This window comes from Maridesulfovibrio salinus (assembly GCF_055394525.1).
Genome location: NZ_AP042461.1, coordinates 2,980,495 through 3,211,180, shown reverse-complemented (window position 1 = coordinate 3,211,180; position 230,686 = coordinate 2,980,495). Strand labels below are relative to the sequence as shown.

209 protein-coding genes and 4 tRNA genes (2 of these 213 running past the window's edge) are annotated in these 230,686 nt (G+C 49.0%); 145 read left to right on the top strand and 68 right to left on the bottom strand.

Features of this window, described 5'->3' with window-relative positions; all coding sequences use genetic code 11:
* From ACZ5PW_RS14610 to ACZ5PW_RS14590, 5 genes are all read left to right on the top strand, one after another.
* A protein-coding gene (locus ACZ5PW_RS14610; protein ID WP_464554985.1) for an EAL domain-containing protein crosses the window boundary here: on the top strand, nucleotides 1–2,667 show its 3' portion. Its footprint begins 153 nt before the window's first position; 2,667 of the gene's 2,820 nt are visible here — the last part of the coding sequence; its start codon lies beyond the left edge, outside the window; the stop codon is at nucleotides 2,665–2,667.
* A gap of 414 nt (nucleotides 2,668–3,081) precedes the next feature.
* A complete protein-coding gene (locus ACZ5PW_RS14605) occupies nucleotides 3,082–3,408 on the top strand; it encodes a 4Fe-4S dicluster domain-containing protein (RefSeq protein WP_464560421.1) in 327 nt (108 codons plus the stop codon).
* 10 nt (nucleotides 3,409–3,418) lie between these two features.
* The gene (locus tag ACZ5PW_RS14600) at nucleotides 3,419–4,570 is read left to right on the top strand and encodes a 2-oxoacid:acceptor oxidoreductase subunit alpha (protein ID WP_464554983.1); all 1,152 of its coding nucleotides are present in this window, start codon (nucleotides 3,419–3,421) and stop codon (nucleotides 4,568–4,570) included.
* Between the two features lie 2 nt (nucleotides 4,571–4,572).
* Nucleotides 4,573–5,409, top strand: coding sequence for a 2-oxoacid:ferredoxin oxidoreductase subunit beta (locus ACZ5PW_RS14595; protein ID WP_464554980.1), 837 nt, complete (start codon nucleotides 4,573–4,575; stop codon nucleotides 5,407–5,409).
* The gene (locus ACZ5PW_RS14590) at nucleotides 5,409–6,032 is read left to right on the top strand and encodes a 2-oxoacid:acceptor oxidoreductase family protein (RefSeq protein WP_464554976.1); all 624 of its coding nucleotides are present in this window, start codon (nucleotides 5,409–5,411) and stop codon (nucleotides 6,030–6,032) included. The genes ACZ5PW_RS14595 and ACZ5PW_RS14590 overlap by 1 nt, the downstream gene beginning before the upstream one ends.
* A 254-nt stretch (nucleotides 6,033–6,286) precedes the next feature.
* Here ACZ5PW_RS14590 and ACZ5PW_RS14585 read toward each other — a convergent pair whose 3' ends face one another.
* From ACZ5PW_RS14585 to ACZ5PW_RS14565, 5 genes are all read right to left on the bottom strand, one after another.
* The gene (locus ACZ5PW_RS14585; protein ID WP_464554971.1) at nucleotides 6,287–6,931 is read right to left on the bottom strand and encodes a hypothetical protein; all 645 of its coding nucleotides are present in this window, start codon (nucleotides 6,929–6,931) and stop codon (nucleotides 6,287–6,289) included.
* A 1-nt stretch (nucleotide 6,932) separates the two neighbouring features.
* Nucleotides 6,933–8,501 carry a sigma-54-dependent Fis family transcriptional regulator gene (locus ACZ5PW_RS14580; RefSeq protein ID WP_464554968.1) on the bottom strand — a complete coding sequence of 523 codons (1,569 nt, stop codon included), beginning with the start codon at nucleotides 8,499–8,501 and terminating at the stop codon, nucleotides 6,933–6,935.
* A 191-nt stretch (nucleotides 8,502–8,692) separates the two neighbouring features.
* Nucleotides 8,693–9,280: an indolepyruvate oxidoreductase subunit beta gene (locus ACZ5PW_RS14575; RefSeq protein WP_464554967.1), complete on the bottom strand. Its 588-nt coding sequence runs from the start codon at nucleotides 9,278–9,280 to the stop codon at nucleotides 8,693–8,695.
* Nucleotides 9,280–11,124, bottom strand: a complete 1,845-nt coding sequence (iorA, locus tag ACZ5PW_RS14570; RefSeq protein WP_464554965.1) for an indolepyruvate ferredoxin oxidoreductase subunit alpha — start codon at nucleotides 11,122–11,124, stop codon at nucleotides 9,280–9,282. Before iorA ends, ACZ5PW_RS14575 begins: the two co-directional genes overlap by 1 nt.
* A 150-nt stretch (nucleotides 11,125–11,274) precedes the next feature.
* Nucleotides 11,275–11,928: a tetratricopeptide repeat protein gene (locus ACZ5PW_RS14565; RefSeq protein WP_464554964.1), complete on the bottom strand. Its 654-nt coding sequence runs from the start codon at nucleotides 11,926–11,928 to the stop codon at nucleotides 11,275–11,277.
* A 314-nt stretch (nucleotides 11,929–12,242) separates the two neighbouring features.
* Between ACZ5PW_RS14565 and ACZ5PW_RS14560 the strand changes: the two genes are divergently transcribed.
* Together ACZ5PW_RS14560 and nadD are read left to right on the top strand one after the other, a co-directional pair.
* Nucleotides 12,243–13,502 carry a glutamate-5-semialdehyde dehydrogenase gene (locus ACZ5PW_RS14560; RefSeq protein WP_464554962.1) on the top strand — a complete coding sequence of 420 codons (1,260 nt, stop codon included), beginning with the start codon at nucleotides 12,243–12,245 and terminating at the stop codon, nucleotides 13,500–13,502.
* 143 nt (nucleotides 13,503–13,645) lie between these two features.
* The gene (nadD, locus tag ACZ5PW_RS14555) at nucleotides 13,646–14,305 is read left to right on the top strand and encodes a nicotinate-nucleotide adenylyltransferase (protein ID WP_464554960.1); all 660 of its coding nucleotides are present in this window, start codon (nucleotides 13,646–13,648) and stop codon (nucleotides 14,303–14,305) included.
* Between the two features lie 163 nt (nucleotides 14,306–14,468).
* Here nadD and ACZ5PW_RS14550 read toward each other — a convergent pair whose 3' ends face one another.
* Nucleotides 14,469–15,461, bottom strand: a complete 993-nt coding sequence (locus tag ACZ5PW_RS14550; protein ID WP_464554959.1) for a glycosyltransferase family 9 protein — start codon at nucleotides 15,459–15,461, stop codon at nucleotides 14,469–14,471.
* 229 nt (nucleotides 15,462–15,690) lie between these two features.
* Here ACZ5PW_RS14550 and ACZ5PW_RS14545 point away from each other — a divergent pair, with 229 nt between their 5' ends.
* The 25 genes from ACZ5PW_RS14545 to ACZ5PW_RS14425 all read left to right on the top strand — a co-directional run bounded on the left by ACZ5PW_RS14545 (nucleotide 15,691) and on the right by ACZ5PW_RS14425 (nucleotide 40,502).
* Nucleotides 15,691–16,752: a hemolysin family protein gene (locus tag ACZ5PW_RS14545; RefSeq protein ID WP_464554958.1), complete on the top strand. Its 1,062-nt coding sequence runs from the start codon at nucleotides 15,691–15,693 to the stop codon at nucleotides 16,750–16,752.
* Nucleotides 16,753–16,765: 13 nt separating this feature from the next.
* Nucleotides 16,766–17,182, top strand: a complete 417-nt coding sequence (locus ACZ5PW_RS14540; protein ID WP_464554957.1) for a cytochrome c maturation protein CcmE — start codon at nucleotides 16,766–16,768, stop codon at nucleotides 17,180–17,182.
* A gap of 90 nt (nucleotides 17,183–17,272) precedes the next feature.
* On the top strand, nucleotides 17,273–19,150 hold the full coding sequence (locus ACZ5PW_RS14535) for a heme lyase CcmF/NrfE family subunit (RefSeq protein ID WP_464554956.1): 1,878 nt from the start codon (nucleotides 17,273–17,275) through the stop codon (nucleotides 19,148–19,150).
* A gap of 10 nt (nucleotides 19,151–19,160) precedes the next feature.
* A complete protein-coding gene (locus ACZ5PW_RS14530; RefSeq protein ID WP_464554954.1) occupies nucleotides 19,161–19,841 on the top strand; it encodes an ABC transporter ATP-binding protein in 681 nt (226 codons plus the stop codon).
* Complete coding sequence (locus tag ACZ5PW_RS14525) at nucleotides 19,834–20,511, top strand: heme exporter protein CcmB (RefSeq protein ID WP_464554952.1); 678 nt, start codon at nucleotides 19,834–19,836, stop codon at nucleotides 20,509–20,511. The genes ACZ5PW_RS14530 and ACZ5PW_RS14525 overlap by 8 nt, the downstream gene beginning before the upstream one ends.
* A 36-nt stretch (nucleotides 20,512–20,547) precedes the next feature.
* The gene (gene ccsA / locus ACZ5PW_RS14520) at nucleotides 20,548–21,213 is read left to right on the top strand and encodes a cytochrome c biogenesis protein CcsA (protein WP_464554949.1); all 666 of its coding nucleotides are present in this window, start codon (nucleotides 20,548–20,550) and stop codon (nucleotides 21,211–21,213) included.
* A gap of 63 nt (nucleotides 21,214–21,276) precedes the next feature.
* Entirely contained in the window at nucleotides 21,277–21,414 is a 138-nt protein-coding gene (locus tag ACZ5PW_RS14515) for a CcmD family protein (RefSeq protein ID WP_464554946.1), read from the top strand.
* On the top strand, nucleotides 21,404–22,027 hold the full coding sequence (locus tag ACZ5PW_RS14510; RefSeq protein ID WP_464554942.1) for a tetratricopeptide repeat protein: 624 nt from the start codon (nucleotides 21,404–21,406) through the stop codon (nucleotides 22,025–22,027). Before ACZ5PW_RS14515 ends, ACZ5PW_RS14510 begins: the two co-directional genes overlap by 11 nt.
* A gap of 460 nt (nucleotides 22,028–22,487) precedes the next feature.
* Complete coding sequence (locus tag ACZ5PW_RS14505) at nucleotides 22,488–23,654, top strand: branched-chain amino acid ABC transporter substrate-binding protein (RefSeq protein ID WP_464554939.1); 1,167 nt, start codon at nucleotides 22,488–22,490, stop codon at nucleotides 23,652–23,654.
* A gap of 88 nt (nucleotides 23,655–23,742) precedes the next feature.
* Complete coding sequence (locus ACZ5PW_RS14500) at nucleotides 23,743–24,645, top strand: branched-chain amino acid ABC transporter permease (protein WP_464554937.1); 903 nt, start codon at nucleotides 23,743–23,745, stop codon at nucleotides 24,643–24,645.
* A gap of 75 nt (nucleotides 24,646–24,720) precedes the next feature.
* Nucleotides 24,721–25,944, top strand: coding sequence for an ABC transporter permease subunit (locus ACZ5PW_RS14495; RefSeq protein ID WP_464554935.1), 1,224 nt, complete (start codon nucleotides 24,721–24,723; stop codon nucleotides 25,942–25,944).
* Nucleotides 25,937–26,737 carry an ABC transporter ATP-binding protein gene (locus ACZ5PW_RS14490; protein WP_464554933.1) on the top strand — a complete coding sequence of 267 codons (801 nt, stop codon included), beginning with the start codon at nucleotides 25,937–25,939 and terminating at the stop codon, nucleotides 26,735–26,737. Before ACZ5PW_RS14495 ends, ACZ5PW_RS14490 begins: the two co-directional genes overlap by 8 nt.
* A complete protein-coding gene (locus ACZ5PW_RS14485; protein ID WP_464554932.1) occupies nucleotides 26,730–27,437 on the top strand; it encodes an ABC transporter ATP-binding protein in 708 nt (235 codons plus the stop codon). The genes ACZ5PW_RS14490 and ACZ5PW_RS14485 overlap by 8 nt, the downstream gene beginning before the upstream one ends.
* A 437-nt stretch (nucleotides 27,438–27,874) precedes the next feature.
* Complete coding sequence (guaB, locus tag ACZ5PW_RS14480) at nucleotides 27,875–29,332, top strand: IMP dehydrogenase (protein WP_464554931.1); 1,458 nt, start codon at nucleotides 27,875–27,877, stop codon at nucleotides 29,330–29,332.
* A gap of 15 nt (nucleotides 29,333–29,347) precedes the next feature.
* Nucleotides 29,348–30,895: a glutamine-hydrolyzing GMP synthase gene (gene guaA / locus ACZ5PW_RS14475; protein ID WP_464554928.1), complete on the top strand. Its 1,548-nt coding sequence runs from the start codon at nucleotides 29,348–29,350 to the stop codon at nucleotides 30,893–30,895.
* 278 nt (nucleotides 30,896–31,173) lie between these two features.
* Nucleotides 31,174–31,563 carry a Sec-independent protein translocase protein TatB gene (tatB, locus tag ACZ5PW_RS14470; RefSeq protein WP_464554926.1) on the top strand — a complete coding sequence of 130 codons (390 nt, stop codon included), beginning with the start codon at nucleotides 31,174–31,176 and terminating at the stop codon, nucleotides 31,561–31,563.
* On the top strand, nucleotides 31,560–32,750 hold the full coding sequence (gene tatC / locus ACZ5PW_RS14465) for a twin-arginine translocase subunit TatC (RefSeq protein ID WP_464554924.1): 1,191 nt from the start codon (nucleotides 31,560–31,562) through the stop codon (nucleotides 32,748–32,750). The genes tatB and tatC overlap by 4 nt, the downstream gene beginning before the upstream one ends.
* Nucleotides 32,751–32,789: 39 nt before the next feature.
* Nucleotides 32,790–33,377, top strand: coding sequence for an imidazoleglycerol-phosphate dehydratase HisB (gene hisB, locus ACZ5PW_RS14460; protein WP_464554921.1), 588 nt, complete (start codon nucleotides 32,790–32,792; stop codon nucleotides 33,375–33,377).
* On the top strand, nucleotides 33,377–34,033 hold the full coding sequence (locus tag ACZ5PW_RS14455) for a hypothetical protein (RefSeq protein WP_464554918.1): 657 nt from the start codon (nucleotides 33,377–33,379) through the stop codon (nucleotides 34,031–34,033). The genes hisB and ACZ5PW_RS14455 overlap by 1 nt, the downstream gene beginning before the upstream one ends.
* On the top strand, nucleotides 34,030–34,758 hold the full coding sequence (gene hisA, locus ACZ5PW_RS14450; protein WP_464554917.1) for a 1-(5-phosphoribosyl)-5-[(5-phosphoribosylamino)methylideneamino]imidazole-4-carboxamide isomerase: 729 nt from the start codon (nucleotides 34,030–34,032) through the stop codon (nucleotides 34,756–34,758). The genes ACZ5PW_RS14455 and hisA overlap by 4 nt, the downstream gene beginning before the upstream one ends.
* Nucleotides 34,759–34,766: 8 nt before the next feature.
* Nucleotides 34,767–34,973: a heavy-metal-associated domain-containing protein gene (locus tag ACZ5PW_RS14445; protein WP_464554915.1), complete on the top strand. Its 207-nt coding sequence runs from the start codon at nucleotides 34,767–34,769 to the stop codon at nucleotides 34,971–34,973.
* A gap of 198 nt (nucleotides 34,974–35,171) precedes the next feature.
* Complete coding sequence (locus tag ACZ5PW_RS14440) at nucleotides 35,172–36,878, top strand: FAD-dependent oxidoreductase (RefSeq protein ID WP_464554913.1); 1,707 nt, start codon at nucleotides 35,172–35,174, stop codon at nucleotides 36,876–36,878.
* 612 nt (nucleotides 36,879–37,490) lie between these two features.
* Complete coding sequence (locus ACZ5PW_RS14435; RefSeq protein WP_464554911.1) at nucleotides 37,491–37,886, top strand: response regulator; 396 nt, start codon at nucleotides 37,491–37,493, stop codon at nucleotides 37,884–37,886.
* A 163-nt stretch (nucleotides 37,887–38,049) separates the two neighbouring features.
* Nucleotides 38,050–38,439 (top strand): DUF3568 domain-containing protein, encoded by a 390-nt coding sequence (locus tag ACZ5PW_RS14430; RefSeq protein ID WP_464554909.1) that lies wholly within the window; start codon nucleotides 38,050–38,052, stop codon nucleotides 38,437–38,439.
* 86 nt (nucleotides 38,440–38,525) lie between these two features.
* Nucleotides 38,526–40,502, top strand: a complete 1,977-nt coding sequence (locus ACZ5PW_RS14425) for a PAS domain S-box protein (RefSeq protein ID WP_464554906.1) — start codon at nucleotides 38,526–38,528, stop codon at nucleotides 40,500–40,502.
* 91 nt (nucleotides 40,503–40,593) lie between these two features.
* On the opposite strand, the gene ACZ5PW_RS14420 is transcribed toward ACZ5PW_RS14425, so the two are convergent.
* Together ACZ5PW_RS14420 and ACZ5PW_RS14415 are read right to left on the bottom strand one after the other, a co-directional pair.
* On the bottom strand, nucleotides 40,594–40,773 hold the full coding sequence (locus ACZ5PW_RS14420; protein ID WP_464554902.1) for a hypothetical protein: 180 nt from the start codon (nucleotides 40,771–40,773) through the stop codon (nucleotides 40,594–40,596).
* Nucleotides 40,774–40,971: 198 nt separating this feature from the next.
* Complete coding sequence (locus tag ACZ5PW_RS14415) at nucleotides 40,972–42,006, bottom strand: esterase-like activity of phytase family protein (RefSeq protein ID WP_464554900.1); 1,035 nt, start codon at nucleotides 42,004–42,006, stop codon at nucleotides 40,972–40,974.
* Nucleotides 42,007–42,181: 175 nt separating this feature from the next.
* On the opposite strand from ACZ5PW_RS14415, the gene ACZ5PW_RS14410 reads away from it, so the two are divergent.
* The 14 genes from ACZ5PW_RS14410 (at nucleotide 42,182) to ACZ5PW_RS14345 (ending at nucleotide 66,720) form a co-directional block, all read left to right on the top strand.
* Nucleotides 42,182–44,842 carry a hybrid sensor histidine kinase/response regulator gene (locus ACZ5PW_RS14410; RefSeq protein ID WP_464554897.1) on the top strand — a complete coding sequence of 887 codons (2,661 nt, stop codon included), beginning with the start codon at nucleotides 42,182–42,184 and terminating at the stop codon, nucleotides 44,840–44,842.
* Nucleotides 44,835–46,304, top strand: coding sequence for a sigma-54-dependent transcriptional regulator (locus ACZ5PW_RS14405; RefSeq protein ID WP_464554894.1), 1,470 nt, complete (start codon nucleotides 44,835–44,837; stop codon nucleotides 46,302–46,304). The genes ACZ5PW_RS14410 and ACZ5PW_RS14405 overlap by 8 nt, the downstream gene beginning before the upstream one ends.
* Before the next feature lie 430 nt (nucleotides 46,305–46,734).
* Nucleotides 46,735–50,259, top strand: coding sequence for a pyruvate:ferredoxin (flavodoxin) oxidoreductase (gene nifJ, locus ACZ5PW_RS14400; protein ID WP_464554893.1), 3,525 nt, complete (start codon nucleotides 46,735–46,737; stop codon nucleotides 50,257–50,259).
* 224 nt (nucleotides 50,260–50,483) lie between these two features.
* Nucleotides 50,484–52,196: an L-lactate permease gene (locus ACZ5PW_RS14395; protein ID WP_464554889.1), complete on the top strand. Its 1,713-nt coding sequence runs from the start codon at nucleotides 50,484–50,486 to the stop codon at nucleotides 52,194–52,196.
* A 119-nt stretch (nucleotides 52,197–52,315) separates the two neighbouring features.
* Nucleotides 52,316–53,701 (top strand): FAD-binding oxidoreductase, encoded by a 1,386-nt coding sequence (locus ACZ5PW_RS14390; protein WP_464554887.1) that lies wholly within the window; start codon nucleotides 52,316–52,318, stop codon nucleotides 53,699–53,701.
* Between the two features lies 1 nt (nucleotide 53,702).
* Complete coding sequence (locus ACZ5PW_RS14385) at nucleotides 53,703–54,998, top strand: (Fe-S)-binding protein (protein WP_464554884.1); 1,296 nt, start codon at nucleotides 53,703–53,705, stop codon at nucleotides 54,996–54,998.
* Between the two features lie 217 nt (nucleotides 54,999–55,215).
* Nucleotides 55,216–57,333 (top strand): phosphate acetyltransferase, encoded by a 2,118-nt coding sequence (pta, locus tag ACZ5PW_RS14380; RefSeq protein ID WP_464554882.1) that lies wholly within the window; start codon nucleotides 55,216–55,218, stop codon nucleotides 57,331–57,333.
* Nucleotides 57,333–58,523 carry an acetate kinase gene (locus ACZ5PW_RS14375; RefSeq protein ID WP_464554879.1) on the top strand — a complete coding sequence of 397 codons (1,191 nt, stop codon included), beginning with the start codon at nucleotides 57,333–57,335 and terminating at the stop codon, nucleotides 58,521–58,523. The genes pta and ACZ5PW_RS14375 overlap by 1 nt, the downstream gene beginning before the upstream one ends.
* A gap of 223 nt (nucleotides 58,524–58,746) precedes the next feature.
* Nucleotides 58,747–59,370, top strand: coding sequence for a lactate utilization protein (locus ACZ5PW_RS14370; RefSeq protein ID WP_464554877.1), 624 nt, complete (start codon nucleotides 58,747–58,749; stop codon nucleotides 59,368–59,370).
* 2 nt (nucleotides 59,371–59,372) lie between these two features.
* A complete protein-coding gene (ldhH, locus tag ACZ5PW_RS14365; protein WP_464554875.1) occupies nucleotides 59,373–61,532 on the top strand; it encodes an L-lactate dehydrogenase (quinone) large subunit LdhH in 2,160 nt (719 codons plus the stop codon).
* A gap of 384 nt (nucleotides 61,533–61,916) precedes the next feature.
* Nucleotides 61,917–63,728: a methyl-accepting chemotaxis protein gene (locus tag ACZ5PW_RS14360; protein WP_464554873.1), complete on the top strand. Its 1,812-nt coding sequence runs from the start codon at nucleotides 61,917–61,919 to the stop codon at nucleotides 63,726–63,728.
* Nucleotides 63,729–63,825: 97 nt separating this feature from the next.
* A complete protein-coding gene (locus ACZ5PW_RS14355; RefSeq protein WP_464554870.1) occupies nucleotides 63,826–64,128 on the top strand; it encodes a Dabb family protein in 303 nt (100 codons plus the stop codon).
* 378 nt (nucleotides 64,129–64,506) lie between these two features.
* On the top strand, nucleotides 64,507–66,318 hold the full coding sequence (locus tag ACZ5PW_RS14350) for a methyl-accepting chemotaxis protein (protein ID WP_464554867.1): 1,812 nt from the start codon (nucleotides 64,507–64,509) through the stop codon (nucleotides 66,316–66,318).
* A 72-nt stretch (nucleotides 66,319–66,390) separates the two neighbouring features.
* Nucleotides 66,391–66,720: an Hpt domain-containing protein gene (locus ACZ5PW_RS14345; protein ID WP_464554864.1), complete on the top strand. Its 330-nt coding sequence runs from the start codon at nucleotides 66,391–66,393 to the stop codon at nucleotides 66,718–66,720.
* A gap of 65 nt (nucleotides 66,721–66,785) precedes the next feature.
* Here ACZ5PW_RS14345 and ACZ5PW_RS14340 read toward each other — a convergent pair whose 3' ends face one another.
* The 7 genes from ACZ5PW_RS14340 to ACZ5PW_RS14310 form a co-directional block, all read right to left on the bottom strand.
* Nucleotides 66,786–67,748 (bottom strand): YheT family hydrolase, encoded by a 963-nt coding sequence (locus ACZ5PW_RS14340; protein WP_464554863.1) that lies wholly within the window; start codon nucleotides 67,746–67,748, stop codon nucleotides 66,786–66,788.
* A gap of 152 nt (nucleotides 67,749–67,900) precedes the next feature.
* Nucleotides 67,901–68,458 (bottom strand): manganese efflux pump MntP, encoded by a 558-nt coding sequence (locus ACZ5PW_RS14335; protein ID WP_464554862.1) that lies wholly within the window; start codon nucleotides 68,456–68,458, stop codon nucleotides 67,901–67,903.
* A gap of 163 nt (nucleotides 68,459–68,621) precedes the next feature.
* A complete protein-coding gene (locus ACZ5PW_RS14330; RefSeq protein ID WP_464554860.1) occupies nucleotides 68,622–69,080 on the bottom strand; it encodes a hypothetical protein in 459 nt (152 codons plus the stop codon).
* Between the two features lie 24 nt (nucleotides 69,081–69,104).
* Nucleotides 69,105–70,427, bottom strand: coding sequence for a vWA domain-containing protein (locus tag ACZ5PW_RS14325; RefSeq protein WP_464554858.1), 1,323 nt, complete (start codon nucleotides 70,425–70,427; stop codon nucleotides 69,105–69,107).
* A gap of 8 nt (nucleotides 70,428–70,435) precedes the next feature.
* Nucleotides 70,436–71,419, bottom strand: coding sequence for an ATP-binding protein (locus ACZ5PW_RS14320; RefSeq protein ID WP_464554855.1), 984 nt, complete (start codon nucleotides 71,417–71,419; stop codon nucleotides 70,436–70,438).
* A gap of 134 nt (nucleotides 71,420–71,553) precedes the next feature.
* Nucleotides 71,554–72,243, bottom strand: a complete 690-nt coding sequence (locus tag ACZ5PW_RS14315) for a TVP38/TMEM64 family protein (protein WP_464554851.1) — start codon at nucleotides 72,241–72,243, stop codon at nucleotides 71,554–71,556.
* Entirely contained in the window at nucleotides 72,240–72,974 is a 735-nt protein-coding gene (locus ACZ5PW_RS14310; RefSeq protein WP_464554849.1) for a glycosyltransferase family 2 protein, read from the bottom strand. The genes ACZ5PW_RS14315 and ACZ5PW_RS14310 overlap by 4 nt, the downstream gene beginning before the upstream one ends.
* Nucleotides 72,975–73,062: 88 nt before the next feature.
* Here ACZ5PW_RS14310 and ACZ5PW_RS14305 point away from each other — a divergent pair.
* The 8 genes from ACZ5PW_RS14305 to ACZ5PW_RS14270 all read left to right on the top strand — a co-directional run bounded on the left by ACZ5PW_RS14305 (nucleotide 73,063) and on the right by ACZ5PW_RS14270 (nucleotide 83,818).
* Nucleotides 73,063–73,139, top strand: a tRNA-Met gene (locus tag ACZ5PW_RS14305).
* Nucleotides 73,140–73,728: 589 nt separating this feature from the next.
* On the top strand, nucleotides 73,729–74,787 hold the full coding sequence (gene dhaK, locus ACZ5PW_RS14300) for a dihydroxyacetone kinase subunit DhaK (RefSeq protein ID WP_464554848.1): 1,059 nt from the start codon (nucleotides 73,729–73,731) through the stop codon (nucleotides 74,785–74,787).
* Between the two features lie 171 nt (nucleotides 74,788–74,958).
* Nucleotides 74,959–75,582: a dihydroxyacetone kinase subunit DhaL gene (gene dhaL / locus ACZ5PW_RS14295; protein WP_464554844.1), complete on the top strand. Its 624-nt coding sequence runs from the start codon at nucleotides 74,959–74,961 to the stop codon at nucleotides 75,580–75,582.
* Nucleotides 75,583–75,945: 363 nt separating this feature from the next.
* A complete protein-coding gene (gene ptsP, locus ACZ5PW_RS14290; protein WP_464554843.1) occupies nucleotides 75,946–78,435 on the top strand; it encodes a phosphoenolpyruvate--protein phosphotransferase in 2,490 nt (829 codons plus the stop codon).
* 329 nt (nucleotides 78,436–78,764) lie between these two features.
* The gene (locus ACZ5PW_RS14285; protein WP_464554841.1) at nucleotides 78,765–80,756 is read left to right on the top strand and encodes an ABC-F family ATP-binding cassette domain-containing protein; all 1,992 of its coding nucleotides are present in this window, start codon (nucleotides 78,765–78,767) and stop codon (nucleotides 80,754–80,756) included.
* A gap of 343 nt (nucleotides 80,757–81,099) precedes the next feature.
* A complete protein-coding gene (locus ACZ5PW_RS14280) occupies nucleotides 81,100–81,519 on the top strand; it encodes a (deoxy)nucleoside triphosphate pyrophosphohydrolase (protein ID WP_464554839.1) in 420 nt (139 codons plus the stop codon).
* A gap of 303 nt (nucleotides 81,520–81,822) precedes the next feature.
* Nucleotides 81,823–82,695 (top strand): methylenetetrahydrofolate reductase, encoded by an 873-nt coding sequence (locus ACZ5PW_RS14275; protein ID WP_464560419.1) that lies wholly within the window; start codon nucleotides 81,823–81,825, stop codon nucleotides 82,693–82,695.
* Nucleotides 82,696–82,789: 94 nt separating this feature from the next.
* Complete coding sequence (locus tag ACZ5PW_RS14270; RefSeq protein WP_464554838.1) at nucleotides 82,790–83,818, top strand: aspartate-semialdehyde dehydrogenase; 1,029 nt, start codon at nucleotides 82,790–82,792, stop codon at nucleotides 83,816–83,818.
* 124 nt (nucleotides 83,819–83,942) lie between these two features.
* On the opposite strand, the gene ACZ5PW_RS14265 is transcribed toward ACZ5PW_RS14270, so the two are convergent.
* The 3 genes from ACZ5PW_RS14265 to ACZ5PW_RS14255 form a co-directional block, all read right to left on the bottom strand.
* Nucleotides 83,943–86,147 (bottom strand): ATP-binding protein, encoded by a 2,205-nt coding sequence (locus ACZ5PW_RS14265; protein WP_464554836.1) that lies wholly within the window; start codon nucleotides 86,145–86,147, stop codon nucleotides 83,943–83,945.
* A gap of 128 nt (nucleotides 86,148–86,275) precedes the next feature.
* Complete coding sequence (locus ACZ5PW_RS14260) at nucleotides 86,276–88,348, bottom strand: beta-1,3-glucanase family protein (RefSeq protein WP_464554834.1); 2,073 nt, start codon at nucleotides 88,346–88,348, stop codon at nucleotides 86,276–86,278.
* Nucleotides 88,349–88,528: 180 nt separating this feature from the next.
* On the bottom strand, nucleotides 88,529–89,230 hold the full coding sequence (locus ACZ5PW_RS14255; protein ID WP_464554832.1) for a CatA-like O-acetyltransferase: 702 nt from the start codon (nucleotides 89,228–89,230) through the stop codon (nucleotides 88,529–88,531).
* Nucleotides 89,231–89,497: 267 nt separating this feature from the next.
* Here ACZ5PW_RS14255 and ACZ5PW_RS14250 point away from each other — a divergent pair, with 267 nt between their 5' ends.
* The 3 genes from ACZ5PW_RS14250 to ACZ5PW_RS14240 are packed head-to-tail and all read left to right on the top strand — an operon-like array spanning nucleotide 89,498 to nucleotide 93,135.
* Nucleotides 89,498–91,189 carry a CgeB family protein gene (locus ACZ5PW_RS14250; RefSeq protein ID WP_464554830.1) on the top strand — a complete coding sequence of 564 codons (1,692 nt, stop codon included), beginning with the start codon at nucleotides 89,498–89,500 and terminating at the stop codon, nucleotides 91,187–91,189.
* 9 nt (nucleotides 91,190–91,198) lie between these two features.
* Entirely contained in the window at nucleotides 91,199–92,851 is a 1,653-nt protein-coding gene (locus ACZ5PW_RS14245; RefSeq protein ID WP_464554829.1) for a glycosyltransferase, read from the top strand.
* A gap of 56 nt (nucleotides 92,852–92,907) precedes the next feature.
* Nucleotides 92,908–93,135, top strand: a complete 228-nt coding sequence (locus ACZ5PW_RS14240; RefSeq protein ID WP_464554827.1) for a YgdI/YgdR family lipoprotein — start codon at nucleotides 92,908–92,910, stop codon at nucleotides 93,133–93,135.
* A gap of 257 nt (nucleotides 93,136–93,392) precedes the next feature.
* Here ACZ5PW_RS14240 and ACZ5PW_RS14235 read toward each other — a convergent pair whose 3' ends face one another.
* The 3 genes from ACZ5PW_RS14235 to ACZ5PW_RS14225 form a co-directional block, all read right to left on the bottom strand.
* Nucleotides 93,393–94,931, bottom strand: a complete 1,539-nt coding sequence (locus ACZ5PW_RS14235; protein WP_464554824.1) for a methyl-accepting chemotaxis protein — start codon at nucleotides 94,929–94,931, stop codon at nucleotides 93,393–93,395.
* 446 nt (nucleotides 94,932–95,377) lie between these two features.
* A complete protein-coding gene (locus tag ACZ5PW_RS14230) occupies nucleotides 95,378–95,917 on the bottom strand; it encodes a hypothetical protein (protein WP_464554822.1) in 540 nt (179 codons plus the stop codon).
* Nucleotides 95,918–96,111: 194 nt separating this feature from the next.
* Entirely contained in the window at nucleotides 96,112–98,298 is a 2,187-nt protein-coding gene (locus ACZ5PW_RS14225) for a glutamine synthetase III family protein (RefSeq protein WP_464554817.1), read from the bottom strand.
* Nucleotides 98,299–99,101: 803 nt separating this feature from the next.
* Here ACZ5PW_RS14225 and glnH point away from each other — a divergent pair.
* The 3 genes from glnH to ACZ5PW_RS14210 all read left to right on the top strand — a co-directional run bounded on the left by glnH (nucleotide 99,102) and on the right by ACZ5PW_RS14210 (nucleotide 101,332).
* On the top strand, nucleotides 99,102–99,845 hold the full coding sequence (gene glnH, locus ACZ5PW_RS14220) for a glutamine ABC transporter substrate-binding protein GlnH (protein WP_464554815.1): 744 nt from the start codon (nucleotides 99,102–99,104) through the stop codon (nucleotides 99,843–99,845).
* Between the two features lie 82 nt (nucleotides 99,846–99,927).
* Entirely contained in the window at nucleotides 99,928–100,596 is a 669-nt protein-coding gene (locus ACZ5PW_RS14215) for an amino acid ABC transporter permease (RefSeq protein WP_464560417.1), read from the top strand.
* A 4-nt stretch (nucleotides 100,597–100,600) separates the two neighbouring features.
* Nucleotides 100,601–101,332, top strand: coding sequence for an amino acid ABC transporter ATP-binding protein (locus ACZ5PW_RS14210; protein ID WP_464554812.1), 732 nt, complete (start codon nucleotides 100,601–100,603; stop codon nucleotides 101,330–101,332).
* A 259-nt stretch (nucleotides 101,333–101,591) separates the two neighbouring features.
* Here ACZ5PW_RS14210 and ACZ5PW_RS14205 read toward each other — a convergent pair whose 3' ends face one another.
* Entirely contained in the window at nucleotides 101,592–102,167 is a 576-nt protein-coding gene (locus ACZ5PW_RS14205) for an EF-hand domain-containing protein (RefSeq protein WP_464554809.1), read from the bottom strand.
* A 224-nt stretch (nucleotides 102,168–102,391) separates the two neighbouring features.
* Between ACZ5PW_RS14205 and ACZ5PW_RS14200 the strand changes: the two genes are divergently transcribed.
* Nucleotides 102,392–102,601, top strand: coding sequence for a rubredoxin (locus ACZ5PW_RS14200; protein WP_464554805.1), 210 nt, complete (start codon nucleotides 102,392–102,394; stop codon nucleotides 102,599–102,601).
* A gap of 196 nt (nucleotides 102,602–102,797) precedes the next feature.
* Here the strand turns inward: ACZ5PW_RS14200 and ACZ5PW_RS14195 are convergent, their stop codons facing one another.
* Together ACZ5PW_RS14195 and ACZ5PW_RS14190 are read right to left on the bottom strand one after the other, a co-directional pair.
* On the bottom strand, nucleotides 102,798–103,529 hold the full coding sequence (locus tag ACZ5PW_RS14195; protein WP_464554802.1) for a DUF6125 family protein: 732 nt from the start codon (nucleotides 103,527–103,529) through the stop codon (nucleotides 102,798–102,800).
* A 98-nt stretch (nucleotides 103,530–103,627) separates the two neighbouring features.
* Nucleotides 103,628–104,431: a hypothetical protein gene (locus ACZ5PW_RS14190; RefSeq protein WP_464554799.1), complete on the bottom strand. Its 804-nt coding sequence runs from the start codon at nucleotides 104,429–104,431 to the stop codon at nucleotides 103,628–103,630.
* A 280-nt stretch (nucleotides 104,432–104,711) separates the two neighbouring features.
* Between ACZ5PW_RS14190 and ACZ5PW_RS14185 the strand changes: the two genes are divergently transcribed.
* Nucleotides 104,712–107,147 (top strand): methyl-accepting chemotaxis protein, encoded by a 2,436-nt coding sequence (locus ACZ5PW_RS14185; RefSeq protein WP_464554797.1) that lies wholly within the window; start codon nucleotides 104,712–104,714, stop codon nucleotides 107,145–107,147.
* Between the two features lie 132 nt (nucleotides 107,148–107,279).
* On the opposite strand, the gene ACZ5PW_RS14180 is transcribed toward ACZ5PW_RS14185, so the two are convergent.
* The 3 genes from ACZ5PW_RS14180 to ACZ5PW_RS14170 form a co-directional block, all read right to left on the bottom strand.
* On the bottom strand, nucleotides 107,280–109,121 hold the full coding sequence (locus tag ACZ5PW_RS14180; protein WP_464554795.1) for a UbiD family decarboxylase: 1,842 nt from the start codon (nucleotides 109,119–109,121) through the stop codon (nucleotides 107,280–107,282).
* A 312-nt stretch (nucleotides 109,122–109,433) separates the two neighbouring features.
* On the bottom strand, nucleotides 109,434–109,811 hold the full coding sequence (locus tag ACZ5PW_RS14175; RefSeq protein ID WP_464554793.1) for a PH domain-containing protein: 378 nt from the start codon (nucleotides 109,809–109,811) through the stop codon (nucleotides 109,434–109,436).
* 99 nt (nucleotides 109,812–109,910) lie between these two features.
* Nucleotides 109,911–110,837, bottom strand: coding sequence for a TIGR02285 family protein (locus tag ACZ5PW_RS14170; RefSeq protein WP_464554791.1), 927 nt, complete (start codon nucleotides 110,835–110,837; stop codon nucleotides 109,911–109,913).
* A gap of 401 nt (nucleotides 110,838–111,238) precedes the next feature.
* Between ACZ5PW_RS14170 and ACZ5PW_RS14165 the strand changes: the two genes are divergently transcribed.
* The 4 genes from ACZ5PW_RS14165 to ACZ5PW_RS14150 all read left to right on the top strand — a co-directional run bounded on the left by ACZ5PW_RS14165 (nucleotide 111,239) and on the right by ACZ5PW_RS14150 (nucleotide 115,356).
* Complete coding sequence (locus ACZ5PW_RS14165; RefSeq protein WP_464554788.1) at nucleotides 111,239–111,628, top strand: ferredoxin-thioredoxin reductase catalytic domain-containing protein; 390 nt, start codon at nucleotides 111,239–111,241, stop codon at nucleotides 111,626–111,628.
* 231 nt (nucleotides 111,629–111,859) lie between these two features.
* Complete coding sequence (locus tag ACZ5PW_RS14160) at nucleotides 111,860–112,753, top strand: phosphatidylserine decarboxylase (RefSeq protein WP_464554786.1); 894 nt, start codon at nucleotides 111,860–111,862, stop codon at nucleotides 112,751–112,753.
* A gap of 193 nt (nucleotides 112,754–112,946) precedes the next feature.
* Nucleotides 112,947–113,510 carry an Hsp20/alpha crystallin family protein gene (locus ACZ5PW_RS14155; RefSeq protein ID WP_464554784.1) on the top strand — a complete coding sequence of 188 codons (564 nt, stop codon included), beginning with the start codon at nucleotides 112,947–112,949 and terminating at the stop codon, nucleotides 113,508–113,510.
* Between the two features lie 490 nt (nucleotides 113,511–114,000).
* Nucleotides 114,001–115,356, top strand: coding sequence for a dihydrolipoyl dehydrogenase family protein (locus ACZ5PW_RS14150; protein ID WP_464554782.1), 1,356 nt, complete (start codon nucleotides 114,001–114,003; stop codon nucleotides 115,354–115,356).
* Nucleotides 115,357–115,599: 243 nt separating this feature from the next.
* Here the strand turns inward: ACZ5PW_RS14150 and ACZ5PW_RS14145 are convergent, their stop codons facing one another.
* Nucleotides 115,600–116,208, bottom strand: coding sequence for an RHS repeat-associated core domain-containing protein (locus tag ACZ5PW_RS14145; protein ID WP_464554779.1), 609 nt, complete (start codon nucleotides 116,206–116,208; stop codon nucleotides 115,600–115,602).
* Nucleotides 116,209–117,049: 841 nt separating this feature from the next.
* Between ACZ5PW_RS14145 and ACZ5PW_RS14140 the strand changes: the two genes are divergently transcribed.
* From ACZ5PW_RS14140 to ACZ5PW_RS13980, 33 genes are all read left to right on the top strand, one after another.
* Nucleotides 117,050–117,544, top strand: coding sequence for a hypothetical protein (locus ACZ5PW_RS14140; protein ID WP_464554776.1), 495 nt, complete (start codon nucleotides 117,050–117,052; stop codon nucleotides 117,542–117,544).
* Nucleotides 117,537–119,324: a DNA primase family protein gene (locus ACZ5PW_RS14135; RefSeq protein ID WP_464554774.1), complete on the top strand. Its 1,788-nt coding sequence runs from the start codon at nucleotides 117,537–117,539 to the stop codon at nucleotides 119,322–119,324. Before ACZ5PW_RS14140 ends, ACZ5PW_RS14135 begins: the two co-directional genes overlap by 8 nt.
* Nucleotides 119,311–119,727, top strand: a complete 417-nt coding sequence (locus ACZ5PW_RS14130; RefSeq protein WP_464554772.1) for a hypothetical protein — start codon at nucleotides 119,311–119,313, stop codon at nucleotides 119,725–119,727. The genes ACZ5PW_RS14135 and ACZ5PW_RS14130 overlap by 14 nt, the downstream gene beginning before the upstream one ends.
* Nucleotides 119,720–121,243 carry a CHC2 zinc finger domain-containing protein gene (locus tag ACZ5PW_RS14125; protein ID WP_464554770.1) on the top strand — a complete coding sequence of 508 codons (1,524 nt, stop codon included), beginning with the start codon at nucleotides 119,720–119,722 and terminating at the stop codon, nucleotides 121,241–121,243. The genes ACZ5PW_RS14130 and ACZ5PW_RS14125 overlap by 8 nt, the downstream gene beginning before the upstream one ends.
* Entirely contained in the window at nucleotides 121,240–122,022 is a 783-nt protein-coding gene (locus tag ACZ5PW_RS14120) for a hypothetical protein (RefSeq protein ID WP_464554769.1), read from the top strand. Before ACZ5PW_RS14125 ends, ACZ5PW_RS14120 begins: the two co-directional genes overlap by 4 nt.
* Nucleotides 122,019–123,932, top strand: coding sequence for a terminase gpA endonuclease subunit (locus tag ACZ5PW_RS14115; RefSeq protein WP_464554767.1), 1,914 nt, complete (start codon nucleotides 122,019–122,021; stop codon nucleotides 123,930–123,932). The genes ACZ5PW_RS14120 and ACZ5PW_RS14115 overlap by 4 nt, the downstream gene beginning before the upstream one ends.
* A complete protein-coding gene (locus tag ACZ5PW_RS14110; protein WP_464554766.1) occupies nucleotides 123,926–124,135 on the top strand; it encodes a hypothetical protein in 210 nt (69 codons plus the stop codon). Before ACZ5PW_RS14115 ends, ACZ5PW_RS14110 begins: the two co-directional genes overlap by 7 nt.
* A gap of 53 nt (nucleotides 124,136–124,188) precedes the next feature.
* On the top strand, nucleotides 124,189–124,383 hold the full coding sequence (locus tag ACZ5PW_RS14105) for a hypothetical protein (protein WP_464554763.1): 195 nt from the start codon (nucleotides 124,189–124,191) through the stop codon (nucleotides 124,381–124,383).
* A 144-nt stretch (nucleotides 124,384–124,527) separates the two neighbouring features.
* Nucleotides 124,528–124,974: a hypothetical protein gene (locus ACZ5PW_RS14100; RefSeq protein ID WP_464554758.1), complete on the top strand. Its 447-nt coding sequence runs from the start codon at nucleotides 124,528–124,530 to the stop codon at nucleotides 124,972–124,974.
* Nucleotides 124,974–125,771, top strand: coding sequence for a hypothetical protein (locus ACZ5PW_RS14095; RefSeq protein ID WP_464554756.1), 798 nt, complete (start codon nucleotides 124,974–124,976; stop codon nucleotides 125,769–125,771). The genes ACZ5PW_RS14100 and ACZ5PW_RS14095 overlap by 1 nt, the downstream gene beginning before the upstream one ends.
* A gap of 298 nt (nucleotides 125,772–126,069) precedes the next feature.
* Nucleotides 126,070–126,297, top strand: coding sequence for a hypothetical protein (locus ACZ5PW_RS14090; protein WP_464554754.1), 228 nt, complete (start codon nucleotides 126,070–126,072; stop codon nucleotides 126,295–126,297).
* Nucleotides 126,290–127,168: a BRO-N domain-containing protein gene (locus ACZ5PW_RS14085; RefSeq protein ID WP_464554752.1), complete on the top strand. Its 879-nt coding sequence runs from the start codon at nucleotides 126,290–126,292 to the stop codon at nucleotides 127,166–127,168. The genes ACZ5PW_RS14090 and ACZ5PW_RS14085 overlap by 8 nt, the downstream gene beginning before the upstream one ends.
* Nucleotides 127,169–127,401: 233 nt before the next feature.
* Entirely contained in the window at nucleotides 127,402–127,602 is a 201-nt protein-coding gene (locus tag ACZ5PW_RS14080) for a hypothetical protein (RefSeq protein WP_464554750.1), read from the top strand.
* Nucleotides 127,599–129,086 carry a phage portal protein gene (locus ACZ5PW_RS14075; RefSeq protein ID WP_464554748.1) on the top strand — a complete coding sequence of 496 codons (1,488 nt, stop codon included), beginning with the start codon at nucleotides 127,599–127,601 and terminating at the stop codon, nucleotides 129,084–129,086. The genes ACZ5PW_RS14080 and ACZ5PW_RS14075 overlap by 4 nt, the downstream gene beginning before the upstream one ends.
* A gap of 1 nt (nucleotide 129,087) precedes the next feature.
* Nucleotides 129,088–131,154, top strand: coding sequence for a phage major capsid protein (locus tag ACZ5PW_RS14070; protein WP_464554746.1), 2,067 nt, complete (start codon nucleotides 129,088–129,090; stop codon nucleotides 131,152–131,154).
* 32 nt (nucleotides 131,155–131,186) lie between these two features.
* The gene (locus ACZ5PW_RS14065; RefSeq protein WP_464554743.1) at nucleotides 131,187–131,540 is read left to right on the top strand and encodes a DUF2190 family protein; all 354 of its coding nucleotides are present in this window, start codon (nucleotides 131,187–131,189) and stop codon (nucleotides 131,538–131,540) included.
* 97 nt (nucleotides 131,541–131,637) lie between these two features.
* On the top strand, nucleotides 131,638–132,108 hold the full coding sequence (locus ACZ5PW_RS14060; RefSeq protein ID WP_464554740.1) for a phage holin family protein: 471 nt from the start codon (nucleotides 131,638–131,640) through the stop codon (nucleotides 132,106–132,108).
* Nucleotides 132,105–132,506, top strand: coding sequence for a DUF5675 family protein (locus tag ACZ5PW_RS14055; RefSeq protein WP_464554736.1), 402 nt, complete (start codon nucleotides 132,105–132,107; stop codon nucleotides 132,504–132,506). Before ACZ5PW_RS14060 ends, ACZ5PW_RS14055 begins: the two co-directional genes overlap by 4 nt.
* Nucleotides 132,503–132,994: a hypothetical protein gene (locus ACZ5PW_RS14050; RefSeq protein ID WP_464554733.1), complete on the top strand. Its 492-nt coding sequence runs from the start codon at nucleotides 132,503–132,505 to the stop codon at nucleotides 132,992–132,994. The genes ACZ5PW_RS14055 and ACZ5PW_RS14050 overlap by 4 nt, the downstream gene beginning before the upstream one ends.
* A 13-nt stretch (nucleotides 132,995–133,007) precedes the next feature.
* Entirely contained in the window at nucleotides 133,008–133,181 is a 174-nt protein-coding gene (locus ACZ5PW_RS14045) for a hypothetical protein (protein ID WP_464554729.1), read from the top strand.
* A gap of 1 nt (nucleotide 133,182) precedes the next feature.
* On the top strand, nucleotides 133,183–133,524 hold the full coding sequence (locus ACZ5PW_RS14040; protein WP_464554726.1) for a hypothetical protein: 342 nt from the start codon (nucleotides 133,183–133,185) through the stop codon (nucleotides 133,522–133,524).
* A gap of 2 nt (nucleotides 133,525–133,526) precedes the next feature.
* On the top strand, nucleotides 133,527–134,300 hold the full coding sequence (locus tag ACZ5PW_RS14035; RefSeq protein ID WP_464554724.1) for a hypothetical protein: 774 nt from the start codon (nucleotides 133,527–133,529) through the stop codon (nucleotides 134,298–134,300).
* Complete coding sequence (locus ACZ5PW_RS14030; RefSeq protein WP_464554722.1) at nucleotides 134,297–134,731, top strand: hypothetical protein; 435 nt, start codon at nucleotides 134,297–134,299, stop codon at nucleotides 134,729–134,731. Before ACZ5PW_RS14035 ends, ACZ5PW_RS14030 begins: the two co-directional genes overlap by 4 nt.
* Nucleotides 134,732–134,742: 11 nt before the next feature.
* Nucleotides 134,743–136,179 carry a phage tail tube protein gene (locus tag ACZ5PW_RS14025; protein ID WP_464554720.1) on the top strand — a complete coding sequence of 479 codons (1,437 nt, stop codon included), beginning with the start codon at nucleotides 134,743–134,745 and terminating at the stop codon, nucleotides 136,177–136,179.
* A 34-nt stretch (nucleotides 136,180–136,213) separates the two neighbouring features.
* On the top strand, nucleotides 136,214–136,561 hold the full coding sequence (locus tag ACZ5PW_RS14020) for a hypothetical protein (protein WP_464554718.1): 348 nt from the start codon (nucleotides 136,214–136,216) through the stop codon (nucleotides 136,559–136,561).
* A gap of 77 nt (nucleotides 136,562–136,638) precedes the next feature.
* Nucleotides 136,639–136,854: a DUF1799 domain-containing protein gene (locus ACZ5PW_RS14015; protein ID WP_464554716.1), complete on the top strand. Its 216-nt coding sequence runs from the start codon at nucleotides 136,639–136,641 to the stop codon at nucleotides 136,852–136,854.
* Complete coding sequence (locus tag ACZ5PW_RS14010; protein ID WP_464554714.1) at nucleotides 136,851–141,131, top strand: phage tail tape measure protein; 4,281 nt, start codon at nucleotides 136,851–136,853, stop codon at nucleotides 141,129–141,131. Before ACZ5PW_RS14015 ends, ACZ5PW_RS14010 begins: the two co-directional genes overlap by 4 nt.
* A 1-nt stretch (nucleotide 141,132) precedes the next feature.
* Entirely contained in the window at nucleotides 141,133–142,278 is a 1,146-nt protein-coding gene (locus tag ACZ5PW_RS14005) for a hypothetical protein (RefSeq protein WP_464554712.1), read from the top strand.
* Nucleotides 142,275–143,108 carry a hypothetical protein gene (locus ACZ5PW_RS14000; RefSeq protein ID WP_464554708.1) on the top strand — a complete coding sequence of 278 codons (834 nt, stop codon included), beginning with the start codon at nucleotides 142,275–142,277 and terminating at the stop codon, nucleotides 143,106–143,108. The genes ACZ5PW_RS14005 and ACZ5PW_RS14000 overlap by 4 nt, the downstream gene beginning before the upstream one ends.
* Nucleotides 143,105–146,062 carry a hypothetical protein gene (locus ACZ5PW_RS13995; RefSeq protein ID WP_464554705.1) on the top strand — a complete coding sequence of 986 codons (2,958 nt, stop codon included), beginning with the start codon at nucleotides 143,105–143,107 and terminating at the stop codon, nucleotides 146,060–146,062. Before ACZ5PW_RS14000 ends, ACZ5PW_RS13995 begins: the two co-directional genes overlap by 4 nt.
* Complete coding sequence (locus ACZ5PW_RS13990; RefSeq protein ID WP_464554703.1) at nucleotides 146,059–146,283, top strand: hypothetical protein; 225 nt, start codon at nucleotides 146,059–146,061, stop codon at nucleotides 146,281–146,283. Before ACZ5PW_RS13995 ends, ACZ5PW_RS13990 begins: the two co-directional genes overlap by 4 nt.
* Complete coding sequence (locus ACZ5PW_RS13985) at nucleotides 146,280–146,663, top strand: hypothetical protein (RefSeq protein ID WP_464554700.1); 384 nt, start codon at nucleotides 146,280–146,282, stop codon at nucleotides 146,661–146,663. Before ACZ5PW_RS13990 ends, ACZ5PW_RS13985 begins: the two co-directional genes overlap by 4 nt.
* On the top strand, nucleotides 146,660–147,043 hold the full coding sequence (locus tag ACZ5PW_RS13980) for a hypothetical protein (RefSeq protein ID WP_464554697.1): 384 nt from the start codon (nucleotides 146,660–146,662) through the stop codon (nucleotides 147,041–147,043). The genes ACZ5PW_RS13985 and ACZ5PW_RS13980 overlap by 4 nt, the downstream gene beginning before the upstream one ends.
* Before the next feature lie 78 nt (nucleotides 147,044–147,121).
* Here ACZ5PW_RS13980 and ACZ5PW_RS13975 read toward each other — a convergent pair whose 3' ends face one another.
* Both ACZ5PW_RS13975 and ACZ5PW_RS13970 read right to left on the bottom strand, forming a co-directional pair.
* A complete protein-coding gene (locus ACZ5PW_RS13975; protein ID WP_464554695.1) occupies nucleotides 147,122–147,619 on the bottom strand; it encodes a DUF4875 domain-containing protein in 498 nt (165 codons plus the stop codon).
* A 113-nt stretch (nucleotides 147,620–147,732) separates the two neighbouring features.
* Nucleotides 147,733–148,197, bottom strand: a complete 465-nt coding sequence (locus ACZ5PW_RS13970) for a hypothetical protein (RefSeq protein WP_464554692.1) — start codon at nucleotides 148,195–148,197, stop codon at nucleotides 147,733–147,735.
* A 153-nt stretch (nucleotides 148,198–148,350) separates the two neighbouring features.
* On the opposite strand from ACZ5PW_RS13970, the gene ACZ5PW_RS13965 reads away from it, so the two are divergent.
* From ACZ5PW_RS13965 to ACZ5PW_RS13875, 19 genes are all read left to right on the top strand, one after another.
* Complete coding sequence (locus ACZ5PW_RS13965) at nucleotides 148,351–148,599, top strand: hypothetical protein (protein ID WP_464554691.1); 249 nt, start codon at nucleotides 148,351–148,353, stop codon at nucleotides 148,597–148,599.
* Nucleotides 148,600–148,691: 92 nt separating this feature from the next.
* Entirely contained in the window at nucleotides 148,692–149,141 is a 450-nt protein-coding gene (locus ACZ5PW_RS13960; RefSeq protein ID WP_464554687.1) for a phage regulatory CII family protein, read from the top strand.
* A 125-nt stretch (nucleotides 149,142–149,266) separates the two neighbouring features.
* Nucleotides 149,267–149,464, top strand: a complete 198-nt coding sequence (locus ACZ5PW_RS13955) for a hypothetical protein (protein WP_464554683.1) — start codon at nucleotides 149,267–149,269, stop codon at nucleotides 149,462–149,464.
* Nucleotides 149,443–149,646 (top strand): hypothetical protein, encoded by a 204-nt coding sequence (locus tag ACZ5PW_RS13950; protein ID WP_464554681.1) that lies wholly within the window; start codon nucleotides 149,443–149,445, stop codon nucleotides 149,644–149,646. The genes ACZ5PW_RS13955 and ACZ5PW_RS13950 overlap by 22 nt, the downstream gene beginning before the upstream one ends.
* Nucleotides 149,636–150,133, top strand: coding sequence for a hypothetical protein (locus ACZ5PW_RS13945; RefSeq protein WP_464554679.1), 498 nt, complete (start codon nucleotides 149,636–149,638; stop codon nucleotides 150,131–150,133). Before ACZ5PW_RS13950 ends, ACZ5PW_RS13945 begins: the two co-directional genes overlap by 11 nt.
* A gap of 73 nt (nucleotides 150,134–150,206) precedes the next feature.
* Complete coding sequence (locus tag ACZ5PW_RS13940; protein ID WP_464554677.1) at nucleotides 150,207–150,620, top strand: hypothetical protein; 414 nt, start codon at nucleotides 150,207–150,209, stop codon at nucleotides 150,618–150,620.
* Between the two features lie 85 nt (nucleotides 150,621–150,705).
* A complete protein-coding gene (locus ACZ5PW_RS13935) occupies nucleotides 150,706–151,074 on the top strand; it encodes a hypothetical protein (RefSeq protein WP_464554674.1) in 369 nt (122 codons plus the stop codon).
* Nucleotides 151,067–151,690, top strand: a complete 624-nt coding sequence (locus ACZ5PW_RS13930) for a hypothetical protein (protein WP_464554672.1) — start codon at nucleotides 151,067–151,069, stop codon at nucleotides 151,688–151,690. The genes ACZ5PW_RS13935 and ACZ5PW_RS13930 overlap by 8 nt, the downstream gene beginning before the upstream one ends.
* Complete coding sequence (locus ACZ5PW_RS13925; protein ID WP_464554669.1) at nucleotides 151,632–152,312, top strand: hypothetical protein; 681 nt, start codon at nucleotides 151,632–151,634, stop codon at nucleotides 152,310–152,312. Before ACZ5PW_RS13930 ends, ACZ5PW_RS13925 begins: the two co-directional genes overlap by 59 nt.
* A gap of 28 nt (nucleotides 152,313–152,340) precedes the next feature.
* Complete coding sequence (locus tag ACZ5PW_RS13920; protein ID WP_464554667.1) at nucleotides 152,341–152,580, top strand: hypothetical protein; 240 nt, start codon at nucleotides 152,341–152,343, stop codon at nucleotides 152,578–152,580.
* 3 nt (nucleotides 152,581–152,583) lie between these two features.
* Nucleotides 152,584–153,642 carry an HNH endonuclease gene (locus tag ACZ5PW_RS13915; RefSeq protein ID WP_464554664.1) on the top strand — a complete coding sequence of 353 codons (1,059 nt, stop codon included), beginning with the start codon at nucleotides 152,584–152,586 and terminating at the stop codon, nucleotides 153,640–153,642.
* 1 nt (nucleotide 153,643) lies between these two features.
* On the top strand, nucleotides 153,644–153,982 hold the full coding sequence (locus tag ACZ5PW_RS13910) for a hypothetical protein (RefSeq protein ID WP_464554661.1): 339 nt from the start codon (nucleotides 153,644–153,646) through the stop codon (nucleotides 153,980–153,982).
* 20 nt (nucleotides 153,983–154,002) lie between these two features.
* Nucleotides 154,003–154,710 carry a hypothetical protein gene (locus tag ACZ5PW_RS13905; RefSeq protein ID WP_464554658.1) on the top strand — a complete coding sequence of 236 codons (708 nt, stop codon included), beginning with the start codon at nucleotides 154,003–154,005 and terminating at the stop codon, nucleotides 154,708–154,710.
* 5 nt (nucleotides 154,711–154,715) lie between these two features.
* On the top strand, nucleotides 154,716–155,006 hold the full coding sequence (locus ACZ5PW_RS13900) for a hypothetical protein (protein ID WP_464554657.1): 291 nt from the start codon (nucleotides 154,716–154,718) through the stop codon (nucleotides 155,004–155,006).
* Nucleotides 155,006–155,242, top strand: a complete 237-nt coding sequence (locus ACZ5PW_RS13895) for a hypothetical protein (RefSeq protein ID WP_464554654.1) — start codon at nucleotides 155,006–155,008, stop codon at nucleotides 155,240–155,242. Before ACZ5PW_RS13900 ends, ACZ5PW_RS13895 begins: the two co-directional genes overlap by 1 nt.
* On the top strand, nucleotides 155,239–155,472 hold the full coding sequence (locus tag ACZ5PW_RS13890; RefSeq protein ID WP_464554652.1) for a hypothetical protein: 234 nt from the start codon (nucleotides 155,239–155,241) through the stop codon (nucleotides 155,470–155,472). Before ACZ5PW_RS13895 ends, ACZ5PW_RS13890 begins: the two co-directional genes overlap by 4 nt.
* Before the next feature lie 35 nt (nucleotides 155,473–155,507).
* Nucleotides 155,508–155,744, top strand: coding sequence for a hypothetical protein (locus ACZ5PW_RS13885; protein ID WP_464554650.1), 237 nt, complete (start codon nucleotides 155,508–155,510; stop codon nucleotides 155,742–155,744).
* Nucleotides 155,741–156,067, top strand: coding sequence for a hypothetical protein (locus tag ACZ5PW_RS13880; RefSeq protein ID WP_464554647.1), 327 nt, complete (start codon nucleotides 155,741–155,743; stop codon nucleotides 156,065–156,067). Before ACZ5PW_RS13885 ends, ACZ5PW_RS13880 begins: the two co-directional genes overlap by 4 nt.
* Nucleotides 156,064–156,456, top strand: a complete 393-nt coding sequence (locus tag ACZ5PW_RS13875) for a helix-turn-helix domain-containing protein (protein ID WP_464554644.1) — start codon at nucleotides 156,064–156,066, stop codon at nucleotides 156,454–156,456. Before ACZ5PW_RS13880 ends, ACZ5PW_RS13875 begins: the two co-directional genes overlap by 4 nt.
* Here the strand turns inward: ACZ5PW_RS13875 and ACZ5PW_RS13870 are convergent.
* Nucleotides 156,453–157,592 carry a tyrosine-type recombinase/integrase gene (locus ACZ5PW_RS13870; RefSeq protein ID WP_464554642.1) on the bottom strand — a complete coding sequence of 380 codons (1,140 nt, stop codon included), beginning with the start codon at nucleotides 157,590–157,592 and terminating at the stop codon, nucleotides 156,453–156,455. The two genes, ACZ5PW_RS13875 and ACZ5PW_RS13870, sit on opposite strands and share 4 nt — an antisense overlap.
* A 106-nt stretch (nucleotides 157,593–157,698) precedes the next feature.
* Nucleotides 157,699–157,775 (bottom strand) — tRNA-Arg (locus tag ACZ5PW_RS13865).
* 62 nt (nucleotides 157,776–157,837) lie between these two features.
* On the opposite strand from ACZ5PW_RS13865, the gene ACZ5PW_RS13860 reads away from it, so the two are divergent.
* The 4 genes from ACZ5PW_RS13860 (at nucleotide 157,838) to selB (ending at nucleotide 164,085) form a co-directional block, all read left to right on the top strand.
* Nucleotides 157,838–159,052: a bifunctional folylpolyglutamate synthase/dihydrofolate synthase gene (locus ACZ5PW_RS13860; protein WP_464554640.1), complete on the top strand. Its 1,215-nt coding sequence runs from the start codon at nucleotides 157,838–157,840 to the stop codon at nucleotides 159,050–159,052.
* 34 nt (nucleotides 159,053–159,086) lie between these two features.
* A complete protein-coding gene (gene selA / locus ACZ5PW_RS13855; RefSeq protein ID WP_464554638.1) occupies nucleotides 159,087–160,484 on the top strand; it encodes an L-seryl-tRNA(Sec) selenium transferase in 1,398 nt (465 codons plus the stop codon).
* Nucleotides 160,485–160,631: 147 nt separating this feature from the next.
* The gene (locus ACZ5PW_RS13850; RefSeq protein ID WP_464554636.1) at nucleotides 160,632–162,017 is read left to right on the top strand and encodes an aminopeptidase; all 1,386 of its coding nucleotides are present in this window, start codon (nucleotides 160,632–160,634) and stop codon (nucleotides 162,015–162,017) included.
* A 160-nt stretch (nucleotides 162,018–162,177) separates the two neighbouring features.
* Entirely contained in the window at nucleotides 162,178–164,085 is a 1,908-nt protein-coding gene (selB, locus tag ACZ5PW_RS13845) for a selenocysteine-specific translation elongation factor (protein ID WP_464560415.1), read from the top strand.
* A 274-nt stretch (nucleotides 164,086–164,359) separates the two neighbouring features.
* Here the strand turns inward: selB and ACZ5PW_RS13840 are convergent.
* Together ACZ5PW_RS13840 and ACZ5PW_RS13835 are read right to left on the bottom strand one after the other, a co-directional pair.
* Nucleotides 164,360–164,435 (bottom strand) — tRNA-His (locus ACZ5PW_RS13840).
* 42 nt (nucleotides 164,436–164,477) lie between these two features.
* Nucleotides 164,478–164,553: transfer RNA gene (locus tag ACZ5PW_RS13835), tRNA-His, on the bottom strand.
* Between the two features lie 337 nt (nucleotides 164,554–164,890).
* Between ACZ5PW_RS13835 and murA the strand changes: the two genes are divergently transcribed.
* The 5 genes from murA to metG all read left to right on the top strand — a co-directional run bounded on the left by murA (nucleotide 164,891) and on the right by metG (nucleotide 172,776).
* Nucleotides 164,891–166,144: a UDP-N-acetylglucosamine 1-carboxyvinyltransferase gene (murA, locus tag ACZ5PW_RS13830; protein WP_464554633.1), complete on the top strand. Its 1,254-nt coding sequence runs from the start codon at nucleotides 164,891–164,893 to the stop codon at nucleotides 166,142–166,144.
* Between the two features lie 15 nt (nucleotides 166,145–166,159).
* Nucleotides 166,160–168,562: a DNA internalization-related competence protein ComEC/Rec2 gene (locus ACZ5PW_RS13825; protein ID WP_464554631.1), complete on the top strand. Its 2,403-nt coding sequence runs from the start codon at nucleotides 166,160–166,162 to the stop codon at nucleotides 168,560–168,562.
* Nucleotides 168,563–168,689: 127 nt separating this feature from the next.
* Nucleotides 168,690–169,088, top strand: a complete 399-nt coding sequence (locus ACZ5PW_RS13820) for a response regulator (protein WP_464554628.1) — start codon at nucleotides 168,690–168,692, stop codon at nucleotides 169,086–169,088.
* A gap of 235 nt (nucleotides 169,089–169,323) precedes the next feature.
* Complete coding sequence (locus ACZ5PW_RS13815; RefSeq protein WP_464554625.1) at nucleotides 169,324–170,628, top strand: PSP1 domain-containing protein; 1,305 nt, start codon at nucleotides 169,324–169,326, stop codon at nucleotides 170,626–170,628.
* Nucleotides 170,629–170,835: 207 nt separating this feature from the next.
* The gene (metG, locus tag ACZ5PW_RS13810) at nucleotides 170,836–172,776 is read left to right on the top strand and encodes a methionine--tRNA ligase (protein WP_464554621.1); all 1,941 of its coding nucleotides are present in this window, start codon (nucleotides 170,836–170,838) and stop codon (nucleotides 172,774–172,776) included.
* 61 nt (nucleotides 172,777–172,837) lie between these two features.
* On the opposite strand, the gene ACZ5PW_RS13805 is transcribed toward metG, so the two are convergent.
* The 4 genes from ACZ5PW_RS13805 to ACZ5PW_RS13790 all read right to left on the bottom strand — a co-directional run bounded on the left by ACZ5PW_RS13805 (nucleotide 172,838) and on the right by ACZ5PW_RS13790 (nucleotide 174,728).
* A complete protein-coding gene (locus tag ACZ5PW_RS13805; protein ID WP_464554620.1) occupies nucleotides 172,838–173,785 on the bottom strand; it encodes a hypothetical protein in 948 nt (315 codons plus the stop codon).
* Nucleotide 173,786: 1 nt separating this feature from the next.
* A complete protein-coding gene (locus ACZ5PW_RS13800; protein WP_464554619.1) occupies nucleotides 173,787–174,020 on the bottom strand; it encodes a SlyX family protein in 234 nt (77 codons plus the stop codon).
* Nucleotides 174,021–174,118: 98 nt separating this feature from the next.
* Nucleotides 174,119–174,388, bottom strand: coding sequence for a hypothetical protein (locus ACZ5PW_RS13795; RefSeq protein WP_464554616.1), 270 nt, complete (start codon nucleotides 174,386–174,388; stop codon nucleotides 174,119–174,121).
* 43 nt (nucleotides 174,389–174,431) lie between these two features.
* Nucleotides 174,432–174,728 (bottom strand): FeoA family protein, encoded by a 297-nt coding sequence (locus ACZ5PW_RS13790; RefSeq protein ID WP_464554613.1) that lies wholly within the window; start codon nucleotides 174,726–174,728, stop codon nucleotides 174,432–174,434.
* Between the two features lie 213 nt (nucleotides 174,729–174,941).
* Between ACZ5PW_RS13790 and carB the strand changes: the two genes are divergently transcribed.
* From carB to ACZ5PW_RS13770, 4 genes are all read left to right on the top strand, one after another.
* Nucleotides 174,942–178,175: a carbamoyl-phosphate synthase large subunit gene (gene carB, locus ACZ5PW_RS13785; RefSeq protein ID WP_464554611.1), complete on the top strand. Its 3,234-nt coding sequence runs from the start codon at nucleotides 174,942–174,944 to the stop codon at nucleotides 178,173–178,175.
* A gap of 234 nt (nucleotides 178,176–178,409) precedes the next feature.
* Complete coding sequence (purF, locus tag ACZ5PW_RS13780) at nucleotides 178,410–179,798, top strand: amidophosphoribosyltransferase (protein ID WP_464554609.1); 1,389 nt, start codon at nucleotides 178,410–178,412, stop codon at nucleotides 179,796–179,798.
* Nucleotides 179,799–179,831: 33 nt separating this feature from the next.
* Nucleotides 179,832–180,359, top strand: a complete 528-nt coding sequence (locus ACZ5PW_RS13775; RefSeq protein ID WP_464554606.1) for a YkgJ family cysteine cluster protein — start codon at nucleotides 179,832–179,834, stop codon at nucleotides 180,357–180,359.
* Nucleotides 180,360–180,414: 55 nt separating this feature from the next.
* Entirely contained in the window at nucleotides 180,415–182,817 is a 2,403-nt protein-coding gene (locus ACZ5PW_RS13770; RefSeq protein ID WP_464554604.1) for a penicillin-binding protein 1A, read from the top strand.
* Nucleotides 182,818–183,130: 313 nt separating this feature from the next.
* Here the strand turns inward: ACZ5PW_RS13770 and trmFO are convergent, their stop codons facing one another.
* Nucleotides 183,131–184,447, bottom strand: a complete 1,317-nt coding sequence (gene trmFO, locus ACZ5PW_RS13765) for a methylenetetrahydrofolate--tRNA-(uracil(54)-C(5))-methyltransferase (FADH(2)-oxidizing) TrmFO (protein WP_464554600.1) — start codon at nucleotides 184,445–184,447, stop codon at nucleotides 183,131–183,133.
* A gap of 215 nt (nucleotides 184,448–184,662) precedes the next feature.
* Between trmFO and ACZ5PW_RS13760 the strand changes: the two genes are divergently transcribed.
* Both ACZ5PW_RS13760 and ACZ5PW_RS13755 read left to right on the top strand, forming a co-directional pair.
* Complete coding sequence (locus ACZ5PW_RS13760) at nucleotides 184,663–185,625, top strand: ABC transporter ATP-binding protein (RefSeq protein ID WP_464554597.1); 963 nt, start codon at nucleotides 184,663–184,665, stop codon at nucleotides 185,623–185,625.
* Between the two features lie 17 nt (nucleotides 185,626–185,642).
* Nucleotides 185,643–186,599 carry an ABC transporter ATP-binding protein gene (locus tag ACZ5PW_RS13755; protein ID WP_464554593.1) on the top strand — a complete coding sequence of 319 codons (957 nt, stop codon included), beginning with the start codon at nucleotides 185,643–185,645 and terminating at the stop codon, nucleotides 186,597–186,599.
* Nucleotides 186,600–186,883: 284 nt separating this feature from the next.
* On the opposite strand, the gene dapA is transcribed toward ACZ5PW_RS13755, so the two are convergent.
* From dapA to ACZ5PW_RS13675, 16 genes are all read right to left on the bottom strand, one after another.
* Nucleotides 186,884–187,762, bottom strand: coding sequence for a 4-hydroxy-tetrahydrodipicolinate synthase (gene dapA / locus ACZ5PW_RS13750; RefSeq protein WP_464554589.1), 879 nt, complete (start codon nucleotides 187,760–187,762; stop codon nucleotides 186,884–186,886).
* Between the two features lie 22 nt (nucleotides 187,763–187,784).
* Nucleotides 187,785–188,675 (bottom strand): UshA-like (seleno)protein family 2, encoded by an 891-nt coding sequence (locus ACZ5PW_RS13745; protein WP_464554586.1) that lies wholly within the window; start codon nucleotides 188,673–188,675, stop codon nucleotides 187,785–187,787.
* Entirely contained in the window at nucleotides 188,676–188,951 is a 276-nt protein-coding gene (locus ACZ5PW_RS13740) for an HU family DNA-binding protein (protein ID WP_464554584.1), read from the bottom strand.
* Between the two features lie 93 nt (nucleotides 188,952–189,044).
* Nucleotides 189,045–189,869 (bottom strand): MinD/ParA family protein, encoded by an 825-nt coding sequence (locus ACZ5PW_RS13735; RefSeq protein ID WP_464554582.1) that lies wholly within the window; start codon nucleotides 189,867–189,869, stop codon nucleotides 189,045–189,047.
* 15 nt (nucleotides 189,870–189,884) lie between these two features.
* Nucleotides 189,885–190,736 carry a GGDEF domain-containing protein gene (locus ACZ5PW_RS13730; protein WP_464554579.1) on the bottom strand — a complete coding sequence of 284 codons (852 nt, stop codon included), beginning with the start codon at nucleotides 190,734–190,736 and terminating at the stop codon, nucleotides 189,885–189,887.
* Nucleotides 190,726–191,845 (bottom strand): peptide chain release factor 2 gene (gene prfB / locus ACZ5PW_RS13725; RefSeq protein ID WP_464554577.1). Its coding sequence is split into 2 segments (ribosomal slippage): nucleotides 190,726–191,769 and nucleotides 191,771–191,845, totalling 1,119 coding nucleotides; the frame shifts between segments, so codons are not numbered across the junction. The genes ACZ5PW_RS13730 and prfB overlap by 11 nt, the downstream gene beginning before the upstream one ends.
* A 6-nt stretch (nucleotides 191,846–191,851) precedes the next feature.
* The gene (gene lnt / locus ACZ5PW_RS13720; RefSeq protein ID WP_464554573.1) at nucleotides 191,852–193,384 is read right to left on the bottom strand and encodes an apolipoprotein N-acyltransferase; all 1,533 of its coding nucleotides are present in this window, start codon (nucleotides 193,382–193,384) and stop codon (nucleotides 191,852–191,854) included.
* Between the two features lies 1 nt (nucleotide 193,385).
* Nucleotides 193,386–194,204: a hemolysin family protein gene (locus tag ACZ5PW_RS13715; RefSeq protein ID WP_464554572.1), complete on the bottom strand. Its 819-nt coding sequence runs from the start codon at nucleotides 194,202–194,204 to the stop codon at nucleotides 193,386–193,388.
* Between the two features lie 251 nt (nucleotides 194,205–194,455).
* Entirely contained in the window at nucleotides 194,456–195,493 is a 1,038-nt protein-coding gene (locus tag ACZ5PW_RS13710; RefSeq protein WP_464554570.1) for a PilZ domain-containing protein, read from the bottom strand.
* Between the two features lie 142 nt (nucleotides 195,494–195,635).
* Complete coding sequence (mnmG, locus tag ACZ5PW_RS13705; protein ID WP_464554567.1) at nucleotides 195,636–197,519, bottom strand: tRNA uridine-5-carboxymethylaminomethyl(34) synthesis enzyme MnmG; 1,884 nt, start codon at nucleotides 197,517–197,519, stop codon at nucleotides 195,636–195,638.
* Nucleotides 197,520–197,812: 293 nt separating this feature from the next.
* Nucleotides 197,813–199,033: a M20 family metallo-hydrolase gene (locus tag ACZ5PW_RS13700; RefSeq protein ID WP_464554565.1), complete on the bottom strand. Its 1,221-nt coding sequence runs from the start codon at nucleotides 199,031–199,033 to the stop codon at nucleotides 197,813–197,815.
* A gap of 179 nt (nucleotides 199,034–199,212) precedes the next feature.
* Entirely contained in the window at nucleotides 199,213–199,503 is a 291-nt protein-coding gene (locus tag ACZ5PW_RS13695) for a PxxKW family cysteine-rich protein (RefSeq protein ID WP_464554563.1), read from the bottom strand.
* A 142-nt stretch (nucleotides 199,504–199,645) separates the two neighbouring features.
* Entirely contained in the window at nucleotides 199,646–200,974 is a 1,329-nt protein-coding gene (locus tag ACZ5PW_RS13690; protein WP_464554562.1) for an amidohydrolase, read from the bottom strand.
* 103 nt (nucleotides 200,975–201,077) lie between these two features.
* The gene (gene mtnP / locus ACZ5PW_RS13685) at nucleotides 201,078–201,827 is read right to left on the bottom strand and encodes an S-methyl-5'-thioadenosine phosphorylase (protein ID WP_464554560.1); all 750 of its coding nucleotides are present in this window, start codon (nucleotides 201,825–201,827) and stop codon (nucleotides 201,078–201,080) included.
* Nucleotides 201,828–201,915: 88 nt separating this feature from the next.
* Entirely contained in the window at nucleotides 201,916–202,428 is a 513-nt protein-coding gene (locus ACZ5PW_RS13680; protein ID WP_464554559.1) for an adenine phosphoribosyltransferase, read from the bottom strand.
* A 96-nt stretch (nucleotides 202,429–202,524) separates the two neighbouring features.
* The gene (locus ACZ5PW_RS13675; RefSeq protein WP_464554557.1) at nucleotides 202,525–203,007 is read right to left on the bottom strand and encodes a hypothetical protein; all 483 of its coding nucleotides are present in this window, start codon (nucleotides 203,005–203,007) and stop codon (nucleotides 202,525–202,527) included.
* Nucleotides 203,008–203,261: 254 nt separating this feature from the next.
* Between ACZ5PW_RS13675 and rsmA the strand changes: the two genes are divergently transcribed.
* From rsmA to ACZ5PW_RS13625, 10 genes are all read left to right on the top strand, one after another.
* Complete coding sequence (gene rsmA / locus ACZ5PW_RS13670) at nucleotides 203,262–204,050, top strand: 16S rRNA (adenine(1518)-N(6)/adenine(1519)-N(6))-dimethyltransferase RsmA (protein ID WP_464554555.1); 789 nt, start codon at nucleotides 203,262–203,264, stop codon at nucleotides 204,048–204,050.
* A 246-nt stretch (nucleotides 204,051–204,296) separates the two neighbouring features.
* Nucleotides 204,297–204,569, top strand: a complete 273-nt coding sequence (locus ACZ5PW_RS13665) for an HU family DNA-binding protein (protein WP_464554553.1) — start codon at nucleotides 204,297–204,299, stop codon at nucleotides 204,567–204,569.
* Nucleotides 204,570–204,584: 15 nt separating this feature from the next.
* On the top strand, nucleotides 204,585–204,761 hold the full coding sequence (locus ACZ5PW_RS13660; protein ID WP_464554551.1) for a hypothetical protein: 177 nt from the start codon (nucleotides 204,585–204,587) through the stop codon (nucleotides 204,759–204,761).
* A 155-nt stretch (nucleotides 204,762–204,916) separates the two neighbouring features.
* Nucleotides 204,917–205,117, top strand: coding sequence for a 30S ribosomal protein S21 (gene rpsU, locus ACZ5PW_RS13655; protein WP_464560413.1), 201 nt, complete (start codon nucleotides 204,917–204,919; stop codon nucleotides 205,115–205,117).
* Nucleotides 205,118–205,120: 3 nt separating this feature from the next.
* Entirely contained in the window at nucleotides 205,121–205,567 is a 447-nt protein-coding gene (locus ACZ5PW_RS13650) for a GatB/YqeY domain-containing protein (protein WP_464554548.1), read from the top strand.
* Between the two features lie 130 nt (nucleotides 205,568–205,697).
* Nucleotides 205,698–208,007, top strand: a complete 2,310-nt coding sequence (locus tag ACZ5PW_RS13645) for an endonuclease MutS2 (RefSeq protein WP_464554546.1) — start codon at nucleotides 205,698–205,700, stop codon at nucleotides 208,005–208,007.
* A gap of 98 nt (nucleotides 208,008–208,105) precedes the next feature.
* Nucleotides 208,106–209,842 (top strand): DNA primase, encoded by a 1,737-nt coding sequence (gene dnaG / locus ACZ5PW_RS13640; RefSeq protein ID WP_464554545.1) that lies wholly within the window; start codon nucleotides 208,106–208,108, stop codon nucleotides 209,840–209,842.
* The gene (gene rpoD / locus ACZ5PW_RS13635) at nucleotides 209,829–211,586 is read left to right on the top strand and encodes an RNA polymerase sigma factor RpoD (RefSeq protein WP_464554543.1); all 1,758 of its coding nucleotides are present in this window, start codon (nucleotides 209,829–209,831) and stop codon (nucleotides 211,584–211,586) included. Before dnaG ends, rpoD begins: the two co-directional genes overlap by 14 nt.
* 213 nt (nucleotides 211,587–211,799) lie before the next feature.
* Nucleotides 211,800–212,759, top strand: coding sequence for an adenosylcobinamide-phosphate synthase CbiB (cbiB, locus tag ACZ5PW_RS13630; RefSeq protein ID WP_464554540.1), 960 nt, complete (start codon nucleotides 211,800–211,802; stop codon nucleotides 212,757–212,759).
* Between the two features lie 237 nt (nucleotides 212,760–212,996).
* The gene (locus ACZ5PW_RS13625) at nucleotides 212,997–214,982 is read left to right on the top strand and encodes an ArnT family glycosyltransferase (protein WP_464554539.1); all 1,986 of its coding nucleotides are present in this window, start codon (nucleotides 212,997–212,999) and stop codon (nucleotides 214,980–214,982) included.
* A 100-nt stretch (nucleotides 214,983–215,082) separates the two neighbouring features.
* Here ACZ5PW_RS13625 and proC read toward each other — a convergent pair whose 3' ends face one another.
* The 13 genes from proC to dut form a co-directional block, all read right to left on the bottom strand.
* Entirely contained in the window at nucleotides 215,083–215,886 is an 804-nt protein-coding gene (gene proC, locus ACZ5PW_RS13620; RefSeq protein WP_464554538.1) for a pyrroline-5-carboxylate reductase, read from the bottom strand.
* A 1-nt stretch (nucleotide 215,887) separates the two neighbouring features.
* Entirely contained in the window at nucleotides 215,888–216,307 is a 420-nt protein-coding gene (ndk, locus tag ACZ5PW_RS13615) for a nucleoside-diphosphate kinase (protein ID WP_464554537.1), read from the bottom strand.
* A gap of 84 nt (nucleotides 216,308–216,391) precedes the next feature.
* Nucleotides 216,392–217,186, bottom strand: coding sequence for an ABC transporter ATP-binding protein (locus tag ACZ5PW_RS13610; protein WP_464554536.1), 795 nt, complete (start codon nucleotides 217,184–217,186; stop codon nucleotides 216,392–216,394).
* Nucleotides 217,186–218,088, bottom strand: a complete 903-nt coding sequence (locus ACZ5PW_RS13605; protein ID WP_464554535.1) for an ABC transporter permease — start codon at nucleotides 218,086–218,088, stop codon at nucleotides 217,186–217,188. Before ACZ5PW_RS13605 ends, ACZ5PW_RS13610 begins: the two co-directional genes overlap by 1 nt.
* 280 nt (nucleotides 218,089–218,368) lie before the next feature.
* Nucleotides 218,369–219,319, bottom strand: coding sequence for an ABC transporter substrate-binding protein (locus tag ACZ5PW_RS13600; RefSeq protein WP_464554534.1), 951 nt, complete (start codon nucleotides 219,317–219,319; stop codon nucleotides 218,369–218,371).
* A 462-nt stretch (nucleotides 219,320–219,781) separates the two neighbouring features.
* A complete protein-coding gene (locus ACZ5PW_RS13595; RefSeq protein WP_464554533.1) occupies nucleotides 219,782–220,969 on the bottom strand; it encodes a divergent polysaccharide deacetylase family protein in 1,188 nt (395 codons plus the stop codon).
* A 108-nt stretch (nucleotides 220,970–221,077) separates the two neighbouring features.
* Nucleotides 221,078–222,355: a S41 family peptidase gene (locus ACZ5PW_RS13590; protein ID WP_464554532.1), complete on the bottom strand. Its 1,278-nt coding sequence runs from the start codon at nucleotides 222,353–222,355 to the stop codon at nucleotides 221,078–221,080.
* Between the two features lie 49 nt (nucleotides 222,356–222,404).
* Nucleotides 222,405–223,523, bottom strand: a complete 1,119-nt coding sequence (locus tag ACZ5PW_RS13585) for a murein hydrolase activator EnvC family protein (protein WP_464554531.1) — start codon at nucleotides 223,521–223,523, stop codon at nucleotides 222,405–222,407.
* 7 nt (nucleotides 223,524–223,530) lie between these two features.
* Nucleotides 223,531–224,184 (bottom strand): endonuclease III domain-containing protein, encoded by a 654-nt coding sequence (locus tag ACZ5PW_RS13580; RefSeq protein ID WP_464554530.1) that lies wholly within the window; start codon nucleotides 224,182–224,184, stop codon nucleotides 223,531–223,533.
* Entirely contained in the window at nucleotides 224,177–225,043 is an 867-nt protein-coding gene (locus tag ACZ5PW_RS13575; RefSeq protein WP_464554529.1) for a 50S ribosomal protein L11 methyltransferase, read from the bottom strand. Before ACZ5PW_RS13575 ends, ACZ5PW_RS13580 begins: the two co-directional genes overlap by 8 nt.
* Nucleotides 225,044–225,189: 146 nt before the next feature.
* Nucleotides 225,190–225,399, bottom strand: a complete 210-nt coding sequence (locus ACZ5PW_RS13570) for a hypothetical protein (protein WP_464554528.1) — start codon at nucleotides 225,397–225,399, stop codon at nucleotides 225,190–225,192.
* Nucleotides 225,400–225,640: 241 nt separating this feature from the next.
* Complete coding sequence (locus ACZ5PW_RS13565) at nucleotides 225,641–226,843, bottom strand: acetylornithine/succinylornithine family transaminase (protein WP_464554527.1); 1,203 nt, start codon at nucleotides 226,841–226,843, stop codon at nucleotides 225,641–225,643.
* 21 nt (nucleotides 226,844–226,864) lie between these two features.
* Entirely contained in the window at nucleotides 226,865–227,338 is a 474-nt protein-coding gene (dut, locus tag ACZ5PW_RS13560; protein WP_464554526.1) for a dUTP diphosphatase, read from the bottom strand.
* A 211-nt stretch (nucleotides 227,339–227,549) separates the two neighbouring features.
* Here dut and glgP point away from each other — a divergent pair, with 211 nt between their 5' ends.
* Both glgP and ACZ5PW_RS13550 read left to right on the top strand, forming a co-directional pair.
* Nucleotides 227,550–230,117: an alpha-glucan family phosphorylase gene (gene glgP / locus ACZ5PW_RS13555; RefSeq protein ID WP_464554525.1), complete on the top strand. Its 2,568-nt coding sequence runs from the start codon at nucleotides 227,550–227,552 to the stop codon at nucleotides 230,115–230,117.
* A 16-nt stretch (nucleotides 230,118–230,133) separates the two neighbouring features.
* Nucleotides 230,134–230,686 carry the 5' portion of a thermonuclease family protein gene (locus tag ACZ5PW_RS13550; RefSeq protein WP_464554524.1) on the top strand. Its footprint extends 125 nt past the window's final position, so the window shows 553 of its 678 coding nt (coding positions 1–553); it begins with the start codon at nucleotides 230,134–230,136; its stop codon lies off the right edge, out of view.

The window sequence follows — 230,686 nt, the reverse complement described above, 5'->3', positions numbered from 1 at the left end:
ATGCTCCGTCAGGAGTTCGAGGAAAAAGCCGACACCTACATTGAACAGCTTGCCAAGTCTGTCACCTTTCCGATCTGGAATTTTGATATGGCTTCGATCAAACATGTGTGCAGCGCGTACACCCAGAATGATCAGTTCGCCAAACTTCAGATTACGGACTTCAATGGCGAAATACTTTTCAATTTTGTGCGTCCCGGTGAGGAGGACGACAATCCAATCATCCGCACCAGAGATCTTTTCATCGACAAAGAGAAAATCGGGACGATTAAGCTGGAGCTCTCAAGCAAATCCTACAGCCGCAACCTCGACTGGATTCTCTTTGTCTCAAGCCTTACTTTTATCACTTCCGTTGCGGTTATCTATGTGATCACCGGTTTTCTTCTGGATTACTTTATTCGCAACCCTCTGGCCCGACTCCGGAAGGGCATGGATAAGGTAGCCATGGGTGACTTCTCGTACCGTTTCGAGGAAGTTCAATATATTGAGCTTCTTGAGATTGGGGCCCGCTTTAACAGCATGACCGAGGAGATCGCCAGCCGTGAGCGGCGTCTGGAAGAAGTGAACAAGGAACTGCAGGGTGAGATTCATAAGCGGGAAAAGGCGGCGCGTTCACTCATTAAGAGTGAGAAACGCTACCGGGCATTGGTGGAAACCACAGCTGAAGGCTTCTTCATGATTGATGACTCGCTGGTGATTCTTGATGTAAACCCCGCCTTCTGCCGTCTTGTAGGGGCAGGGCGGGAAGAACTGCTCGGAGGTTCAGTCCGGGACGTTCTGGGAGAATATGCAGCGGATCGTTTTACTGAAAGGCAGTCCTCTGATTACCGTTTTGAACTGAGTTTCACCAACAGGGATGGACGTGAGGTGGATCTGTTCATCAATGCGACCCATCTTTATGAGAGTGATCTCGACAAGCTGACCTTTGCCTTCACTACGGATATTTCAAATTACAAACTGATGGAAAAAGCCCTGAGGGCTTCCGAAGAAGAATACCGCACCATAGCGGAATATACTTTTGACTGGGAAATGTGGATCGGCCCGACAGGATCGGTCAAGTACGTCAGTCCCTCATGTGAGCGTATTTCCGGATATCCCAAGGCTTACTTCATGGAAGGCCCCATGCGGGTGGAGAACATCCTGCACAAGAGTGACCGTGAATACTGGCAGGCTGCCATGAACGGTAAATTCCTTTCCGCTGACGGGACCGATATGCGCTTGTTCCGCCGTGACGGACTCCTGCGCTGGGTTTCCCTCACAGGCCATCAGGTAACCGCTGATGACGGTTCATCTCTCGGACTTCGAGTTTCCCTGCGTGATATTACCAAGCGCAAGTTCATGGAAAAACAGCTGCAGTATGAAGCTCTCCATGATCCTCTTACCGGGCTGGCTAACAGAACGCTCTGCTGTGACCGTATTCTTCAGGCTGTGGAACGCGCCAAAAGACGCAGTAATTATTTTTACGCGGTCGTCTTCATGGATCTGGACCGTTTCAAGATTGTCAACGACAGTCTGGGCCACAATATCGGCGACAAGCTGCTTGTTGAGGTTTCAAAGCGGCTCCTGCAGGCGATCAGGGAGCTTGATACCGTTTCCAGGTTCGGTGGTGACGAGTTTATCGTAGTTCTTGAAGAGCTTTCATCCCCCCGTGAGGGAATAAGGATTGTCCGCAGGCTGAGAGACAACCTGAGCGTGCCGCTGGTAATTGACGGGCACAAGATCAACGTGGCGGCAAGCTACGGTGTTCTTCTCAGTCCTACTGATTACGAGAAACCCGAAGAGATAATCCAGAATGCCAACGTTGCCATGCATCAGGCAAAAGAGGCCGGGCGTGACCGGATCAAGGTTTTCAACAAGCGCATGCTGGATCAGGCAGTGCTGGCCATGCAGCTGGAGAGTGATCTTCGGTCGGCTATCGCCAACGGTGAATTCTTTCTGGACTATCAGCCCATTTATTCCTTTGAGAACGGCAGGGTTGTCGGTTTCGAGGCATTGATCCGCTGGAACCATCCCGAGCGCGGGCTGGTGATGCCCAACGATTTCATTCCCATGGCTGAGGAGTCCGGTCTTATTTTCGAACTCGGAAGCTGGGTCATTACCGAATCATGCAGGCAGATGAAGAGCTGGGTGAGCACATACGGGTCCGCCGCAGACATGATGATGTCCATCAATATTTCAGGACGCCAGTTCTCGCAGCCAACACTTGTGGATAATATTCTGTCCAATCTCAGCGAGTTTGACCTTCCTGCCCATAATCTTAAAGTTGAGATAACTGAAACCGCGATCATGGAGCGGGCCAAACAGGCTGTGGAAATGCTTAACAGGCTCAAAAAGGCCGGAGTTCGTGTTTCCATTGATGATTTCGGAACAGGATACTCTTCCATGAGCAACCTACAGGAATTCCCGCTCGACCAGCTTAAGATTGATATCAGCTTTGTCAGCAAAATGTGTGAATCGGCTGAGAATGCTGAAATAGTCAAAGCTATTGTCAATCTTGCCCACAACCTCGGACTTAATGTAGTTGCCGAGGGTGTAGAAGAGCTCAGCCAGCAGGAGATGCTCAGAGAGATGGGTTGTGAATTCGGGCAGGGATACCTTTTTTCAAGGCCTGTGAGTGTTGCCTCTGTTGAAGCCTATTTTCAGGGTGAACATGAACTTGGCATAAAGTAGAGGTGTTGTTCTCCCGGTTGTGCTTTTTTGAAAATATAATTCGTTCACTTTCTAATGAATTGTGAATTATATGCTTTTCATTTTGTAGAAAAATTAAAGAGCCAATGCAATACTGGCTCTTTTTTTTGTTATTGTATCTTGATTGTGCGATCAATCAGATTTTTATGTAGTTATTTTCGCCCTATTAAATCAAGTTATTTGTAAAGTGTATTTCTGTCAATTGAGTTTGGTTTATTTTATAATATTACAATAAATATTTCGATTCCTGTTGCATGTACCGTTGTACCGTGCTAGGGCCGAATTTACACCTTGTTTATTTTTTTATAGAATTCTCGGGGTGTGTTGTCGAGGAGCGCCCGTTTTCACAGGAGAGGAAAACGGGTGGGATTAGTTACCCTCAACCTGGATCAGGTTATGAGTGTCAAACGCAAGGGAAATAGCACGGTTACGATTTTTCCGGATTGGTGTAAGGGCTGCGGAATATGCGTTGCCTTCTGTCCGGGCAAGGTCATGGAGTTGAACGATCAGGGAAAGGCGGTCGTTGTCAGGGAAGAGGAATGTATCAGCTGCGGTTTTTGTGAACTGCACTGTCCTGACTTTGCGATAATGGTCCGCCCCAAGGCAGATGAAGAAATCCCCGCGGTATGTAGGGCTGTCCTTGAAAAGGCCGCCCGCAAGGCAGATTCGGCCCCTGACGGCAGTGCTGCGGACAAAAAGAGTTCCGATACGGAAAAGGGATAGGTGAACTTCCATGGCCAGACCAAAGAAAAAGAGAAATAAAGAAATTTTCGCTTTAGGTAACGAGGCTGTTGTAGAAGGTGCTCTTTTGGCCGGGTGTACTTTTTATGCGGGGTATCCCATTACCCCTTCCTCGGAGATCATGGAAATAATGGCCCAGAGACTGCCTCTAATCCCCAATGGATCATTCATTCAGATGGAAGACGAGATTGCGGGGCTGGGTGCGGTTATCGGCGGCTCCCTTGCCGGGCGTAAAGCAATGACCGCCACATCCGGGCCGGGTTTTTCCCTCATGCAGGAACATCTTGGTTACGGTTGTATAACCGAAACCCCGCTGGTCATCGTAAACGTGATGCGTGGCGGACCGAGTACCGGACTTCCCACTTCTCCCGCGCAGGGGGACGTGCAGCAGGCCCGCTGGGGAACCCACGGTGACCATTCGATAATAGTTCTTTCAGCCTCGAATGTTCAGGAATGTCTGGACATGACCATTGAGGCTTTCAATCTGGCGGAAAAATACCGTACTCCGGTGATTCTGCTTATTGATGAGATTACCGCTCACACCCGTGAGAAAATCATCATCCCCAACGATGATGAATATGAAGTTTTCAATCGCATCGTGCCGACCATGCCTCCTGAGTGGTATAAACCGTATGAGGAGACCGTGCGCGGTGTTCCGCCTATGCCTTCCATCGGTTCCGGATACCGTTTTCATGTTACCGGTCTGACCCATGATGTGAACGGTTTTCCCACTTCAAGGCCGGATGAGGTCAAGGAACTCAATGAGCGTCTTTTCCGCAAAATAGACCAGTTTCTGCATGATGTTCAGATTGTGGATGAAGTTGATACCGAAGACTGTGATGTCTGCGTAATCGCTTATGGAACGGTTGCACGTTCCGCTGAGCTGGCTGTAAAGCAGGCCCGTGATGTTGGTGTAAAAGCCGGACTGCTTAAACTTTCGACCCTCTTTCCCTATCCCAGAAAGGCAACTGAAAAGGTCATGTCCAAGGCCAGGACCCTGATTGTGCCGGAAATGAATATGGGACAGATTTCAAGAGAGGTAAAAAGAGTCAACAGTGGTCAGGTCAGTGTCCGGACCATCAATAAGGTCGATGGACAGATCATCACTCCCGCTGAAATCCTTAAAGTTATAACACGGGTGTAGTCATGGTTGATATGAAAGGAACACAACTCATTCATGAATATCTGAGGCATAACAAGAAGTTTCCCCATGTATTCTGTGCCGGATGCGGACACGGTATTGTGCTTGGCTCCCTGATCCGTTCCATTCACGGACTTGGGCTTTCCAAGGACGAGGTCTGCGTTGTTGCAGGCATCGGCTGTTCGGGCAGACTGGCAGCATACGTTGATTTCAATACAGTTCATACCACCCACGGGCGCGCCCTTACCTTTGCCACCGGAATCAAGATGGCAAAGCCCGGAATGCATGTAATCGTGGTGATGGGTGACGGTGACTCAATGGCAATCGGAGGCAACCACCTGATTCATGCCGCGCGCAGAAATATCGGTGTTACTGCTCTTATTCTCAACAACAATATTTACGGCATGACCGGCGGACAGTGTTCGCCGACAACTCCTGGCGGAGCTTTCTCCATGACCACCCCCATGGGGCAGATGGAGCAGAGTTTTGACTGTGTGGATTTGATGAAGGCTGCCAAAGCCAACTACGTGGCCCGTGGAACTGTTTTCCACGTGAAGAAGCTGGATAAGATGATCATGGATGGAATCAGCAGCCCCGGTTTCGGAGTCGTGGAGATTCTTACTCCTTGTCACACCCAGTTCGGCCGAAAGAACAAGTACAAGAACCCGGTGGAAATGTTTCAGACGCTCAAAAAGGATGTTATCGACATCGAGCGTTATGAAAAGCTCAGCGAGGCTGAAAAGGCTAAAAAAATTCCTTCCGGTGTTTTTGTGAACAAGGAAGATCCCGGCCTTGAAGAAAAATTCTACCAGATGGCGGCAACCTGCCAGGGAGGTGCGTAATGGCCGATATGCATCTGGACAGATTTGAAATCAGGCTTTCCGGTCTCGGCGGGCAGGGTATTCTTACTCTCGGTAAAGTCATGGGTTCCGGGCTTTCTCTCGGGCACAGCTACTTTGTAACCCAGACACAGAGCTATGGACCGGAGGCAAGGGGGGGCGCAAGCCGTTCCGATCTCGTGGTCAGCTCCAGCGTCATCAGCTATCCCAAGGCCGAATCCCTTGACCTGCTTATCGCGCTCAGTCAGGAAGCCTGCAACATGTATTACCGCAATCTCAAGCCCGGCGGGCTGCTTATGATTGAAACCGAACTGGTTAAACAGCCGCCTGTGAACCAGTACATCGGTCTGCCGTTCACCCGCCTTGCCAAGGAAAAGATAGGGCTGGTTCAGGCCATGAACACTATTGTTCTCGGCGCGGCAACCTACCTGCTTCCTTTCACGGTTCAAAGGGTGATGCGCAAGAACCTTGAGGAAGTGCTTCCGGCTAAAATTCGGGACATCAACGTAAAGGCTTTCAATCTCGGTTTCCGTGAAGCCAAGAAGAACTTCGGTGATCCTGAAGTGCTTTGGAAGTCATATGCCGTTCCTGATACTCAGGAGGGAGACAGCCCCGACTCGATCTAAGGAGAGGGTTTCTTTATTCCAAGTCCGTAATTCGTGGCTGTTGTTTTGAAAATTAATCCCGCAATATCTTGAAGATATTGCGGGATTTTTGTGTTGCCTGAAAGAGCTTGATAATTAGCACGCTCAGAGCGTGACTGTCGGTAAATATATTGTGTAGACGATTTTCGCAGATTGTTTCACCGGCTGAAGAGTTGGCAGCCTCGGCATTTTTTTCGATATTTCCAGATAAGAAAATTAGTCCCGTCCATTATACTTTATTGTGTGGGGCTGTGGGCAGTTGCTTTCTGTTTGTTCTTTTTCTCTGCAGCGGCAGGCACTGGAATCGCGAACTTGAAATACGAATCAGAAATTTTATTGAAATCATTTACCATTTCCCGCTGATCGGGAGAAAGATTCGTGTTGTCCCATTGCTCACAGAGTTCCTGAGGCTCACGGGCTCTGTTGCGAACTTTGATGACCGCCAGACTGCGTTCTCCGGTTTCTATATATGTAGTGCGAATCAAATGGCAGTCTATGTGTGCAGTAAAGCACTCCACCCCGGTAGCGTTACTCAGGCAGGAGCCTTTTGATACCGTCGACCATTCACCTATTTCGGGAATTTCAGGTTTGGCTTTGCGGTTGAGAAATATCTGAACCTTTGCCGTGGCATTGCCGTTTTCAAAAAGGTAGTTCTCCTGCGTTATGGAGATAAAATCACGGCTGGAACTTCCGTCCGTCTCCAGTGCCGGAGCCACGGAAAGTATTTTGTCTGTGGTGATGTACTTTGAGTCAAAGGGAATGACAAAGGGTTGTTCCGGCTTTTTGGAGCCGGAACAACCCGTAATGATCATGACAAGCACACAGATAAGGGCGGGGATGATCGGCCTTGCAGCCATTATGCTGAAAGGGGAACTGCCCATTTTATTTCTTCTTTTTGGAACCCGCGTACTTTTTGACGTCTATATTGTACTTTTTGACCTTGTAGTTCACGATCCTGTAGCTGACACGAAGATCCCTTGCCGCCTGAAGCATGTTGCCCCGGGCTTTCTTGAGTGAATCAACGAGAAGCTCCTGCTCGAATTTGGCTACCGCTTCACCGAAGGACAGTGAAGTATCGGTGGCGGTGGATTCGGCGGTCTGCAGGGTGGGAGGCAGGTGGTAAGTCCTGATTACCTCTTCCTCGCAGATCAGTACCGCGCGCTCAAGGCAGTTCTTGAGTTCACGGACGTTCCCCGGCCAGTGATACTGGGTGAACAGGTCAATGGCTGGGCTGGATATTCTTTTGATTTCCTTGTCGTATTCCTTGGAAAAGATATCGAGAAACTTTTCAGCCAGTGGGAGGATATCTTCCCGGCGCTCACGCAGAGGCGGAATGAAGATAGGAAAAACATTAATACGGTAGAAAAGGTCTTCCCTGAATTTACCTTCGCGCAGCAGGGTCTCAAGCGGCTGGTGAGTCGCGCTGATGAGGCGCACATCAACGGCTATGGGCTGTTCAGAACCTACACGCTGGATTTCCTTTTCCTGAATCGCGCGCAGAACCTTTGCCTGTGCATCAAGGGAAAGTTCACCGATTTCATCAAGAAACAAAGTGCCGTTGTTGGCTACTTCAAAAAGTCCGCGTTTGTTCTGGTAAGCTCCGGTAAAAGCACCTTTCTGGTGACCGAACAGTTCACTTTCCACCAGTTCGGCGGGAAGTGCGGCGCAGTTCAGTTTAACCAGAGGTTTGTCGCGGCGCGGGCTGCATGCGTGAATCGCTTCCGCAAGCAGTTCCTTACCGGTTCCGGATTCACCGCGCAGCAGTGCGGTAGCCCTGCTTGGGCCAACCTGACGGGCCTGCCTGAGGACCTGCCGCATACTTTTGGAAGTAGCAACAAAGTCGGAAGGCGGGGGAACGTCAGCATGCCCCGGGACCATACCTTGAGAAAGCATCTGGGTCTGCACGGCCATCTCTTCCTGCAGGCGTGAAACCTGATTGGAAATGATGGAAGCGACAACTTCGAGGAACTGCTTGTGTTCCATAAGGTCGCTCATGGGCAGTACGTGGGAATCCACGCTAAGTGTTCCCAGCACTTCCTGATTTCCATCCGAGTCGGTGCTTTTGATAGGCACGCAGATGTAGGAGGAGGTTCGAAGCTCCTCTTCAGACCTGCTGAAAGCTTTGTTGATAAGCTCGTTGTCATCGGCCATGCGGGGAATAATTACCGATTCTCCGGATTCATATACCCGGCCGATAACCCCTTTGCCCGGCTGGTAGGTGACTGAGTAGTCCTTGGCCGGGCTGTGGGTGATGGAAAGTTTCAGTCTATCCGACTCATTGTCCATAATGGCAAGAAAAACACGCGGAAAGTGGAGGTCTTTTGATAAAACTTCAAGAATTGCATTGAGGCTTGGCTCCAGATCATGATGGGGAGCTATAGAATCCAGAATCTCACTCAAAGTAGAAAGGTAGATATTATCCACTCGTTCCGGCAGTCCGTTAATAGTCATTTTTTTTCTCGTGCCGTCCAGGCTGTTTTCTGTTTCAGCTTTCTGGAACTGTACTTTAAATCGTTACAGTCCGTGGTTCCGGCCTAAAATTATTATTGTAATAGTTTTTGGGTCAGTATCGGCTACTATAGCTGATTTGGCCGAAATGTCGACAGCCGCACAGAGAGTGCGGCTGTCGTTTCTTTCATCTTTTAAGACACTGCCTTTACACCCAGTTCAAGAGCTTTAAGGTTGATTTCCGCAATTTTAGGTTTCATGGCTGTTTTAATGGTGGCAGCCAGTTCTTCCGGTTTAAGAGGAACACAACCAGTGGCGCAAAGCGCTCCGAGCAGGGCAATGTTTCCGCTCTGCACAGCTCCGGCTTCAAGGCCCAGAGACTGGCAGGGGAGGTAGTATGCTTTTCCGGCACATGCCGCAACCTTTTCCTTGATGACATCAAGGGGGGTGTTTTCGGCTTTACCTGTGCATACGGAAAGGGGCGGAATGTATTCGGTGCTGGAAAGCACGATTCCGCCGGGCTTCAAATAGGGCAGGGCACGCAGTGTTTCCAGAGGTTCAAACCCGAGGATTACATCAGCTTCGCCATGTCCGATTTTAGGGGAGGCCAGCCCGATCAGCAGTGCGGATTCAACAACACCGCCACGCTGGGCCATGCCGTGAATTTCTCCGGCAGTGACATCTACACCGGCGTCAAGAACAGCCTGCGCAAGCAGATTGGTGGCGGTGAGGGTTCCCTGTCCACCGACCCCGGTCATGAATATACGCAACCTTGTACTCATTAGCTGCTCCTTTTCCGGGCTTTGATGTCTTTGGTCAACTGCAGGCAGAGCATGCAGCCAGAGCAAAGAATTTCGTTGATTTCCACGCCTTCCGCAGTCTTTTCGAATGCGGGGCAGGCCAGTTCTTCCATAACCTTGAGCACTTCATCACTCTGGTTTTCCACGTAAGCGGCGCGTACAGGCTTTTTGCCGAGAGTACGGCGCGCGAAGAGCGGGCAGGGATCTTTAGCAATAAGAACTCTTACGCCTTTGATTTCCTTCAGTTCTTCAAGAGCGGTGGTGATGGCTTTCTGGTTCAGCGGGCTGACGGTACGGACTTCGGTAACTCCGCAGCCTCTGACGATGGGCTCGATATCAACCTGAGCCGGGTTGGCACCTAGTGCGGTGGTCTCAACGCCGGGGTGTGGCTGATGGCCGGTCATGGCTGTGGTGGAGTTGTCGAGGATGACCAGCAGGATATCGTGCTGGTTGAAAACCGCGTTCACCAGACCGGTGATACCGGAATGGAAGAAGGTGGAGTCCCCGATGAATCCGACGACAGTCTGCCCTGCAGCTCTGGAAGCTCCGCATCCGGCGGATACGGAAGATCCCATGCAGAACAGGAAGTCTGCGGCGTTAAGCGGGGGCAGGATACCGAGGGTGTAACATCCTATGTCGGATGAACATACGGCATCGGGACCGAAAACTTTTTTTACAGCGTAAAAAGCTGCGCGGTGGGTACAGCCGGCACAGAGGTTCGGCGGTCTCATGGGCAGACCTTCCTCTGCATCGCAACATTCAACTGCCTCCGCTTCCATGCCGAGAACTTCACGGATGGCGGCAGTGACGTTGAGGGTGGAGTATTCACCGTTGAGAGGCAGGTTCGGGGAATCTTTGCCTACAATTTCTATGTCGATTTTGTTCTTCTGGGCCAGTACACGGATTTCATTTTCAATGAACGGCTCAAGTTCTTCGATGATAAGGACTTTTTCAACGGACTTGATGAAGTCGGTAACCATCTTTGTGGGCATGGGGTAGGTGAAACCGAGTTCAAGAACCTTGAAATTGTCACCAAGACCGGTGTCAGCCAGAGCGTCAGCAAGGTAGGCGCGACAGATACCGGAAGCAACGATACCGATTTTGCCATTGCCGGAAACCTTGTTGTACTCGGATTTCTCAGCCATTTCACGCAGAGTTTCAAGCTTTTCTAGCAGATCCACGTGCATGCGGCGGGCGAAAGCCGGGATAGGTACGAACTGAGCGGGGTTCTTCTTGAATCCTTCAGCGGGTGCAAGCTTTGCAATCTCGCCGTATTCAACAGGTCCGCGCAGGTGGTTGACCCGGGTGGTGGTGCGCAGCAGGACAGGTGCGGAAGTTTCGCGGGACATGTTCAGCGCATCGCGGGTCATGTCTTTTGCTTCCTGAGCTGTGCTGGGCTCCATGCAGGGCATTCCGGCAAGACGTGCGTAGTAGCGGTTGTCCTGCTCGTTCTGGCTGGAGTGGCATCCGGGGTCGTCTGCGGAAAGCAGAACCAGACCGCCGGGTGTTCCGGTGTAGGCCAGAGTCATGAGCGGGTCGGCGGCTACGTTGACACCTACATGCTTCATTGTGGTCAGGGTCATGGCACCGGAAACTGCTGCTCCGCCGCCTACTTCCAGTGCAACTTTTTCGTTGACGGAATATTCAAATGTGAAATCGCCCTCTGGGGAGAGACGGAAGAAGGTGTCCGGTACTTCGGAAGAAGGTGTGCCGGGATAGCAGGTTACAACCTGAATTCCGGCCTCAATCGCTCCTCTGACAATGGCTTCATTGCCGAGAAGCAGTTTCTTCATCCCCGGACTGTCCGCGAGAAGTGGATGAGCCATGAATGTGCTCCTTAGTCATGGGTTAACAGGATGTTCACAAGCGCACGATTAACAGGGGGAAGAGGTTAATTCGCTCCCTCTTCCCTTTTTTACAAAACTTAATCGCACACTTATGAGCAGTCTGTATCTATTATACAGCCCAGCTCTTTTCTAAAGTCTGGCTTTGAGTTCCTTGATTTTGCCTTCAAGGTACATTCTTTCGTTGGGGTTGCTGGTCATCAGTCCCTGATAGGCCTGAACTGCCAGCTGAATGTTACCGGATTTTTCAGCGGCTTCACCGAGCATTCTGTTAATAGAGGATGCGTAGGTCTCAGCGCCGCCGTTTTTAAGAGTCTGAAGGATTTTCACGGCTTCACCGGGGTTTCCGGAAAGAAGAGCGCATTTAGCTTTGCCGAGTTCAGCTACCGGAGCCATCTCTTTGGAAATGTTGGCGATGTCAGCCCATACAGTTGCTGCTTTCGCGTAATCTTCGGCATCCATCCAGGCCTTGGCAAGTGCGAGTTTTACCGCGGCTTTCATGTCGGAAGGAGCTTCTTTTTCGAAAGCTGCAAGTTCTTCGGCCTGTTTGGCTCCGGAATACTTGATGAGAATTGCACCGAGTTCACTCTGTGCCTTGAGCTGCTTCTGCTCATTCATGTAACTGACACCGGATATTCCGGCTGCGACAAGGATGATTACGGCTATGCCCGCCACAATCATTTTTCCGTTCTTAAGGAGATAGTCCAGAAGAGGGTGCAGAGTATCGGGTGTGGATTCGTGAACCTGATTGAGAATGTCCTGAGTATTGTTCTTGTTTTCTTCCATTAAAGGAATGCCTCCATAGAAATTGATGGAATTTTATACAATGTTGAAGTGAGCTTTATAATTCAGTCTGACAAAAAGGTCAAAACTGAAAGTGTAAAATAACTAGCTGTAAATTCAGCTTAAAAGCGAAAGTTGTTGAAAAAGGTTACAAAAATAGAAAAAATAAATCCGCATGTTTTCCAACAAACACAACCGCTGTTCGGGGACATTGGTAAATGTTAGTTGACTTTTTTGCAATATCCTTAGTAGCCATTTTGTATTCAACCAAGGAAAAATTGATATTTCAGTTAATATAATCCGACTTGAGGTGGAAAATGAGTTTTTATGAAGCAATGAAAGAAGTGGCTTACAAAGCCAAGGAGGCCTCGCGCAAAATCTCCTGCGCTGACGGCTCCGCCCGCAATGCCGCTATTATCGAACTGGCCGCACTGCTGGAAAAGGAAAAGGAATTTATTTTTGCCGAGAACCGCAAGGATCTCGAAGCCGCAGAGAAAAACGGTCTTGATCAGGCCCGGCTGCAGCGTCTTGAAATCTCTGATTCCGTGCTGGAATATATGATTCAGGGCTGCAATGAGGTCGCAGGGCAGACCGATCCCGTTGGCGGCATTGAGAACATGGAGCGCAGGCCCAACGGCATGATGGTCGGCAAGATGCGTATTCCTCTCGGTGTGGTCATGATGATCTTTGAATCCCGCCCAAATGTAACCGTGGACGCCGCTGTTTTGTGTCTTAAGGCCGGTAACTCGGTTGTTCTGCGCGGCGGTTCGGAGGCTATCCACTCCAATCTGGCGCTGGCTTCACTGCTGCAGAAGGCTCTCGACAGGGCCGGACTTCCCTCAGATGCGGTTCAGGTTGTCAATGTGACTGACCGTGAGGCTGTTTCCGAACTTCTCAAAATGGATGAATATATTGACGTTGTCATTCCCCGTGGCGGAGAAGGGCTTATACGCGCGGTGGTGAGTCAGGCAACCATGCCTGTTCTGAAGCACTACAAAGGGGTGTGCCATATTTACGTGGACAGCGACTGCAACATCCCCGAAGCCATGAACATTGTCAGAAATGCCAAAGTCCAGAAGCCCGCGGCCTGCAACTCGCTTGAATGTCTGCTGGTTCACGAGGATATTGCCGAAGATTTTCTGCCTTCCCTCGGAACTCTGCTTAGTGCCAGCGGTGTGACCATGAAGGGATGTCCCCGCTCCATGCCGCTCCTCGGGCATCGCGCTCTCGCCGCGGATTTTGACGACTGGGGTCAGGAATATCTTGATCTCACTCTGGCGGTTAAAGTTGTCTGCGGGCAGAATGAAGCTCAGGACCACATTGCCCGCTACGGTTCAAACCACAGTGAAGTAATCCTGACCACAAACCATGACCGCGCCATGCGCTTTGTCCGTGAAGTTGATGCTTCAATGGTTGGAGTTAACGCTTCCACCCGTTTCAACGACGGCGGACAGCTCGGACTCGGCGCGGAGATCGGGATTTCCACTTCCAAGCTGCATTCCTACGGTCCCATGGGAGCAACCGAGCTTACCTCGACCAAGTTTGTGCTGCTCGGAGACTGGCAGATCCGCAATTAGTTCTTGCTTTGGCGGTCCTGACAGTAGAGAGTTTTGTTCTGCTTTTTGATATAAATTATTCAATGACTCGGGGGTTCTCCGGAAATCGTGTGTATATGTTTTCCGGAGAGCTTGCCTGAGTATTTTTTTATCTGGTTGTACCTATGAAAATCGGTTTGTTCGGCGGCAGTTTCAACCCTGTCCATACTACACATATTGATGTTGCCAAAGCAGTGATGAAGCGTATGCCGCTTGATAAAGTCCTGCTGGTCCCAGCTGGTAATCCCTACCATAAAGAAGACGGGGATATGCTGCCTGAAGAGTTGCGTTTTGAAATGGTGCGCATTGCGGTGGAAGGTGAGTACGGTCTTGAAGTCAGCGACATCGACCTTGGAGCGGACGGACCTACTTATACTGTCGATACATTGAATGAAGCGGCAAAGCGTTATCCCGATGATGAGCTTTATTTCATCATGGGGCAGGATTCCTTTGAAACCTTCACTCTCTGGAAAGACTGGCAGCTGATACCGCAGCTGGCCAATATCATAGCTGTTAGCAGGGAAGAGGCTGACCACGGGGAAATGGCGTCGGAACTGAAAAGGGTCTTCAGCGACATAGAACAGACCGGCAGAAATGTATGGAAGATAGGTGCAGGCAAGTCTGTTTACATAATCGGTGATTTTGATTTTGTGATCAGTTCAACTCTTGTGCGTGATGTCTGGAAAGAGGGTGGACACGTATCAGATTATGTGCCGCAGCCTGTTGCTGATTTCATGTCCAGACATAGAACGGATCTGCTGAAATACTGGGGCTGCCCTACATGACGGGGCAGTCTTTTGTTTATGTATGACTTTTGTTAATGAGCAGCCTGCCGGATTCTGAGTTCCGGCATTTTCCTTATGCTCGATTCCATGTCGGCATGGAGCCGAATACTGGTTACAGGAAAGTTGCGTCCTGCCAGCCTGTGGTAGAGTTTACGCCGGGCAGTCAGCTTATACTGTTAAGGACCTGTTCCGGGGTGATGTCACGCAGGCACTGGCGGTTTTTGGTGCAGTTGCTTTTGCCGTGCAGAGAGCAGGGGCGGCAGTCCATTTCCGATTCAAGGACAACGTCTTCCGGTCCGGCCGGATAGAATCCCCAGGCTCTGGAAGTCGGGCCGAAAAGTCCTGCCACCGGGGTTCCAACAGCCGCAGCCAGATGCATTGGGCCTGAATCTCCGGTAACAAGGCGGCGTGCTTTTTGTAGCAGGGCGCAGGTCTCCCGCAGGCTTAGCTGGCTGGTGAAGTTGCACTCCTCTTCAGATGCTTCAAATACATTTTCATCCCGGCCGATGATGGCCCATCTGATCCCTTTTTCATCAAGAAGATTTATAAGTGACAACCAGTTCTCGCGGGGCCACGCCTTGTCCGGATGGGTAGCGTAGGGGTGCAGGGCTATGAACCCGACATCAAGGTTGTGTTCTTCCACCAGTGATTCTGCCAGTTCGGTTTCGCTTTCAGTAAGGTGGATTTTCGGAAGCAGATCTTCTGCGGGGACGGCCTCCTGTTCAAGAGCGGCGGCGTAACGCTGGGTCACTCTGAGGGCTTCCAATTGATCCTTGAGTTTTTCCGACCCGGTCATTTTATAAAGTCTGCGTTCAAGAGAAAATTTTTTATAGCGGGTGACCTTTCCTTTCCAGCGGGCGGAAAGAATTTTTGAACGCAGGGTGGAGTGCAGGTCTATGAGTTCACAGCCTTTGTACTGTCTTGCAATTTCTCCGGCTTTTTTTAGCCATGCCAGATCGCCCAGATCTTTTTTGTCCAGTCCGATGACATTTTCTATGTGAGGATTATTTTCTAGAACAGGCACATTTGACGATCTGGTGATGAAAGTGAAGGTGCATCCGTGCTTCAGGGCCCAGTATTCTATAACCCCGGTGGTGAGCACCACATCTCCCAGCGCGCTAAGCCTGAAAATAACTTTATGTGAGTTTGTATTCATGACGGGCACATTCTAATGGCCCGCCAATTTGAGTCAACGTATATTTTTACGGGTGGTAACTGTTTGATGTCTTGCATTATCCGTATATAAATTTTAATCTGAACCCTACTTGTCTGGAATCGGGGGTTATCCCCCTATTTCTATTGCACCGCTATCTGCCTTCTGATATTGATGCCAATATCAAATTCGTTGTCGATCGGTGCTTTCTGCAACCTTAACAAATAATTTAATGCTGGAATTAATACTCGCCGTAAGTGTAGCCACACTCATATCCGCCTACTGCTCAGTAAGTGAAGCCGTGTTTTACTCCTTTCCCTGGAGCAAGATTGAAACCTTGCGCCGTTGCGGTCACAAGTCCGGGGATATACTGCATAAAATGCGTTCCAACGTGGACCGTCCAATCACGGCCATTCTGACTTTGAATACTGTTGCCCATACAGCGGGCGCGGCATTCGCAGGAGCCGCATGGGCTTCTGTCTACGGTGCTGCCACACTTCCGTGGTTCACACTTGGATTCACCGTTATTATTCTTGTTTTATCCGAGATTCTACCAAAGACCATCGGCGTTGTTTATTGTGAACCTCTGGGGCGCATGCTTGCAAGGCCCCTTGAGATACTGACATGGATATTTCTTCCCGTTATCTGGGTATGCGGCTTTCTTTCCCGCCTTGTAAGCAGGGATGGAGAAGGTCCACAGGCAACGGAAGAGGATATACGTGCAATGGTCAGCCTGACCAGGAGAACCGGGGCGATCAAACCGTATGAAGCCCTCTCAATTGCCAACATCCTGTCGTTGGACGACAAGATTGTTGAGCAGATTATGACACCCCGGACTGTTGTTTTCTCCCTGCCGGCAGACATGACCGTTGCCGAGGCTCATGCCAAATACAGCGCGTGGCCTCACAGCCGTATTCCGGTTTATGAAGGTGATGACCCTGAGGATGTTGTCGGTGTCGTCTACAGGCGTTCGGTTTTCGAATCGCTTGCCGATGACATGAACGAAGTCAAGTTCTCGGAGTTGATGAAACCGGTGCGCTTTGTACTGGAGAATATCACTCTCGACAAACTTCTGGTTAAATTCCTTGAAAGCCGCATGCACCTTTTTGTTGTGCTTGACGAATACGGAGGAATGTCCGGGGTTGTAACCCTGGAAGACGTAATGGAAGAAATTCTGGGCAGCGAGATCGTCGACGAAACCGATCAGGTCGTGGACATGCGTGAACTCGCCCGCCGCAGACGAAAAGAACTGCTTGTCAGCACGGATGAAATCCCTGCTGAATTTTGTAAATAGAACGGAGTTTACTATGGCCAAAAAAGGTGGAAAAGGCGTCTATTTTGCCGCCCTTATCCTTTTTCTTGGTGGACTGGGGTATCTGATTTATTCAGGTATTTCTCAGGACAGCGTGTATTTTCTCAATGTATCCGAAGCTCTTGCCATGGATGAAAGCGAGCTTGGACAAGCCAGACTTTTCGGCAAGGTGGCTCCTGCCAATATTGAGTCCAAGGAAGGCGGACTGGGAGTCGAATTTGATCTTATCGATCAGAAAGAGACTGCCGGGACTATTCGTGTGGACTACAGCGGAGCTGTCCCCGACACTTTCAAGGAAGGTGTCGAGGTTATTGTGGAAGGTAATTTTGTGAACGGTCACAAAGAATTCCTGGCCACATCACTCATCACGAAGTGTCCGTCCAAGTACGAAAAGAAAAACCGTGAAAGCTAGGCTTTAGCGGAAATACGGAAACTGTTTTCGCTCCGGCGGATCAATTTCCGTTTTTTAATAGTTTTTATCCATTAATGGAGTAAATATAATATGCAGCTTTTTGCCAACCTTATGCTCCTGATTGCCCTTCTTGCGGCTCTCGGGGCGGGGGCTTATGCGTGCCTGTCTTTGGTAACAGGCAAGCGGAATGTGCTGGTACTCATTGACCGGGCCAACATGGCCATCGCGGGATTTGTGGGACTGGCCAGTGTCGTTCTTACCATAGCCCTCATCAATCGCGACTATTCTTTTAAATATGTTTATGAATATGTGGATAACACTCTGCCCATATTCTATACAGTTACAGCATTCTGGGCCGGAGCTGACGGCTCGCTGCTGTTCTGGATGCTTTCCATTGCCGTGATGGGTGTAATTTTTTCAAGACTCCAGCTTTTCAAGGAGTTTTCGGAAACAACACGCCTCTATTACTGGCTTTTTTATATGGTTATTCAGGCCTTTTTTCTGCTCCTGCTCACCAGCTGGTCCAACCCTTTCATGGAACTTGTTCCCTCTCCGGCTGACGGACGCGGCCTTAACCCGCTTCTCAGAAACCCGGGCATGATATTCCATCCGCCACTTCTTTTTCTCGGTTATGCGGGATTTACAAGTCCGGCGGCTCTTGCTCTGGCGTCCTACATCTCAGGTGAACTCAAATCATGGGTGTCATTCTGCCGTAACTGGAATATTCTTTCATGGATTTTCCTTACCGCCGGTATTGTTCTCGGCTGCTGGTGGTCCTACATGGAACTCGGATGGGGCGGTTACTGGGCATGGGACCCGGTGGAAAATGCTTCTCTTATTCCGTGGTTGAGCGCTTCCGCTCTGATGCATACAGCCGCAATTCAGATCAAAAGCAAATCCCTGCAGCGTGCGAATGTCTTTCTAATGAGTCTGACCCTGCTGCTGTGTATCTTTGCTACCTATCTGGTTCGTTCCGGTGTTGTGCAGTCCCTGCATGCCTATGGCGAAAACGGTGTGGGACTTCCTCTGCTGGTCTTTATGCTTGCTAATCTGGCCATCATTGCATTTGTACTCGTGGCCGGCCCCAGACCGGATTCCAGAACCCTCGCGAGCCTTAACAGCCGTCAGGGTCTTCTGGTTATAGCCGCATGGGCTTTTCTCGGACTCGGCCTTGTTGTCGGTCTGGGAACAATGTGGCCTGTTATCAGCAAAATGTGGAGCGCAAACCCCGTAGGACTTGACGCCAAGTTCTATAACAGGGTCTGTCTGCCGCTGTTCAGTCTGCTTATTCTTATCTTCACCGTCTGCCCGTGGTTCAACTGGAAAGAAGGCATCGCCGACAGGCGCGGGCTTTTTATCGTGGGTGGAGCCTTTGTGGGCGGAGGAGTCATAAGCTACCTTTGTGGTCTGCATAATCCACTTGGACTGATTACCAGTGCGGCTTCCATCGCTTCAATTGTGGGTATTTTTACCGTTTTCCTGCTTATTCCGCAGATGCGTAAAATCACATCCATGATCGGCGTTTACGGACTGCATCTCGGTGTTGCGCTGATGTTTCTCGGTGTGGCCTGGTCCGGTCCCAACAAGGTGGAGCATGAATACGTGATCAAGCAGGGCGAGAGCGTGCAGCTTGGTTCCTATACCATGACTTTCAAAAAAATGGTTGAAGGCCAGAATGAGGAAAAAGCGTGGATCTCGGCAATCGTCGACGTTACCGAAGACGGAAAGACCGTAGGACTGCTCAGTCCCGAGCGCAGAATCTACCGCAACTTCCAGCAGCCTTTTGCCGAAGTATCTGTAATTCCCAGTCTGGGCAGCGAAATTTACGCTACTCTGCTGAGTGTGGATGAAAAGGGTAACGCTACCTTCAAGATGAGCATCAACCCCCTGATCAACTGGATGTGGATCGGTGGAACACTGATGTGTCTTTTCGGTTTTGTTGCTTTCAGAAAACCACGTATAAGCTAGGCGGAAGATCGTGGGAAACAGTGAAAGCATAGCCCTTAAGGTACGGGATGCAGCCAAGTTTTTCGGAACTAGGCTGATATTCAAGAATGTGAGTTGTGATGTGCGGCGCGGAGAGATTCTCCTCGTGGTCGGGCGCAACGGGGCCGGTAAGACGACTCTGCTCAAGATCATGTCCGGCCTTTCGAGGCCTTCTGCGGGATCTGCGGAGATTCTGACCGAGCCTGAGAAAACCGCGTATCTTGGACATTCCACCTTTATTTATCCCCGCCTGAGCGGGCTGGGCAACCTTTCATTCTGGGCCTCAATGTACGGCCTATCCCCGTCCCGCGAGGACCTGATGGGCCTGCTCAAAAGGGTGGGTCTTGAAAGGGCGGCGGAAGAACAGGCCGGTGCGTACTCCAGAGGTATGTCCCAGAGGCTGAATCTTGCGCGGGTCTTTCTCGTGAATCCGGATCTGCTCTTTCTTGATGAGCCGGGTACCGGACTCGATCAGGCTTCGCTAACACTTCTGCGTGACGAGGTTGTCGCCATGCGTGACCGCGGAACCGCCATCGTGTGGATCAGCCATGACGTGAACCATGATGCAGCCCTTGCGGACCGGGTCCTCGGACTTTCCGGACGCAGTATGGCCTATCTTGGTTCGGCTGAAGAGTTTGTGCCGCATACAGTGCTGGGAGGTGAGAATGCTTAAACGCGGACTTACCATCGCGGCCAAGGATATGCGCCTTTCCGTAGCGGGAGGGCAGGGACTTACTCAGGCTGTCCTTCTGGGGCTGCTGCTGATCTTCGTGTTCAGCCTTTCCCGTCCGGCGGGTCAGATCGTTGAACCGCAGGCGGCTTCAGCCATTTTCTGGCTGGCCTCGTCCTTCGGGCTGGTACTGGTTTTCAATACCTTGTTTTCAATGGAAGAAGCAAATGAGGTCCGTCTAGGACTACTTTCCTCACCTGTTCCGCTTCATGCGGTCTGGTTTGGTAAAGGGCTTGCCGGATTCGGACTGCTGCTTTGTTCGCAGCTGGTTTTCCTCCCGGCTACCATTGTCTTTCTGGGACAGGACCTTAAAGGTTCGCTGGCTGTTTTTGCCGTAACGCTTCTGGCGGCGGACTGGGGGCTTGTGGCTCTCGGCGCGCTTCTGGGGGCAATCTCACAGGGGCAGGCTGCCCGGGAGTCACTCTTGTCAGTGATCCTTTTCCCGCTGCTGCTGCCTATCCTTCTGGGGGCGATTCAGCTGATGACTTCGGTCTTTTCCGGGGTTAAAATCATGGACGAGAGTTCTTGGATGGGCATCATAATTGCCGCCTCGGCTCTGTTCAGCGGTGCGGGCCTGATACTTTTTCCTTTTGTATACAGCGGTGAACAATAGTTCGCCGAAAACATATTGTTAATACGGAGCATTTTAATGAATCTCGCAGTTGCAGCACTGATAACCGGCATTGCTTTATGTGTCGGTCAGTATTTCATCTGGATGTACGCTCCCGTCGAGATGACCATGGGGCTGGTGCAGAAAATATTCTATACCCATATGCCCATGGCGGCCTGGGCCATGTTCAGTTTTTTCGTGGTCTTTGTCTTCAGTGCGGCGTACCTGGTCAAAAGAGATATCAAGTTTGATTACATTGCCGGAGCCGCCGCTGAAATCGGAGTCGTTTTCAGCGGGTTGGCCCTTGTCACCGGTTCCCTCTGGGGCAGGGCGGCATGGAACGTCTGGTGGACATGGGATCCGCGCCTTACAACCACTCTTATAATGTGGTTTGTATATGCCGCGTATCTGGTGCTGCGCACCTCACCCATGTCCGCGGAACGCCGCTCCCTTGTCTGTGCGGTTCTCGGAGTTGTTGCTTTTGTCGATGTCCCTCTCGTTTTTTATTCGGCAAGACTCTGGAGAAGTGTGCATCCCAACGTCCTTGGCGCCAAGGGCGGGGGCATGGAGCCGGAAATGCTGACTACCCTGCTGATTAATCTGGCGGCTTTCGGTATGCTCTGGCTGGTTACACTGATTGTGCGTTACCGCCAGATCAGGCTCACGGGTGAGCTTGACGCCAAAATGATATGGGATCAGGATTAGTTCCGATTACCCCCCGGGTCAGTCGAAGACATAAGTAAAAGAATAAGTCAGGAGTAAATATATATGAGTGAAAAATATCTGCTCATTGCCAATATTGCGGTTTGGGTTGCCATTGCCGGTTATCTCGCATTCATCGCGGCTAAAGGGTCTTCCATGGAGCGCCGCATCAGACAGATGGAGCTGCTTGATAATGACAAATAATAATTCCGAACTGAAAGGGTTCTCCCTGTCAGGCGGCCAGAAGGCTTTAGTCTGGCTGCTGGGTGTTTCCCTTGTGGTTATTTTTGTGTCCTCCCTCATTTATCGCATGGATCATCCCGGTAACAAGGTTGAATTCCAGCAGCAGAGTCAGGGCGGAATGCCCGGCGGGATGGATGCCATGAATGACGCGGGCATGAAGCGTGTCCGGGAACTCATGGAAAAAATGGGCAAGGACCCAGAAAATATGGAAATCCAGCTTGAGCTGGCCAATTCTTTCATGATGATCAGGGCTTACGACCGCGCCCGGACATTCTTTGAAAAGGTTGTTGAAGCTGAACCTGAGAATATTCAGGCTCTAATGGGGCTTGGCATGTGTTACTATCAGGCGGAGCAGTTCAAGGAAGCATCAGCTGCTTTTGACAGCATACTCGCCATCAATCCTGATGATTCCATGGCGCGCTTCAACACCGGCATAATCAAGAAGTATTATCTGCACGAGCACGAAGCCGCAGATGCTGAATTCCAGAAAATCATCGACAACCCCAAGTCTCCGGAAGAGATGAAGAAAAGGGCAGAGGAAGAGCTCAAAAAAGATCCTCACCCCGAGCAGTAGTTGTAACTGGTTTTTATAATTAAGATAAAGCCCGCAAATTTGCGGGCTTTTTTTTGAACTTTGTAATGTTTTGCGGGCATACGCTCACGAGTAAAATACGTTTTATGTTGCAAAAATGTAAGTCTGAACGATTAATTTTTAACGTATTGGTAAAAAATCCTTACTTTATTCGCAAATTGACGCGAATCATTGACAAGTTTGCCGAGATGCGGCTAATCAATATTTACATAGTCTGAAATCGGTATTTTACCTGAACTTTGTCCGTCTTGCCGGATCTGGATAAAATTCATGGGCCGATTATCGGAATGGATGCTGCTGGTGGTTCCCAACAGTAGTGTTAACATGATAGGGTGATTCACGTTTCTTCTTGTGTCTTCTGTTCAGGCCACGAGTTGTTACGCTGGTGAATACGGTAACCGGGGTAAAAGCCCCAAAATCAACGCAGTCAAGGAGTGTTATGATGAAACGTTCATTGCTTGTTCTGGTTGCTGTGCTGATGCTGACCGCAGGTCTCATCGGTTGCAGCTCCGAGAAGAAGGAAGAGGCTCCGGCCAAAAAAGAAACCGCCGAAAAAGCCCCCGCTGAAACAATTATTCTCGGTGTACCCGGGGCTCACAGCGGTGACCTCGCTTCCTATGGTCTTCCTACAGTCGAAGCTGCCAAACTGGTAGTCAAGGCTATCAATGATGCCGGCGGCGTTAACGGCGCCCAGGTTGTGCTTTCCATGCAGGATGACCAGTGCAAGCCCGAATTTGCCACCAACGCGGCTTTCAAGCTCGTTTCCGACAAAGCGACTGTAGTTCTGGGACATATCTGCTCCGGAGCCACCAAGGCCGCTCTGCCCATTTACAAAGAAGCCGGACTGGTCTGCATGTCTCCGTCCGCAACCAACCCCGCACTTACCCAGAGCGGTGACTATCCCAACTTTTTCAGAACCATTGCTTCCGATGACGCTCAGGCTGCACTGGCAAGCAAGTTCTCCATGGAAAAACTCGGCCTCAAAAATATCGCAGTTATCCACGACAAGGGTGACTACGGTAAAGGTTTCGCAGAGTTTGCCAAGAAGTATGTTGAAGAGTCCGGTTCCTCCAAGGTTGCGCTTTTCGAAGGTGTAACCCCCGGTGCTGTTGACTACTCCGCTGTAGTTCAGAAAATCAAGGCATCCGGCGCTGACGGCGTTATCTTCGGCGGTTATCATCCCGAAGCTTCCAAGATTGTTTCCCAGATGCGCAAAAAGAAAATGACCATTCCCTTTATCTCTGATGACGGCGTTAAAGCCAAGACCTTCATTGATGTTGCAGGTGAATCTGCTGAAGGCGTTTACGCCACCGGTCCCCGCGACATCACCGCCAACCCCATGTATAAGGTTGCTCTTGACCAGTACAAGGCTTCCAACGAAGGCGAGCCCGGCGCATTCTTCTTCGAAGCTTACTCCGCAGCTCTTGCTCTGCTGAAAGCTATCGATGCCGCCGGTTCCACAGACTACGACAAGATTGTCGAAGCTCTGCGCACCAACGAAGTTGAAACTCCGGTCGGTAAGATCAAGTTTGACTCCAAGGGTGACGCCATCGGTGTCGGTTTCTCCGTGTATCAGGTTCAGAACGGCGAGTACGTTGAAGTAAAATAAACTTCTGCTCCCGTAATTAACGTAATTCCGGTTCAGGGGGCGGGCTGTGAGAGCCTGTCCCCTGAATCTTGATTCAGCAGGGTCCTAAATGGAATATTTTCTGGAATTATTTTTCTCCGGTCTGACCAGAGGCAGCATCTACGCGCTTATCGCACTTGGTTACACCATGGTTTACGGTATCATCGAGCTGATCAACTTCGCCCACGGTGAGATCTACATGATCGGGGCTTTTGTAGGCTTGACGGTTGCCGGAGTACTTACTCATTTCGGTTTCCCCGGTGCTTCCATCATCGTGCTCGCCTCCATGGCGGCGGTGATTTATGCCGCGGCATACGGATACACCCTTGAAAAAATAGCCTACCGTCCTCTGCGTGGTGCGCCGAGACTTTCTCCGCTCATCTCTGCCATCGGTATGTCAATTTTCCTTCAGAACTATGTAATGCTTTCCCAGACTTCCGATTTCCTCTCTTTTCCCAGCCTCACACCCGAGTTCGGTTTTCTTGAGAAGCATTCATCAATGATCGGTTCTTCTGATTTTCTCATCATCGCGGTGGCTGCCGTGGTGATGGTCGCGTTGAACCTTTTTATTAAATTCACCCGTATGGGCAAGGCCATGCGCGCCACGGCCCAGAACCGCAAAATGGCCATGCTGGTCGGTATCAATGTCGACCAGGTCATTTCCGCAACCTTCATCATCGGCTCATCATTGGCAGCTGTTGGAGGGGTTCTGATCGCTTCCCATATCGGACAGATCAACTTTTTTATCGGATTCATCGCGGGCATCAAGGCCTTCACCGCAGCAGTACTCGGCGGCATCGGTTCCGTTCCCGGAGCCATGCTCGGCGGGCTCATTCTCGGCTGGACCGAGAGTTTCTGTACCGGATATGTCTCCAGTGACTATGAAGACGTTTTCGCCTTCGCTCTGCTGGTACTTATCCTGATCTTCAGACCTTCCGGAATTCTCGGTAAGGCCCCGATCCAGAAAGTTTAATCTGCGGATTCAATCAACCCGGCAGGCTCGCAGGAGTCCGGGGCCGGGGCAAAAGACAAAACGGATAATTTTCATATGGAAGGCTTGAAAAAATCTATAATCGCATCTTTATGGTTCATGTTCCTGACCCTGCCTATAATGGGGGTCTTTGTGAACACGATCGAAGGGACTGTGACCTGGCATTTTGACCGGATTCTGTATGTGGGGGCGGGAGCTTTCGTACTTTCTTTTCTCTGGCGTTTTCTGATGGACAGAAAAGAGAAAGGCAAGGAAGCGGAAGAAGCGTCCACTGAAGAAAAGGTTACTATATATTCTAAACTGATGACCAACCCCAGATTCTACTACCCGCTTTTCGCGGTTATTCTGGGGCTTGCTCTATTCTTTCCCAAAATATTCTCCATGTATCAGGTCAACATCATGATCTCGGCTCTTATTTATATTGTGCTGGGACTTGGCCTGAACATTGTTGTAGGTCTCGCCGGACTGCTCGACCTCGGTTATGTGGCCTTCTACGCTGTCGGGGCATATGCCTATGCGTTGATGAACCTCTATTGGGGTGTAAGTTTCTGGGTGGCTCTGCCCGCCGGAGCCGTGCTCGGAGCAATCTGCGGCATCATTCTAGGTTTTCCGGTTCTCAGACTCCGGGGCGACTATCTTGCGATCGTTACACTCGGTTTCGGGGAAATCATCCGCCTTGTGCTGGAAAACTGGGGTGAATTCACTCACGGTCCTTCCGGAATCGCCAATATCCCCCGGCCCGACTTTTTCGGTCTTGCAGAAGGGCTCTCCGGCTCCATCTACTTCATGTATTACATGATGCTGGTTATGGTTGTTTTCACCATTTTCATCGTCAACAGGCTGAAGCACTCACGTATCGGACGCGCATGGCAGGCCTTGCGCGAAGATGAGATCGCCTGTCAGGCCATGGGCATTGATAAAATGAAAACGAAGCTGATGGCTTTTTCGCTCGGAGCTACATGGGCCGGTCTGGTGGGTGTTGTTTTCGCCGCCAAAACTTCCTTCGTGAACCCTGCTTCTTTTACCTTTCTTGAGTCGGCCATCATTCTTTCCATTGTTGTTCTGGGCGGCATGGGGTCCATCCTCGGGGTAATCCTCGGTGCGCTGGTACTCATACTTCTGCCGGAATATCTCAGGGCTTTTTCCGAATACCGTATGCTGGTTTTCGGTGCGACCATGGTTCTGGTAATGGTGTTCAGGCCTCAGGGACTTATCAGGGATGTGCGGAAGAAAATCGATATCAGTGCCGTGAAAAAGGCTTTAGGTGGCGCGAATGAGTAATGAAAGAAGAACTGTGCTGGAAGTCAAGGGTGTCTGCAAGGACTTCGGAGGCCTGCGCGCGCTTGATGATGTCGATCTGACTGTCAAAGAGGGCGAGATCGTAGCTCTTATCGGTCCCAACGGAGCAGGAAAGACCACCTTTTTCAACTGCATAACCGGTATCTATAACCCCACCTACGGGGATGTGAATATTGACGCGAAAGGTGAAGGATTCAAACGGATAAACGGTATGAAGCCCAACCATGTCACCGAACTGGGCATGGCCAGGACTTTTCAGAATATCCGGCTGTTTCCCTCCATGTCTGTAATCGAAAACGTCATGATCGGCTGCCACTGCCGCACAAAAGCGACATTTCTCGGCGCCATCTTCCGGGACCCGAGAACAAAAAAAGAAGAGCAGCAGACCATCATTAAAAGTTATGAACTTCTGCAGGAACTGGGGCTGGATCGTTTTGCCGACGAACTGGCGCGCAATCTGCCGTACGGTGCGCAGCGCCGTCTGGAAATAGCCCGCGCTCTTGCCACCGATCCCTTTCTGCTGCTTCTTGACGAGCCTGCCGCCGGTATGAACCCGCAGGAAACTCTTGAGCTTGAGGATCTGATCGTTTCCATCAAGGAGAAACATAACATTTCGGTTCTGCTCATCGAGCATGACATGAAAATGGTAATGTCCCTTTCCGACCGTCTGTACGTGCTTGAGTACGGGCGTGAAATCGCGCATGGAACTCCTCAGGAAGTCAGCGATAATCCTGCTGTTATCAAGGCATATCTCGGAGAAGACCTCGATGCTTAAGCTTAAGAATGTAAATACATTTTACGGAAATATTCAGGCCCTTCGCAATATCAATATAGAGGTGGAGCAGGGTGAGATAATCACCCTGATCGGTGCTAACGGTGCCGGAAAAACCACAACACTCATGACCGTCAGCGGGGTGGTTCCGCCGAGAACCGGTGAGGTAATCTACAACGGAGAACCGATCCATAAAAGGAATCCGGATGCTATCGTTAAAATGGGAATTTCACAGGTTCCGGAAGGACGTCTCATTTTCCCAGATCTCACGATCACTGAAAACCTCGATATGGGGGCATTCCTGCGTAATGACAAGGATGGGGTGAAGGCGGACATGGACCATTGCTTTGAGCTGTTCCCCATTCTCTGGGAGCGGCGCAAACAGCTTGGTGGAAACCTGTCCGGCGGGGAGCAGCAGATGCTGGCTATTTCAAGAGCTTTGATGGCTCGTCCCAGACTTCTGCTTCTTGATGAACCTTCTTTGGGGCTTGCTCCTCTCATTATCCGCCAGATCTTTGAGATTATTAAAAAAATCAACGAAGAAAGCGGAACCACGGTGTTTCTGGTGGAGCAGAACGCGAACCTTGCTCTCAAGACCGCCCACCGCGGATATGTAATGGAAAACGGGGAAATCATACTTGCTGACACGGCTGATAATCTTCTCGCCAATGAAGAGATCAAGAAGGCTTATCTCGGACTATAGTTTCCATTTCCATCAGGTATGATAATATTGGGGCGGCAGGGCGAGAGTGATCTTGATGTCCTTAACCTTGCAAAAAAATGTCATATAATTATTTTCCTGACATTTATTCAGTGGTGACTGCCCCTTAAAAGAGGTCTTTATCTCATTCTGCCTGAACTTAATTGTTGACAAAACTCGGCCCCGCAAATATGCGGGGCCGAACACTTTTAAATAACTTTTTCGCTACGCCCTTGAGTCTGTGGCAAAAAAGTATATACTCAGTTCATTCAAGATTGAAAATCCCGGCAGGGAAGTACCTGCCAGAACCCGAATGAAGCTTACGGCAGCAAAGTCCTGTCGACCGCCGGAAGACCGGGCTTTAGCCTTGAGAGGAATCATCAGCGAAATGATTTCTCTTTTCTTTTAGATAATATTTCAAATCATTTTGCGAGGGCAACATGGAAAAGGTAGTAAGTCAGGCTCTGACTTTTGACGATGTTCTGCTTTTGCCCGCCTATTCGGAAGTTCTTCCCGATAGTGTGGACGTTTCCGCCAAACTTACCGAGGAAATCACCCTCGGAATTCCGCTTATCAGTGCCGCTATGGACACCGTTACCGAGTCCAAGATGGCAATCCAGATGGCCCGCCACGGCGGAGCCGGTGTTATCCACAAAAACATGTCCGTTCGTGATCAGGTCCGCGAAGTCGAGAGAGTCAAGAAGTCCGAGTCCGGAATGGTCACCGATCCTATCGTGGTCCATCCCGATGACACTGTCGGTAAAGCTCTCGATCTCATGTCCGAATTCAAGATTTCCGGCTTTCCTGTAGTCAAGGGTGAGCACCTTGTAGGTATCATCACCAACCGCGACACCCGTTTCGTTACTGACAGAAATATCCCTGTTTCCGAAGTCATGACCAGCCGTAACCTCGTCACCGTGCAGGCAGGTATTTCTTCCGAAGAAGCAAAGCGTCATCTGCACACCAACCGCATTGAAAAACTGCTGGTTGTTGATGATGAAAACAAGCTTACCGGACTGATCACAATCAAGGATATCGACAAGGTCAAAAAGTACCCCAACGCAGCTAAGGACAACCACGGAAGACTCCGTGTAGGTGCGGCCGTAGGTGTAGGGCACGACCTCATGGAAAGAAGCTCCGCGCTGATCAACGCCGGTGTTGACTTCCTTACTCTTGATTCCGCCCACGGCCACTCAAAGGGTATCCTTGACGCCATCAAAGAGCTTCGTTCCTGCTACCCCGATGCACAGATTGTCGGCGGTAACATCGCTACCTATGACGGTGCGATGGCTCTCATCGAAGCAGGTGTCAACGCTGTCAAGGTCGGTATCGGTCCCGGTTCCATCTGCACCACCCGTGTGGTTGCCGGTGTCGGCGTGCCCCAGATCACCGCTATCATGGAAGCTGTCCGCGCCTGCAAGGACCACGGTGTCTGCGTAATTGGTGACGGCGGCATCAAATTCTCCGGTGATGTGGTGAAAGCCCTGGTTGCCGGTGCCAATACCGTGATGATGGGTTCCATGTTTGCAGGAACCGACGAAAGCCCCGGCGAAAAAGTCCTTTACCAGGGCCGTTCCTACAAGCTCTACCGCGGCATGGGCTCCATTGACGCCATGAAGCAGGGCAGCTCCGACCGTTATTTCCAGAAGGATACCAACAAACTGGTTCCCGAAGGGATTGTCGGACGTGTTCCTTACAAAGGGCCTGTCTCCGACAGCATCTACCAGATGATCGGCGGACTGCGTTCCGGTATGGGATATGTCGGTTGCGCGACCATTAAAGAGCTTGCCGAGAAGGCTCAGTTCACCCAGATGTCTCCCGCAGGTTTCAAGGAAAGCCACGTACACGATGTAATCATCACCAAGGAAGCTCCCAACTACCGGGTTGATTCCTACTAATATTCAGGAGTCGTCATGCAGCACGATAATAAAGTTATAATTCTGGATTTCGGGTCTCAGTTCACTCAGCTGATCGCCCGCAGAATCCGTGAAGCCGGGGTGTATTCCGAAATTCACCCCTGCAATGTAGATCCTCAGAAAATCAAGGATCTCAAACCCGGAGCACTGATCCTTTCCGGCGGCCCCTCTTCCGTACTGGGAGAGGATTCTCCGCAGCTTGATCCTTCTTTTCTGGAAATGGGCGTACCCGTGCTCGGCATCTGCTACGGCATGCAGCTCATGACCCACGATATGGGCGGAAAGGTTGTTTCTTCCGAGAACCGTGAGTACGGCCGCGCCGAATTTTGCGGTTGCGGAGATTGCGTTCTCTGGGACGGAATCGAGGATGTCGAGAAGCTCACCGTCTGGATGAGTCACGGCGACCGTGTTGAAGCTATTCCCGAAGGATTCAAGGTCTGCGGTACCACCGAGTCCATTCCTTTCGCAGCCATGGCTAACGAAGAGAAGAAAATGTACGCCCTCCAGTTCCACCCCGAGGTGGCACACACTGAGAGCGGAACCACCATTATCAATAACTTCATTTTCAAAATTGCAGGTCTCACAGCAGACTGGTCCATGTCCTCCTTTGTGGAAAACTGCATTGAGGAAATGCGTGAGAAGATCGGTGACGACAAAGTTGTTCTCGGTCTTTCCGGCGGTATTGACTCTACTGTTGTTGCCGTGCTTCTGCACAAGGCTATCGGCAAGAACCTGCATTGCATCTTCGTTGATAACGGGCTGCTGCGCATGCATGAGCGTGAAGAGGTTATCGGCTTTCTTGAAGAGCACTTCGACCTCAACGTCAAATGCGTGGATGCTGCCAAGCTGTTCCTCGATAAACTCGAAGGAGTTGAAGATCCCGAGCAGAAGCGCAAGCTTATCGGTTACACCTTCATCGATGTTTTCAACGAGGAAGCAACCGCTCTCAAGGATGTTAAATATCTCGCACAGGGAACCCTGTATCCCGATGTTATCGAGTCCGAATCCTTCAAGGGTCCCTCCGCGGTTATCAAGTCCCACCACAATGTCGGCGGACTGCCCGAAGAAATGGACCTCAAGCTGGTTGAACCCCTGCGTGAACTTTTCAAGGATGAAGTCCGCAAGGTTGCTTACGAACTGGGACTGCCCGAGTTCATCATCTGGCGCCAGCCCTTCCCCGGCCCCGGTCTCGCCATCCGTGTACTCGGTGATGTGACCGAAGACCGTCTGGAAATCCTGCGTCAGGCTGACAAGATCGTTCAGCATGAAATGCACGCTTCCGGCTGGTACCGCAAGGTATGGCAGGGCTTCGCTGTTCTGCTGCCGCTCAAGACAGTTGGCGTTATGGGCGATGACCGTACCTACGAGCACGTCATTGCACTGCGCATCGTGGACAGCCTCGATGCCATGACCGCTGACTGGAGCCGTATCCCCAACGATATCCTCGCACGCATATCCAACCGGATTATCAACGAGGTAACCGGGGTTAACCGCGTGGTTCTGGATATCTCCTCCAAGCCGCCGGCCACCATCGAGTGGGAATAATTCCTATCTCCGCAGTAAAATCAGTTAATTCTAATGCCTCCGGTATCCGCCGGAGGCATTTTTTGTTGCGTAGAGGCGCAATTACTAATAAGAAACGGGCCGGAGAGGTGTTACGTCTGAGTGAATTTCTGTGCTTATAAGGCGTAGATAAAGTTTCCGAAATCGGTTACAAGACATCTGCAAATTCAGATAAGCCTGTGCCTGATTCCGTTGTTGGATTACAGCATAAGCTTTCAGCGTATAAGTGATTTTACTGCCATAAGGAACAAGGATTAAATATGTTCGGTATCGGTTCAACAGAACTTATCGTGATTTTGGTTGTGGCCCTTATTCTTATAGGGCCCCAGAAGCTTCCTGAACTCATCAAGAATCTGGGTCGCGGTATTTCCGAGGTCAAGAAGATGTCTAATGATGTGAAAAACACTCTTGATGCTGAAATCTCCGCTGCTGACGCGGAAGCAAAGGCTAAAGAGGATGCTGAAAAAGAAGCGGCCCGCAAGAAAGCCGAAGCCGAGGCCATGGAAAAAGCCCGCAAGGCTGAGGCTGAAAAACAACAGGATGAACCGCAGAAAACAGCCGAAGCTGAAACCGTAGCCGAAACAGCTGCGGAAGAAGGTGAGACCGTAGCCGAAGCACCCAGGAAAGAAGCCGAGGGTGAAAAGGCATGAGTTCAGCGGATAAAGATTCGCGTGAAGTAGGACAGGAGAATCCGCAGGATCAGGAAGAGCTCGAAAAAGACTCCGAAAGTTCTGAAGAATCTTCTTCCGAAAACGAGACAGCGGCTGTGGACGATGAGGTCGTTGATTCCGAATCCGGTTCTGACCTTCCGGCTGAACGGGCTGACGGAGAACTGGCCGCAGCTGAAGGCGAAGATGAAGACCCTGATGAGGATGAGCTTGATGAGGAAGAGGCTCCAATGTCTTTTCTTGAGCACCTCGAAGAGTTGCGCCGCCGTTTTGTAAGAATATTCATTGCCTGCGGTGTCGGGTTCATTGCCTGTTACTCTTTCGCCAAACCGCTCTTTTCCCTGCTTATGAGACCGCTGGTCGCGGTGCTGCCCCCGGATTCCACTCTTATTTTTACTTCCCTGCCTGAAGGTTTTGTAACTTACCTGAAGGTTGCTTTCGTGGCCGGGATATTTACCGTATCTCCTTATATTTTTTCCCAGATATGGGGATTCATTGCACCCGGCCTTTATGAGCATGAACGCAAATGGATGATTCCACTTGCCTTCCTGTCTGCTTTCTTCTTTGTAGGCGGTGCTCTGTTCGGTTATTATGTCGTTTTCCCGTTCGGTTGTGAGTTCTTTATGGGATTCGCGGATGAGTTCATCAAGCCGATGCCGACTCTGCGCGAATACCTTGGATTCTCCCTCAAGCTTTTGTTTGCTTTCGGGGTGATATTCGAGCTGCCGCTTTTCATCTTCTTTCTGGCCCGCCTTGGTGTGGTCACCGCGGAAGGACTGCGCAGTAAACGGAAATACGCTATTCTGGTCTGTTTCATCTGTTCTGCCATACTGACCCCTCCCGATGTAATGACCCAGACTCTGATGGCCGGTCCGCTGATCATTCTTTACGAAGTAGGCATTTGGGTTGCTTATTTCTTTGGAAAGCGCGGCGGAAGGAAACTGAAGATGCAGGAGCAGGGCACAGACGATTCCGATCCAGATGATTCCGGTCCAGACGGTGGCGGTGAGGCTGCCTCAACTGACTCGGACAGCGATGAAACTGCGGAGAAAGAACCTGACAGCAGGGAAAAGTCCGGTGGAGCGGAAAGCGAAAATCAGGATGATCCCAAAAAGAAAAAGTCAGCGCCGAAGGATTCCGGCTATGACGAGGACATGATTGAAATGTAATAGCCGCTTCACAGCGGCATAATTCAAGAGAGGTTGATTTTGTCACAGAGGTCTGCATCAATTACCCGCACAACCAAGGAAACAGATATTTCCCTGACTGTTAATCTGGATGGAGAAGGGCGTACCGATATCTCTACCGGAGTTGGGTTTGCCGATCATATGCTGACTCTGATGAGTTTCTGGGCCGGCTTTGATCTTGATCTCAAATGCAAGGGCGACCTTGAAATAGACTCGCACCACACTCTTGAAGATATAGCCCTCGTATTAGGGCAGGCCATTCTTGACGCCATGGGCGACCGTAAAGGCATCAACCGCATAGGTTTCGCAAAGGTTCCCATGGACGAGGCTCTTGTAGAGGTTGTAATTGACCTTTCGGGCAGGGCCTATCTTGTGTATGATGACGACATCCTTCCCCCGATAATCGCAGGGGATGAAAAAGATGTCTGGCGCGAGTTTTTCAAATCCCTGGCTTTCAAGGCCGGGATGAACATGCACATCAAGTTTGAATACGGACGTAACGGCCACCACCTTCTCGAAGGTGCGTTCAAGGCTCTGGGACTTGCTTTCCGCAATGCCCTGTCCGTTGAAAGACAAGGTGTTTCCAGTACCAAAGGGAGTCTCGACTGATGAAACGACTTACCCCGCTGCTTCTGATCTGTGTATTTGCCCTGGCAACTTTGAGCGGTTGCGCGAGCAAGAGCGAAGTTGTCAAACTCCCTCGTCCGGTGGGTACAATTGCTGTTGCCGGATTTACCAACCCGGTATTCAACTGGGAGCTTCTGGCCGGTTACCTTCCTCAAGAAGGAAAACCCATCAAAAAGGAAGTTCTGCAGCAGCTTGATGAAAAGATGGTCGGAGTTCTTTCCAGACACGGCGTTACAGGGTTCGCACGACCCGCTATCACCCGCCAGTGCCAGGAAATTGAAGTTTTCGAGAACATGGGTTCAAGACGCGAGGCCGCGTTCGCCTACTGGGTAAAGGTAGGGGAGTGCATGACGGCGGATTATATTCTTGTACCCCAGGTTCTTTTCTGGCAGGACCTGCGCGGAATGCAGAAAGCTGATTTCAATATCCAGCCCGCATCCGTGATTATTGATCTGTATCTTATTGATGTTAACAACAAGCGCATTGTCAGACGCTTCCATTTTGATGAAACCCAGCAGCCCCTTACCGAGAACGTGCTTAACGCTGGCACTTTCTTTAAACGCGGCGGCAAGTGGGTAAAGGCAATGGAGCTCGCTGACGAGGCTCTTGAGAATGGACTTACGGAGCTCGGTTTATGATAATTTTCCCCGCTGTGGATATCAAAGACGGCGCGTGTGTGCGCCTTTCGCAGGGACAGGCTGATGCAGTCACTGTTTTTTCAAGCGATCCTGTAGCCCAGGCCAACTACTGGGAGAATCAGGGAGCACGTTATCTTCATGTTGTTGATCTAGACGGTGCTTTCAGCGGAATGCCCAAGAATTTTGACCTTATCAGGCAGATCTGCTCCCAGTTGAGCATTCCGGTTCAGCTTGGCGGCGGAATCCGTGATATCGAAACCGCTTCCAAGTATATCGAGGCAGGCGTAAAGCGTCTGATTATTGGAACGATGGCCCTTGAGGATGAAGATACTTTTGCAGCATTGTGCGCTAAATTTCCTGGCCAGATCGGTGTATCCCTTGATGCAGTGAACGGTCAGCTCAAGTCCCGCGGATGGGTTGAAGATGCCGGAATCTCAGTATTCGACATTTTGCCCCGCATTGAAGCTGCCGGGGCCGCTTTTATCATCTACACCGATATCAGCCGTGACGGTATGCAGACCGGAGTCAACCTCCCCGCACTGACTGATCTGTGTGCAAAGACTAAACTGCCGGTGATTGCCGCCGGAGGGGTGGCCACTCTTGAAGATGTGATCAACCTCCGCCCGCTCGTCTCCAAAGGACTTGAAGGGGCAGTTTCCGGACAGGCTATCTATACCGGTTCTCTTAACTTCGCTGAAGCCATTGAATGGCTGGAGAATAACTAGGAGGCATTATGAAAACTGTTGAAGTAAAAGGCATGAGCTGCCAGCATTGTGTTGCTTCTGTCGAGAAGGCTCTCAGTGGCATTGAAGGCGTTACTGATGTTAAAGTCAGCCTTGAAGATGCCAGTGCAACCTATGAAGAGTCCGAGCCTGTTGATGAGGCCAAAATCAAGGAAATTATAAACAAGATTGGTTTTGAGGCCGGTCCGGTCAGCTAGTGCTTGTTTAAATGAAGTTCAAAAGGCGGAAATCCGATTAGAGGATTTCCGCCTTTTTTTTCGATGCGAGCTTGATTGTTTCACGCATCTACTTGCGTTTACTTCTTAAAATGATTACTTGCTAATCCAAAGACAATTCCCCTCCTGAAGTGATGCTTTTTCAGGAGTTATGTTAATCTCAAAACAGAGGTTCGGTTCATGTCAGAACATGTAGTTGTCATCGGTGCTGTCGCACTCGGTCCCAAAGCTGCCTGCAGATTCAAAAGGATCAAGCAGGACGCGAAGGTAACCCTCATCGACAGAGACGAAATCTTTTCTTACGGCGGTTGTGGTATCCCTTATTTTGTTTCCGGAGACGTTTCAGAGGCAAATCAGCTGCGTACCACCGCTTTTCATATGGTAAGGGATGAGCCCTTTTTCAAGGACATCAAGGGCGTGGATGTTCTTTCCGCTACTGAAGCGACAAGGATTGACCGCGACAAAAAGCAGGTCCACATAAAGAACTTGAAAACCGGCGAGGAAAGTGTTCTCGATTATGATCAGCTTGTAATCGGAACCGGAGCCACCCCCCGTAAGCTCAATCTGCCCGGTGAAGAGCTGGAAAACGTTTTCTATGTCGGCAACATGCACGATGCCGAAAAAATCAAGCAGGGTATCACTCAGGGCAAATACGGTAAGGCCGTTGTTGTCGGAGCCGGATTCATCGGCCTTGAAATGGCTGAGGCCTTTGCGGATATGTGGGGCATAGAAACCACGGTTGTTGAAATTTTTGAGCAGATCCTGCCCCGTATGTGCAGTCCTGTCCTTGCCAAAATGGGGCAGAACCACATGGAAGAGCAGGGTGTAAGCTTCAAACTCGGCCAGACTGTTTCCAGTATTGAAGGTGACGGCAAGGTTGAGAAGGTTGTTACCTCTGATGGTGAGATCGAAGCTGATCTCGTCATCATCTCCGCCGGGGTTATCCCTAATGACAAGCTTGCCCGCGAATGTGGACTTGAGTGCAGTGAGCGTGGCGGCATCATCGTTGATGAAACCATGCGCACTTCCGATCCGCTGATCTTTTCCGGTGGTGACTGCGCTATAATCAGGAATGCCGTTGACGGTTCTCCGCTGTTCCTGCCCATGGGCTCCATGGCCAACAGGCAGGGCCGCATAATCGGTGGTAATCTTGCCGGGCGTACTGAAAAATTCCCCGCAGCGGCAGGCTCTTGGTGTGTCAAGATTTTTGAACGTGCCATGTCCGGAACCGGAATGAGCCTCGGTGCCGCAAGACAGGCCGGTTTTGACGCTGTGAGCGTTATGCTCATCATGGCGGACCGTGCCCATTTCTATCCTGAAAAGGATATGATGACCCTTGAAATGGTCGTGGACAGGGCTACCCGCCGTGTACTCGGAATTCAGGGCTTCTCCGCAGGGGCTGACGCTATGGTCGGGCGTATAAACGCAGTGGCGGCCATTATGAAGTATGAGCCTAAAATCGAGGATGTAAGCAATCTCGAAGTGGCTTACTCTCCGCCGTTTGCTTCCGCAATGGACGTGCTTAACGCCATCGCTAACATGGCTGACAACGCTCTTACCGGCATGAACCGTGGACATGGTCCCGATATCTTCGCTCAATACTGGGAAGACCGTGAGAGCGGCGAATATTGTTTCCTGGATGTTCGTGAGAATGCTGATGCCGAGCCTTTTCTCGAAAAATATCCCGAATACTGGCATAACGTGCCTCAGGGAGAGATCCCCAAGCGTTACGAGGAAATTCCCCGTGACAAGAAGCTGGTGCTGGTCTGCAACACAGGTGGCCGGTCCTATGAAGCACAGGTCATGCTAGACGCTCTTGGCTTCAAAGAAGTCCACAATACTCAGGGCGGCATGGCAGTTATCAAGTCTTACGGTGTAGATCTTTAAAGCGTAATTAAGCTAATTTGCATATCCATGAAACCCCATCTTCATTAGGAGATGGGGTTTCAGACTTCTGATAAAGCACCATCTGCGGCGTCTCAGCGCAAAAGACTGAAACTCACGTATGTGATATACGCTTCGTTCCAGTCTTTTTCTCGCTCCTTGCATCCGGCACTTTCTCAGAAGTCTGCGTTCTGATGATAAAACACCATCTGCGGCGTCTCAGCGCAAAAGACTGAAACTCACGTATGTGATATACGCTTCGTTCCAGTCTTTTTCTCGCTCCTTGCATCCGGCACTTTCTCAGAAGTCTGCGTTCTGATGATAAAACACCATCTGGGCGTCCCAGCGCAAAAGACTGAAACTCACGTATGTGAAATACGCTTCGTTCCACTCTTTTTCTCGCTCCTTGCATCCGGCACTTTCTCAGAAGTCTGTGTTCTGATGATAAAGCACCATCTGTCCTAAAGCGGCTCGGTTCTGTTTAAATACCCCTCCATTATGTTAATTTTTATTTTATGTATTGCGATACAGTTATATTTATTTTATTATTGGTGTTAATTATTAAAAATAGTATTGATCCTTAAATCAGTCATAATTTTAAGGGAGTGGAGGAGTATGAGGTTCCTTATTATCGATGATGACGAAGCTGTCCATATGTATCTGACGCAGCTGTTGTCTCCTTACGCACGCTGTGAGGCGGTTTTCAGCGGTTCTGATGCGATTGAGAAGTACAAGCAGGCGCATGAAGAGAATGACCCTTATGATACTGTTTTTATGGATATACTCATGCCTGAGATGGATGGGCATGAAGTAACCCAGAAATTGCGTGATCTTGAGAAAGAGCTGAAGGTGGACGGACCTGATGAGTTCAAGCTGGTTATGATAACTTCTCTGAAAGACACCAAAAACGTTAGCCAGGCCTTTTTTAAAGGCTATGCGAGCTGTTATATTGTCAAGCCTTTCAATAAGGTACAGGTCATGAGTGAACTCCGTGAGAACTGTATCCTTTAGCAAAAAATATTTTCTTGTGTTCAGGGGCGGTCGGTTTCGGCCGCTTTTTTTTATGCGAACTGGTGAACATAAGCTTAATACAGTTGACTCGGCTTCGGGCGTGGGACATATTCGCCACGAGGTGCGGGTCGCAGATATAACCCCTTAATCAAGTGAGGATGTAATGATACCTGTTAAAAGACTGGCTACCCTTGTCCTGATAGTTTTTCTCGGTTTCTTTGTTTCCGGTTGCGGTGCGGTAATTCTCGGCGGTGCTGCCGCCGGTGGAACTTATGTCTATGTTGCCGGGCAGGCTAAACAGAAATTCAATGCCGATCTGGGGACAACCTACAAGGCCGCCCTGAGTGCCTGCAAGCAGCTGGATCTCAGGATTGAAGACGGCAAGAAAAGACTCAGTGATGCATCAATCAAGGCAATTGATGTTGATACTACTGTATACATAGATCTGAGCAGCAGTTCTTCAAGAGTGACTGAAGTGGCCGTGCGTTACGGAATCCTCGGTGATGAGCAGTCTTCTTCCAGAATACTTGCAGCTATCAAAAGAAATCTCTAACGGGTAGTTACGATAAATATCGGGAAAGGTGGCATCCAGCAGAGGGTGTCACTTTGGCCCTATATCGCTTTTTTACTGGAGCAGCGATGAATACCATCTCAGGCCTGGAAAGAAAAAGCCTGGAAAAAGAACTTGAGTTTGCAAAGGCCAGGGTAGCTCTGCTTGAGAATAAACTGAGAGCTATACCGTATCATGACGCAGTGGATTCAGGGCCGATTGGATGTTGGTCTCAGGCTGATCATTATGTCCGTCTGGTGGAGAATATTGATCAGGGCGTATTTGTTCTGGACCGGAATTTCGAAACTGTTTTTGTCAACAAGAGCGCTCTCCGGTTCATGGGCAGGGAGATTGGCACCTTTGATGCCATTGAACTGCTTGATTCCCTATCCCGTACTGACCGGGAAAGAATCAGAAATCTTATCCTTTCCCAGAAAAGCACAGCTGCTGTTGCCGATTATGAGTGTGAATTTCCTTCTGTGTCAGGCGAAAAGGTCGTGCTTCGCTTCAGGTTTACCCCGCTTTTCGGACTGGAGGAAACCTATGAAGGCGTTCAGGTATTCATTTCTGATGTGACTGATGAATCCAATGTCCGGCAGGCTCTTGAACAGTCCGAAACAATGTATCAGGCTCTTTTTGAGGGAGCCGGGGACGCAATCTTCATCCATACAGAAGATGGCAGGCTGATTGACGCCAACAGGATTGCCTGTAAACGTCTGGGATATACAAGAGAAGAACTTCTGGAACTGAGCCCCTCGGATATCCGGGCTGACGGTAAATTTGTTTCTTTTGCCGAGCATGGAAAGCCCGGGGTATTTGAAGAGGTTGAACACATTACCCGCCATGGCGAAAAATTTTCCGTTGAGGTCAATTCCCGGCTTTTCTACTTCAATGGCGAAAAAATTGTCATGACTATTGCCCGGAATATTACCGAGCGTATCCAGGCTGATAAACGTGCTGTGCTGCAACGTAAGCGTCTGAAGGCTCTGTATGAAATGGCTCATTTGAATGAGACGTCCACAAGGGTGTTCTTTGAGTATGCAATCAGCAGGGGTATTGAGCTCAGTGAAAGTGAATTCGGTTTTATCGCCCAGTTGGAAGGTCACGGAAACACCTCCCGATTTATCAACTGGACAGCTGTGGCTGCAGATGCCCACGCCGGGCATTTGCCGGTCCCCGAAAATCTGGGGCAGTGCGGTGCTTGGCGTGAAGTGATAATCCGCAGGACACCGCTTTACCGCAATCTGGTCAGCATAGATGAGAGCCAGTTTCCTTTTCCTGAAGGTAAAGTAAGAAACTTTCTAGCTCTACCTGTTCTGGAGGACGGGTGCGTTGTCGCTGTTGCTGTGCTGGTCAACCGTGAAGGCGGCTATGTTGAAGATAATGTCCGCAATCTCGGTCTTCTGCTGGACGGTATGTGGAATATTCTGTGTAAGAAAAAATCAGAGCTCAAGGTTAGGCAGTCTCTTAAGGAAAAAGAAACTCTCCTTAAAGAAGTGCACCACCGCGTTAAGAATAATATGCAGGTCATCTGCAGTCTTCTGAATCTGCAGACGGATTATATAAAAGATCCGCAGGATCTGATGCTGATCAGGCACAGCATAGACCGTGTGCGCTCCATGGCTTATGTGCATGAGCAATTGTATCGTTCGGACGATCTAAGCTGCATTGATTTCGGCCAGTATATTTCATCTCTGGGCCTTAAGCTCATGAATTCTTATGGGGTGGGTCACAGAATCGTTTTTGAAACCGAACTTGACTCAATTCTTCTGCCCATAGAATTGGCACTTCCGTGCGGCCTGATAGTAAATGAGTTGATCACCAATGCCATAAATCATGCTTTTCCGGAACCGGGACCATCAGACAGAATATCTGTTGAGTTGTCTAAGGAAGGAAGTTCAGCGCGGATGGTTGTTGCTGACAACGGCGTCGGGTTTAGCGGGCTTGAGCGCTCGGGAAGTCTGGGGCATGTGTTGATTGATACACTTGTTCAGCAGATAAACGGGACTCTTGAGAGTTTTTCAGATAACGGCGCCAGTTTTGATTTGCGTTTCAGATTCAAATAAAAATTCCCCCCTTTACGGACTCCTGTTTTAAAGGGGGGATCATTTCAGCCTTAACTTCTCTGCCTCTTTCCCATCCTGATTGCAGCACATATTATCTGTCATCCCTCGCTGAATTCATCTGTCTGAAATCGGCATTCATAATGAAGGTCCGATTGTCCTGGGTATTCCAGTTGTCATGGGAGAGCATGAACAGCTCGTTCTTGTCTTTAAGCTCTCTCATGGGGCAGACCCCCGGCACTACGGGCTTCTCTTTACGCTTTTTAGTTTTCATTTCGGCCTCCTGAATTAAAAGGTTTATCCTTATATTGGTAAGATAACCTTTCTGGAACAACAAAACAATGTCCGGAAAAGAAAAATCGGAAAAAAAACGCAATCATACCGTAATTAATGGAGATTTATTTTTTCATTTAAGTGTTTGGTTTAATTGAACAATATTTCACACGTTTGTAAATATATGAATTTTATGACATCATTTAATCGTTGCCTGATCCAGCTCGAAAAGTGTCAGCAGAGTGTGCTGCATCGGTGAAAAATTGTCATCCGAGATTATGTAGATATAGGTTCTGCCGTCATCGGTTGTAACTGTGTCCAATCCTTCGTAATTATCTCTTGGAATGGGTGGTTGAATTTCAAAGAACTGATTCGCGTTGATACTGGCTCCTGACTTCATCTCCTTGCTGCCGAATTCTCTGAATCTTATGCCAAGCGATCCCGGACCGGTGTAGCGGCGTTCAAGAACCAGTATCCGTCCGCCGGATAGGTTTGCTGCCGAAGTGGGGCGGAAGTCGCCAGAACGGGCGTAGCTGAACTCTTCCCAGCGGTTGTCTTTGAATATGGCCGCATATGAATTAGGGCCCTGTTTATCTTCTCCTTCCGCCATGATAAAGACGCTCTGGTCAGGAAGGAGAAGTAATGATTCCAGTCCACTGTTGTCAGGAAGTTTGGTGACTGCCGCGGGCACGGGAAATTCGGTGGGAGTCCCGGCAAGACTTAGGTCCCCTCCGCTTGAAAATTTATGAATACGGGATATCCTTTCGAAGGAGACCAGATATCCGGATTCCGGTGCCCGGCTCAACCCTTCGGCATCCCCCATATATTTGATAGGGTAGGTCCTGCCTGAGCTGTCCAGCAACTGGCCCAGCAGTGCTTTTGAGCTTGTTCCTGTCAGTTGGCCTTCTTCTGAATATTCAAGACCTGCTCTGATCCAGAATCCCATATCTGAGACAGCAAGAAACATTTTACGGTCCGGGCTGACCAGAAGATCGGAAAACCCGCCGAATGCCGGGTGCGGGGAATTCAGAAGCAGGGTTCCAAGGTATTTTACCTCTGGGCGGGCATTCAATTCCGGAATGTTATCCTGAGCTGTGATCCGCTCTGAAACCAGCGTGACGCTGATAGGATTTACGGCCGGCTGCTTGGCATCAACCTCCATAGTGGAAGGCCCGAAAAAAAGTCCGGCAGGAAAGGCGCACAGGATTAATAGAAATATTATAATTTTTAGCATTTTTTCTCCAATTTGTATGCTAAGAGGTTGTTATCAGCCAACCTTTAATCTTGTATAGGTCTAAGATACGGTACGTTTTTTGTATAGCTTGGAAAGCGTTACGGCAGTAGAGCCGATGAAATTATACTGCCCGGTCAGTCCGGGATTGTTTCCATATTAACGGAGAATTCTGCAGGTGAGATACTGTTTCACTTTAGCAACTTTGCTTGTACTTATTTTTACTTCCGCCATTGCTCGTGCGGAAAGTGAAAAATATAATGTTCTGTTCCTGAACTCCTATCAGAACGGCTACGCCTGGTCTGATGATATACTCAAGGGTGTCCGGGATATTATTGATTCGAGCGGTCTCACCGTTGATATGCATATTGAATACATGGACACAAAGCGTTTTAAAAGCGAAGAGTTCATGGATATCCTGCATTCCTATTATGCTTACAAGTATCGTGATTATAAATTCTCGACAATAATTGTTTCAGACAACAATGCTTTGAATTTTATGCTTAAATATCAGGAATCCCTTTTCCCGGGGGTTCCTGTGGTTTTTTGCGGCATCAACGATTTCAAGCCGTCGCTGATTGAGGGAAGGCCCAATTACTCAGGGGTGCTGGAGCATCCTGATATCCGTTCAAACCTTGATATCTTTTTAACGATTGTCCCTGATCTTAAAAGGGTTGTGGTGGTAGGGGATAAGTCCGTAACTTCTAAAGCCATTCTTGAGCAGATCAGGAAAGTGGAACCGGATTTTTCCGAGACATTGCAGTTTGATTACTGGAACGACCTGCCGCTGGATGAACTTCTTTCCAGAGCAAGGAGAATGGATCGTGACGAAATACTGCTCTTCACCCCTTTTTACAAGGGTGCGCACGGAGAGCTTTATACCGCCGAAGAAGTGCTGAAGATTATTTATGACAATACGGATGTCATGATTTTCAGTATCTGGGAGTTCCTGCTCGGGCACGGTATTGTGGGTGGTAAACTTCTGTCCGGTGTGGAGCAGGGGACTCAGGCGGCTCATATGGCTGTCAATATCCTTAAAACCGGTAATCTGCCCCGTATAAGGGTTGTGACTCCCTCCGATGAAAAATACATGTTCGACTACAACGTGCTCGAACGGTTCAAGATTGATCAGGAGCTTCTTCCGGAAGACAGTACCATAATCAATACCCCGGACTATTTCTACAAGCTTAACAAGCAGGTCTTCTGGAATATCATTGTCTCCATTCTGGTGCTGAGCATGATTCTGGTCATGCTGGTTATTTCAATTCTGCAGCGCCGCAAGGTTGAAAAGAGAATTACCGCCCAGCTTTCCTTTCAGGAGATTCTCATGGATACCCTGCCCCTTTTGATCTGCTGGAAAGACAAGAACCAGAGGTATCTCGGAGCCAACCATTCCTTTACGGATTTTTTTGATATCGGCTCGCCGACCGCTATTATAGGGCGAAGTGATTCCGAGTTGCACACAGACAGAAGATTTACCGCCCAGACTGCCATCTGGGACCGTGAAGTCATAGAGACGGGCCGGCCCATCCTGCGTATCAGCTGGGCCATGATGAAAGATGGATATGATCCGGTGTGGCTGGAGATCAACAAGGTCCCTCTGTACAATGAGCGGGGTCAGGTTGTGGGAACGCTGTCCACAGCTCAGGACGTAACCCGCAAGGTCAACCTTGAGAAGCAGCTCCTGCAATCCCAGAAGATGGAGGCCATCGGTACGCTTGCCGGAGGAATTGCTCACGATTTCAACAATATTCTCACTTCGATAATGAATTCTGTGGAACTTGCGTTGACAGACATAGAGGAAGGAACCATAACCTGGAAGGATCTTGACCGGGCTATCAAGGCGGCCCAGCGCGGCAGCCATATGGTCAAGCAGATATTGACCTTCAGCCGTCCGTCACAGGAAGGTTTCAAACCTACGGATATCGGTGAGGTTGTGCAGGAAACTGTTGACTTTATCAAGGCCTCGCTGCCCCGTAATATTGAGGTTTCGGCTAAGGTTCCGGATGGTGCTCCTCTGGTTATGGCTGATCCGACTCAGATTCATCAGGTGATAATGAATCTTTGCACGAACTCCTTCCAGTCCCTGCGCGGCAGCGGAGGCAGGATCGAGGTTTCACTGACCACTGTTGAGGTAGGGGATGAGCAGGCCCAGTTTATGCGTGTTGCGCCCGGAGTGTACCTGCGTCTGGAAATTTCTGATAACGGCCCCGGCATATCTGTCGAAATACTTGACAAGATATTCGATCCCTTCTTCACCACCAAGGGCAAAGCCGAGGGAACCGGACTGGGCCTTGCCGTTGTTCACGGGCTGATTAAAGGGCATGGCGGAGGAATTTCGGTTAACAGCACTCCGGATGTGAAAACGACTTTTGAAATATACCTGCCGGTACAGGGGCAATTGCGTGATATAGTTCGCAAGAGTCTCGGCGCACTCCCGCTGGGACAGGAGAACATTCTTTTTGTTGAGGATGATGAGGACCAGCTTGAGACTACGCCCCGCATCCTTGAAAGTCTCGGCTACAGTGTTACAGCTCTGGCTTCCCCCATGGAGGCGTTCAGGATGATAGAGAAAGAACCGCAGCGGTTTGATATTATGATTACAGATTATGACATGCCACATACCAACGGAATTGAACTGGCGAAAAAGGTCCAGGCTGTGGCTCCTGAACTCCCGGTTATGGTTGTCTCTGGGCGCCGTAATGTTTTAAGTTATGTTAATGAAGCGGAAAACGGTATGAAAAATGTAAAAAAAGTGCTGATGAAACCGTACAATAAGACCATAATAGCTGACGCAGTACGGGAAGTTCTGGCTTCCTCGGAGAGTTTTGATGGGTAGAATTCTGATTATTGATGATGATGTTCAGGTCTGCGAGACCATAGAAAGCCTTATCGCTCGAACGGGACACGATTCTGTAAGCGCGTACAATCTTAAAGACGGCATGGCCCGGGTGCGAGAAGGGGAGTTTGACCTTGTCTTTCTGGACATCTCCCTTCCGGACGGAAACGGTCTTGACTATCTTCAGCAGGTGAAGGATTCAGCTGGCTGTCCGGAAGTCATAATTCTCACAGGCAAAGGTGACGCGGACGGTGCGGAACTGGCCATTCAGGGCGGTGCGTGGGATTTTCTGGTCAAGCCCTCGTCCATCAAGCAGATTTCACTTTCAATGAGCCGCGCGCTTGAATTCCATACTGAAAAACAGAATAAATCCCAGTGTGTTGCTTTAAATCTTGATAATATTGTCGGCAAAAGTTCCGAAATTAAAAGCTGCTATGATCTGGTGGCTCACGCTTCGGGCTCGGATGCCAATGTGCTGGTCAACGGTGAGACTGGAACCGGGAAGGAGCTTTTTGCCCGCACCATTCATGACAACTCAAGGCGCTCAGTCAATAATTTCGTTGTGGTGGACTGCGCTTCCCTTACTGAAACTCTGGTCGAGAGCACCCTGTTCGGTCACAAAAGGGGCTCTTTCACCGGTGCTCAGGCAGACCGTAAAGGGCTCATACCGCTGGCCGACAAAGGAACGCTGTTTCTTGATGAAGTGGGGGAGATGCCTCTTGCCGTCCAGAAGTCTTTACTGCGCGTACTTCAGGAGCGGACCTACCGTCCGATCGGTGAGAACAGGGAGTTCAAGAGTGACTTCCGTCTGATCGCCGCTACCAACCGTGATCTTGAAGCAATGGTTATGCGCGGTGACTTCCGGCAGGATCTGCTTTACCGTATCCAGACTATTCACATTTATCTTCCCCCCCTGCGTGATAGGGAAGGGGATATCAAAGAGCTTACCGATTTTCATCTCGGCCGGCTCAGTAGCCAGTATGGTGTACCTCCTAAAGTTGCCAGTGCCGACTTTTATGAAGTCTTGAACAATTACAACTGGCCGGGAAACGTCCGCCAGCTTTTTAATATTGTTGAGCAGGCCTTCGTGGCATCTGGCACGGGCAATACCATCTATGCCATGCATCTTTCCGATGACCTTCGTATCAAGATGGCTAAATCAAATCTTGAGAAAAAAAGCAGGGCGGACAGAGCAGAGTCAGATAGAAAAGCCGAACTGGCCGCGTCTGAAAAAACAGACAGCAGTCAGGCAAAGCCCCAGTCTGCTTTTGCGGCAACCGTTTCGGGACTGCTCGGTGACGATCTTCCCCCTCTTAAACTGTTTAAAGGCATGGCTGAGAAGCGTTATCTGGAGGAACTTCAATCCCGCTATCAGGGTGACGTTGCAACAATTCTAAAGATTTCAGGGCTTTCAAGGTCTCATTTCTATGCTCTGTTAAAGAAACACAACATCAAGGATTAATGTTTGCTCATGTTGTATTCAGTATAATATCCCATTGAATTTGTTGATCAAGTAATCAATCTGTTTTTTCAGACAAAGCTCTGTCCGTTTTTGCGGACAGGGCTTTTTTTGGTTGACTTCAGTTGAAGCCTTTGCATGGCGGGGATTCTTTCCGGTGTTACAATACCGTCACGGAAAAATGTAATTTTTAAGACAAAATATATGTCTTAAATTTCAGACAGTCCCGAGTGTTTACCCACCAAAAATATCTACCCCAAAACATAACCCACTGAATATGCGTAGATTTACACGTTTTATGTGGCTTGGCACGTTAATTGATATGGAGGGCTCCATGAGTGTTCAACCTTGCTCAGGGTTCCGATTGTTTCAGCAAGGTTTTTTTTATTACTCGGTGAGGTTATTCATTAAAATCTCTTAAGGAGCTTACTTAATGGCTAAGAACATGAAAACTATGGATGGTAACACAGCTACCGCTCACGTTTCCTACGCGATGAGCGATACTGCCGCCATCTATCCCATCACTCCTTCATCCACAATGGGTGAAGTCGCAGAAGAGTGGGCAGCACAGGGCCGCAAGAACATCTTCGGTCAGGTACTCAACGTTAAACAGCTTCAGTCAGAAGCCGGTGCTGCTGGTGCAGTTCACGGCGCTCTTGCTGCAGGTGCACTTACTTCTACTTACACCGCGTCTCAGGGTCTCCTTCTGATGATCCCCAACATGTACAAAATCTCCGGCGAACTTCTTCCCGGCGTTTTTCATGTTTCCGCCCGCGCAATCGCTGCTCAGGCACTTTCCATCTTCGGTGATCACCAGGACGTAATGGCCTGTCGTCAGACCGGTTTCGCAATGCTGGCTTCCAGCTCCGTTCAGGAATGTATGGACATCGCTCTGATTTCTCATCTCGCATCCATCGAGTCCAGCGTACCTTTCCTGCATTTCTTTGACGGTTTCCGTTCCTCCCACGAAATTCAGAAGATTGAAGTCATCGATTACGAAGACATGAAATCTCTGGTTGACTGGGACGCTGTTGCAGCTTTCCGCGCAAGAGGCATGAACCCCGAAAATCCTGTCATCCGCGGTACTGCTCAGAACCCCGATATTTACTACCAGGCTCGTGAAGCAGCTAACCCGTTCTACAATGACCTTCCCTCAGTAGTTCTCAACTGCATGAAGAAAGTCGGTGACCTTACCGGACGCTACTACAAGCCTTTCGACTATGTAGGTCATGAAGAAGCTGAAAGAGTAATCGTAGCCATGGGCTCCGGTTGTGAAGCAATTGAAGAAGTAGTCAACAAGCTCGTTGCTGACGGCGAGAAAGTGGGTCTCATTAAAGTTCGTCTTTACCGCCCCTTCCTTACCGAACACTTCCTCAACGTACTTCCTGCTACTACTACTAATATCACTGTTCTGGACCGCACCAAAGAGCCCGGCTCTCTCGGCGATCCTCTGTACCAGGATATCTGTACCGCATTTGTTGAAAGCAACATGAACCCCGTTGTTACCGCCGGCCGTTACGGTCTCGGTTCCAAAGAGTTCCGCCCCAACATGGTTAAAGCCGTGTTCGACAACATGAAAGCAGCCGGTCCTAAGAACCACTTCAACGTTGGTATCGAAGATGACGTAACCAACACTTCTCTCGAAGTTGGTCCTGAACTGGACACCACCCCCGAAGGCACTGTTCAGTGTAAGTTCTGGGGTCTCGGTGCTGACGGTACTGTTGGTGCTAACAAGCAGGCTATTAAAATCATCGGTGACAAAACCGACCTGTACGCACAGGGATACTTCGCTTACGACTCCAAGAAGTCCGGCGGTATCACCATGTCTCACCTGCGTTTCGGCTCCAAGCCCATCCAGTCCACCTACCTGGTGACCAGCGCAGACTTCATCGCATGCCACAACTCCAGCTACGTACACCAGTACGACCTGCTTGAAGGCATCAAAGAAGGCGGAACCTTCCTGATCAACTCTCCCTGGTCTGCTGAAGACATGGAGAAGGAACTTCCCGCTTCCCTGCGTCGCACCATCGCTGAAAAGAACCTCAAGTTTTACACCATCGACGCGGTTAAAATCGCTGCAGGCGTAGGCCTCGGCGGTCGCATCAACATGGTTATGCAGACTGCATTCTTCAAGCTTGCTGACGTTATCCCCTTCGAAGACGCTGTTGCTTACCTGAAAGAATCCATCAAGAAAGCATACGGCAAAAAGGGCGACAAGATCGTCAACATGAACGTTGCAGCTGTTGACCAGGCGATCGAAAACCTCGTTGAGATCAAAGTTCCCGAATCTTGGAAGAACCTCACTGACGAAGAAGTGGCCGTATCTGATGATCCGGCATTCATCACTGATGTTGTCCGTCCCATCCTTGCTCAGAAAGGTGACAACCTGCCTGTTTCCGCTTTTGAGCCTGACGGCCTCTTCCCTCTTTCCACTTCTCAGTACGAGAAGCGCGGCGTTGCTATCAACGTTCCCGAATGGCTGCCTGAGAACTGCATTCAGTGTAACCAGTGTGCATTTGTCTGCCCCCACGCTGCCATCCGCCCCGTGCTGCTGACTGAAGAAGAAGCTGCAAACGCTCCTGAAACCTTCGTTACTCTCGATGCCAAAGGCAAAGAAGTTAAAGGTCTCAAGTACCGTATGCAGGTTTACACTCAGGACTGCCTTGGCTGCGGTAACTGTGCAGACATCTGCCCCGCCAAGACTCCTGCTCTCGAAATGAAGCCCATCGCTTCCCAGCTGGAAACTCAGGTTCCGAACCTGGATTTCGCTCTGACCATCCCCGAAAAGGATGAAATCATGAGCAGAACTTCCGTTAAGGGTTCCCAGCTGCAGCGTCCTCTGATGGAATTCTCCGGTGCATGTTCCGGCTGTGGTGAGACCCCCTACGTTAAAGTTCTCACCCAGCTCTTCGGCGAGCGCATGATCATCGCCAACGCAACCGGTTGTTCCTCCATCTGGGGAGCTTCCGCTCCGACCACTCCTTACTGCACCAACAAGAACGGTCACGGTCCCACCTGGGGCAACTCCCTGTTCGAAGATGCAGCTGAGTTCGGTTACGGCCTCGAAATGGGTGTATCCCACCGCCGTGAAAAACTGGCTGACCTCGTGAATGAAGCTATCGAAGCAGGCGTTCCCGCTGAACTCGAAGCTGACATGAAAGCCTGGTTGGAAAACAAAGACAACGCAGCTCTTTCTGAAGAGTACGGTAAAAAAGTCCTCGACGGCATTTACTCCGTACCCCAGACCGAACTGCTTCACGAAATCGCAGACATGGAAGACCTGTTCACCAAGAAATCCCTCTGGGTATTCGGTGGTGACGGCTGGGCATACGACATCGGCTTCGGCGGTGTTGACCACGTTCTGGCTTCCGGTCGCGACATCAATATCCTTGTAATGGACACCGAGGTGTACTCCAACACCGGTGGTCAGTCCTCCAAGGCAACCCCTCTGGGCTCCATCGCCAAGTTCGCAGCTGGTGGTAAGAACACCATCAAGAAAGATCTCGGCCGCATGATGATGAGCTACGGTTACGTTTACGTCGCATCCGTATCCATGGGCGCCAACAAGCAGCAGTTCATGAAGGCAATCCAGGAAGCAGAAGCTTACCCCGGTCCTTCTCTCGTGATCTGCTACGCTCCCTGCATCAACCAGGGCATCAGAAAGGGTATGGGTAAAACCCAGCTCGAAATGAAGCTGGCAGTAGATTCCGGTTACTGGCCTCTCTACCGCTACAACCCGCTTCTGACCGAAGAAGGTAAAAACCCCTTCGTTCTCGAGTCCAAGGCTCCTGACGGAACCATGCAGGAATTCCTCGCTGGCGAAAACCGTTTCGGCCTGCTCGAGCGCATCAACCCCGAAGCTTCCAAAGAGTACCGTGAGAAGATCGAAAAAGATTACAACGACCGGTACGAAATCTTGAAATACATGGCTGACGCTGACTACAGCGAAGGCAAATAGCACCACCCGCCGTTCATGGACGGGCCTTTCACAGGGGGCCCGTCCATGAACACCCCTTATTGCGGATTAGAAGGTGATCCGCAAATGCGGAAAAGGGGAGGGGAGTCTTTGTCAACTGACTTTAAAAAAAGTTGAGCCGTAGCCGTGCTTATGTGGTATGGTGAAATAGTTTTCATCAGAGTGCGGCGAAACATCTAGTGATTCTTTTCTTTTAAGGAGGAAACATGTCTGTAGGAATTCTGGCCCTCGTTGCGATCATCCCGATCGTACTGGCACTGGTACTGATGGTCGGCATGCGCTGGCCTGCTACTAAAGCTATGCCCGTTGCATGGCTTTCCGCTGTTGCAGGCGCAATCGCCGTCTGGAAACTTCCCGCTGCTTATGTAGCTGCTCTTACCGTTCACGGTTTTATTACTGCTATCGGTGTTCTCATCATCGTATTCGGTGCGATTATCATTCTTTATACCCTGCAATACTCCGGTGGTATGGAAACCATTCAGTACGGTTTCCAGGGCATCAGCCGTGACCGTCGTGTTCAGGTTCTCATCATCGGTTACCTTTTCGCAGCATTCATTGAAGGTGCAGCAGGTTTCGGTACTCCGGCAGCTCTGGCAGCACCTCTGCTCCTCAGCCTCGGTTTCCCCCCCCTGTGTGCTGTTGTAATGTGTCTTGTATATAACTCCTTCCCTGTAACCTTCGGTGCTGTTGGTACCCCGGTTATCCTCGGTTTTAAATACCTGACCACTTACGTAGACCAGGCAATCGCCGCTGCAGTTCCCGGCCTGAACTTCTCCTCCATGGAAATGTTCAACGCCGTAGTAGGTCAGTGGGCAACCGTAATGCACGTTCCCATGATCTACATCCTGCCCCTTTTCATGCTCGGTTTCATGACCCGTTTCTTCGGTGAAAACAAAAGCTGGTCAGAAGGTTTCGGCGCATGGAAATTCTCTCTTTTCGCTTCCACCGCTTTCACCGTTCCCTACCTCCTCACCGCATGGTTTGTCGGTCCCGAGTTCCCCTCCCTTCTTGGTGGTCTCGTAGGTCTCGGTATTGCCGTATTCGGTGCAAAGAACGGTTTCTGCGTACCTGAAAAAACTTGGGATTTCGGTCCTGCTTCCACTTGGGATGATGACTGGACCGGTTCCGTATCCGCAGAAAACTCCGGTGAATTCAAAGCACACATGAGCCAGCTCAAAGCATGGACTCCTTACATTCTTATCGGTCTGATCCTCGTTATCACCCGTATTCCCGAACTCGGCCTCAAAGGCATGCTCGCCGGCGTGGCAATTCCTTTCAAATCCATCCTCGGATTCGATTCTGTTAACAACTCCATCAAGGTTCTGTACCTCCCCGGTACTATTCCTTTCGCACTCGTTGCAGTACTGACCATTTTCATCCACGGCATGCCTGCTGACAAAGCAGCAACCGCATGGAAAGAAGCTATTGTAAAAATGAAGAACCCCACCATCGCGCTGTTCTTCTCCGTTGCTCTGGTTTCCATCTTCCGCGGTTCCGGTATCGCTGATGCAGCCCTCAACCCCAACGGCTACCTGTCCATGCCGCTGGCTCTGGCTGAAGCAGTATCCGGTCTTGCCGGTCATTCCTGGCCCATGTTCGCATCCTTCGTTGGTGGTCTCGGTTCCTTCATCACCGGTTCCAACACCGTATCCGACCTTCTCTTCGCTGAATTCCAGTGGGGCGTTGCAGCACAGCTTGATCTGCCCCGTCAGATTATCGTAGCAGCTCAGGGTGTCGGTGGTGCGATGGGTAACATGATCTGCATCCACAACATCGTTGCAGCTTGCGCGGTTGTTGGTCTCTCCGGCATGGAAGGCCAGATCCTCAAGCGTACCGTATGGCCCTTCCTCCTTTACGGTCTCGTTGTAGGTATCATCGCTTCTCTCATGTCCTACGTATTCTTCCCCGGATTATTCTAAATTAAATAACTTCCCCCTCAGGACCGGAGACGGCTCCGGTCCTGAGTTTTTAATTTAGCCGGGTTTAGATAAGGTTAGTTAAAATATAAAGATTGTATTACGTACAGGAGCAAAAACATATGTCAAATGCAAAATTGGCAAAAGAATTCGAACAGATCGTAGGCGCTGCAGGCGTCATGCATGAAGAAGCTGACCTGCATGCATACTCTTATGATTCCGCAGTGCTCGATCCCCAGGTGCCTGCGCTGGTTATCAAACCTTCCAGCACTGAGCAGCTCGGCCCCGTTACTGCCCTCTGTAACAAACACGGTCTTCCCATGACTGTTCGTGGCGCAGGAACCAACCTTTCCGGCGGTACCATTCCACACCCCGGCGGAGTAGTAGTCCTGACCAACGGTCTCAATAAGATCCTCGAAATCAACGAAGAAGACCTCTACGCAGTAGTCGAGCCCGGCGTTGTTACCGCTCAGTTTGCAGCTCAGGTTGCTTCCAAAGGACTTTTCTATCCCCCGGATCCGGGTTCTCAGGCTGTTTCCACCATCGGTGGTAACGTTGCCGAGAACGCAGGCGGACTCCGCGGCCTTAAATACGGTGTTACCAAAGACTACGTCATGGGCATTGATTTCTATGATGTAGAGGGTGACCTCATTAAATCCGGTTCCCGTACCGTTAAATGCGTAACCGGTTACAACCTCGGCGGCCTCATGGTTGCTTCCGAAGGAACTCTGGGTGTGTTCTCCAACATCATCCTCAAGCTCGTTCCGCCGCCGAAGGCATCCAAAGCAATGATGGCTGTTTTCCCCAACGTTCAGAGTGCTTCTGAAACCGTTGCCGCTATCATCGCGAACCACATTGTTCCCTGTACTCTCGAGTTCCTTGATAACTCCACCATCTGCTACGTTGACGATTTCACCAAAGCAGGTCTTCCCCGTGACGCAGGCGCGATCCTGCTGATCGAAGTTGACGGCCATCAGGCTGAAGTCATTGAAGATGCTGAAAAAGTTGTCAACATCTGTAAGAAGTGCGGTGCCAACGAAGTCAAAATGGCAGAAACCGCTGAAGAGCGTGAAGCTCTCTGGACTGCACGCCGTAACGCTCTGCCTGCTCTTGCTCGTGCGAAACCGACCACCGTTCTCGAAGATGCTACCGTTCCCCGTTCCCAGATTCCTGCAATGATGGAAGGTCTGGACAGAATCGCCAAGAAGTACAAGCTTGATATCGGTACTTTCGGTCACGCCGGCGACGGTAACCTGCATCCCACCATTCTCTGCGACAACCGCGACAAGGAAGAATTCCACCGCGTTGAAGCCGCAGTTGACGAGATCTTCGATGTAGCACTCTCTCTCAAAGGAACCCTTTCCGGCGAGCACGGCATCGGCATGGCAAAGTCCAAGTGGATGGAAAAAGAAACTTCCAAAGCTACCCTTGAGTACTCCCTGAAGATGAAGAGAGCTATCGATCCCAAGAACATCCTGAACCCCACTAAGATTATCGGAGACATCTAGGATGGAAGATCTCAAACAGTTAGCTCAGAGTCTCATGGAGCTGGACGACCAGATGGTCGCCTGTATGAAGTGCGGTATGTGCCAGTCTGTATGTCCGGTATTTGCTGAAACCATGCAGGAAGCCGACGTAACCCGCGGCAAGATCGCTCTGCTCGAAAAACTGGCTCATGAAATGGTCAAGGACGCGGACCAGGTCAACGAGAAACTCAACAGATGTCTTCTCTGCGGTTCCTGTGCCGCCAGCTGTCCCAGTGGCGTAAAGATCATGGACATCTTTATGAAGGCCCGTGTAATCGTCACTTCCTACAAGGGACTTTCTCCGGCCAAGAAGATGATCTTCAAAGGACTGCTCACCCGTCCCAAGCTGTTCAACCTGCTTACCGACATGAGTGCCAAGTTCCAGGGGCCTTTTGCCAAGATCACCGACCAGGCAGCAAACACAGCAAGCTGTGCCATGCTGAATCCTCTTCTCGGCGAGCGTCATTTCAACCCTCTGGCAAAACGTCCTTTCCGTAAGGATTACCCCGAGGTTGACACCCCCCGCGGAACCAGCGGCCTCAAGGTTGCTTTCTTCCCCGGTTGCGTTGTGGATAAAATGTTCCCCAACGTAGGACACGCTGCAATGAAGATCTTCGAACATCATGGAGTAGGCGTGTTCCTGCCCAAGGGTCAGGCATGCTGCGGTATCCCGACTCTGGCTTCCGGTGATGCCGACACCATGGTCGATCTCATGAAACAGAACATGAAGGCTTTTGAAAACGGCAATTTCGATTATCTGGTTACTCCCTGTGCTACCTGCACAGCAACCATCCATGAAACATGGACCAAGATGATTGACAATGAAGACCCTGTTTTCAGGGAAAAGGTTCAGGCTCTGGCGGATAAGACCATGGACGTAAACGCTTTCCTCGTGGACGTTCTCGGTGTTCAGACTCCTGCCGAGTCTTCAAAGGGCGGAAAAGTCGTGACCTATCACGATCCCTGCCACCTTTCCAAGTCTCTCAAGGTTTCTGCTCAGCCCCGCGCTCTGCTGAAAGCCAATGACAACTATGAATTCAAAGAGATGAACGAAGCAAACCGCTGCTGTGGGTGCGGTGGTTCCTTCAACCTCTATCACTACGACCTGTCCAAGAACATCGGCCAGCGCAAGGCCAAGAATGTTCGTGACGCAGGTGCTCAGGTAGCAGCAACCGGCTGTCCTGCATGTATGATGCAGCTCGGTGACATGCTCTCCCAGTCCGGTGGTGGTATTGAAGTGAAGCATGTTCTCGAAATATACGCAGACTCCCTTAAGTAAGTTATAGATATACAAAAGTAGTCCAGAGCGAAATCCGCTCTGGACTACTTTGCAGAAAAGCGTTTTTATGGGGACGGTTGGAAAAACGAATTTCGGGTTTGTAGGACCGTTGAAGTTAGGTCCGGCCCAACAGACAATTAATGAATTTGCGTGAACTGTTTCATATCCGGCTCTGAAACCTTCCAGCTGTTTACGCATTACACAGGAGATAATCCCAGTGTCCAATAACCTATACATCACTGCCACCGAAGAGAAGAGCGGTAAATCTGCCATTGCTCTGGGCGTGATGCAGCTTCTGCTCAGAGATCTGCAGCATGTAGCCATCTTCCGACCCATCATTAATGATAACCAGACCGGTGATCGTGATCACGACATCAGCCTGATCATGAAGTACTTCAATCTGGATATCAAATATGAGGACACCTACGCCTACACCCTGAAGGAAGCCCGCGAACTCATCAACAGCGGCAAGCATTCCGTGCTGCTGGAGAACATTCTCAACAAGTACAGCCAGCTTGAAGAAAAGTACGACTTCGTCCTGTGCGAAGGAACCGACTTCCAGGGTAAAGATCAGAACTTCGAATTTGATATCAACGCTGAAATAGCCTCCAACCTCGGCTGTCCTGTTCTGCTCGTATCCAATGGACGCGGCAAGACCTCAGAAGACATCATCGCTTCAACTCAGCTCGTTATCGATGCTCTCGAAGACAAGGGTGTTGACACTGTTGCTGCCATAATCAACAGGCTCACCGTTTCTGCCGAAGACAAGGCCGAGATCCTTTCCAGCATCAAATGCAAAGCCAGATGCACTCAGGAACTGCTTGTCTACGGTATTGATGAGAACGAATCTCTGGGCAATCCCAGCATGAACGATGTCCGCAAGTGGCTTGATGCTTCCGTGCTTTACGGTCACGGCCGTCTTGATACTCTTGTTGATGATTATGTCATCGCCGCTATGCGTATCGGAAATTTCCTCGAATATATTGAAAACGGCAGCCTCATTATTACACCCGGCGACCGTTCTGATATCATTTTGAGCTCTCTGGCTTCCAGACTCTCCACTTCTTTTCCCGATATATCCGGCATTCTGCTTACCGGTGGTCTGCAGCCCAGCGCAAGTGTTCACAGGCTGATAGAAGGGTGGACCGGCGTTCCGATTCCCATTCTTTCCGTTGACACCAACACTTACCGCACCACTCAGATTCTGAGTGAACTCTATGGTAGAATCGACCCCGAAGACCAGCGCAAGACCGCTTCCGCTCTGGGTGCTTTTGAAACCCATGTCAAAGCGGATGAACTCAGACATCGTCTGGTAACAAGCAAATCCAGCAAAGTTACCCCCAAGATGTTCGAGTACAAGCTTGTCCAGAAAGCCAAAGCCAACAAACAGATCATCGTTCTGCCTGAAGGTACAGGCGAGAGAGTTCTGCGCGCGGCTGACATTCTGACCCGCCGTGGCGTGGCTGATATCGTTCTTCTCGGTAATGCAGATGAAGTTGGCACCAAGATTTCCCAGCTCGGTCTGGAAATGAATGATGTGCGTATCCTCGATCCCGAGTCCGCCCCCGAGTTTGAAGACTATTGCGAAACCTACTTCAAGCTTCGTGAGCACAAGGGCATTCGTATGTCCGACGCTCGTGACCGTATGATGGACCCCACTTACTTCGCATCCATGATGGTTCAGAAAGGCCACGCTGATGGAATGGTGTCCGGTTCTGTAACCACTACCGCCCAGACTATCCGTCCCGCATTCGAGTTCATCAAGACCAAGCCCGGTGCATCCATTGTATCCAGTGTTTTCCTGATGTGCCTCAAGGACCGTGTTCTGGTTTTCGGTGACTGCGCCGTTAACCCCAACCCCAATGCAGAACAGCTTGCTGAAATCGCGCTGAACTCCGCCGAAACTGCCAAGATTTTCGGTATCGAGCCTCGCGTGGCCCTCATGTCTTACTCCACCGGCCAGTCTGGAAAGGGTGCTGATGTTGAGAAGGTTAAGGAAGCTGTGCGCATCGCTAAAGAACGTGCTCCCGAACTCAAGCTTGAAGGTCCGCTGCAGTACGATGCTGCGATTGATCCTTCTGTTGCTAAGACCAAGCTTCCCGACAGTGAAGTAGCGGGTAAGGCAACCGTATTCATCTTCCCTGACCTGAACACCGGTAACAACACTTACAAGGCAGTACAGCGTTCCGCCGAACAGTCCGTGGCAATCGGACCTGTTCTTCAGGGCCTGAACAAGCCTGTCAACGACCTTTCCAGAGGTTGTACCGTACCGGATATCGTTAACACCGTCGCAATCACCGCAATTCAGGCTCAGGCCGAAAAAGGACTTATTTAATGAAAGTTTTAGTAATCAACGCTGGTAGCTCTTCTATTAAATACCAGCTTCTGGACATGACCACCGGTAATGATCTCGCTTCCGGTATTGTTGAACGTATCGGCGAGAAAATGGGTAGCATCTCCTACAAAACCGGAGAAAAATACACTGCCGAGCAGCCTTTCCCCACTCACCGGGAAGGTATGGTTGAGATCATCAACCTCCTGACTGCAGCTGAAGGCGGAGTTGTTAAAGATAAATCCGAAATCGCCGCTATCGGTCACCGCATTGTTCACGGTGGCGAACTCTTCTTTGAGCCTGTTGAAATCAATGAAGAAGTTCTGCAGGGAATCAGAGACTGCATTCCTCTCGCACCCCTGCACAACCCCGGCCACGTTATCGGTATTGAGACCGCGATGGAACTCTTTCCCGGTGTAAGACAGGTCGCTGTTTTCGACACTTCCTTTCACCAGACCATGGAGCCGCACGTTTATACTTACGGTATTCCCTACGAATACTACAAAGAGTACGGCATCAGAAAATACGGTATGCACGGAACCTCTCACAAGTATGTTGCCCGTGAAACTGCAAAACTTCTCGGCAAGCCCCTTGAAGAGTGCAACATCATCACCGTTCACCTCGGCAACGGAGCTTCCATCTCCGCAGTTAAAAACGGTAAGTGTTACGACACCTCCATGGGTCTGACTCCTCTGGGCGGAATTATCATGGGTACCCGCTGCGGTGATATTGATCCCGCTATCGTAGGTTTTATTGCTGAAAGAAAAGGTCAGACTGCTGAGGAAGTTGTTGCAACTCTCACCAATGAGTCCGGCTTGAAAGGTATCTGCGGTTCCAACGACCTGCGTGATATCCATGCCCGCATTGAAGAAGGTGATGAGAAAGCTGAACTTGCCCTCAACATGGCATGCCACAGAGTTCGTCAGTTCATCGGCTCATATGCGTTTGAACTCGGTCGCGTAGATGCAATCGTCTTTACCGCAGGTATCGGTGAAAACGATCCCGAATACCGCGCCCGTTCTCTGTCCGGTCTTGAAAACTTCGGCATCACTGTCAATAAAGACAAGAACTGGAACTGGGACAGAACTCCTTCTTTCATCAGTGATGATGACGGAGCAGTAAAGGTTGCGATCATCGCTACTAACGAAGAGCTTGAAATTGCTAACGATACTGTAAAAGTTCTCGGACTTTAGAAAGTATTAGATATATGAACCGGGGTGGAGAGTGGAAGACTTCACCCCGGTCTGGAAGGATGGTTTGAGGTCGTTCCGCATGCGGAACGACCCTCTAGGAAACGGCCCGTTACAGCTGAATATGGAAGAGGCTGTGCCGACGGTTCTTGTGGAAGGGAGCTCGCCGGAATTTAACGGGATTAATCTAGAGTAATATGTGATTACTCAATTAATTGGGGGAAAAATGACAGTTAAAGCTGAAAGTCTCAAGCTTTTCACTGACAAGGCAGAACTGGTATCAGCAGTTGTTAAAGAGGTTTCCTCTTTTGATGATGCTATCAAATATACCATGGACCTTTGCGGAAAGAAAGAAGCCTGTAAAATGCTTGTATCCGGTTGCGAAGAGAATCTTTCAAACAAAGCCGAACAGCTTTGTGCAACCAAAATCGGAAAAACTATTTCTGCTCCTGCACTCTCTAAAAAAGAGTCAACCAAGCTGGAGAAGCAGTGTGAGGAAAACGGATTCACTCTCATCAAAGACAGTGTCCGTAATCACCTCGGCGGTATCGATATTGCTTTCACACATGCCGACCACGGTATTGCTGAAACCGGTACTATCGTTCTGAACTGTCCCAGTGAAGAACTGCGTCTGGCCACCATGATCAGTGAAGTTCATGTTGCGCTGCTTCCCAAGTCCAAGCTCGTGGACAACTCCTACGATCTCGAAGACTGGATGGAAGCAAACATGATGAAGGGCGACTATACCGCATTCATCACCGGCGCAAGCCGTACCGCTGATATTGAGCGTGTACTGGCTATCGGCGTGCACGGCCCGCTTGAACTTCATATTCTTCTTCTGGAGGACTAAAAATGCAGGACGCAAAGAATTTTAAAGAATACAGAAAGGATATCAAAGAGTCCCTGGACAACGATTTTCTGAGAACCGCGATGGATAACTTCGCAGTCGCTTACCGCGGCAGCCGCGCCAACGCGTTCAAGGACATGGACGAGAAAGCTCTGATCAAGGACATTGCCGCAGCAAAAGATGCAGCAGCGTCCAGACTTGATGAACTTTACGCCAAATTCAAGGAAGAGGCTGAAAAACGCGGTGCTGTTGTTCATCTCGCTAAAGATGCTAAAGAAGCCAATGAAATAATCGGCCGCATCGCTGTTGAAGAGAACTGTAAGACCATCGTTAAGTCCAAATCCATGACTGCTGAGGAAACTCTGCTGAACCATCACCTTGAAGATGATCTGAATCTCAAGGTTGTTGAGACCGACCTCGGTGAGTGGATTATCCAGATGCGTAAGGAAGGGCCTTCCCATATGGTTATGCCCGCAATTCATCTTTCCCGCCATCAGGTCAGCGATCTCTTCTCCGAAGTGACCGGCCAGAAGCAGGGCGATGATGTCCAGAAGCTCGTTAAAGTCGCGCGTCGTGAGCTTCGCCAGGAATTTGTTGATGCCGATATGGGCATCTCCGGCGGTAACTTCGCTATCGCCGAAACCGGTTCCATCGGTCTTGTTACCAACGAAGGTAACGCCCGTCTGGTAACCACACTCCCCAGAGTTCATGTGGCTCTCATGGGTCTCGACAAACTGACTCCCAAACTGCATGACGCTCTGCGCGTACTCAAGGCTCTGCCCCGTAACGCAACAGGGCAGGCGATCACCTCTTATGCTACCTGGATCACCGGGTCCAACGAGTGCGCCGCGGCTGAGGATGACAGGAAGAAAGTGCACTTCGTGTTTTTGGACAATGGAAGACGCGCTCTCGCCAAGGACCCGGTGTTCTCTCAGGTTCATCGCTGCGTACGCTGCGGTGCCTGCGCGAACGTCTGTCCTGTCTACCGTATGGTCGGCGGCCACAAGATGGGCCATATCTATATCGGGGCTATCGGCCTCATCCTTACCTACTTCTACCACGGTACCGACAAGGCCAAAAACCTTGTACAGAACTGCATCAACTGTGGAGCATGTAAGGAAATCTGCGCAGGCGGCATAGACCTGCCCGGACTGATCAAAGACATTCAGGCCAGAATCCTCGAGGAAGAGGGACATCCCATGTACTCCTCATTCCTGGCCAAAATGATGAAGAACCGCAAACTCTTTCACAAGTTCCTGCGCATTGCCAAGCATGCTCAGAAGCCAGTGAAGGGTAAGGAAGGTTTCCTGCGTCACCTGCCCATGATGTTCGCACCTGATCATGACTTCCGCGCTCTTCCGACTGTCGCAGAAGTCCCCTTCAGGGATATGTGGGCCAAGGTTAAACCTGCAAAGCCCGCTGAAGTTAAGCACAAAGTTGCTCTGTTCTCCGGCTGCGTTCAGGACTTCGTGTACCCCGAACAGTCTGTTGCGACTGTCGAGAGCATGAAGAACAAAGGTGTTGACCTTGTTTTCCCCATGGACCAGTCCTGCTGCGGTCTGCCGCTGCAGATGATGGGTGAAAAGGATGCCTGTAAGGAAGTTGCTCTTCAGAACATGAAAGCATTCGAAGAAGCAGATTGCGAATACATCGTAACCATGTGTGCTTCCTGCGCTTCCCATCTCAAGCACAACTACGTGAAGATGCTCGGCCATGATCCCAAGTACGCCGTCAGGGTTCAGGAATTCGCCGACAAGGTTATTGATTACAGCTCTTTCATGAATGATGTTGTAGGTGTTGAGAAGGAAGACTTCCTTGATTCCGCAGGTGAGGCTGTAACTTACCACGCTCCCTGCCACCTCTGCCGTGGTCTTGATGTCAAGGAAGCTCCCCGTGAGCTGATGGCCAAAGCCGGCCTTGATTACAAGGAAAGCGCAGAGGAAGAAGTTTGCTGCGGATTCGGTGGAACTTACTCTGTTAAGTTCCCCAAGATCTCCGAACAGCTTCTTGAGAAAAAGCTTAATAACGCGAAGGAATCCGGCGCCAAGGTGCTCCTCACCGACTGCCCCGGTTGCGTAATGCAGATTCGCGGTGGCGCGAAGAGAAAAGGTCACGACCTTGAAGTCCGCCACATTGCGGAATACATGGCAGAACGCAGAAAATAATATAAGTCAGGTTCCAGTGTCCGCGGTTTTAGTTTGCCGACCGCGGACACTGTTCAAGCAGCGGCATGTAATTATGCCTCCAATTCCGGTACCTTCACCTCGCAACTGAAATACCGGTTACCTGCCGCGCCCCATACAAGGCTTTTCCATTCGCTCGCCCGATGGAAAAGCCTTTTTCTTTAATTTGTTTTCATGTCAGGCGAGTGTGTTTTTTATTGATATTCAGTAGTTATTGTTTCTGGCGGGATAAACGTGTAAAGTGTAAGTAAATCCTCACGAGGTGGTTTAAGGGAGAGGATCATTTGTGTTTGATTTCATGCATAAAATAGATGTAAATTATGTGAGCACGTTAGTAATCGGTTAAAAAAGTGCAGGGGGATTTCAATGCTTAAAAATTTATCCATCGGTGGCAGATTTATTCTGCTTTTAGCCTCAATGTTTCTGTTTCTGCTTTTAAGCGGAGTTCTGTTCCTGATGCAGATCAAGGAAGTAGTGGACGTTGGGCTCTATGAAATTGAAAGCGTGATGCTTCAGGGACAGAAAGATAAAATCGAAGTGGCCACCCGTGGAGTAGCCCTTTCACTGGGGGAACAGCTGAAAGATGTCCAGGGGAATGAAGCCAAAGTGGATTTCATTCGTAAAAGTATTGATGAGTTTCGTTTTGAAAAGGATAAATCCGGTTACTATTTTGTTTACAAAGGAACTACAAACGTAGCTCTCCCGACTAAGAAATCTCTTCAAGGCAAGGATATTGGCGGAGCCAAGGATAAGAACGGTGTTTATTTCGTCAAAGAGCTGCGTAAGGCAGCTGAAAAGGGTGGTGGTTTTGTAGAATATGTATTCGACAAACCCGGTAAGGGGCTGCAGCCCAAGCTTGCCTATTCCACAATGATTCCCGGAACCGACATGTGGATAGGAACCGGTGTTTATATTGATAATATTGAAGAGGAAAAGTCCCGTGTTCACGCTGAAATGAAAGAGGATGTTCAGGTTGGGACTACAAGAACTGTCCTGATAATGCTCGCCATTCTTCTGTTTATTATCGCCCCCCTTTGTATTGTTATCGTCCGCTCCATAGTGCGTCCGGTTAAGGATGCTACCGATGCAGCGTGCCGTGTTGCTTCCGGCGATCTGACAATTATGCTCAACCCTACCGGGAAAAGCGAGATTTCCACCCTTCAGCATTCCATCAATACCATGGTTGAAACCCTTGATACCAACCTTAAGGATATCAAAGAGAAGGAAGCTGAATCAGCAGAACAGGCCCGTGTGGCAAAGATTGCCGCACAGGAAGCCGATGAAGCCCGCAGACAGGCTGAAGGAGCCAAGCGGGAAGGTATGCTTGCGGCGGCCAACAAGCTTGAAAGTGTTCTTAATAATATTGTAAAAATCTCCCGTGCCGTTGAACAGTCCACCAATGAAATCATGAACGGAAGTGATTTTCAGAAGCAGCGCATAGCTGAGACCGCTACTGCCATGGAAGAGATGAACGCCACTGTTCTTGAGGTGGCAAGGAACGCTACCGAGACTAATAAGGACACTGAAGATACAAAGAACAAGGCTACAGAGGGCCAGCGGGTAGTTCAGGGGACAATTGAGTCAATGGTCGGTATTCAGACCCAGACCAATGATCTTGAGCAGCTTATGGATAAGCTTAATACCCAGTCCACCGAGATCGGAAAGGTCATGAGTGTGATCAACGATATTGCAGACCAGACCAACCTGCTCGCTCTTAACGCCGCAATTGAAGCTGCTCGTGCAGGTGAGGCGGGACGCGGGTTTGCAGTTGTCGCTGATGAGGTTCGCAAGCTCGCAGAAAAAACAATCGGTGCTACAGATGAAGTGGATAAAACTATCACTTCCATTCAGCAACTGGCACAGCAGAATATCTCCGGAATGAGGCTCGCTGTGGAGGCAATTGCCGGGGCTACTGATCATTCAAGATCTTCAGGCGATGTTCTGGCTGAAATTGTGAAACTGGCTTCCAATGCTGCAGGTCAGGTTCAGTCCATCGCCACCGCAGCTGAAGAACAGTCTGCAACATCTGATGAAATCAACCGCAGCATTTCCGAAGTTGATTCAATGACTGAAGATAACGCTCGCAACAGTATGTCAGCCGCGGAAAGTGCCAAGGAGCTTTCCCATGAAGTTGATGCGCTGGTTTCCCTCGTAGAGGAACTGCGCAGCGGAGAATAACAGTTTGCAAGGCTTTAAAAAATAGTTCTTAATAAGACTCCGGGTTTAACCGGGGGCCATTGTCCTGATCTAATATGCACTTGGAAACGGAGGAAGAATGATTAAACATATCGTTATGTGGACTCTCAAAGAGGAAGCGGAAGGAGCGACTGCGGCGCAAAATGCCGCGAAGATGAAAGAGATGCTTGAAGCTCTTAATGGAAAAATTGATGTGCTGAAACATCTTGAAGTAAGCGCGGACATTTTTGAAGCTGCTCCTGAATGCAGTGTAATTCTTTATTCAGAGTTTGAAAGCAAAGAAGATCTGCAGACATATGCGGTGCACCCCCTGCACCAGGAATGTGTGGCTTTTATCAAGCAGATTGTTAAAACCCGCAGTGTTGTCGATTATGTGATTTAATCCGATAGGGTTTTTATATTTAAAATGCCGGAAGCGAAAGCTTCCGGCATTTTTGTTTTTTAAGGTACTATACATTTAGTTATGTATGTATAAAGCAGGTAGTATGGATGATGCCTTGTTCCACATTAATCTGAGATGTATTGAGTAAACTAATATGGATAATTTTCGTTTAGTGATTATTTCTATAGTGAGAGTAAGTCAGTTTCACCAGTGAGTTCAGGACCTGTTCCAATGATCAAGTTTGCATCGTTTTAGAATATTTACGAAATATGTTGCCAATAACTCTCGTGAGTGTATACTTACAGTAAGGTCTGTCATGAGGTTTCAGACCGGGCTGTTTGATAAAATCCCCGCTAACTCTAAAAAAGGGGGAGGGTTATGTTCAAGAACTTATCAATTGGAGCAAGGTTTTTTCTGCTGTTGGCTTTGATGGTAGTGTTTCTGGTGGTTACCGGAGTCTTTTTTCTCGGTGCGATTCGAGATATTACCTCCTATGGTGTGAGCAGCACTGCCGAAATTATGCTTGAGGGCCAGAAAGAGAAAGTCCTTGTGGCAACAAAGAGTATGGCTCTGTCTATTGGTGAAGAAATTAAGATAGTATCCAGTGGTGAAGAAAAACTGGCCCTGATTCGCAGGGTACTTGATCCTGTGCGTTTTGAAGATGATGATTCAGGTTATTTCTTTGTCTACAAGGGAACAGTAAATATGGTCATGCCGCCCAAGAAGTCACTTCAGGGAAAGGATCTGGGCGGTCTGAAGGATCAGAACGGTCTGTACCTGATCCGTGAACTCAACAGGGCGGCCCATTCCGGCGGTGGTTTTGTTAAGTATTATTTTGAAAAGCCGGGAGCCGGGGTTCAGCCCAAAATCAGTTACGCCATGATGATTCCGGGTACGGACATGTGGATTGGAACCGGTGTCTACCTTGATAACATTGAGAAGGAAACCGGGAAGATGAGCGCCGGGATGACTCAAAGCGCGGACTCTGTTACCTTGAGAATAGTTCTGGTTGCCGGTGCTGTTCTGGTTCTGCTCGTGATTCCTCTTTCGGTTTACCTTATCCGGACCATAGTGAATCCACTGACCGAGTCAACTGATGCGGCAACAGCCGTAGCCGAGGGTAATCTTGATGTTAAGCTCAACCCTGAAGGACGCAATGAGATTTCAACTCTTCAGGTGGCTTTGAACACGATGGTTTCGACTCTTTCAGAGAATCTTGAAAGTATCCGCGCCAAGGAGGCTGAGGCTCAGGAACAGGCAAGGATTGCCGGGGAAGCCGCCGCACAGGCCCGTGAAGCCCAACTCAAGGCAGAAGGAGCCAAGAAGGAAGGTATGCTTGCAGCCGCCGATCAGCTGCAAAACGTAATTGACCGTATTTCTACTATTACCGCTGAGGTTACTGGAAGTGCGGATGAAATAAAGCGTGGAAGTGAGTTTCAGAAGCAGCGCGTGACTGAAACAGCGACCGCCATGGAAGAAATGAATGTTACTGTACTTGAGGTGGCAAAGAATGCTACTGAAACAAATGAAAGCTCTGAAATGTCCATGCGCAAGGCCAGTGAGGGAGCAGAGGTTGTACAGAATGTTATAAGTGCTATGTCCAACATTCAGGACCGCACCGACCAGCTCAAGAAGTCCATGCAGGATCTGGACAGGCAGGCTGTGGATATTGGAAATGTGCTCAGTGTGATTAACGATATCGCCGATCAGACTAACCTGCTGGCCCTGAATGCCGCCATTGAGGCAGCCAGAGCCGGTGAAGCCGGGCGCGGATTTGCAGTTGTGGCGGACGAGGTGCGCAAGCTTGCTGAAAAGACCATCGGCGCGACTGACGAAGTTGAGAGCAGCATTAATGGAATCCAGAAGCTGGCCCGTGAAAACGTAAAGGGAATGGATTCAACTGTGGACGCGGTACAAAGTGCGACTGAGCTTTCCCGCTCGTCCGGAGAAATGCTTGCTGAGATTGTTGAACTTGCACGCAACTCTGCGGATCAGGTCCGTTCCATCGCCACAGCCGCCGAGGAACAGTCGGCCACCTCTGATGAAATCAATCGTAGCGTTGGCGAAATTGATTCCATGACTGAGGAAAACGCTCGTAACAGTGAACTGGCGGCAGAGGGAACCAAGCTGCTTTCAGCTGAGGTTCAGGAGTTGTTGAATCTGGTACAGGAACTCAGAAGTGAAGATTAATTTACCAAGAACACTGAACGGGGCTTGATATTAATTTGCCCCGTTCAGTAAATTGAAGAATCGGAGTTGGAAATGGTTTCTGAATTGAGACAGGCTGTTGAAAAATATCTTCTTGTAGAGGCCGGTGTTCCGCCGGAAAAGGTTGAAGATGTTATTGAGAAGTCCGCAGACAGGCTGCGGAGTATTATGTCTGTTCTTGATGATGCGGTAGATAATGGTGATTTCGAAGAAATAATAAGCAGTGCGCAAAGGCTTGAAGGTGAGTTGCAGAGTCTCGGGCTGGAAGAACTGAGTGTGGTGGCTAACAACATTAAAACAACAGCCGCCAGTAACGTTCCTGCCTATATGGCGTGTTATTGTATGCGACTTTTAAAGGAACTCAGGCCCTTTTTAAGGAAGTAGCCCTCCCGGAAAGTAATAAAGCCCCGGTCAGGATTTGTCCCGCCGGGGCTGTCGTTTAGGTGGTGTTATGTATTTAAAAATCTGATCGTGCGGTCTTCAGACCATAGCTGTTTTTCCATAGGCAGGTCGGCAAACCCTACATGGCCGCCGTATTTGGGCATGAGTAAAGACAGATTCTGATTCGCTGCGGCTTCATCTATGGGGAAACATTCCGGAGTAAGGAAAGGATCATCTTCTGAGTTGATTATCAATGATGGGACGGAAATATTTTTGAGAAATTGTTTACATGATGATTTCTCGTAATAATCATGGGCATCTTTAAAGTCGTTTATCGGTGCTGTATAAGTGTTGTCGAAATCGACAATATTGCGGATGGAGGAGAGTTTGTTCAGAGGGTAAAGTTCTGGATATTGTTTATGCTTCAATCTTATTTTGTTTTTCAACGATCGCAAAAAATATCGATTGTAAATGAAGTTGGATCTGGAACAAAGCTTTTCTGCGGAAGAAGCAAGGTCACAGGGAACTGAAATCCCTATGGCATGTTTGACTTTAGAGGGAACTTTCGCCGGGTTTTCACCAAGATATTTAAGTACCTGATTACCGCCCATGCTGAATCCGATGAGGGCCGCATCTTCGTATATGCCGTGGTTCAATCCGTATTCAAGAACAGTGTGCAGATCTTCAGTCTGTCCGCTGTGGTACATACCGGGCCTTCTGTTCATTTCATGGCTGCATCCGCGGAAACTGAAAGTTATGCAGTCCCATCCGGCCAGAACCAGCGCGCGGGCCATTCCAAGTACATAAGGTCTTCTGGAGTTGCCTTCCAGGCCGTGGGCAATCACTGCAAGTCGTGAGCTGCTTGCGAGATGCCAGTCTATATCCAGAAAATCGCCGTCAGGAGTATCAATTCGTCTTTTAACGACAGGAGGGAGGCTTACTTTTCTGAACAGGCGGGGAAAAATAGTTTGCAGGTGTCCGGATTGTAGAGGGAGTTTAGGTTTATAGGGTGGGGGTTGCAATAAAGGCATTTGGTAAAAATATCCGTCCTTTGGCTTTAGCTGGGAAGCCGGTCTAAGTTTATTTGAGTGTAAAAAACCGAACACAGAATATACTTATGCGCGTTCACTGTCAAAAGAGATATTTACAATTGTTTCAATTTTATCAGTAAGGTGTGAATCCATCACTGAATGAGCAGCTTAAGGCCGATCAATATCAGGACTGTACCACCCACGCGTTCGGCTATATGACTGTATCTGGAGGCTTTTGCAAATGATTTACCCAGCCATAGTCCAAGCGAGGTCAGAATAAGGGCGGTTATGCCTATAAAAATGCAGGGAACTGCTATGGGGTAATCCATAATTGAAAAAGACAAGCCGACCGCAAGCGCGTCCAGACTGGTGGCCACCGACAGAAAAATCAGTGACATTCCCTTGGTGGGGTCTTTGAAATTTCTACATGAGTCATCAGTTTCAAATGATTCCTTGATCATTTTTCCGCCCACGAACGATAGCAGTATAAAGGAAATCCAAGGAGCATAGGTTTCGACCATGGATCTTACCGCCAGTCCGGCTCCCCAGCCTAAGAGCGGCATGAGAGCCTGAAACAGTCCGAAATGGAAGGACAGCCTGAAATTCTGGCGTCTGCTCACGCTGGGCATGCACAGCCCGCAGGCTACAGCGATGGTGAAAGCATCCATGGCGAGGGCAACTGAAATGATGATTATTTCGTAAAGCGGCATATTGGCATATCTGGTTGGTGTTTATGATTTTGAATTTCTTACATGTGCGGCCCTGTTTTGTTAAGTGCAAAAGTAAGGATTTAAAAAAGAAGAAGCGCATCACCGTTCATTGTGAATGCGCTTCTTTTCGCAGGGGAGGGACCTGCATGAGCTGTAAATATTATTAAAAACCTACAGCCTTGAGGAATTTTTCAGAAACGATTCCCCCGGCAATAAGTTTTTTTATTTCAGGAGACATCTCAAGCCTCCCATTCTCCTCAAGTGGCAGGCTGTCATAAGCCTGCTTCAGCACTTTTTCAAAATTGTCTCTCAAAGCGCGAAAGGAAGTTTCAACTTCCGGATAGTTTCCTGTTTCCCGCCAGGGCAGAACGGCTTTTCCTTCAAGTATTCCTGTTTTGTGGTCAGGGGTGTAAATCCGGTATGTGGAACATTCCACACCGTTTCTTTCATTTTTATCCGGCAGGCAGCTTGCGGACCATGACTCGGGCGGTTCGGGAATTTCAGATTGAATGACCACCCGTGGCAGAGCCAGATCCTTTTCGAAATCTTCCAGTTTTATGCTGTAGGTCAGTACTGGTCGGTAATTGCCCCTTTTCTTGTTTATTTTCCATTCTATGATCATTTATGTCTCCGGATTTGTATAAATTTATAAGCACACATCAATCACTTCACCAAAAGGGGGGATTCTGCCTCCGCCACCTGTTCTGGCCCATAGGACAGGATAATGTGGTTCCTCTGCAGGAAAAAATCCGCATTCCATATCACTTAGATAAACTAGGCAGGCCGGATCTAGATTGCTGTCCTCAATGCTTTTGAAGACGGGCCTGAAATCGGTTCCTCCACCGCCTCTGGGTTCAAGTTCGAGCGGAAGGTCGGCTCGGCTGAAAACCTGCTCGGCGGTTATTGATGTGTCACACCAGATTACCCTTACGTCCGTGTCGTAGGCTTCAAGTATCCCTGAAAGTTCAGCACTGAACTGGTCCAGTTCTCCCGGTGAGATACTTCCTGATGTGTCAATGGCGAGAACCACTTCAGGCAACTGCAGAGTTGAAAGCGAGGGCAGGTAAACATTCATGTGCAGATGCCTGCGGCTTGGCGGGGTCCATGAGTAATCATTTCGAGCACGGGCGCTTATGAAGCGTTCAAGAAGTTCCTGCCAGTCCACTTTCGGATACAGTAAATCTTCAACCATACGGAGCAGGTCTCCGGGGATGTCGCCGCAGTCCCTTGCCTGATTTGCGGCCTGTGCCAGAGCGGTCAGCCAGTCGATATCCTTTTCATTGCCGCTGTCTCCGCCTCCGGTATCATTGTCGGGTGCATCTCGGACTTCTCCCGTTCCACCGGGATCGGCGGACTGTTCTGGATTATCTTTATTTTCTGCTTCTTCAGTCTCCTGTGCATCCTCTGGCTGATTTGAGTCGCTGTCTTCGCTTTCACCGGATGATTGATCCTGATCCCTTTCTTCGTTGCCTTCAAGATCGTCTCCCTGTCCCTGGCCGTCTTCATACTCGGCATCGAGACGTTTGGGCCCGTCCTGCTGTTTCCCTGTTTCGGGGTTGCCGTCCTGATCGAAGTCCCGGGTCATTTCAAGGAAAATATCTTCGGCGGTCATGCCGTGGTATTTCTCATCGTCAAGGTAGCCGGGCGGCAGTTCAAAGCCAGCTCGGAGCAGAATCCAGTTTATGGAGTGGTCGCAGGCCATATTCCAGATCCTTTCATCACGACCGTTTCTGCGTTTGTGGTGCTGGCAGGCGGGGTGCATTACCGTATGGGCCAGTAATCCTTTCAGTTCGTTGTCGTTAAGAGTACTGAGATAGTGGGGATTGTAGGCGAATTTAACTCCGTCAGTCCATGCACCGCCACAGGTGTTGTCCTTGACCGTTTCCAGCCGGAGGCACAGGGAACCGAAAAACGGCTGTTCCAGAAGCAGGGCGGCACGGGCCTTGAGCAGTCTGCGGTATTGTTCCATGATTGAACCTAAACAAGGACATCCGAGTTGGCGATTGCCCAGTTGGAGAATCCTTCCGACTGTACAATAGTGCGGTCCTTTTTAACCGCGTTACGCACCAGTAGCACCGCGAATTCAACAGGAAGGCGTCTGGCAAACGTCATAATGCTTTCAAAGTTCTCAGGCGCCGCTTTCCCTGCTACTGACTCGCACAAAGCGTAGGTGGTTGCGGGGTCTTCGGGAATAGGGGCCATCTCCGGGGATTTCAGAATGAATTCCGGGTCTGGAAGTTTGCGGTAGACTTTGCAGAATCCCGTAAGTTCGGCTGCCGTTCCTTCACCTACTGTTCCTTTGAAAAGTTCATACTCAACTTCCGGGTCGGGATTTGACTTGATAATACCGGACACGAATTCCCATGAGCGGGGAGAAGGGAAGGCTTTTTCATTTCTTGAAGGGTCGAAGTCGTGCAGCAGGTTGGGTCTGAATTTTATGAAAGCCTGCAATTCTTCGGCGATTCCGGTATGGGCGGCCCAATCCAGCCAGTCTTCAACGCTTACCTGAAAGTCAAGGTGAACAAAGCGGTTGGCCAGAGCCGAGGGCATGCGATGTGTTACCGCCTTGTCCGATTCCCTGTTTCCAGCCGCGATTACCATCCATCCTTCCGGCAGCTCGTATTCTCCCAGTCTGCGGTCAAGCACCAGCTGATAACATGCGGCCTGTACCAGAGGAGGGGCTGCGTTAAGTTCATCAAGGAAAAGAATACCTCTACCTTCCTTAGGCAGAAATGATGGGGCGCACCATGTGGCCTCCCCTTCGGCTGATATTCTTGGCAGTCCTCTCAGGTCAACTGGATCAAGTAGGACTGCCCGAAGATCGGCTATTTCATAATCAAGCCTCTGTGCTGTTTCGGTCACGATCTGGCTTTTGCCCACACCGGGAGGGCCCCAGATAAAAGTAGGCTGTTTGGATTTTATAAGTGAGTAAAGTGCTCGTACTATCTGATTCGGGGTCATTTATGTTTTTCCACCTTTTTAGTAATTTTTTTAATCGATATTGAAAATGATTCTCCTTGTCAACAAAAGGGGCCAAAAAAACCGAAGCAGCCGGAGAGACTGGTTCGGTTTTTTTCGGAATTCGAAATAAATTCTCATTCAACCACAGCTTCGGCCTGATTCCGGTATTTGCGGTAGATTTTAAATCCTAAAAGGGAAGATATAACAAAGAGAACAACCGCAAGTATCATTTGGGCGGTAGAAGAAACATTAACCCCTGACCCGAACAGGGCGAAAACAATGTTTTGCGGCAGGTAACCGATGGTTGAGCCCAGAATAAATGGAAGTGCCGGAATACTGGTAACCCCGGCCAGAATGTTGGTCACCACATTACTTCCGAGCGGAAAGAAGCGGATGGTCAGGGCCATGTTGAAAGGGCTTCGGCTCAGAAAACTGTCAACCTTCTGGATGCGTTTGCCGAACTTGCGCTTGATGAAAGAACGGCCTACCAGTCTGGAGTAAATAAACGCGCAGGCGCAGCCCAGTCCGGTTCCGATTGTTCCAAGCAGGGAACCGAGGGCGAATCCGTATGCGTATCCGCCCATGAAACAAATCACCTGTCTCGGGAAGCCCACCGCGGAGAAGAAGGCTGAAAGACCTACATAGGTAAGCACACCCATAAGCCCGCGTGAGCGGACATGGTCGTCTATCCAGTGGGTGTCGAGAGCCTCGGAAAGTCCGGCGTAACGGACAAGGTAGACCACAGCGCCCAGAACCGTAAGCATGGCCAGTCCTTTGATGAGGGCCTTGATGCTTACTTTGGAATCATTCTGCAGGGCACTCATGAATTATCTTCACTGCGGTCTTTGATTTTATAGTCAAAATGGCGGCTCTGAATCCAGCGCACACCGAGCAGGTCGTAACTCCCGGCAATGGCCCGGTCCAGAGTCCCGTATTTGGATTCACCCTGATGGCGCGGACGGTGGTTGACTTTAACCTCCGCAACCGAGGCCCCCTGCATTTTCATCAGAGTGGGCAGGAAGCGGTGCATACCGTTGAATCTGGGAATGGCTCTGACCATTTCAGTATCCATTATCTTTAATGAGCACCCAGTATCTTTGACGGATTCACGGGTCAGTCGGTTACGCACGGCATTGGCTATTCTGGAAGCGATTCTCTTGATGAACACATCCTTACGCTTCATGCGCCATCCGATAACCATCTGGTGGCCTTCATTATACAGATTGAGCATAGCGGGAAGATCTGCGGGGTCATTCTGCAGGTCCGCGTCCATGGTTGCGACCCGTGCAGAGCGGGCTTCATCGAAACCGGCACAGAACGCGGCTGACTGGCCTCTGTTTTGTTCAAAGGATATATATCTGGCTTCCGGATATGTAGTTGAGATGTCTTTGAGGACTTCAAGGCTTGTATCGGTACTGCCGTCGTCCACAAAAATTACTTCATAGGGGATATCAAGCGGTTTCAGGGCCGAGTCGATTTCCTGCATCAGTTTTCGTAAATTGTCCTGTTCATTGTATACAGGGATTACGAGTGAAAGTTCGTAGTGGTTTGTCATATCGAGAGATGGGATAAGAAAATTTAGGAAATTTGTAAATAGCTGTTGACAATGAACGGCCCCGTCTGTAGAACCTCTCTCACAGTGACGCGGGGTGGAGCAGTTTGGTAGCTCGTCGGGCTCATAACCCGAAGGTCGTCAGTTCAAATCTGGCCCCCGCAACCATGCGTATCCACAAGGCTTAGCTCTAACGAGCTAAGCCTTTTTTTGTGCCCTGTTAATTTTGTGTGACTATTGGGGTCTACACCGGAAAAAGGGATATCAGCTTGTTTGAGTAAATTTAAAATACTTGATTCTAGTCGAACCTTAATTCCCTAAAATACATAGGGCATTGGAAACATGGCTTTAATAATTGATTTAGATTTTCAAGTTCAATAAAAGGGTTCTTAAAAACTGTCTTAAGTAGAAATCTTAATATTTTCGCGGTCTGGTGAGACTTTGAATCGTTTAACATAATTTTATTCAATAATAATATTTGAACTGTATCCGGTAAGCATGGTTAAGAGTTTATCCTGTCTCGGTTGTAATTATGCTGGTGTCTTTTTTTTATTTCTATTTTACTGTAGCGGGTATTGAATTTTCTTTCTTTGCGGGAAGTATTGATAATTTAGTTTTCACAAGTGAACAAAATTAACCAAAACTTCAGAAATATTAATAGAATTGAAAAAAATCAGGTTCACTTGTCGACATCTTTTCTGTTTTGATTTAGTTTGTGGTCACGGAAGGAAACCCAGAACTTAGAGGTGATTTTACGATGAAAAAACTGATTAATGATGTGGAAAATGTTGTAAAGGAACAGCTCGAGGGCATGGCTCTTGCCCATCCTGAACTTACCGTCAAGTATGAGCCGAAATATGTTTACAGGTCCGATGCTCCGGTGAAAGGCAAAGTCGCAATTGTCTCCGGCGGCGGTTCCGGTCATGAGCCCATGCATGGCGGGTTTGTCGGAAAAGGTATGCTGGATGGCGCCTGTCCCGGCGAGGTTTTCACTTCTCCCACTCCCGACCAGATGTACGAATGCGCCAAAGCGGTGGACAGCGGTGAAGGTGTGCTGTTCATTGTTAAGAACTACACTGGTGACGTAATGAATTTCGAAGCCGCGGCCGAGCTTGCAGCTTCCGAGGGTGTGAAAGTCCAGAACATTCTTATTGATGATGACGTGGCAGTTAAGGACAGCCTTTACACCGCAGGCAGACGCGGTGTGGGAACCACTGTTCTGGCGGAGAAGATTGTTGGTGCAGCCGCGGATGCGGGCTATGACCTTGAAAAATGCTCCGATCTCTGCCGCAAGGTAAACCAGTACGGCCGTTCCTTTGGTGTCGCGCTGACTTCCTGCACTGTCCCTGCTGCCGGTAAACCCACTTTCGAACTCGGTGAAGAAGAGGTTGAAATGGGTATCGGTATCCACGGTGAGCCCGGAATCCAGCGCATGCCGATCAAGTCAGTTGATGAGATGGCCGAATACGTTGCCGAGCAGATCCTTGATGATCCCGCCTACACCCGCACCGTCCGTGAATGGGACGGCGAACAGTGGGTGGAGAAGGAACTCACAGATGAGCCTTTCGCCAGCGGAGACAATGTTATCGCTTTTGTAAACAGCATGGGCGGAACTCCTGTTTCCGAACTTTACGCGGTTTACAGAAAGCTGGACGAAGTATGCAAGGCCAAGGGCGTCAACATCGTGCGTAACCTTGTAGGTCCTTACATCACTTCACTGGAAATGCAGGGTTTCTCCGTCACTTTGCTGAAGGTTGACGATGAAATGCTTAAGTTCTGGGATGCTCCGGTTAAGACTCCGGGCCTTGTCTGGTAGTTGACAGATTTTGAATGTTGATTGCGCAGGCATGGGAGAGTTCTTCTGTGCCTGCGTTCTGGTTTTTAAGGGTTGACGCCTTAATGATCAGGTGGCCCAACCGTGTCACAAATGATAACAGTTTCAGGATGCCCATAAGCAAGCGGCGTCAACATATTGAGGATAAAGATTATGAACAAAGCACAATTTATCGCCTGGCTCGGAAAGCTGAACGAAGTCTATACCGAAAAAAAAGAATACCTGACCGAACTTGATGCTGCCATCGGTGACGCCGACCACGGGATCAACATGAACCGTGGATTCGGAAAGGTCGCGGAAAAGCTGCCTACTGTTGAGGATAAGGATATCGGAACCATCCTAAAGACTGTTGGTATGACTCTCATGTCCAGCGTTGGTGGAGCCAGCGGCCCTCTTTACGGAACTTTCTGGATGAAAGGCGGAATGCTGCTTGCCGGTAAGGAAGAACTTACCCCGGAAGATTTTCAGAAATTCATTGAAGCCGGTGTTGAAGGCATTAAGCAGCGCGGGAGACCTGAGCTTGGTGACAAGACCATGTACGATTTTTGGGCTCCGGTGCTTGAATGCATCGATGCTGAAGTAGGTAAGGGGGCTGATATCCCCGCGATAGTTGAAGCTGCATTGCCCGTGGGCGAAAAGGCCCTTGCGGACACTATCCCCCTGCAGGCCCGTAAGGGACGTGCCAGCTATCTGGGCGAGCGTTCCATAGGCCATCAGGATCCGGGTGCGACCTCTTCATATTACATGCTTGAAACCCTGAAAGGGATTCTGGCCTAGTAATCTTATTTAGTATTCATCTTTAGTATTCATAAAGGCGATCGGTTAGAAAAAAATCAGCATGGTTTTTCTGTGCTTGCCATGTCTGTTTTATATTTTGGGCAGAGCAGACTTTTTTCCCGGTCGCCTTATTTTATATAGTCTGTCAGTGATCTATAATTCCCAGATAGCTGTATGTTTTTCGCTGGATTTGATTTTAGTATTTTCGGATAAGTTTGTAGATCAGAGTAAATCAAGCTCTAATCAGGTGTTTTTGATAGTCTGATTTTCAATGAGCCGGCTTGACAGATTTTGCCAACAAGACCTCGAAAATATCGGTTGAATTACCGTGTTTTCAGGAAAAATGACTTGGAGAACAGAGAAATGGTTGGATTAGTAATAGTTTCCCATAGCCAGACATTGGCGCAGGGCGTTCTTGAACTGGCGGAACAGATGACCCGTGGTTCTGTTGTCATGGAAGCTGCGGGAGGGATTGATGATCCTGATAATCCCATTGGAACTGATCCGATGAAGGTTATGATGGCCATTGAATCTGTTGCGGCCAGTTCCGAAGACGGAGTTCTGGTTCTCATGGATCTCGGCAGCGCGCTTATGAGCGCCGAAACCGCGCTTGATTTTCTTTCCGAGGACATTAAGGAAAAGGTTTTGCTCTGTTCCGCTCCAATAGTCGAAGGTACAATGGCCGCGGCAGTTCAGGCTTCGGTAGGCGCTTCACTTCAGGAAGTCAGTAATGAAGCCGGGGCAGCTATGAATGTGAAGATTCAGCAGCTTGCCCCTATCACCGGAGAAAGTGTTTCTGTTGATACACCAGCAGAGGAGGAAGCTCCCGCAGGTGAGGAAATCAGCATCGAAATGCTCATCGTAAACAAAATGGGATTGCATGCCCGTCCCGCTGCCAATCTTGTTTCCACAGCCGGGAAATTCAAGTCCGGTGTGACTATCCGCAAGGGTGACCGGAGCGCATCAGCCAAAAGCATCAATCAGGTCGCTCTGCTGGCTGTGAAGAACGGCGATAAGATTACCGTTTCCGTCAGCGGTCCTGATTCCCATGAGGCTGTCGAAGCTCTCAAAGCCCTTCACGAAGATAATTTCGGCGAAAGGGATGAGGATATCATGGAGATTCCGCAGGAGGAACAGGTTCAGGTTTCTGTGGAGGACGGTATTATAAGCGGTGCTCCCGGTTCCAACGGCTATGCGATTGGCCCTGCATACGTTCATCAGGCAAGCCTGCCGGAAGTTGAGCGGGTGGATATTTCCGATACTTACGCCGAAGTTCAGAGGCTTGATAAAGCCATTGCCGATGCTCTCAATGAGATCAGTTCCCTGCGTGCCGAAACAGAGAAGACTGCCGGAAAAGCCAATGCGGCTATCTTTGAAGTCCACGGTCTTATTCTCGGTGATCCTGATATGCGTGACAATGCCGTATCCAGAATTGAGGAAGACAAAGTCAATGCCGAGTTCGCATGGCTTGAGGTGATGAACTCAATGGCGGAAGGCTACCGCAACATTGATGACGCATATATGAAAGCCCGCGCCGCTGATGTTATGGATTGCGGTGGAAGGGTACTACGTATTCTCTGCGGTGAGGAGGATCACGGCATAGTCCTTGAGAATGAAGCTGTCATCGTTGCTCACGATCTTTCCCCTTCGGATGTTGCCGGGCTTGATCTGGACAAAGTGCTTGCCGTTGTGACCGAAACCGGTGGAGTTACCTCCCATGCGGCTATTCTTTCCCGTTCTATGGGAATCCCCGCTGTCATCGGTATCGGTGAAGCAGCCGCAAGAATAAAGGACGGATCTGGCGTTGCTCTTGATGGATTTGAAGGAAAAATCTGGCCTGAGCCTGATCAGGAGATCCGGGACGAAATTTCAGCCAAGCGCAAAGCCTGGCTCGCTGAACGTGAAGCCGCCAAGGCGAAAGGGGCCGCTCCGGCAATCACTGCTGACGGAAAACAGATAATGGTCATGGGTAATATCGGAATACCTGCCGATGCTCCCCGTGTTCTGGAATACGGTGCCGAAGGTGTCGGGCTGTTCCGTACCGAGTTTCTTTTTCAGGACCGTGAGCAGGCCCCGGATGAGAACGAGCAGTTTGAGGCCTATTTAGAAGCAGCCCGGGCTATGAACGGTAATCCGGTCATAATCCGCACTCTGGATATCGGTGGCGACAAGCCGGTAAAATATCTCGATACCCCCAAAGAGGAGAACCCCTTTCTGGGTGAGCGGGGAGTGCGTTTCTGCATGGCCCGTCCCGAACTTTTCAGGACCCAGCTGCGGGCACTGCTTCGTGCCGCCACTCAGGAGAATATCTGGATTATGTTCCCCATGATTTCAGATGTCGAAGAATTAAAAGGTGTGCTTGATTTCCAGAATTCGGCCCGTGAGGAGCTTGTTGCCGAAGGCGTTAGCATTGCGGAAAATATCAAGACCGGAATCATGATAGAAGTACCTTCTGCAGTGGCAGTTGCCGACAAACTGGCTGAAATATGTGACTTTTTCAGTATCGGCACAAACGACCTCACCCAGTACGTTATGGCCGCTGACCGGGGAAATGCTTCTGTTTCAAAACTTTGCGACAGCCTCAATCCCGCTGTGCTCAGGATGGTGGCAAGGACCTGCGAGGCAGGATCCAAGGCGGGAATCGAAGTGGGTATGTGCGGTGAGCTGGCCGGAAATGCCAAGGCTTCTGCTCTGCTGCTCGGTCTGGGCCTTGACGAGCTCAGCATGAATGGTCCTTCTGTTCCTGATGTGAAAGAAGCTATCCGTCAAGTGAGTATGGACGAGTGCCGTGCTCTGGCTGAAAAAGCCATGGCTGCCTCATCGGGGGATGAAGTCAGAGAGCTGCTGAAATAGTTTCTGTTCATCTGCGACCGCCACATAGTGGATTCCCTCAAGGGTATTTATACGTGGCGATGGTTAAATTTAATATGAGCATCGTGATGTAATGTCTCGGTGCTCATTTTTTGTGCCGTCAGAAATTTAAATCTGTATCCCGAGCGCTTTGCAGGTTGGGCTTTCTCGGATTGTCCTTGCAATCCTTGGTCCTTGTCTGTATTTTACTCTGCTTGATCTGCCAGACGACCGGACATTCTTAAGCGAATAAACCGGTTTTCCATATACCAAATTTCATTGAATTCTGTATTTTCGGAGGCGGTTTTACCGCTTTCGTGCCTGGAGTCCCAATGCCCAGAGTTACAATTACGGCTCTTGAAAAAGCCTATAACGGAGAAGATCTTTTCTCCGATCTGTCATTTGAAGTTTCCGCGGGAATGCGCCTTGCCGTAACCGGTCCTAACGGTTGCGGTAAATCAACCCTGCTCAAACTTATTGCCGGACTGATTGAGCCCGATGCCGGCGTTATGTCCATCTCAAAAGGAGCCCGCATAGGCTATGTTGCGCAGGAATTGACCGGAGAGATTCTGGAGCATTCCCTGTTGAGCTGGGTTCTTTCCGCGCTGCCCTCATGGAACACCCTCTGGGAGCAGTGGGAAGAGGCCGGAAACAGCAATGATCAGGCTCTCATGACCCGTCTTTCGGAAAAACAGGCCGAACTTGAACATCAGTTCGGATACAATCCTGAACACAAGGCCCGTACCATCCTTACCGGACTGGGTTTTTCCGATCATGACATGCTCAGCAAAATCAAGGAGCTGTCCGGCGGTTGGCGTGAGCGCGCCAAGCTCGGGCGAGTTCTGCTGCAGGGTGCTGATCTGCTGCTGCTTGACGAACCTACCAACCACCTTGATCTCGAGGCCGTTGAATGGCTTGAGAATTATCTGCTTTCTTTCCGGGGAGCAGTAATCTACGTTGCGCATGACCGTATTTTTCTGGACAGGGTGGGGACCCATGTTCTTTTTCTCGGTTCCGGCAGGCCTGTTGTCCGCCGGGGGTCTTTCACTCAGTATCTGGAGTGGCAGGCCGAAAACGCCATGCAGCGCAGCCGTGAAGCAGCCAAACTTTCCGCCCGTATTGAAAGTGAAAACTCCTATATCCGCCGTTTCCGGGTGAAAGCCCGCAAGGCCGCTCAGGCCCAGTCCAAAATCAAAAAGGTGGAGAAGCTGGAGCAGGAACTTTCCAAGCTGCAGGAAGAGGCGGACATCAATCGCGGGGGCAGGACTCTCAGTTTTCGTCTTCCGCCTACCAAGCGTGGTGACAAAGCCGCGATAAGCGTGGTTGACCTTGAGTTTTCTTATGACGGCAATCCGCCTTCTCTCTGGCCTCTGCTTAATTTTCAGCTTTTCCGGGGCAAGAAGATTGCCCTTGCAGCCCCCAACGGTGCGGGTAAGTCGACTCTACTCAAGGTTATCATGGGTAAACTGGAGCCCAATTCCGGATTTGCCAAAATAGGACAGAATACTTCTCTGGCCTATTTCAGCCAGCACCAGAGTGAGATTCTTTATGATGAGTCCACTGTGCTTTCCGAGATACGCAGGCTGAGTGATCCTGATACCACAGAAGAGCAGCTCAAAAGTGTTCTCGGTCTGTTTTTGCTTGGTGAGGGGTATTTTGAACGGCGTGTTTCCGCCCTTTCCGGAGGGGAAAAGAACAGGCTTATACTTTCTTCGCTGTTTCTTTCCCGGGCCAATCTGATGATTCTTGACGAACCTACCAACCATCTCGACCTTGAAAGCCGCGAAGGGCTTATTCAGGCCCTGAAAGATTATGACGGGACTTTGTTTTTTGTAGCACATGACCGTTATCTGCTGGGTGAAATTGCCGAAGAAATCTGGGCATTGACTGATTCTGGAATCGAAACTTTCTTTTCGTTTGAAGAATATGATAACTACCGTAAAGAGAAACTGGCCGGAACCAGTAATTCAAGTGCTGATGAGACTTCCGAGAGCTATAAGCCAGCTAAACGCAAGCTTTCCAAGGAAGACAAAAGGCGGCAGGCGGAAATCCGCAACAAGCTTTACAAGGAACTCAAACCCAGGACTGCCGAGTATGAAAAGCTTGAAGCTGATCTAGAAAAGGTCTTGGTGGATCAGGGCGAGATGGAAGAACAGCTCAATGATCCCGAACTCTACAATGACGGAGCAGCTGCCGTGGAACTCAATTCCCGCTATACCGAAACCTGCGCCTACGCTGATCAGCTTATGGAACGTATGGCCGTGCTCGAAGATGAAATAGCTGAACTCGAAGAACGTAAGAAACAGCTTTTAGAAGATTCTTAGATGTCTCCGACGGCCAGAGGGGAAAAACTTTTGCAAAAGTTTTTCCCCTCTGGACTCCCCTTTTCAAAACCTTTTAGCGGGGCTTCGCCTCTTTGTGTGTCAGGGGAGGGGGAATCGGGATTTGTTTTTTTAGAGCCATAGTTTGTTCCCTCCGGGGGCCAAAGAACCCTTTTGAAAAAGTGTTCTCTGGACTCTCCCAAAACTTTTTTATCGGGGCTTCGCCTCTTTGTGTGGCTGAGTAGGGGGAATCGGGATTTGTTTTTTGGAGTCCAGTTTATTTTTTCGGGGTCAGAGAGTTTTCAGGACAGGGGCGCTAACTCTACAATTTTACAGGTGAAATATTTTGGCTGAGCGTAAGACCATTAATGTTGTGGGGGCGATTGTCTGGAAGGATGGATTGTTCCTTTCTGCTGAGCGTCCCGAGGGTAAGGATTATGCCGGCTGGTGGGAATTTCCCGGTGGTAAGATTGAGGCCGGGGAGTCCCGTTCTGACGCTTTGATCCGTGAGATGCAGGAAGAGTTGGGGATAACACCCACTTCTTTCGATTTATGGATTGAAAGGGTTTTTGACTATCCAGAGTATATTGTGGAATTTTCTCTTTTCGATGTCTGGGAATTCAAAGGCGAAGTGCGGTCCATGGAAAATCAGCAGTTCGACTGGTTCGACATTGAAAATATGCGTGAAGTAAATTTTCTCCCCGTGAATTATGAAATTTTGAAGCAATTGCAGAAAAGGGAGCAGGGCGCGGCCTCTGCGGTTTAAGGTATTTTACGGAGAATCAATTTCGGGCTTGAATAATTTAGAAAATATCGTTCCCGGCAAGAAGTAACTTACGAAGCAGTTGGAGCCTGTGGCATTTATGGAGAATCAATTTCAGGCTTGAACAATCAAGAAAATATCGTTCCCGGCAAGAAGTGCCTTACGAAGCGGCAAAGCCTTACTAAAAGTTTTTGGGATTCTTAAACCCTTTTTTCAAAAAGGGTTTAAGCCCTCGGAGAGATCCTGAGAGATTCGGAAAGTCACCGAATACCTTTCCTGAGTACAAGTAATTAACTGGAGTTCATGATGAAAATAGTAGATCTGATAAAGGATAACGGGCAGTTCATTTCATTGGAGTTTTTTCCTCCTAAGGACCGTGATTCATGGCCCAAGTTTTTTGAAGTTGTGGAGAAACTGAAGGTTCTGAATCCTCTTTTCGCGTCTGTCACTTATGGTGCGGGCGGTGGTACTCAGGATAATTCACTTGAAATTGTTAAAAGAATGAAGCAGGATGCAGGAATTGAACCTCTTGCACACCTGACCTGTGTCGGTGCCAGTCCTGAAAATATCAGTGAATTTGTTTCTGCCCTGAATGAAGCGGGCGTTGAGAATATTCTTGCCTTGCGTGGTGACGCTCCCGCGGATGATGAAAATTTTGACTTCAACACACAGGTTTTCAAGCACGGCTCCGATCTCGTTACCTATGTGAAGGAGCAGCATCCGGGAACCGGAATTGCTGTTGCGGGGTATCCTGAAGCGCACCTTGAGTCTCCTTCCATCAAAGAGGACTTCAAATGGATGAAGTACAAGATCGATGAGGGCGGCGAGTTCATTATCACCCAGCTTTTCTTTGATAACCGGGTCTATTTTGATTTTTGCGAAAGGTTGAAGGGAATGGGAATTGATGTCCCGGTTGTTCCCGGAGTTTTGCCTATTATGAGCCTTAAATCCGCCAAGTTCATTCTTTCTTTGTGCGGAGCGGCTATTCCCGGTAAATTCCTGAGTGCTTTGGAAAAGGCACACGCTGAGGGCGGCGATGATGCTGTCTACAAGCTTGGAATCGAGTTCGCTACCCGGCAGGCACAGGAGCTTCTTGATGGCGGCGCTCCCGGAGTGCACCTGTATACCCTGAACAGGGCCAAGGCATGTCTTGAGATTGGACAGGCTCTTAAATTTTAGTTCGGCTGAAGTAAAGGTAATTGGGGTTACCTGAAGTGATTAACAGATAAAACCGGGCATAATGTGTCCGGACAAGAAATACGGAGGTTTTGCCATGAGTACCAAGAATCCCAGAGTTGCGGTTGTAGGCGCTACCGGAGCGGTAGGCCGTGAAATGCTCAAAGTCCTTGAGCAGAGGTATTTTCCCGCATCTGAAATTGTTCCTTTTTCATCTTCCCGTTCAGCAGGAACCAAGGTTCCTTACAAAGACGGTGAGCTGACCGTTGTTGAGCTTAAAGAGGATTCCTTTGAAGGCTTTGATCTGGCTCTTTTTTCCGCAGGCGGCGGAACCTCCGAGAAGTTTGCACCTCTGGCCGCTAAAGCGGGCTGTGTTGTAGTCGACAACTCCAGCGCATGGAGAATGGACCCCAAGATTCCCCTCGTTGTGCCTGAAGTAAACCCTGAAGATCTGGACTGGCATCCCGGCATCATCGCAAACCCCAACTGTTCCACCATTCAGATGGTTGTCGCGCTGAAGCCTATCCATGATGAAGCTAAAATCAAACGTATTATTGTTTCCACTTATCAGGCTGTTTCCGGAACCGGACAGAAAGCAATCACCGAACTGGAAACCCAGGTGAGCCGACTTTTCAACGGCAAGGAAGTTGTTCCCAGTGCCTACCCGCACCAGATCGCTTTCAACTGCCTGCCTCATATCGATATGTTCCTTGATAACGGTTACACCAAGGAAGAAATGAAAATGGTCAATGAGACCAAAAAGATCATGGGCGATGACAGTATCAAACTTACTGCCACCACTGTTCGTGTTCCTGTTTTTTACGGCCACTCAGAGTCTGTAAATATCGAAACAGAAGAAAAAGTTACTGTTGAAGAGTGTCGTAACCTTCTGGCAAACTTCCCCGGAATCACCGTGGTCGATTATCCTGAGAAGAACATGTACCCCATGGCGATTGACTGCGCCGGTGAAGACGATGTTTTCGTTGGCCGTATCCGTGAAGATGAAACAATCGAAAACGGCCTGAACATGTGGATTGTTGCAGATAATATCCGCAAAGGTGCAGCCCTCAACACCGTCCAGATTGCTGAGACTCTTATCGAGCGTGATCTGGTCCGTGTAAAATAAGTCTTAATTTTTCATAAAGGCTTGATCAGTATTGCAGGTGGAGTGATTTTTATATTGCTCCACCTGTTTTTTTATTGGACGAACCGGAGGCTAAAAAGCACTCTGGGCATATAGCTGTGGGGTATTATTCAGCGGGTTTTTTAGGCAGTTTTATAGTGAAGGTTGTTCCTTCTCCGACCTGACTGGTCAGCTCTATTTTGCCCTGATGGTTTCTGGTGACTATAAAGTAGGATACAGAAAGGCCCAGCCCGGTACCTTCGCCGGGCGACTTAGTGGTAAAAAACGGTTCAAAGGCCCGTTTCTGTTCCATGAATGTCATGCCCGGACCATTGTCCGAAATTTCAGCGATTACCCATTTTTCGTCTTCGAAGGTACGCAGCCTGATCTTCGGGGAAAAATGCTTTATTTCAGAATCCGAAATGGCCTGAGCGGAATTTTTCAATATATTGAGAAACACCTGCTCGATTTCGTTTCTTATCATGGTCGTGTTCGGTAATTCAGGGGCGTATTCACGGATGATCTCAATATTTTTAAAATCGTATCTTTTTTTCAGGTCGTAATCGCTTGAGGCTAGTGCAACGGATTTCTCCAGAAGATCGTTGAGCGAAAAATCGGCTCTTGATTCATTGTTCTGGCGAGAGAAATCAAGCATATTCCGGACTATATCCCCGGCACGCTCTGCCGCTTCCTGAATGTAATTCATGTAGTTGGTGGCTCCCCGCGCGGTCATATAGGCGTTGAGTTTTTTGATATCTGTTCCGATGTCTTCGGCAACCTGAATATTTTTTTCTTTCTCAGGGTCAAACCTGCGTTTAAGGTTCTGAACTGAAGAAAGTATGATTCCGAGCGGATTATTTATTTCATGGGCCATTCCGGCGGCCAGACCGCCCACAGACATCATTTTTTCCGACTGCACCATAAGTTGTTCCGCCTGCTTTCGGCCGGTCTGGTCAATGAAAACAGTCATCACATCATCTCCGACATTGATACCTATTATGTCGATATTCAGCTCCTTTCCATCCCTGCAGGTGAATTTAAGATCACTGCAGCGAATTATGTCTTTTTGGCCTTTGCTTTCTTTTATTGCCTTTTCCCATCTTTCCGCCACTTCCGCTCTGTATTGAGCATCGGGATATGCATGGAGAAAGCCTACTTCCAGAGTCGGAAAGTCCATAAGGGAATATCCGAAAGTGTCTTCAAAGCACGGATTCAGATATTTCAGGTTGCCGAAGCTGTCCTCAAGCGCCATGGGCACAGGTGTATTCTCAACCAGAAATCTGAATCTGGATTCGCTCTGCTGCAATTCCTCTTCGGCCCGAGTGCGTTCCTGAAGTTCCTGATTAAGGGCCGTTGTCCTTTCAAAAACTTTTCGTTTGAGGGTGCGGTTTACGGTATAAAAGCCCATAAATCCCAATCCGGAAACGATTAACGCCGCAATAGTCCAGAAAAAAACTTTGCGTGGAGATATGCCGTATTCATAGTTCAGAGATAACCACGAATTATTGATATCGGTTACATCCTGCCGGGAAAGGGCGTTGATTGTTTTGGAAATGATGCTTGCCAGTTCGGGCCAGTCCTTGCGGATACCCATGGCGAGCTGGAGGTCTTCGAATTTGGTGGGAGCGGCGATTTTGAGATTTGAAAGACCGTAATGGCGAATGAAGTATGTAACCACGGGAAGAGCGTTGACTGTAGCCCGGGCTTTCCCTCCCGCGACATCCTTGAGGGAGTCCAGAGTTGGTGTGGAAGTATCTATGATGTCCAGTTTTATATCCGGATAGTAGGCTTCAACGGCTTTTTGGAAAATAAAACCTTTCTGGATACTCATGGTTTCGCCCTGCAGGTCGTCAAGCCCGGTTATGAAATCAGCGTCTGAACGGGTGACGATGACCCAGGGGACAATCTGATAAACTTTGCTGAAAACCATGAACTCAGCCCGTTCACCCGTGGGCTGAATTGCCGGGACCATGTCCACGTTTTTTTTATCACGTATCCCATTGAGTGTATCTATCCAGGAAAGGTCTTTCTCTGTGAGGTAGGTGAATTGGATGCCATGAACTCTGGATATAAGTTCCAGATAGTCAATAGAAATTCCTGAAATACCGGATTCGGTAATCATGAAGGGTGGCCATTGGCCGACCCGGACCCTTACTTCGGGATGCTCATCAATCCAGTCCGACTCTGAACTGGTAAGGAAGATCCTCGATTTCAGTGCTTCTATATTTATCTGGTTTTCCTGCCTGTTCTCGGAAGAGGAGGAACCGCAGCCCGCCAGAAACACCACAACCATGGATGTAAGAAGGTAATATATAACAGAATGTTTAAGCAAATTCCCTCTCCATGGTTAAAAACAGTATTCATTTTTACAGTATAAGGTTTTTGAGGAATTGGATAGCCGAAATTCATCCCCTTAACTGCTTTGCTGTTTGAAAGGCTGTGATCATTCTGTTTATGGTGCTATTTTCTTTTCAATTTTCTGGAGCTTATTATGAGGCTCGCTATGCCCAGTACCGCCAGTAAAAGGAGTATTTCAAGTCTGAACCCGGCCCGGGGGTTCATGACACACCCGGAGTTCACGTTGGGACTGCCCAGCGCGACCGGGTCGGTTATTTCTCCGAGAGTGGGGTCTTCATCATATTCACCGTTATCCTTGATAACAAAGTGAATGTAATAGTGTTCGCCTCTGGTCAGGGTGTCTCCCAGTGATTTGTGGTTTCCTTCAAGATCGGTAATCCACCATGAGCCATCACTGAACTGAGGGCCACTCGAAGCGTAAGCCTTGTATGGCTGTGTGGTCCCATTGGAGAAGAATTTCATCATTTTCAGTCCGCTGACCGGCCCGGTGGGAATGGCGTTGGTGTCTATCATGAAGGTTCCGCATGATCCATTGGGGCTGATAGTCGCGTTGAATGAGCACATTGATGTGTGGGTAGTGAAGTCGTTCAGTCCGTATTGTGAACTGATTTCGATCTGGGTGAGTTCCTTGGGGCTGAACTCCACGATGCTGAGAGTTACTCCCGATTCCTGTGTGGGGCTGGGTTGAACCGCGGACTGTCCTTCGGTATCCACGCCGACTTCCAGATAGGAATTTGGATGATCCAGTCTGTTGAAATTGATCAGCGTAGCCCCGTTGCGGTCTTGAAGCCCGAAACCGTAAGCCCCGGTAATTCCTTTGAGCCCGGCGGCATATACGTGATAATCCGGCGTGGTTCCCGGTTGGGCCTTGGAGTATGTATAGCCTCTTCCCGCGGGGGAGAGCGGAACACTGAAGACTGTGCCGTTGGCCGCGGTTCCCCCGTACCATTCAACACTGCTCATATCTCCGATGACCAGATTATTGGCGTAGGTGCTGTTGAACTGCACCGTGCTTCCGGGAAAACCCCAGCTCAATCCGGCCAGAAGATCTCCCACAACCCATCCGTAAAAGTCATTTTGAACTCCATCGGTAGTTTCAACACCCACGATGGTGTACTTGGGATTGTTGCCGTAGATTCCGGTTGCGGCATTTAGGTCGTCAAAATCGATAGTGATGTTTACCAGTCCAACACCCACACCCTGATTTGCCGCGGCTATGCCCGCCACGGTTCCGTCACCTGAACCAGCCTGTGCGGTCATGGTGCAGTCGCCGTTGGCATCAAAGGTGACATGGTAATCGTAGCTCTGGGTCTGGTTGCGGGCCACGGCATCGGTTGCCAGTCCCGCGGCGTTGGCAGGCTGGTCGCCGACTCCCCCGAACAGGCCGCTTATTTTAATCGGTTTGCCGTTGGTCGTTGTGGACGTGAAAAGAGTAGTTTTAAGGTAGTGGGTCCAATCGTTGTATTTGGAATACATGTCCGATGAAGTAGGGGAGAGGACACGGGTAAATTTATCACTGGGAAGTCTGTCCGAGGATGACGGACGCACCGTTGAGTAATCTGTTAATGTGGTTTTGGCCAGTGTATCGGTAAGAGTCTCGCTGGTAACGGTGGTCAGCAGCGGGTTGTTGGCGATGGTTCCGGTGGAGTTCTTTACGGTCAGGGAAAGAGCAATGGCGGCGTAGTCAATGTAGGTCAGGTTGGTGTTGATGATGGGCGTGTCGACATTTCCGGCACTTTTGCCTGTTTCCACGTCCAGTTCCATGGGCTGGTAGCGGATGGAAAGGCTGGGGTCGTTGGATGTCGGTTCGGTGGAAGGCTGGGTGCAGCCGAAGCTTTTGAGCCCTTCCTTATATGATATGAATATTCTGCCGGATTTGAATTTGTTGATCAGAACAGCCGGGACTCCGGCCGGGACGCCTGTTGCGATGGATGTGGTTCCGGTGATTTCCTCCATGCTGAAGGATCTGGTCACGTTAAGAGCATTACCCTCGCTTGTCGGGCCGTTGTATGTCCCAGTGATGGAGCTTGTGCTGTTGATGCAGTTGTAGAAGGTTACATACACTTCGGCGGGGTCCAGTCCATCCCGCAGTTTGAAAACAACTGGAATGTCAGCAGCGAATGCGGGAGTCACGGAAATAATCATCCAGCTTAATACCCAAAAAAGTCTTTGCATCTGAACCCCTTGAATACTGCATGAAGTATGCATGCAGAAAAATATTTCCTAATGCATACTATAAGGGGATGGATAAAACAACTGGGTCCGGCAAATCCGTTATTGTTTTTAGTTTATTACAATAACTTTTTGATCGCCGGACCTGTTTGACTCGTATTGAATGATTTTTACCGAAATTATTTACTTCAGATGCTTATCAGGTTCAGTGCACATTTCTCCGAACAGTCTGTAAAATTCAGCCAGATGTTTACCGTCGGCCAGACTGTGAAGCAACTCTATGGATACCGGAAGCAGTTTTCTGCCGGCTTCGGAGGTGTGCATTTGTCCGAACAGGATTCGGGGAACGGAGTCATAAGTGCAGTCTCCCCAGGGGTTGCTGGCGGAGGTGAACGGGACTCCAGCTACCACGCTGAAATAGACAAGGTTCTGTTTGTCTCCGCCTGCCGGGGTAAGTGTCGGGGCGGCATCGGAATTATTCCTTGCTGCATCGAAATTTGCCACCTGGGTTTTATAGTCGTCTGAAAAGGCGCAGAGCACATTGGCATGAAGTTCACGTCCTTCAGGGATATAAGTGAAGGCGGGGTGAACCACATCAAACATAACCGGTCGGCCATCCACTATACGGCTCCGCAGTTCCGGGATACGGTTTACAGCCTTTATGGCGAAAAAATAAATGAGATCCGAGAAACGCATTCTTGTGCCGTTACCGTTGGAATTCCTACGGAACTCATAAAGGGCGGTAATATCCTGCTGCACGGTTGTCCCGTAATTGCAGTTCTTGATGGACTGGAAAAAATTGAAATGCTCGGTCCTTTCCCATTTTTCAAGGTCGATAATTTCCATACGGCTTTCAGGAAGGAGAATTGTATTGTTGTCTGTCATGTTTTCAGTTTATGTCTTTTAAAATTTAAAAGGTTGATTTTATGAATAAAGAAGGGATGCGGGGATAGTTCTGTTTATGTTTCGAAAAGTATCCGCATCCGGCTCCATGTAAAACAATTATTGAAAATAACCGTCGAATCTTGCCGGCAAATCGGCAGGAAAACGGATTTGAATCCGCTTTATCAGTTTTGCTTCGTTATTCTTAGCCGGAAGCCACAGCATCCTACGTGAAAAAATTATGAAATGCCATTGTCACAGCATGGCGGAATGACATACATATTTGTTATGCAGAAACGAGATTACACAGTGGAACCTGTTCTGGAGGGTTCCAAAACAGCGGATGTACGTGTTTTCGTTCAGGGCCGCAAATGGCATCTCTGGGGCCGGAACGGTGCACAGAGGGAAGCAGGTCTTGCCGATTCCGTTGCCGGGGATAGATTGCCGGTTCTAATCGGAGCCGGACTGGGGCTTTGCGCCGCAAAGCTTGTCGAAAGGGGGCCCGTGGCGATTCTGGATATTGACCCGCAGATAGCCGAGGCTTCCGGGGCGATAAATTTGAAAGATAATCCCGATATCACATGGATTGAGGGGACTGCTGTAGAGGCTCTGGAAAAGGTTAGGCTGTGGCGGGCGGAGAATGGTGGCGGTCAGTTGGAGATTGTCAGGATTCCGCTTTACCTGCGGCTGGACCGGGACTGGTACGCTGCCCTCGCTGCAACACTCGAAGCGGAGAAAGAAGCACCGCAGGCAGATTTCTGGGCCGAAGTTGACTACCCCAAATTCTGTAGCGCTAAGCCGCGGGTAATGTTTTTCAACAGGCCCTATTTCCTGAATGGCGAAATCAGGGAAGCCATGAACAGGCTCGGGGTGAGCTACTGCAGCATCGATATAGGCATGGGGGATACGGTGCGGGAGGGGTTTGTCGAGGACCTGCTCAAGGCCGTCGTGGAATTCAAGCCGGACTTCGCGTTGACCGTCAACCATTTCGGAGTGGACCGCGCGGGAAAGCTTACCGATCTGCTGCTTAAACTGAAGCTGCCCCTCGCTTCATGGTTCGTGGATAATCCGCAGCTGATTCTCTACCGTTATACTGATGTCTCCCCGGATCTTACCTGCATTTTTACTTATGATGCGGGGAATCTGGAGATCATGCGTGAAAAGGGTTTCCGGAATATTTTTTATCTGCCCCTTGCTACCGATCCCAGAAGGTTCAAGCCGGGGATGGAGGGCAGACCGGAGTGGCGGGCCGATGTTTCATTTGTAGGTAACTCCATGGTGGGCGCGGTGGAGAAGACTGTTCGGGAATCTGGAATATCCGGGGATTTGAGACGGATGTATCCACGGATTGCCGCAGAGTTCGGAGAGTCGGACGAACTTTCGGTTGAGAAATTCTTTCAGGAATCCCATCCTGAGCTGCTTGAACGTATGGAAACGTTTGAAACTGATGAGCAGCGCCTGTCTTTCGAAGCCCTAATCACCTGGGAAGCCACACGGCAGTACCGTCTTTCCTGCATTGAAGAGATACTCCGTTTCAATCCCCTTATTGTCGGGGATGAAGGGTGGCACGCTCTGCTTGGTAAAAACGGCTGGCGCTATCATGGTTCTCTGGATTACTATGCTGATCTGCCCGCATTCTACCCTATGGCTCAGGTCAGTTTCAACTGTACCAGCCGCCAGATGAAGGGGGCGGTCAATCAGCGTATATTTGATGTCCCGGCCTGCGGCGGTTTTGTCATCACCGATCACCGTGAGCAGATGGAGAACCTTTTCGAGCCGGGCAGCGAGATCATTTCCTATGATCAGGTTGATGAGATACCGCAGACAATTGAAAAATGGCTGGCAGATGAAGATGGAAGGAAACGGGTCAGCAGGTCCGCCCGCAGAAGAATACTTGCCGAGCATACTTACGAGCACCGTTTAAAGGACCTGATAGCCAAAATGAGAAATACCTTCGGGTAGGGAGAAATTATGACTGGATCATTCTGGGCTCTTCTCGATACTGCTTCACGGTACAGGCTTCTTGTTTCCGGACATGGAAAACCGCATCTCATGGAAACCGCCAACCGAATCATCAACAGCGCGGAAGGGCGTAGCGACATGGGAGCACTCATTGATGTGGGTGTGGATATGTTTCTGGCCGCATGGGAGGCCAGTCCTCTGGACGGGCAACTGGCATCCAATCTTCTGGCTATCGATAAGCAGATCGGATTTCTCCCTGAAGGACTCAAAGAAACCCTTTCGCTGGTTGCGTCCAGCAGTTCCATCCCGGAAAATATAGGTTATCTGCAAAGACTGGTGGCAAAGGATGATAAAGAAAAGCTCATCGATTACCTGTCGAAGCAGACCGAGCGTCAGCCGGAGAATCTTTTCTGGCTCTCCCATCTCATGGATCTGTCTTTTTTCATGGGAAGGCATGATGTGGCAAGTGTCGCTCTTGCCCGGGACTGGCCTTCGTCCATGAATCCGGTGCTGAATAAATATGCCGGTGATATTGCTTTCTGTTCCGGTGACTATGAGCAGGCGGAAGCAGTTTATTCCGATACTTCCGACGGAGCCTTGATCCCGGGCGAGAGTCTTCTGCGCCTGGCTGAAGCTGTGGACAGGCAGGGACGCCGTGAAGAGGCTCTTGTTCTGTGGCGTGACCGTATGACCGCCAGACCCTGGCAGGTAAATACATGGTTCAAGGTTTATGACCGGCTTCTTGAAAACGGTGGAAGCAGACTTCTCAAGGGCAGTGTTGCGGTTTGTCTTTACACTTACGGCAAGGCGGATGATTTTAATGAGACTGTCAAAGTCCTTGTTGAGTCGCCGCTGGATAATGTGTGCATATTTGCTCTCGACAACGGCAGCAAGGATAATACCGCCGAAGTTATGCAAGCATGGAAAGAAAGGCTTGGAGACAGATTTGTTCCGGTAAGCCTTCCCGTGAATATAGGAGCGCCCGCAGCCCGTAACTGGCTGAAGAACATGCCGGAAATTAAGAAATTTGATTATGTGGCCTATCTTGATGATGACGCACTTGTCCCGCCCGACTGGCAGCGCAATTTCAGCGCGGCAGTGGAGGCTTATCCTGATGCCGGAGTCTGGGGCTGCAAGGTGGTGAATGAAGGGCAGGAGGAGATTATTCAGCATGCCGATCTTCATTTGCGGGAAACACCTGCCGATTTCGAGGATGTGGTGCGCAGTTTCGAATTTTCCTATCTTGACCCTTATAATCAGGACCTTGATTACGGGCAGTTTGATTTTTGCCGTCCCTGTGTTTCGGTCACGGGTTGCTTTCATCTTTTTCGTCAGAAAACACTAAATGAATCCGGTGATTTTGATCTGCGGTACGCTCCCACGCAATACGATGATGTGGATCATGATTTTATGCTTGCCCATGCCGGAAAAACAGCTGTCTATCAGGGAGCGGTGAAAGTTATGCATAAACGCAAGTCCGGTTCTGCCGCATCCCTGAGCCGGGCCGCGCGGGGCAGCGGGGCGGGGAATGTAATTAAACTGGAATCGAAGTTTTCGGCCTCGGATGTTTCCGGAATTATTGAACGTGACATGAAAAGGCTGGAGGATGATTTCACTGAGAAATCACTTCGGCTCGGGCAGGTAATTAAAGGAGAACAGTGATTGTTATAGATTGAATAGTCTGTTATGTTTCTGGAAAATTCAAAAGGAGTCTGGATATGAAAAGACTGTTTATCATTACTGTGTTTTGTTCCATGCTGATGCTTGCGGCCGGGTGCGGGGCAACCCACCATACCATTACGAAAAGTGACGGTTCAACAGTTGTAAGTGTAGGCGAACCTAAATTTTCCAAGGATTCCAAAACTTATAGTTTCGAAAATCTTGACGGTGAACAGGTAATCCTCAAACGTGAGGATGTGAAAGAAATCCGCGAGAATAAAGACTGATTTACGCAAAGGGGATTATGCTGCTTCCGGCATATATATGCGGAATATTAAAGCACGTCATTGCAGCAGAGATACAATAAGATAAAAGGTATTTTGTTCGGTGGCAAAGTCAAAAATAAAGGAACTGATACATGAGCTCATGTGTCAGTTCCTTTTTTTCACCTGAATCCTTCAAGTTCCAGTCTTCCAGAACATCCCAGAAAGCCAGTAATGTTAATTGCCTTTCATGAGTTTTGAAAACTAAATATTTTTATTCTTTATGCAGAATCTGTCTGCATCTTGGTCATAAATTCATCAAGATCGGTTGCCAGTGAAGCAAGTTCCGCCACCGAACCGGCTACAAGGCTCATTGATTCGGAAGTCTGTGAGGCGATGTTGTTAACAGAGTCGATCGCATTTGTGATTTCCTCACTTGCCGCGGACTGCTGTTCGGCGGCTGTGGCTATTCCTTCCACCTGTCCCGCTGTCTGCTGCGATATTTCGAGTATCTGCTTCAGGGCCCCGCCTGCTTCACTGCAAAGTTCAGTAGCCCTCTTAATGCTTTGCAGGGTATCATCAGTTGCGCTGGTACTTTTATGGGAGCTTGCCTGAATTGCTTCGATGGATTCACCTACTTCCTTGGTGGCGTGCATTGTCTTTTCGGCAAGTTTTCGGATTTCATCAGCTACAACAGAAAAGCCCCGTCCGGCTTCTCCGGCCCGGGCAGCTTCAATGGCGGCGTTGAGGGCCAGCAGGTTGGTCTGGTCGGCAATATCTGAAATGACCTGCATAATGGTCGTGATCCCACTGCTGTGGGTTTCCAGAGTTCCCATTTCCTCTTTGAGGTTGCCGGCCTTCATATTAACCTCATCCATAACTCCGATAACATTCTCGACCAGTCCGGCTCCTTCAGTTGCAGTATCCTGTGTCTGGCGTGCCATGCCTGCTGCGTCACTGGAGTTTCTGGAAACTTCAAGGATGGATGCGTTCATCTGTTCCATTGAGGTCGCGACCTCTTCGGTCCGTGCGCGCTGATCGTGGATACCGGTCGTGGAGTTCTGCACTTCTGATCTGATTTCTTCTGATGTTACAGCCAGTTGTTCAGATACCTTGCTGGCGTCAGTGACACCCTTGGCTATTTTTTCATTCTGGGCAGTAATGAAATCTTCCTTCAGCTTGATATTCGTGAAGTCCATGATTGTTGTGAACCCGCCGATAAGATTTCCGCGGTTGTCAAAAATGGGAGCTGAAGCAACGGAGATATATTTGGTAGTGCCTTTACGACCGTCAACCTGACCTTTGACAAATTGCTTCTTGCCTTCACGCAGACACTTTTCAGAAATAGTCTCCTGCTTGGAGCCATAGAAAAATGTTGAAAAATCCTCCCCGATGTAATCTTCCGGCACGCCTTCATGTTCAACCAGCTTTATGATGCTTTCATTGATCCAGCGAATGGAACCATCTTCATTTACAACAACCATTGGTGTCATGATGTTGGACAGCATGGATTCACTCATACCGACCTTTTCGTTAAGTATGTTGTTCAATCCCTCAACTTCATGGGCAAGAATTCCGAGTTCAGCCATAAAATTATGGTGCGGGATCGGGCTGTAGTCAGCCCCGGCGATACGTTTTACTTCATCAATGAGAATCTTGACCGGAGTAATAATGTGTCTTTGTATGACAAGGCCAAGGCCGATAAGTGCTGCAATAGAAACCGACACAACTATCATAGCAGTTTGATTTTGAATGAAAAAGAGACTGGAGCCGAGTAAAGCAACGATGATTGCAACACTGGCATAAAGACGACCTGTCATATAACACCCCCATGTCTTTACAGGTAAACCGATAGATAAACTCAGCATTTTTGATGCCAGAATTTAAATATATGTAATTCAATATGTTATGTAGAATAAAGGGTTTTGAGAATTGTATTTGTGTGACAAAAAGTCACAATGAAATAAAAAGAGAGTTTGTTTTAAAAAATAAAATATTAATTACAGTTGGTTATATGTGTGTCAGGCTGACACTTAGTTTCAGAAGTTTTTTACTAAAAAAGGTGCCATTACAATCTGTTCAGTCGCAGAAGGGTGATCCGAGCGGACGGTGAAGCTAAATGGTATAGAGGATTAAAACATACAATTCCTTTCGCAGGATCTGTACTGTAAAAAAACTGAAACCCACGCATGTTTGTTATGCGTTTGGTTTCAGTTTTCTGCTTGCGGCATATTGAACTTTTTCAGCCGTATATTAAGTTCGCATTTTAAATTTCAGATGAATATTTTTCAAAAAATGGACGAACCACCTCTACATCTTCCTTGGGCGCCTTCATCATGACCTCGATAGTATTCATGGCGGATTGCAGGTGCTGCTTCATGGCCTGCTTCTGCTGCGGGCTCATACCGGGGTCGGCTTCAATCTTCTGTAAAGCCTGTTTCATTTCTTCGGCTCCGGCATTGCCATCTTCCTGAATAGACAGGTAAGCGAGTGCTTTCATTACTCTTCCGGCTGTTTCAGGCCAGGTCTTGTATGTAAATCCATGGGCTTCGATGATTTTTTGGGTCTGGGAGCTGTAACCGAAAATCAGGGCGCACTCGCGGTTGAACATTTCAGGGTCAAGTGCGTCTGCATCTAATTCTCCGCTCTGTTCACGTTCGTCATCCATTTGATCGGTATAAGGTTCAAGCTGTTCTAGAGCTGCCATCACCCGCTCTACCTGATCAGCAGTCAGCGGAGAAGCCGCCTGTGCCGATATGGCTAGTAAGGTCATAACACAGAGGGCAGGAATAATTTTCTTCAACATATCATTCTCACTGTTGGTTATTGGTTGAATCAACAGTAGTTCCATATATTAAATTGAATGATTATGTCCATATAAAATTTATCTGCAGTGCAGCTGACATTTTCAAGCGTTGTTATTCGTCTGCACTATGCAAAAAGAAAGAGCCCTGCTTGGTGAAGCAGGGCTCTTTCTGTTGGGGATGTATCGGTGATGTCTTATTTGATAAAGAGCATTTCAGAGTAACTGGGCAGGCACCAGAGGTCATCTGCAACAATTTCTTCAAGCTGGTCAGCGTACTTGCGTACTTCAAGCATTGCCGGAAGTGCAGTGCAGCAGAGGTATTTAGCTTCTTCTTCAATATCTCCTTCAGGCTTTGCTTCCATGATCTTTTCAAGCTCGATGTTTGCAGTCTGCATTCCACGCAGCTTTTCGGTGAGATCTTCAAGAGAGGTGGTAGTGAATTCCACACCGATTGTTTTCATTGCAGCGCAGGTTTCAGCCAGTTCTTTCTGGTAGCGTACTGCACCGGGAAGAATATGGGTCTTGGCGAGTTTGCTTACGAGAGCAGCTTCGGTAACGATAGCCTGATTGTACTGTTCAATGTAAATTTCTTTGCGGCTTTCCAGTTCTTCCTTGGTAAAGACATTGTACTTGGTGAACAGTTCAATGGATTCGGGAGATGCAATCTCGGGGAGTGCGTCTGCGGAAGTGCGCAGGTTAGCCAGACCGCGTTTTTCAACAGCTTCCTTGTGCCATTCATCGGAATAGCCGTCACCGTTGAAAACAACCTGACCGTGTTCGTCCATGATATCTTTGATGACTTTGCTTACTGCATCGATAAGCTTGGATTCATCGCCATCCATGAATTTTTCCATTTCATCGGCAACGTAATCAAGAGAATCTGCAAGCATGGTGTTAAGGGCTACCTGAGGACCTGCGATGGAGAGGTTGGAACCTACTGCGCGGAACTCAAAGCGGTTACCTGTGAAAGCAAAGGGGCTGGTGCGGTTACGGTCACCGGCATCTCTGGGCAGGGGAGGCAGAGTGTCAACGCCTGCTTTGAGGAATCCGCTGGAAGTGGGGGTCGGAGAGTCTCCTTCCTGGATTTTGCTCATGATTTCAGAGAGCTGCTCGCCGAGGAAGATGGACATGATAGCCGGAGGAGCTTCGTTAGCACCGAGGCGGTGGTCGTTGGAAGCGGTTGCGACTACTGCACGCAGAAGTTTGCTGTGCTTGTGTACAGCCCGGATAACTGCTGCGCAGAAAACGAGGAACTGTGCGTTTTCGTGGGGATTGTCGCCCGGATCAAACAGGGAACCATGGCCGTTGCAGCTCAGGGAGTAGTTGAGGTGCTTACCGGAACCGTTGATTCCTGCAAAAGGTTTTTCGTGCAGCAGGCAGGCCATACCGTGTCTTTTCGCGACAGTTTTGAGGGTGGTCATGACCATCTGGTTGTGGTCGGTTGCGATGTTGGACTGCTCGTAAACAGGAGCGATTTCGAACTGGCCGGGAGCAACTTCGTTATGACGGGTTTTAACCGGTACGCCCAGTTTGTAGAGTTCGTGCTCAACATCCATCATGAAAGAAAGCACACGGCGGGGGATCGCACCGAAGTAGTGGTCGTCAAGTTCCTGTCCTTTAGCGGGCTTGGCACCGAAAAGGGTTCTGCCTGCCATCATAAGGTCGGGGCGGGCAAAGAAGAAATTGCGGTCAATGAGGAAATATTCCTGCTCGGGGCCTGCGTTGGAGACAACGCGGTTGCCGGAGTCATCACCGAAAATTTTGAGGATACGCTGTGCGGAGGTGTTTACAGCCTGACCCGCTCTCAGGAGAGGAGTCTTTTTGTCAAGAGCTTCACCTGTCCAGGAGATGAATGCGGTGGGAATGCACAGGAAAGTTCCGTTGGGGTTTTCCAGAATGTAAGCGGGGCTGGTAACGTCCCATGCGGTGTATCCGCGGGCTTCAAAGGTTGCGCGCAGACCGCCGTTAGGAAAGCTGGATGCATCAGGCTCACCCTGGATAAGCAGCTTGCCTTCGAATTCGGCAATGCAGTTTCCTTTACCGTCAGGGGAAATGAAGCTGTCATGCTTCTCAGCGGTGAGGCCGGTCAGGGGGTAGAAAACGTGTGTGTAATGAGTAGCACCTTTTTCCATGGCCCATTCTTTCATTGAATTGGCAACGGTATCAGCGATTGAAGGGTCGATGGCTGCGCCTTCTTCAATAGTTTTTTTCAGGGATTTGTAGACTTTTTTAGGCAGTCTGTCCTTCATTACGCTGTCGTTGAAGACATTGCAGCCGAAGAGTTCGGTGGGTTTTTCATCGGCAAAGCTGAAGGAAGCTTCAGGGGCAGAGTAGTTGGTTACAGCGGTAATCGCGCCCTGGCGGGAAATGTTTGAACTCATGGTGAAAAAACTCCTTGAATCTTTTATTTGGTGATCTCCGTTTCCTGCGGAGAGTTTTGGGCTCATCGAAACTGTTTTTTCGTTAAGCACTCAGTGTGCCTAAAGAATAAAGTTTATTTAAAACAGTATGTTATCTGGTTTATGTGCTTGATGGCGATTTAGTTTGCTTACAAAAATGTAGAATGCTCAAGCTGGAACACTCTTTTTTGTGACAATTTTGTGATCGGTGACTATGTCGTGCATTCGCTTGAGCAGAGATATTACAAATTTGTGTTGCTTTGCCAAGGGGTGATCGTGATTTTTATGAAAAAAGTGACCAAAAATGTTAAATATATCATTTGAGAAAAAATTAACGACCGAAAATCAATGGACAAGACCATACCTTAATATATGTACCTTGTCATGGTTAAACATAAATTAAACAAGTTGGCCGGTATTAATCCGGGAGGAAATTGTGCCGTTGCTGTTGAGTTTAAAAGGCGGGTGTTCTCTGTTATAGAGCGAATATTTTTTATGGTTAGGACTGAATAAACTGCAATTTGTGGCAGTGGAAGTGGGGGTATTGTTAAAATTTTTTTGCCAAAAACTCACATGTTTTTCACGTGTTACTCTTTTGTGGTTTGATGATATTTTCATTAATTCGTTTTGGAAAAGGCTAAAATCTTGAAATAGGAAGCTAAAGGTGCTAAATATTCTCAGTTCTGTAAATAATCGTCCGATTATTTTTTCTGTTAAGCGGTGAATCCTCATGGCTCCTGTTATGAGGATGGAGTTTAATAAATGATGATAGTCTTGGAGGACTCATGAAAAAATTGCTGTCACTCGTTGTTGCTGCAATGATTACTGTAGCCATGGTCGGATCTGCTTTTGCCGGCAAACTTACTGTTGCTTGCGACACCAGCTTTCCCCCTTTTGAATTCAAAGATCCCAAAACCGGCGAACATACCGGATTTGATGTGGAACTCTGGGAAGCTATCGCCGCCAAAATCGGTGTAGACTATGACCTGCAGCCCATGGACTTCAACGGCATCATCCCCGGTCTTCAGTCCAATCAGATTGATGTTGGTATCGCCGGTATCACCATTAAGCCCGAGCGTGCCAAAGTTGTCGATTTTTCCGATGGCTACTATAATTCCGGCCTGCTCATTCTGGTTCGCAAGGACAACAACTCCGTAAACGGAATTGAAGACCTCAAAGGCAAGATCATTGCCACCAAGCTGAACACAACTTCCGCTGAATTCGCGAAAAAAGCAGATCCTAAAGAAGTAAAACTTTATCCCAACAGTGACGCCATGTTCATGGAACTCATGGCCGGCGGAGCTGACGCAGTAATCTTCGATTCTCCTGTTATCGGCGATTTCATGCGCAAGGCCGGTAATGGTCAGGTTAAAGTTGTTGGTCCTCTTTACAACGGTCAGCAGTACGGTATTGCTTTCCCCAAGGGAAGCGATCTGGTTGTTAAAGTAAACAAGGCTCTCAAAGAGCTGCGTGCCGAAGGCAAATATCGCGAACTCTACATCAAGTGGTTCGGTAGCGAGCCTAAGTAGGCAATATAGCTGAACGTTAATTCATGTTAACATCAGGGCGGCCATCTGGCCGCCCTGACTATTTCTAAAGACAGGGGTCATGATGGCATTTGTATTTGAAACTTCAGTATTCTGGGAGACTTTTCCCATGCTCATGCGTGGGCTCAAGCTCACTATTGAGATAACTGTAGGCGGTTTACTTTTCGGTTTTATCATCGGCAGCTCAGCCGGTCTGATGAAACTTTCCCGTAATTTTCTGGTCCGCAAACTGGCCGGAATCTACGTTGAAACCATCAGGGGAACGCCCATGCTGGTCCAGGCCATGTTCCTTTATTACGGGGTTCCCATGGCTATCGGTATGCGTATCCCGCCCCTTACCGCAGGGATTATAATCATTGCCGTCAATTCCGGAGCATACATCGCTGAAATTGTGCGCGGCGCGGTCCAGTCCATCAACCCCGGGCAGGTTGAAGCCGGACGTTCAATAGGACTTACCCGTACCCAGACAATGCGTTATATCGTATGGCCTCAGGCTCTTAAAAGAATGATTCCGCCTCTTGGCAACCAGTTCATCATCAGCCTCAAGGATACTTCGCTGCTGATGGTCATCGGTGTCGGAGAGCTTATGAGAACCGGGCAGGAGATTACTTCTGTGAACTTCCGTGCGTTTGAGGTCTATCTTTCCGTGGCCTGTGTATATCTTGTCATGACTCTCTCCATTGCTTACGCCATGCGCCACATTGAGAAAAAACTGAACACCGCCCGGAGGTAATTAAATGATTGAAATTAAGAATCTGCATAAAAGTTTCGGGCAGCTTGAAGTTATCAAGGGCATTGATCTGCATGTGAAATCCGGAGAAGTTGTCTGTATCATCGGGCCTTCCGGGTCCGGCAAGTCCACTGTTCTGCGCTGCATCAATAAGCTTGAAGAACCTACTTCCGGGAGCATCATCGTAGACGGTGATGATATCATGGACAGTAACACCAACATCAACAAAGTCCGTGCCGAAGCTGGAATGGTTTTCCAGCAGTTCAACCTTTTTCCGCACATGACTATTCTTGATAATGTAACCTTAGGCCCGGTCAAGGTTCGTAATATGTCCAAAAGCGATGCCAATGAACTGGGACTCCAGCTTCTTGAAAAGGTCGGGCTTAGAGATAAAGCTCATAACTATCCGGATCAGTTGTCCGGAGGACAGAAGCAGCGAGTTGCAATTGCCCGGTCACTGGCCCTGCAGCCCAAGGTGATGCTTTTTGATGAACCCACATCCGCTCTTGATCCCGAGCTGGTAGGTGAAGTCCTTGAAGTTATGCAGCAACTGGCCCGTGAAGGTATGACCATGATCGTGGTTACTCACGAAATGGGCTTTGCCAAGGAAGTTGCTGACAGACTTATTTTCATTGATCAGGGCATAATTCAGGAAGAAGGCGATCCCACCGAGGTTTTTGCCAATCCGAAAAACCCCAGGTTGAAGGATTTTCTGAGTAAGGTGGTTTCTCATATTTAGATGGCTTTTTTGCTAAGTGCGGGGCCGCAAAATATTTCAGACAATTTGAGATAAGTTCCCGTTTCCTTGGCCGGTATTTATTGTCATTTTACATCTTTTCTTCAAAAAAAATCCCTCAATGTTCAAATGAACATTGAGGGATTTTTTTGTTTGTGATGTCTTAATCTGGCGCTTCATTCGAGTATTTGATTGAGCCTGTTCTCTGACACTTATTCACGAGTCTGATGATTTAGACTTTGTCATCAAGTTCATTCCCGGTTTATTTATCTTTTTTCCATTCTTCCCATTCTTCCTTGCTAAGCTTGCCGTCTTTGTTGGTGTCGGCTTCGCGCATGATCCGTTCCGCATTGAGGGGGTAAACATGGATTATTTCGGAGCGGATGACAGTTTTATCTCCATCCTTGTCAATATCGATGAAGGCTCGCGAAAAGCGGATTCTTTCCATTGCATAATAAATGGCTTTGGCTTTGCGGCCATTTTCCAGATAGTAAAGCGCCATTGTTTGAGGAGAAGTTATTGTTCCTTCTGTGTAGCCGTCCTCATGCTCGGCGAAATAGAGTGTTTTGCCGTCAGCGGCTATCAGGCCTGTGAATCCTTCGGTTATAGCGTAATCTTTTTTTTCACCGAACCAAGCTTTGTAGCCCGCGAATAAAGGGCCGTCCTGTTTGTTAATGACAAACATTGCTTTGTTCTCTCTTGTGCTGCCATCCTTGGATATCATTTTCACATGTCCGACCCAGGTCCCTCTGATTTCAGGATAGCTCCCGGCAAATGCAGCAGAACACATCAGGATGACAGCTAAAGTAGCAAGGGTAATGCCTGTGATTTTTTTCATCATTTTGCTCCGTAGTTTTCAAGTTAAAGAATTATCTTATGTTATTTAGCAAATATCAGAATGCGTCAACCTTGAACTGTCATGTTCTGAAATTAAAGTGGTGCGCCCCGAATATCAGGACTTAAATTTGAAGATGCTTTGACATAATGATTCCAGTTTGAGATGTTATAAACTGGATAAAGATTTTTGGTTATTGTTTAAACTCTAACTTAAGGGAGATAACCATGGCAGAATTGAAGGATATGTATCAGTGCCAGGTAAGCAACTGCGGCTATACCTATGATCCTGACAAAGGCGAACCCAAAACTGGCACTCCAGCCGGAACAGCATTTAAGGATCTTCCCGATGACTGGAAGTGTCCCTTCTGCGGTGCAACGAAAAAGAGCTTCCGTCCTATGGCCGGGCCGGGGTCCGTTCTTGAAGAAGGCAGCTAGAAATTTAATATCCGGCTTGATTTGAAATAATGATAAAAAACCGGGCGGAAAGTCAGCTTGTCTACTTTCCGCCCGATTCTTTCTTTTAAGGAAGAAATCTGTAATTCTTGAAGGTTGAGAGATATTCACCTGCGTGCGGAGGGTAGTCGGAAAAGACTCCTCGGCTTCTTGTTACATTCTTTTTTGGGCCGTTTCTTTATTCCTTGATGGTAAATTTCCAGGAGCAGACCCATTCATCAGGATGAGGGTCCGGCGGGCAGCCTACACACTCACACTGCAGGCGGGGGTCTATCTCGCGCGAAAATCCTGTATATTCTGTGACACCCCCGGATTTGCAGGGATAGTCTTCAAGACCTTTTCGTTTGCGGGCACTCTGGACCCGGCAGTCAGTCATTCTGAAGATTATGGATTCTTCAGTTTCATCAACAAATTCCCAACGGTTCAGGGGGGCGTACATGCGCACTCCGAGAGCCGCCTTGAGGGCCTTGATGCCTCCATTTTCCGGCAGTTGCAGAATTTCTTTGGCTCTGCGGGCCTCCAGAGGTGAGAACCTTGACCAACAGGTATCGTTTACCCGTTTTGCAGTGTTCATTCCGGCCTTGCCTTCTATCGCCTGAAACCATACACCATCCGCCGCCAGCCAGCCCGAACGCAGGGCCGAAGCGATTTTATCCATCGTCTCGGGATCAGTTCCGGCGAGCAAATCCTGTGGCCGCTTACCGAGAGCACGGCCCAGTTTGCCGGACAATATTGTCACCAGCCGGTCTCCGGCCTCTTTCTCGGCATCAAGTGCCTCTTTGAGCCCCAGTTGATGAACACTTTCCGCCAGCCAGAGTCCATAATGAGCCGAAAGCTGGCGGATTATTTCAATGATATCTTCGGGGGTTGTTTGCGGGTCACTGGGTGGGGCAGGATTCTGGGCTGTCATATCTGGAAGCTCCGGTGAAGGGTGGGGGTTGGGTATTACAAATTGATGCGATGCATTTCAGCATAAATTATAATTGTATGCAACGGTGATAATGTCGTTTACCAGCTGAGAGCAAAGAACCGTTTTTCATGTTCTGTCAATTGATGGCAGATTCTGCTGTCAGTTTTGTACAGGTTGTAGACCAAAATGTGGATTTTGATTTTGGATGGCTTTTCGCTTCCTCCGCGCATAGTAACCCTCCACTCATTTTCTTGATCGGTTTTTGCAAGGGATAAGAGGTTTGGATGCAGTGTTATTGTTTTCTGAACCTGTTCAATAACTTTTTTAATACATGATTCAGTCTTGTTGAAAATAATAATGGCTGCTTTGCATTCCGGGCATGAGTCTGATTTTAGGATGCAATCAATGCAGCTGTTCGTTATTTCCGCTGATTTCCATATCTCGCAGCGGCTGATGAAAACTTCACGGTTGTCAGCTTTAAGATGGAATCCAGTTCTACCGAGAGGCTGGAACAGTTTATCCGCGGTGTTTCCGGCGAAATTGATGTTAAGGTTGCAGACTATGATATTACGCAGTTCTTCGGTGCTGTGGATATTGAAGATGCCGGGGGTCATTTCAAACACATCACCTGTTTTGCGTATGACATCAAGGATGCTGAGAAAGTCTTCTTCACGAAGGGTGGCAGGGCGGTGGAGGATTTCCTTTTGAACTTCGGGGGGGGGATACAGAAATTTTTTCCTGATTGATACAGGGCGGACCAGTTGCTGATCGTAGAAAAGTGACGGATTTTTGCCGCTTTTTGCCAACAATTCGTTTTTCAGATTATCCCTTATCCTGTAGCTTTGCTTAATTAAGCTTAAACAACAGTTGGTTAGGTCTGTTTTCTTGGTGTGCCCCTTCATCTCCATTCTCCGGGCTTATGTTCAATCACTCTTGTGGTGTTATTTTATGCATAATTCATACCTGAGCGCATGGTAGACAGGCAGTTATGCATAACTGCAGCACTATTTCAGCTTTTGAATTATTGTTACAGTTTCATAATCTTTTTTTACTTGCTCAAAGGGTAACCATTATGGTTAAACTTGTACTGATTGTGAAAACTATAATGTGCTCCCGCGTCTTAATCCTACTTGCCCGGGTTTGGTTCTTGGCATGACGTAAGCACTTATTCAGGGGAGAAAAATGAAGAATCTGTCCATTTCAATCAAGCTTGCCCTAGGCTTTGGTGTTGTTATTGTAATGCTCCTTCTTTCCGGCGGAATTGCATATTACTCACTGTCTGAAAACTACAAGTCATTTACTGAGTATCGGGGACTCGCAAGAGACACGAATCTCATGGGAGGCGTACAGGCCAACCTGCTGATGGTGCGAATGAATGTTAAGGATTTTCTGATTACTGACAGTGAGAAGGATAAGCAGGAATTCGCTAAGTATATGGGTATAACCCGGGGGTTCATGACCGAAGCCTCGGAAGAAATAAAGAATCCCGAAAGAGCCGCGCTGGTGGCAGAGGCCGATAAACTCCTTGGCGAGTATGAAGGTAAATTCGTAGAAGTGGAGTCTATACAAGCTGAAAGGAATACTCAGGTTGCTATAATGGATAGAGTAGGCCCTTCCATGGAAAGCAAGCTTTCCGAGGTTATGCGTTCCGCTTTTGATGATGAAGACGTCACTGCAGCATATTATGCGGGAGCGGCTTTGCGCAGTCTGATGATAGGTCGTCTTTATGCGGGAAAATATCTGCAGAATAACAAGATGTCTGCTGTAGAAAGGTTTGAAGCTGAGTTCAAGGAACTTGAGAATCAAATGATAATTCTTGACCGTGAGGTGCAGAATTTTGGCAGGCGCGAACTGCTTGGAGAAGTTGCAGCACTGAAAAAAGAGTACAGTGCCGCATTTGGTAGTGCTGTTGATCTTATATCCAGACGTAACAATCTAGTGTCTCAGGGACTGGATAAAATAGGCCCCGCTATTGCTTCTGACCTGGAAAAGGCCAAGTTATCAGTGAAAAAGGATCAGGATATCCTAGGCCCGCAGGTGCAGCAGCAGAGCGAAGAGGCTCAGAGCACTGTAGGCCTTCTTTCTGTGGCTGCGGGTATCCTTGGTATTCTGGCCGGAATTTATATTAGCCGCAGTGTTTCAGTCCCCCTTTCCAGAGCAACGGATTTTGCCGATGCGGTTTCATCCGGAGATTTCGATCGCAGTATAGATATCGATCAGAAAGATGAGGTCGGTAGAATCTGCTCTGCCTTGAATAAAATCAAGGAAACGGTTTCAGGCGCGGCGGATGAAGTTGAAGGGATTGTCAGCCGGGTTGAACGCGGCGAAATGACTGCCAAGGGAGATGAGTCTCATTTCTCCGGCGGTTTTGCCAAACTGGTGGACGGGGTCAATACTCTTGTGAATGTTTATAGTGGTTTTCTCGATCAGCTTCCGGTTGGTGTAATGAGCCTTACTCCTGAGTTTAAGCCAGTGTACCTGAATGAGACCGCTAAAAAAGTCGGCGGAGTGGACGCTCTCAAGGATCGAAAATGTTTTGAAATATTCAATACCGACGACTGCAATACTGAAAATTGTGCTTCCAAGGTCAGTATGAAAAACAAGGCAAGTGCGGAATCCACCACTGTCTCAAGGACCGCGACAGGAGAATATCATATCAGTTATTCATCCTTGCCGCTCATGAGCAGAAGCGGTGAAGTCCTTGGAGCGGCGGAGATAATAATCGATCAGACGGAAATAAAGAAAGCTCAGGAAACCATGCTTGAGGTTGCCGGAAAAGCCAACGATATTGCTGACCGGGTTGCCTCGGCTTCTGAGGAGCTTGCCGCTCAGGTGGAGCAGGTAAGCAACGGTTCCGAGATTCAGCAGCAGCGGGTGAGTGAAACCGCAACCGCTATGGAAGAAATGAATTCAAGTGTTCTGGAGATTGCCAGAAACGCTTCTGAAGCACGGGAGCAGTCTGATAATTCCACGGAAAAAGCCGGGGAAGGTTCGGAACTGGTCAATAAAGTCGTTGATGCCATCAACAGGGTAAACAGTGTTGCCACAGATCTTCAGAATGACATGGAAAATCTCGGTGAACAGGCCAAGGCTATCGGCGGTGTCATGAATGTTATCACCGATATTGCCGACCAGACAAACCTGCTTGCTCTCAACGCCGCTATTGAGGCCGCAAGGGCCGGTGAAGCGGGACGCGGTTTTGCGGTGGTTGCGGACGAAGTCCGTAAACTTGCCGAGAAAACCATGGATGCAACAACCGAAGTAGGTAACAATATTAAAGGTATCCAGTCCGCCACTGATAAAAACCTGACCAACGTAACCAGTGCTGTTGGTTATGTTGGTCAGGCAACTGAACTTGCCAATAATTCGGGTGATGTTCTAAGGGAGATTGTGCGTCTTGCAACCGGTTCGTCCGAGCTGATCGGAGGAATCGCCACTGCCGCGGAAGAGCAGTCCGCAACAAGTGAGCAGATCAACCGCGCGGTGGATGAAGTCAACCGCATTGTGGCTGAAACAACTGACGGTATGGTGCAGTCCGCAACAGCGGTTCAGGAACTTGCCGAAATGGCACTGGATTTGAAAAGCGTGCTGAACAGCCTTAACACAAATAAGTCTTAATGGGCTGAGATATAGAATTAAAAAAAGTCCGGAACCATTGCATTTCTTAATACAATTGGTTCCGGACTTTTTTACTTTGCCTTGCGTACCGGGCTTTCTCAATGTTTTGCGAAGGCCGGTCTTCAGATGTTGCTAAATAATTCCGTGAAGAGGGCCGCCGGGGGCTCCGAGTCTATCGACTCTTTTTTCAACTTCAGGATCGGGGTCAAGCGGGGGGGCATGATGCGGTTTCAGCCTTGCGTCGATTATTATTGCTTTTTCTGCGCCCCAGTGCTTTGCGTGGGTAACAGTTCCTGCACCGTAGATATCTTTTGCCGGATCTGAGCGGGTGAAGGTTACCCACAGGAAATTATCCCAGTTTTTGGCAGTGAAATCAGCGTTATCAGCAACAACTATCAGCGGAAATCCTTCAATACCGTTAGCCCGTTGCAGGATTTTGCCCAGATTTTCCATCAGCGGATCCTGTTCCGTGCGGGCCAGTGTGTTTCTGGGGCCTTCAATTACCATGATGCCCGGTGCCATCATGCGCATATTCCGAAACCCGTCCGGAAGGTCCACACCGGATGGCAGTTCCCGGCACAATTCCCTTTTTTTGCTGCCTGCAGCAGCAAGTATCAGCTTGGAGCCTTCGTTTAGGCTGTTGCCGGAATAATCCAGCGTGTCGATAGTGGTGCGGGTTATGAAGTGCAGGTCGCGGGTCAGGTCCACTCTTTCAAGCAGGTGGTTGAAATATGCCGGTATGTTGTGGCAGTCCACAGCGGGCGGCAGGTCTTCCTTTGCCCCTATCAGTAAATATTTGGCCAGTGCGGTCTGGGTGTTGCCCAGCAGGGCCATTGCGTTGGTAAGCAGCTCCTGAGGCTGTCTTTCTCCCGCATAGGGGACGTAGCGCTCACTGCCGACCGCCAGCAGCAGAGGATGAACTCCGGCGGCATCCACCGCGTGCACTTCGTGAACCCCGGTAAAGACTGAGGGAACCAGTTCCGAAGTCATTTCGTGGATGAAATCACCGAACATTGTGTCTTCCTGCGGCGGGCGGCCCACTGTTGTGAACGGCCAGATCGCGTCGGTGCGGTGGTAGACTTTATCCACTTTCAGTGCCGGAAAATCATGAGAAAGGCTGTAGTATCCGATGTGGTCCCCGAAGGGGCCTTCCGGTTTCTGTTTATCTGTCATTGTCGCGCAGATGCAGAAATCGGCCTCAGCTGGCATGGGCAGTCCGTTTTTACGTGTGACCATCGGAATGCGGTGTCCGCCCAGTGCACCGCCGAAGAAAATCTCGGCAAGTCCTTCCGGCAGCGGCATTACCGCGGCAACGGCCATTGATGGAGCTCCTCCGACAAAAATATTGACTTTCAGTTCTTCGCCTTTTTTAAGGGCACGGGCGTGGTGGTCGCCGATCCCCCGGTGAATCTGGTAGTGCAGGCCGATCTCTTTGTCTTTAATGTACTCGTTGCCGGAAAGCTGAACCCTGTACATGCCGATGTTTGATCCCGCAAATCCGGGATTGTCCGGATTCTCCGAGTAAACCTGCGGCAGTGTGACGAAAGCTCCTCCGTCCATGGGCCATGAAACAAGTTGTGGAAGCTGGGAAAGAGTAGTCTCGTTCTCGGTAACCGGGCCGGATGCGACTTTGCGCGGCATTGTGTGGTAGGCCGTTACCGGGGCTTTGAGGTATTTCCAGGGACGCTTGAGGGCTTCCATGGGGCTGAGTTTGAGCTTCATCAGCCGTTCAACAGTTTCGATTGTGTCACGGAAAATGAAGTGCAGACGTTCACGGGTTCCGTAGATGTTGGCGGCCATGGGGAAGCTGCTGCCTTTCACGTTAGTGAAAAGCAGGGCGGGCCCGCCGGCCTGAAAGACTCTGCGCTGGATGGCTCCGGCTTCAATATAAGGGTCCACTTCCTGCTCAATGCGGACCAGATCATCACGCTCTTCAAGCGCGGCAATACATTCCTGTGTACTTTTGTATCCCATGATATTTCTATCCTTTAATGATCGGTTTCAGGACTCGCAGTGTAGGTGGAGAGTGGCAGAGAATCAAGCTTTTCCAATGCTTCAACATATATCTCCAAGCCCGGATAGAACTGAAGTTAATTCGCAGACTGGCGAAAGACATGGTCATTCAGAGCAGGATTACGGGAGTAGCAAATCAATGAAATGATGGTGAAATGAACAGGTGCCGCAAAAAGCACCGCAACGGCGGAATTGCTGTTGCGGTGTTTTTTAATAACCACACGGGGGTACATGATTCAGTGAAGATCATGAAAGGGGGCACGCCCGTTGTTTTTATTTTAAAATTTTATCAGCCAGCAGTTTCTGAATACCGACTACATCCGTTCCTTTTTTCAGTTCCTTGGAGACTGGGTCGTGTCTGCCGGAAATCCAGAGCTTCAACTCGGAATCCAGATCGAAGTGTCCGGCGGATTCCACTGAAAAGGTCGTTATCGATTTGTATGGTATGGAAAGATACTCGACTTTCTTTCCGGTAACGCCCTGTTTGTCGATGAGAATGAGTCTTCCACTGGTGAAGATGAACATATCGCGTATCAGCTTGAAAGCCATTTCCACCTTTTCACTGTCGGCGAGAATGGGGGACAGTTCTTCCTGAACATCCTGTACGTCCACTTCACTGGCATTGCCCATCAGTCCGTTGAATATTCCCATTTATAACTCCTTATTAAAATGTATGCGGGACTGGTCGTTTATAACCCCGAGGTTACAGCAGTGCGCGTTTTCTGTCGAGATTCAAGGGGCTGATGTTTTTTATTCGGTTTTATCCTTTATTTTTGAGCTGACTTCCGTTTTTCCGTTCATTGAAAAAGTCTGCGCGTTTTCTGACGAGAAAACTTCGGAAATATAACGGTCATGAATTGCAACGTTCTCCGGCCTCAGGTTGGATTGGTATCTACGTTTATATTCAGGGTCTATTCCATCACCGAGTATTTTGTTTATCTTTCTGATTATTTTTTTACCCCATTCATTTTTGGTGCACCCGATATAACTCAATATATATTTGGGAGTTTCACGCATGGGAATAAACTCGAAATTGTCTCCAATATTGCTATTGGACACTTGCCAGTTCAATTCGTGTGAGTGGCCTATAGTGAAGTCTACAGGGTGTTCAGCTTCAATTTTAACCAGCAGGCTTTTCAAAAGATCCTCTTTGAAATGAGTTATGATTCTGGGGGAGTTTTTATTCTGGTCAATTATACGGTCAACCATTCCTCCGTAACGCCGCCCATGGGAAATTCCCATGCGCAGCTTTGTCTTTTTGAACAGCTTTTCAATCGATACATAGCCTTCCTCATCCATGAAGGGGCTGATGAGGTTGATTTTGGATTTGAGTACAATCACTCCGGTTGCCAGATAGACCATGGTCGGTCTGCTGTACTCAATATATTTTTCCCGTTCGGGAGTTTTGAGCAGAGTAACACAGCAGCAATTGGTTGTTGCCAGTTGTTTCAGAATCCTGCCGTAGTTGGCGTGGTGGACCGTGTGTTTGTAACCTTTGAGCTTTTGTTTAAGTATTTCTTCAAGGTAGTTGTCGTGTCCCTTGTCCTTAAAGGTTCCGTGAATGATACTGGCCGGAGGGAACTCCGCGCGATACCAGGTTATGATATCCTTATCAGCCATAGCGCATACCGGCCAAAGCAGAATGAAAGCTGTGAATAAAATATGAATTCTTTTCATTGGTATATGCTCAATATAAGTGAAATTGTAATTATCTATAGTTTGCCAATACCATAAATAAAGGCTGCAATGATAGTATTAATAAATGTTTTTGTGATTAAGCATATAGATGATTCTCGGAGCGAGAAGATGAATTTTTACTGCTCACTTATTCGGTCACTGTTTTGGTGGGTTATGTAGACTTGAGTCGCAGATGAATCACTACCCAACCCATGAAATTTCATATACAAAAATAATGACCTATAAATAACAGGTAATGCATTTAAAGAGAGGGGGGCGCACTTTTACCTCTTTCAATCAGTTGCAATGAATGGTAAGTAACCGCTGCCTTGTTTAGCGCCTGCCCTTTTGCAGGATGTGGTGTTGATAAAGGTAAATTATTAATAATAAAGGTGAAAGCATTGTCCCAACCAAGCGAGAAGAGCTCGGCTCTCATCAGTAATTATGTCAAGAAGAACTGTGCACGTACCGGGTTGAACCTTCATCCTATGGAAGATGTGGCTAATGCCGTTACTACCGGCCTTGCCATGCATCTGGATGAGCTTAAACGTCCGCTGTGTCCCTGCCGGTTTTATCCTGACAAGAAGGAAGCGGTTAAGGAAAGAGAGTGGCTTTGTCCCTGCTCAGATATGAAAAACTACAAATACTGTCACTGTATGCTCTTTGTTAACAAAGAAGGCATGCCGGTGACCGAGCATCTCCCTTCAGACCATGACGGTCGCCAGACTTACGGTCTGGTCATCGATCCCTGCCCGGAAAAAGGACGCAGGGGACAGCACTTGCCCGAGTAGTATTTTGCTCATGCAGCTGATGTAGAAGAGGCGCAGATCGCATTGATCTGCGCCTCTACTGTTTAGTGGGGATAAATTATTCTCCTTTTATCCGCTTAAAGAGCGGGCATTCTTTTCGCTGCTGAACACCCTATTTGACAGGTAGTTACGGTTATTACCGGATGAAGTTGACCTGCTGCCGGACGGGGAGTAATACTGCTGCTTCCAATCGTAACCAATCAGGAAAAAATAATGCATGAATTATATTTTATAGATCGCAAAACAGGCGATAAGATTCGGGAGAAAGTTCCCGGTGAGAAATGGCTCAGGTGGCTGTATCACAATCCGGCAGGCAGGCTCGGCCTTGAGGCGCTGGTCAAAAAGAAGATTCTTTCTTCATGCTATGGATGGTTTATGGATTCCATGGAATCCAGAAAAAAAATCGGCCCCTTCATTGATGCGCTGGGCATTGATATGAGTGAAGCTGTGAGGCCCGTCCGTGACTACAACTCTTTCAATGATTTTTTCATCCGTGAACTGAGGCCTGAAGCACGGCCTGTGGATCTGCGCCGGGAAGCGGTTGTATCTCCGGCAGACGGAAGGGTGATGGCCTTTGAAGGCTTTAAAGGTCTGGATACTTTTTTCGCCAAGGGTCAGGAGTTCTCTTTGAGGGAATTTCTGCAAAACCAGATGCTCGCTGAAAAATACGAGGGCGGTACGTTAATGGTCATCCGGCTGGCTCCGGTGGATTATCACCGTTTCCATTTTCCGGCTGAAGGCCGCCCGACTCTTTCAAGATTGATCAATGGCTCTTATTATTCAGTATCCCCGCATGCAGTAAAGGACATGCTTAAGGTCTACTGGGAAAACAAGCGGGAGTATTGCGAATTGCGCACCGAGGTCGCGGGAGATATCCTGTTGTGTGAAGTCGGAGCTACAATGGTCGGTTCCATCAGGCAGGTGTATGATCCAGAACAGCGGGTCGGTAAGGGACAGCAGAAGGGCTGGTTCAAGTTCGGCGGTTCAACCGTTGTGATGCTTTTCGAGAAAGACAAAGTACGGGTGGATGAAGATATCATCCGAAATTCCATTTCCGGCTATGAAACATCGGTCAAGGTCGGAGAGAGGGTTGCTCTGGCTCTTTGATATAAAATCCGAGAATGTTGAATGAATAATTAAAAGGCGCGGACTTGGTTGTCCGCGTCTTTTTTTTATTTAACATGCTGTAATAATGATTTAAAAAAGTGCTACAAAATATGAATTAATACTATTGACTGTTTGCGATTGTGTTTTAAAAATATAGTAGAAACATTAACCTTAACCATTCAAGGAGGAAGCTATGACCGTTTCCAAGCTGAATCCCTGGAATTGGTTCAAGAGGGAAAGTGAACAGGAAAAGACCCTTCCGGTTAAGCAGACGGAACGGGGGGCAAATGGATACGCTTCTCCGCTTGACCAGTTTCACGCAGAAGTAGACCGCATGTTTGATTCGGTATTTTCCGGTTTCGGGCTGACCATGCCGGGAAAATTGATGGACGTGACTGATCCCAGATTCGACAAGGTGTCCATAAAGCCGAAAGTGGACGTTTATGGCACGGACAAGGAGTATGTCATCAAGGCCGATCTGCCGGGAATAGATGAAAGTGATCTTTCAGTTGAAGTGAAGGATGACATATTGATTCTTTCGGCAGAAAAGAAACATGAAGAAAAGACGGAGGATAAAGGCTACTACCGTGTTGAACGCTCTTACGGTTCTTTCCGTAGAATACTGAACATCCCCAAAGACGCTGATAAGGAGCACATCAGCGCCAAGCTTCAAAAAGGTGTCCTGCACATAACCATGCCCAGGAAAGAATCCGTGGAAAGCGGTTCCAAGAAAATCGCCATTGAAAGCTCTTCATAAGTTATTGTTGTAAATGGATAACCTGCTTCGACCCCGGTTTAGGCCGGGGTCTCTCTACGTGTGAAACGGAGGAAAAATGGTAAACAAATGCATCAATTGCGGTTGGTCTGGAAGATGGGAGGAACTTATCCATGAGACAATGTGCCCGAAATGCCGATGCTACACTGTCCCTTATGTGGATAGAAGTAATTCCGTTAAGACGAAAAGAGATGATATTTACGAATATATATTAAAAGATAATCCCCCTGGAAAAACTGCGCAGGCATAGCCTCAGCAGTCTGGAGTCTCTCGTTATTTTTAATGAGAGACTTTTTTATATTCTCGGCTCTCAGAAAATCAGGCTTAAAAATATAGTTTGAGATTTGACAACATTGAACTTGAGCTGTTCTTATGTGTATACTCAAAAGTCTGATCAATGAAATTTAAAATTATAAACTGATTTCAAATTCTAATTTTCGAAATACTTTAAACATTGAGCCGAGGAGTATGCATGCGAAACGAGAAATATGATGTAGTAATTATAGGTTCAGGGCCGGCAGGGGGAACTGTTGCCAGAAAATGCCGGAAGGCCGGGCTCAGTGTGGCTGTTGTCGAACGTGATGGCTGGGGCGGTGTCTGCCCGTTGAGAGGTTGTGAACCCAAAAAGGTTCTGGTCGACGCAGCCCATACGGTTTTCCGTTTCAGAGATATGTCGGGGCTGGGCCCGGTTGGAGAGGCCGGCATTGACTGGCCTTCGTTGATGAAATTCAAGAGATCTCTTATCGATCCCATTTCTCCGGCTGTTTTTAAATCTTATGAGAAGGCGGGGATCAAGACTGTTCCGGGTGAAGGTGCCATTACGGAGGACAGGAAAGTGGCCGTTGAGGGATATGGAGTAATTGAGGGCAGGGATATTGTTATTGCAACCGGAGCACGTCCGCGTAAACAGCCCGAGGATGATGCGGGGTTGGTTATTTACAGCGATCAGTTTCTGGAGCTGGATGAAATTCCCCAGTCAATAGCCTTTCTTGGTGGTGGATTCATATCAATTGAGTACGCATTTGTTGCCGCGGCTGCCGGGGCTGAAGTGTCTGTGATTCACCGCAGTGAAAGGATTTTACGTGGATTCAGCCTTAAGCTGAGCCAAACTCTTCTTGAGGCCATGAAGGAAGCAGGAATACGGGTTTACATGAATCACGGCATAACCAGTCTGGAATCATCCGGTAGCGGGGTGCGCATCAACACCCGTCATTCGGACACGGATAAAGAATCATCTTTCGAAGTTGATCTTGCTGTCAGCGCGATAGGAAGGGTTCCGAATATTGATGGAATAGGTCTGGAAGAAGCCGGAATCGAAATTGGCAAATCAGGGATCAGGGTTAATTCCAAAATGCAGTGCGTTAACAATCCCAACGTATATGCCATAGGTGATTGCGCGGAGCCTGATAAATCCCTTACACCGACAGCGGCCCTGCATGCAGAAGTTGCCGCAAATAATATAATCGGCAGCAAGTCCCATGAAAGCGACCTGACAGGGTCTGCCAGTGCGGTGTTCAGTCATCCGCCTCTTGCGGCGGTAGGGCTTTCCGTGGAGGAGGCCAGTGAAGATAAGCATATCATCCATTCCGGAGATGCATCCAAGTGGTCGGAGCATAAAAGGCTGGGCATCAAGCATGCCGGGTATGAAGTAATAGAAGACGCGGAAACCGGGAAGATCCTCGGAGCTCACTATCTCGGTCAGCATGCAGAGGAAATTATCAATCTTTTCGGAATGGCAATCCGGCATGGCTTGACCAGAAAAGAATTGCTCGCCCAGCCATGGGCGTATCCGTCATTCGGATATGCTCTGTGGTATATGCTTGATTAGGTTGGATTCTTAACCTTACCCTGAGCCGTCCTGAAATAGATTGACGGTTAATTGGTTTATCGCAGGGCTGTGGGGGTACCCCCACAGCCCTGTTCGTGCACTTGGTTTGGAGTCTTCATTTTCAAACTAAGATTAACACATACGAACTCAACTTCGCCAAATTTCCAACAACAAATGCGATCAAAATATCCATGATTTGCTCAACGGGCAGGTCAAAGTCAACCTGCCCGTTTCATTTAAATTTTAATGAACTCTTACTTTTACTTTGTTCTTCGTTTTCCTGACATTCCTGAAAAAATCTTTGTCCTTATCCCCAATATCAATGCACCCCTTAGAACCTTCAGTATCCCCTCCATGGATATAAAAACCATCTCTTCCATGCGTTTCTGTTCCATTGGACGGGCGAAGCGGAACTCGACCATGCCCCCAGTCTCCGCGCAACCTACGAGCCCAAAAGTTAACACCCTCGATCTCTGAAGCTTCCTTCGGATCAAACTCATATTCACCGCTGGGAGTCGGACCTTCATTCTTCTTGAGACCAAGACGATCCACAAAGTTAACTGGATCATCACTGCAATAGCCGTAGATATCTACGTCGCCCCCGGCGAAGCCAAGAGGATCAGGCTGAATAAACCTACCAACCAAAGAATCATATTCACGATACCCAAAATGCACCAGACCGGTATCACGATCATAGAGCCCAGCTGCAAAGCCAAGCACAAGATTAACCTGTTCATTAGTATCGACCATCAAGTTGCCGAACGAATCATATATAATCCGCTTTACCTCATTCCCTTTGTTATTTGCAACCAGATAAACAATGCCGACCTGATCAAAGGCGAAATAGTACATCTTTTTTTCCGCAAAACAAATTTCTCGGGATGAAACATAACATCTCCTTTCCTTCGTTCGGTGTTGTGACACAATCGCCCTAAACCCTGTGCTTAAGGGTTTTCCTGCGTCAGAGAGCATCGACAATATGAAATAGAGCGGACATAGTTTAGACAATTCAGGTCCGCCCTGGAAAAAAAAATCAACTTTTTTACTAAATGGGCAAGGATTTGGAAGATTATGTATTTGCTGCTGTTAAGATTCGTGAAATGATTGGTGGGTTGTAATCTTGCATTGAAGATCTGTTTCAGTTGGGACATCGGTTGGCGCAAAGGTTTGAATAATTTTTTTGTTGTCTGATGTCCGGTGGGGGAAGCATCAAATAACTGACTGATTAATTTGGAATATCTATTTAATTCATGCTGCCAAGCAGTTCTATATTAGATTTATAGAGCGGCTTGATATTGCGTTACTTTTTAATTATCTGAGATGTCCTCAGATAAGTTTAAGGTGAATTAAACACAAAATATGGAGTGAACACAGTTATTTATCCTGATAACAATTTTTATGTTAGATCAGAAACTGTTCTCATCATGTACCTGATATTGAACATGTCTATTTTTGGAGTGATTTTAAGGAAAAGGAAAGTGTGGTTCAGTTTGCCCTCTGTGGCGTTCGGTATGGGATTTTTGGAAATATATATCCCGCTGAACTTGGTCTTGATACGGGGGCTGTTTTGTGGAGTTTTTCGGAATGATTCAAAGGTATTCGGTTTTGCACTTTTTTATAATCAACTTGCCTTTTACTTACCTGCAAAAGAAAAAGGGTCACAAACTTTCGTTTGTAACCCTATGATTTCCAAGTGGCGGGGCAGGAAGGATTCGAACCCTCGGCCAACGGCTTAGAAGGGCAACAGGGCGAAGCCCTGAAATTGCCCGAACTCACCTATAATATAGCTTTTCTTTCTTCTGAAGGTGTTGAGTCCTCCCCCCTTTTAGTCTGCCTGTTTTTGCGTGTAGGTTACCCACGACTTACCCGCGCATTTCCTTTTTATTCTCTTCACCAGTATCTTTATAATCCCGCCCACGCGGCAGCGGGGGCGACCTCTAGCTGTTGGGCCGCTTCTTTCCTCTTCTCCCTTCCCCCTCTTTTTTTATCAAACTGGCAAAAACAACAAGGCGGAAACCAAATTCATGGGTCCTTCCAGAGGCTTAATCTTGTAGGGGTCGGTATCAGCGCGGGTTTTTTGCGTGTGGGGGTTGGAATAATTTTTGGACATTTGGACATTGATTCAGGTGACGAAAATAACGGGGCTTTTTTTGCGGATTGCGTAATGTTCGGAGGTTGCCATGGGTAGCATGGATCAGGACAACATTGCCGCAGAAGTTCAGGCCGCAGCAGCTGCAGAACCGGAGCAGGTTGAACGAGAGAGGGCCGCGCAGAAAGCTGCGAGTCAGGAAAAAGCCGACCGGAACCGGGCCGAACAGGGCAAGCCGCCTCGGAAACCGAAACCTAAATTACCGGAAGGTGTACCGCCACGTGAATTAATCCATAGGTGTCATCGGCGGGCTGAGCTGGGAGCTGCAGAACTGGCGGCGTTTTTGCTGAAAGGATCACATCTCTACGACAACTTTACCAAGGACTGGTTTAAGTTCAATTGCACCATTTGGGAACAGGATCTCAACAGGCAGATTGAAGAGAAAGTTGATCTGGTCGCTTCCCTCTATGAAACAGAGGCTAAGAATTTCTATAAATTAGCCAAAAAGAAGAAAGATGAGGGTAAAAAGTCTTGTATTTATAATCCATTGAGGAATAGAGCTAAAGAGTTTAAATCCTCGGCCGCCTCGCTGCGAAACCAGAACAAAATAAACAACGTCCTCAAGATGCTGCGCCGGGGTACGCTTCTGGGTATGGAAAGCTCCGATCTGGAGCCGCACCGCGAGCTTTTGCCTACGGCCAAGACGGTGGTCAACCTGCGGGACGGTACTGAATATACCGATGTGCCGTGGCCGGAACTTCATTTCCGGCATAAATCCCCATGGGAATACAAGGGAACGTCTGAGCCTGCCGATTTCTGGGAAGATACCCTGCAGAAGGTCTTTTGCGGGGATGCGGAGCTGATTGAGTATTTCGAGTATTTTGTGGGCTTCTGTGTCACCGGGGTGCAGCCGAAAAACTTTTTTGTTTTTCTCGGTCAGTTCGGGGATAACGGTAAATCGGTTATTTTCGATACCATCCAGAAAGGGCTCGGAGAGTTCGCGTCTACCGTCAAAGTCGAGATGCTGCTAGTGGATAAATTCGCTCAGGCAGATAAGCCCAGTCCTTCACTGGTGGATCTGCGTGGGCGGCGTATGGCTGTGGCCAGTGAAGCCGATGAGAACCAGCAGTTTTCCACCGCAAAGATCAAGCTTTTGACTTCGGCCTCAGACCGCATCAAAGCTCGAACCCTGAACAAGGGTGATGAAGAGTTTTTCCAGACGCACACCCTGTGCCTGCACACCAATAATGTCCCGAAACTCAAGGGCGCGGATAACGCTTTTCTCAAAAACCGTTTGAGAATCTTTCCATGTAATGCCCGCTTTGTGGATCCAGAAGGTGAAATTGCCGTTAACGAGGCAAATTACATCTTTCCCATGCTTCCTGAATCTGTTGTTACCGCCAAGCTTGAGGCCGAATCATCAGGGATTCTGGGCTGGATGGTTGCGTGTGCCATGAAGGCGCTTGAACTCGGTCATATGCCGCCGCCACCTAAAGCGATACTTGAACAAAATGCGGAGTACGAAGAAGAACAGGACTGGCTGGCCCAGTTTCTCAGTGATTGCTGTGAGCCTGATCCCGATGCCAAGTACCCCAACAAGGATCTTCATCTTGTTTTCAAGCTCTGGTTTCGCGACTCCAATAACCTGACCGCTAAAGATGATGTCTGGATAACACCCAACAAAATGGGCCGGGAGCTTTCCAAGCGCCCGGATGTGAAAAAGATTCCCAAAGGGACACAGGGCTTGAGTTCCCCGCATTATTGCGGCTGGCGCTTAAAAGACCATTGGGTCGAGGCTGCCAAGAGCGGCACTCTGCCCATAGACAAGTCCGAGTGGCCCGAAGCCGAACAGGGAGGTTTTCAAAATGATCCTCTCTAATTTCCAATTGTTTCCGTTTATTTCCAATCTCTTTTTTAGAATGGAAATCGGCAAAAGCTATGTAGAACAGGGGGTTGAGTGGGCAGAATCTTCTATTATTTCCATTTTTCCATTTTTCTCCAGTTTTATAAAAAAACAAAAAAAAGGGGAAGAAGGTTCTATCTTATATAGATCGCGCGCGCACACAGGCGCGCAAAAAAGACTTTATAAACAAAATGGAAAATTGGAAATTTTGGAAATAATTTCTGGATATCTTCCTGAAATATTGATCTTTTCCTTTCAAAAACGATTGGAAATCCCCGTTTTTCAATTGGAAAAATGGAAATTCACCGCTCCGGAATGCTCCTTTTTCTTTTCAGCGGTCGGAATCTGGCACGAAGAGGGGGGGCGCCGCCATGGGTAAAGCTCTTGAATATCTCGGTGCTGCCCGCTGTGCATCCATTTTCGCTTCTATGGTGGCTGTGGATGATAAAAAGGGCAATGAGCTGGACCTCTGGTGCTGCTGCCCTCTGCATAACGAAAAGACTCCCTCGGCTCATTATGATGCGACACAGGATCTTTATCACTGCTTCGGCTGTCAGGCTGGCGGTGATCTGATCAATATTTACTGCGAGCTGAACGGCTATGACGAATTCGAAGGCTTCCGCGCCTTCCTCAAGGAATTCTGTCCGGAACGTCTGACAGACGGTCCCGGTTCCGCTTCCAGGACTTCCCCGGCTCCGAGGAAGGTTATTCGCCGCTGGGAACCTGATGCAGCCTACATCCCGCCGGAGAAGTGGCAGCAGAAAGCGCATCAGATTGTCATGGAATGCGTGGAAGAGTTGCAGAGGCGTCCGGAAGTGCTGGCCCTGCTCTCCGAGTGGGGGATTGATGCCGCCACCGCCAGATCTTGCCGGATCGGCTGGAACGCAAAGGACCATTTTTATCCGGTCACGGCTATGGATCTTCCTTATCAGTCTTCAAAAAACAATCCTAAAGCTGAACGCAAAATCTGGTGGCCTGTGGGACTGGTTTTTGCCTCCATGCGTGACGGACTCCCGGCAAAGGTCAAAATCCGGGTTGCAGAGCAAAAGGATTGGATGCCGAAATACTGGCAGGTCATCGCCGGAGATGTTCCCCGCGGTTATCTGCCGCCCTATCTAATAGCCGGTGACCCGCGCTGGAAAATCTGGGTTATCGTGGAAACTGACCGTGATGCCTATCTGGTCTGGGCGGCCTGCCGTGTTTTGTTTCCTGATCTGCCCATTGGCGTTATGGCCGTGGGGGCTGCCGGGGCGCGTCCTGACGCCTATGCCGCAAAGATTCTACGCCGCGCTGAGCTGATCCTTTGCGCAACTGATAACGATTTTGCCGGAAAACAGGCTTTTTGGGATTTCTGGAAAAAGGAATTTCCCAATGCGCGCCGCTGGCCTGTGCCTCCCCGGTACGGCAAAGACGTGGGCGAGGCCGTGCGCCCACTCTGGCTTAAACCTGCCCATTTCCCCCTCGATGATTTTTACAACATGGGCATTGATCCTTTTTACCTCGATATCTGCAAGTGGGTTGAGGCCGGAATACCCAAGCGGGTGCGCCGGGCTGCGAGTATGCGCCGGCAATCTCCCAAGCCTGCCCCGGCTCCGGTCAAGCCTCCGGCGCCACCACCGAAACCGAAAAGCCGCATAGAAAAGGTCATGGAAGAGGTTGCCAGATTCCCGGAATTCTTTGGGCCCTTCAAAGAATTTTACGACCTGATCAAAGGTAAGCCGGTCGGGTTCTACCGTAACGAATTCGGCGGGGTTTACGTGGACAGCATCCCGCCTCAATGGGGCCAGAAACATGATGAAACAATGCGGGCCATCTGGAAAATGTGGCTAGATCACGAATGCTTACAAGATATTATCGAATACTATTTCCCGGATCGGATTAAGGAGAAGGCATGATCGAAAACGCAAATGAACTATATCGGTTTTTAAAGGAAAACGGATATCTTGGTTCTCGTTCCACTGTCTATAACCAGTGTGTTTTTGGTGGGAAGTTGCAGCCGACATGGGTGAATGGAGATAAAAAGGGTAAGTGGGATAAAAAGAAGATCCTGAAAATTGCTAAAAATCTTTATGATTTTGAAGGTGATGATTCAGGGTCCATGAGTTCTTACCCTTCCCCATCCTCTCACGAAGACAAGGCGGCAGGCGATGCCAGGCTCAGGAATCTCCAGGCTGACCGCGTGGAGTTCAATTTTAACAGGGAACGCGGAAAATACGTTTCCATGACCGTGATGTTCGGCGAACTGGCCGCGCGTGCCCGGGTGTTCCGGCTTTCGTTGGAAAAGTGGGGCATGGATAGGGCCGATTCCATTGCGGACATGTTCGGCGGTGGAGCGGATGAATCCCGCGAACTCTGTGAAATGCTCGGGATTGATCCTGTTCGTTTTTCTCCGGTTGTGGTGGAATTTGCGCAGTCCAAATCCCGTGAGTTGGTCAAGATGTGGCTGGCAGACGTTTCTTTGCTGCTCGATGCCTATTCTTACGGACGGTTTCTATCCCCGGAAGCTCAAGAGGAATTTGTCGCTTCCGAAGCCGGGGCCGAGAACCTGCTTGAGTATGTTGATGGGGAAGTAAGCGCGTTAATTGAAGGCTGTAACGAAATTCTCGGTAATCAGTTTCGGGAGTTCATGGCCCACAATGCGATTATTTCCAGCCTGATGGAGCGTGCGTCATGAGTTGCAGGCCTCCTGAGATCAATCTTTGTGAGGGTGAGATTTCGGTTTTTCGCGCTCCGCTCAAAATTTCCACTTATGACTGGTGTCGCAAAAACCTGCGGTTGGTGGCCGGTCCGTTCAAGGATCAGCTCTGGCGTTCGGATATGACTCCGCATGCCAAAGGAATAATGGATGCCTTTGACCTGCCCAAAGTCGAGGAAGTCTTTATTCTCGGCCCTTCCCAGACTACCAACAAAACCACCATAGCGCAGGGTTGTGTGCTTTCCAGTCTTGCGGAAAAGATCAAGCCTGTGGGTGTTGGAGTCACCACCGAGAAGCAGCTCAAGCGCATCATGGATGACCGGCTGCGCAAGTACATTGAAGCCATCCCGGCTTTGAAAAGACGGCTTCGGGCTGACCGCTTTGCAGTCCAGAAGGATGAAATAACTTTTGACGATGATTCCAAAATCTACGGAATGTGGTCCGGTTCGGATGCCTCCTATTCCTCGGCTTCCATGGAAATAGTCCATTTGTCCGAGGTTGATGCCTATCAGGATTGGGCCTCTGTTTTCAAAATGCTGGAACGGCTGGACGCATATCGCATGCTGGGCACGGCCAAGGCTCTGCTTGAATCCAAGGTGCGCGGCTGTGTTGGAAAACCGTCTATTTACACCCTCGCCCGGGACCGCGCGCAGATGTGGTGCAACATAGAGGCCCGTTGCCCGGCCTGCGGAACCTATCAGGTCATGACCCTCAAGCGGATAAGCGCGCTTGATGAAGACGGCAAGCTGGTTACCGATCCGAAACGGATCATGAAAGAAAGGCTGGGCCGCTATCAGTGCAAGTGCTGCGATTATCGCTGGAATGACGCGGTTAAAAATGCCGCACTGCGTGCCGGGCGCTGGCTGGGCGATCTGTCCGGGGTCAGTTCTGTGGCTTTCCATATCCGCAGTTGGGAAACCATCGGGTGCAGCCTCTCAACTGTTCTGCATGACTGGTACGCCGCGCAGGGCAAACCTGATGAGCTTGAAAACTTCCACAACAACCATTGCACCCAGCTGTACCAGAACACCGTCCGCACAACCTCGGAAGAAGGTATCCGGGCCATGATCCGCGATGATTTCAGCGAGCAGACCGGAGAAGTCCTTTACCCGGCCCGTTTCGCGCCGCCGGAAACTCTAGCCGTTACCTGCGGCATTGATAACCAGAAACGTGACCGCCGTTTTGTGGTTATTGCATGGGACCGCCAGCTTTGCGGAACCATAGTTGATTACGGCATCATCCCCAGCTGGGACGGTTTGGCGGATTTCCTGCGCAATACTGCCTACCCGGTGACGGGTAAACCCGGCTACGTGGCCCCGATCTGGCGGGCGCTGCTTGATATAGGCGGCGGTGAAGGTGAGCACGAAGCTACCATGACAGACGAAGCCCTGTCTTTTCTCCAGTCCAATCCAGACCTGCCGGTCTGGGGCTGTAAAGGTTCTTCCCGGGCCATGGATGTTCCGCTGCGGCTGACCACCTGGGGCAAAGACCCGGAAGCAAAAGCCAAGTATCAGCTCTTTTCCGGGCAGCTGCGCGGCTATCTGCTGGAAACCAGCAGACTCAAAGGCCGTTTGCATGCTCTGCTTTCGCGTGATCACCAGAACCCGCTCTGGCTCAATGCCGAGGCTGGCGATGATTTAATCGCGCAGCTGGGCAGTGAAGAGAAAATCCGCGATGCCCGTGGACGATACAAATGGATCAAGAAAAAAGGGGTGGAAAACCACTATCTGGACTGCGCAGTCTACGCGCTGGCCTGTGCCGATGCCATGATGCTGCCGCCGCTGCAGCAGCTGCATAAGCCGATAATTCAAATGGAACTGGTTGACGAAGTTTATCAGATGCAGAAACCGAAACGCAAACCGCGTCCGCAAGGGAGGAATCTATGGTAGCCCGCGCAAAAACAGCCCTGCTGGGCATGGATGAAATATGTAAATACGTGGGCTACAGCGCGCCCACTGTCCTCAAATGGATTCGGGAGGAAGCTTTTCCGGCAACTCAGGATTGCCCGCGCGGACGCTGGGAGAGTGATACCAGGCTGATTGATGACTGGCGGTTCAAAAGGCTTGAAAAGAAAATGAAGCGCGCAGGATAGGGAAACTTAATTTTCCCCTCGCTTTCAAGGGCTGAAAAAGATAAGGATAGGATATGAAAGAGCTTAATTGCATAAAATGCGGCGCGGATATCTCCGACCTGCCCGCTCGTTGCCCGGATTGCGGACATGGTTACAGCTATGAGCTGGAGCAGCCGCCGCTCGGATTCTGGGCCAGTTTCTGGCAGACCTTCAGGCGATGGTTTATAGTGCCTGTTGGTGTTGTATTGCTTTTGGGGTGGTTGATGTAGTCACCCTCAGGATAAAAATTTAAATCCCCCTTCCGGATTACCGGGAGGGGGATTTTTCTGTTTAGTGAATCTTAATGTCGCCTTGATACTCTTTAGATAATATTATAACCGTAGTGCGTGGTAAAATTTAACGAGGTGGCATTTATGAGAAAAATTTTGTTATTCGTTTTGTTGGGTTGTTTGGTTGGGGCTGGCGGGTGCGTTTCCAAACATTATAAACAGCAGGAGAAAGTTTCCCAAGTTATGATGGGTGAGGGGTATCCGATTGTTTTTGCAAAGGCCGCTGCGAATGGTGTCCTTGATGTATCAACTTTTCAGTGTGAAAGCGGTTCTCCAACAGTGTGTATGCCATATTTCTGGCGTGAGAATTCGAACGGTAAACGAATTGGCTTTCAATATATGTGCTATACAACTGATTCTGAAGGTAAGCTCAACGGTATGTTTGATGCCAAGAGTAATCCTGTGGGAGATAAACTAGGTTCGGATTTTACTGAAAAAAGTCTTTCTTGTGGGGCTCATGAATGTAGGGATTATCTTACTGATGATCAGTTTGGCCGTTTTTGGAATAATCTGATATTGGGCGGCTTGTGATGGTTTGGATATTAATAGTTCTCGCAGCTGGTATTTATTTATTTTTCAAGTTTTTTAAAATGGAGCAAGTACCTGCTGATTCAGTGAAGGTTGTGTCCCGTGATTCTGGGAAAGCCTACTACGTCAGCACTGGGCAGCTTTCATGTAATTGTCCCGATTGGAAAAAGCGTAGGGGCCAATTCTCTCAAGACGATCCGCGCAGGTTGTGTAAGCATCTAGTGCATTACTGCATTGGGCAGGATAAGTTGCCAGATGCCCTTTCATTGTACCAAGAAGCTTTGGAGTGGTTTTATAAAAAAGGGTGGAAAATTCCAGTGGATAAAAAAATTGAGAAGCTGGACAGCCCTCATGGTGAAATTGCTTATTTTAAAGATCGCGAGGATGATATTTGGTACAGTGTTTGTTTTCAAGGCAAGCGGTATGGATGGGAAAAGAGTGGAAATGTTTGGGCTCATGGAACTCCGATAGAAGTACAGGATATTGTTTTTCGCTCTGTGTATGGAATTCCTGATAATTTGCCAGCAGATGCAATTTCAACTGTTGAAGAGACCCAGCTTGATGATCCTATGAAGTGGATAATTGTAGGGCAGGTTGAAGGAGAAAAAATAAGTGCTGAAGTCAGTCTCAGAGCAAATACTGTAAATTCTAAGATCAAGTTCAACGGTGATAGTTTTAATTTTCATTCAGAGAACAGGGAAGTTTCTAAACGTAAGTATATTCATTTGATGCCTGCCTTGTCTAAATGGATTAGGGCTGAAAAAGAAAAGTTGCGAGATGAATTGAAAAAGAAAAAATAACCTTACCACACAAAATATCCCGTTACTGGTTGACTTGTGCACCAGTAACGGGATAAATAATTTTCAGGTGCTTCAAAACACCTTTATTCCCTAGCGGTTTCCGCTCCCGATAGTTGGCGGTTTTTTTGCGCCCATTGAGGTTTTGTTCTTTATATTTTCGCCAAGATATTTGCCGGGAGTCTGCATGCTATACAATACCTTCGGGAAAGGTGTGCAGGGCGTCTAGGGACGTTTTTGAAGCTCCCGGCTTTTTCTATTCTGAAAGGGCCAATTCAAAAATATCCCTAGGAGGCTCTTCATGAGCGAAAAAGTAACCCCCATCAACGAAACCGAACAATCCCGCGTTTTATCTCTTGTCCAGCAACAGCTTCAAGCCAATCTCTATCCCTTCATGATTCTTTCTGATGTTCTTGATTTTGATAAGTTCGGCGGTGTGTCCCATCTGATAAAAACTGAATGGGAGACAATGGAAGCCAAGAACGCCGAATTCCTGCGCGATCTGGAGCGGAGGCTTGGCAATGTCTGATAAAATTATCCCTTTTGATTTCGGTGACCGTGTGGTCCGGGTTGTTACAGATCAAGAAGGTCTTTATTGGTTTGTGGCCAAGGATGTTTGTGCTGCTTTGGAAATCTCTAACCACAAAGACGCAGTTTCGCGATTGGATGATGACGAAAGAGATGGGGTAGGTATTACCGACCCCATAGGCAGAAGGCAGGAGGTTTTAGCCGTCTCCGAATCCGGCCTCTACTCCCTAATCTTCAAAAGCCGTAAACCCGAAGCCAAAAAGTTTCGCCGTTGGGTCACCTCGGAAGTTCTTCCTACTCTGCGTGAACGAGGTTGTTATACTCTTGGTGATGAAGACCCCGAAAGCGAAGAATCTTCTTCGACCCCTTCCTTGCCTTTCGATCTGGAAAAGCTCCCCCGGTTACGTCCGAATCAGCGGTCTGTTGCTCTGCAATCCGCTGTGCAGGTGGCTCGAATGAATGGTGGCGGTGAAGATGATATTCATCGTTTGTTTTTTGAATATTGCCATCTTCTTTCCGATGTCCGTCCCGGCTCCGGCTTGCAGATTCAGAGCGGCGATCAGTCCATGATGCTGTTTCGTGAATGGGTGGAGCGGTTTATCAAGCCTTCGGCTAAGAAGTTCAGTATTTCCGAAAGGATGGTTGTTCAGGCCACGCCGCTTTACCAGCTATATTGCCAGTGGGTACGCGAGCAGGAATGCGAACCCGTGACTATCCAGATGTGGGGTAGATGGATGAAGTACGAAGTTAACTTCCGTTATGAAAAACGTGCTAAAGGTTGGTACTTCGTGGAATGGCTCGGTGATGATGGGCCTATGACAGTTCCATTCAATGAAATTAATACCGTTTTTTCTAAAGCGGCCGAAGATTAAAGTCAGAAAATCCCTCGCAAGGCCCAACGCCCTGCGGGGAATTTTTTTTGCCAAAAAACACCCCGCCCCAAAACCCTGTCAATAAAAATTATCGCGAATTTTCCAAAATTCTTGCGAATTCTTCAAAATTCTTGCGAATTCTTCAAAACTTTTAAAAGAGCCCCAAAAACCGGGGTTATGCTGTTCCCGTCAATGTAAGCAATTTAGCTTTTTTTACACATTGGGGGGAATAAATGCCTATAACTGTTGATGAAGTCGAAACCGCGATCCGCGATATCCTGACTCAGGGTATCACTGTCACAGTTGATGATATTACCTACGGGCGCGCAAACCTGAACGATCTGCGCAAACTTCGTGACCAACTCAAGGCTGAGCAGCCCGATCCCAACACCGGGCTTGCCTACTATGGCCGCACCTGCGGAGGTGCGCGGTGATTAAAGGGGTGCTTGACTGGTTTCGTGGTTTTCGCCGCGAATCCCTGCCTGATCAGCGCGCACGCTATGCCGCTGCCCAGATTTCCCACCTTACCGGGGGCTGGCGTCCTGTTGCCGAGGACGTCAACACCCTGATTACCAATTCCCAGCATGTTGTACGTGAGCGTGTTCGGCAGCTGGTGCGGGATTTCCCTCCCTTCACCCGTGCGGCGGACAATATTTCCGCTTACGTGGTCGGAACCGGGGTTGTTTTTCAGTCCAAAGTGCTGGACGCGGACGGCAATCCTGACCGCAGAACTCGCACACTTATTGAGGACGCGCTTAAGCGGGCCATGGATGAAATTGATATTTCCGGCTCTTCGGCTTTTCGCCAGCATTATTATGAACTCTCGGCCCTTGCCAAACGGCAGGATTTTGAGACCGGTGAATTTATCGCCGTCTGGCAGCCGCATAAAAATCAGCGCAATAAATTTATACCGTGGGGCATTTCCCTCTACGAGGCTGACCGCCTTTCCGATCTGGGCGCAAAGCCTGTCGGGAAAAACAAGGTCTACAACGGCGTTGAAGTCGACCGAGTTGGGCGCATCGTGGCCCTGCATCTGGCTGATGACGGTTATTCCCTTAAAGCAACCCGCGTTCCTGCTGAGAACGTGGTTTTCGGTTTTGACCGCCAGCGTCCCGGACAGGTGCGCGGCATGCCTTGTTGCGCTGCGGCGGTGCTTATCGCCGGGAGTCTGAAAGAGGCCGTGGGGTCAGAGCTGGATGCTTTCAAGCTGGCCTCGCGTTATCTGGCTTTTGTGGAAACTCCTGATCCAGCCGCCTTTCAGAATGTGCGCAAAGTGGGAAATGGCGAAGACCAAGGCCCTGAACCAATCGAATACCTTGAGAACGCACTTATCGAATACCTGCGGCCCGGTGAATCCATTAAACTCGCCAACAACCAGCGCGGTGATGGTGCTTTTCAGGCTTTTACCAAATTTATGCTGCAGCTGACCAGCCTGACCACCGGGACCCCTTACGAAATGCTGACTGGGGATTATTCCGGTTTGAGCTACACAACCCTGCGCGTCAGCCGCAACGATTTTATCCAGCAGATGGCCCCTACGGTTAAGCGGCATGTCTTCCAGTTTGAAAAGCCGCATGTCTGGCGGATGCTTGAGGCTTGCGTGCTCTCAGGGCGATTGAACCTACCCGGTTACTTCACTGATCCCTATCACTACCGCCGTGGCGTTTTCATTCCTCCGGGAATGCGTCCTCTTGATCCTCTCAAGGAAAACAAGGCCGCAGTTGAAGCCATCAAGGCCGGGTTGCAGTCCCCGCAGGAAATCATCCTTGCCCGTGGCGGCGATCCCGAAGCGGTGCTCGATGACCTGCGCGAATGGCAATCCATGTGCGATGACCGCGAATTGGTTTTCGACCTGTCCGGCATTTCAACTGCCAACGCTAACAATCCCGCTGCTGTGAGCGGGGAGAATGGAGACTAGTATGAAAGTCTTAAATGTAAATCCTGGAATTACCCGCCGTGCCGCTCAAGTGCGACTCAGTTCCGAGGGCGTTCCCAGTTCATTGGATATGGAAAATCGTTCTGTGCAGGTAGTGGCTGCCACTGAAGAACCGGCTTGGGTTTTTAACCCTGATACCTGGCGGATGGAACGTGAAGTCCTGCTTATGTCCGGAATGCGCGCGGATGGTCCGTCTCAAATCCCCCTGCTCGATACTCATGACCGCTGGTCTACCAGTTCGGTGATCGGTTCAGCCCGTGATTTCGAAGTTGAAGGCGAGCAGCTTCTCGCAAGAACATATTTTTCCTCTGTTGATGCTGCAGAGGAAGTTTTTACCAAGGTGCGCGAAGGCCACCTGACCGATGTTTCTATCGGATACACCGTCCATGCCCATGTGCGGGTCAAGGACGGTGAAACAACCGAGGTTGCCGGACGTGAATTCGAGGGTCCGGTTTTGGTAGCTGTCGATTGGAGCCGCAGAGAACTCAGCTGGTGTCCCATCGGCGCAGACGAAAACGCCAAGGCCAGACAAGAGGCCGGCAAAAAGGAGAAAATTATGCCCCCTGAAAAACTGAAAGAACTGCGTAGACGGTTCAACATGCCTGAAGCAAGTGAGGCCGATATCCTCGCAGAAATGGAAAAGCGCGCTTTTGCCGGTGGTGAAGATCAGGGCAGCATTGAGCAGCCCGCAAACCAGTCCCAATCCGGTCAGGACGGCCAGCGCTCCGATCCTCCCGCGAACCCTGCACCTCCCGCCAATCCGGTAACACCTCCCGCGACTGCAGCTGATGGCGCGGCTTTTTCCCGTTCTGATGCGGCGGAAATCGTTTCCGTGTGCAACCAGTACGGCATGGGTGAGCGTGCGGCTGAGTTTATCAACGAAGGTAAAACCGTGCTGGAAGTCTACAAAGTATGCAGTGCTGATCATCTGGGCCGTGCCCAGCAGCAGACTATGCCTTCGCAGCGCATTGAGGGTGGCCCAACTGAGCAGGAAAAATTCCGTCAGGCCGGGGAAAACGCCATCATGGCCCGTTGCGGTCATGAAGTAGACCATAATGAAATGGGCGGGTTCGGCGGTTATTCCATGGTTGAGCTTTGCCGCCATGCCGTGGTGCTTGCTGGTGGCAATCCGTCCGGTTACCCCACTGATATTGTGGGCCGTGCGCTTTCCACTTCCGACCTGCCCATGATTCTGGACAGTGTTGCTGACCGTCTTCTGCTTGCCGGGTTCGAGGAAGAAGAATCCACTCATGACATCTGGTGCGACACCAGCGGCGTGCTCACTGATTATCGTCCCAAGCGTCTTATCAGTCCCGGTGAAATCAGCAGCTTGAAGGAAATACCCGAAGGTGGCGAATACAGCTACGGAACTCTGGGTGAAGAAGGTGAAACCGTCATGCTCGCCAAGTTCGGTCTGCTGTTTCGCCTGACCAGAGAAGCCCTTATCAATGATGATCTGGATGCCCTCTCTTCCATCGGTAATGAGATGGGTGCTTCCGCCAAGCGCACCATTGCCGACCTTCCTTATGCCGTACTCTTTGCCAATGAACAGATGGGTGACGGTAAACCCCTTTTCCATGCTGACCGTAAGAACCTTGTAAGCCCCGGCTCCGCTATCGGAACCGAGTCTCTTGATCTCGGTTTCAAGAATATGCGTGGGCAGAAGGATATCGGTGGAAAACGCCGCTTGAATATCCGTCCTCATTATCTGCTTGCTCCTACTTCTCTTGAAGGGGCTGCCGAACAGTTCTTCAATACAACTCTGATCGGGGGCAAGACCAATCAGCCCAACCTTGCCAACAGATATGCCGGGGATAACAAACTGGTCCGCGTTTATGACGGGCGTATGGATGACCACAGCGAAAAAGCCTGGTTCCTCGCTGGTCCCAAAGGCAAGACCGTAAAAATGTACTTCCTCAACGGTAAAAAGACCCCTTTTACCGAATCCAAAAACGGCTGGAATATTGACGGCATTGAAAAGAAAGTCCGCATCGAGGCTGTGGCTAAAGCGATCAGTGCCAAGGCCCTTTCCCAGAACGTAGGCCAGTAGCAGCTGTCCTTTAGAAACACGGAGTAAATGCAATGGCACATGAGCTTGCAAAGGGAAAAACCCTTACTTGGAAAAACAGCACCGGATCGGATGTTGCGACAAATCAGCCGGTAGTGGTCGGGGATACCCTGACCATCGCGGAAACCAATATACTGAACGGTAATACCGGTGCTCTTAATCTTGAGGGCGTCTACTTCATGCCCAAGGCTGCCGAAGGTTTTGCACAGGGCAAAAAGGTCTATTGGGACGCGGATGGTGACCCGCAGGGCGGTGTTGCCGGGTCCGGTGCATTGACCCTTGTTGCAGCTGACAATCTCTATGCCGGGATTGTTTATGAGGCTGCACTTACTGAGTCCGCCACCGTAGCCGTAAAAATCAACGGATAAATCTCCACAACCGTCCTCCCTGTGCTTGCCCTGCATTTTACCCGCCAACCGCTGGCGGTTCCTCGGGGCAGGCACAGGGCGGACAACCGGGGCAATTATGTTTTCCAAGATTATAGAATTTTTGGATAAGCTTTTCCTCTTCGATCAGTCGGCTTTCAAGTCCTTCTGGGCATGTTTCGGTTCCTGCATGGGGTGGTTGCTGGGTGGGTTTGATGTGGCCCTGTTGGCCCTGCTTGTTCTTTATGTGCTGGATTTCATGCTTGGTTTTTACCGTGCGTGGATGCAAGGGGCGATCAGTTGGACCAAGATCCGCCGGGGGCTGATGAAGACAGTCTTTTATCTGGTGCTGATTATCTGTGCGCAGATGCTCGACCAGATTGTTGTGTTTTCTTATCCCTCGCTGACTTTTCTGGCTAAAGGCGTTCGTAATTTCGTTATCGGCTATGCGGCTTTGTGTGAGTTCCTGAGCGTTTGTGTCCATCTCGATGCTCAGGGAGTTCGCCTGCCTATGGCTCTGGTTAAGCGTTTGCGCGGGTATCGCGATAAAATGGAGGGCGAAACAGTATGACTATAGTCGAACTTATCAGGGAAGATCAGGACAATGAGGCCACTATCGGCAGACTCTACGTTGAAGGTGTGGAGGTCTGTTACACGCTTGAGGAACCGTGGCGCGACAACAAACCCGATATTTCCTGCATTCCCGAGGGAATTTATCCCCTTGAGCTGGAATTCTCTCCCTCTAAAGGCTGCAGGCTCTGGACAATTAAAAATGTCCCGGGCCGCAAGTACGTGCGTATCCACATCGGCAATACAGTTGATGATACAGAGGGTTGTCCGTTGACCGGGACCAGACCCGGGAAGCTTAACGGTAAAAAGGCCGTACTTGCCAGCACTCCCGCATTTCACAAGTTCATGGCTGCCATGAAAGGTGCGACTGAAGCTGAAATCTATGTGAGGAACAAATGATTGTTGTTTCCTTCCTCTTAAACCTCTGCGGCGGAAGCAGGCTTAAGGCTGCTGCCGCCGCAGGCGGAATTTTGCTTGTGGTTCTGGCTCTCGCCGGCATGGGGCTGAAACTATTTTTTCTCAGTGCCGAAAATGAGCAACTGCGCCTTGATGTGCAGCGTTTTAACGCCACCGTAGTTACTGAGCAGGCCCTGCGCGCCAACGCTGAAACCCGCGCCAGTCTTGCCGAGGCTGATGAAGCTGAACTGCATAAGAAAGTGGCCGGGCTTCAAGGTCAGGTCACCAGCCTGCAAAAAACCAAGCGGGACTATATCAAGCGGCTGGCCCGTTCTCAGGAACTGGACCGCAGGTCCGTTACTGTGTCCCCGGAACAAACCAGCGGAGTGATTGACGATGAAACAAGCCGTGACACTGTTTATTTTATTAATTCTGTGCTCCTGCGCACCGAAGGCAACGGAACTGCCCAAGCCGCAAGTGCAGATTATTGAGGTCGAGGCCAAATTGGAAAAGTGTCCGCGTCCCGGGCTCTACGCGGTTTATCCGCTGGTTGATGGTGAACACATCGGCTCTGCGGAAAATGTGCGCCGCCAGAAGCTCAACACTTTGAGCCTGACCGATGCGGTGGAAGAGCGTGACGCTGTAATCGACTGCTACGAAGCACAGGCAGGTAAATAAAATGTCCATCGCCGATACCTTCGACCAGACATGCGAAGCCCACGGGGCCGAAATCCTTTACATGCCTGACGGGGCCGACCCGCTTCCGTTTAAGGCTATGTTCAAGGATTACGGCTATGGAGCGGAACCGCCGGAAGTCAATAAGCGTTTCCGGCAGGGGGCTTCCCGCTGGGCGAAATTCACCTTTTCTTCCAATAGGCTCGGAAAAGACGTTTCCCCTGTTCATGATGAACAGGTCCGGGTGGGCGAGTCTGTTTTCACCGTGCGCCAGTTCCAGCCCACACACGTGGGTGGAGAGGTGCAAATTTGGCGTGTTTTCGCCAATACCGACCAGCGGGGCTAACCATGCCATGGCAAAGACCACAGGCGGACGGTGAGGTCCGCACCGGAATCCGGGAAGCCCTCGATAATCAGGGGCGTCCTACCGGGCGCATGACTGTCGGCCAGCGCTATGATTTTTATTCCGGCGGTTCCGGTTCTCTGCTGGTCATTGATAACGGCAGTGAACGATATCTCAAGCATCTGGCGCAGAGTTTCCCCGGTGAATTCAACCGGGCTTTGCGTTCTGTCGGGTTTCACCTGCAGCGCTATATCAAGAAATCCATTTTTCAAAGCCGGGTCGGCGGTGAGACCATTGACCCCGCAGAAACTTCCCCTCGTTTTCGCAGGATGGAAGCATATCGCCGTACTGGGGATAAATCCAAAGCCCCTAAACGGCGCATGCGCAAGGGGCGTGTAACCGGCGGTTACAGGGCTTCAAAGGGCGGACACCGCCGAGCCTACGGCAGGGTCGCGCAGTCCATCGGTTACCTGCATGAACCCGCCAAGCAGCAGGTTCAGGTCGGTTATATGGGTTTGTCCGCTCGCAGCTTCGGGCGGGCTCTGGCTCTCGGTTCCCGAGGTGGAAAGTATGACTGGCACTCAGGCCCGCAGACCGTAACCCCGCGCATGCGGCGTTTTTTTGCTGCCACGGGCCGCGCCCTCCCGGCAGATATGACCACCATTGAATCCCCGCAGCGTCCGGTCATTGACCCGGCGTTCGAGGACTTTCGACCGAAGATCGGGCCGCTCATGGAACGGCGCATTGCCGGATATCTCAAGAAGGAGCGTAAAAAATGAGTGCCATGGATAAAGTTCTGGAAGCCGCCGCCATCCTTGAGAACTCCCCGGTTCTTGTGGAGTGGTGCGTGGAAGTCGGGCTGGACAATCCCAGTGTGGTTTATCCGGCTGATGATATGAATCCGGAGGGTGAGAGTTCAGCCCCCTGGATCGTTCTGAATCCGGAATCCGGTTCCGGCGGTCTTGAGGCCGAGAAACTGACCGGGTTTATCGGGCTTGATGTCGGTATCCGCGAGAAGGACCCGAAAAACGGGGTCAAGCTGGTCTGGCAGCTCTATAGAAAGGTGATCGAAATTCTTGTGAAAAACAATTTCCCGGTTTGCGCCGCAAACTATGACTTTGACGTATCCGGCCGCTCACCGCTGCGGGTGGTTTATTCGGATATTTATTTCAATGAAACCCGTGCCATGGGCCGGGAAAACGTACTTTAAGGAGACTGTTCATGGCTAGTTTCGAAGCCGCAAGAGGCTACAAATCAACGGTTAAGGTTATTTTTGAAAGCGCTTACCGCACCCGTCCCGATGATCCCGAGGCTGTGCTGGTTCCGGTTCTGGATTGCGATATGGACGGCGGGCGCGGTCTGGTTACTGATAAATCCCTGCGCGGCCAGTTTGCCCCCAGCAAGCCTTCACTGGGAAACATGACTGCCGGGGGCAGTCTCCGCCTGACTGCAGGGCTGCATATGTCCGGCATCATCATGAAAATGCTTTGCGGCCTGCCTGCTACATCCGAAATTACCGCCGCTCCGACCCTGTCCGGTTCTCCGGTCAAGGTCGGCGCCGGTCTGGTCAAGCTCCCCTGTGCCGGACACGGATTCCGCCATTATACGCAGGTCACGGTCCGGGGAACCACCAACTATGACGGTGTTTACATCGTCCAGCCCGAATCCGGTGCTGATGATATCGTGATTGAGGCGATTTTCGCTGATGAAGCTTTTGCCGGAACCGAAACCGTAAAGCGCGGTGCTTACCGCAAGCTCAAGGCCGCGGCGGCAATGGATAAGGGTGACGGTCTGGTCGGCCTGCCCTGTGAGGCCCACGGTTATAATTACGGTGAAAATATTACTGTTTCAGGCACTACCGGATACGATGGCAATTATGTTGTTCATGCCTCCAGCACTGCCGATGAAATCGTTATCGAGCAGGTTTTCGCTGATGAAACCTTTGTTGGTTCCGAGGAAATCGCGCCCAGATTTTTCCGCCACCTTTTCAAGACTTCTGACCGTTTGCCCAGTTTTACGGTCGAGGAGGATATTCCGGTTGATGCTGCCGAAAACAATGCCCCGTTCTGGTTGAGCGAGGGCTGCAAGCTTTCGTCTTTCTCTTATTCCTCGTCCGGCTCCACCGAGGGCGCGCTTGAGTTTACCCTGAACACCACCGCTGCTGATTGCCGTAACGCGCTGGAAACCGCAGCGGGATCAGTCAAAAAAGTTGCCCACGTCAACTTCACCCATTCCGATGGTGAGCTGCAGCTTGGCGGCGAAAAGATGGGGTCGGCGATTTCCTCCGGGGTCAACGTGAGTGTCAGCCTTGATACCACCAATGGTTACACCAAGGGCAGCAAAGGCACTCTGGCCTGCCTCAATGAAGACGATATCACCATCGGCGCTTCCCTGAGCTGCCATTACACCGACACGAAACTGGGCGAAAAAGCCGCAGACGGTGTGGTTATGGACTTTGTGGATTCCTTTATTTCAAAGGGTTCGCAGATTTCATTCATCCTGCCGGAAAGCCAGATTGAACCCAGAGGAACCAAGCCCAAAATCAAAGGGCCTTCCGGGATCACCATCGAGGCACAGGTGCAGGGCTTTCAGGAAAACAACGCCTATGAAGCACCTTTTGTTGCGGAGCTGATTAACGGCATCGCTTCTTACGCTTAAACAAACACTTTAACTTTTTGTGGAGAAAAGAAAAATGAATGTACCCCTTTCCAGTCAGAAAGTTGTTCTGAAGTCCCTGTCCCGTAAGGCATGGCGCGAGCTTGAAAAGCTGCGCAAGGAAGTTGTCAGACTGTCAACCAAGGCTGACGGCGGGGATGCGGATGCATTGCAGGAACTGCGTGATTTTGACGGCGATCTCAAGCGTGAAGATCTTATTCTTGCCATGTATCCGGACCTCAAGAACCCTGATGATCTGACCCAGCGTGACGTGAATATCCTCTGTGATGCCACGGAAAGATATTCACGCGGTGTCCCTGAGGCAACCATAAAAAACTTGTGGGCGTCTGGAACTGGCACAACAGCCCAGACCGAGAACAGTTAAGCAAAAACTGCGAACACTGCCGGAAACATTTCCGGGACTGCCCGCCTTGTGGAGAGTGCGAATGGGCGGTCCCGGAGTTGCTGGAGGAAAACGAGGAGGTTTTCGAGCTTCTTTGCCTCTGCGCCCGGCAGCTTCGCATTGGTTTCGGCGGTCCGGTCGGTTTTGATATGGTGGCAGTTTTCGCGGTTGCGGAAAAGCTGGGTATGGAAATCGGGCGGCACGAAATCGAAAAGATCAGGGCAGTTGAAATCGCGATGACACAAACCGAGCGGAGTACGGGCAATGATAGTTGAACGACACTAATACCAGAATCATTATTTCCGCACAGGACCAGGCAAGCCGTGTTTTCAACAGAGTCAGCATGGAGGCCGAGGGCGTTACCCGGCGGGTGAATTCCCTCGGCTCCGCCCTGGGTGGGCTGGCCGCTTTCAGCGGCTTGTCCGGCATCGGTGTGTCGGTAGCCAGTGCGGTGGACAAGTTCGGCCAGTTTGAAACCGCGCTCGTTGATATGGGCAAGGTTTCCGACCGCGACCTCGGCGCGATCCGCGCAGACATTGAAGCTATAAACCCCGTGCTCGGCAGCTCCACCGAGCTGATGCGCGGGTACTACCAGACCATTTCCGCAGGGGTGACCGACCCGGTCAAATCCGTGGAAATGCTGACCGTGGCCTCGCGTGCATCACAGGCCGCGCACGTCACCCAGTCCGAGACCATCAAGGCGTTGACCAAGGTCATGGCCGGTTACGGCGATGAAATTTCAACCGCCACCGAGGCCTCGGACCTCCTCTTTGCCATCGAGCGGCAGGGCCAGACCAGCTTCAGTGAGCTGGTCCCTGTTATCGGTGACCTCGCCAATATTTCTAATGAAGCGGCTGTTTCCACAAGTGAGATGGGCGCTTCCATGGCTTTGCTGACTCAGACCTCCGGTTCAACCGCCGAGGCTGCCACCAAGTATAAAGCCATGCTGGTCAACCTGCTCAAGCCCACAACGGCCATGAGCGAGGCCCTGACCGCGCTGGGTTACGAATCCGGTAACGCCCTTATTGCTGACAAGGGCGTTGTCAGCTCTTTGAAGCTCCTGAAGCAATACGCGGACAGCGCAGGCGTGGGAGTCTCCAGCCTGTTTGAATCCTCCGAGGCTTTTATGGGTGTTTCCGCGCTTCTTGCCGAAGACGGCCGCAAGCTGGCGGATAACATCAATGCTATCGGCTCTGCTGCTGGCTCCACGGATAAAGCTTTTGAAAAGTGGTCGAAAACATCTGAGGCTATCCGCAAGAAGTTCGATTCGGTCTGGTCCAATTCCATGAAGACTTTCGGGGAAGCATTTGCCCCGGAATTCAACAAGGGCTTGGATTCCATTTCCACTTGGCTCACCGAGCATAACGAAGACATTAAAGACTGGGCTGAAGATTCCGGGGAGGCCATTGGAAAACTCAGTAAGAAGGTTTCAGGCCTTTATGACTTTTATTCCGGGTTGCCTGAAGAGATAACAGGTGTGGCCGGGGCCGGAATCCTTGGGCGCATGCTTTTCGGCAGTTGGGGCATGGGCGGTCTGCTGGCCGCTATGACAGGATTCGGCGAGATTGTCGGACAAGCAAAATCCGTGGCGAATGATCTAGGCGAAAAGGGCAGTTTTACCGAGGGATTTAATAAGCAGTTTTATAAAATATTCGGATTCCTTGGTCTTGATGGCGGTGTTTATGATGCTAATTGGGGCGGTGATACTGTCCGCAAAATGCGTAAACAACTGATTGAGGAAGGGAAAAAGATTGATCCTAGTCAGAGTGCTGATTTTTGGACAGGAGATTTTTCTACTTCTTTAGCCTCTAGAGCAAGCGACAAATTTGCAGTTCCTTCTGGCGCGTTGGATTTGAATCTATTCCCGTCAACAGATGTAGATATGGGAGTATCTGCTGAGCAAGAGTTACGGAATAGGCTTAATTGGGCAAGTTCTCGTAGTGTGAATCGTGCTTTTGAGGCTGCAAACGAAAGAGCGAAACTGCGGGAAAAAGAAGCGAAGAACATCAAGAGCACCGGAACCGGAAATAGTAAAGTTGTTCCTGGTTCCGCCCTCACTGACAAGGAAATCAAAGCCCGCAAGCGCGCCCAGAAAGACTTGAACAAGGCTTTGCTCAAACTGACCAGCGAACCATACGAATTTGAGAAAAAACAGATCAAAGCCCAGAAAGCGGCCTGGGAAAAGGCCGAGGTTGACCATGTTGAGCTGGTGGAATGGGAAACATACGCCCTGCGCGAGATCGATGAAAAGTACAACGCTGAAAAGCTGCGCAAGCAGGCCGAGTTTAACGCCGCCTTTGCTGATGAATTTCTTGATCCCTACATTTTAGAGCAGCGCGCCATCCGTGAACAGGCCCGCATTTACCGTCAGGACAATAACAAGGTCAAGGTTGCCCAGTGGGAAAAATCTCAGCTTGCCAAGCTGGAGCGCGAACATACCAGAAAGGTTGAAGAAGAGAACAAAAAGCGTCTTGAAGAAGAAAAACAGGCTGCGCGAGAAAGGCTGCTGGCCCACGGCGATTTCTTTGACGGCATAGCCCTCGGCTATGAGCAGATGCTTGAAGATCAGCAGACATGGGCTGAGCGTGGTGTGGATATTTTTAATGATTTTGCCACCAGTGCCAAGTCTTCGCTTTCTGATCTCGGGTTTGATGCTCTGACCGGGCAGATGAAATCCTTTTCCGACTATTGGGATTCCTTCTGGCGGGGTATGGCCCGTTCTGTAATGAACCATGTTGCTGATCTGGCGGTCAACAAGGGTATTGAGGCGCTGGTCAGTATGGGCGGCGGTTTGTTCGACATGGCCGGGACCTTCATGTCGAACATTTTCCATACCGGTAACATGCGGGTCGGCGCTGATGAAGTTGCCGCAATCCTCCAGACTGATGAAATAGTTATACCCGCAAAACAGTCCGAGGCCCTGCGCCAGGTTGCCGGGTCGGACGGCATGTCCAAAGGCGCGTTCTTTGACAACATCGTTGATTACGCGGTCACCGGTAAACAATATTCCATTTCTGACCGGATCAACAATTCCCAGCGCGATATGTACGGCTGGGACATGCTCGATGTAGCCCGGGACTCCGCTCTGGTCGGCATTGCCAACGCGGTCCAGAACTGGACAACCATTGGCAGGCAGGCGGATTTCCTGCGTGAACAGGGTATGGATATTTCCCAGTCCGCGGTGGATAACGCCCAATACAATTACGCGCTTTCCGGTCTGGCCGGTTCCTTTTTCCCAACTTTCGCCGGAAACCTGATGGGCGCGTGGGGCAACCGCGCGCTGGGTATGAATGATGCAGCTTTCAGCCTTATGGGCTTTGACATATCTTCAGCGAATATCGGGAATATTTTGGGTTCTGCGGCAGGTATCCTGCTCGGCGGGCCTGCCGCGCCGATTGTGTCGGGAGTGCTTTCCCCTGTTTTCTCCATGGCTGTTTCAGGGCTGGCGGACGCATTTGATGCCCGTGAGCATGAAACTGTCCGCGATATGCTTGAAGAGAAGCTTGGCGCCGTTGCCGGGCGTCTGGCTTTTCAGAGCTTTCAGAATTCTATCCATGCCCATCCTTTAGAGGAAGGAAAATACGCGTTTGGTTTCAGCCTCTCGGCTCTGACCGCTCCGGAAATGGTGGCGGTGATCATGGACCGGATGGAAAGAGTGCATGGCATTTCCTCTGAGCCGAACCCTGTTTCCAAGGCTCTGGCCTCTGCTCACCAGTTCGGACACGAGTACACTTCCCAGATGATGTCGGGGTCAGCGGTCGATCAGGCCGCAATTGCCGGAGCAATTAAACAGGATCTCGGTTTCTTCGGTTACTCTGCCCGCGAGTTTGCAGCCCGGCAGCTTGGCGGTTTTGAATACGGCGACAGCTATTACACTGCAGATGGTAAGCGGGTCGATATAGATTCAATTCAAAACCCCAACTCGGCTATTGCCCGCGCTTATAGGGCTGCGATCAATAGCGGCAGGACTTTCAGTGGTTCGGGTGGTTCCTATTCACTCGGTGATTTCGGGGGACTTGGGGACGTGTCCGGCGGCCTTGGTGGTTTTTCCGGGTATGACGGCGTAGCCGGTGATTATGACCTGTCTGATTTCGGGCATGAGTTTGATGATTTCGCGGCATCTCTGGGTTCTGGCAGGAATAGTGGCTACAAAAGCTCCGGCAGTAACGTTTCAGGTGATGGAATTGGAACGACTGGTGGTAGCGGTAACGGGAGAGGTGGATATTCCCGCCGTCACGGTGGCCCTGTTTACGCTGGGGATTCTGCGCTCTGGCAGGAACGCGGTCTGCCCGGTGAGATATTCATGCCGCAGACCAACGGTTTTGTTATAAACCATGAGATTTCCGAGCAGTTTATCGCAGCTGTGCGTGATCTGGTTTCTGCGCGGCAGCAGCGTGACACTGTTTCCGGCTCCGGTGGCGGAACCACTGTGGTCAATATCCATCTGGACGGCCAGCAGGTTGCACAGGTGCTGGTTCCCCACTTACGTGAGGCCTCGGAAAACGGTGAACAGTTTGTCCATGCGGACACGCTGATCGAGGCGGGGGTATAAAATGAGCTGGGAAACCTACGCCGCACAGCCTTTAAGCCGCAAAATCTACACTCTTGAGGTACAGGTCAGTAATCCTGCCGACCCGGACGCCGAGCGCGAAACCCTGTACTTTTCCTCAGACGCTATCGACCCGGCTTTGTGTGAGTTCTATCATGCCCCGTGTATCAAGTCCCTGCCTGTGCTGACCCGTTCAGTGCAGGCTCTGACACTGGGCAGAACCGTTGCCACCTACGGAAACTGCTCCCTGATCACTTCCGGCGGACATCTGGACGAATCTATCCGCAGCAGGGATTTTGCTGGGGCGCCTGTTTCCATCAAGTCCGGCTTCGGCGGTCTGGACGTTTCCGAGTTCAAAGAAATCTTTTCCGGCCGGGTGGGGCCTAAGCCTGCATGGGATGACAATAAGCTTACCCTGCCGCTGGTGGATGGGGTGCGCGATCTGCTCGATAAAAAAATCGGTAGCGACAAAAACCTGTCCGGCGCGCTGCCCACTGTGGTCTCCGGGCTGCTCGATGATGCAGGGATCTCCGCTGAGACGCGTGAAACCGCTTTCTGGGATGCATGGGCGGCGGAGAATAATTTCAATGTCTGGCTGCCTGTCACCGCCAATCAGTCCATAGGTTCGGTGTTGGATATTCTGCTGGCCCCGCTGGGCTGCTGGTTCGGGTTCTCGCGCGCGGGCCTTTTTCGCGTGGCCACGTTCGCCGAGCCGGCTGCCGATGCAGATCCGGTCCTCAATCTCTCAGATATCGAGCTTTTCAAATTCAACGAGGCCGACCACGGCAAACGTTACTGGAAAATCAGCGTGGTCTATTACTCTGCCACCGGGGATAATGCCGCCACTGCTGAACGCAGCTGGGAGGATTCCGCGCTGCATGATGCCAATCCCTCCACCGAGGAAGTAACCAAAAAAACCGCCCTGACCGCGCAGGCCGATGCCGATACCATCCGTGACCGCTGGAAAGCACTTTTTTCGGTTCGCCGTCTGGTGGCGGGCTGTACTGCGCACGCCGAGCTTTTTGCGCTCAACATCGGGGATCACGTGCGCGTAACCCGTGACCGTCTGGATGTGGATCACGTTTACCGGGTGCAGAAAATCTCGGATGACATGACCAAAAACCAAGTTAAATTGGAGCTATTCCGATGAAGAATGTTCATTTTTTCTGGAACAACACCCATTTTGATAAAGCAGTGCTTGAGGCTTCGGCCTCGGCTCCGGGCTGGCCTGTGCAGAACCTGCAGAACCCGCAGATTGCGCGGGCCTGGAAATGTCCGGACGCCGGGGGTTGGATAAAGGTTTCCAGCGATATTCCGCGAACTTTCACCGCTCTGGTGTTGGTCGGGCATAACCTCGGCCTCGGTTCAAAGGTCCGGTTGCGGGTTTATGATGACAATTTTCAGACTGAGGTTTTCCAGCAGGAAACCGAGGTAATCAAGCCCGTATACAACATGAGCGAGTTGCCGCTCTGTAATTCATCCATGCTTGGCTATCCAAGCGAGGATGATCTCGCCATCCTGCCGAGAACCAATCTGATTATGCTGTTAAACAGGCCCCTTTGCCGCAAGAATTCCAGGATCGAAATAGATTCCCCCAGCCCTTTTCATGTGGGGCGGGTGATTTTCTGCGAGCACTGGGAACCGGCACAAAATTTCTCTTACGGCTGGTCGGACAATCTCGGTGATGATTCCAGCACTCAGCGCTCCCTCGGCGGTCAGGACTGGGTTGACCAGAAAAACCGCCGCTACTCTTTTTCTTTTTCGCTGGATAATCTCACCGAGGGTGAGGTTAACGGGCCGCTGATGAAGATGCGCCACCATTGCGGGACTTCTATCCCGCTGGTGGTTTCACTTGTTCCGGATGATCCCATAGCCAGTCAATACACTTCTATTCACTGCAAGTTTTCAGCTGTGCCCAAGGTGACGCAGCCAACACATAACCGTTACTCGGCAAAATTTAACCTAACGGAGGTATTATGACCCTCATTCGGACCCCGGTTGATTGTGATAACAATTTCGACTGGGCTACCACATGGCTGATTCCGTTGTTGGATGCGATGGTGGAATATATCAATTCTCTGGAATCCACTCAGCAATCCGCAACTGATGCCGTTGCCCTTGAGGTCGGCGCGGCCCGGGACGGGGCGGCAACCCTGCTGGCAAAGATCAAAACGATGGACGGTGTTTCCGATGATCTCAAGGCGCAGATTGAATCGCTCGTTTTGGGTAAAAAGGCAGATATTTACGATCCGTCAGCCAGCTATGTGAAAAATGATTTCGTAATTTATGACACCAGTATCTATGTGTGTCTGTCTGAAGCTTCGATCTCCGGTGTTGCCCCTTCTGATAAGTCCAAGTGGAAATTGCTGCTCGGCTATGAACGCGCACCCATGCCCACACTGGCGGGTCCGCTGACCGCAAACGAGGGAACCACGCATGATATAAGCCTCGGCGCATCGTATGATGCCAATGCAAAATATTACCCTACGGTTTCCGGTGGCAGCCTGTCCGGTCTGATGCAATTCACTGAGGGTGATTATGCAGGGCAGTGGGGCTGGAAGTGGACCATGCCCATTGTGGATACGGATACCGTTTTCACAATTGAAGTTTATTCAACGGCGGACGGTTACGCCCGGAGCTATCTTGCGAATCGTTCAGTCAACGTCAAGGACGTGCCCGTGAATGGAGTCGCAGTAGCTATAGCGGATAGCGAATGGAACAAAACCCCGGATACAGACGGAATTGAACCGCCTGCATACTCAAACCCGGCAGACAACGCCAATCAGGTGTTATCTGCTGAATTGGAAATTGAGCTTGCAAGCGGTGAGCTTGAGAATGTTATCAACGCTTCTACAACAGGTTTTGATACCAGTTCTGCCGTAGAGGTTGGGGACGAGATAGAGGCGGACACCGGGTCCTCATCAGTAGACAGTGTATCGGGCGGGGGCACTACTACCGTGGAGACATCTCAGGCTGGAGCTAGTAACAGTTTTGGTTCTACTTTTATGAATAACAATTATCCCCTCCCTAATGGCGAAAGGATAGATGCACTAGGGCTGAAAAGTTCATCCGCCCAGACTGGATACTTATTTATCTATAGACAGGACTCGGCAACGGAATACACATGTGTTGCCCGAGTGGAACTAACCCATTCTGGCTCCGGCCTTTTGGAATACGCTGAGTTAGACACCCCATATGACGTGCCCTCTACAGGGGGTTTCTATGTTGCAGGAGCTAATTTTAATACTGCAGGCGCTTATATGTATGACACTTCAGCTCTACGGGCCAATCCTGTTGACGCTGTTGTAGGGGAAACTCTTACTTTTGCTGCAACCACGGTAGCTCCTGTAACAGGGTATCAATACGGGAGTATGTATGCCGTTACAGTAAATCCGCCTTTTTCTGTAGCTCCAACAAAAGTTTTTAAAAAGCCTGCGGGGCTTGCTCTTAAGTTGGGCGCGGGGGTAGTCGGCGAGTATATGGGGCCGGAAATCCCCTTGGCTTGGGGAACTGGTTCAAACACTTCTGACCTCGTATTCGAATCCTCTGAGTCCTTAGCCGAAAAGGTGGTCAAGCCGAACGGTCCGCCAGTTGGTGGAACGGGGGCGGAGTTGATCCCCTCGTTTGTTGGTGCGATCTATGACGAAGAGACACAAACATCAACTGTTGATGGGTGGTCAATGAGTCAGAATGCAGTGATCAACCAGAACTATCCTTTCTGCAAGACGAGGCAGAACGATGAAGCAACGACAGTTCCCGGCTATCTTCCTTCGTGGGCTACCGGAAGCGCAAGTGGATATGGGTTTGTCACAGCGCCTCAACCAGTTGTAATCGGGGCACTCATTCTTGGTGGCGGTATTCCCGGTGGGCTGAGTGCTTCTCCACCTGAAAACATCCTGCTTGAAGGATTCAACGGGACTTCGTGGGATGTTCTTGTAGATACTACTGAAACTAGATGGACATCTGATTGGCAGGAGTTTGAGTATCCTGTTTCGAATGCAGCAGCATACACTGAGTTTCGCCTTGCAATGGATAGAGACAAAGTGCTGCACAAGATTCAGTTCAAGGAAGCATCTGACTTGACTTATGTTGCCGACCCGAGTGCTGTACATAATGATCTCGAGATTAACGGTTTGCTGCATAAGGTTGCGCAGGTTGTTGAGAAAATGGCCCCTGGAGCCTCAGCCGTAGAAGGTACTTTCGCAGAAACTCAGACCAACTCAAGACAGATGGGATATATTTCTGGCGTAGGCAATCGGGCTTGCGGTCTAATGTATAATGCTTTGAATGAATTAATTACTGGTGTTGTTGTGAATAACACTCAGAGTTCAACAGCTATTTGTGTTGCAAAGGTATATTCTACTGACGAAAATAACGTAGCTACGACACTCTTAAGAACCTCAGACCAACAGACAATGATTCAGGGTGATATCCCATTTTCTTTTGATTCTCCTGTAAAAGTCGACAGTGGCAAAAATTACTGGATAACAATTGAATATTTGTCTGGTGACGATGATTGGGCATGTGGTGTATGTGCTTATGATTTTGCCGGACCTTATGGTTCCAGTTATTTTGATGGTCCGTCCGAAGATGCATCAACAATGCAGGCTGCTGATGGTCAAGCGGCATGGGGCAACGAGATGTGGCGCATGAAGATTAATTGTGTATCACCGGATTTTTATACAACAACCGTAACCCTCGCCACCCCCCTTGCCCAAGCTCCCACCGGAGCGGAGGTAGTCAAAATCCCAGACCGCTGTAACCTGCCCCCTGCAGCTCTGACCGCACAGGTCGTGTCCGGACGGCTTAAAATCACGTCCGACATGATTACTCTAAATGAGGACCCAAATCTCAAGCGGCTGGTCATGGCCGTATTCGGACCTGTGGATATGAGGTTTAAATCAGCAACAATGAATATTCAGGAGAGATCATGAGCGAAGTAAAACATCTTGTTAAGCAGCAAGGCGGAATCTCATTCCACCGTGAGGTTCCGGCGAAACGGGCGTCTGATGATTTTGATTTAACGCAGATGAGTACCCAGACACGGGAAGCGTTTGCACGGGTCTGCCGGGATGGCGGGGCCACTCCGGCAGATTATCGGCATGTGTTCGAGTCCCTTCTCGGGCGGGCTTTGGTGGAGGATATATTGAAATGATCTGGATATTAATTTTACTCGGCGCGGTATGGTTCGCATGGGCCTACCGCCGGGAAACCGGCTGGGATGGGCTCAAGGAATTTGCAACCGATGATTGCAGCGGCGGCATGAGCTGGCTGTACAGGAAATTAACCGGAAAGCGTGTTCCGTGGGCGGATGCCTGTGTTGAGCATGACCGGGCTTATCACAAGGGTGGAACCTCAGCTGAGCGTTATGAGGCTGATAGATGGCTTATGACCTGCGTTGCAGCTGAGGGCTACCCGTGGTGGGCAATTGTGATGTTTATAGCCGTACGGATTGGCGGAGTCCGGTGGCTACCTACTTCCTACCGCTGGGGATTCGGCTACTCGTATGTATTGCCGTGGAGGAAAGCGAAATGAACGAAGTGAAAGTAGAGAGAGTTGAAAAGACCTGGCGCGAGTTTTTCCGCGAACCTGTGTTCGGTAAAACTGTCTGGGAAACCGATGCAGATGGTAAAAGGCATTATACCCGTGCGGAGGCCTACGAACTGCCGCTCTGGCCGGAACCGTTTGTGCGGTTGGTGGAACTTCACGAACAGGGCCACCTTGACGGCCTGCCCGGTCAGTCATGGCCTGTTGATGTCATGTGGGAAGGCCCCGGCAGGCTGGCTGATACCATGTGGGAGAAATCGTTACTCATCTTCGTAGGTCCTGCGGTCCTGCTTCGAAGAGCTGTTACCGGGAGCTGGTTCAGTAAAGAAAATCAGGAAAAACTTGAAGAGAAAGTTTCAGAAGGATAAGTTGCTGGCTGGACTGAGTTAAGTCCGTCCCCTTAAAAAGCCCTGCTGCTCGGTGTGAGTAGCAGGGCTTTTTTGGGCTTATTCAACAGGATAATTTTTGTATTGTTGTGTAATAATTTCAAGACTTGTTCCAGCCAGCGTGCTCAGTTTGTCGGTTGGGATATTAACCTTGACAGTCTGAACATCCCATTCTTTTCGTGGGTCATCGGCTCTTTTTGTTGATTCCGGGATGTATGTTGCTATTGCTAAATGTTCAGTTGAGCGAACAAAGCTTGCGTCAGGCCAGATAATGGCAGTCGCACATTCTGTCGGGTTTTCATGTTGGGCTTTGATAACAGCTTTGATAACAGTGTGTGCAAGGGCTTCAGGTGTAATAGTTTTTGTATCCTGTACCAGATCAATGGTTATGTCTGAAACTGTTTGTACTCCGTATTTTGAGTTATTGGCTTCGGTTTTAACTATTGAGTAGTTTAGAGCTTTGGAAGTGTCCGGGCCTGTGTCACCACTGCATGCAGATATGGTTAACAGGATAATGCATGCTACTGAAGTTAAGAGCTTACTATGATAGTTGTACATATGTTGTTTTGTCTCCAATGTTTGAGTTTTAATATTAGTAATCAGTCATTTCTCAGGCCCAAAAAAAATCCCGTCAATCACGATTCCGCGATACCAGACGGGATAATCTGTTTCTAGCTCGCCTTCTTGTTTCCCTCACCTGCGCTGTTTTCGTGAATGGGCGGCTGCTGTTCTGGCGACTTCAATATCGTGAGGATAGCCGTTTGAATTGTTTCCTGTGAAGCTCCGGCTTTTTCCAAAGCTTCGGTTGTGACAATAATCCGCTGGCTGATGGGGTCGGTTATTTCCTGCTGCACGGTCTGTGCTGGCTGACCTGCAAATGGTTCCGGCTCTTTTTCTGCTGACTCCGGTTGAGTCTTTAGCATCCCCCCTTCCTCAAAGAAAAGCCAATCCCGATTTACTTCAGGCGTTTTTTCCAAAATCAGAAAAATAAGATTTAAGCTGATCTTGTTCTGGTTGTTTTTGGAAATATGTCTGTTGAACGTATTCGGCGGAACCCCCACAGCAGCTGCCAAATGTGATGATTTTCCATCATAAAAGGTTTCAATCACCTTGTTAATGCGCTCAAATAATTCCATTTTTAAAATATTTTCCGCTTTTGGTTTTATTTTTGGAAAATAGTGTTGACTCTTTTTCCAAAAATGGATTAATTATTAAACCTAAATGAACAAATAAACCTAACTGCCTAATTGGTGACTCAATTAGGTTAACTCTTAAACCTAATTAAAAATATGACTACAAAAAGCAAAGCCTCCCGTCAATCTGCTGAATTTCAATGCTGGATGATCCGCAATGACAAAGACAACAAATGGCTTGCCGAGTTGTTGGGTGTTTCTGTCCAGCGTGCCTGTACCATCAAGCGTTCCGGGGTTTGTTCTCCCGCCCAGCGCAAAGAGCTGAAAAAGGCCGGGGTCGATAAAATCAGTCTTCCCGTAGCCACCAGCGGCAGGCCGGGAATCCAGCCTAGAGAAAAGAAATAGAAGTTCTAATTTTGGAACGGCTTTTCCAATTCTCGAATAATTACACAAAAAATTTAGACTGCCAATGTAAGTGGAGGAGTGAAAAACACACTATGACTAAATCATTTGAAACCATGAGCCTGCCCGATGCCCTGAATCTGGCACGCATCCAGTCCGGCAAGACCATAGACGAAATTCAGGCTGAAATGAGCTGGAAGCCCGGCCATGCACAGCGCGTTTTTTACGATGATTCATATTGGCCCAGTCTGCCGACCCTCCCGAAACTCTGCGGCGTGCTGGGTAACACCATCCTGCTGGACTGGCTGCAAACACAGGTTGAGTTCGGTGGTCTGGCTCTTAAATTCGAAGCCCTCGACTGTATCGGATTGCTGCGGGAGTTGAATCTGCTGGTGCTGGAGATGGGCGAGGTTTCCCGGGAAGCTGAAAAGGCTGTTGCTGACGGCACGGTCGACAGGGCCGAAGCGCGGCGCATCTGTAAAGAAATGCGGGACGTGCTCAATAAAGGGATTGTGATCCTCAACGGGCTTGAAGCAATCAAATAAATTTCCCCTGAAAACACCTCCTGTATCAGGCCAGCCGGAATCGGGTTACCCGGCAAATCAGCTCTCCCCGGTAATTTTACCACCTGACACCCCGTTAACCGGGGAGGGCTGAGAGGAGAAAAGGCATGGATTTATTGGAAAACAACCCGCAGGGCATGACCTGCGTAGAAAGTCTTGAAGAGGCTGCCCGCGGCGTTGCTGACGAGCTGCGGGGCATGCCTTTTGTTGACCATATCACTGCTGCGGTCTGCGTGGTTCGGCTGGAAAACGCCCTTGAGCGGGATACAGAACGGAGGGAGGCATGCACGACAATCCCCACGTAAAAGCGGAAGTAGCGGCCATTCAGAACCGTTTACGCAGGCTTCGCCCTCATTTGGACCCGATTGGGGCCTGCAGCATCGGTGTATTGCTGACTGACCTTGAGGAATTAAACAGGCTGGCCCTGCCGGGATTACCGGAAGCGGAGCCGGAACAATGCGAGAGAGGGGTTTATAATGAGCGATGAATTTAAACTGATACCGAATACTGATTTTGCCATGAACCGGGATTGCAAAGTTGTGCGGGTTGCGGCGGCTGGTCATTCCCCGGTGGGTTACTGCCGCCGTCCGGTGATGAAGCGCGCAATGATTTATTATCAACTGCCTCTTACCAATGTCGCCCATGGCGGCAGGGCAAAGACGTTCTGCAAGTCCGTGGTGTGCCTGTATCATGAGCTGTTCGGCGAAGTTCTGGTCATCCACAGCAGGAAACGTTTTTTCCGGCGGCTGCAGGATCAGGCTGAAATCAGCAATTTAAAGTTGCGTGAGAAGGTCGCCGCAGCGGACAGGCTTCCGAACCCCGAAGATTTTAAGCGCCCGCTGGCCCGGCATCATTATCAGCTGGGTTCTCATTTTAACGCGCTTAAGGATCTGGATGATTATGCAACGGCAGTGGGTAAGCCCGCAGCCGGAAAACATGGAACTACAATGGCGGATTACTGTCCGCTGGTGTGAGGGGATTATGAGCCACAGAGAAAATTTACACGAATCAATTTTGATTACGATCCAGGCATATGGAAATTTGTTTATGCGCCGTCTTGCAGAGATTAAAGGCTGGACAAACGAAAAACCGAGTTCTTCCGGTTTCTATTTTGTGCGGGCTGACTCCGCAGCTGAACCGGCCGTGCACTGCTACGTGGTGAACGCGTATCACCCGGTCGAGCATAATGTGGTGCTTAATGAAATGGTTCCGGCAGGTGATGCTGTTGAATATCTCGGCCCGTTTTCCGCTGAGAATTATATCCACTACGTGAGCGCGTTTTGCAGCAGTATGGAGCCTAAGGACGATGAAAAGCTTGTGGTTTTGGAAGAGGGCAAGGTTTCATTTTTCAGATGTAAGTATTGCGAAACCCCGATTTTTGTAGGCGAGGCTTTTTCTTCTGACGGCAAAACATACTGGCACAAGGCTTGTGATGGGGAGGTTAGTTGCGATGATGATTGAAGAGTTGAAAGAACTTTTGAAGGACGTCCCTGACCGTTATATGGAACTACAATGGCGGATTACTGTCCGCTGATATGAGGTTGAAATGTTGAAAAGAAATTTTCTGGATTCTTCGGCCCGGAAGGTTCTCAACGCGGAACCAGAGTTTCGGGAAGGCCTAGCCGCCCGGATCAGGTGGACAAGGCCGGAGCCTGTGACCGCTGGTTTTTACTATGTGCGTGCTGAAACAAAACCTGAGGCAGTAAAGGTGCTTTATCTGGGCGATAACGCGAAATTTCGCAGGGATAATGAATTTATGATGCATAGGGCCTTCGGTACTGCCCGGTGCGAATTCTTGGGGCCCTTCAAGCCTGAAGATCTGATTTGTTTTGTAGCCAATAAAATTAACGTTGAGCGTTGGAATGAAGCCGGAGCGGAAGCTGACCGGGTTTTGCGGGAGGTGCAGGATGTCTAAAATTCAATTTGTTCGTGCTGCGAGAATGGACATCGGCTGCCCGGCCTGCGGTCGCCGAGTTATGGATGTTTTTCAGTCTGGTGATTCCGTTGAATATGAATTTGAAGCGGAATTGAATGGCGGAGATACTTTACCCTGTAGCTCTTTGCCTCCTTATTGCTTTGGGGTTGAATATCACGCCTCATGCATTTTTTACACTTGCAGACATTGCGGCGTTAAACTCGGTGAACTGGAGTTGTGCGTGCCCTCTGAGTGCAATCCTGGGCGTGAGTTTTGGTATGACGGGTTTGAAACGCAAGAGCGTTCCGAGCTTTTACATATTCCGGAGCCTCCCATTAATTGGCGTTGCGTCCGTAAGCATTCAGTGGATGACCAAATGGGCGAACTTGCCCGGCTCTACAAGCGGTTTGATATACATAGTTTAGGACTGTTTATCGCTGATTTTTCCCCGTCAAATGACGGTTCTCCCATGAAAGTATGGAAAGACGCCTGCGATCTATTTAAGAAATACGGTCCGGCCTGCATTGAGTATATGCGTGAATGGAGGGAGGCGAACAATGCCTATAATTCTCCCTATCCTCATGAACGGCGAAATGGTCCGCGCAACTCTGGATAATCGTAAGACACAGACCCGGCGGGTGATAACACCGCAACCTGAGATTAGACCTGCTCACGAAAATTTTTCTGGAGGGTGGGCATGGGAGAACAAAAACACAGTGCTCATGGGGTGGAAAGATACTGATGAATTTGCACGGGCCATGAGCAAACGCGCCCCTTACCAGCCCGGAGACACTTTATGGGTGCGGGAAACATTCGCAGAAATCCCCGGAGGTGGCGGCGCGGTCTATCGGGCTACTTGGCGTGAAGACGGATGGGAAAAAGGTCCCGATGCAAAATGGCGTCCTTCCATCCACATGCCCAAATGGGCCTGCCGCCTGTTTCTCAAAGTTAAAACCGTTCGCGTTGTGCGGCTGCAGCAAATTAGCGTTGAAGATTGCATAGCCGAGGGCGTTGATACCGCCGAGACTCTCTGCCCTGTTCGTAGGGACGGCCTTCATTCTGACGCATGGTATGACGGCGAAGGCTGCGAGGCATGCGGTGCGCCATCGGTTCACGCCAAATTCCGTGACATATGGGACTCCCTCGCCAAGCCCGGAACCCGCTGGGCGGATAATCCGTGGGTATGGGTTTATGAGTTTGAAAAGTGCGAGAAGCCGGAAGGGTGGTCTAACATTTAATTGTCCAGAATCATAAAGGAGACAAGCCATGAAAAATAAACTTACAGACCTTAACGACCATTTATTTGCACAGCTCGAACGCCTCAACGATGAGGAACTCAAAGGCGAAGCTCTGGAAGAAGAGATCAACCGCTCCCACGCCATCACCAATGTGGCGAAAGAAATTGTCACCAACGCCAACCTTGTCCTTAAGGCCCAGATCGCAGCGTCCAATTCCATCGGCGGGAGCATGAAAGCTCCCAAAATGCTGGCTATCGATACGGAGTAAGCTATGCGTTTTCGTTATTCGTCTGAACATCTTGAATTTCTAAGGCAGAACTTTAAATCTTGCCGTGTTCCGGAACTGACCAGCAAGTTCAACGAACGCTTTGGCCTAGACAAGACTGAGCAGCAGATAAAATCAACATTGAAAAATCATAAAATACGTTGCGGTCGACCACGTGGGGTCAGAAAGGGAGAACGGCTTACGTATACTCCGGAGCAAATTAAGTTCATCAAGGAAGGCTACAGGGAGATGGACAAGCACGAACTGACTAAGTTCTTCAATAATCATTTTGGCACCGACAAAGGAGTTAACCAGATCGAGGCCTTCATTGATAACCACAAGATCCGGAGCGGTAGAACTGGGCGTTTTAAGAAAGGTCATAAATCTTGGAATAACGGTTTAGCAGGAACAGGAGTCTGCAAACCAAATAGTGGATGTTTTAAGAAGGGATGTGTCCCTGGTAACACCGTGCCCATGTATACCGAGCGGCTTAACAAAGAAGGTTTCGTTGAGATAAAAGTCCCGGTTACGAATCCATATACTAAAGCCAAGAGTCGCTTCATGCACAAGCAGGTGTGGATATGGGAACAAGCTAATGGGCCCGTACCCGAAAACCATGTAATCCGCTTTCTGGATGGTGACAAGACTAATTGTGCCATTGAAAATCTTGGGCTTTTTACCCGGGCAGAAAGCTTGGAAATGACACGGCTTGGTTTCAGTGAGGCTCCCGGGGAAACCAAATCGACCATTGCGACTCTTGCTAAACTTACCACCAAGACAAAAAGGACCGAACGCAGCCTGTATGGTCATGCTAGCCCGGGCGAGATTCGGAGCAAAGTTTTCGAACTCGGCAAGGCACATCAAAATGCTGGATTAGGACCTTTTACCGCCCACCAGATTCAAAAGTCCGGATGGCCCGAAGTTGAAGGCCGAAAAACTGTGAAGCTCGGAATTTCTTTCGCCCTGTCAGTCCTGGTACGACAAGGCAAGTTCGAACGTGTTCAGCGTGGGCTTTATGCTGTGGCTGAATCAGCTTGTTGTGATTCGTCTCCGGAGGCGGTTTAAAATGAACGCCACTCCCAAAATCCTCGACCAAAAAACAAAAGACCACCTGCACCGCCAGCTCATCAAACTCGGTGACATGCTCGGTGATGGAGATTGCGACCCGTGGGTTGAAAAAGAATATGCGCGAGTCCTCAAAGCTTTGGGCATTGGTCCCAAACCAAAGAAGCGCAACTCCATCCATATTAATGCTTTGATGGTTCCGCGCCTGCAGGATGTAAAATGCAAGTGCGGTGGAGATTTGAAGCAATCGCGCTCCGGTTCCATGATTGGACAATGTGTGGAGTGCGGAAACAAATACAGGCTGCTCAAACGAGTTCGCCGGAAAAGAAAATCCGCGTAAAGCGGCGGGAGGGAATGAGAATGGAAGTAATACAGAAAGCAGTAAACGCAAAAGTAAATGAAATGGTTGAAAGCGGCGAAATAGCCAAGCTCGTTGAAGCAAAGGTTGAATCAACTATCAGCGGTGCAATCAGTGAACAGTTTAGCTATGGCGGCAACCTGAAAAAACAGATCGATAACGCAGTAGAACAGGGGCTTAAATTCGACCTCACAGCTATTGATTTCGACAGCTACAACCAGCAGATGCTTTCCGCAATCAAGGTTCGCCTCGGCAATATGTTTCACGGTCAGGCTTACGAACATTTCATCAGTCAGATTGACGAACTGCTTCAGCCTGCCCCTGAAGAAATAAGCATGGACGATCTGCTTTTAAAAATCGCTTCATTTTGGCGCACAGATGATCCGTTCTATGACGATGAACTGGATTCTGAAATGACTGTTGAAATAGGTGCTAACGAATACAGTTCGTTTAAAAGCTGGTCTATAAACATCTGGAAAAAGAAAGAAGATATAGGGAGCTATAGAAGCATAGCTAACGAATCAGATATCAGGCTGCATATTATTGATGAAGAACTGAGGATCAGCCATAGACAGAGATACAACCCTACCTGCTTTGATGAAGCCGAAGCCTTTATCTTCAAGCTCTACGCAGCAGGCACAAAAATCACCGGCATTGAAGAGTGCAACCCCGACATGCTCGAACTCTACCTGAAAGAGTGGGAGGACTAGCCACCATGTGCAACATCGGAGACGGCGAAGCCCCCACTCTCTACAACGAGACCAAACCTAAGGCCCGTAAACAGCATAAGTGCTGTGAATGCGGCGCAACAATTGAGCCGGGCGAAACATACCAGCGCATCGAGGGCATGTGGGAAGGCGATTTTCGTACCTTCAAGACCTGTTCTTTTTGTGATGCTACCCGCGACAAAGCGGACAAGGAATTTCGGCTCAAATATGGTCGTATTCCTCTTGGTCAGCTCTGGGAATGTGTTGGGCCGGATTACGCTGCGGAGGACGCAGTATAATGGCCTGCACCATAGACTGGACCAACGCCGATAGTTTCCCGCTGGAGGATGAAGCAGTCCTCCTCTTCCGGGAGAACAGCGCGGAGACAGTCACCCTTGAAACCTGTCCGCTTGATGGGATGGTCTGGAAGGACAAAGACTATCAGACCATCCCCATTGAGGACGGTGATTTCTGGGAATATGCGGTTAATATTAGGGATTACATGCGGAAACAGCATGAAGGAATGAAGAAATGAGCGATAAAACCAAAGGCATTTACAAAAAATACGATGTCAGCAGGGTTGACGGAAAACCCATCAAAGGCGGCTGCCTGGTACTTGAGTTCGGTGATAAGAACGCAGCATCCGCTATCAATGAATTTGCTAAGACTCTGCGCGCTGATGGATATGAAAAGCTGGCTGATGACATTGAGCAACGGCATGCGGAATGTTGGGATTCTATGGATGGGGCAGTGTCACCCTTGTGACTTGCCAATGTAAGAAAACAGGAGGATATACCACTATGGCATTGATAAGAATGTGTGACATCTGCAAAACAAAAGAAGTGACTAAGGTCCGCGAATATAATTCCCCGCACCGTTCCGGTGGCGTGGAACTTGATGTCTGCAATAGTTGTGTTGTTGAAGTTTCTCACCGTATTCAGAAGGTTTATGCTCTCATGGGCAAATCTGATGCTTTGACCACGGATCAGGTTAATACCTTTCTGCTTTTTGAAATCGAACGGAGTGCCAAGAAATGAAAAAAATAATCCTCGCAGCCGTGGCCACAACCGCATTTACCCTCGCCGCTCCCCTTATGGCCGGCGCTGATGAATGCGATCAAATCGACAATAATGACCTGCGCCACCTGTGCAAGGGCGAAACCATTCTCATTGATAAACGTGACCTGCGACTGGTCAGCTCCGGCGATTGCGACCTGGTTCAGGATGATGACTGGCGCAATGTCTGCCGCAAGCACCCTAACCAGATTAACGATCCTGATCTGCGGCATCTGGCGGAGGGTAATTGCATTTTGATTGATAAACGGGATTTGAGAGTGCTTTGTCGGGGGTGGAAAAGATGAGCAAGATAGAAATTGTTTCAGCTGAAAACGGTGTGGTTGTAACCGGAAGCGGGACCCATGTTTTCGAAATGACTCCGGGCAAGCGGGCTGATGCTGTGCGCCGGATGCTGACTCAGATTGCAAGTGATCTGGGTTCAGGCCTTTCGGTTTCGGTGTCGGTCACTGATCCTAGCGGAGAAGAACGTCCGGCCCTGGATAAAAGAGTCCTCTGGCTGACTCCAAGAGAAGTCTCGGAGGAATACGGGGTCAAAGAGAAAACCCTGCAGGACTGGCGAGGGAAAGGTTCAGGACCGAGTTATTCGAGGATCGGCGGCGGTATCCGTTACCGCCGCGAGGACCTTGACGCTTATTTCACGGAGAACCGGGTCAAGACCATAGAACAGGGTTAGAGCATCATTTCGTCAATTATGGATAATTTCTTTCTGTTTTCATCTGGAATTAAGTGCGCATAGCGCAGCGTCATTTGGAGATTTTTATGTCGCATCAAGACCATCAACTCGTGCAGCGTGACTTTGCCGGACTGGGCCAGCCAACTGGCAAAGGTATGCCGCCACGTGTGAAAGGTGACCTTAAGCTTGGAATCGGTCACCCCATCATTGAAACCGAGGTCTGTGACCGTGCGGTCGAATACCCCGGTAACGCCGTTGACGATGGGGCCGCCATCTCGGGCTTGGAAAATATGTTCGTTTGGCTGGCGCTTGTAGGAACTCAGCAGTTCCAGAACATCCCTGGGGGCGTTGACCCTGTGGATATCTTTCGTCTTGGAGACAAAGCGCAGGTGTCCGGAATATTCAATGGAGTTCCCGAGCAGCTGGAAAAGCTCGGTACTGCGCAGCCCTGTCTTGAGGCTCACGAAACTGAGGTCATAAGCCAGCCGGGATTGTTTCAGCTTGAGTGCATCCAACAGCTTCTTTGCTTCATCGGGAGTGAAGAAGCGCAATGCACAGTTATCCGGTGTCGGAAGGCTGAACTGGCTGTTGTTGGTCGAGAAGGGATTCGGGCCGGGGAAGCGGTTTTCAGCAATTGCGAGGTTGACGCAGCTGCGCGCAAATGCAAAACATTTGCGGACCGATTCAGCGGAGAGAGTCTGCTGGAGCTTGTTGCGGGTACGCAGCAGCATGTCAGTTGTGATGGCGTTGAGCGGCAGCGCACCGAAGTAGCGGCGCAGATGTTTGTCGTACCGCTGGCGTTCTTTCTTGGTGGGCTTACCGTTCAACTCGCGGCGTCCGAACCACAGCTCGGCGGATTCGTTGAGAGTGAATTCAGGACTGCCGTTGTTAATAGGATTTTTGAGCGCAGCAAGAATTTCGGTGCGTTTGGCATTGGCATATTGCGCTGTGATGCCCTCAGAGGCCCAACCTATCGTTTTCCAGCGGGTTTTGCCTGCTTCTTTATACCAGATGAGGAAAGTGCGATCAGGCTTGCCCCTGTGCCTCTTTGTGAGGGATTCACGGTAATAAACCCCGCTGAACTTTGTCTTAATGCGGGGTCGTTTCTTTTTTGTGTCTGTGGAGTTATTCGGCATGGTTCAGTTGTATTCGGGTTTACATGTTTTTTCAATCAACTTACCCATCGCTTACCCACGAAAAAAGGGTTACGAGAAGTAATTCTCATAACCCTTTGTATTTACATGGCGGGGCAGGAAGGATTCGAACCCTCGGCCAACGGCTTAGAAGGCCGTTGCTCTATCCAACTGAGCTACTGCCCCGCGAGAGATGCTTTATTTATACAAACAGGTTTTGCCAGTCAAGCAAAAAATAAGGAAAAGTTTTGAAATTTAGAAATTTTTCGGAATTCAGCAGTTATCTGGATGAACTGGGGTTGTTCCATATGGACCTCAGTCTCGGCAGGATGGAAAGCTTTGTCCGCAAGTGGGGCGGGAAAAAAAGTTTCCCGGTGATTCATGTCGTCGGGACCAACGGTAAAGGCTCTACAACAAGCTACCTTACAGCAATTGCCGAGGAGTTCGGTCTGAAGGTCGGAGCGTTTACCTCTCCTCACTTTGTTTCTCCTCGTGAGCGTATTACAATTGACTCGGCAATGCTTTCAGAGACCGAATGGACAGCTCTGGCCAATGAAGTGATAAGTGTTGCGCCTGATGCAGGACTTACATATTTTGAGTTCCTGACCTGCATGGCTCTTGTGGCTTTCAGAAACCACGATGTCGATCTGGCTGTCATGGAAGCCGGGCTGGGAGGGCGTTACGATGCAACAAATACTGTCGATCCGTCCCTGACAGTTTTTACTCCCATAGGTTTGGATCATGAGAAAGTGCTCGGCAACTCAATCCGGCTTATAGCTGAGGATAAAGCTGACGCCATGCGCTCTGGAGGCAAAGCGGTCACTTCAGATCAGGTTGATGAAGCCGGGGCGGTTATTGAAGCCAGAGCCGCTGAACTGGGATGTGAGCTGCACCATGTTGGAAAAATGGAGCATGTCTCAGGTCTTGAGCCGGTTTTGCGCGGCGAACATCAGAAGCAGAACGCCCGGCTGGCTGCCTGCGCCTGGCGTTTGTTCTGTGATATCAGAGGTTATGATTTTCATGAGCAGCGAGTGCGCGACGGTGTCAGGAAAGGATTTATAGCCGGAAGGTTGCAGTCTGTTGAGGCTGACCGTACCTATATACTGGATGGGGCACATAATACGCATGCTTTTGCCGCGCTGGAGTCAGAACTTGAGAAAAGCGGGATCAGGCCTGACGCGGTCATTTTTTCATGCATGAAAGATAAGGACCTTGCACCAGTTCGCGAAACCCTGCTCCGGTTGACCCCCGGAACCATTATCACCTGCGGAATACCGGGCAATGAACGGGCATACCCCCATGAGGAATTGGCCGCTGTTATCGGCCCGCGCGCTGAATCAGCCGGTGATATCAACGAGGCGCTGGCAAAGATTTCCGATGGTGATAAAACAGTTCTAATCTGCGGCTCCTTGTTTTTACTGGCGGCTTTTTATACAAGATACCCAGAATTTCTGGAAAAATGATTTGTTTAATTGGATGAACCTAACGGAGTAAAACTTGTCCAATCTTTTTAAATACCTGCCGTCTGTCGATTCTGTACTGAACCGTCTTGAGGAAGAAGGGGTGATCGATGGACTGCCGAGGTCCCTTTCCCGTGATCTAGTAAATGGTTTTCTGGATGTATGCCGGGAAGAGATCAGGGGCGGAGTGATTACCGAAGAAAAACAGCTTTCAAGTGATGTCCTTTTCCCCCGCATCACCTGCCATGTGAGAGCCGGGGCCAAGCCTCATTTCAGGCGTGTGCTTAACGCTACCGGAGTGGTTGTGCATACTAATCTCGGTCGTTCCCTGCTGGCGGATTCAGCTGTAAAGGCCGTGACTGAAGCCTGTGCGTGTTATTCCAATCTGGAGTTTGACCTGAAAACCGGCGAGCGTGGAAGCCGCTACAGCCATGTCGAAAAAATAATCTGCGAAATTACAGGCGCAGAGGCCGCTCTGGTGGTGAACAATAATGCTTCGGCTGTGCTTATCACTCTGGAGACCTTGGCCAAGGGCCATGAAGCAATTGTCTCCCGCGGACAGCTTGTCGAGATCGGCGGCTCTTTCCGCATTCCTGATGTAATGGCCAAAAGCGGCGCGACTCTTTGTGAGGTGGGGGCAACCAACCGTACCCATCTGCGTGATTACGAGAATGCCATTAATGAAGAAACAGCGCTTCTTATGAAAGTGCATACTTCCAATTTCAGGGTTATCGGCTTCACCAAAGAGGTTTCCGGCGGGGAGCTGGCTGAACTGGGAAAAAAATATGACCTGCCTGTTTATGAAGATCTCGGTAGCGGGAACTTGACAAACTTTTCGGGCCTTGGGCTTATACGTGAACCTACAGTGCAGGAAGTTGTGGCCGAGGGGGTGGATGTTGTTTCATTCTCCGGCGACAAGGTTCTTGGCGGACCACAGGCCGGAATAATTGTCGGTAAGAAGAAGTATATCGACATGATCAAGAAGAATCCGCTCAACCGGGCTGTAAGGATTGATAAAATGACTCTGGCCGCGCTTGAAGCCACTTTGCGGCTTTACCTTGATCCGGAAACAGCCAGACGTGAAGTCCCGACTGTACGCATGATTACCGAGCGTCCTGAGAATCTTAAAAAACAGGCTCAGGCTCTTACCCGAACCTTGCGCCGCCGTCTGGGAGATTCCGTAGAGATATCCATCCGTGAAGGTGTCTCCCGTGTCGGTGGAGGAGCTTTCCCGGAGCAGGATCTTAAAACATTTCTGGTAGCACTGATGCCGACCGGTGACCTTTCCGTGGAAGATCTCAAGGAGCGTCTGCTTTCAACCGAACCGCCTCTGGTGGGACGCATTGAGGAAGACCTGTTCTGCCTTGATCCGAGAACACTTTCCAGAGATGAATATCAGCTCTGTGCAGAAGCTTTATCGCAGGTTCTTTGTTAGTCCTGAACAGTTCAAACTGTTATCGCGAATTTTAATAAACCAAATCTTATCACTGATTCTCATACTGCAGACTGTAGGAATGAAATTAAGTTTCCTCAGCAGGTGAGTCGGGGCTGTTCCTGATGGAACGGTTTAAAGGAGTTCAATATGAATATGTCATTGGAACATGAAACCAGAAGTTGCTGGGAAATATATAAAGATGAAGAACACCGTGAGGCCATGGATGATCTGGCGGCACGTTACATTGATTTTCTCACCCGCTGCAAAACTGAGCGTGAAACCATTAAATATGTAGAGGAAAGGCTGGAAGAAGCCGGTTTTGACGATTACATCGCAGGTGACAAATGTTACCGTTCTTTTCGTGATAAAACCATATTCATAGCCCGTAAAGGCAGGAAGCCGCTGTCACAGGGATTCCGTCTTGTCGGAGCCCATGCGGACACCCCCCGTCTGGATTTCAAGCAGCATCCTCTTTATGAGGACCTCGGCATGTCCATGGCCAAGACTCACTATTACGGCGGTATCCGCAAGTATCAGTGGCTGGCGAGACCTCTCTCCCTGCATGGAGTTGTAGTTAAGGCTGATGGTGAAAAAATTGATGTTGTAATAGGCGAAGATCTCAATGACCCGGTTTTGACTATTCTCGATCTACTGCCGCATCTTGCCTACAAGCAGGTTGAGAAAAAGGTAAGTGATGCTTTTGAGGCTGAGAAACTGAATATCCTGATGGGTCACTCCCTCTCTTTTAGCGGGGTCGATGAAGAAGGTGAAGACAAGGCTAAACCTTCAGTCAAACGCAAGGTTCTTGAATTGCTGAACGAGAAGTACGGCATTGTGGAGGAAGACCTGTTCAGTGCCGAGATGCATATTGTGCCGGCTGGCCCCGCCCGTTATGTAGGATTGGATAAATCAGTTGTGGGCGGTTACGGACAGGACGACCGTTCATGTGTATTTCTCGCTCTTGAGGCTTTCCTGAACTCCCCGCAACCGGAACACGCCCAGATTGTTCTTTTCTATGATAAAGAGGAGATCGGCTCGGAAGGATCTACCGGAGCCAAGTCCCTGTTCTTTGAATACTGCCTTGAAGATCTTATTGAGGCATGGGAACCCAACGCCAAGCTTTCCCGGGTCATGATGGCGGGTAAGGCTTTATCAACTGATGTTCATGCCGCAATCGATCCGGATTATCAGGATGTTCATGAGAAGCTTAATTCCGCTTATCTCGGATACGGACCATGCTTCTGTAAATTTACCGGGCATAGAGGCAAGGTGGGAGCAAACGATGCACACCCGGAATTTGTGGCCTGGCTGCGGAAAATACTGGGTGAAGCTGGAGTCCCGTGGCAGATGGCCGAGCTCGGTAAAGTTGACCTCGGTGGCGGCGGAACAGTTGCCAAGTTTCTGGCCCTTTACGGTATGGACGTAATTGATTTCGGTCCTCCTGTCCTTTCCATGCACAGCCCGTTTGAACTTACGAGCAAGGTTGACCTTTACGCGACCGAACTTGCTTTCAGGGCTTTCCTGAAAAATTAAGAAATCCGAAAATTGTTAACCGGGCTTTGCCGGGGTAATATTCGGAGAAAGGCTTTCGCGCTGAAAGGGAAGCTTATAAAAGGTTTTGAAAAGGGGAGTCCGGAGGATAAAACTTGTGCAAAAGTTTTTCCCTCCGGACGCCGGAGGCAAAAGGAGAACTATGCCTGTTGTTATGGGTACTGCGGGTCATATTGACCATGGTAAGACCAGTCTGATTAAAGCTTTGACCGGGACAGACTGCGACCGTCTGGCCGAGGAAAAGAAACGCGGCATCACCATTGAACTCGGCTTTGCAAGTCTGGATCTCGGCGGTTCCGAGGTGCTCAGTATCATTGATGTTCCGGGCCATGAAAAGTTTGTTAAAAACATGGTTGCAGGTGCTGCCGGAATTGATTTTGTCTTGCTGGTTATAGCCGCGGATGAAGGTGTCATGCCCCAGACAAGGGAGCATCTGGAAATATGCTCTCTCCTCGGTATCGAGAAAGGGTTCGTGGTGCTCACTAAAGTGGATATGGTAGATGAAGAGTGGCTGGAAATGGTTACCGAGGATGTCAGAGATTTTCTTGAACCGAGTTTTCTGGCAGAAGCTCCTATCCATACTGTTTCATCCCACACCGGACAGGGCCTTGATGAGTTGAAGGCGGAAATTGCCAGCTTTATGAAAGAGTTTTCGCCCAGACGGAGAACTGATCTGGCAAGGCTCCCGGTAGACAGGGTTTTTACCATGAAGGGGCACGGCACAGTTGTTACGGGCACACTTATTTCCGGAAAGCTTTCGGTTGGGGATGATGTCGTTCTGTATCCCGGAATGACTGAAACCAAAGTGCGTGGGCTGCAGTCGCACGGGGCTTCCGTTGAAACAGCTCCTGCAGGACGCAGGACCGCGGTGAATCTTCACGGACTGGAAGTGGAGGATATTGAACGGGGAGAAGTGCTGGGCCGTCCGGGTACTCTTTTCCCTTCAACTGTCTGGGATGTGGAGTTGACCTGCCTGCCTTCTTCACCGAAATCACTGAAGCATAGAAAAGAAATACATTTTCACCATGGTTCCAAAGAGGTCATGGCCAAGGTCTATTTTCTGGACCGTGAAAAATTGGATAAGGGAGAGCGGGCTGTTTGTCAGGTCCGGTTTGATAAGCCCATGACCGGGGTGTATGGCGATCGCATTGTTCTGCGTTCATTTTCTCCGCTGCGGACCATTGCCGGCGGAAGTATCATCAACCCACTGGGACGTAAGGTTAAACGGTTCTCAGATGATGTTAAGCGACTCGAAGCACTGATAGATGCAGAGCTAGAGGATTTGATCCTCACTCAGCTTGAGCTTGCGGGGAACGAGGGGCTGACCTTTCAGCAGCTTTCCATTCTTACCAATACCGCTTCCAAACCTTTGGAAAAAGTTTTGCAGAGCATGGGAGGGCAGCAGAAGATTTTCCTTTTTGACAAGGATTCAAGGTCTTATATCGCTGGAAGCCAGTATGATGCATTGGCAGAAGGGCTGATAAAGTATCTGGCAGAATTTCATAAAAAAGATCCAATGAAGCCCGGAGTTTCGCGTGGCGAGATCGCCTCGACTTTCGGTAAGGTACTGCCTCAGAAATTATTTCATGCCCTTCTGGAACGGCTGATCAAGAAAGATGAAATTATAGTGGCTCAGGAAATACTGCATCTGCCCGGGCACAAGGTTTCTCTGGCCTCCGATCAGCAGAAGCTTCGTGATACTCTGCTCGAAGTCTATGAGAAAGGCGGTCTGACCCCGCCAAACCTTAAAGATGTGCTTAAGCCTCTGAATCTGGTTTTCAAGGAAGCTGCCCCTGTTTACAAGCTGCTGATGGATGAAGGAGTGCTGGTTAAGATCAAGGAAGATATGTATTTTGCAAGCACAGCCGTAGAGGATCTCCGCCAGACGCTTGAAGGATACTTTGCAGAAAATGAGGAACTCGGCCCGCAGGATTTCAAGGAACTGGTAGGACTTTCCCGAAAGTTTTCAATTCCCTTGCTTGAGTACATGGATAAGGAAAGGTTTACAATGCGTGTTGGAGACAAACGCAGATTGCGTAAACAAAGTTGATCATGAACCCCGGATTTGTATGAGTCCGGGGTTTTGTTTTATTTAAGATACCGGTGATCGTGGAAGGCGTGAATGAAAAGTTCGTGTTGTCTTATCGGTTTGAAGCAGAATTGATCTTTTAAGAATTGGGAAGCGCGACAAATACTTTTGGTAAAAGTTTGCGGGAGAGTATTCCAAATTGAGGATCAAAATATGATGTATCTCCTGCGCCATGCATCTGTCTCAGCCATTTCGCCAAAAAAAAGGACCGGAAAAATCCGGTCCTTGGGAAATATGGGGTGAGTGAGGGGACTTGAACCCCCGGCCACTTGGGCCACAACCAAGTGCTCTACCAACTGAGCTACACCCACCTTATAAAGGGGTCAGGGATTCCCGATCCCTTAGATGTCAAATGGGGTGAGTGAGGGGACTTGAACCCCCGGCCACTTGGGCCACAACCAAGTGCTCTACCAACTGAGCTACACCCACCGCGTGTGAGAAGGGTGTTTACCCAAGGCAGGGGTGATGGTCAAGGGGTTTTTGCAGAAAACTTAAAATTTTAGGTTAAAAAAGCTTTGAATTTGGAAATAATGTTGGATACTTCGGAATTTGCATTTGATGTTTGGTCAGGAATAACCTAAGCACCGTATTCACTAATCCGTTTTTTTATGCCATTAAAATTTCGGTTTGGAAGTAAAGCAATAAATGAACCTCCTGGGCGGCAAGTACAGGTCTTCTGTGTCAACCGGAGGCGATATAATCTGATAAATGCGCTATGCGCACACATGCAATGCCCCGCGAGGTCGCCGGAGGCTAAGGATCTAAAATGGATAAATTAGTTATTGAAGGTGGGGCTCCGCTGAACGGCCCTATCAGAGTAAGTGGCTCCAAGAATGCGGCACTGCCCATTCTTCTGGCTTGTATTCTTCCCATGGGAGAAGTCAATCTTACAAATGTCCCCAGACTGAGGGATATTCATACTACTCTCAAGCTGCTTGATATCCTCGGCTGTGAGACGTCCTTTGATGGAAACAATGTTAAGAGCTGTGTATGCGACCTTAAAATCGAGGCTCCTTATGAGCTTGTAAAAACCATGCGCGCTTCCGTCCTCTGCCTTGGGCCGCTGCTCGCCCTTAAAGGAGAGGCAAAGGTCGCGCTGCCCGGCGGCTGTGCTATCGGAGCCCGTCCGGTTGATCTTCATCTTACCGCTTTCGAGCAGATGGGAGCAACGTTCGATCTGGATTCCGGTTACATTCATGGCCGTTGTGATGGACTTAAAGGAGCTCATATTTATCTGGACTTCCCGACTGTCGGCGGGACGGAGAATGTGCTCATGGCCGCTTCCCTTGCCGAGGGTGACACAATAATTGAAAATGCCGCCCGTGAACCTGAAGTTGTGGATCTGGCAAATTTCCTGATCGCCTGCGGGGCTAAAATTACCGGTCACGGCACAAGTGTTATTAAAGTTCAGGGCGTTCCCTCCCTTCACGGTTGCGACTATAAAGTCATGCCTGACCGCATCGAGGCCGGAACTTACATGGTGGCGGCCGCAATGACCGATGGCGAGCTTCTTATTGAGGACTGTCCTTTTCAGGAGTTGGACGCTGTTGTGCATAAAATGCGTAAGATGGGAGTCCTGTTTAAAGAAGAAGAGGGCGGAGTCCGTGTTAGCCGCAGTAACGGCATCATTTCAGGAGTTGATATCACCACCCAGCCTTTTCCGGGATTTCCCACGGATATGCAGGCTCAGCTCATGACCTTGATGTGTCTTGCCGAAGGAGCAGGGACCATTGAGGAGAAAATTTTCGAGAACCGCTTCATGCACGTTCAGGAACTGGTGCGCATGGGTGCTAATATCAAGCTTAAGGGCCGTACAGCCATGGTTCGCGGTGTTGAGAAGCTGACCGGAGCCCCGGTTATGGCTTCGGACCTTCGTGCCAGTGCCTCTCTTGTTGTTGCCGGACTGGCAGCTCATGGCCGCACTGACGTTCAGCGCATCTATCATCTGGATCGTGGTTATGAAAAGCTTGAGAATAAGCTTTCAGCCGTGGGAGCCCGTGTCTGGCGTGAAAAAGAATAATCGGCACTGCTGATTATGCCCGGCATTGATTCTGATTTGAATATAAAAAGCAGGTCCGGTTTACCGGGCCTGCTTTTCTGGCAGAAGCTGGTCCCGGCTTTCGCCTTTGGAATACTTTCCATAAAATGGTTTATCCCCGCCTTAATCTGCTTTGCCGTTTATCTTTTTCTGCTGCTGTGTTTCCGCCTTGAAAGAGGCGCTGTTGTTTTGCTTGTTCTGCTTTTTGGTGCTGGCAACTGGTATGGAAATTATAGTCTGCCCGGTCCTCCCGGATCTATGCCCGATTGGATGGTGCAAAGGGAAAAGGTTGAAATAAACGGAGCTGTCAAGTCTGTCCGTGCTGATCCGGGTGGACGTCTGAAGATTCTCCTGCAGGATGTTTGGTGTAACTCCACTCGTGGTATTACCGCTCTTGAAGGGAATTTGAACTGGACATGGGATTTGCCGGAGCAGCGGCCGCTGCCAGGGCAGAAAGTTCGGCTGACCGCAAGGGTTAAGCCTTCTATCGGTTTTCGCAATAGCGGCCTTTGGGACTACACATTTTACAACCGCACCAAAAATATTTTCTACCGGACATATACCCGGGGTCCGCTCAAGGGTGGAGAACTCAAACCTTACGAACCGGATTTCCTACAGAGGCTGCGCATCTCACTTCGCAAACATATTCTTCAAAACGCTCCTCCCGCTCAGGCCGGAGCGGTTTTTCCGGCTCTTCTGACTGGGGATCGTTTTTTTCTTTCCAAGGAAACCGTGGAGTTGATCCGTAAGGCCGGGGTTTCGCATATACTGGCTTTATCAGGTCTTCATGTCGGTTTTGTTGTTTCAATCGGTTTTATTCTGAGTTGGGTTAGCGGACTGGTAGCCCCGGGAATATATCTCCGTATATCAAGGATGAAGCTCGGGGTTTTATTCGCCATCCCCTTTGTTCTTGTCTATTTATGGTTGGGCCAGTTTACACCCTCTCTTCTTAGGGCTGCCTGCATGTTTGGTTTCTGGGGGCTGCTTCTTTTTATGGATCGGGGCCGGATTATTCTGGACGGTCTTTTTATGGCTGTTCTTCTGATTCTCTGCGTTGAGCCTCTCAGTATCTTCCATCTTGGTTTTCAGCTTTCCGTGCTGGCTGTCGGCGGAATAGGGCTTTTGTTTCCTTTTTTTCAAAAACTGCTGCCTTCCGGGCGTGGTCCTTTCAGTATGGTTTCCCGATTTATTCTGGGTGTATTTTACGTGAGCCTCTGTGCCAACATTGCTATTCTTCCGGTTTTGATCTGGAATTTCGGAACGGTGTTGCCCAACCTGCTCTTCAATATTCTATTTGTACCATTGCTGGGCATTTTCATTGTACCCATATGCGGAATAGGTGGGCTTGCCGCTTCATACTTCTGGCCCTGGGCTGCAGAAAAGCTGTTTGCCGCGGGGGGGCTGTGCTTTCTGGAGTCACTGAACCTCGTAAGGTGGGCCGAACATGCCGGATGGTTGCCCGAATATGCGGTTTACCGCCCCTTGTGGGAAGGAATCCTTGTTTATTATCTGTTTCTGGGACTGCTGCTTTTATTTCTTAACCGGGATTTTAGCAGGGCAAAATTTGTATTACTCCCGATGGCGATTCTATTTTTCGTCCGCCTTTATCCTTTTTCAACCGAACCGGAAGTCCGCATGGACCTTCTGGATACCGGACAATCCCAATGTGTAATAATAAAAGGCCCCGCAGGGTCGCGTACTGTTGTTGACGGTGGAGGAAGTTTCGGGGATTTCGATATGGGACGCGCTGTTGTGGGGCCTTGGCTTACGCACGGAAATCTTCCTGCTGTTGATAATATTTTCATGACTCACGGTGACAGAGACCATGCGGGGGGGCTTGCTTTCCTGCTTGAGAAATTCGAAGTGGGACGTTTTTTCAGCAACGGAGATATTCCGTCAGGAAAAATCGGTGACAGATTTCTGAAGGCTTTTGCTGAAAAAGGAATAAAAACAAAAGAACTTGAACGAGGGGACAGGGTGGAACTGGAACCCGGGCTTGAAATGCTGGTGATCCATCCCTACCGGGACTTTGCGGGCAGCAGGAACGATCGCTCACTTTATCTGAAACTCATCTGGAATGGTAGAGCGTTGGTAAGTATCGGCGGGGATGTAGACCGTAAAGGTGTACGAGCGGTAGTGCAAAGCGGAATGAACTTAAGATCTCAGTTACTGGTTCTGCCACATCATGGAAGTGCGGGGAGCTATTCCCCTGAGCTGTACAGGCAGGTTCACCCTGATGCCGCCCTTGCTGCATGCGGACTGCTGAACCGTTTCGATTTTGTAACAAAAAAAGTGCGCCAGGAACTTCAAAGGCAGGGTATACCCCTTTACACCACCGCATCTTCGGGGATGATCACAGTGTATTGGGATTCTAATTTCGGAATGCGTTTGGTCCCCTGATTACAGGGGGTAATTATTACGAATAATCAATACAGTGCTGCTTGATTTTCAAATGTAAAAGTGACATTGTACTTCGAGATTGAGTGATTTTCATTAGAAGCTTTATAAGGTACGGAGGTCTGCCTGCATGCGTGTGCTGATTGTTGACGATGATTTTTACTGCCGCAATATGTTGCATGAGATCATGAAACCATATGCCCAGTGTGATATAGCCGTAAATGGCGAAGAGGCGGTCTTTGCATTTAAAAGGGGCCTTGAGGAAGGTAAAAAATACGATCTGGTTTGTCTTGATCTGGTTATGCCTGAAATGGACGGACAACAGGCGCTCAGGGAAATGCGCTCCATCGAAAAAGACTATGATGTTTCTGAAGATAACGGTGTGAAAGTCATTGTTACAACTATGCTGGACGACCGCAAGGAAACTCACGATGCCTTTTTTCTCGGAGGGGCCACTTCTTACCTCGTCAAACCTATTGAAGAAAGCAAGCTCCTCAAGGAATTGAACAACCTTGGATTTTCTGTTTAAAGATTCCCAAGAGCATATATTGAGTTATTCAATTTTGAGACTTTTTTTACTTGAAAAGTGACAAATCCGCGGCTTTTTCCGCGGATTTTTTTTGCCTAATATCATATTTTGTATTATTCGAAGGTGTTAGCTGTGAAAAACACAATTGAAGTTCATCTGGAACTGGTCTATTGTGTGCACTTCATATCAAGTTTTATCCGTGCTGAACGCCGGTTTTATATAAGGTTTTTTTATAATGTCTCAGATTTTAGGTGTTAAGTTTAATGATTTCGGACAGATTTATTATTTCTCGTCCGGCCCTTTCGTTGTCAGGGAAGGGCATTCCGTTATAGTCAAAACAGAGCAGGGGATGGGGCTCGGCAAGGTCTTTGTTATTCAGCAGGAGCTGCCCGAGGAAATTTCCGAGGATTCCCTGAAAACCATATACAGGCTTGCCGGAGAAGAAGATCTCGAAGCCGACAGGGAAAACCGGGAACTCTCCCGAAATGCTCTGAAGTTTTGCAAAAACTGTATCGACAAGCAGAAACTGGAGATGAAGCTGGTCGATGTAGAGGTCTTTTTTGACCGCAGCAAAATGATTTTTTATTTCACCGCTCCGGGCAGGATAGACTTCCGTGAGCTGGTCAAAGAACTCGTCAAAGAGTACCGGACCCGGATTGAACTCCGCCAGATCGGCGTTCGTCATGAAACCCAAATGCTCGGAGCCATTGGTAACTGCGGGCAGATCTGCTGCTGCAGACGTTTCATGCGCAAGTTCATGCCGGTAACTATCCGGATGGCCAAAGAACAGAACCTTTTTCTCAACCCGACCAAGATATCGGGAATCTGCGGGCGTTTGTTGTGCTGCCTCTCTTTTGAGCAGGATAATTATGAAGAATTCCACAGGAAGTGCCCTAAAATTGGAAAACGGTACAATACCATTCATGGAAGTGTCCGGGTTACAAGGACAAACTTTTTCCGTAATGCTCTTACCGTGCTGCCGGAAGAAGGTGATGAAATCGAAATTTCACTGGATGAATGGCCCGATGTTCTGCGCCAGTCCAATCAGTCCCGGCCTGCACAGCCGGAATCCAGAGATCGCGCGCCCCGTAGGGAAGCTGGAAATGCTCAACGTCCCCAGTCTCCGGATGCCTTTGACAGAAAGGCCGAAAGGCCCCTGAATACAAGACCGGAGAAAGGAAATAGAAAAGGACCTGATAAAAGTTCAACAGGACCGGATCAGGAAGATCGTCCAAGGCTTGAGCGCAGTGGCGGCGAAAAGACCGGACTTGAACGACGCAGGCCCGAGAGGCCCTCTCCTGATAAATCCCGGTCTGACAGGCCTAAGCCGGAACGCTCCCGTCCTGAACGTAAGAAGCGTCCTCTCAAGCAGCCTGATAAGCTTCGAAAGCAGGAGCAGGATAAAAATGTCACTGTAACTGAAGGGGAGCAGAAAGTTGAACAGGACTCTGCTGAAAAGCAGAACAGGAAGACTTCCAAAAAGCGCCGTCCTTCCAGACGCAGACGCAGAAAGAAGCCTTCTGGAAATCGTAAAAATTAAAATTTGCCAATATTCGGGTTGTCGGCTATATGGCTGACAGCCTTTTTGTTGAAGCTACCTTGCGGCCGGATGAAAATGTCATTATTCTCACCCGGCTGCATGATTTTTCAGGTCTGCGGAGCAGCCTTTTTTTGAGGCGATTTATTCGCCCGGTTTAAAGAAAACTTTTAAATCCGATTGTTATCACCGTAACAGGAGTGACTGATTTTGGATTCGTTTTATATTACAACTCCCATCTATTATGTTAATGCCAAGCCTCATTTGGGTCACGCCTATACCACAATTGTGGCTGACTCCATGAATCGGTTTCACAAACTTTTGGGAGATGAGACCTTCTTTCTCACCGGAACAGACGAGCATGGCGACAAGATCGTTCAGGCGGCGGAAAAGGGAGGGCAGACCCCTCGTGAATATGTAGACGAGATAAGTGCCATGTTCAGCGGCCTCTGGCCCGGGCTGCAGATTGAAAATGATGACTTTATCAGAACCACCCAGGAACGCCACATCAAGTGCGTGCAGGAAGTTCTCCAGAAGGTTTACGACAAGGGTGATATTTATTTCGGTGAATACGGCGGTCACTACTGCTTCGGATGCGAAAGATTTTATACAGAAAAGGAGCTGGTTGACGGGAAATGCCCGCAGCATGAAACCGTTCCTGAATATATTGCTGAAAAGAACTATTTCTTCAAGATGTCCAAATATCAGGATTGGCTTATCGGACATATCAACGCCAATCCGGACTTCATCCGTCCCGAAAGATACCGGAATGAGGTGCTGAGCCTTCTTAAGTCCGGCGCTCTTGAAGATCTTTGTATATCAAGGCCGAAAAGTCGTCTTGAGTGGGGGATTGAGCTTCCTTTTGACAAGGATTTTGTCACATACGTCTGGTTTGACGCCCTCATTAACTATATTACGGCCCTTGAATATCCTGACGGGGAAAAATTCAAGAAATTCTGGCCCGGTGTAAACCATCTTGTTGCCAAGGATATCCTCAAGCCGCACGCTGTCTTCTGGCCTACCATGCTCAAGGCGGCGGAGATTGAACCGTATCAGCATCTTAATGTGCATGGCTACTGGTTGGTCAAGGACACCAAGATGTCCAAGTCCCTCGGTAACGTTGTTGCCCCCCTTGATATGGCAGAACGCTACGGAGTAAACGCATTCCGTTATTTCCTGCTTCGCGAAATGGTTTTCGGTAATGACTCCAGCTTTTCGGAAGAAGCTCTTGTGGGCAGACTCAACGCTGACCTTGCCAATGACCTCGGCAATCTTTTCAGCAGAACCCTGTCCATGACTCATAAGTATTTTGACGGAAAGGTTCCTGCTCCCAGCGGTGAAGGGGAGGAGGATTGTGAAATCAAGAGCCTTGGCCGTAAGGCAATGGCTGAATTTCAGAACAATTTCCTTGAAGCAAAATTTTCGCGTGGTCTTGAAGGGTTGTGGGAGCTTGTCCGCGGCCTGAACAAATATATCGATACTACCCAGCCATGGGCCCTCTATAAAGATGAAAACATGGAACGTCTGGGGACTGTAATGTATGTTCTGCTTGAGAACATGCGTAAGATTGCAGTCCATCTCTGGCCGGTTATGCCGGAAGCAAGCGAAAAAATGCTTGAGCAGATTGGTCTCTCCTTTTCTCCTGACAAGGTCAACCTTCAGGGTGAGATTGATGTCTGGGGATTGTTGGAGTCCGGAACCGAAGTTGCCAAGAAGTCCAATCTTTTCCCTAGAGTGGATATGCCTAAGGAAGAGCCCGCTCCCAAGAAAAAGGAAGCCAAGGCATCTAAGAAAAAGTCTAAAGAAGCCAAGGCTGAGATTCCCGGAGTTATCGAATTTCCCGATTTCCAGAAAGTCGATATGCGCATCGGGACTGTGCTGTCTGTAGCAAAGCACCCGGATGCTGATAAACTTCTGCTGGTAAAGATCGATACAGGAGAGGACGAGCCACGTCAGGTGGTTGCCGGACTTGCTGAATTCTTCAAGCCTGAAGAACTGGAAGGGCGTCAGGTAGCTGTTGTGGTTAACCTCAAACCGCGCAAGCTGCGTGGTGAGGTTTCTCAGGGAATGATTCTGGCTGTCCGCAACGGTGAGGAAATGCAGTTGATGACTGTAACCGCTCCTGTCGCGAACGGATGTAAGATCTCTTAATAACTTATAGTTTACTTTGAACTTGAAAGCCCCGTCTTTAAAAGGCGGGGCTTTTTGTATTCTAGGTGGATTGAGAGACTCTCAGATTGAATTCTTTTTCAAGAATCTTTCTGGCCCGTTTCTCATTCGCTTCATAAAGTTCGGCATTGAAAAGAGCTTTATGTCCGGTCCAATGTTCCATGACTGAACTCAGATTTTGATGCGCGCAGGTCTGTCCAGCGTGGTGAACATCTCTGAACCATGCCATCCCCGTGTCATAGACTATACCGAGGTGGGTCTTGAATTCTTTCCATTCTTCGCCGTCTTTAGGTTCCTGCATGACTCCTTCAAAAACGTGCGCGCCGAAGGGACGGGCGGGGCCGAATGGAGCTGTGAGGGGGCGGGCTTTCTTCAGGTTGATCAGTGCGCACCACTCGTTGACCCGGCAGGATGGAAGCGGCCATGGCTTTTTACGCAGTGTGGGGCAGACCATATAGCTGGAAACATCCGTCGGGATATATCCTTTGGGGTCTCTTGCCATCATGATGAATTCTTTTATGTCCGGACGATATTCCAGATATCTTTCGGGGCAACATTTTTTGTGATGGAAAGCTGGACACTGGCAGCACAGTCCTATTTCGCCCGCTGCGATGCTATTGCCTATTTTCTCAAAAAGCAGTCCAACCGCATCAGCTTTAAAGTATACATCATTATGAATTACGAGGACGTAATCCTTATCGCTGTGCTCCCATCCATACTGATAGCGTATTGAATGACGGTATCCATCTTCATCAAGACGGCTTTCATCGATATGGTTGATCCAGCGCCAGTCTTCCGGCTCATAAACTGTGACATTGTCGAGAATATCCAGCACAAACTGCCTGCCGAGGGCTTTGGTCTCCTCGGCCCGTTCACTGACAAACCAGATTCGGCCAATCCTGTCCCCGCTGTGTTTAATCAGGGAAAGGAGTGACAGAGCTGTTTGAAAAGGCTTGCCGTAGGCATTTATGAGGACATCGACTTTCGGCATGTTACAAATGTCCGTAATGAGGCGGGGGAGTGTCTTCCGAAGGCGCTGCGTGTGCAACCGCTTCCTTGAGGTCTTTCATGGATTCAGCCATGATTTTTATTTTCCGTTCAAGATCGGCTATTTGTTTTTGCTGGGCAATAATGAATTTGTTGAGTTCTTCGACTGTCTGATCCTGCATGGTCAGAGCCGATTCCAGTCGTTCCAGACGTTCTTCTGTAGAGTATTTATTTTCCATAAGCGAAAAATGCCAGAAGGGGGGACGATTGGCAAATAGTTAAGACATCCCAAATTTTTATTCTTGGAATGTCAGAAGCGAAAAGCTGTATAACTAAATCAGGCTTTGGTGGATTTCTTTGGAAGGTCGTAAGGTACATCGGCTGTGTCAATCACCAGATTGATTACCCTACCGTGAGTCCGCTCCGCAAATTCCTTGTAATTTTCAATGGAATTCATGGCCTCTACGGAATCTCTGGTGCTGGCCCATACCCCATGGTAGCTTTGGAGCATGTCATGCATTTTTTTCATTTCCACAAGAGTCTGGGAAAGATAGGTCCGGTTAACCCCGAGTATTTCAATGGATTTCCACATTGAGTCGGTACTCATGACTGAACCTCCTGCAGAATGTTGGATGGAAATTTGAGATGTGCTAAATACTTGATTTAGGGCAGCCGCAACTTTTGCAGTCGGGGATGTTTACATCAACGGGAATCGCCATGATCTTTTCGGCCATTTCGCAGCCTATTGCAAACTGGGAGGATCTGACCTTGATGGTCATTCTTCCACAACTGTTAATTATATTAATGGTTGTTCCCGGAATTATCCCCAATGACAAAAGCCTTCCCCGGCAGCATCGTCCACCTTCAAGGCTTGTTACTCTTACTGTTACTCCGTTACTGTAGCAGGAGAGCGGTCTGGGTTTTGTAGTTTCAGCTAATACATTCATTGCAATTGAAATTTAAAGTCAATTGTGCTTTATGTCAAGGTTTGGGTGTGGTTAGTTTTAAAATAGGGGTGCTCACACAGGGGTTGCTCATCTTGAAATAATAATTTATATCTTTGCGTCTCTTCACAAGTCCTATGGGGCGGACGATAGTCCGCGCCTGAGATTAACAGGACAGCACAGCCAATATCTCAAACCTTTATTTGGGTGGAGTTCATGCCTAAACGCACTGATATCAAGAAAATTATGCTTATCGGCTCCGGGCCGATCGTCATCGGTCAGGCCTGCGAGTTCGACTATTCCGGAACTCAGGCCCTCAAGGCCCTCAAAGAAGAAGGGTACGAGGTTATCCTCGTCAATTCAAACCCCGCGACAATTATGACAGATCCGCATCTTGCGGACCGAACCTATATTGAACCCATCGAGCCCGGCACCATTGCCAAAATCATTGAAAAAGAAAGACCGGACGCTCTGCTTCCAACCCTCGGCGGCCAGACTGCACTCAATACCGCGCTTGCTGTGGCCGAAGACGGAGTGCTTGAGAAGTTCGGAGTCGAGCTTATCGGTGCTTCAGTGGATGTCATCGAGAAAGCCGAAAGCCGTGAGCTTTTCCGTAAGGCAATGGATAAGATCGGTTTGAAAGTCCCGACCAGCCGTATTGCACGCAATATAGATGATGTGCGTCGTTGTGGTAAGGAAATTCGCTTCCCCATTATCATCCGTCCGGCTTTTACTCTCGGAGGAACAGGCGGAGGCGTAGCATATAACATGGAGGATCTCGAAGAGATTGCCATGCAGGGCATCAACGCCAGTCTGCAGAATGAGGTCATGCTTGAAGAGTCCATCCTGGGCTGGAAAGAGTATGAACTTGAAGTCATGCGCGACCGCAAGGACAACTGCGTGATCATCTGTTCGATTGAGAATATTGATCCCATGGGTGTGCACACAGGTGACTCCATTACCGTTGCTCCCGCTCAGACCCTTACTGATGTGGAATACCAGATGATGCGTGACGCATCACTTGCCATCATGCGTGAAATCGGGGTTGAGACCGGCGGTTCCAACGTACAATTTGCAGTCAACCCCGAAAATGGTGAACTGGCTATAATTGAAATGAACCCCCGAGTTTCCCGTTCTTCCGCGCTTGCTTCAAAAGCTACCGGTTTTCCCATCGCTAAAATAGCTGCCAAGCTGGCGATCGGTTACACTCTGGATGAAATTCCGAATGACATCACCCGTGAGACAATGGCCTCTTTTGAACCGACCATTGACTACTGTGTAATCAAGATCCCCAGATTTACTTTTGAGAAATTCCCGGGAGCCGAAGATTGTCTCACTACCGCCATGAAGAGCGTTGGTGAAACCATGGCTATCGGCCGAACTTTCAAGGAATGCCTGCAGAAAGGCCTACGCTCACTTGAAGTGGGAATGCCCGGATTCGGCAAGGTTTTTGAAAAAACCGAAATCGAGCGGGATAAACTTATCGCTCTGCTGCGGAAGCCGAACTCCAAGCGTATTTTCTTCCTGCGCGAAGCTTTTCTCGCCGGAATGAGTCTTGAAGAGATCTTCGACATCACCAAGATAGACCCCTGGTTTCTGCACCAGTTCGAAGATCTGGTGACCTTTGAGCAGGAGCTTAAAAAATTCACCCTTGAAGTCGGCATGTATTCAGGTGATGCCCGTGTGCCTGAAATGTTCAGGAAGGCCAAAGAATACGGCTTCTCAGATCCACAGCTTGCAACGCTCTGGCGCGAGACTGAGGAAAATGTACGCAGTTTCCGCAAAAAGCTTGAGCTGGTTCCCACATACTATCTTGTTGATACCTGTGCGGCTGAGTTTGAAGCCTATACTCCTTATTTCTATTCCACTTACGAGTCAGGGCAGGAAGCCGGTTCCATGGAAGGCCGCAAAGTCATGATTCTCGGCGGCGGACCCAACAGGATCGGTCAGGGTATCGAGTTTGACTACTGCTGCTGCCACTCCGCGTTCGCGCTTGAAGAGATGGGCGTCAAGTCCATAATGGTCAACTCCAACCCGGAAACAGTCTCCACTGACTACGACACCTCAGATCGCCTCTATTTCGAACCCCTCACTTATGAGGATGTTCTGAATATCATTGAGTTTGAACAGCCTGAAGGCGTAATCGTCCAGTTCGGCGGACAGACTCCCCTGAACCTCGCTATTCCTCTTCTTAAGGCCGGTGTTAAAATTCTGGGAACTTCCCCGGATGCCATCGACCGCGCAGAAGACCGCGAGAGATTTCAGGCTCTCCTCAATAAGCTTGATCTCAAGCAGCCGGCGAACGGAACAGCAATGTCTCTTGATGATGCAAAGGCCATTGCCGCGAATCTCGGTTATCCTCTGGTTCTCCGTCCTTCGTATGTACTGGGTGGCCGTGGAATGGATATCGTCTACAGTGACGAAGAGTTTGATTCTTATTTCCGTGAAGCCGCAGTTGTTTCGCCTGAGCATCCCATCCTTATTGATAAATTCCTTGAGAATGCGACTGAAGTTGATGTGGACGCGCTCTCTGACGGTGAACAGACTTATGTGGCCGGAGTCATGGAGCACATTGAGGAAGCCGGAATTCATTCCGGGGACTCTGCCTGCGTGCTGCCTCCCCACACTTTGAGTGATGAAGTCGTTGCTGAAATTGAACGTCAGACAATTGCCCTTGCGGAAGAACTGGAAGTTGTCGGACTGATGAACATTCAGTTCGCGGTTAAGGATGACGTTGTATATATTATTGAAGTCAACCCCCGTGCTTCCAGAACTGTGCCGTTTGTAAGCAAGGCGACCGGTATTCAGCTCGCCAAGATGGCCACCAAGGTAATGCTCGGTGAAAAACTCAAGGATCTGGATCCTTGGTCCATGCGCAAGGAAGGTTTCTTTGCGGTCAAGGAAGCTGTTTTTCCTTTCAACAGATTCCCCAACGTGGATGTAATGCTTGGACCTGAAATGCGTTCAACAGGTGAAGTTATGGGCATGGATTACACTCCCGGCCTTGCCTTCATGAAAGCGCAGCTTGGAGCTGGAATCAAACTGCCTCTGGAAGGAACGGTCTTCATCTCTGTGAAAGACAGGGATAAAGAGGCTATTCTACCCACTGCCAGAAATTTTGAAGAATTGGGATTCAAAATAATGGCTACTGGAGGAACTGCCCAGTACCTCTTTGAGCAGGGCATAGCCACCAAGAAAATACTGAAGGTCAACGAAGGCCGACCCCATGTTGTTGACTATATCAAGAACGGGGAAATCGACCTTCTGATCAATACCCCGTCCGGCAAGGAGACTGTCACCGATTCAAAGGAAATCAGGCAGACCACTTTGCTTTACGGGTTGGCATACACAACAACTGTCGCCGGTGCTCACGCCATGAGCCTTGCCATCAAGGAGCAGCGCGGCAAGGGGCTTGACGTTCAGTGCCTGCAGCACTATCACGATTTCTAGAAGTTAAATAAAATGGAAAATATGGACCGGGCTCAATGCTCCGGTCCTTTTTCCTTTTAATAAAGATGCTTCCGCAGGCTGTTGGCAGCCTTTGGGACTTTGCAATTATGCCGGAGTTATTTCTCCAGGCTAGCAGAGTGCATCGAATTTGTATCCTTTGACTGTTTAAAATGACGGCACTCCGGTTTGTACGGAACCGTTTAATAAAAATCATACATTGCGAGAGCAGGGAAGATGAAAAAAGAATATTGTGGATTGTTCGGTATCTACGGACATCCTGAAGCGGCGAGAATGACCTATTTCGGATTATATGCCATGCAGCACCGCGGACAGGAATCTGCCGGTATAGTAACCTGGGACGGGGAGACCATTCGCGAGCAGAAAGGTATGGGGCTTGTCGCTGATGTCTTCAACGAGCGTCACCTTGGCAAGGAACTCAAAGGCGATATTTCCATCGGACATATCCGTTACTCCACAACCGGAGCATCATTGATCAGGAACGCACAGCCCTTTATTGTCCGTTTTGGTGATCTCCGTCTGGCGATAGCTCACAACGGCAACCTTGTTAATACCAAAGAGTTGCGTGAAGAGCTGGAAGCTCAGGGATCCATCTTCCAGACAACAATGGATTCCGAGGTTTTTGTTCATCTTATTGCCAAGAATCTCAATGGCAATACCATTGAAGATGCCGTCATGAAGACATGCCGTAAGGTCAAGGGCGCATTTTCCCTGCTGATCATGGCTAACGACAAGCTGATTGCCGTTAAGGATCCGAACGGTTTCCGTCCTCTGGCAATGGGAAGGGTCGGCGACAACTACGTCTTTGCTTCCGAAACCTGTGCTTTTGATCTGATTGACGCAGAAGAGATCAGACCCGTCAATCCCGGGGAGATGGTAGTGGTCGAAGGCGGTAAGCTTACTTCCTATACATACAGCGAAGCTGCTCCCAGACGTCAGTGTATTTTTGAACTTATTTATTTCGCCCGTCCGGATTCCACTGTATTCGGTGAGGTCGTTTATGAGCGCCGTAAGAAAATGGGATCTGTACTTTCAACAGAACAGCCTGTTGATGTGGACTTTGTCATGCCCTTTCCCGATTCAGGCAACTATGCGGCTGTAGGGTACTCGCAGGAATCTGGACTGCCTCTTGAACTGGCTATGATACGCAACCACTATGTTGGACGCACATTCATTCAGCCTTCACAGGATATGCGGGATTTCAGTGTCAGGGTTAAGCTGAATCCGGTTAAGTCCATGATCAAAGGTAAAAAGATCATGATTGTTGAGGACTCTATTGTTCGCGGTACTACAACCCGAACCAGAGTCAAGAAACTGCGTGAGCTCGGAGCCCGGGAAATTCATATGCGGGTCAGCTGTCCGGCAATCCGCTTCCCCTGCTATTACGGAATCGACTTTTCCTCTAAAGGTGAGCTGATCGCCGCGAACAGCACAGAGGAGGAAATCGCACGTTTCCTCGGCCTTGATTCCCTGCACTATCTTTCCATTGACGGACTTCTCAGTTCCGTGGAAGACAAGGATTCATATTGTCTGGCCTGTTTTAACGGCGATTATCCCATACCGCCCTGCAGTGGATATGGTAAAATGTGTTTTGAAGACGATTAAAACAATCTTCTCAGCTTATGGAGTGTTAAATAAATGAATGATCCATTTGTTTGCGCACGCTGTGCCGCCAAAGGGCCCACATGCTGCGAAATTACTCCAGGGCTTGAGGAAGTATGTTTTCCTGTTTCAGATTATGAAAGGGAGCGCATTCGAGAGTGCGTTCCCTATTCCGGCGGGTTCGCTTTACAGCCGAACACCGCCGTTTTCATTGAGAATGTTCTCAGATTGTTTCCAGATCAGCGCAGAACTGTAAGAGAAGTTTTTCCTCCCGGAGGTACTCATTACAGACTTGAAGTTGATTCTGCGGGCAAATGTGTTTTTCTTGGAGCTGAAGGGTGTCGTATACCACAGCATGCCCGGCCTTTTTACTGCAGGCTGTTTCCGTTCTGGATTGATGAAAAGGGCAGGATTACCATCCTCGAAATCGAGAGATGTCTTGCCCAGAAAGAGAACAGGAAATCTGCAGATTTATTTTCCGCTCTGGGTACTGCACAGAACAAGGTCAGAAAGCTTCATGCGGAGCTAAGGACGGCCTGGGGCTTCACAGCTCATTCCGAGTAACTACAAATCAGGTTTTCACTTCAGGAATTCCTTTGCTGAATGCCGAGTTGCATAGATGAAAAAAGTATATAAAATTTCACTGATAGTATTGCTGGTAATGGGGTTTTTAGGAATCGGATCATTGGCCGGATTATACTACTGGGCGGCAAGTGACCTTCCCGGATTCAAAAATATAACCGACTATAATCCACCGCTGGTAACCACCGTCTATACCCGTGATAAAGAAGTGTTAGGGTATTTTTACAAGGAAAAACGGTTTCTGGTCCGCATGGATGAGATGACCCCGTTGCTTTCCAAAGCTTTTCTGGCAGCGGAAGATGCTTCTTTTTATGAGCATGACGGAGTCGATTTTACCGCAATATCCCGCGCATTTGTTGCTAACATGAAGAAAGGCGCGCGGACACAGGGCGGAAGTACCATCACTCAGCAGATCATCAAACGGTTACTGCTTTCACCGGAGAAGAGCTACAAACGTAAGCTTAAAGAAGCGATTCTTGCGTTCCGTCTTGAGCATTACCTTGAAAAAGATGAAATCCTGACCATCTATCTTAATCAGATTTATCTCGGCGCGGGAGCCTACGGGGTTGAAGCTGCATCCCGCATTTATTTCGGCAAGCATGTAAATGAATTGAGCATTGCCGAGTGTGCACTTCTGGCGGGCCTGCCGCAGGCTCCCAGCCGCTATGATCCCTATCGCCATCCTGAGCGCGCCAAAGCCAGACAGCTCTATGTTCTCGGACAGATGCATGAGCTTGGCTGGATAACCAATGATGAATACAACAAGGCCGTTGATCAACCTCTTGAGTACAAACGCATGGATGATCCTTCATGGAAGGATGGAGCGTATTATCTTGAAGAGGTCCGCCGCTGGCTGATTGATAAATACGGTGAGGATACTGTTTATTACGGTGGCCTGAATGTTTACACCTCTTGCGATCTGAAACATCAGAAGGCAGCAGAGGAGGCTATGAAGGAAGGTCTCGAAAACTCGACTTTCCGTAGAGGCTGGCGTGGCCCGCTGCTGGAACTCAAACCTGCTGAATATGCTGATTTCCTCGCTACAGAAGTTGTTCCGGAATCAGATTTGCGCCCGGGTGAATGGGTTAAGGTCTTGGTGACCAAGGTTTCAAAGAGGGAAGCCAAGGTAAAATTCAGTACCTATCAAGCCACAATGCCGGTCTCAACTATGAGCTGGTGCCGTACTCCTGATGTCAGGAAAGCTCCTGAAGATGTCCGCCCGCAGAAGGATGCCAGAAAGATACTCAAGAAAGGGGACGTGGTCTGGGCAAGACTGGACAAGGCCTTTTTCAAGGATGGCAGCGAGGTCAATTTTAATCAGGTCGATCCTGACACCGATACTCTCGGTGATGTGAGCTGGGAAGCAGGACTTGTTCAGAAGCCTGTTGTTCAGGGAGCTCTGGTCTCCATGGACCCGAAAAGCGGGGAACTTCTGGCCATGGTCGGCGGGTATTCTTTTTCCTCCAGTCAGTTCAACAGGGCGACTCAGGCAAAGCGTCAGCCCGGTTCCGCCTTCAAACCGATTGTTTATTCTACCGCAATGGATAACGGTTTTACTCCTGCTTCAATTCTTATGGATGCCCCTTTTGTCTATACTGATATGGAAGCGGGAAAATTATGGAAACCTGAAAACTTTGAAGGTGTCTTCTACGGTCCGACCCTGCTTCGCACCGCTCTGGTTAAATCAAGAAACCTTGTGACCATCAGACTGGCCCGCAAGTTGAGTATAGATAAAATTATCCAGCGGGCGGAAGATCTAGGTCTTGAAAGTGAGTTCCCGAGAGATCTTTCAGTGGCTCTCGGTTCCGCTTCCGTCACTCTGCTGAATATGGTCGAGGCCTACTCATCATTTGCAAGAGGCGGAACACGCATTAAAGCCCGTATGGTTCTGGCGGTAGACAGTGCATGGGGCGAAAGGATGTATGAGTCTAAGCCGGAAGTGGCGGATGCGATAAGCCCTCAGACTGCTTATATTATGTGCTCGCTGCTCAAGGAAGTTGTCCAGCGTGGAACCGGGTGGAGGGCCAAGGTCCTCAGGCGTCCCGTTGCCGGTAAAACCGGAACAACCAACAATGAGCAGGACGCATGGTTTATGGGATTCTCCCCCTATCTGCTGACCGGGGTTTTTGTCGGGTTCGACCAGTTGACCCCCATGGGCAAATGGGAGACAGGTTCACGCGCCGCAAGTCCTATCTGGGTTTCATACCGGAAAGCCGTGGAGAATGATTATCCGTACACGGATTTCCCGCAGCCCGATGGTGTTGTAATGGCTAAAATCGATGCCGCTACCGGCCTTTTGGCCGGGCCTTCATCCAAGGAATCTTATTTCCTTCCATTCAAGGAAGGGACGCAGCCGACTAAAACCGCTTCCGGTTCCGATAGTGAATCAGGCAGTGACGGCACAGGATCCAGCGAGGATCTATTCAAGCAGACATTCTAAAAAAGATGAGGCCCGGAAAATTAATTTCCGGGCTTTTTATTTTTGTACAGAGTTTTTTTTGTTGTCCCAAAAGAAGTCCGGGGGCAGCTCTTCCATATTACCAGCTAGTTCAGGTGATTTCTCTGTTTTCTGTAACTCGTTATGGGAGTCAAGTCTTGAAAACTACCAGCGGCCAGTTCTAAATTAGCGGGTTGCAATTTAAAGGCTCAATCCGGTTTATTTGCAGAGAATACTGACATCTATTTGTGTCTTACTAATCTGTATTAGGGCTAATTTCGCATTTTAGGTTGAGTCTCGATCGTACACAATAAACCTACAGATTTTCTTCCTTCCATTTATCGAAAAATTCCATGGCCCGTTTTCCGTACAACTCTTTACGCATGCGTTTGGGAGCTCTTTTGTTCAGTGCAGGCATCAGGCCGAACTGGATGTTGGATGGCTGGAAGTTTTTCTTTTTCTCCCTGAGATGTCCCAGCAAGGCCCCGAGAGATGTTTCCGCTGGAGGCAGGGGAAGCTCTTTGCCTTTGGCCTGTTCTGCCAGCATAAGACCGACCCAGAGACCGCAGGCGGCTGATTCCATGTAACCTTCAACTCCGGTAATCTGTCCTGCTAGGTGGATTCGCGAGTCTCTTTTCAAGGCCAGATTCCCATCAAGGACTTCAGGAGCGTTTACATAAGTATTCCGGTGAATTGAACCTAGTCTCAGGAATTCTACATTTTCCAGTCCAGGAATCATGCGGAAAATTCGTTTCTGCTCAGGGTATTTCAGTTTGGTCTGGAAACCTACAAGGTTGAAAGCAGTTTTATCCTTGTTCTCAGCACGGAGCTGCACAACCGCGAAAGCCTGTTCTTCTGTGCGGGGATCAATCAGCCCGACAGGTTTAAGGGGACCGAAAGCCAGAGTCATATCTCCACGGTCAGCCATTTCTTCAACCGGCAGACATCCTTCAAAGTGAATTTCTTTTTCAAATTCACGGGGCACAACTCTTTCGCCTTCCTTGAGTTCGGCGAGAAAGGCATAGTACTGTTCTTCAGTCATGGGGCAGTTGAGGTAGTCATCGTCTTCGGGTTTGTATCTGGAACCGAAGAAAGCTATATCCATGTTGATGGAGTCACGGCTTACGATTGGTGCAATTGCATCATAAAAATACAACCGCTGTTCACCTATTTTGCCTATTAAACTCTCAGTGAGCGGTTGAGAGGCCAAGGGGCCAGCCGCAACAACTATTTTCGAATAATCCGCGAGTTCTGGGTCATCAAGGGAAGTTATTTCCCGGCGGATGATAGATATAAACTGATTGCTTTCAATCAGTTCTGTCACTTTTTTAGAAAAGATCTCCCGGTCCACAGCAAGGGCTGAACCTGCGGGAACTCTTGATTCCAGTGCCGCCTTCATAATTACGGAATCCAGTTCCGACATTTCTTTCTTAAGAATCCCGATGGCGGTGTTGAGTTCTCCTGAGCGCAGGGAGTTGGAGCAGACCAGTTCAGCCAGTCCGGGCAGAGTGTGAGCTTCAGAATATTTTTCGGGTTTCATCTCGTAGAGATCGACGTAAATTTCTGCCTTCGCAAGTTGCATGGCACATTCACATCCGGCAAGTCCTCCACCGATTACAGCTATTTTATCCACTTGAGGTACTCCAAAGTCGATTGAATTTTTCAGTTATCTCAATTATTAAAAACTATGATGCGTTAACGCTTTCAGCTCCGGTTCATTCGGAATTATGATTCCTGAAGTTGATCAGGCTGAATAATGCATCCTGCGGACACTTTTTTATTGCATACTTTTGATATCTATAAGGGTAAAGTCTCTTTTTAAATCTCATAGCATACGGCTGACAACTTATGACCGCACCTATTTTAAGAATTAACAACCTCACCACTTCTTTTGCAACTCCCGGCGGAGTTATCAACGCTGTGGATAATGCCAGTCTCGACTTAGGGCAAGGAGAAACTTTAGCCATTGTCGGTGAGTCCGGATGCGGCAAGACCGTTTTGTCTCTTTCGGTAATGGGACTTATCCCTGATCCTCCCGGGCGTATAACATCAGGTTCTGTTTTATATCGTGGACAGGATCTTGTGAACCTTGGAGAAAAGGAGATGCAGAAAATTCGTGGAAATCAGCTTTCCATGATTTTTCAGGAGCCCATGACTTCTCTTAACCCTGTTTTCCGGATCGGTGATCAGATTGGCGAGACGTTAAGGCTGCATAAAGGACTTGATGCTTCTGAAGCAGAGAGTGCCGCGGTGGACGCATTGAAGCTGGTTGGTATCCCGAATCCTCATAAAAGAATTCAAAGTTTTCCCCACGAGCTCAGTGGCGGCATGAGACAGCGGGTAATGATTGCCATGGCTCTGGTCTGTTCACCGGAAGTTCTTATTGCTGACGAGCCTACAACAGCACTTGATGTGACCATTCAGGCTCAGATTTTGAGGCTTCTGGATGAACTTAAACACCGGATGAGTGGGTCCCTTATGCTCATCACCCACGACCTCGGAGTTGTTGCCCGGGTGGCGACAAGAGTGGCAGTTATGTATGCCGGACAGGTTGTTGAGTCTGCCGGGCTTTCTGAAATCTTCAAGGAACCGCTGCATCCATATACTCAGGGGCTGCTTGCTTCTGTGCCAAAACTTGGCAGCCGCACACAGCTGACACCCATTCCGGGGAATGTCCCGGCCTTGACTGATCTGCCTAAAGGCTGCCGTTTCAATCCAAGATGCCCCCATGCGTTTGATCTGTGCAAAGAGCAGGAACCGCAACTTATTGAAAAAGATGGGCGGCAGATTCGCTGCTGGCTGCATACATAGTTCAGGACAAGTAAATAATGATTAAAAATATAGTAGAACTTGAAAATGTGAAAAAACACTATCCGGTTAATACGGGACTTTTCTCATTGTCAAAGGCGACCGTAAAAGCTGTCAACGGTATAACGCTGAATGTTCGGGACGGGGAAACTCTTGGGCTTGTGGGCGAGTCCGGGTGCGGTAAATCCACATTGGCGAGGCTCCTTACAGGACTTGAAAAACCGGACACCGGCAATATTTCATTCAAAGGAAAGTCGCTGGAACGCTGGACAACCGCCGAACTGGGGACCCGGGTACAGATGGTCTTTCAGGACCCATACTCCTCACTCAATCCTCGGCAGAGGATTGGAAGTATTGTTTCCGAAGGGATGCGTATCCATCGAAAAGGAAACAAAAAAGAAATTGCCGTCCGTGTAGCAGAGTTACTTGATCAGGTCGGTTTGCGTCCCGAGCATGCGGATAGGTATCCTCATGAGTTTTCTGGAGGTCAGCGGCAGAGGGTGGCAATAGCGAGGGCTATCGCTATGAATCCGGATCTGATCGTATGCGACGAACCGGTTTCCGCGCTTGATGTTTCAGTGCAGGCACAAGTTTTGAATCTGCTTAAGTCGATTCAGAAAGAATTCGGGCTGAGCTATGTATTCATTTCCCATGATTTGTCTGTTGTCAGTCATATCAGTGACCGGGTGGCGGTAATGTATCTGGGGATGTTGATGGAAGTTTCACCAGCCGAGAGTCTGTACAGAAAGCCTTTGCATCCATATACCCGGATTCTGCTCAATGCTGTGCCGGTTCCTGATCCATCTGTTAGGTTTGAGGAGGTGGCGGTTCAGGGAGATATGCCCAGTCCTATCTCACCACCTTCCGGATGTCCCTTTCATCCGCGATGCCCAAAGGCCATGGAGGTCTGTTCCATAGAGTTGCCCGAGGTGCGCGAATTTGAAAAAGGACGCTCTGTTTTCTGCCATTTGTACTGATTTTTTCGTGGAAAAAATGATAATCAGCTGCCTTAATGCCCGCATTTTAAATCTATTCATTTCGTAGTTTAAAACAGCATATACAACACTGGGCAGGCTGTTTACTCACAGCAAACAGAATGAAAGATTCAGGGCTATCATTGTGTGTGATTTTGAAGATTGTTTAAGTTACCAATAACTATTGGTTTATCTGAAAAAAGGAAAGCCCGCATGTGAGTGCGGGCTTTCAGTCTGCCGGTTTTGATATCCCGGCAGTTAAAATCTTTGAGTTAGTTGGAACTGTATTAGATTATTCCGTTTTCCTTGAGTATGGCTTTAAGCATTACCTCATTCTCGGGAACAAGCGGAACCATCGGCAGTCTGAAGGACGTCTCAAGTTTACCCATCATGCCAAGAGATGTTTTCACCGGTATGGGGTTGGTTTCCATGAACATTGCCCGGTTGAGAGGCTGCATCTTGAAGTGCAGCTCCTTAGCCTTCTGAATGTCCCCTTCACGGAAAGCCTTGCACATGCCGGCCATTGTCGCAGGCATGATGTTTGAGATTACTGAAATTGTACCGTGTCCTCCCAGAGAGAGAAGGGGAAGTACGGTAAAGTCATCACCGGAAAGTACGGTGAATCCTTCAGGGCACTGTTCAATAACGTCCGAAACCTGTCCAAGGTTTCCGGTGGCCTCTTTTACTCCTACAACATCGGATATCTGATTTGCAATCATGGCGATTGTTTCAGGCATAGCGTTGAGCCCGGTTCTTCCGGGGACGTTGTAAAGAATAAAGGGCATGGAAGCCTCTTTTGAAAGAGCCTTGAAATGCTCAAGCAGTCCTGCCGGAGTCGGTTTATTGTAATAGGGAGTGATCTGGAGGGTCGCATCGGCGCCTGCTTTCTTGGCAAGCTGAGTCAGGTTTACGGCTTCTTTGGTGTTGTTGGAGCCCGCGCCGGCAATGACAGGGACACGTCCCTTTGCCTGTTCAACGCAGATCCGGATAACCTCACCTTGTTCTTCATGGGTCATTGTAGCCGCTTCGCCGGTTGTTCCGCACGGGACAAGACCGTCGATTCCTTGTTCAATCTGCCATTCAATCAGTTCGCGGTATGCGTCCTGATCAATCCCCCCGTTCTTGAACGGAGTGACTAGAGCAGTAAATGCTCCCTGGAAAGTCATTGTTGCCTCCAATTTAATCCTATTACTTATCATCAGAAATACCAGTCAACAGCCTGGCGATTTTCGGATCTTCCCTTGTGTTTTTAAGAAGGGTCTGCAGAAACCATCTAATGCTTTCGCCGGATTCCCATTTGAATCCGGGATCACGGGACGGAAGATGCATGATATCGATCCTGTTTACCGCCTTGCCCGTGGGGTAGCTGCGCACCCACAGTGTCCTGCCCTGAGCGGCAAGACTTCCGGTCATCCCCGGTCCATCTCCACTGCCCAGAAGGATATCAGGACAGTCTTCAGTGATTTCGGGGGAGCCGAGAAATTTCTTTTCCCTGAAATATCCCCATGAGCTAATTGCAATTACCAGATCACTGCTTTCCCTGTATTTTTTAAACAGCTTAGCCGTTTGATCCAGAATATCAGAAGGAATATGGTCTGATCCTTTTTCAAGGAAGGGAAGAATGATTACAGCAGCCTTTTTGTCAGCCCCAAATTCTTCAATTACTACTTTTACATCTCTGTTGCTGAACCATTTTTGTGGAATACCGGAAGGTGATCCCGCAAGAAATTCAGCTTCATCCGGGCATACAACTCCCAGATCATAGTCGAGAATCTGAAAAGTTTCGGCCAGAGCATCACGTTTTTTATTGTCGCTATGCTCACCGGAAGTCGGCAGAAATTCAAATGCACCGCCGAGTATAAGCAGATCATTTTTCAGGGTTTTCCGCAAGTCTTCAAGGTAGCCGGCCCGCCGGGCCAGTCCGCCAATGGTCTTATTGCCTCATGTAGGGCATGGATTTACCGTTCCGAACGTATTGGCGGTGTTGGCGATAGACAATAATACATCCCTGCCGGCTGAAGCGTTCATGGGAACTCCTAAACCGGCAAGGATAAGAAAAGCTATTATGAAAAGGCGCATTTATACGTTCAGGAATTCTTTCAGCTCTTTGCCCGGGCGGAAGAAGGGCAGTTTCTTGGGAGTAACATCCACAACTGCTCCGGTCTTGGGGTTGCGTCCGGTGTAGCCCTTGTATTCTTTCATCTTGAAGCTTCCGAAACCTCTGATTTCAACCCGGTCTCCGCGGATGAGGGCTTCTTTGATGGAATCTACGAACGCATCCACGATTTCTGCAGACTCGTCAACATGAAGACCTTTTTCTTCCGCAAGATTTTTGATCAGTTCGCTCTTGTTCATTCTACTCTCCCACGTCGTGTTTTTTGTAGCACGCTGGCGTTTTTACCATTACTAATACAAACATGCCGAAAAGTTACCCTTTTCGTCAAGTAATTAGTCGGAAATGGTCGGGAATTTTTTCATTACAGGCCTTTCAGCCAGTTTGCCCATGTTTTCCATACGCATTTTCTGAATTTTAACCGCAATATTTAGTATATCCCGGCTAGCATCAGATTTGGGAGCATACTTGATGAAAGGAATCTGTTTTCTCACCGCTTCTGTTACTGAGGGATCATAACGCACAAAACCCATATTTTTCAACTGAATATTCAGAAATTTTTCGCAGGCCATATTCAGACGGGCAAATGTGTCGTTTGCTTCTTTGGAGGATGAAGCCTGGTTGACGACAATATGAAAGTCGCTGACTCCATGCTTTGAGTTCAATACTTTTATGAGGGCGTAGCTGTCAGTTAGTGAAGTCGGCTCCGGAGTGATAACCACGATTCTTGAGTGCACCATGGCGGCAAAGGATAAAACCGTTCCATTGATTCCGGCACCGAGGTCAAGAACGAGAAATTGATATTTTCCGACAAGCTCTGTCAGCTTGCTGAAAAGCATTTCCTGCATGTCCTCGTCCATTTCCACCAGCTCCGGCACTCCGGAAGCAGCGGGAAGTATATCAAGTTTGCGACCTTTTTCTATCGGAATAACTATATCAGAAGGTTTTGCCCCGCTGATCAGCAGGTCCTGCATATTGTTTTCCGGGGAAATTCCAAGAAGCACATCGAGGTTGGCCAGACCGAGGTCGCAGTCCATAAGCAGCAGACTGTTTCCTCCTGTATTAAGTGCGTATGATAGGTTCAGGGAAAGGTTGGTCTTGCCCACGCCACCCTTGCCGCTCATAATTGCCAGGCTCATTGTTTTATTGGGATTAATCATGGCTGTATATATCCTCTAATTTCCCGTGAATAGAAATTTCTTTTCATTGGCATGAACAAGTGATTCCCTGTTCACCGCCTCATAATCCAGAACATCTGCTGTACAGACTTTGTCCTTGCCTGTATTCTTGGCTTCGTAGAGGGCTTTGTCTGCCTTATCCACAAGTTCGTTGACAGAAGTTTCAACGATACCCTTGTAGCATACCACCCCGGCAGAGCAGGTCACTGAAAAGCTGTCCCTTTTGTCCGGTGTTGAAAAGCTTAACTCCCTCGTTCTGTCCAGAAGCCTCTGCAGCAGTTGCTGGGCTTTGAAAAGCCCCACACCGGATAGAATAACGGCGAATTCTTCTCCGCCTATGCGCGCGGCAAGGTCATATCTTCTTGATCCGTGTGAAAGCATTTCCGCAAAATCAATCAGTACCTCATCACCTTTGAGATGTCCCCAGGTGTCGTTGACCTGCTTGAAGTTGTCGATATCGAGGATGGCAAGGCTCAGGGGAGTCTTGTTCCGTCTGGACCTTTCCATTTCCTGATCTAGCATTCTTTCGAATACCCGTCGGTTGGACAGTCCTGTAAGCGGGTCGTGCTCGGTTTTATAGGAAAGTTCTTCCAGCACTGACTGAACGTGATTGAGATGGGGAGCCGCATTCTGGTCCAGCGGAACGGTCAGCCAGTCGTTCAGGCCGTGCCGCTCCGCAAGGATTTCCCAGGCGTTCAGGGTCATGCCCGGGCATATTCTGAGTACGGCCAGTCCTTCTGGACATTCTTCTGTCAGGCAGGCATTGCTTCCTTTGCAGAAACGGTCCCGCACGGAAAGCAGTTCCTCAAGAAGGCTGGCTTCATTTTCAGCGATGTATTCAGCGCTCATTTTCTCCGCCGTATGCGTGGAGCATGAATTTTCTGATCAGGGCGTCAAGCTCTCCATCGAGAACTGCCTCAACATTGCCGTCTTCGGCTCCGCAGCGGTGATCCTTGACCAGTCGGTAGGGTTGTAGAGTGTATGTCTTAATCTGACTGCCCCAGGCAATGGAATCCTTGGTTGCGTAGTCAGCTTTCTTGCTTTCTTCCTGCCGTTTGAGTTCCTGCTCATAAAGACGTGACTTCAGGATCTTCATGGCGGTTTCTTTGTTCTTGAGCTGTGATTTTTCGTTCTGGCACTGGACCACGATATTTGTGGGCAGGTGCGTTATACGAATGGCGGAGTTTGTCTTGTTGACATGCTGCCCGCCGGGGCCTGATGCTCGGAAAACATCAATGCGGAGATCCTCATCCTTGACTTCTATCTCAATATCCTGACTTATTTCAGGATAAACGTCCACGGAAGCGAACGAAGTGTGCCTTCTGCCAGAAGAATCAAAAGGGGATATTCTGATCAGCCTGTGGATACCGGCTTCTCCTTTGAGAAATCCGTAAGCGTAAAGCCCTTCAACTCTCAGGGTTACACTTTTTATTCCTGCTTCATCGTCCGGCTGGTAATCAAGGTAACTGGTTTTCCAGTTACGTTTATCACACCAGCGCAGGTACATCCGCAGAAGCATTTCGGCCCAGTCCTGTGATTCAAGGCCCCCGGCTCCCGGATGGATTTCGAGGATGGCCGTGCTCTTGTCTTCCGGTCCGGCCAGCAGCGCGGCAAGTTCTATCTGTGCAACAAGACTTCCAAGTTTCTTCAAGTTGTCTGAAAGAGCTTCCAGTATTTCCTGATCCTGATCTTCCGTGGCCATCATCAGCCACTCTTCAACATCATCTTTGGTTGTCGAAAGTTCCTCGTAAGAGTTTACTTTTTCTTCCAGCATTGATTTTTCACGCAGGACAGGAGTAAGTTCGTCAGGTTTGTCCCACGCGCCGGGTTTGCTCAGGTCGTGCTCTATTTCGTCAAGACGTTCTCTGCTCTGAGCGTGGTCAAAGACGCCCCCAGAGGGTTTCAAATTTATCTATGCACTCCTGTGCCTGTGATCTGAGATCTGAAAATTGAAGCATGTTTTATTATTTGTCCTTTATACTTTTATTGCCTGACCTGCGGCCTCTGATAAAAATCCATCCCAGAGCTATTCCGGTAAGTATAAGCGGAAGCAGGGTAATGGTCTTGTAATTATCGTGGTAAAAAGTCCGGCCTTTCATCAATCGCGGTTCAGTGACAGCCGCAGCATCAACAAAAAGTCCGGTCGAGTCATTGATTCTTCCTAGCGGGTCTATGCACGCGGAAATACCGGTATTGGTGCCGCGGATAATATAGCGGCCCTGTTCAACTGCCCGGACAGCCACCAGCCCCAGATGCTGATAAGGCGCGGATGTTTTTCCGTACCATGCATCATTACTGATATTTATCAGCAGGTTGGCTCCTTTTGACACCCTTTCCTGTGCCAGTTCCGGAAAGATACCTTCATAACAGATGAGCATACCCATCGCAAGGTCTCCACTGCGGAGCGGACCGGCGTCATCTCCGGGAATGAAATCACCCGCGCCCTGAACAAGTTTTTCAAGCGGCAGGTAATCTTTTAGGGGGACATACTCACCGAAAGGAACCAGATGGGCTTTATCGTACCAGTCCAGTTCGGTGGTTCCTGGAGAGATCAGGAAAGCTCTGTTGTAAAGAGAAAAAGACTTGGGATTATGCAGAATGTAGCCGGGAGCCCCGGTAAGGATTGGGGTGTCGGTCTCGGTAGAGAAGTTAAACAGCTTTGCCCGCATGATTCCGGGATCCTGCAGGTAGAAAGGCATGGCTGTTTCCGGCCAGATGATCAGTTCAGTCTGTTTTGAAATCTCTTTGCTAAGGCGCAGATATTTTTTGAATGTAGCCTTTTTGTAACTCTCATCCCATTTGCTGGCCTGATCTATATTTCCCTGAACAATTCCGACATTGGCAGTGCGTCCGGATTCAAGTGAACTGAAGTCTTCAGGAGAAGTTCTTGCCCCGCCTAAAAGCAGGGTGCTAACTATGATTGCTATAGCCCATATCTTGGCCGGGTGTGATATTTTCCAGACAAGAACCGCAGTTGAAATAGATGCCAGAACACCGGAAAGGGCATATCCGCCGATGAAAGCAGCTCCCTGTATCCATTCCGGTCTGAACGAAAACGCGGAGGTAAGGACCATCCACGGGAATCCGGTCAGAAGCACTCCCTGTGCGGTTTCAAGAGACGTCCAGAGAAGGGCGCTGAAAATACAAAGGACAAATGGATTCATCACTCTGGCAGCATAGTGCAGAATGTATGAGTAGACTCCATAATACAGGCCCATTGCCATTGCCACCAGAACGGGGCAGGGCACAGCAAGAATCCACGGAAGATTTCCGTAAACTCCGACCGGATAAGCAATCCAGTACATTACCACTAGGCAGGCAAGTGATCCCGCAATCCAGCCTCTTTTGAAAGCTTTTCCGGGGTTTCTGGCAGAAAAACCGATAAATCCCAGTGCAAGCGGAAAACCGAGTACGGCTGCAGGAAGATGAAAAAGGGGATTGGCATAGCCAAGCCCCGCGGAAATCATGGCAATAAGAGCAGGAATGGCCGGATGCATTCTAAATCCCGGTAGGAGGGTCAACCAATAGGGAGACAATCTGTTTTGCGTCTCCTTCATGAACGGTGAACTTGTAACCGGAGACGTTTATGAATTCGCCTACATGGGGAATTCTTCCGGTAAGCTCTGAAATATAGCCGCCGATTGTTTCAACATGCTCTGAGTCAAGATTCAGCTCAAGGCGGTCGGATACTTCATTAAGAGGCATACGGCCTGAAATGAGATAGCTTCCGCTTTCAAGCTCAGTGAAATCAGAGGGGCGGTCCGCGTCATGTTCGTCAGCGATATCACCGACGATTTCTTCCAGCACATCTTCCATTGTGATGAGGCCTGAGGTTCCTCCGTACTCATCCTGAAGGATGGCCATGTGCATGTGGCGGGTCTGAAATTCTTTCAGCAGGGCTCTGACTTTGATATTGTCAGAGACAAAGAAAGGTTCCCGCATAATGGTTTCTATTGAAACCGAGGTGTCGCTTTCAATCAGGAGGGCAATGATGTCTTTGGCATGGACAACACCGACTATCTTGTCTTTGCTTTCCTTGTAAACCGGGATGCGGGAATGTCCATATTCAATGATTCGTTCTGCGATACCACTGATACCTTCTTCTACTTCCACACCGATTATATCAGTTCGCGGAATCATTATTTCATGGGCTTCAGTGTCTTTGAGTTCAAGAACATTAAGCAGCATGGAGAAGACTTCACCTTTGATTTCGCCGTCTTCTCTTGCCTCGAGGATATGGTCTTCCAGAGGGGAATCTGTTTTTTTAAAGAGATTGACCATCTTCTCCCACAATCGACCTTCAGAACCGTCGTCCAACTCTTTTTCTCCTGTTAGGGTTTCGATTATTGCGTGTGTATAAGAATACGCAGGTATGTGTATATCTAAGTATCATGAACTGGTTGTGTCAACAAGCATATCTGTAATGTTACAATATGTTATCCAGTTCATGGTATCAGCAGCTAAGTTCGGTTCCTGCCGGGACAATATAAGTACGGAGTATCCGAAACGAATAGTTTCAGCCCATCGTTCCGACATGGAAACTTTTCAACAAAAAGTAATAAAATCAGTTATTCATTTCCTTCCCGGTATAGTTCAAGATACAGGTTGTAGGTCCAATCGTCCATTTCGGGGCATCCACCTTTTGTGAATCTGTCCCATTTTGGCTTTTTGGTCTCTTCGTCATATCCTTTGAATTGGGCCTCAAAAGACAGTCCAACCTGCGCACGGCTTTGGGTGGGGTCAAAGTAGAACCTGCGGACCTTGCAGACAAATAAATGCCGTACTATTCCTTTATTCCCTGTATCAACCAGTCCGAGAAGGACCAGAAAGTTATTTCCTTTTTTCAGGTTGAATCTTTCTGATTTTCTGGTGGTCATGTGGGTCATTTCAAGAGAGAGCCCGCCACCGGAAATATCCGAAATGAAGACTCCCGCGTCTCTGCCCCCCATGTACCCAGGAGAGTACTCCCCTGATGTGGCAAGATATTTAAGGCCTGCAGCCATCCCCTGCTTTGTGTCCGGGATTATATTGACGTAATCGTAATGGCGCGAGGCGGGAGATACTCGAAGAAATTCACGTTTCTGAGTCTGTTCAATATATTCAGGGAATACAAGGTGGATATTGATGTATTGACTGCCTCTGGGAGTGATGTTCTCAATGAGCGTTGTGAAGTTATAAAAGATGACACTTCCCGCCTGCTTGGCCGGGACATGAAAAAATCCTGTAACCTGTCTGCCGATCCAGTTTCTACTGATCCCGTCCATGGCGCCGACTTCAAGGATTATACTGGTTTCCGTTACATCGGAAATCGCGCAGGGGATTGTGCGTCTTTGTTCGGATTCTGAATGAAAACTTAGGTCTACTTTCGAGCGGTAGACAAGGGCTGTTTCGAATATCGCAAAGAGAGTATCGTATTCGGTTATCCAGCTTGTGGGTACTGTGTTGAGGCGTTTTTTCAGTTCTCTATTGTTATACCACAATACGGCAACTGCTATAGAAACCAGCGCAAAGCCGAGAACTATCAGCATGTTTATGGTTTCCTGAGGAAGTCCGCTATCACCGAACCCCCTGAGAACCTTGTACATATATTCCTGATCAACCGCCATTGATGCCAGTCCTTATGAAAGGCGGCAGTGATACAATCACTGCCATTTAAATAGTGCTGTTAACATCCTTTAAATATTTATACTTTTTTTAAGCTGGTTTGCAAAGCATAATGTGGCTGGGCTCGGATTTGGAATTATGCTGTCAGATAGCACCCGTTTTCTTCAGATGAATTTCAATTGAAGTAAGGGCCGCTGGAGTAATTCCAGATATTCTGCTGGCCTGACCGAGGGTAAGGGGTCTTACTTCAGTCAGTTTTTCAACCGCCTCCCGGGTGAGCCCGGCGACTTCAGCGTAGTCAATGTTTTCCGGCAGGGCCACGGATTCCATACGATGGAATTTTTCCACCAGTTCCTGCTGGCGCACAAGATAGCCTTCATACTTGATTTGAGTTTCCGCTTCCAGAAGAACGTTTTCCGCGAAATTCTCAATTTCAGGCCAGAAATGCTTCATGTCGGTAATTGATAGTTCCGGCTGCCGGAGAACAGCTGCCATGGGTACTGATTTTCCCGGAGGTGTTCCTCCGATTTTCTGGAGAATTTCCCGGGTATCCGCGTCCGGTTTGATTTTTCTGCTCCGTAATTCGAGTAGAATTTCGTCCAGAGCAGATTTTTTAGAGCTGAAAAGCGCCCAGTGATCATCTTTAACCAGCCCCAGTTCTCTGCCAATTGCAGTCAGACGCAGGTCAGCGTTGCCTTCACGCAGTAACAGTCTGTATTCAGCGCGCGAAGTGAACATGCGGTAAGGTTCCAGAGTTCCCTTTGTAACCAGATCATCCACCAGAACAGCGATGTAGGCCTGATCTCTCGAAAGAATGAAAGGCTCACGCCCATCAAGTTTGCAGAAAGCGTTGCAGGCGGCCCACAGTCCCTGAGCCGCGGCTTCCTCATAACCGGAAGTCCCGTTGATCTGACCGGCGAGATAAAGGCCGGGCAGAGTTTTGGTTTCAAGGGTTGGCAGCAACTGGGTGGGTGGAGCAAAATCATATTCGATTGCATAGCCCGGACGGACTATCTGGGCCTGTTCCAGTCCTTCGATGGAATTGATCATGCGCTTCTGCACATCAAGAGGCAGACTGGTGGGAATTCCGCTGGGGTAAACTTCAGGGCTTTCGTATCCTTCCGGCTCAAGAAAAATCTGATGGCGGTCTTTTTCAGGGAAGCGCGCCACTTTGTCTTCAATTGAAGGGCAGTAGCGGGCTCCTGTTCCCTTGATCACTCCGGTGAACATGGGAGAGCGTTCAAATCCGCTGCGGATAGCCTCGTGTGTCTTTTCGTTGGTGTAAGTTATATGGCAGGGAACCTGCGGCATACGGATTTTGTCTGTCCGAAAACTGAAAGGCTGCGGTGGGTTGTCTCCGTGCTGGGCTTCCAGACGGTCATAATCGATTGAGTCTTTCAGCAGGCGGGGAGTGGTTCCTGTTTTAAGGCGTCCAAGTGTCAGCCCTGCTTCTTCAAGACTTTTGGACATACCGACAGATGCGGGGTCGCCCATGCGGCCGCCGCTGAAATTTTCCATGCCGATATGGATAAGTCCCTGTAAAAATGTACCTGTGGTCAGCAGAACAGCTTTGGAATGAAACTTCTCACCAATTCCGGTTACAACACCTGCGGCATGTCCGTTTTCAATAATAAGTGTTTCCGCAGTATCCTGCCGTACCCATAGGTTTTCCTGGGAAAAAATATCCTTCTGGACCACACGCATATACTCATTGCGGTCCATCTGGGCACGGGTAGCCCTTACAGCCGGGCCTTTACGGGTATTCAGAATGCGGAACTGGATACCGGCTTTGTCGGACCAGATTCCCATATATCCGCCCAGCGCATCGATTTCCTTGACCATATGGCCTTTGGCGAGTCCGCCGATGGCCGGGTTGCATGAAAGGTGTCCGATGCGGTCGATATTAATTGTAAGGAGCAGGGTTTTGAGACCCAGACTGGAAGCAACCATTGCGGCTTCGCAACCCGCATGTCCTGCGCCTGCTACAATAAGATCGTATTTTTCCGGCGGTGGCTGTTTTCTGATCATATTCTTTATGCCTCCGTTGGTATGGTAAAGGTGGATATCTGCAAAAGATCGCCTTTATCCGGATTCCGTCCCTTTCAAAATCTTCTAAAGGGCTTCATCTGGAGGTCTTTTAAATTTGTTTTTTGAGAAAATACCAGTGTTCCTTAAGACCTGAAAAGATTCAAGGAAGCAGAAAAAATCAAATATCGAAAATTATCTAAAAGTCCTGAGAAAACCTTTTAAAATATTAGGTATTCTCAGGTCCTTTTTAAAAAAGTTTTAAGCCCCCGGAGGGACACCGGAGGCAGGAAATATTAAAAAGGCAGCAGCATCATTACTTTGGCGTCGTTCAGTGTGTTGCTGATTGAACCTTTTTCATTGGGCTGATGCGCCTGATGAAGCTGAGTTCCCCACACAACTGTCTGATATCCGCGTTCACGCAGGTGTGCGGCAACGGTTCCGCCGCCGATTCCACCCGGTTTTGCGTCTTTATTGTAGACTTCCTTGATAGCGAAAAGCATTTTCTCAACTATTTCGGAGTCGGCTGGTGTGGCAGGTGCTGCCTGACTTTTGTTTACAATATCCACGTCAATTTTGACACCGTACTCTTCAGCAACATAAGTTGCCATGCCTTTGACCTGATCTGTAACTTCACTGAGATCATAGTTGGGCAGAACCCTGCAATCTATATAAAAAACATCTTTTCCCGGAAGAGTGTTGACGTTTTCCACGTTGGCTTCTTTTTTTGTTGGAACAAAAGTGGAGCAGGGGGGATTGAAGAGAATGTTCTCTTCATCAAAGTGGTAATGCAGTTCGGGTACTTCCATTATCATGGCAGCCGCAGCGATGAGGGAGTTGACTCCAAGGTCCGGGTCGGATGCATGGCATTGCTTGCCTTCAACTGTCACTTTGTACCAGACAGTGGATTTTTCAGCCACTTCTACAAGTGCAGAATCGCTATCGCCAAAGTCGGGAACAAGAAAAAGGTCTTTCTTCTTGAAGAGGTCTTCATGTTCTTTGAGCATGTATTCAAGACCATACTCGCTGCCTGTTTCTTCATCTGAAACAAAAATCAGGCCGAAATTAATGCCCGGTGTAAGTCCTGATTCCAGAAGAGCACGTCCGGCCATCACGGAACTGACCAGTCCCTGATGGTTGTCTTCCACGCCGCGTCCGTAAATGGAATCGCCATCCTGAACCATTGTAAAAGGATCGTCATCCCAGAGAGACTGGTCTCCCGCCGGAACTACATCCATGTGTGATATGATCCACAGGGTGCGTGAGCTGTCCTGACCGGGAATTACTGTGACAAGGTTGGGGCGGTAGCCGCATTCAACTCTGTCGTCAGGAGCATTGAAGGATTTCACTTCGCCGAAGCCCTTTTCCTGCAGGTACTCAGTCAGGAAGTCCGCTTTTTCCTTTTCTCCGCTCCCGTTGTTGTCTGGACCGATTGCGGGAATGGAAACGAGTTTGGCGTGCAGCTCAATCGCTTCGTCTTTCAGTTCATCTATTTTCGCCAGAAGCTGGGTTGGCATTTTTGCCTCCGGATTGTGGATCGGTTTAAAAGGTTCAGGTGTTCCTTGTGCCGTGTATACCAAAAAGAAGAGCCGGAACAAGTCCGGCTCTCATGATACACTAAATGAATCAAGAGAAAAACAATCAATGGATTGTTTTTCTGGTAAGATAAGGCTGGCGACTTGCCTGAAAATACAGACTAGCGACCGCGTGCAGCACGCTTGGATGCTTTAAGCGGGTTAACCTTGACTTTACCTTCTTTGTCAACACCGGCACGAACGTGTGTTGCGAAGTTGCATACGCTGTGAGACCACTTTTTAGCGGGCTGAGCGTAGCTGGGACAGTATTTGGAACCTTCGAAATCAACTGCGCGCTCGCAGCCGTCACACTGTTCAACAACGGTTTCGAGGATTACACCTTTGTAAGAAAGACCTTCAGCAGTCATTTCAGCACCTTCAAGTGCGTGTACTCTTGCATTCTTTTTAGCCATGTAGCGCCTCCTGTTTGGCAAGTCGCTTGCGAACAAGCGTTGTTTTATCATAAAATGCTATGTGAAAAGCACAATTCCCTATGCAGTCTTCGCCCTTGTTGTCAAGAAAAAAAACAGCACCGGGAAAATAATTTAACCTCAATCAACGGCTCTCAAGCCGCTTCAATGCCCATTTTACGGCCTTTTTAGCTTCTCGTGAAATAGTTTCCACATCCAGGGTAAAATGCTTTCCATCACGATAGAGAACCTGTCCATCGCAGATGGTGAGAGAAACATCCTGACCTCCGGCACTGTACACCGCATGTGAAAGGGGATTGTATACAGGCTTCAGGTGCATTTTGTCCATATCCAGAGCTATGATATCCGCCTTGAAACCCGGTTTGATTCTTCCGGTATCATTAAATCCCAGAAATTCGGCCCCGTTGATGGTGGCCATGTCCAGAACCGTTCCTGCCGGCATGGCTTCGGGGTCCTGCAGAATCCCTTTTTGAAGCAGTGCTGCCGTTCTGATTTCATCGAACATGTCGAGGTTGTTGTTGCTGGCAGCTCCGTCTGTTCCCAGTCCTGTGTTGACTCCTGCGCTGATAAATTTTGTCACAGGGCATATTCCTGATCCCAACTTGAGGTTGCTTTGGGGATTGTGGGAAATCTGAGCCCCGGAAGAGCTTATCAGTTCTATTTCATCATCTGTCACATCCACACAGTGATGAATTCTGGTCCGCTTCGAAAGAAGTCCATAGTCTGCAAGAATCTGTATCGGGCGTTTACCGAAAGTTTCGACAGTCAGGTTTGTTTCCGGCACAGATTCAGCCGCGTGTATCTGCCACAGAAGGTTCATTCTCTCAGCCAGATCAAAGCTTTCAGCCAATTGGTCCGGATCAGTAGTGAACACCGCATGGGGCGTCACCGCGCTGCGGATACGGTCATGTTCCCTGAATTCATTATCCAGCTTTTCGATCGTATCCCAAGCTGCCTGCGCAGTTTTGAAGAACGGGGAAGGAAACTTGAAAAAGCCTTCTCCAAGTACTGCCTTAAGCCCCGAATCAACCACAGCACGCCCTACCGCATCTTCATACATGTAGCCGTCAAGGAAGGCCGTGGTTCCCGATGCGGCCATTTCAGCGCAGCCCAGACGTGCTCCCAGTTCAACCAGATCCTTTGTCAGGCCGGATTCAATGGGGAACATGTAGTTGTGCAGCCACTCAAGAAGGGGAAGGTCATCGGCTACCCCGCGCATGAGTGTCATGGGAACATGGGTGTGGGCATTGACCAGACCGGGGAGAATTGTGGAGTCACCGCAGTCAATGATCTTTTCAGCAGTCCATTTCTCTGTCAGTGATTCTGCAGGCCCTACGTCGGATATTATTTTCCCGCTGACTGCAATGGCTCCGTCTTTTATTAGAGATCTGTCCTCATCCTGTGTGATGATGTAGGAGCCTTTTATCAAAAGATCACATTCATGAGCCTGCATATTTAATCCCGCACAGCTTTAAGTCAACAAACTGAAGCCGTGGTAAAGTTTGCTGCTGCCTATTTGAAAATGGACGAAGAGGCATTAAAAACGTTATGCCGCGTCATCCGATTTTACCGATGGTCTTGATGAGCATGGAAGTGACATTCTCCGCATTGGCCTTGAAAATTTCCAGAATGTCGTCCCATGTAACAGGGGCCTCATCGGTTTTCCAGCAGTCGTAGTCTGTGGACATGGCAACAGCTGCGTAGGGCACTCCGGCTTCATTGGCCAGAATCACCTCGGGGGCTGTGGACATGTTGATGATATCAGCTCCCCATGCACGGAACATATGGGATTCGGCACGGGTGGAAAAGCGCGGGCCTTCAATGGTTACAACGGTTCCTTTTTCGTGAACTGTAACCCCGAGTTCTTTGCAGGAATCAATCATTTTTGCGCGCAGATCACTGTCAAATGGCTCTGCCATGGGAGTGTGGGCAGGAGCGTGGGGTGCAAATGATTCATAGAAGGTAAGCTCACGTTTTCTTGTGAAGTCGATGAACTGGTCCATTATAACCAGATGACCTCGGTCTATCTCTTCCCGCAGAGAACCCACAGCCGTTGTTGCAAGAATGCAGTCGCAGCCGAATTCTTTCAAAGCCTGAATATTTGCCCGGTTGTTGACATAGGTTGGCGGAATGGTGTGCTCGCGCCCATGACGGCCGATTATATGAACCTCGGACCCGGCAATGGTTCCGGATTTAACAGGTGAACTCGGGTCGCCCCAGATTGTCTTGACTGTAGAGTCCTTTGCGTCTTTCAGGATGTCCGGGTTATCCAGTCCACTGCCGCCGATAATGCCGATTACTGCCATTATTGTTGTCCTTTATTTTGATTGAGAAAAGTAAAAATAAAAGCTCCTTTTTTCGTTTCCGGAAAAAAGGAGCTTTTTATTGATATTTCTAGAGCTGCAGAAGATGGCTGCTGGGAATTCCGTTTAATTTGCTTTTCCCGTCAAGAAAGCCGAGTTCGACCAGAAATCCGATTCCGGATACGATTCCACCCGCTTTCTCAACCAGTTTAACCATGCCTTCAGCGGTTCCGCCTGTAGCAAGGACATCATCGATAAGAAGTACATTCTCATCCTTTGCTACTGCATCAATATGCATGCTCAGGCTGTCTGTTCCGTATTCAAGGTCATAATCAACAGATACGGTTTCATAAGGCAGCTTGCCGGGCTTGCGGATGGGAACAAATCCTATTCCGAGTTTGTATGCCAGCGGGGCTCCGAAAATGAAACCTCTGGCTTCTGCGGCAGCAATTTTGTCCGCTTTATAGTCGCTGAACCGTTCGGCCATCATGTCAATTGTGTACTGGAAAGCACCAGGATCAGCCAGAAGCGGTGTAATATCAAAATAAACGATGCCCTCTTTGGGGAAGTTAGGCACATCGCGTATATGGTCCCTCAGATTCATGAATTTCCTCCATCCTTAACGGAATTTATTTATCCCCAACCGCATATGAAGTTTCGGGGCCTTTGTCAAAGTTCAATGCAGGATGAAGGAATGGGGCTAAGTCAGTGAACTCTTAAATCCTTCAGCTCTGGTTCCTCCGCCCATGGAAGTCCCGCTGTTTTCCGCCTGCTGCTTAAGCAGTGTTGTCAACTGCCCCTGGAGCTGCATCAGTTCATTCTCCTTGGCGGAGATCTGGTCCTTGTTCTTCTCAGGGTCCTGCTTGAGTTTTGCTATTTCCTCTTTGAGTTTTTCAATCTGTTCCTTGAGTTTTTCAATCATTTCATCTTCTTTGGATGTCTCCTCGGAACCTGAACTTCCGGATGCCCCGGCCTTGGCTTGATCTGTCTTTTCAGACTGGGCCTGCTGGAGTAGGCTTTTGGCCTCAGCGGAGATGTCAACTGTGTCTCCATCTTTGGATACAGTCAAAGAAGACTTGTCCGGCAGATTTTCTTCGTCTTTGTCTACATTGGCGACGTTAACTTCATTAGTTGAATTGAAGGACTGTACTTGTTCGGAACCGATTCTGAAATCAAAACCCATATTAATATCCTCGTTCTGGAATTATAAATGTAATTACGACTACTTTATCGGACACAGGCAGTTTTAGTTTATATCTTATAATGGAAATCTATATAAACTTTTCATGAAAATTTAGTTTATGCAGCCTGTAGCCAGGTCTGCAGGGATTCTGTTCTTGCTTAATCTGCTTTCTTGAAGATAAAGTCACTTCTTTAATTTCCGGGTATAATTTCCCCATTAGGAATGATTAATATAAATTTTAAATCGGAGTTTTTGTGCAGACAAACCACAGAGCCAAAAAAAGTCTGGGGCAGAACTTTCTGCAGGACGCCAATATAGCACGTAAAATAGTAGATAATCTCAGAATTACATCCAAGGATTCGGTAATCGAGATAGGTCCGGGGCAGGGGGCTTTAACTAAATTTATACTTGAAGCCGGGCCCGAGAGCCTGATGCTTCTGGAGAAGGACCGCGATCTGGCTCCCGCTCTTGAGGCTGAGTATTTTGATGCTGAAGTTGTCCAGCAGGACGCGCTCAAGTTTCGCTGGGAAGATCTTGATCCTGCTAAGAATTGGAAAATAATCGGCAACCTGCCTTATAATGTCGCCTCGAAGATTATGTGGGATGTTGCCTTTAAATGCAGTGCTACTTGTGTCTTTATGGTTCAGCATGAGGTGGGAATGCGTATTACCGCTGAACCGGGGTCAAAAAAATATGGGGCTATCAGTGTATGGATTCAGAGTTTTTGTAATACACAGTATCTTTTCAAAGTTCCTCCCACCGTCTTCAAGCCCAGACCCAAGGTTGATTCCGCGGTGATAAAATTTTTTCCCATGTCTGAAAGTGAAAAACCCGTTGATATTAAAGGGCTTGCGAACTTCGTTAAATACTGTTTTCAGTACAGACGTAAGCAGCTCGGTAAGATATTGAAATCATTTATTTCTGATTCAGTGCTTGAATGGGCTGAGAAGGAAGGGGTGAAGCTTACAGATCGCCCTGAAGCCTTGTCTCCACTGCAATTTCAGGGGTTATATAAATGTGTTAAAAACGATTTTCCCTCTTGACTTGTTGGCGAAAATCCTGTTTTAGATTTTCATCAAGGTCGGTAACTCAAGATTTTCGTTGGATTGTGGTGATTTTCAACGATCAGGGGCTTGTTTTGCGGGCTTTGAGGTGGTAGCAGTTTAAGCTCATTCGGATTGCTGCTGCGACTTGAGCATAATAAACACTCGCTTTAGCGAGGTTTTTTAAGACTGGCGCAGATGAGTGTGCCGTAATAATCATTTTCCCGTTTTAAGGAGGAAGGACTGATGACTAAGGCTGAACTCGTGGTTAAGATTGCAGACAAAGCAGGTATGACCAAAGCTGATGCGGAACGTTGCCTCAACTATTTTCTCGATACAGTTGAAGAAACTCTCGTTAACGAAGGAAAACTGACCCTTACAGGTTTCGGTACATTTCAGGTTGACGAAAGAAAAGAGCGCACCGGCCGTAACCCCCGCACTGGCGAGGAAATCAAGATTCCTGCATGTAAAGTGGTTAAGTTCCGTCCCGGTAAGCTGCTGAAAGACGCAGTAAAATAGTAAGGAGATTTGAATATGTTGCATGGTGAAACCGTTCAAAGTCCCCTCCCTCAGGATCTTCCCTGGTGGATGCCCGATCATTTTGTGTTTTTTGGTGTTCTGTATGTTGTTATCGGTATTCTCGGTGCCGGTCTCGCATACTGTGCAGTTAAAGCATGGATGGATTCCAAAAAAGACGCTGCCGGTCATTAATCAGCAGTTTTAAAGTGAATTTTTGTTCAGCACCTGCCTGCAGGTGCTGAACTTTTTTTTGCGATATTTCTTGACTTAGTCTTTTTTATGGGGCTATAAATATCGTCTTCCGTGCAGCGCTCCTGCACGAGATCAGAGAAGGGGGGGTGATTTTTTTGCCCGGTGTTTACCTCGAAGATTCTGACAATTTCGAAATAGCTCTTCGCCGCTTCAAGAAGCAGGTTGAAAAAGCTGGAGTTCTTTCCGAACTCAAGAAGCGTCAGCACTATGAAAAGCCCAGCGTACAGCGCAAGAAGAAAAAAGCTGCTGCACGCAAAAGGCTCGTTAAAAAAATGCGCAAAATGTCAATGGGTTAGTATATGAGTCTCATTGAGCAGATAGATAAAGATTACATCGCGGCCTATAAAGCCAAAGACGATGTTAAAAAGACGGTTCTGAGGCATCTCAAAACCGCCATCAAAAATCGCATTGTCGAAGTCAAGGGTGATACACTCTCTGATGAAGACGTGCTTGATCTAGTTGCAAAGCAGATCAAACAGCGTAAGGACTCCATCGAGCAGTATGAAGCTGCAGGACGTCCCGAGCTGGCCGAGGTGGAGGCTATAGAAGCCGAAGCTTTGTCCGCATATATGCCGGCCCAGCTTTCTCAGGAAGAACTGGAGGCCGCAGTGGATAAGGCTGTTTCCGATCTCGGTGCATCTTCAATGCAGGATATGGGCAAAGTGATGCAGGCCATCATGGCTGCTCATAAGGGACAGGTTGACGGTAAGGCATTAAGTGCTCTGGTCCGTTCCCGTCTCTCCTGAAGATCAGCTTCAACCAGTATTTAACGGCAGGCCCCGGATTTATTCCGGGGCTGTTTGCCGTTTTTTCCGTATTGGACCCCGGTTGTCTGCCGGGAAGCTTTGATCAAACATTTTTCCACACTGGATTCTCATGGAGCCAAGATCTCTCCAGCTACTCGAATTTCCGAAGGTTCTAAAAGTCCTTTCCGGCTATTGCGTGTCCTCTTCAGGCGCAGAAGCCTGTCTTGACCTTTCTCCCATGCAGGACGAAGACGATGTTAACTCCAAAGCCCGTCTGTTTCGCCAGGGGGAGAACTTTGTCAAGGAGACCGGATTTCGTCTGGGTAATTTCCCGCCATTGGAAGGACTTTTCAATTATCTTGTAAAGCCTAACAACGTACTTGATGCTGATGCCCTTTACGCTCTTGTGCAGACTCTCGGACAGGCCCGTGTCCTGAAAGAGGCCCTTGAGATATCAGAAAAACGGGGCTGGGATAAACTGGTTGAATTCCTGGAGTCTGTAAGCTGGCCTCAGAAGACTTTTTCCGGTCTTAAGCGTTGTCTTGATCAGGACGGAAATATAAAAGACGAAAGTTCCCCTGAGCTTTACGACATCCGCCAGTCAATCAGAAGTCTGCATCAGCGCTGCTCCAAGAAAGTTCGTGATTTCATTCATGGTGAAGACATCAGCCGCTTCATGCAGGATGATTTCATGACTATTACCAACGACCGCTATGTGCTGCCGTTGAAGACGAATTTCAAGGGAAGGCTGCAGGGAATTATTCACGATTATTCGAATACCGGAGAAACCTGCTACTTTGAACCTCTTTTTCTGGTGGAACTTAACAACTCCATGCAGGAACTTAAACAGCAGGAAAGGGCCGAGGAACTCAAGATTCTGACCTATCTTACCGGTCTTGTGCGCAGTGAGTTTGACCAGTGTGAAGCTGCTTACGAATTTCTTGTTTCCTATGATGTCCTGCAGGCCAAGATCAATTTCTCCGCCTCCATGAATGCCGTGGCCGTGGATGTGGCTTCTGGTGCCGGATTTGACCTCAAGGGCGCGCGCCATCCGCTTCTTGCCACTGCTGAGGGTGGAGTCCATCCGCTCAATATTGAATTGCCTTCAGATCAGAAGGTTCTGATTATCAGCGGCGGTAACGCCGGGGGTAAAACTGTCTGCCTCAAAACAGTCGGTCTGCTGGCTGCCATGGCGTTCAGTGGTATACCCGTTCCGGTTGCAAAAGGTTCGATTCTTCCTTTTTATAAAGAAATTTTCGTTATCATGGGTGATGAGCAGTCTCTTGAAGACAACGTCAGCACCTTTTCCGCCCAGATCAAATCAATAAGCAGGATCTGGTACTCCATGGATTCCTCGACTCTTTTCATTCTCGATGAATTCGGTTCCGGAACAGATCCGGCTCAGGGTGCAGCTCTGGCCCAGTCTGTTGTGGACGGACTGCTTGAAAATGAGGTTACCTGTTTTGCGGCCACACATTTTCCGGCACTTAAAACATATGCCCTCGTGACAGAGGGAGTTCGCGCCGCCAGTGTACTTTTTGATCCGTCTACCAAGAAGCCTTTGTTTAGCCTCGCGTATGATCAGGTGGGGGCTTCCATCGCTCTGGATGTTGCTCGTGAGCACGGATTTCCTGAGGTTCTGCTGTCTAAGGCCGAGCAGTACCTGCTCATGGAAGGGTCCGATACTGGATCTGTAATGAACAGACTTAACGAACTGGCTGTCAGCAGAGAGAAAGAACTTGAAGAGATGGACCGTATCAAGTCCAGACTTGAAACCAAGCGCGCAAAGCTTGAAGAAAAATTTGAGCGTGAACGCCTGTCTGTACTTGCTGACGTAAAGAAACAGGCTCAGGGCGTACTGAAAGAGTGGCAGGACGGCAAAATAGGCCGCAAGCAGGCTCTGAAAAAACTTTCTCAGGCCCGTGAGTCCATTGGTGGAGAGAAGCAGCCTGAAGCTGATGTAAAACCTTTTTCATTTGATGACGTTAAAGTAGGGGCTTCAATCCTTAACATCAACTGGAACCGCAAAGGTGTAGTCCTTGAAAAGGACGAACGCAAAAAAAGGGTCAAGGTTGATATGGACGGTGTTGCCATGTGGATGCCGGCTGAGCAGCTTGGTCCTGTCGGCAAAAAAGCCGTTCAGGAGAAGGTCAGGAAGGCCCTTGAAAAACCGGATGCCAAGGCTCCAAAAGGCGATATGACCTTAAAGATAGATCTGCGGGGCAAGCGCGCTGATGAAGCTGTGAGTGAGCTGGGCAGGTTTTTTGATCAGTCATTGCTGCGTGGCGCAACAGTGATTGAAGTGGTCCACGGACGTGGTACCGGGGCGCTCAGGCGCGAAGTACATACTTTTCTCGACAGTAACCCCGCAGTTGCATCTTACAGTCTTGCTCCGGAAGACCGGGGCGGTGACGGCATGACCGAGGTCGAATTAGTCTAGTGCAAATTATTTACTGCCGTGCTATGGAGATTCAGGCAGGGTGATTGCACATTATTTCAGCGACTTCCAATTGTTTTAAGATTGTTACGGAGGTTTTTGTGGATCGGGCCGCCATTGAGGCAATCAAAGATCGCCTCGACATTGCCGACATAGTGCGCCGCTATGTTGAACTGAAGCCTGTTTCCGGCAGGTGGATGGGGCTTTGCCCTTTTCACAATGAAAAGACAGCATCTTTCAGCGTTAACAGCGATGAAGGTTTTTTTTACTGTTTCGGGTGTCAGGCATCTGGGGATATTTTTGATTTCTATGCCCAGATCAACGGATTGGAGTTCAAAGACGCACTCGAACAGCTGGCAGCTGAAGCCGGAGTGGAGTTAACCCCCGGCAAGGTTGATCCGCAAGCTGCCAAAAGAAGTTCCGAACGTAAAATTTTCATGGATATGCATGAGCATGCAGCGAATTATTTTATGCGCTTGCTCAGGCTTCCTGAAGGGCGGACTGCCCGAAAATATCTCGAACGCCGAGGACTTGATTCCAAGGTTGCCGAAGCCTTTGGTCTGGGCTGTAGTACCGATGACTGGCAGGGGTTGGAAAAGTTTTTGATCTCCAAGGGTTACACACCCGAACAGGGGGTTAAAGCCGGACTCCTTTCCCAGAATGCCAAGGGGCGGACTTATGACCGTTTTCGTTCAAGACTGATCTTCCCGATTAAAAATTTATCGGGCCGGGTTATTGCTTTTGGCGGAAGAATAATTACAGAAGGAGAACCCAAGTATTTAAACAGCAGTGATACCCCCATCTACAAAAAAGGGGATCACCTGTACGGACTGTGGACGGCTCGTAATTCCATTTCCCGGACCAAGCGTGCTTTGCTTACCGAAGGGTACATGGATGTAATCTCGCTGCATCAGTTCGGTTATACTAATTCCTGCGGTGTTCTGGGTACTGCCCTTACACCTGATCAGGTCAAGCGTCTCGGAGGATTCTGCTCCCGCGTGGATCTGGTTTTTGACGGGGATGCTGCGGGTCTGAAAGCTGCTCTTCGCAGTGCGGAAATGATCCTTACTCAGGGAGTTTCCTGCGGGGTGATACTTCTCCCGGACGGGGAGGATGTTGACAGTATTCTTCAGTCCCGCGGAGCTGAGGGTTTTCAGGTTTTTATGGACGAGGCAAGGGATGGTCTGGATTTTTGTCTGGATACCTTGCAGCAGGGGTATTCACCCCGAGAAGTTATGGATTGGGCGCAAGGATTTCTGAAAAGAATGACCAGCGCTTCTTTACGCGCTTTCTACCTTCCCAAGGTCTCATCCGGACTGGGAGTGGCGGAAGCTGAATTGAGATCGGTATTTTCCGGTGCGCTCAATTCTCCGGTTCCACAGCAGCAGAAGGTTGTTCAGCAACAGCCCCGAACTGCTCCGCCGGTGGGCGCACAGGTCAAAGATGATAAATATTTTCTGAGGTATGCGGTAAAGCATCCGGATTATGTCACCGAATTATCGGAGAGGGGAGTAGCACAGGTCCTGACCTCGCACTGGGGCAAAACACTGTGGTCTAAAATTTCGGCTCACAGCGGGCAGGATATTATTCCTTTTCTCGATGACTCTGAAAAACAGTTCTACATAAGCTGCCGGACTGAGGAAGCTCTTTACGGTGAGGAACTGGATGAAGAATGGCGGCATGTCTGTAAGATTATTGCCCGGCGCCGGTACGATCTGGGCCGTAAGAAGCTCATGGACGCTCTGCGCCGAGCTCAGGCACAGGGCGATATGAACCGCGTAAGCGCATACCTCAAGGTCCTGAACGACTCTGTATGGAGGGATGATGAGCAACATTAAGGATATTCAGGCTATTAAAACCCTGATTTCCGAAGGTAAGAAACAAGGTTTTCTGACCTTCGAGCAGTTGAGCAAGGCTCTGCCTGCTGAATTCAACAAGGCCGAACAGCTTGATGACGTTATCAAGATTTTCGACCAGTTGAACATTGCGATCGTCAACACACCTGAGGAAGGCAACAACCTCGTAGAAGCCGGTGTGGACAGTGACGATGAGATCGATCTCACCGAAAGCGAAGAGGAAACCGTAGATTATGTTTCCCGCAGTACAGACCCCGTACGTATGTACCTGCGTGAAATGGGCGCTGTGGGACTCCTTGACCGTGAAGGTGAGGTTGTCATCGCCAAGAAGATTGAAAACGGCGAACTGGAAGTCCTTTACGCGCTGGTTGAAATTCCGGTGGCGATTGAAGAGCTCATCAGTGTCGGTGAAGATCTTGATGAATCCCGCATTAAACTTAAAGATGTAGTTAAAACCATCGAGGAAGACGACCCCAGCGAAGACGAGATGAACCAGCGCCAGAGGGTTATCTTCCTGCTTGATGAAGTTAAGAAACTCTACGACAAAAAGAGAAAAATATACAGCAATCTCGACTACTGCGCCCGCCTCGACAAGAAAGTCGTTAAGGAACAGAATGAGATTGTTAATTACAAATTCGAAATTGTTGAAAGACTTCGTGATATCAAGATCGAGAAAACACTCATCGATCAGATCATCGAAACAGTTGGCGACTATGTTCGTCAGATGCATAACTGCCAGCGTGACCTTTCAGCATATATTCTTTCCACCGGAAAGACCCAGCAGGAAATCAAAGATCTCTTTAAAAAGATAGACGAACGTGACATCAATCCGGTTGTTGCCGCAGATGAACTCGGCATGACCGTTGATGAGCTTTTTTCCTTTAAGGAAATGATCTCCGGTAAAATGGAGATTCTGGTCCGTTTGCAGGAAAAATGCTGCCACAATGTCCATGATCTCGAAGAGGTTCTCTGGCGTATCAAGCATGGAAACAGAAGTGCAATGCAGGCCAAGCAGGAACTTATCCGCGCCAACCTGCGCCTTGTTGTTTCCATTGCCAAGAAGTACACAAACCGCGGTTTGCAGTTCCTTGACCTTATTCAGGAAGGTAACATCGGTTTGATGAAAGCTGTTGACAAGTTTGAGTATCAGCGTGGATACAAGTTCTCCACGTATGCGACATGGTGGATCAGGCAGGCCATTACCCGCGCCATTGCGGACCAGGCCCGTACCATCCGTATTCCTGTCCATATGATAGAGACCATCAACAAGCTTATCAGAACGTCACGTTATCTCGTTCAGGAGCTTGGTCGTGATCCTTCTCCAGAAGAGATTGCAGAGAGAATGGATTATCCACTGGATAAAGTTAAGAAAGTTCTCAAGATCGCCAAAGAGCCTATTTCTCTTGAAACACCTATCGGTGACGAAGAAGATTCGAGTCTCGGTGATTTTATTGAAGATAAGAAGGCAGCAGCTCCCGCTGAGGAAGTTGTCAGCACCAAACTGGGTGAACAGATTGCAACCGTGCTTTCTGATCTGACTCCGAGGGAAGAGCAGGTTCTGCGTAAACGTTTCGGTATAGGTGAAAAATCCGACCATACTCTTGAAGAGGTCGGCAAACTTTTCAACGTTACCCGTGAGCGTATTCGTCAGATTGAGGCCAAGGCTCTCAGAAAGCTGCGCCATCCGGTTCGCAGCGCCATGTTGCGTTCGTATTACGAAAACTAAGATATGGAAGCGGTGCGGACATTTGTTCGCACCGTTTTTTATATGGTGGAGAGACGGCGTGCCCTGTATGTGGGAATTTCAGGGCATAAGGGGGATTTTTTTATTCTGCTTCAAGGATAAAAGGCTAGGTTAAGAGGCCCTGAAAGTCGTCCATGTGTGTCGGGGAGAGCTATCTCTCTGATCGAAACGCTTTAAGATTTGAGGATGAAATTAATGGATAATTCTACTGTATTATTTCTTGTTCCGATTCTCGCACTTGTCCTTGATCTCGCTTTAGGAGATCCCAAGTGGTTTCCCCATCCGGTCTGCTACCTGGGCAAGCTTCTTGACTGGTACAAAAACTGGGTAAAATCCATCGGCAAATCCAATAAAATTATGGGTGCTGTCGGTGTTTTCGGTTTTTCCATTGTTATCTGGGCCGTTCTCAAGGTTTTTCTGGCAATTCCCTTTATCGGTGTTCTTGTCGGTCTGTACCTTGCTTATGCAGGTCTGGCTCTCGGTTCTCTGCTTAAAGAACACAAAGAAGCTGCGGCTCTTCTGGACAAAGGCAGAATCGAAGATGCCCGTGCAGTGATTGCCGGGCTTGTAAGCCGTGATGTTTCCGAGCTGGATGAAGCTGGCCTGCGCAAGGCTCTTGCCGAAACCACCAGTGAAAATATCAATGACGGTTTCGTGGCTCCCTTCTTCTATCTTGTTGTTACCGGACCTGCCGGAATGTGGGTTTACAAGGCTGTTTCCACCATGGATTCCATGTGGGGATACAAGAATGAAGAGTTCAAAGAGTTTGGTTACTTCGCCGCCAAGGCAGATGATGTACTCGCTTTCATTCCCGCCCGTATCACCGGCTTCATGATGCTTGCCGCCGGCCGTATCATGAAATTAGACTGGGAATCCGCTTACGACAACCTCGTGAGTGATGCCAACAAGACTGAAAGCCCCAATGCAGGTTGGGCCATGGCTCCCGCAGCATGGCTGCTCGGCGCTCCCATGGGTGGAAAGGCTGTTTACTTCGGTGAAGAGAAGGAAAAGCCTGTGCTCGGCCCTGAAAGCGGAGAATGGACTTCCCTTAAACTGAAAAGACTCGGCGGACTGGTTCTGACCACCGCGATCTTTTCTGCTGTGCTGCTCGACATCTATTTTGTGATGGTCTGGATTGCCAACGCAGCTCATTAATTCTTTTAAAAATGTTTGTTTATAAACCGGAATCCTGAACGGGGTTCCGGTTTTTTTATTGCCCACTAATCTTTACGTATTTTTTACTGTCACGAAATGTCGAGGTTCTGCGGAACCAGTCTTGATTATGAAATGATGAGTTAATTTATCAGTCACGATGTCCTATTATGGTCTGTTCAAATTTCAATAATCCGGTTACCAAGACAGTGTCCCAATTCAAATTGAACGGAGCCTTTCATGTCAGCTTATCCAAATAAAAATCGTATTGTGCTTTTCCTGTTGTTTTTAGCTATTGCGGCATTTGCCGTGGCGACAGCCGTTGCAGTTAATAAATCCCTTTCCAAGTCCGATAATTCTTATCTTCAAGCACATTCAAAAGCCCGTTGGATAAAGCTTGATCAGCCTTTCCGGCTTAATGCCCGAAATAACGGCTCGGAAATGGCCTTGTTCAGGAAAACTTTTGAACTTGATAGCTCCCGGATAATAGCACTACATATCAGAGCGTTCCGGGGTGCAGGAATATGGTTGGATGGAAAGCCTTTGCTCAAGTTTGACGGGAATGTGGATAACTGGCGTGAGGAGCGAACTCTGAAGCTTCCTGAACTTGATGCCGGAAAACATGAGCTGAAGATTGCTGTTGTCAATGAAAATGCGCATCCGGTATTGCTTTCATGGGCTGAAGATTCTGACGGTGTTTTGTTTTCTACTCCTGAAGGATGGGAAGCCAGTAAAGACGATTTCGTCTGGAACCCGGCAGCTGAAATTTCCAAAACCGGAAAGCTTTTCATCGGAGACAAGTTCAAAAGAGCTGATAAAGCGCTCCTGGATAATCTGCCTTATATGCTTCCGCTTTTTCTGCTTGCTGCGGCTTTCTTCTGGATGCGTGAACGGAACAAGCTTCCTGCTCAAGTTCAGATATTTGAGCTCAAGCCTGAACTCTTCCGCTTAATACTGCTGGCTTTATGGACTCTCATGGCCTTGAATAATTTCCATGAACTTCCACTGCGCATGGGCATGGACTACACCGGGCACTACAAATACATCGAATATGTGGCTGAAAATCTTAAACTGCCCAGTCCTCTGGAGGGGTGGCAGATGTTCCAGCCTCCCTTTTATTATATTGTCTCAGCTTTCTTTTATAAGGTATTCATGTCTGTCACAGATGTTGAAAATACCCTCTATCTCCTGCGATTGATCCCGCTTGCCTGTGGCGCGGGAATGATAGAGATCTCATTTCGCTGTTCAAGGCTTATTTTCAAGGATGATAGATTTCTGCAAATAGCATCCACTTTGTTTGGCGGATTTATGCCGATGAATTTTGTTATGTCTCAGTTCTGGAGCAATGAACCGTTTGCAGCTCTTTTCTCGGGGCTGAGCATCATGGCAGCTTTATCTATTATCACCAGAGCGGAACGGCGCAGGATTCAGGATTTTGTTTATCTGGGACTGTTTTGCGGTGCGGCGATTCTCAGCAAAGCTACGGCTACTCTTTTGATTGCTCCTGTCGTTTTCTTCGTTCTGCTGGGGACTGTCGGGGAAGGGGCAAGGAATAAAACAGCACAGCCAAAGCAGTTCAGTCCTGTGTTCGGGATCTGCATTTCCATGTGCCTGATTGCTCTGGTCGGGGGCTGGTACTATCTTGATAACTGGGTGACCTACGGGAAGCCTTTTATCGGCGGCTGGGACAAGATAAGGGAAATTGGATGGTGGCAGGATCATGGTTACAGGACATGGGCGCATTTCACCGCATTTGGCAGTTCCATTCTCAAACCGGTTTATTCCACCGTGGACGGCATATGGGATGGCCTTTATTCCACTTTGTGGCTGGATGCCAACCTTAGCGGTAAAAGTAAATTTGCAAGCCGTCCGCCGTGGAATGATGATTTGATGGTTGCTTCATCTCTGCTCGCTTTGATCCCTTCAATGTTGATACTCGGTGGAATAGGGCGTGTGTTTTACAGACCTGTCAGGGCCGTGTTTGATGGAGGAATGTTTCTGGTTTCCTGTGTGGTGATCTATTTTACAGCAGTGGCATATCTTTATCTTAATCTGCCAATATACAGCACAGCCAAGGCAAGTTATACTTTGGGGTTACTCCCGTGTTACGGGATTCTGGCTGCGGTTGGTGTCAAGCCGCTGCTGGATAACCTGTACGTTAAATCCGCGTTCTGCGGATTCCTGGCCGTGTGGGGAAGTACTGTTTACCTGACTTATTTTGTTTAGGAAGTGAAAAGTGGCGGAGGGGGAGTTCTTGAATATGATTTTGAAGCGAGCACGGGTAAGGAAATCCAATGGATTTCCTTACCCGTGTCTCTTTATGTAGCTATTTTTTACCGAGTTCCAGGCTGCGTTCGTAGCTTTTGCGTACAGAGTCTATTATGTTTGCACGAGTAGCAGTGCGGTCCAGATGAACCAGTGCCCTGACGGTGGTTCCGCCGGGGGAGGTCACCATTTCACGCAGTTGGCTGACATGGAGCTTGCTTTCCTGAGCCAGTTTGGTCGAGCCTTCAAAAAGCTTCTGGACCATTGATGTGGCCTGATCACGGGGCAGTCCGAGTTCTACGGCAGACTCGATCATGGCTTCTATAAAGTAGAAGACATAAGCCGGGCCTGAACCGATTACACCGGTAAAAGTATCGAACTGGTTTTCGGCCAGAACATAGACATCACCGAGAGGTCCGAACATTTCACGGGTGAAGGTGGACTGCTCATTTGTGAGATGGGAATCATCGAGGCATACCGCAAAAACACCGGCGTTAACCAGAGCCGGAGTGTTAGGCATAACCCTGACGACAGGACAGCGGTTTTCGCTGAATTCCTTGAGCTTGTGCACTGTCAGCCCGGCAGCGATTGAGATCAGGCACTTGGATTCTGATAATTCAGGCGCGATCTCTTCAAGAACTGCGGGAGCGTGCTGGGGTTTGACCGCCAGCACAATGTAGTCGGATTCCCGGGCGAGGTCCCGTGCTGATTCGCACTGGGTGAGCCCCGTCTCTTCGGCCAGCGCATTAAGTGCCGCTTTATTGAGGTCAGAAGCCAGCAGGTAGACGTTATCATTTCCCGCCATTCCTCTGATAATGGCGGCGCCCATGTTGCCAGTGCCGATAAATCCAACTTTTTTGGTCATATTAGTTCACCAGTTCTACTGCGCTGAAGAAGTAGGGGACTTCGATTGCTGCGGTTTCAGGAGCATCGGAGCCGTGGCATGCGTTTGCCTCAATTCCGGCACCGAAAGCCTTGCGGATGGTTCCTTCTGCTGCTTCAGCGGGGTTGGTTGCGCCCATGAGATCGCGGTAACGCTTGATTGCGTCATCACCTTCAAGGACGGATACTACACAGGGGCCTGAGGTCATGAATTCAACGAGCTCACCAAAGAAAGGACGTTCTTTGTGAACAGCGTAGAAACCTTCAGCCTGGGCCTGAGTCATGTGAATCATCTTGGTTGCCTTGATGTTGAGACCTGCATCAGAGATCATTTTAAGGATGTCGCCGACTTTGCCTGCCTTTACTGCATCAGGTTTGATGATGGAAAAAGTAAGTTCACTCATTTTAAAGTCCTCCAATCTGTATTCTTTTTTGCGGATTTTCGCATTTTTCAGGGAAGTCCCTGAGCGGAAAGGAAGTATGTCGTCCTATGAAAACAGCATTCTGTCGGTTGCCATACTCTCGCCCCGAAGGGTGTAGAATCTTTCAAGAAGATCTTCCACTTTTAAACCCTTCTTATCCTTTCCGGAAATATCCAGGATTATCACGCCCTGATGGAACATGATAAGCCGGTCACCCATATTGATTGCCTGATTCATATTATGGGTAACCATCAGAGTTGTCAGGGAATCCCTGCGTACAACGGCGTCGGTTATATCAAGAATTTTGCGTCCTGTCTTGGGGTCCAGTGCAGCTGTATGCTCGTCCAGTAATAAAATATCGGGCCTAGTCATTGTAGCCATAAGCATGGTCAAAGCCTGTCTCTGTCCACCGGACAGCAGTCCAACGCGGTCAGAAAGTCTGTCTTCAAGTCCCAGTCCGAGTGTTTTCAACTGTTCCCTGAACAGAGTTCTGTCCTGCTTTCTCACACCGAAACCAAGACCTCTGGTTTTACCGCGCTTGAGTGCCAGAGCCATGTTCTGTTCAATGCTCAGGGTTGCACAGGTTCCAAGCAACGGGTCCTGAAAAACACGTCCCAGATTAGCAGCCCTTTTATGTTCGGGCCATCTGGTCACGTCATTCCCGTTGATGGAAATCGTGCCGCTGCTAAGCAGAAATGTTCCCGCTATGGAATTAAGAAAAGTGGATTTACCCGCACCGTTGGAGCCTATTACGGTGATGAATTCACCCGGATTGACATCAAGATCAATCCCACGCAGTGCCTGAACTTCGTTGACACTGTCCGGATTGAATGTTTTGGCGGCTTTTACAACTTTGAGCATTATAAACGCCTCCTTTTCAAAAGACCTGCTTTGATCTGCGGCGATACCAGCGCAATGACAACCAGCATGGCCGTGACGAGGTTCAGATCGCTCGGGGTGAAGGAGAATTCCCCGAAACGAACGCCAAGAGCAAGTGCAATGGCTATGCGGTAAACAATAGAGCCGAGAAGGGCGGAAAGCATTGCCCGGCTGACATTGCCTTTTCCGAAAAGTGTTTCACCTATTATCACGGAGGCAAGTCCGGCAATGATGGTCCCGATTCCCATGTTCACATCTGCCGCCCCCTGATTCTGGGCAACCAGAGCACCGGACAGCGCGACCATGCCATTGGAAAGGCCGACTCCGAAGATGATCATCATGTCTCTGTTTACGCCGAGGCTGGTGATCATTTTGGGGTTGTCTCCGGTGGCGAGCATTGCCAGTCCGAATGAAGTTTTGAGAAACCAGATCAAGGCCAGAAGGGCCGCACCCGAGATCAAAGCGAAAAGTATCGGGGTAGAAAAATGCGGTGCAAGACCTGTTAATTCTATAAACTGGTCTATCAGTGTATCCTGTCCCAGCAGGGTCATATTAGGCCTGCCCATGATTCTTATATTGATTGAATAAAGGGAAATCATAGTCAGAATTGAGGCGAGAAGGTGCAGGATTTTGAATTTGGTATTCAGTATGCCTGTTACAGATCCGGCAATAAACCCGGCCCCGACCGCCAAGGCCATGCCCAGTACGGGGTGGTACCCGTTGCTTATAGCAACAGCTGATACCGCAGCTCCCAGCGGAAGGCTGCCGTCCACAGTCAGATCAGGAAAATCAAGCACCCTGAAGGTCAGGTAGACCCCCAGAACCATCAACCCAAAAGCAGTGCCCTGTTCAATGGCACCCATAAATGCATATAAACTTATCATAGTCAGTGGAAGCCTCTTCTACCTGTCACCATCCCCCTCATCAGTTTTTCATTTTCCTCACGGGAGAGGGGCAGGGAGGGGGAAAGAATATAATATATTTCTGCCACGCGCGGTGGTGTTCAAAGTTTACTGCGTTAAGCAACAGGACTGCCGGGGCAGGCTATATTATCGTAATTAAATCAAACGGCCATTCGTGATTCCGGCAGGTCACTGTAAGCAAATAAAAAAAGGCGCAGAATGTACTGCGCCTTTACCTCTTATAGCTGTGATTTGCAAATGTTTACTTGATGATCTTGTCCGCTCTGTCCAGCACCTGCCGGGGAATGGTCACTCCCATTCCGGCGGCAGCCTTTTCGTTAACAAAGAGGCGCAGGTTCTGCAGGGTTTCAACGGGCATCTCAGCAGGGTTTGCGTTACCGGAGAGAATGCGTGCAGCCATATCGGCTGTCTGGAGACCCATGCGGTAGTAGTCAACCGCGAGGGCGGCAACAGTTCCTCTCTCTACAGAATCAGTATCTGCCGAGAATATGGGCAGCTTGTTCTGCCTGCATACTTTGATAGCGGCTTCAAGGCCGGATACCACAGTGTTGTCGAGCGGGATATAAATCGCGTCACATTTGCCTACAAGGCTTTTAGCTGCCTGATAGACTCCACTGGAGTTGGCTATCGAAGCTTCCTCTACCTTGATACCGAAGTCTTTGCATATTTCCTTGAGCAGGTTGGTCAGCACAACGGAATTAGCTTCTCCGGCATTGTAAATGGTTCCAAGTGTCTTGATCTCAGGCATGAACTCCTTGATGAGTTCCACTTGGCGCAGAACCGGACTCATATCTGTCATTCCGGTGATGTTTTTACCGGGCTGCATGAGACTCTTTACCAGTCCGGCCGCCACAGGATCGGTGACGCCTGTGAAAAGTATGGGAACATCTTTGATCTTCTGGGCTACTGCCTGTGAAGAAGGAGTGGTGATGGCCATTACGAGGTCTGGGTTTTCTCCCTTGATCTGGTTGGCTATCTGGATATTTGTGGCCTGATTGCCCTGAGCAATATGTTCATTGTAAATTACATCAATACCGGCTTCCTTGAGGCGGTTTTTAAAACCTTCACGCATTGCGTCAAGTGATGGATGTTCAACAATCTGGGAAATAGAAATAGTGTAAGTCTGTGCGGAGTGGATTACAGGAACTGTAACCATGAACAGTAGAACGAGAAATAGGAGGATTTTTTTCATCCTGATAAATCCTTATAAGCTGAAAAATTTATATTAATATGATATGGCCCCAAAATGGCACTTAAGTCAAGACAGGAAACAAAATATTTTTTAAAATGATTAATTTAGCATCAAAATTTAACTTTTATTGATAATGTCTAGAGAATATTGAGGATTTTAGTTCCCTTGTTTTAAACTACTTCATATTTGTTTTTAGTTTAAACGAGAACAGACTGCGAGAGCACCATCTGCGTTGTAAAGTCAGCTTGTCAGCGAGTCTTCCAGCTTGGAAAACCTTACGCGGGGTGTGCGGCAAAAAAAACTGAAACTCACGTATGTATAAATGCGCTGCGTTCCAGTTTTTTTACATATGGCCCCAGAAACTTTATCAACAATCTGATGATTCTGGTTTTTTTCTCAAAAATAAATCGATGCCGGGCTTGTAATTCTTGCCGTATCCATGAACTTAAAAGGTTTGAGAAATCAGCTGACAGGTCTTAATTGCTCCACCGGAACTACCCTTACTTTTCCTTTGTTTTCTTTCGCCCACTGCCTGATTGCTTTCAGGGTTTCGTGGTTGGGATGTCCTATTGCGATTGCCTGACCTACTTTTTTGGCTATCTCAGCGGTTTTCGAAAGTTGGTACTTGATTGCGGAGATATTTTTTACATTATCAAGAAAGATATTTCTTTCATATGCAGTGACTCCTACATTCTTTGCGGCACGTGTTCCCGAGCTTTTGGGAGTGGTCCGGCTGTCCAGGAAAAAGAGTTTCTTCTTTTTCAATTCACCCATGACCTGCTTCATTCCATAGTAATCTTCAGTAAAGCGCGAGCCCATGTGGTTGTTGAGACCTCTGGCGCCCGGAACTTTTGATTCCGCAGCCTGCACTATTTTCTGGATCTGTTCGGCTGTCATACCCATCAGCAGAGCGTCTGCCCCCGGATTGACTTTCGGATATCCTTTGGGCTGCATCGGCAGATGAATCATTATTTCATTGCCGTTTTCTCTGGCAATGGCGATCGTCTTTTTCACATGTGAACTGTTTGGCCAGATGGAAAATGTAATGTGGATGTCAAGACCAGCGAGTCCTTTGGCAAGTCTCACATCTTCGCCCATATCGTCGATGACAATGGCTATTCTGGGAGCGTTGGGGTCCGGGACAGCGGCAGACGATTTCTTGTCCGGAATCGGATTGAAAAGAGAAAATCTGTGAGTGGGAACTCCATTTATGCTGATGAGCCATTTTTCCGGGGAAACTTCATGCACACTTGCATTGAGAGCCGTTGCCTGAACTCCTTTTTCGATCCGGCTTACAAACTCTTTTTTTTCTCCCTTGCACGGAAAACTCAGCTGCTGGAAATGAAAATCCCGTCCCTGATGCTTTTTAAGCGAGACATCCTCAAGCTTGAGTTCACTCATGGATATTTCAGCTTCCTTAAGGGTAGTTATCAATGCCAGATCTATACGCTTTACGAGGTCGTCAAGGTCATCTTCCATTGGTTCTTCGTAAAGCATGGTCTGGTTCATTTGTGCTGTACTGTTTTCAGCTATTATCTTTTCAGGCGGTTGCGGTTTTTTTCCGGCCGCATCCGTCTCAGCATTAGAATAAAGCAGCAGAGCGATACTTACGCAGATAATTGATGCAGCGATAACAGTCGTCGCAACCATTGTGACCGGTTTTAATAACCGAGCCCGAAGTCCCGGAGATGTTTCCGGGATTTCGGGCTCGGTGTTTTTATCATGAGTATGATTTTCCACTGAGGTTTGCCCTTGCTCTTATTTAATTTCCTTGAGGCGGGGCAGCTGTTTTACCAGCTGCAGGCCAAGTCTGATCTGGTTGTCTTTTTCAAGCATCAGCATGGCTTTTTCTTCTCTTTCGGTCTTGTTCTTCTTGCCTTTTCCGTTGTTTTCGAGATGCCTGCTCAGGTCCTTTTCACGGACGATGAACCTGCTGTCTTCATCTGCCTTTTCAACCGGGATAACAAAGGGATACACAATGTCAGGATCAATTCCTTCCGCCTGAATCGAGCGTCCGCTTGGTGTGTAGTAAAGAGCGGTGGTTAATTTGATACCTGAACCGTCAGCCATGGGAATGATGGTCTGAACGGAACCTTTACCGAAAGTGCGTTCGCCCAGAAGCAGGGAGCGGTCATGGTCTTTAAGCGCACCCGCAACGATTTCGGAAGCGGAAGCGGAACCGGCGTTGATCAGAGTCACCATCGGGACATTGACATCTGTGGACTGTCCACCTGCTTCAAAGTTCTTTCTGCTGGCTTTATCACGGCCTTCAATATAAACGATCAGGCCGTTATCAATGAAAGTGTCAGCGACTGAAACCGCCTGGGTCAGCAGTCCGCCCGGGTTGTTGCGCAAGTCCAGTATAATGCCTTTGAGACTGTGTTTTTTCTTGTATTCGGAGATAGCCTTGTGCATCTCACGGGTTGTGTTTTCATTAAATCTTGTGAGTCTGAGATAAAGGTAACCGTCTTCCAGTTCCTGACTTTTGGCACTGATGATGGGAATTGTGTCGCGGGTGATGGTCACTTTTTCAGGCTTGTTGGCATGCTTGTGCAGAATGGTCAGAATTACATCAGTTCCACGTTTGCCGCGTATTTTTCCGACAGCTTCCATCAGAGATATTGACTGGGTGGATTCCCCGTTGATTTCAAGGATGATGTCTCCAGGCTTAAGACCTGCCTTGTAAGCGGGAGTATCTTCGATGGGGGAAATAACAGTCAGTCGGCCATTTTCCATGCTGATTTCAATTCCGATGCCGCTGAATTCACCACTGGTGGATTCCTGCATTTCCTTGAAATCATCGTTGGAAAGAAAAGTGGAGTGGGGGTCAAGCTGTTCCAGCATACCTTTTACAGCATCATCTACGAGCTCTTTTCTGGAAATGTCTTTGACGTAATTGTGTTCCACCAGATCAAGAACCTGTGAAAACCTTCTGAGCGGTTCAAAACGGTTTGCATCAACCGCCTGCGTTGGTTGCGGTGCTACTGAAATTACGAAAAGGGCGAGGATGGCTACCAACCACAAAGTTTTTCTCATTTTTTCCTCCAGCGTGGTGAATGCTGTAACTTTCTAAAGATATTGAACGTTATTTTCGGGACAGCCATTTTTGCGGATTTACCGGTTTCTGGTGGAAACGCAATTCAAAATAGAGTCCGTTTTCTTTCAATTTAGGATAATATCCTGTTTTGCCAATAATTTCATCTTTTTCTACTTCCTGTCCGGTTTTTACAAAGCTCTCGGCCAGATATGCGTACAGGGAGTAATAGTTGTATCCGTGGTAGATGATAACCACTCGTCCGAATCCTCTAAGGGTGTCATTATGAACAACTTTTCCCCAGAAGATTGATTTAACGTCAACGCTTCCATCTGTCTTGATACCGACCCCCCTGAAGGGTGGTTTGGCAGAAAGATTAAACCTAACTTTGGTTTTCCCGTCACTGGGACGGGGCAGGGAACCCTTGAAATTCTGAATTTTTCTGCTGGTCAGGCTTTTAAGTCTGTAATTCAGTTTGTTGATTGTATCAAGAAGGCCTTTGATTTCCTGTTCACGGGTTATCTTCTGTGACCTGATTCCCCGTATTCCCGAAAGAAGGCTCAATTTGTCTTTAAGCAGGTTGTCTTTGGAGGAGTTGATTTCCGCCAGTTTCTTTTCCGCCTTTTGCTTCAACTCACTTTGTGCCAGAAGATTCTCTGATATTTCAAGAGATTTCTTCTGAGCCCTGGTCATCTCTTTTTTGGTATCCTCGTAAAGGGATGCCAGCCAGACGAAATTACGGTCAGCACTGTGCCAGTCATCAAGACTTCCGAATCTGTTTTCAAGTTTACGGGAGTGGACCGGCCAGATTTCCATGAGCATTATTTTCAGTCGGTCAGTAATGATTTCGAGTTCTTTTCTCAGGACCTGTTCGTCATTTCTGGCGTTCATTTCCTCTTCAGAAATACGTTGAAGTTCGTCCTCCTGATTGAAAAGTTTACGTTCAACACTGACTATGCGGTCTTCAATCGAAGCAAGTTCTCCGAACATTGCCCGTTCTTCGCGGGTGAGCTTAAGGAGTTCCTGCTTTTGTTGGGATACTGTTTTCCGGGTGTCCTGAATCTCTTCCTTTAATCTGCTTACCGCCGAATCCTGGGCGAAAGAAGGTCCGCATATCCCAACTATGAGAAGGGCTGTGCAAAAAATATATTTGATAGGAGATTCAGGCATATAGCAACTAATAATCCAGAAAAATATTAAGCGGACAGTTTTCGCAATCCGGGTTGGATTTTTTGCACCATCTTTTGGCGGTCATCACGATCAATGCATGATATTCATTAAACAATTTTGCATCTTCTTCAAGCACATCCATGAAAAAATCCTGCAATTCCTGATAATCGATGTCTTCATGGACCAGCATGTGCCGGTTGAATATACGTCTGGTATAAGCGTCAACAACGAAAACAGGCTTGCCGAGTGCGTAGAGCAGTATCGAGTCAGCGGTTTCAGGGCCGATGCCTTTAACCTTGAGCAGTTCTTGCCGCAAATCCTGAGTATCCATATCTGCCAGATCGGTTACGCATTCTGCGGAATGACCGGTTAGAAAATCAAGAAAATTATTCAATCGTTCGGCTTTTAATCGAAAATATCCCGACGGTCTTATGAGTTCTTGAAGTTCTTCTATTTCCAATCGTTTAAGGCCGTGCAGAGTGAGTGCTGAGTTGGCCTTAAGGTTTGATATGGCTTTTTCAACATTGGTCCAGTTGGTGTTCTGGGTGAGAATGGCTCCGATGGCGATTTCAAAAGGCGTTTCGCCCGGCCACCACTGGCGAGGCCCGATCCTTTCAGAAAGGGCCTCGTAGTATTGCATTAAGACTTTATTTCTATTCATCTTCAACTGATACATTTCTCCAAAGCAGTCCTGCCCATTCTCCCATGGTGAATATCTCAGGCGAGGGCAGCCCTGCTTCGATGTAGTGGGCTGCAACTTTTTGAGCCTGTTCCACGAGGATTCCGGAAAGAATGAGAATAGAGTTTTCCTTCAGCCGGGCAGTAATATCAGGACAAAGCTCGATGAGCGGGCCGGAAAGGATATTGGCGACCACAAGATCATATTTCAGCTGCGGATCAATGCTGTCAGCACTTCCTACTGCGAGGGTTATGCCCTCGACATCATTATTCTCGATATTTTCACTGGCACAGACAATGGACTGGGGATCGATATCAACACCGACACCTGTCATGCCAAGTTTAGCTAGTGCGATAGCAAGAATCGCTGAACCTGTTCCGAGGTCAAAGAAATTTTTCTTCGGTCCCAGTATGTCTTCTGATGCCAGTTTGCTTATCAATTCAAGGCAGAGTGCTGTAGTGGGGTGGCTGCCTGTGCCGAAGGCCATTTTAGGTTCAATGATTATGTGGGTTTTATCTTCGCTCTTCTGTTCCAGCAGCCACGGAGGCAGTATTTCGAAGTCTCCGCAGATCACAGGCTTGAAGTAGTCCTTCCATGCAAGTCCCCAGTTCTCCGCTTCTATCTCTTCATGCACACATCCGGCATCCGGCCAGCGCATTTTTATTTCTTCGACAATCTCCATACCCAGCGGATGGTCTTCGAGATGTACGGTGTAGAAAATCGAGTCATCATCAAGAGGCTTTTCTTCCCAGCCATGGGCGACGCGTGTTCCCAGATAAACTTGGCATTCATCGCTTTCTATTTCGGAAAGCGTAAACTGTATCCTTAAAAGTTTAGACATGTTTGGTCCTTGTAATTGTGTCCGGTTTGTTTTCGGTTCACCCATAACGTAAAAAGCCCAACTACTAAAGTTAGTATTTGGGCTTTTTGAGGTTTATTAAGATAATCCCTGATAATTAATGCTCGATTCAAGTGAAACTGGTCCCTTTAAACAATACGGTCAATCAGTTTGCCTTTTCCCGTAATGCTGTGGATAGCCTCGGTGGCAATGCGTTCCTGTTCGTTTTCATGGGCCCTCATGGACGGATCATCAAGTGAAGCCGCAACGAAGTCCTGCCGTTCGGTCGGAACAGGCATGGTTATGCTGGTGTCTACAACACCGCCTTCAACAGGCTGTGAAAGTGCAACATCGCTCATGAATAACTCCCTGAGACAGCTTATTTAAATTGCCGTTTTTTATTTTTGGCTGACTAACCGGTCCGTTATGCTTGAATATTTCCAATTTTACGGATCAATTTTACAGTTAAGTATTAACGGCAGGCCGTTTGGTTCTTCAAGCTGGGATGAACCAGATTGTTCAGATTTTGAATCTGACATAAGGGCCATATATCAACAGTTGTCTATAAATTAAATAAGCTTCTAAACGCATCCGGTCAAGCTATTCGGTTTTTTCGAGCAGCTCTTCAAGGGTGCTCAAGAATGCATTCAGGTCTTCTTTGTCAATTGTCAGTGCCGGGAGCAACCGCAGGATGGTTCCCTTGGTCAGGTTGAGGATAAATCCCTTTTCCCGTAATTGCGCGAAAACTTCACTGCCGTCAAAAGCCAGTTCAACTCCGAGCATCAGACCCTTGCCGCGAACGGAAGCAATTTTTTCAGGGAATTTTTTCTGAAGCCTGCGCGCACATTCTGTGAAATGGTTGCCCAGTTCTTGAGCACGTTCGTCCAGCTTCTGTTCCACCATTATGTCGAGAACTTTGGATGCCACTTTCGAGACAAGCGCTCCGCCACCGAATGTTGTTGCGTGGCTACCGGGAGTGAATGCTTTTGCGATGTCATCTGTGGCAAGCATTGCGCCCATGGGCAGGCCGTTCGCGAGAGCCTTTGCGGAGGTAAAGATATGGGGAGTAATCCCGTAATGCTGATGCGCCCACCACTTCCCTGTGCGGCAGAGACCGGACTGAACTTCGTCCACAATCAGGAGAATGTCTTTTTCCGCGACAACTTCAGTCACGGCTTTAACATATTCATCGGAAAGGGGTTTAATTCCGCCTTCGCCCTGTACCATCTCGATCATAACCGCTGCGGTCTTATCGGTTATGGCAGCTCTCAGTTTTTCCGCGTCTTCGGCGGGAACATGCTTGAATCCTCCCGGGAGTGGCGCGAAACCGTCTTTTATGGGACCGGTCTGTCCGGTTGCGGTCAAAGTGGCAAGAGTACGCCCGTGAAATGAACCTTCAAGGGTGATGAGCTCATAAGAGTCTCTTTTTTTGACTGAGCTCATGTATTTGCGGGCCAGCTTTATGGCTGCTTCGTTGGCTTCAGCTCCGGAGTTGCAGAAAAAGACTTTGTCTGCGTCACAGGTGGCAAGGAGTTTTTCAGCGCATTCAACCTGTTCTTCCTGATAGAAAAGGTTGCTTACCTGAACCAGTTTGCGCGCCTGCTCAGTCATGACTTCAACAAGCTCTTCCGGGCAGTGGCCTATATTGACCACGGAGATACCTGAAAGCAGGTCTATGTATTCTTTACCGTCCAGATCCCATATTCTGGAGCCTTTGGCCCTGCTTACGTTGAGCGGGTATCTTCCATAGGTGCTGCAGATTGATTCTTTTTCTTTAGCTACAAGTGTGTCGTGTTTATTCATGGTATTTATTTTGTGTAGAGATTAATTTTTACCTGTATGCCCGAATCCTCCGGCACCTCTGCGGGTGTCGGACAGTTCTTCGCTTGGAACGAGTGCGGCATGACAGTATGGCATGAAAACCAGCTGTGCTATGCGCTGTCCGCGCTCAATTCGTCGTTTTTCTCCGGAGGTGTTCAGCAGGGAAACCTTTATTTCTCCACGGTAGTCGGGGTCGATGACTCCGACTCCCTGACTTACGGTGAGCCCTTCTTTGGTTCCAAGGCCGCTGCGGGAACATATGAATCCTGCGATACCTGGTTTGGTAATTTCAATGGCGATCCCAACCGGGAAGGCGAATCTTTCGCCCGGGCCGATTTCTATGGCCTCTTCTTCGATACATGCTCGAAGATCCACACCTGCTGAATTGGGCGTGGCGTAACCGGTTCCGCCTTCGCGGGCTGTATCGCTCAAAAATTTTACTTTAACTTCAATTTGATCAAGTTTAGTGATAGGCATCTCTTTCTACCTTTAAATAAAAGACATTTTGTGAAAGGAGCATGCTCCTGCAAGCTCAATGTGTCAACTTTCTATCAAGATAATTTCCAAACTGTCTTGAAATGTTAACCTGAATAAGGCAAATAATAAAAATAAGTGTGAAAGGTCCGGACTGTTATTGATCAGATTTGGATCAGTCCGTTTCAAACTATATTGTTTTAAGGAGATCAGCATGCAGCCACTTCGCGTGTACAGCGTGGTTCCCCGTCTGCCCAAACAGCTGGAAGAGCTTTGGGACTTGGCCTATAATTTTCTCTTTGTCTGGAACAGTGATATTTCCAGTATTTTCTCCTCCATTGATCAGAACCTTTGGCGGGAGTGTCAGCAGAACCCGGTGGCTTTTCTTAACAATCTGCCACAGCAGCAGCTGGAAGTGCTTGCGAATGACGATTTCTTTATTCAGCGTCTGAAGGAAGCCGTCAAAGTTCAGAGAAACTACCTCTCAAGGGAAAGCTGCTCATACAAATTTGAGGGCGCTCCCAGGGGTAAATCAGTTGTAGCTTATTTCAGCTTTGAGTATGGAATAGGCCTCAGCCTGCCCATTTATTCCGGCGGTCTTGGAATTCTGGCTGGTGACCATCTCAAATCAGCCAGTGATCTGAATATACCTCTGGTCGGTATAGGACTTTGCTATCAGCATGGTTATTTTCGTCAGTATATGACTCAGGACGGCTGGCAGCAGGAGCGTTATCCCAGCCATGATTTCGAGGAGATGCCGCTTAAACCTGCCAAGGATAAAGATGGTGAAGACGTATATTTCAGCCTTGATATAAAGGGTGAACCTTTGAAAGTCAAAGTCTGGTCAGTTCAGGTTGGCCGGGTGACTCTCTATCTTCTGGATACCAATATTCCGGAAAACCCGTCATATTTCAGGGCGATAACCGCTCGCCTTTACGGCGGTGATCTCGAAATGCGTCTATGGCAGGAAATTCTTCTCGGCATCGGCGGTGTGAAGGCCCTTGCCGCTCTTGGCCTAGATCCCAGTGTCATCCATATGAACGAAGGGCATTCCGCTTTTGCAGGTCTGGAGCGTATCCGTATTTTCATGACCGATCACGGTATGTCTTTTGAGGCTGCAATGGAAATGGTGGCTTCATCTTCTATTTTTACCACTCATACTCCGGTTCCGGCGGGTAATGACCGCTTCCCCGCAGACCTTATGCGTCCTTACTTTGAGCCTTATGCCCAGACTATGGGGCTGGCCTACAAGGTTTTTCTCGCTCTTGGGCGTGAGGATCCCCGGGATGATTCCGAGCAGTTCTGCATGACGGTTCTGGCTTTGAAGCTTTCCCGCTTCAACAATGGTGTTTCACTGCTGCATGGCCGGGTTTCCCGGAATATGTGGCAGAAAGTATGGCCTCAGTATCCTGTTGATGATGTTCCCATCGGAGCAATTACCAACGGGGTTCACATGCCTACCTGGGTAGCCACGGATTTTTCTCTTCTGTTTGACAGATATCTCGGCCCCAACTGGCGTGAAGATCCGGACTGCACAAGGGTATGGCGTCAGACCGATAATATTCCTGACGCGGAACTCTGGCGGACGCATGAGCGTTTGAGAGAACGTCTTGTTGATTTCGTGCGCAAGCGTCTGCGCAGACAGCTTGTGGCCATAGGGGCAAGGCGCAGTGAGATTGAACTCGCTGATGAAGTCCTTGATCCCCGTGCGTTGACTATCGGATTCGCGCGCAGGTTTGCTACTTATAAAAGGGCCGGACTGCTGCTTCGGGATAAAGAACGGCTGATTAAGCTTATTTCCGATTCCAGGCATCCGGTGCAGTTTATTTTTGCCGGTAAAGCCCATCCGCAGGATAATGAAGGTAAGAAACTTATTCAGGATCTTATCCAGCTCTGCAGAAGGGAGGAGTGCCGTATGAGTATGGTATTCCTTGAAGATTACGACATGAAGATTGCCGATTATATGGTTCAGGGTTGTGATATTTGGCTGAATACCCCGAGGCGTCCTCTTGAAGCGTGCGGAACCAGCGGAATGAAGGCTATGGCCAATGGCGTTCTTCAGTTCAGTACCCCTGACGGATGGTGGGATGAAGCATATCTGCCCGATAACAGCGTAGGCTGGGCAATCGGGCGCGGTGAAGATTACAATGACCATGAATATCAGGATTTTGTTGAGAGCCAGACTCTTTACAAGGTGCTGGAAAATGACATAATCCCCGAGTTCTACGACAGAGGGCATGGCAGTATTCCCAGAAGCTGGATTAAAAAGGTCAAAAAGGCACTGCGCATTCTCGGACCCCAGTTCAACGCGAACCGTATGGTTGAGGATTATACCGAGAAGGCCTATCTCCCGGCGTACCAGAACTACAAGACGATGTCTCAAGACAGGTTCCAGGGAGCCAAAGACCTTGCAGCATGGCGTATGGAGCTTATGACCAAGTGGTCCAGTCTTAAAATCAGGAACATTGTTTCCGAGACTCATACCGATGTTTACGTGGAAGAACCGATCATCATCAATGCCGAGGTATTCCTCAACGGTCTTTCCACCAAGGATGTTCAGGTTGAGATTTATGCCGGTTCTGTAGACCAGAATGGTACTTTCGTTAACCGCAACACTGTCATAATGACTCCTGAGGATGAACTCGGTTCCGGCTGGCATCACTATCAGGGTGAGGTCATGCCCGGCGAAGCAGGGCGGTTCGGATACACCGTACGGATTCTGCCTAAACACGAACTGCTGCTTGACCCCCACTCTTTGGGACTAATTTATTGGGCACAATAAAAAACGGAAGTATGATTTGAACATATTGTTTTTGAAAAGAATTAACAGCGGAGCCTTTCGGGGCTCCGTTTTATTTTTTATTCTTCTTTTTCTGCTTTGTCCTGCTGCATCCAATGCTCTGGAGGCCAGAGTAAAATATGTAATAGACGGAGACACATTCGTTCTGGAGGATAACCGCAGTGTGAGAATTGCTTCCATTGATACGCCTGAAATCGGGCGGCACGGGGACAAGGACCAATATTATGCTGCAAATGCCAGACATGAGTTGAACAGTCTGCTTAGGGGCAACGTCGTCAGAATTGAACTGGCTGGAGATCATAAAGACCATTATGACAGGTTGGTGGGCTGGGTCTATGTTGACAGTCTGTTTGTTAACGAACATATGGTCAGGCAGGGGTATGCTTTTTATTATTATCACAAGAACAATAGAAGAAAATTTCAGAATATACTTTTACAGGCACAGAGAAAGGCTTATAAGGAAAAGAAGGGGTTCTGGCCTGTGATTGTCCGGGAGAAGGGCTTTGACAAGATCTGGATAGGAAACAGAAACAGTTATCGCTGTTTTCCTG

Excerpts from the sequence above, each read along its gene's own strand:
- ACZ5PW_RS14605 (WP_464560421.1), top strand. The coding sequence starts at position 3,082 with ATGAGTGTCAAACGCAAGGGAAATAGCACGGTTACGATTTTTCCGGAT.
- ACZ5PW_RS14600 (WP_464554983.1), top strand. The coding sequence starts at position 3,419 with ATGGCCAGACCAAAGAAAAAGAGAAATAAAGAAATTTTCGCTTTAGGT.
- ACZ5PW_RS14595 (WP_464554980.1), top strand. The coding sequence starts at position 4,573 with ATGGTTGATATGAAAGGAACACAACTCATTCATGAATATCTGAGGCAT.
- ACZ5PW_RS14590 (WP_464554976.1), top strand. The coding sequence starts at position 5,409 with ATGGCCGATATGCATCTGGACAGATTTGAAATCAGGCTTTCCGGTCTC.
- ACZ5PW_RS14585 (WP_464554971.1), bottom strand. The coding sequence starts at position 6,931 with ATGGGCAGTTCCCCTTTCAGCATAATGGCTGCAAGGCCGATCATCCCC.
- ACZ5PW_RS14580 (WP_464554968.1), bottom strand. The coding sequence starts at position 8,501 with ATGACTATTAACGGACTGCCGGAACGAGTGGATAATATCTACCTTTCT.
- ACZ5PW_RS14575 (WP_464554967.1), bottom strand. The coding sequence starts at position 9,280 with ATGAGTACAAGGTTGCGTATATTCATGACCGGGGTCGGTGGACAGGGA.
- iorA (WP_464554965.1), bottom strand. The coding sequence starts at position 11,124 with ATGGCTCATCCACTTCTCGCGGACAGTCCGGGGATGAAGAAACTGCTT.
- ACZ5PW_RS14565 (WP_464554964.1), bottom strand. The coding sequence starts at position 11,928 with ATGGAAGAAAACAAGAACAATACTCAGGACATTCTCAATCAGGTTCAC.
- ACZ5PW_RS14560 (WP_464554962.1), top strand. The coding sequence starts at position 12,243 with ATGAGTTTTTATGAAGCAATGAAAGAAGTGGCTTACAAAGCCAAGGAG.
- nadD (WP_464554960.1), top strand. The coding sequence starts at position 13,646 with ATGAAAATCGGTTTGTTCGGCGGCAGTTTCAACCCTGTCCATACTACA.
- ACZ5PW_RS14550 (WP_464554959.1), bottom strand. The coding sequence starts at position 15,461 with ATGAATACAAACTCACATAAAGTTATTTTCAGGCTTAGCGCGCTGGGA.
- ACZ5PW_RS14545 (WP_464554958.1), top strand. The coding sequence starts at position 15,691 with ATGCTGGAATTAATACTCGCCGTAAGTGTAGCCACACTCATATCCGCC.
- ACZ5PW_RS14540 (WP_464554957.1), top strand. The coding sequence starts at position 16,766 with ATGGCCAAAAAAGGTGGAAAAGGCGTCTATTTTGCCGCCCTTATCCTT.
- ACZ5PW_RS14535 (WP_464554956.1), top strand. The coding sequence starts at position 17,273 with ATGCAGCTTTTTGCCAACCTTATGCTCCTGATTGCCCTTCTTGCGGCT.
- ACZ5PW_RS14525 (WP_464554952.1), top strand. The coding sequence starts at position 19,834 with ATGCTTAAACGCGGACTTACCATCGCGGCCAAGGATATGCGCCTTTCC.
- ccsA (WP_464554949.1), top strand. The coding sequence starts at position 20,548 with ATGAATCTCGCAGTTGCAGCACTGATAACCGGCATTGCTTTATGTGTC.
- ACZ5PW_RS14515 (WP_464554946.1), top strand. The coding sequence starts at position 21,277 with ATGAGTGAAAAATATCTGCTCATTGCCAATATTGCGGTTTGGGTTGCC.
- ACZ5PW_RS14510 (WP_464554942.1), top strand. The coding sequence starts at position 21,404 with ATGACAAATAATAATTCCGAACTGAAAGGGTTCTCCCTGTCAGGCGGC.
- ACZ5PW_RS14505 (WP_464554939.1), top strand. The coding sequence starts at position 22,488 with ATGAAACGTTCATTGCTTGTTCTGGTTGCTGTGCTGATGCTGACCGCA.
- ACZ5PW_RS14500 (WP_464554937.1), top strand. The coding sequence starts at position 23,743 with ATGGAATATTTTCTGGAATTATTTTTCTCCGGTCTGACCAGAGGCAGC.
- ACZ5PW_RS14495 (WP_464554935.1), top strand. The coding sequence starts at position 24,721 with ATGGAAGGCTTGAAAAAATCTATAATCGCATCTTTATGGTTCATGTTC.
- ACZ5PW_RS14490 (WP_464554933.1), top strand. The coding sequence starts at position 25,937 with ATGAGTAATGAAAGAAGAACTGTGCTGGAAGTCAAGGGTGTCTGCAAG.
- ACZ5PW_RS14485 (WP_464554932.1), top strand. The coding sequence starts at position 26,730 with ATGCTTAAGCTTAAGAATGTAAATACATTTTACGGAAATATTCAGGCC.
- guaB (WP_464554931.1), top strand. The coding sequence starts at position 27,875 with ATGGAAAAGGTAGTAAGTCAGGCTCTGACTTTTGACGATGTTCTGCTT.
- guaA (WP_464554928.1), top strand. The coding sequence starts at position 29,348 with ATGCAGCACGATAATAAAGTTATAATTCTGGATTTCGGGTCTCAGTTC.
- tatB (WP_464554926.1), top strand. The coding sequence starts at position 31,174 with ATGTTCGGTATCGGTTCAACAGAACTTATCGTGATTTTGGTTGTGGCC.
- tatC (WP_464554924.1), top strand. The coding sequence starts at position 31,560 with ATGAGTTCAGCGGATAAAGATTCGCGTGAAGTAGGACAGGAGAATCCG.
- ACZ5PW_RS14455 (WP_464554918.1), top strand. The coding sequence starts at position 33,377 with ATGAAACGACTTACCCCGCTGCTTCTGATCTGTGTATTTGCCCTGGCA.
- hisA (WP_464554917.1), top strand. The coding sequence starts at position 34,030 with ATGATAATTTTCCCCGCTGTGGATATCAAAGACGGCGCGTGTGTGCGC.
- ACZ5PW_RS14445 (WP_464554915.1), top strand. The coding sequence starts at position 34,767 with ATGAAAACTGTTGAAGTAAAAGGCATGAGCTGCCAGCATTGTGTTGCT.
- ACZ5PW_RS14440 (WP_464554913.1), top strand. The coding sequence starts at position 35,172 with ATGTCAGAACATGTAGTTGTCATCGGTGCTGTCGCACTCGGTCCCAAA.
- ACZ5PW_RS14435 (WP_464554911.1), top strand. The coding sequence starts at position 37,491 with ATGAGGTTCCTTATTATCGATGATGACGAAGCTGTCCATATGTATCTG.
- ACZ5PW_RS14430 (WP_464554909.1), top strand. The coding sequence starts at position 38,050 with ATGATACCTGTTAAAAGACTGGCTACCCTTGTCCTGATAGTTTTTCTC.
- ACZ5PW_RS14425 (WP_464554906.1), top strand. The coding sequence starts at position 38,526 with ATGAATACCATCTCAGGCCTGGAAAGAAAAAGCCTGGAAAAAGAACTT.
- ACZ5PW_RS14420 (WP_464554902.1), bottom strand. The coding sequence starts at position 40,773 with ATGAAAACTAAAAAGCGTAAAGAGAAGCCCGTAGTGCCGGGGGTCTGC.
- ACZ5PW_RS14415 (WP_464554900.1), bottom strand. The coding sequence starts at position 42,006 with ATGCTAAAAATTATAATATTTCTATTAATCCTGTGCGCCTTTCCTGCC.
- ACZ5PW_RS14405 (WP_464554894.1), top strand. The coding sequence starts at position 44,835 with ATGGGTAGAATTCTGATTATTGATGATGATGTTCAGGTCTGCGAGACC.
- nifJ (WP_464554893.1), top strand. The coding sequence starts at position 46,735 with ATGGCTAAGAACATGAAAACTATGGATGGTAACACAGCTACCGCTCAC.
- ACZ5PW_RS14395 (WP_464554889.1), top strand. The coding sequence starts at position 50,484 with ATGTCTGTAGGAATTCTGGCCCTCGTTGCGATCATCCCGATCGTACTG.
- ACZ5PW_RS14390 (WP_464554887.1), top strand. The coding sequence starts at position 52,316 with ATGTCAAATGCAAAATTGGCAAAAGAATTCGAACAGATCGTAGGCGCT.
- ACZ5PW_RS14385 (WP_464554884.1), top strand. The coding sequence starts at position 53,703 with ATGGAAGATCTCAAACAGTTAGCTCAGAGTCTCATGGAGCTGGACGAC.
- ACZ5PW_RS14375 (WP_464554879.1), top strand. The coding sequence starts at position 57,333 with ATGAAAGTTTTAGTAATCAACGCTGGTAGCTCTTCTATTAAATACCAG.
- ACZ5PW_RS14370 (WP_464554877.1), top strand. The coding sequence starts at position 58,747 with ATGACAGTTAAAGCTGAAAGTCTCAAGCTTTTCACTGACAAGGCAGAA.
- ldhH (WP_464554875.1), top strand. The coding sequence starts at position 59,373 with ATGCAGGACGCAAAGAATTTTAAAGAATACAGAAAGGATATCAAAGAG.
- ACZ5PW_RS14360 (WP_464554873.1), top strand. The coding sequence starts at position 61,917 with ATGCTTAAAAATTTATCCATCGGTGGCAGATTTATTCTGCTTTTAGCC.
- ACZ5PW_RS14355 (WP_464554870.1), top strand. The coding sequence starts at position 63,826 with ATGATTAAACATATCGTTATGTGGACTCTCAAAGAGGAAGCGGAAGGA.
- ACZ5PW_RS14350 (WP_464554867.1), top strand. The coding sequence starts at position 64,507 with ATGTTCAAGAACTTATCAATTGGAGCAAGGTTTTTTCTGCTGTTGGCT.
- ACZ5PW_RS14345 (WP_464554864.1), top strand. The coding sequence starts at position 66,391 with ATGGTTTCTGAATTGAGACAGGCTGTTGAAAAATATCTTCTTGTAGAG.
- ACZ5PW_RS14340 (WP_464554863.1), bottom strand. The coding sequence starts at position 67,748 with ATGCCTTTATTGCAACCCCCACCCTATAAACCTAAACTCCCTCTACAA.
- ACZ5PW_RS14335 (WP_464554862.1), bottom strand. The coding sequence starts at position 68,458 with ATGCCGCTTTACGAAATAATCATCATTTCAGTTGCCCTCGCCATGGAT.
- ACZ5PW_RS14330 (WP_464554860.1), bottom strand. The coding sequence starts at position 69,080 with ATGATCATAGAATGGAAAATAAACAAGAAAAGGGGCAATTACCGACCA.
- ACZ5PW_RS14325 (WP_464554858.1), bottom strand. The coding sequence starts at position 70,427 with ATGGAACAATACCGCAGACTGCTCAAGGCCCGTGCCGCCCTGCTTCTG.
- ACZ5PW_RS14320 (WP_464554855.1), bottom strand. The coding sequence starts at position 71,419 with ATGACCCCGAATCAGATAGTACGAGCACTTTACTCACTTATAAAATCC.
- ACZ5PW_RS14315 (WP_464554851.1), bottom strand. The coding sequence starts at position 72,243 with ATGAGTGCCCTGCAGAATGATTCCAAAGTAAGCATCAAGGCCCTCATC.
- ACZ5PW_RS14310 (WP_464554849.1), bottom strand. The coding sequence starts at position 72,974 with ATGACAAACCACTACGAACTTTCACTCGTAATCCCTGTATACAATGAA.
- dhaK (WP_464554848.1), top strand. The coding sequence starts at position 73,729 with ATGAAAAAACTGATTAATGATGTGGAAAATGTTGTAAAGGAACAGCTC.
- dhaL (WP_464554844.1), top strand. The coding sequence starts at position 74,959 with ATGAACAAAGCACAATTTATCGCCTGGCTCGGAAAGCTGAACGAAGTC.
- ptsP (WP_464554843.1), top strand. The coding sequence starts at position 75,946 with ATGGTTGGATTAGTAATAGTTTCCCATAGCCAGACATTGGCGCAGGGC.
- ACZ5PW_RS14285 (WP_464554841.1), top strand. The coding sequence starts at position 78,765 with ATGCCCAGAGTTACAATTACGGCTCTTGAAAAAGCCTATAACGGAGAA.
- ACZ5PW_RS14275 (WP_464560419.1), top strand. The coding sequence starts at position 81,823 with ATGAAAATAGTAGATCTGATAAAGGATAACGGGCAGTTCATTTCATTG.
- ACZ5PW_RS14270 (WP_464554838.1), top strand. The coding sequence starts at position 82,790 with ATGAGTACCAAGAATCCCAGAGTTGCGGTTGTAGGCGCTACCGGAGCG.
- ACZ5PW_RS14260 (WP_464554834.1), bottom strand. The coding sequence starts at position 88,348 with ATGCAAAGACTTTTTTGGGTATTAAGCTGGATGATTATTTCCGTGACT.
- ACZ5PW_RS14255 (WP_464554832.1), bottom strand. The coding sequence starts at position 89,230 with ATGACAGACAACAATACAATTCTCCTTCCTGAAAGCCGTATGGAAATT.
- ACZ5PW_RS14250 (WP_464554830.1), top strand. The coding sequence starts at position 89,498 with ATGACATACATATTTGTTATGCAGAAACGAGATTACACAGTGGAACCT.
- ACZ5PW_RS14245 (WP_464554829.1), top strand. The coding sequence starts at position 91,199 with ATGACTGGATCATTCTGGGCTCTTCTCGATACTGCTTCACGGTACAGG.
- ACZ5PW_RS14240 (WP_464554827.1), top strand. The coding sequence starts at position 92,908 with ATGAAAAGACTGTTTATCATTACTGTGTTTTGTTCCATGCTGATGCTT.
- ACZ5PW_RS14235 (WP_464554824.1), bottom strand. The coding sequence starts at position 94,931 with ATGACAGGTCGTCTTTATGCCAGTGTTGCAATCATCGTTGCTTTACTC.
- ACZ5PW_RS14230 (WP_464554822.1), bottom strand. The coding sequence starts at position 95,917 with ATGTTGAAGAAAATTATTCCTGCCCTCTGTGTTATGACCTTACTAGCC.
- ACZ5PW_RS14225 (WP_464554817.1), bottom strand. The coding sequence starts at position 98,298 with ATGAGTTCAAACATTTCCCGCCAGGGCGCGATTACCGCTGTAACCAAC.
- glnH (WP_464554815.1), top strand. The coding sequence starts at position 99,102 with ATGAAAAAATTGCTGTCACTCGTTGTTGCTGCAATGATTACTGTAGCC.
- ACZ5PW_RS14215 (WP_464560417.1), top strand. The coding sequence starts at position 99,928 with ATGGCATTTGTATTTGAAACTTCAGTATTCTGGGAGACTTTTCCCATG.
- ACZ5PW_RS14210 (WP_464554812.1), top strand. The coding sequence starts at position 100,601 with ATGATTGAAATTAAGAATCTGCATAAAAGTTTCGGGCAGCTTGAAGTT.
- ACZ5PW_RS14205 (WP_464554809.1), bottom strand. The coding sequence starts at position 102,167 with ATGAAAAAAATCACAGGCATTACCCTTGCTACTTTAGCTGTCATCCTG.
- ACZ5PW_RS14200 (WP_464554805.1), top strand. The coding sequence starts at position 102,392 with ATGGCAGAATTGAAGGATATGTATCAGTGCCAGGTAAGCAACTGCGGC.
- ACZ5PW_RS14195 (WP_464554802.1), bottom strand. The coding sequence starts at position 103,529 with ATGACAGCCCAGAATCCTGCCCCACCCAGTGACCCGCAAACAACCCCC.
- ACZ5PW_RS14190 (WP_464554799.1), bottom strand. The coding sequence starts at position 104,431 with ATGAAGGGGCACACCAAGAAAACAGACCTAACCAACTGTTGTTTAAGC.
- ACZ5PW_RS14185 (WP_464554797.1), top strand. The coding sequence starts at position 104,712 with ATGAAGAATCTGTCCATTTCAATCAAGCTTGCCCTAGGCTTTGGTGTT.
- ACZ5PW_RS14180 (WP_464554795.1), bottom strand. The coding sequence starts at position 109,121 with ATGGGATACAAAAGTACACAGGAATGTATTGCCGCGCTTGAAGAGCGT.
- ACZ5PW_RS14175 (WP_464554793.1), bottom strand. The coding sequence starts at position 109,811 with ATGGGAATATTCAACGGACTGATGGGCAATGCCAGTGAAGTGGACGTA.
- ACZ5PW_RS14170 (WP_464554791.1), bottom strand. The coding sequence starts at position 110,837 with ATGAAAAGAATTCATATTTTATTCACAGCTTTCATTCTGCTTTGGCCG.
- ACZ5PW_RS14160 (WP_464554786.1), top strand. The coding sequence starts at position 111,860 with ATGCATGAATTATATTTTATAGATCGCAAAACAGGCGATAAGATTCGG.
- ACZ5PW_RS14155 (WP_464554784.1), top strand. The coding sequence starts at position 112,947 with ATGACCGTTTCCAAGCTGAATCCCTGGAATTGGTTCAAGAGGGAAAGT.
- ACZ5PW_RS14150 (WP_464554782.1), top strand. The coding sequence starts at position 114,001 with ATGCGAAACGAGAAATATGATGTAGTAATTATAGGTTCAGGGCCGGCA.
- ACZ5PW_RS14145 (WP_464554779.1), bottom strand. The coding sequence starts at position 116,208 with ATGTACTATTTCGCCTTTGATCAGGTCGGCATTGTTTATCTGGTTGCA.
- ACZ5PW_RS14135 (WP_464554774.1), top strand. The coding sequence starts at position 117,537 with ATGGGTAGCATGGATCAGGACAACATTGCCGCAGAAGTTCAGGCCGCA.
- ACZ5PW_RS14130 (WP_464554772.1), top strand. The coding sequence starts at position 119,311 with ATGATCCTCTCTAATTTCCAATTGTTTCCGTTTATTTCCAATCTCTTT.
- ACZ5PW_RS14125 (WP_464554770.1), top strand. The coding sequence starts at position 119,720 with ATGGGTAAAGCTCTTGAATATCTCGGTGCTGCCCGCTGTGCATCCATT.
- ACZ5PW_RS14120 (WP_464554769.1), top strand. The coding sequence starts at position 121,240 with ATGATCGAAAACGCAAATGAACTATATCGGTTTTTAAAGGAAAACGGA.
- ACZ5PW_RS14115 (WP_464554767.1), top strand. The coding sequence starts at position 122,019 with ATGAGTTGCAGGCCTCCTGAGATCAATCTTTGTGAGGGTGAGATTTCG.
- ACZ5PW_RS14110 (WP_464554766.1), top strand. The coding sequence starts at position 123,926 with ATGGTAGCCCGCGCAAAAACAGCCCTGCTGGGCATGGATGAAATATGT.
- ACZ5PW_RS14105 (WP_464554763.1), top strand. The coding sequence starts at position 124,189 with ATGAAAGAGCTTAATTGCATAAAATGCGGCGCGGATATCTCCGACCTG.
- ACZ5PW_RS14100 (WP_464554758.1), top strand. The coding sequence starts at position 124,528 with ATGAGAAAAATTTTGTTATTCGTTTTGTTGGGTTGTTTGGTTGGGGCT.
- ACZ5PW_RS14095 (WP_464554756.1), top strand. The coding sequence starts at position 124,974 with ATGGTTTGGATATTAATAGTTCTCGCAGCTGGTATTTATTTATTTTTC.
- ACZ5PW_RS14090 (WP_464554754.1), top strand. The coding sequence starts at position 126,070 with ATGAGCGAAAAAGTAACCCCCATCAACGAAACCGAACAATCCCGCGTT.
- ACZ5PW_RS14085 (WP_464554752.1), top strand. The coding sequence starts at position 126,290 with ATGTCTGATAAAATTATCCCTTTTGATTTCGGTGACCGTGTGGTCCGG.
- ACZ5PW_RS14080 (WP_464554750.1), top strand. The coding sequence starts at position 127,402 with ATGCCTATAACTGTTGATGAAGTCGAAACCGCGATCCGCGATATCCTG.
- ACZ5PW_RS14070 (WP_464554746.1), top strand. The coding sequence starts at position 129,088 with ATGAAAGTCTTAAATGTAAATCCTGGAATTACCCGCCGTGCCGCTCAA.
- ACZ5PW_RS14065 (WP_464554743.1), top strand. The coding sequence starts at position 131,187 with ATGGCACATGAGCTTGCAAAGGGAAAAACCCTTACTTGGAAAAACAGC.
- ACZ5PW_RS14060 (WP_464554740.1), top strand. The coding sequence starts at position 131,638 with ATGTTTTCCAAGATTATAGAATTTTTGGATAAGCTTTTCCTCTTCGAT.
- ACZ5PW_RS14055 (WP_464554736.1), top strand. The coding sequence starts at position 132,105 with ATGACTATAGTCGAACTTATCAGGGAAGATCAGGACAATGAGGCCACT.
- ACZ5PW_RS14050 (WP_464554733.1), top strand. The coding sequence starts at position 132,503 with ATGATTGTTGTTTCCTTCCTCTTAAACCTCTGCGGCGGAAGCAGGCTT.
- ACZ5PW_RS14040 (WP_464554726.1), top strand. The coding sequence starts at position 133,183 with ATGTCCATCGCCGATACCTTCGACCAGACATGCGAAGCCCACGGGGCC.
- ACZ5PW_RS14035 (WP_464554724.1), top strand. The coding sequence starts at position 133,527 with ATGCCATGGCAAAGACCACAGGCGGACGGTGAGGTCCGCACCGGAATC.
- ACZ5PW_RS14030 (WP_464554722.1), top strand. The coding sequence starts at position 134,297 with ATGAGTGCCATGGATAAAGTTCTGGAAGCCGCCGCCATCCTTGAGAAC.
- ACZ5PW_RS14025 (WP_464554720.1), top strand. The coding sequence starts at position 134,743 with ATGGCTAGTTTCGAAGCCGCAAGAGGCTACAAATCAACGGTTAAGGTT.
- ACZ5PW_RS14020 (WP_464554718.1), top strand. The coding sequence starts at position 136,214 with ATGAATGTACCCCTTTCCAGTCAGAAAGTTGTTCTGAAGTCCCTGTCC.
- ACZ5PW_RS14005 (WP_464554712.1), top strand. The coding sequence starts at position 141,133 with ATGAGCTGGGAAACCTACGCCGCACAGCCTTTAAGCCGCAAAATCTAC.
- ACZ5PW_RS14000 (WP_464554708.1), top strand. The coding sequence starts at position 142,275 with ATGAAGAATGTTCATTTTTTCTGGAACAACACCCATTTTGATAAAGCA.
- ACZ5PW_RS13995 (WP_464554705.1), top strand. The coding sequence starts at position 143,105 with ATGACCCTCATTCGGACCCCGGTTGATTGTGATAACAATTTCGACTGG.
- ACZ5PW_RS13990 (WP_464554703.1), top strand. The coding sequence starts at position 146,059 with ATGAGCGAAGTAAAACATCTTGTTAAGCAGCAAGGCGGAATCTCATTC.
- ACZ5PW_RS13985 (WP_464554700.1), top strand. The coding sequence starts at position 146,280 with ATGATCTGGATATTAATTTTACTCGGCGCGGTATGGTTCGCATGGGCC.
- ACZ5PW_RS13980 (WP_464554697.1), top strand. The coding sequence starts at position 146,660 with ATGAACGAAGTGAAAGTAGAGAGAGTTGAAAAGACCTGGCGCGAGTTT.
- ACZ5PW_RS13975 (WP_464554695.1), bottom strand. The coding sequence starts at position 147,619 with ATGTACAACTATCATAGTAAGCTCTTAACTTCAGTAGCATGCATTATC.
- ACZ5PW_RS13970 (WP_464554692.1), bottom strand. The coding sequence starts at position 148,197 with ATGGAATTATTTGAGCGCATTAACAAGGTGATTGAAACCTTTTATGAT.
- ACZ5PW_RS13965 (WP_464554691.1), top strand. The coding sequence starts at position 148,351 with ATGACTACAAAAAGCAAAGCCTCCCGTCAATCTGCTGAATTTCAATGC.
- ACZ5PW_RS13960 (WP_464554687.1), top strand. The coding sequence starts at position 148,692 with ATGACTAAATCATTTGAAACCATGAGCCTGCCCGATGCCCTGAATCTG.
- ACZ5PW_RS13955 (WP_464554683.1), top strand. The coding sequence starts at position 149,267 with ATGGATTTATTGGAAAACAACCCGCAGGGCATGACCTGCGTAGAAAGT.
- ACZ5PW_RS13950 (WP_464554681.1), top strand. The coding sequence starts at position 149,443 with ATGCACGACAATCCCCACGTAAAAGCGGAAGTAGCGGCCATTCAGAAC.
- ACZ5PW_RS13945 (WP_464554679.1), top strand. The coding sequence starts at position 149,636 with ATGAGCGATGAATTTAAACTGATACCGAATACTGATTTTGCCATGAAC.
- ACZ5PW_RS13940 (WP_464554677.1), top strand. The coding sequence starts at position 150,207 with ATGCGCCGTCTTGCAGAGATTAAAGGCTGGACAAACGAAAAACCGAGT.
- ACZ5PW_RS13935 (WP_464554674.1), top strand. The coding sequence starts at position 150,706 with ATGTTGAAAAGAAATTTTCTGGATTCTTCGGCCCGGAAGGTTCTCAAC.
- ACZ5PW_RS13930 (WP_464554672.1), top strand. The coding sequence starts at position 151,067 with ATGTCTAAAATTCAATTTGTTCGTGCTGCGAGAATGGACATCGGCTGC.
- ACZ5PW_RS13925 (WP_464554669.1), top strand. The coding sequence starts at position 151,632 with ATGCCTATAATTCTCCCTATCCTCATGAACGGCGAAATGGTCCGCGCA.
- ACZ5PW_RS13920 (WP_464554667.1), top strand. The coding sequence starts at position 152,341 with ATGAAAAATAAACTTACAGACCTTAACGACCATTTATTTGCACAGCTC.
- ACZ5PW_RS13915 (WP_464554664.1), top strand. The coding sequence starts at position 152,584 with ATGCGTTTTCGTTATTCGTCTGAACATCTTGAATTTCTAAGGCAGAAC.
- ACZ5PW_RS13910 (WP_464554661.1), top strand. The coding sequence starts at position 153,644 with ATGAACGCCACTCCCAAAATCCTCGACCAAAAAACAAAAGACCACCTG.
- ACZ5PW_RS13905 (WP_464554658.1), top strand. The coding sequence starts at position 154,003 with ATGGAAGTAATACAGAAAGCAGTAAACGCAAAAGTAAATGAAATGGTT.
- ACZ5PW_RS13900 (WP_464554657.1), top strand. The coding sequence starts at position 154,716 with ATGTGCAACATCGGAGACGGCGAAGCCCCCACTCTCTACAACGAGACC.
- ACZ5PW_RS13895 (WP_464554654.1), top strand. The coding sequence starts at position 155,006 with ATGGCCTGCACCATAGACTGGACCAACGCCGATAGTTTCCCGCTGGAG.
- ACZ5PW_RS13890 (WP_464554652.1), top strand. The coding sequence starts at position 155,239 with ATGAGCGATAAAACCAAAGGCATTTACAAAAAATACGATGTCAGCAGG.
- ACZ5PW_RS13885 (WP_464554650.1), top strand. The coding sequence starts at position 155,508 with ATGGCATTGATAAGAATGTGTGACATCTGCAAAACAAAAGAAGTGACT.
- ACZ5PW_RS13880 (WP_464554647.1), top strand. The coding sequence starts at position 155,741 with ATGAAAAAAATAATCCTCGCAGCCGTGGCCACAACCGCATTTACCCTC.
- ACZ5PW_RS13875 (WP_464554644.1), top strand. The coding sequence starts at position 156,064 with ATGAGCAAGATAGAAATTGTTTCAGCTGAAAACGGTGTGGTTGTAACC.
- ACZ5PW_RS13870 (WP_464554642.1), bottom strand. The coding sequence starts at position 157,592 with ATGCCGAATAACTCCACAGACACAAAAAAGAAACGACCCCGCATTAAG.
- ACZ5PW_RS13850 (WP_464554636.1), top strand. The coding sequence starts at position 160,632 with ATGAATATGTCATTGGAACATGAAACCAGAAGTTGCTGGGAAATATAT.
- selB (WP_464560415.1), top strand. The coding sequence starts at position 162,178 with ATGCCTGTTGTTATGGGTACTGCGGGTCATATTGACCATGGTAAGACC.
- murA (WP_464554633.1), top strand. The coding sequence starts at position 164,891 with ATGGATAAATTAGTTATTGAAGGTGGGGCTCCGCTGAACGGCCCTATC.
- ACZ5PW_RS13825 (WP_464554631.1), top strand. The coding sequence starts at position 166,160 with ATGCCCGGCATTGATTCTGATTTGAATATAAAAAGCAGGTCCGGTTTA.
- ACZ5PW_RS13820 (WP_464554628.1), top strand. The coding sequence starts at position 168,690 with ATGCGTGTGCTGATTGTTGACGATGATTTTTACTGCCGCAATATGTTG.
- ACZ5PW_RS13815 (WP_464554625.1), top strand. The coding sequence starts at position 169,324 with ATGTCTCAGATTTTAGGTGTTAAGTTTAATGATTTCGGACAGATTTAT.
- ACZ5PW_RS13805 (WP_464554620.1), bottom strand. The coding sequence starts at position 173,785 with ATGCCGAAAGTCGATGTCCTCATAAATGCCTACGGCAAGCCTTTTCAA.
- ACZ5PW_RS13800 (WP_464554619.1), bottom strand. The coding sequence starts at position 174,020 with ATGGAAAATAAATACTCTACAGAAGAACGTCTGGAACGACTGGAATCG.
- ACZ5PW_RS13795 (WP_464554616.1), bottom strand. The coding sequence starts at position 174,388 with ATGAGTACCGACTCAATGTGGAAATCCATTGAAATACTCGGGGTTAAC.
- ACZ5PW_RS13790 (WP_464554613.1), bottom strand. The coding sequence starts at position 174,728 with ATGAATGTATTAGCTGAAACTACAAAACCCAGACCGCTCTCCTGCTAC.
- carB (WP_464554611.1), top strand. The coding sequence starts at position 174,942 with ATGCCTAAACGCACTGATATCAAGAAAATTATGCTTATCGGCTCCGGG.
- purF (WP_464554609.1), top strand. The coding sequence starts at position 178,410 with ATGAAAAAAGAATATTGTGGATTGTTCGGTATCTACGGACATCCTGAA.
- ACZ5PW_RS13775 (WP_464554606.1), top strand. The coding sequence starts at position 179,832 with ATGAATGATCCATTTGTTTGCGCACGCTGTGCCGCCAAAGGGCCCACA.
- ACZ5PW_RS13770 (WP_464554604.1), top strand. The coding sequence starts at position 180,415 with ATGAAAAAAGTATATAAAATTTCACTGATAGTATTGCTGGTAATGGGG.
- ACZ5PW_RS13760 (WP_464554597.1), top strand. The coding sequence starts at position 184,663 with ATGACCGCACCTATTTTAAGAATTAACAACCTCACCACTTCTTTTGCA.
- ACZ5PW_RS13755 (WP_464554593.1), top strand. The coding sequence starts at position 185,643 with ATGATTAAAAATATAGTAGAACTTGAAAATGTGAAAAAACACTATCCG.
- dapA (WP_464554589.1), bottom strand. The coding sequence starts at position 187,762 with ATGACTTTCCAGGGAGCATTTACTGCTCTAGTCACTCCGTTCAAGAAC.
- ACZ5PW_RS13740 (WP_464554584.1), bottom strand. The coding sequence starts at position 188,951 with ATGAACAAGAGCGAACTGATCAAAAATCTTGCGGAAGAAAAAGGTCTT.
- ACZ5PW_RS13735 (WP_464554582.1), bottom strand. The coding sequence starts at position 189,869 with ATGATTAATCCCAATAAAACAATGAGCCTGGCAATTATGAGCGGCAAG.
- ACZ5PW_RS13730 (WP_464554579.1), bottom strand. The coding sequence starts at position 190,736 with ATGAGCGCTGAATACATCGCTGAAAATGAAGCCAGCCTTCTTGAGGAA.
- lnt (WP_464554573.1), bottom strand. The coding sequence starts at position 193,384 with ATGCATCCGGCCATTCCTGCTCTTATTGCCATGATTTCCGCGGGGCTT.
- ACZ5PW_RS13710 (WP_464554570.1), bottom strand. The coding sequence starts at position 195,493 with ATGGCGGTTGATCAGGAATATATGTACAAGGTTCTCAGGGGGTTCGGT.
- mnmG (WP_464554567.1), bottom strand. The coding sequence starts at position 197,519 with ATGATCAGAAAACAGCCACCGCCGGAAAAATACGATCTTATTGTAGCA.
- ACZ5PW_RS13700 (WP_464554565.1), bottom strand. The coding sequence starts at position 199,033 with ATGCCAACCCAGCTTCTGGCGAAAATAGATGAACTGAAAGACGAAGCG.
- ACZ5PW_RS13695 (WP_464554563.1), bottom strand. The coding sequence starts at position 199,503 with ATGGCTAAAAAGAATGCAAGAGTACACGCACTTGAAGGTGCTGAAATG.
- ACZ5PW_RS13690 (WP_464554562.1), bottom strand. The coding sequence starts at position 200,974 with ATGCAGGCTCATGAATGTGATCTTTTGATAAAAGGCTCCTACATCATC.
- mtnP (WP_464554560.1), bottom strand. The coding sequence starts at position 201,827 with ATGGCAGTAATCGGCATTATCGGCGGCAGTGGACTGGATAACCCGGAC.
- ACZ5PW_RS13680 (WP_464554559.1), bottom strand. The coding sequence starts at position 202,428 with ATGAATCTGAGGGACCATATACGCGATGTGCCTAACTTCCCCAAAGAG.
- ACZ5PW_RS13675 (WP_464554557.1), bottom strand. The coding sequence starts at position 203,007 with ATGGGTTTTGATTTCAGAATCGGTTCCGAACAAGTACAGTCCTTCAAT.
- ACZ5PW_RS13665 (WP_464554553.1), top strand. The coding sequence starts at position 204,297 with ATGACTAAGGCTGAACTCGTGGTTAAGATTGCAGACAAAGCAGGTATG.
- ACZ5PW_RS13660 (WP_464554551.1), top strand. The coding sequence starts at position 204,585 with ATGTTGCATGGTGAAACCGTTCAAAGTCCCCTCCCTCAGGATCTTCCC.
- ACZ5PW_RS13650 (WP_464554548.1), top strand. The coding sequence starts at position 205,121 with ATGAGTCTCATTGAGCAGATAGATAAAGATTACATCGCGGCCTATAAA.
- ACZ5PW_RS13645 (WP_464554546.1), top strand. The coding sequence starts at position 205,698 with ATGGAGCCAAGATCTCTCCAGCTACTCGAATTTCCGAAGGTTCTAAAA.
- rpoD (WP_464554543.1), top strand. The coding sequence starts at position 209,829 with ATGAGCAACATTAAGGATATTCAGGCTATTAAAACCCTGATTTCCGAA.
- cbiB (WP_464554540.1), top strand. The coding sequence starts at position 211,800 with ATGGATAATTCTACTGTATTATTTCTTGTTCCGATTCTCGCACTTGTC.
- ACZ5PW_RS13625 (WP_464554539.1), top strand. The coding sequence starts at position 212,997 with ATGTCAGCTTATCCAAATAAAAATCGTATTGTGCTTTTCCTGTTGTTT.
- proC (WP_464554538.1), bottom strand. The coding sequence starts at position 215,886 with ATGACCAAAAAAGTTGGATTTATCGGCACTGGCAACATGGGCGCCGCC.
- ndk (WP_464554537.1), bottom strand. The coding sequence starts at position 216,307 with ATGAGTGAACTTACTTTTTCCATCATCAAACCTGATGCAGTAAAGGCA.
- ACZ5PW_RS13610 (WP_464554536.1), bottom strand. The coding sequence starts at position 217,186 with ATGCTCAAAGTTGTAAAAGCCGCCAAAACATTCAATCCGGACAGTGTC.
- ACZ5PW_RS13605 (WP_464554535.1), bottom strand. The coding sequence starts at position 218,088 with ATGATAAGTTTATATGCATTTATGGGTGCCATTGAACAGGGCACTGCT.
- ACZ5PW_RS13600 (WP_464554534.1), bottom strand. The coding sequence starts at position 219,319 with ATGAAAAAAATCCTCCTATTTCTCGTTCTACTGTTCATGGTTACAGTT.
- ACZ5PW_RS13595 (WP_464554533.1), bottom strand. The coding sequence starts at position 220,969 with ATGGTTGCGACGACTGTTATCGCTGCATCAATTATCTGCGTAAGTATC.
- ACZ5PW_RS13590 (WP_464554532.1), bottom strand. The coding sequence starts at position 222,355 with ATGAGAAAAACTTTGTGGTTGGTAGCCATCCTCGCCCTTTTCGTAATT.
- ACZ5PW_RS13585 (WP_464554531.1), bottom strand. The coding sequence starts at position 223,523 with ATGCCTGAATCTCCTATCAAATATATTTTTTGCACAGCCCTTCTCATA.
- ACZ5PW_RS13580 (WP_464554530.1), bottom strand. The coding sequence starts at position 224,184 with ATGAATAGAAATAAAGTCTTAATGCAATACTACGAGGCCCTTTCTGAA.
- ACZ5PW_RS13575 (WP_464554529.1), bottom strand. The coding sequence starts at position 225,043 with ATGTCTAAACTTTTAAGGATACAGTTTACGCTTTCCGAAATAGAAAGC.
- ACZ5PW_RS13570 (WP_464554528.1), bottom strand. The coding sequence starts at position 225,399 with ATGAGCGATGTTGCACTTTCACAGCCTGTTGAAGGCGGTGTTGTAGAC.
- ACZ5PW_RS13565 (WP_464554527.1), bottom strand. The coding sequence starts at position 226,843 with ATGAATAAACACGACACACTTGTAGCTAAAGAAAAAGAATCAATCTGC.
- dut (WP_464554526.1), bottom strand. The coding sequence starts at position 227,338 with ATGCCTATCACTAAACTTGATCAAATTGAAGTTAAAGTAAAATTTTTG.
- glgP (WP_464554525.1), top strand. The coding sequence starts at position 227,550 with ATGCAGCCACTTCGCGTGTACAGCGTGGTTCCCCGTCTGCCCAAACAG.